Annotated in this window: 213 protein-coding genes, 2 tRNA genes and 2 pseudogenes (1 of these 217 only partly in view); 99 read left to right on the top strand and 118 right to left on the bottom strand. The window is 64.4% G+C overall.

Features of this window, described 5'->3' with window-relative positions:
* Positions 1–160 precede the first annotated feature (160 nt).
* Both KYE46_RS07045 and KYE46_RS07040 read right to left on the bottom strand, forming a co-directional pair.
* On the bottom strand, positions 161–538 hold the full coding sequence (locus KYE46_RS07045; protein WP_219004457.1) for a hypothetical protein: 378 nt from the start codon (positions 536–538) through the stop codon (positions 161–163).
* A 290-nt stretch (positions 539–828) separates the two neighbouring features.
* The gene (locus tag KYE46_RS07040; RefSeq protein ID WP_219004455.1) at positions 829–2,442 is read right to left on the bottom strand and encodes an alpha-amylase family glycosyl hydrolase; all 1,614 of its coding nucleotides are present in this window, start codon (positions 2,440–2,442) and stop codon (positions 829–831) included.
* A 132-nt stretch (positions 2,443–2,574) separates the two neighbouring features.
* Here KYE46_RS07040 and glgB point away from each other — a divergent pair, with 132 nt between their 5' ends.
* From glgB to KYE46_RS07010, 6 genes are all read left to right on the top strand, one after another.
* A complete protein-coding gene (glgB, locus tag KYE46_RS07035; RefSeq protein ID WP_219004453.1) occupies positions 2,575–4,602 on the top strand; it encodes a 1,4-alpha-glucan branching protein GlgB in 2,028 nt (675 codons plus the stop codon).
* A 21-nt stretch (positions 4,603–4,623) separates the two neighbouring features.
* Positions 4,624–5,892 (top strand): glucose-1-phosphate adenylyltransferase, encoded by a 1,269-nt coding sequence (gene glgC, locus KYE46_RS07030; protein WP_219004450.1) that lies wholly within the window; start codon positions 4,624–4,626, stop codon positions 5,890–5,892.
* Positions 5,889–7,307, top strand: coding sequence for a glycogen synthase GlgA (glgA, locus tag KYE46_RS07025; RefSeq protein WP_219004448.1), 1,419 nt, complete (start codon positions 5,889–5,891; stop codon positions 7,305–7,307). The genes glgC and glgA overlap by 4 nt, the downstream gene beginning before the upstream one ends.
* Positions 7,300–9,393: a glycogen debranching protein GlgX gene (gene glgX / locus KYE46_RS07020; RefSeq protein ID WP_219004446.1), complete on the top strand. Its 2,094-nt coding sequence runs from the start codon at positions 7,300–7,302 to the stop codon at positions 9,391–9,393. The genes glgA and glgX overlap by 8 nt, the downstream gene beginning before the upstream one ends.
* Positions 9,383–11,014, top strand: coding sequence for an alpha-D-glucose phosphate-specific phosphoglucomutase (locus KYE46_RS07015; protein WP_219004444.1), 1,632 nt, complete (start codon positions 9,383–9,385; stop codon positions 11,012–11,014). Before glgX ends, KYE46_RS07015 begins: the two co-directional genes overlap by 11 nt.
* An 84-nt stretch (positions 11,015–11,098) precedes the next feature.
* A complete protein-coding gene (locus KYE46_RS07010) occupies positions 11,099–13,480 on the top strand; it encodes a glycogen/starch/alpha-glucan phosphorylase (RefSeq protein ID WP_219004442.1) in 2,382 nt (793 codons plus the stop codon).
* A gap of 238 nt (positions 13,481–13,718) precedes the next feature.
* Here KYE46_RS07010 and KYE46_RS07005 read toward each other — a convergent pair whose 3' ends face one another.
* From KYE46_RS07005 to KYE46_RS06985, 5 genes are all read right to left on the bottom strand, one after another.
* Entirely contained in the window at positions 13,719–14,756 is a 1,038-nt protein-coding gene (locus tag KYE46_RS07005) for a GGDEF domain-containing protein (RefSeq protein WP_219004440.1), read from the bottom strand.
* Positions 14,753–15,331: a heme NO-binding domain-containing protein gene (locus KYE46_RS07000; RefSeq protein WP_219004438.1), complete on the bottom strand. Its 579-nt coding sequence runs from the start codon at positions 15,329–15,331 to the stop codon at positions 14,753–14,755. Before KYE46_RS07000 ends, KYE46_RS07005 begins: the two co-directional genes overlap by 4 nt.
* Positions 15,332–15,417: 86 nt before the next feature.
* Entirely contained in the window at positions 15,418–16,977 is a 1,560-nt protein-coding gene (locus KYE46_RS06995) for a trimethylamine methyltransferase family protein (RefSeq protein WP_219004436.1), read from the bottom strand.
* 105 nt (positions 16,978–17,082) lie between these two features.
* Positions 17,083–17,850, bottom strand: a complete 768-nt coding sequence (locus KYE46_RS06990) for an HAD family hydrolase (protein WP_219004434.1) — start codon at positions 17,848–17,850, stop codon at positions 17,083–17,085.
* A 1-nt stretch (position 17,851) separates the two neighbouring features.
* A complete protein-coding gene (locus KYE46_RS06985) occupies positions 17,852–18,130 on the bottom strand; it encodes a DUF3572 domain-containing protein (RefSeq protein WP_219004432.1) in 279 nt (92 codons plus the stop codon).
* Positions 18,131–18,243: 113 nt separating this feature from the next.
* Here KYE46_RS06985 and KYE46_RS06980 point away from each other — a divergent pair, with 113 nt between their 5' ends.
* Positions 18,244–19,635, top strand: a complete 1,392-nt coding sequence (locus tag KYE46_RS06980) for a diguanylate cyclase (RefSeq protein ID WP_219004430.1) — start codon at positions 18,244–18,246, stop codon at positions 19,633–19,635.
* A 10-nt stretch (positions 19,636–19,645) separates the two neighbouring features.
* On the opposite strand, the gene KYE46_RS06975 is transcribed toward KYE46_RS06980, so the two are convergent.
* The 4 genes from KYE46_RS06975 to KYE46_RS06960 form a co-directional block, all read right to left on the bottom strand.
* Positions 19,646–20,134 carry a periplasmic heavy metal sensor gene (locus KYE46_RS06975; protein ID WP_219004428.1) on the bottom strand — a complete coding sequence of 163 codons (489 nt, stop codon included), beginning with the start codon at positions 20,132–20,134 and terminating at the stop codon, positions 19,646–19,648.
* Positions 20,127–20,513 carry a mechanosensitive ion channel family protein gene (locus tag KYE46_RS06970; protein ID WP_219004426.1) on the bottom strand — a complete coding sequence of 129 codons (387 nt, stop codon included), beginning with the start codon at positions 20,511–20,513 and terminating at the stop codon, positions 20,127–20,129. The genes KYE46_RS06975 and KYE46_RS06970 overlap by 8 nt, the downstream gene beginning before the upstream one ends.
* A complete protein-coding gene (locus KYE46_RS06965; protein WP_219004425.1) occupies positions 20,503–21,087 on the bottom strand; it encodes an RNA polymerase sigma factor in 585 nt (194 codons plus the stop codon). The genes KYE46_RS06970 and KYE46_RS06965 overlap by 11 nt, the downstream gene beginning before the upstream one ends.
* Before the next feature lie 98 nt (positions 21,088–21,185).
* Positions 21,186–21,719: an EF-hand domain-containing protein gene (locus KYE46_RS06960; protein ID WP_219004424.1), complete on the bottom strand. Its 534-nt coding sequence runs from the start codon at positions 21,717–21,719 to the stop codon at positions 21,186–21,188.
* A 164-nt stretch (positions 21,720–21,883) separates the two neighbouring features.
* Between KYE46_RS06960 and KYE46_RS06955 the strand changes: the two genes are divergently transcribed.
* On the top strand, positions 21,884–22,291 hold the full coding sequence (locus tag KYE46_RS06955) for a DUF983 domain-containing protein (RefSeq protein ID WP_219004423.1): 408 nt from the start codon (positions 21,884–21,886) through the stop codon (positions 22,289–22,291).
* Positions 22,264–22,956, top strand: coding sequence for an NUDIX hydrolase (locus KYE46_RS06950; protein ID WP_219004422.1), 693 nt, complete (start codon positions 22,264–22,266; stop codon positions 22,954–22,956). The genes KYE46_RS06955 and KYE46_RS06950 overlap by 28 nt, the downstream gene beginning before the upstream one ends.
* A 71-nt stretch (positions 22,957–23,027) precedes the next feature.
* Here KYE46_RS06950 and KYE46_RS06945 read toward each other — a convergent pair whose 3' ends face one another.
* Positions 23,028–23,942, bottom strand: a complete 915-nt coding sequence (locus KYE46_RS06945; protein WP_219004421.1) for an EamA family transporter — start codon at positions 23,940–23,942, stop codon at positions 23,028–23,030.
* Positions 23,943–23,996: 54 nt separating this feature from the next.
* Positions 23,997–24,872: a fatty acid desaturase gene (locus tag KYE46_RS06940; protein WP_219004420.1), complete on the bottom strand. Its 876-nt coding sequence runs from the start codon at positions 24,870–24,872 to the stop codon at positions 23,997–23,999.
* A 104-nt stretch (positions 24,873–24,976) separates the two neighbouring features.
* Between KYE46_RS06940 and KYE46_RS06935 the strand changes: the two genes are divergently transcribed.
* Positions 24,977–25,831 carry a helix-turn-helix domain-containing protein gene (locus KYE46_RS06935; RefSeq protein WP_219004419.1) on the top strand — a complete coding sequence of 285 codons (855 nt, stop codon included), beginning with the start codon at positions 24,977–24,979 and terminating at the stop codon, positions 25,829–25,831.
* Here KYE46_RS06935 and KYE46_RS17485 read toward each other — a convergent pair.
* Positions 25,828–26,958: a thioesterase family protein gene (locus KYE46_RS17485; RefSeq protein ID WP_247716938.1), complete on the bottom strand. Its 1,131-nt coding sequence runs from the start codon at positions 26,956–26,958 to the stop codon at positions 25,828–25,830. The genes KYE46_RS06935 and KYE46_RS17485 overlap by 4 nt on opposite strands.
* 6 nt (positions 26,959–26,964) lie before the next feature.
* The gene (locus KYE46_RS06920; RefSeq protein WP_219004417.1) at positions 26,965–28,008 is read right to left on the bottom strand and encodes an aldo/keto reductase; all 1,044 of its coding nucleotides are present in this window, start codon (positions 28,006–28,008) and stop codon (positions 26,965–26,967) included.
* 103 nt (positions 28,009–28,111) lie between these two features.
* Here KYE46_RS06920 and KYE46_RS06915 point away from each other — a divergent pair, with 103 nt between their 5' ends.
* From KYE46_RS06915 to metG, 3 genes are all read left to right on the top strand, one after another.
* Positions 28,112–28,756, top strand: a complete 645-nt coding sequence (locus KYE46_RS06915) for an ImuA family protein (RefSeq protein ID WP_219004415.1) — start codon at positions 28,112–28,114, stop codon at positions 28,754–28,756.
* A 127-nt stretch (positions 28,757–28,883) separates the two neighbouring features.
* Complete coding sequence (locus KYE46_RS06910; protein WP_219004413.1) at positions 28,884–30,104, top strand: MFS transporter; 1,221 nt, start codon at positions 28,884–28,886, stop codon at positions 30,102–30,104.
* A gap of 142 nt (positions 30,105–30,246) precedes the next feature.
* Positions 30,247–31,971, top strand: coding sequence for a methionine--tRNA ligase (metG, locus tag KYE46_RS06905; protein ID WP_219004412.1), 1,725 nt, complete (start codon positions 30,247–30,249; stop codon positions 31,969–31,971).
* A gap of 21 nt (positions 31,972–31,992) precedes the next feature.
* Here the strand turns inward: metG and KYE46_RS06900 are convergent, their stop codons facing one another.
* From KYE46_RS06900 to coxB, 10 genes are all read right to left on the bottom strand, one after another.
* Positions 31,993–33,387, bottom strand: coding sequence for an FAD-binding oxidoreductase (locus KYE46_RS06900; protein ID WP_219004411.1), 1,395 nt, complete (start codon positions 33,385–33,387; stop codon positions 31,993–31,995).
* Positions 33,388–33,418: 31 nt separating this feature from the next.
* Positions 33,419–34,003, bottom strand: a complete 585-nt coding sequence (locus KYE46_RS06895) for a GNAT family N-acetyltransferase (RefSeq protein ID WP_219004410.1) — start codon at positions 34,001–34,003, stop codon at positions 33,419–33,421.
* On the bottom strand, positions 34,003–35,262 hold the full coding sequence (locus tag KYE46_RS06890; protein ID WP_219004409.1) for a M16 family metallopeptidase: 1,260 nt from the start codon (positions 35,260–35,262) through the stop codon (positions 34,003–34,005). The genes KYE46_RS06895 and KYE46_RS06890 overlap by 1 nt, the downstream gene beginning before the upstream one ends.
* Entirely contained in the window at positions 35,259–36,647 is a 1,389-nt protein-coding gene (gene thrC / locus KYE46_RS06885; protein WP_219004408.1) for a threonine synthase, read from the bottom strand. Before thrC ends, KYE46_RS06890 begins: the two co-directional genes overlap by 4 nt.
* Positions 36,648–36,658: 11 nt before the next feature.
* Positions 36,659–37,333 (bottom strand): SURF1 family protein, encoded by a 675-nt coding sequence (locus KYE46_RS06880; protein ID WP_219004407.1) that lies wholly within the window; start codon positions 37,331–37,333, stop codon positions 36,659–36,661.
* A gap of 181 nt (positions 37,334–37,514) precedes the next feature.
* A complete protein-coding gene (locus tag KYE46_RS06875; RefSeq protein ID WP_219004406.1) occupies positions 37,515–38,327 on the bottom strand; it encodes a cytochrome c oxidase subunit 3 in 813 nt (270 codons plus the stop codon).
* 19 nt (positions 38,328–38,346) lie between these two features.
* The gene (locus KYE46_RS06870; protein ID WP_219005046.1) at positions 38,347–38,901 is read right to left on the bottom strand and encodes a cytochrome c oxidase assembly protein; all 555 of its coding nucleotides are present in this window, start codon (positions 38,899–38,901) and stop codon (positions 38,347–38,349) included.
* 44 nt (positions 38,902–38,945) lie between these two features.
* The gene (locus tag KYE46_RS06865) at positions 38,946–39,152 is read right to left on the bottom strand and encodes a hypothetical protein (protein WP_219004404.1); all 207 of its coding nucleotides are present in this window, start codon (positions 39,150–39,152) and stop codon (positions 38,946–38,948) included.
* A complete protein-coding gene (cyoE, locus tag KYE46_RS06860) occupies positions 39,152–40,081 on the bottom strand; it encodes a heme o synthase (protein ID WP_219004402.1) in 930 nt (309 codons plus the stop codon). Before cyoE ends, KYE46_RS06865 begins: the two co-directional genes overlap by 1 nt.
* Before the next feature lie 9 nt (positions 40,082–40,090).
* Entirely contained in the window at positions 40,091–40,981 is an 891-nt protein-coding gene (gene coxB, locus KYE46_RS06855; RefSeq protein WP_219004400.1) for a cytochrome c oxidase subunit II, read from the bottom strand.
* Between the two features lie 209 nt (positions 40,982–41,190).
* Here coxB and tldD point away from each other — a divergent pair, with 209 nt between their 5' ends.
* The 5 genes from tldD to KYE46_RS06830 all read left to right on the top strand — a co-directional run bounded on the left by tldD (position 41,191) and on the right by KYE46_RS06830 (position 48,310).
* Positions 41,191–42,615, top strand: coding sequence for a metalloprotease TldD (tldD, locus tag KYE46_RS06850; RefSeq protein WP_219004398.1), 1,425 nt, complete (start codon positions 41,191–41,193; stop codon positions 42,613–42,615).
* A gap of 182 nt (positions 42,616–42,797) precedes the next feature.
* Positions 42,798–44,018 (top strand): DNA-processing protein DprA, encoded by a 1,221-nt coding sequence (dprA, locus tag KYE46_RS06845; RefSeq protein ID WP_219004396.1) that lies wholly within the window; start codon positions 42,798–42,800, stop codon positions 44,016–44,018.
* A 171-nt stretch (positions 44,019–44,189) separates the two neighbouring features.
* Complete coding sequence (gene topA, locus KYE46_RS06840; RefSeq protein WP_219004393.1) at positions 44,190–46,934, top strand: type I DNA topoisomerase; 2,745 nt, start codon at positions 44,190–44,192, stop codon at positions 46,932–46,934.
* 69 nt (positions 46,935–47,003) lie between these two features.
* Entirely contained in the window at positions 47,004–47,600 is a 597-nt protein-coding gene (locus tag KYE46_RS06835; RefSeq protein WP_219004391.1) for a nitroreductase family protein, read from the top strand.
* On the top strand, positions 47,597–48,310 hold the full coding sequence (locus KYE46_RS06830) for an EI24 domain-containing protein (RefSeq protein WP_219004389.1): 714 nt from the start codon (positions 47,597–47,599) through the stop codon (positions 48,308–48,310). Before KYE46_RS06835 ends, KYE46_RS06830 begins: the two co-directional genes overlap by 4 nt.
* On the opposite strand, the gene KYE46_RS06825 is transcribed toward KYE46_RS06830, so the two are convergent.
* The gene (locus tag KYE46_RS06825; RefSeq protein WP_219004388.1) at positions 48,273–48,560 is read right to left on the bottom strand and encodes a DUF1467 family protein; all 288 of its coding nucleotides are present in this window, start codon (positions 48,558–48,560) and stop codon (positions 48,273–48,275) included. The two genes, KYE46_RS06830 and KYE46_RS06825, sit on opposite strands and share 38 nt — an antisense overlap.
* Positions 48,560–48,964, bottom strand: a complete 405-nt coding sequence (gene mce, locus KYE46_RS06820; protein ID WP_219005045.1) for a methylmalonyl-CoA epimerase — start codon at positions 48,962–48,964, stop codon at positions 48,560–48,562. Before mce ends, KYE46_RS06825 begins: the two co-directional genes overlap by 1 nt.
* Before the next feature lie 162 nt (positions 48,965–49,126).
* Between mce and KYE46_RS06815 the strand changes: the two genes are divergently transcribed.
* Positions 49,127–49,834, top strand: coding sequence for a response regulator (locus tag KYE46_RS06815; protein ID WP_219004386.1), 708 nt, complete (start codon positions 49,127–49,129; stop codon positions 49,832–49,834).
* Here the strand turns inward: KYE46_RS06815 and aspS are convergent.
* From aspS to KYE46_RS06800, 3 genes are all read right to left on the bottom strand, one after another.
* Positions 49,831–51,606: an aspartate--tRNA ligase gene (gene aspS, locus KYE46_RS06810; protein WP_219004384.1), complete on the bottom strand. Its 1,776-nt coding sequence runs from the start codon at positions 51,604–51,606 to the stop codon at positions 49,831–49,833. The two genes, KYE46_RS06815 and aspS, sit on opposite strands and share 4 nt — an antisense overlap.
* Before the next feature lie 141 nt (positions 51,607–51,747).
* Positions 51,748–52,587, bottom strand: coding sequence for an FG-GAP repeat domain-containing protein (locus KYE46_RS06805; RefSeq protein ID WP_219004382.1), 840 nt, complete (start codon positions 52,585–52,587; stop codon positions 51,748–51,750).
* 4 nt (positions 52,588–52,591) lie between these two features.
* On the bottom strand, positions 52,592–52,915 hold the full coding sequence (locus tag KYE46_RS06800) for a 2Fe-2S iron-sulfur cluster-binding protein (RefSeq protein ID WP_219004381.1): 324 nt from the start codon (positions 52,913–52,915) through the stop codon (positions 52,592–52,594).
* A gap of 88 nt (positions 52,916–53,003) precedes the next feature.
* On the opposite strand from KYE46_RS06800, the gene KYE46_RS06795 reads away from it, so the two are divergent.
* Complete coding sequence (locus KYE46_RS06795) at positions 53,004–53,399, top strand: OB-fold nucleic acid binding domain-containing protein (protein WP_219004379.1); 396 nt, start codon at positions 53,004–53,006, stop codon at positions 53,397–53,399.
* Positions 53,400–53,484: 85 nt separating this feature from the next.
* Complete coding sequence (locus KYE46_RS06790; RefSeq protein WP_219004377.1) at positions 53,485–54,057, top strand: peptidoglycan-binding domain-containing protein; 573 nt, start codon at positions 53,485–53,487, stop codon at positions 54,055–54,057.
* A 91-nt stretch (positions 54,058–54,148) separates the two neighbouring features.
* On the opposite strand, the gene KYE46_RS06785 is transcribed toward KYE46_RS06790, so the two are convergent.
* The 7 genes from KYE46_RS06785 to KYE46_RS06755 all read right to left on the bottom strand — a co-directional run bounded on the left by KYE46_RS06785 (position 54,149) and on the right by KYE46_RS06755 (position 61,332).
* Positions 54,149–55,546: a Do family serine endopeptidase gene (locus KYE46_RS06785; protein WP_219005044.1), complete on the bottom strand. Its 1,398-nt coding sequence runs from the start codon at positions 55,544–55,546 to the stop codon at positions 54,149–54,151.
* A 324-nt stretch (positions 55,547–55,870) separates the two neighbouring features.
* On the bottom strand, positions 55,871–56,065 hold the full coding sequence (locus KYE46_RS06780) for a DUF2065 domain-containing protein (RefSeq protein WP_219004375.1): 195 nt from the start codon (positions 56,063–56,065) through the stop codon (positions 55,871–55,873).
* 7 nt (positions 56,066–56,072) lie between these two features.
* Complete coding sequence (gene hflC, locus KYE46_RS06775) at positions 56,073–56,978, bottom strand: protease modulator HflC (RefSeq protein WP_219004373.1); 906 nt, start codon at positions 56,976–56,978, stop codon at positions 56,073–56,075.
* A 1-nt stretch (position 56,979) separates the two neighbouring features.
* A complete protein-coding gene (gene hflK, locus KYE46_RS06770) occupies positions 56,980–58,152 on the bottom strand; it encodes an FtsH protease activity modulator HflK (protein WP_219004371.1) in 1,173 nt (390 codons plus the stop codon).
* A 104-nt stretch (positions 58,153–58,256) separates the two neighbouring features.
* Entirely contained in the window at positions 58,257–59,615 is a 1,359-nt protein-coding gene (gene gor / locus KYE46_RS06765; RefSeq protein WP_219004369.1) for a glutathione-disulfide reductase, read from the bottom strand.
* 197 nt (positions 59,616–59,812) lie between these two features.
* On the bottom strand, positions 59,813–60,601 hold the full coding sequence (gene rpiA, locus KYE46_RS06760; protein ID WP_219004367.1) for a ribose-5-phosphate isomerase RpiA: 789 nt from the start codon (positions 60,599–60,601) through the stop codon (positions 59,813–59,815).
* Positions 60,602–60,654: 53 nt separating this feature from the next.
* Positions 60,655–61,332: a thiamine diphosphokinase gene (locus KYE46_RS06755; RefSeq protein ID WP_219004366.1), complete on the bottom strand. Its 678-nt coding sequence runs from the start codon at positions 61,330–61,332 to the stop codon at positions 60,655–60,657.
* Between the two features lie 190 nt (positions 61,333–61,522).
* Between KYE46_RS06755 and KYE46_RS06750 the strand changes: the two genes are divergently transcribed.
* Entirely contained in the window at positions 61,523–64,039 is a 2,517-nt protein-coding gene (locus tag KYE46_RS06750) for a hypothetical protein (protein ID WP_219004365.1), read from the top strand.
* Between the two features lie 70 nt (positions 64,040–64,109).
* Here KYE46_RS06750 and KYE46_RS06745 read toward each other — a convergent pair whose 3' ends face one another.
* Entirely contained in the window at positions 64,110–64,337 is a 228-nt protein-coding gene (locus KYE46_RS06745; protein ID WP_219004364.1) for a DUF2842 domain-containing protein, read from the bottom strand.
* Positions 64,338–64,391: 54 nt separating this feature from the next.
* A complete protein-coding gene (locus KYE46_RS06740) occupies positions 64,392–65,687 on the bottom strand; it encodes an adenylosuccinate synthase (RefSeq protein ID WP_219004363.1) in 1,296 nt (431 codons plus the stop codon).
* A 315-nt stretch (positions 65,688–66,002) separates the two neighbouring features.
* Between KYE46_RS06740 and secG the strand changes: the two genes are divergently transcribed.
* The 3 genes from secG to KYE46_RS06725 all read left to right on the top strand — a co-directional run bounded on the left by secG (position 66,003) and on the right by KYE46_RS06725 (position 68,985).
* Positions 66,003–66,371, top strand: coding sequence for a preprotein translocase subunit SecG (secG, locus tag KYE46_RS06735; protein ID WP_219004362.1), 369 nt, complete (start codon positions 66,003–66,005; stop codon positions 66,369–66,371).
* Between the two features lie 188 nt (positions 66,372–66,559).
* On the top strand, positions 66,560–68,203 hold the full coding sequence (pyrG, locus tag KYE46_RS06730) for a CTP synthase (RefSeq protein WP_219004360.1): 1,644 nt from the start codon (positions 66,560–66,562) through the stop codon (positions 68,201–68,203).
* Between the two features lie 191 nt (positions 68,204–68,394).
* Positions 68,395–68,985, top strand: a complete 591-nt coding sequence (locus tag KYE46_RS06725) for a porin family protein (protein ID WP_219004358.1) — start codon at positions 68,395–68,397, stop codon at positions 68,983–68,985.
* 70 nt (positions 68,986–69,055) lie between these two features.
* On the opposite strand, the gene KYE46_RS06720 is transcribed toward KYE46_RS06725, so the two are convergent.
* Positions 69,056–70,258, bottom strand: a complete 1,203-nt coding sequence (locus KYE46_RS06720; protein ID WP_219004356.1) for a DegT/DnrJ/EryC1/StrS family aminotransferase — start codon at positions 70,256–70,258, stop codon at positions 69,056–69,058.
* Between the two features lie 57 nt (positions 70,259–70,315).
* Positions 70,316–70,981, bottom strand: coding sequence for an HAD hydrolase-like protein (locus tag KYE46_RS06715; protein ID WP_219004355.1), 666 nt, complete (start codon positions 70,979–70,981; stop codon positions 70,316–70,318).
* 125 nt (positions 70,982–71,106) lie between these two features.
* Between KYE46_RS06715 and glmU the strand changes: the two genes are divergently transcribed.
* The 9 genes from glmU (at position 71,107) to KYE46_RS06670 (ending at position 79,353) form a co-directional block, all read left to right on the top strand.
* Positions 71,107–72,471: a bifunctional UDP-N-acetylglucosamine diphosphorylase/glucosamine-1-phosphate N-acetyltransferase GlmU gene (glmU, locus tag KYE46_RS06710; protein ID WP_219004354.1), complete on the top strand. Its 1,365-nt coding sequence runs from the start codon at positions 71,107–71,109 to the stop codon at positions 72,469–72,471.
* Between the two features lie 3 nt (positions 72,472–72,474).
* Positions 72,475–74,283 (top strand): glutamine--fructose-6-phosphate transaminase (isomerizing), encoded by a 1,809-nt coding sequence (glmS, locus tag KYE46_RS06705; RefSeq protein ID WP_219004353.1) that lies wholly within the window; start codon positions 72,475–72,477, stop codon positions 74,281–74,283.
* A complete protein-coding gene (locus tag KYE46_RS06700) occupies positions 74,280–74,873 on the top strand; it encodes a GNAT family N-acetyltransferase (protein WP_219004352.1) in 594 nt (197 codons plus the stop codon). The genes glmS and KYE46_RS06700 overlap by 4 nt, the downstream gene beginning before the upstream one ends.
* A complete protein-coding gene (locus KYE46_RS06695; protein ID WP_247716937.1) occupies positions 74,870–75,565 on the top strand; it encodes a DNA alkylation repair protein in 696 nt (231 codons plus the stop codon). Before KYE46_RS06700 ends, KYE46_RS06695 begins: the two co-directional genes overlap by 4 nt.
* Positions 75,566–75,797: 232 nt before the next feature.
* Entirely contained in the window at positions 75,798–77,036 is a 1,239-nt protein-coding gene (locus KYE46_RS06690; RefSeq protein ID WP_219004351.1) for an aspartate kinase, read from the top strand.
* A gap of 278 nt (positions 77,037–77,314) precedes the next feature.
* Positions 77,315–77,758, top strand: a complete 444-nt coding sequence (locus tag KYE46_RS06685; protein WP_219004350.1) for a hypothetical protein — start codon at positions 77,315–77,317, stop codon at positions 77,756–77,758.
* Between the two features lie 2 nt (positions 77,759–77,760).
* Positions 77,761–78,345, top strand: a complete 585-nt coding sequence (locus KYE46_RS06680) for a hypothetical protein (RefSeq protein WP_219004349.1) — start codon at positions 77,761–77,763, stop codon at positions 78,343–78,345.
* On the top strand, positions 78,342–78,893 hold the full coding sequence (locus KYE46_RS06675; protein WP_219004347.1) for an SCO family protein: 552 nt from the start codon (positions 78,342–78,344) through the stop codon (positions 78,891–78,893). The genes KYE46_RS06680 and KYE46_RS06675 overlap by 4 nt, the downstream gene beginning before the upstream one ends.
* A gap of 1 nt (position 78,894) precedes the next feature.
* On the top strand, positions 78,895–79,353 hold the full coding sequence (locus KYE46_RS06670) for a rhodanese-like domain-containing protein (protein ID WP_219004345.1): 459 nt from the start codon (positions 78,895–78,897) through the stop codon (positions 79,351–79,353).
* Between the two features lie 4 nt (positions 79,354–79,357).
* On the opposite strand, the gene mdoH is transcribed toward KYE46_RS06670, so the two are convergent.
* The 6 genes from mdoH to KYE46_RS06640 all read right to left on the bottom strand — a co-directional run bounded on the left by mdoH (position 79,358) and on the right by KYE46_RS06640 (position 88,467).
* Complete coding sequence (gene mdoH / locus KYE46_RS06665) at positions 79,358–81,223, bottom strand: glucans biosynthesis glucosyltransferase MdoH (RefSeq protein ID WP_219004343.1); 1,866 nt, start codon at positions 81,221–81,223, stop codon at positions 79,358–79,360.
* Positions 81,220–82,761 (bottom strand): OpgD/OpgG family glucan biosynthesis protein, encoded by a 1,542-nt coding sequence (locus KYE46_RS06660; protein ID WP_219004341.1) that lies wholly within the window; start codon positions 82,759–82,761, stop codon positions 81,220–81,222. Before KYE46_RS06660 ends, mdoH begins: the two co-directional genes overlap by 4 nt.
* Complete coding sequence (locus KYE46_RS06655) at positions 82,758–84,056, bottom strand: OpgC family protein (RefSeq protein WP_247716936.1); 1,299 nt, start codon at positions 84,054–84,056, stop codon at positions 82,758–82,760. Before KYE46_RS06655 ends, KYE46_RS06660 begins: the two co-directional genes overlap by 4 nt.
* 11 nt (positions 84,057–84,067) lie before the next feature.
* A complete protein-coding gene (locus KYE46_RS06650; RefSeq protein ID WP_219004339.1) occupies positions 84,068–85,435 on the bottom strand; it encodes a tetratricopeptide repeat protein in 1,368 nt (455 codons plus the stop codon).
* A gap of 202 nt (positions 85,436–85,637) precedes the next feature.
* Complete coding sequence (locus tag KYE46_RS06645) at positions 85,638–86,867, bottom strand: CaiB/BaiF CoA transferase family protein (protein WP_219004337.1); 1,230 nt, start codon at positions 86,865–86,867, stop codon at positions 85,638–85,640.
* Positions 86,854–88,467, bottom strand: coding sequence for a thiamine pyrophosphate-binding protein (locus tag KYE46_RS06640; protein WP_219004335.1), 1,614 nt, complete (start codon positions 88,465–88,467; stop codon positions 86,854–86,856). The genes KYE46_RS06645 and KYE46_RS06640 overlap by 14 nt, the downstream gene beginning before the upstream one ends.
* A gap of 238 nt (positions 88,468–88,705) precedes the next feature.
* Here KYE46_RS06640 and ptsP point away from each other — a divergent pair, with 238 nt between their 5' ends.
* The gene (gene ptsP / locus KYE46_RS06635; protein ID WP_219004333.1) at positions 88,706–90,949 is read left to right on the top strand and encodes a phosphoenolpyruvate--protein phosphotransferase; all 2,244 of its coding nucleotides are present in this window, start codon (positions 88,706–88,708) and stop codon (positions 90,947–90,949) included.
* Here ptsP and KYE46_RS06630 read toward each other — a convergent pair.
* Positions 90,933–91,541 carry a LysE/ArgO family amino acid transporter gene (locus KYE46_RS06630; protein WP_219004332.1) on the bottom strand — a complete coding sequence of 203 codons (609 nt, stop codon included), beginning with the start codon at positions 91,539–91,541 and terminating at the stop codon, positions 90,933–90,935. The two genes, ptsP and KYE46_RS06630, sit on opposite strands and share 17 nt — an antisense overlap.
* 90 nt (positions 91,542–91,631) lie before the next feature.
* On the opposite strand from KYE46_RS06630, the gene KYE46_RS06625 reads away from it, so the two are divergent.
* A complete protein-coding gene (locus KYE46_RS06625; protein ID WP_219004330.1) occupies positions 91,632–92,501 on the top strand; it encodes a LysR family transcriptional regulator ArgP in 870 nt (289 codons plus the stop codon).
* Here the strand turns inward: KYE46_RS06625 and KYE46_RS06620 are convergent.
* Positions 92,498–93,123: pseudogene (locus KYE46_RS06620) on the bottom strand (LysE family translocator). The gene KYE46_RS06625 and the pseudogene KYE46_RS06620 overlap by 4 nt on opposite strands.
* Positions 93,124–93,183: 60 nt before the next feature.
* Positions 93,184–94,050 (bottom strand): S-methyl-5'-thioadenosine phosphorylase, encoded by an 867-nt coding sequence (locus KYE46_RS06615; protein WP_219004329.1) that lies wholly within the window; start codon positions 94,048–94,050, stop codon positions 93,184–93,186.
* A gap of 275 nt (positions 94,051–94,325) precedes the next feature.
* On the opposite strand from KYE46_RS06615, the gene KYE46_RS06610 reads away from it, so the two are divergent.
* Both KYE46_RS06610 and KYE46_RS06605 read left to right on the top strand, forming a co-directional pair.
* Positions 94,326–95,891: a SulP family inorganic anion transporter gene (locus KYE46_RS06610; protein ID WP_428845080.1), complete on the top strand. Its 1,566-nt coding sequence runs from the start codon at positions 94,326–94,328 to the stop codon at positions 95,889–95,891.
* Between the two features lie 310 nt (positions 95,892–96,201).
* Entirely contained in the window at positions 96,202–97,401 is a 1,200-nt protein-coding gene (locus KYE46_RS06605) for a PRC-barrel domain-containing protein (RefSeq protein ID WP_219004325.1), read from the top strand.
* Positions 97,402–97,667: 266 nt separating this feature from the next.
* On the opposite strand, the gene KYE46_RS06600 is transcribed toward KYE46_RS06605, so the two are convergent.
* Positions 97,668–98,276 carry a flavin reductase family protein gene (locus KYE46_RS06600; protein ID WP_219004323.1) on the bottom strand — a complete coding sequence of 203 codons (609 nt, stop codon included), beginning with the start codon at positions 98,274–98,276 and terminating at the stop codon, positions 97,668–97,670.
* Positions 98,277–98,368: 92 nt separating this feature from the next.
* Between KYE46_RS06600 and KYE46_RS06595 the strand changes: the two genes are divergently transcribed.
* The 4 genes from KYE46_RS06595 to KYE46_RS06580 all read left to right on the top strand — a co-directional run bounded on the left by KYE46_RS06595 (position 98,369) and on the right by KYE46_RS06580 (position 100,544).
* On the top strand, positions 98,369–98,845 hold the full coding sequence (locus KYE46_RS06595; protein ID WP_219004321.1) for a GNAT family N-acetyltransferase: 477 nt from the start codon (positions 98,369–98,371) through the stop codon (positions 98,843–98,845).
* A 109-nt stretch (positions 98,846–98,954) separates the two neighbouring features.
* Positions 98,955–99,650, top strand: a complete 696-nt coding sequence (locus KYE46_RS06590; RefSeq protein ID WP_219004319.1) for a DUF2927 domain-containing protein — start codon at positions 98,955–98,957, stop codon at positions 99,648–99,650.
* 15 nt (positions 99,651–99,665) lie between these two features.
* Positions 99,666–100,205 (top strand): adenine phosphoribosyltransferase, encoded by a 540-nt coding sequence (locus KYE46_RS06585; RefSeq protein ID WP_428845079.1) that lies wholly within the window; start codon positions 99,666–99,668, stop codon positions 100,203–100,205.
* Between the two features lie 251 nt (positions 100,206–100,456).
* Positions 100,457–100,544 (top strand) — tRNA-Leu (locus KYE46_RS06580).
* A gap of 120 nt (positions 100,545–100,664) precedes the next feature.
* Here KYE46_RS06580 and KYE46_RS06575 read toward each other — a convergent pair.
* Complete coding sequence (locus KYE46_RS06575; protein WP_219004317.1) at positions 100,665–101,582, bottom strand: LysR family transcriptional regulator; 918 nt, start codon at positions 101,580–101,582, stop codon at positions 100,665–100,667.
* Positions 101,583–101,696: 114 nt separating this feature from the next.
* On the opposite strand from KYE46_RS06575, the gene KYE46_RS06570 reads away from it, so the two are divergent.
* The 4 genes from KYE46_RS06570 to KYE46_RS06555 all read left to right on the top strand — a co-directional run bounded on the left by KYE46_RS06570 (position 101,697) and on the right by KYE46_RS06555 (position 104,714).
* A complete protein-coding gene (locus KYE46_RS06570) occupies positions 101,697–102,629 on the top strand; it encodes a ring-cleaving dioxygenase (RefSeq protein ID WP_219004316.1) in 933 nt (310 codons plus the stop codon).
* An 11-nt stretch (positions 102,630–102,640) separates the two neighbouring features.
* Entirely contained in the window at positions 102,641–103,249 is a 609-nt protein-coding gene (locus tag KYE46_RS06565; RefSeq protein ID WP_219004315.1) for an alpha/beta hydrolase, read from the top strand.
* 96 nt (positions 103,250–103,345) lie between these two features.
* Positions 103,346–103,666: a GNAT family N-acetyltransferase gene (locus tag KYE46_RS06560; protein WP_428845078.1), complete on the top strand. Its 321-nt coding sequence runs from the start codon at positions 103,346–103,348 to the stop codon at positions 103,664–103,666.
* An 85-nt stretch (positions 103,667–103,751) separates the two neighbouring features.
* The gene (locus KYE46_RS06555) at positions 103,752–104,714 is read left to right on the top strand and encodes a pirin family protein (RefSeq protein WP_219004314.1); all 963 of its coding nucleotides are present in this window, start codon (positions 103,752–103,754) and stop codon (positions 104,712–104,714) included.
* A 92-nt stretch (positions 104,715–104,806) separates the two neighbouring features.
* Here KYE46_RS06555 and KYE46_RS06550 read toward each other — a convergent pair whose 3' ends face one another.
* From KYE46_RS06550 to KYE46_RS06485, 14 genes are all read right to left on the bottom strand, one after another.
* Positions 104,807–105,196, bottom strand: coding sequence for a hypothetical protein (locus tag KYE46_RS06550; RefSeq protein WP_219004313.1), 390 nt, complete (start codon positions 105,194–105,196; stop codon positions 104,807–104,809).
* Positions 105,197–105,301: 105 nt separating this feature from the next.
* Entirely contained in the window at positions 105,302–105,997 is a 696-nt protein-coding gene (locus KYE46_RS06545) for an RraA family protein (RefSeq protein ID WP_219004312.1), read from the bottom strand.
* 44 nt (positions 105,998–106,041) lie between these two features.
* Positions 106,042–106,689, bottom strand: a complete 648-nt coding sequence (locus tag KYE46_RS06540; RefSeq protein WP_219004311.1) for an alpha/beta fold hydrolase — start codon at positions 106,687–106,689, stop codon at positions 106,042–106,044.
* A 22-nt stretch (positions 106,690–106,711) separates the two neighbouring features.
* On the bottom strand, positions 106,712–107,680 hold the full coding sequence (locus KYE46_RS06535; RefSeq protein ID WP_219004310.1) for a cupin domain-containing protein: 969 nt from the start codon (positions 107,678–107,680) through the stop codon (positions 106,712–106,714).
* 134 nt (positions 107,681–107,814) lie between these two features.
* Complete coding sequence (locus tag KYE46_RS06530) at positions 107,815–108,804, bottom strand: nuclear transport factor 2 family protein (protein WP_219005039.1); 990 nt, start codon at positions 108,802–108,804, stop codon at positions 107,815–107,817.
* A gap of 8 nt (positions 108,805–108,812) precedes the next feature.
* On the bottom strand, positions 108,813–109,847 hold the full coding sequence (locus KYE46_RS06525; protein WP_219004309.1) for a LacI family DNA-binding transcriptional regulator: 1,035 nt from the start codon (positions 109,845–109,847) through the stop codon (positions 108,813–108,815).
* A 13-nt stretch (positions 109,848–109,860) separates the two neighbouring features.
* Entirely contained in the window at positions 109,861–110,625 is a 765-nt protein-coding gene (locus KYE46_RS06520) for an SDR family NAD(P)-dependent oxidoreductase (RefSeq protein WP_219004308.1), read from the bottom strand.
* Complete coding sequence (locus tag KYE46_RS06515; RefSeq protein ID WP_219005038.1) at positions 110,625–111,689, bottom strand: ester cyclase; 1,065 nt, start codon at positions 111,687–111,689, stop codon at positions 110,625–110,627. Before KYE46_RS06515 ends, KYE46_RS06520 begins: the two co-directional genes overlap by 1 nt.
* 5 nt (positions 111,690–111,694) lie before the next feature.
* Positions 111,695–113,005: a histidinol dehydrogenase gene (gene hisD, locus KYE46_RS06510; protein WP_219004306.1), complete on the bottom strand. Its 1,311-nt coding sequence runs from the start codon at positions 113,003–113,005 to the stop codon at positions 111,695–111,697.
* 11 nt (positions 113,006–113,016) lie between these two features.
* The gene (locus KYE46_RS06505) at positions 113,017–113,547 is read right to left on the bottom strand and encodes an ester cyclase (protein WP_219004304.1); all 531 of its coding nucleotides are present in this window, start codon (positions 113,545–113,547) and stop codon (positions 113,017–113,019) included.
* A 4-nt stretch (positions 113,548–113,551) separates the two neighbouring features.
* Positions 113,552–114,433 (bottom strand): carbohydrate ABC transporter permease, encoded by an 882-nt coding sequence (locus KYE46_RS06500; RefSeq protein WP_219004302.1) that lies wholly within the window; start codon positions 114,431–114,433, stop codon positions 113,552–113,554.
* A gap of 14 nt (positions 114,434–114,447) precedes the next feature.
* A complete protein-coding gene (locus KYE46_RS06495) occupies positions 114,448–115,482 on the bottom strand; it encodes a carbohydrate ABC transporter permease (RefSeq protein ID WP_219004300.1) in 1,035 nt (344 codons plus the stop codon).
* A 64-nt stretch (positions 115,483–115,546) separates the two neighbouring features.
* Entirely contained in the window at positions 115,547–116,803 is a 1,257-nt protein-coding gene (locus KYE46_RS06490; RefSeq protein WP_219004298.1) for an extracellular solute-binding protein, read from the bottom strand.
* 95 nt (positions 116,804–116,898) lie between these two features.
* On the bottom strand, positions 116,899–117,948 hold the full coding sequence (locus KYE46_RS06485) for an ABC transporter ATP-binding protein (RefSeq protein ID WP_219004296.1): 1,050 nt from the start codon (positions 117,946–117,948) through the stop codon (positions 116,899–116,901).
* 91 nt (positions 117,949–118,039) lie between these two features.
* On the opposite strand from KYE46_RS06485, the gene KYE46_RS06480 reads away from it, so the two are divergent.
* Positions 118,040–118,969 (top strand): LysR family transcriptional regulator, encoded by a 930-nt coding sequence (locus tag KYE46_RS06480; protein ID WP_219004294.1) that lies wholly within the window; start codon positions 118,040–118,042, stop codon positions 118,967–118,969.
* Between the two features lie 208 nt (positions 118,970–119,177).
* Positions 119,178–120,152, top strand: a complete 975-nt coding sequence (locus tag KYE46_RS06475; RefSeq protein ID WP_428845087.1) for an ester cyclase — start codon at positions 119,178–119,180, stop codon at positions 120,150–120,152.
* Between the two features lie 127 nt (positions 120,153–120,279).
* Here the strand turns inward: KYE46_RS06475 and KYE46_RS06470 are convergent, their stop codons facing one another.
* The 3 genes from KYE46_RS06470 to KYE46_RS06460 are packed head-to-tail and all read right to left on the bottom strand — an operon-like array spanning position 120,280 to position 122,219.
* Positions 120,280–120,918 (bottom strand): DsbA family oxidoreductase, encoded by a 639-nt coding sequence (locus KYE46_RS06470; protein ID WP_219004290.1) that lies wholly within the window; start codon positions 120,916–120,918, stop codon positions 120,280–120,282.
* A 4-nt stretch (positions 120,919–120,922) separates the two neighbouring features.
* Positions 120,923–121,624 (bottom strand): glutathione S-transferase family protein, encoded by a 702-nt coding sequence (locus tag KYE46_RS06465; protein ID WP_219004288.1) that lies wholly within the window; start codon positions 121,622–121,624, stop codon positions 120,923–120,925.
* Complete coding sequence (locus KYE46_RS06460) at positions 121,611–122,219, bottom strand: NAD(P)H-dependent oxidoreductase (RefSeq protein WP_219004286.1); 609 nt, start codon at positions 122,217–122,219, stop codon at positions 121,611–121,613. Before KYE46_RS06460 ends, KYE46_RS06465 begins: the two co-directional genes overlap by 14 nt.
* A 133-nt stretch (positions 122,220–122,352) precedes the next feature.
* Here KYE46_RS06460 and KYE46_RS06455 point away from each other — a divergent pair, with 133 nt between their 5' ends.
* Positions 122,353–122,727 carry a winged helix-turn-helix transcriptional regulator gene (locus KYE46_RS06455; protein ID WP_219004285.1) on the top strand — a complete coding sequence of 125 codons (375 nt, stop codon included), beginning with the start codon at positions 122,353–122,355 and terminating at the stop codon, positions 122,725–122,727.
* Complete coding sequence (locus tag KYE46_RS06450; protein ID WP_219004284.1) at positions 122,720–123,589, top strand: halocarboxylic acid dehydrogenase DehI family protein; 870 nt, start codon at positions 122,720–122,722, stop codon at positions 123,587–123,589. The genes KYE46_RS06455 and KYE46_RS06450 overlap by 8 nt, the downstream gene beginning before the upstream one ends.
* A 738-nt stretch (positions 123,590–124,327) precedes the next feature.
* Here KYE46_RS06450 and KYE46_RS06445 read toward each other — a convergent pair.
* From KYE46_RS06445 to KYE46_RS06425, 5 genes are all read right to left on the bottom strand, one after another.
* Positions 124,328–125,587 (bottom strand): hypothetical protein, encoded by a 1,260-nt coding sequence (locus KYE46_RS06445; RefSeq protein ID WP_219004283.1) that lies wholly within the window; start codon positions 125,585–125,587, stop codon positions 124,328–124,330.
* 86 nt (positions 125,588–125,673) lie between these two features.
* On the bottom strand, positions 125,674–126,543 hold the full coding sequence (locus KYE46_RS06440; protein ID WP_219004281.1) for a hypothetical protein: 870 nt from the start codon (positions 126,541–126,543) through the stop codon (positions 125,674–125,676).
* A 405-nt stretch (positions 126,544–126,948) separates the two neighbouring features.
* Positions 126,949–127,542, bottom strand: a complete 594-nt coding sequence (locus tag KYE46_RS06435; RefSeq protein WP_219004279.1) for a hypothetical protein — start codon at positions 127,540–127,542, stop codon at positions 126,949–126,951.
* Positions 127,543–127,804: 262 nt separating this feature from the next.
* Positions 127,805–128,284 (bottom strand): helix-turn-helix transcriptional regulator, encoded by a 480-nt coding sequence (locus KYE46_RS06430; RefSeq protein WP_219004277.1) that lies wholly within the window; start codon positions 128,282–128,284, stop codon positions 127,805–127,807.
* Positions 128,285–128,405: 121 nt separating this feature from the next.
* Entirely contained in the window at positions 128,406–128,765 is a 360-nt protein-coding gene (locus KYE46_RS06425; RefSeq protein WP_219004275.1) for a hypothetical protein, read from the bottom strand.
* Between the two features lie 663 nt (positions 128,766–129,428).
* Between KYE46_RS06425 and KYE46_RS06420 the strand changes: the two genes are divergently transcribed.
* From KYE46_RS06420 to KYE46_RS06400, 5 genes are all read left to right on the top strand, one after another.
* On the top strand, positions 129,429–131,393 hold the full coding sequence (locus KYE46_RS06420) for an ATP-binding protein (protein ID WP_219004273.1): 1,965 nt from the start codon (positions 129,429–129,431) through the stop codon (positions 131,391–131,393).
* Positions 131,394–131,530: 137 nt separating this feature from the next.
* On the top strand, positions 131,531–133,201 hold the full coding sequence (locus KYE46_RS06415) for a PAS domain-containing sensor histidine kinase (protein WP_219004272.1): 1,671 nt from the start codon (positions 131,531–131,533) through the stop codon (positions 133,199–133,201).
* 56 nt (positions 133,202–133,257) lie between these two features.
* Positions 133,258–133,641, top strand: a complete 384-nt coding sequence (locus tag KYE46_RS06410) for a response regulator (protein WP_219004270.1) — start codon at positions 133,258–133,260, stop codon at positions 133,639–133,641.
* A gap of 365 nt (positions 133,642–134,006) precedes the next feature.
* Positions 134,007–134,945 carry a response regulator gene (locus tag KYE46_RS06405; protein WP_219004268.1) on the top strand — a complete coding sequence of 313 codons (939 nt, stop codon included), beginning with the start codon at positions 134,007–134,009 and terminating at the stop codon, positions 134,943–134,945.
* Complete coding sequence (locus KYE46_RS06400; RefSeq protein WP_219004266.1) at positions 134,945–135,316, top strand: Hpt domain-containing protein; 372 nt, start codon at positions 134,945–134,947, stop codon at positions 135,314–135,316. The genes KYE46_RS06405 and KYE46_RS06400 overlap by 1 nt, the downstream gene beginning before the upstream one ends.
* Positions 135,317–135,395: 79 nt before the next feature.
* On the opposite strand, the gene KYE46_RS06395 is transcribed toward KYE46_RS06400, so the two are convergent.
* On the bottom strand, positions 135,396–136,508 hold the full coding sequence (locus KYE46_RS06395; protein WP_219004263.1) for an S-(hydroxymethyl)glutathione dehydrogenase/class III alcohol dehydrogenase: 1,113 nt from the start codon (positions 136,506–136,508) through the stop codon (positions 135,396–135,398).
* Between the two features lie 229 nt (positions 136,509–136,737).
* On the opposite strand from KYE46_RS06395, the gene KYE46_RS06390 reads away from it, so the two are divergent.
* Complete coding sequence (locus KYE46_RS06390) at positions 136,738–137,376, top strand: glutathione S-transferase (protein WP_219004261.1); 639 nt, start codon at positions 136,738–136,740, stop codon at positions 137,374–137,376.
* Here the strand turns inward: KYE46_RS06390 and hemN are convergent.
* On the bottom strand, positions 137,373–138,722 hold the full coding sequence (gene hemN, locus KYE46_RS06385; RefSeq protein ID WP_219004260.1) for an oxygen-independent coproporphyrinogen III oxidase: 1,350 nt from the start codon (positions 138,720–138,722) through the stop codon (positions 137,373–137,375). The two genes, KYE46_RS06390 and hemN, sit on opposite strands and share 4 nt — an antisense overlap.
* 130 nt (positions 138,723–138,852) lie before the next feature.
* Between hemN and KYE46_RS06380 the strand changes: the two genes are divergently transcribed.
* Positions 138,853–139,722 carry a glucosamine kinase nucleotide-binding domain-containing protein gene (locus KYE46_RS06380; RefSeq protein WP_219004259.1) on the top strand — a complete coding sequence of 290 codons (870 nt, stop codon included), beginning with the start codon at positions 138,853–138,855 and terminating at the stop codon, positions 139,720–139,722.
* Positions 139,723–139,738: 16 nt separating this feature from the next.
* Here KYE46_RS06380 and gndA read toward each other — a convergent pair whose 3' ends face one another.
* Both gndA and KYE46_RS06370 read right to left on the bottom strand, forming a co-directional pair.
* Positions 139,739–141,130, bottom strand: coding sequence for an NADP-dependent phosphogluconate dehydrogenase (gene gndA / locus KYE46_RS06375; protein ID WP_219004258.1), 1,392 nt, complete (start codon positions 141,128–141,130; stop codon positions 139,739–139,741).
* A gap of 126 nt (positions 141,131–141,256) precedes the next feature.
* Positions 141,257–141,568 carry a DUF6280 family protein gene (locus tag KYE46_RS06370; protein WP_068354230.1) on the bottom strand — a complete coding sequence of 104 codons (312 nt, stop codon included), beginning with the start codon at positions 141,566–141,568 and terminating at the stop codon, positions 141,257–141,259.
* Between the two features lie 212 nt (positions 141,569–141,780).
* Between KYE46_RS06370 and efp the strand changes: the two genes are divergently transcribed.
* Complete coding sequence (gene efp, locus KYE46_RS06365; RefSeq protein WP_219004257.1) at positions 141,781–142,344, top strand: elongation factor P; 564 nt, start codon at positions 141,781–141,783, stop codon at positions 142,342–142,344.
* A 22-nt stretch (positions 142,345–142,366) separates the two neighbouring features.
* Here efp and KYE46_RS06360 read toward each other — a convergent pair whose 3' ends face one another.
* The 4 genes from KYE46_RS06360 to KYE46_RS06345 all read right to left on the bottom strand — a co-directional run bounded on the left by KYE46_RS06360 (position 142,367) and on the right by KYE46_RS06345 (position 146,893).
* Complete coding sequence (locus KYE46_RS06360; RefSeq protein ID WP_219004256.1) at positions 142,367–143,221, bottom strand: rhomboid family intramembrane serine protease; 855 nt, start codon at positions 143,219–143,221, stop codon at positions 142,367–142,369.
* A 105-nt stretch (positions 143,222–143,326) separates the two neighbouring features.
* On the bottom strand, positions 143,327–144,589 hold the full coding sequence (locus tag KYE46_RS06355; RefSeq protein WP_219004255.1) for an MSCRAMM family adhesin: 1,263 nt from the start codon (positions 144,587–144,589) through the stop codon (positions 143,327–143,329).
* A gap of 211 nt (positions 144,590–144,800) precedes the next feature.
* The gene (locus KYE46_RS06350) at positions 144,801–146,189 is read right to left on the bottom strand and encodes a TolC family outer membrane protein (RefSeq protein WP_219004254.1); all 1,389 of its coding nucleotides are present in this window, start codon (positions 146,187–146,189) and stop codon (positions 144,801–144,803) included.
* Positions 146,190–146,239: 50 nt separating this feature from the next.
* Complete coding sequence (locus KYE46_RS06345; protein ID WP_219004252.1) at positions 146,240–146,893, bottom strand: protein-L-isoaspartate O-methyltransferase family protein; 654 nt, start codon at positions 146,891–146,893, stop codon at positions 146,240–146,242.
* 166 nt (positions 146,894–147,059) lie between these two features.
* Here KYE46_RS06345 and KYE46_RS06340 point away from each other — a divergent pair.
* A tRNA-Cys gene (locus tag KYE46_RS06340) sits at positions 147,060–147,133 on the top strand.
* 102 nt (positions 147,134–147,235) lie between these two features.
* Here the strand turns inward: KYE46_RS06340 and KYE46_RS06335 are convergent.
* Positions 147,236–147,592, bottom strand: a complete 357-nt coding sequence (locus KYE46_RS06335; protein ID WP_219004250.1) for a VOC family protein — start codon at positions 147,590–147,592, stop codon at positions 147,236–147,238.
* 131 nt (positions 147,593–147,723) lie between these two features.
* Here KYE46_RS06335 and KYE46_RS06330 point away from each other — a divergent pair, with 131 nt between their 5' ends.
* Entirely contained in the window at positions 147,724–148,458 is a 735-nt protein-coding gene (locus KYE46_RS06330) for a helix-turn-helix transcriptional regulator (RefSeq protein WP_219004248.1), read from the top strand.
* Between the two features lie 89 nt (positions 148,459–148,547).
* Entirely contained in the window at positions 148,548–150,011 is a 1,464-nt protein-coding gene (gene xylB / locus KYE46_RS06325; RefSeq protein WP_219004246.1) for a xylulokinase, read from the top strand.
* On the opposite strand, the gene hppD is transcribed toward xylB, so the two are convergent.
* The gene (gene hppD, locus KYE46_RS06320; protein WP_219004243.1) at positions 150,008–151,099 is read right to left on the bottom strand and encodes a 4-hydroxyphenylpyruvate dioxygenase; all 1,092 of its coding nucleotides are present in this window, start codon (positions 151,097–151,099) and stop codon (positions 150,008–150,010) included. The two genes, xylB and hppD, sit on opposite strands and share 4 nt — an antisense overlap.
* A gap of 195 nt (positions 151,100–151,294) precedes the next feature.
* On the opposite strand from hppD, the gene KYE46_RS06315 reads away from it, so the two are divergent.
* Positions 151,295–151,969 (top strand): SDR family oxidoreductase, encoded by a 675-nt coding sequence (locus KYE46_RS06315; protein ID WP_219004242.1) that lies wholly within the window; start codon positions 151,295–151,297, stop codon positions 151,967–151,969.
* Here the strand turns inward: KYE46_RS06315 and bhcR are convergent.
* Positions 151,966–152,826: an HTH-type transcriptional regulator BhcR gene (gene bhcR / locus KYE46_RS06310; protein WP_219004240.1), complete on the bottom strand. Its 861-nt coding sequence runs from the start codon at positions 152,824–152,826 to the stop codon at positions 151,966–151,968. The two genes, KYE46_RS06315 and bhcR, sit on opposite strands and share 4 nt — an antisense overlap.
* 168 nt (positions 152,827–152,994) lie before the next feature.
* On the opposite strand from bhcR, the gene bhcA reads away from it, so the two are divergent.
* The 13 genes from bhcA (at position 152,995) to KYE46_RS06245 (ending at position 169,075) form a co-directional block, all read left to right on the top strand.
* Positions 152,995–154,185: an L-aspartate--glyoxylate aminotransferase BhcA gene (gene bhcA / locus KYE46_RS06305; protein WP_219004238.1), complete on the top strand. Its 1,191-nt coding sequence runs from the start codon at positions 152,995–152,997 to the stop codon at positions 154,183–154,185.
* A gap of 35 nt (positions 154,186–154,220) precedes the next feature.
* Complete coding sequence (gene bhcB / locus KYE46_RS06300) at positions 154,221–155,183, top strand: beta-hydroxyaspartate dehydratase BhcB (RefSeq protein ID WP_219005037.1); 963 nt, start codon at positions 154,221–154,223, stop codon at positions 155,181–155,183.
* 57 nt (positions 155,184–155,240) lie between these two features.
* Complete coding sequence (gene bhcC / locus KYE46_RS06295; protein WP_219004236.1) at positions 155,241–156,404, top strand: 3-hydroxy-D-aspartate aldolase BhcC; 1,164 nt, start codon at positions 155,241–155,243, stop codon at positions 156,402–156,404.
* A 17-nt stretch (positions 156,405–156,421) separates the two neighbouring features.
* Positions 156,422–157,387 carry an iminosuccinate reductase BhcD gene (gene bhcD / locus KYE46_RS06290; protein WP_219005036.1) on the top strand — a complete coding sequence of 322 codons (966 nt, stop codon included), beginning with the start codon at positions 156,422–156,424 and terminating at the stop codon, positions 157,385–157,387.
* 85 nt (positions 157,388–157,472) lie between these two features.
* The gene (locus tag KYE46_RS06285; protein ID WP_247716934.1) at positions 157,473–159,278 is read left to right on the top strand and encodes a glycosyltransferase family 2 protein; all 1,806 of its coding nucleotides are present in this window, start codon (positions 157,473–157,475) and stop codon (positions 159,276–159,278) included.
* Positions 159,279–159,338: 60 nt separating this feature from the next.
* Entirely contained in the window at positions 159,339–160,760 is a 1,422-nt protein-coding gene (locus KYE46_RS06280; RefSeq protein WP_219004234.1) for a hypothetical protein, read from the top strand.
* Entirely contained in the window at positions 160,753–161,511 is a 759-nt protein-coding gene (locus KYE46_RS06275) for a hypothetical protein (protein WP_219004233.1), read from the top strand. The genes KYE46_RS06280 and KYE46_RS06275 overlap by 8 nt, the downstream gene beginning before the upstream one ends.
* Positions 161,508–163,811 (top strand): sulfatase-like hydrolase/transferase, encoded by a 2,304-nt coding sequence (locus KYE46_RS06270; RefSeq protein WP_219004231.1) that lies wholly within the window; start codon positions 161,508–161,510, stop codon positions 163,809–163,811. Before KYE46_RS06275 ends, KYE46_RS06270 begins: the two co-directional genes overlap by 4 nt.
* Positions 163,812–164,052: 241 nt before the next feature.
* Positions 164,053–164,862 carry a glycosyltransferase family 32 protein gene (locus KYE46_RS06265; protein WP_219004229.1) on the top strand — a complete coding sequence of 270 codons (810 nt, stop codon included), beginning with the start codon at positions 164,053–164,055 and terminating at the stop codon, positions 164,860–164,862.
* Entirely contained in the window at positions 164,859–166,010 is a 1,152-nt protein-coding gene (locus KYE46_RS06260; protein WP_219004227.1) for a glycosyltransferase family 61 protein, read from the top strand. Before KYE46_RS06265 ends, KYE46_RS06260 begins: the two co-directional genes overlap by 4 nt.
* The gene (locus KYE46_RS06255; RefSeq protein WP_219004225.1) at positions 166,010–167,026 is read left to right on the top strand and encodes a glycosyltransferase family 2 protein; all 1,017 of its coding nucleotides are present in this window, start codon (positions 166,010–166,012) and stop codon (positions 167,024–167,026) included. The genes KYE46_RS06260 and KYE46_RS06255 overlap by 1 nt, the downstream gene beginning before the upstream one ends.
* Positions 167,023–167,886: a glycosyltransferase family 2 protein gene (locus KYE46_RS06250; RefSeq protein ID WP_219004223.1), complete on the top strand. Its 864-nt coding sequence runs from the start codon at positions 167,023–167,025 to the stop codon at positions 167,884–167,886. The genes KYE46_RS06255 and KYE46_RS06250 overlap by 4 nt, the downstream gene beginning before the upstream one ends.
* A 4-nt stretch (positions 167,887–167,890) precedes the next feature.
* Positions 167,891–169,075, top strand: a complete 1,185-nt coding sequence (locus KYE46_RS06245; protein WP_219004221.1) for a glycosyltransferase family 2 protein — start codon at positions 167,891–167,893, stop codon at positions 169,073–169,075.
* Positions 169,076–169,177: 102 nt separating this feature from the next.
* Here KYE46_RS06245 and KYE46_RS06240 read toward each other — a convergent pair whose 3' ends face one another.
* A complete protein-coding gene (locus KYE46_RS06240) occupies positions 169,178–169,630 on the bottom strand; it encodes a DUF1178 family protein (RefSeq protein ID WP_219004220.1) in 453 nt (150 codons plus the stop codon).
* A gap of 46 nt (positions 169,631–169,676) precedes the next feature.
* The gene (locus KYE46_RS06235) at positions 169,677–170,180 is read right to left on the bottom strand and encodes an NUDIX hydrolase (RefSeq protein WP_219004219.1); all 504 of its coding nucleotides are present in this window, start codon (positions 170,178–170,180) and stop codon (positions 169,677–169,679) included.
* A gap of 200 nt (positions 170,181–170,380) precedes the next feature.
* Between KYE46_RS06235 and hemP the strand changes: the two genes are divergently transcribed.
* On the top strand, positions 170,381–170,563 hold the full coding sequence (gene hemP / locus KYE46_RS06230) for a hemin uptake protein HemP (protein ID WP_428845074.1): 183 nt from the start codon (positions 170,381–170,383) through the stop codon (positions 170,561–170,563).
* 14 nt (positions 170,564–170,577) lie between these two features.
* Here the strand turns inward: hemP and KYE46_RS06225 are convergent, their stop codons facing one another.
* The 4 genes from KYE46_RS06225 to KYE46_RS06210 form a co-directional block, all read right to left on the bottom strand.
* Positions 170,578–171,129, bottom strand: a complete 552-nt coding sequence (locus KYE46_RS06225) for a cobalamin biosynthesis protein CobQ (protein WP_247716933.1) — start codon at positions 171,127–171,129, stop codon at positions 170,578–170,580.
* Between the two features lie 116 nt (positions 171,130–171,245).
* Positions 171,246–171,611, bottom strand: a complete 366-nt coding sequence (locus KYE46_RS06220) for a hypothetical protein (protein ID WP_219004217.1) — start codon at positions 171,609–171,611, stop codon at positions 171,246–171,248.
* 152 nt (positions 171,612–171,763) lie between these two features.
* Positions 171,764–173,272, bottom strand: a complete 1,509-nt coding sequence (locus tag KYE46_RS06215) for an NAD(P)(+) transhydrogenase (Re/Si-specific) subunit beta (protein WP_219004216.1) — start codon at positions 173,270–173,272, stop codon at positions 171,764–171,766.
* Between the two features lie 12 nt (positions 173,273–173,284).
* Positions 173,285–174,859, bottom strand: coding sequence for a Re/Si-specific NAD(P)(+) transhydrogenase subunit alpha (locus tag KYE46_RS06210; protein WP_219004215.1), 1,575 nt, complete (start codon positions 174,857–174,859; stop codon positions 173,285–173,287).
* A gap of 169 nt (positions 174,860–175,028) precedes the next feature.
* Between KYE46_RS06210 and KYE46_RS06205 the strand changes: the two genes are divergently transcribed.
* On the top strand, positions 175,029–175,790 hold the full coding sequence (locus KYE46_RS06205; RefSeq protein WP_219004214.1) for an SDR family NAD(P)-dependent oxidoreductase: 762 nt from the start codon (positions 175,029–175,031) through the stop codon (positions 175,788–175,790).
* A 132-nt stretch (positions 175,791–175,922) separates the two neighbouring features.
* Here the strand turns inward: KYE46_RS06205 and KYE46_RS06200 are convergent, their stop codons facing one another.
* Together KYE46_RS06200 and KYE46_RS06195 are read right to left on the bottom strand one after the other, a co-directional pair.
* On the bottom strand, positions 175,923–177,443 hold the full coding sequence (locus KYE46_RS06200) for an AMP-binding protein (protein ID WP_346345224.1): 1,521 nt from the start codon (positions 177,441–177,443) through the stop codon (positions 175,923–175,925).
* A gap of 64 nt (positions 177,444–177,507) precedes the next feature.
* A complete protein-coding gene (locus tag KYE46_RS06195) occupies positions 177,508–177,990 on the bottom strand; it encodes a hypothetical protein (RefSeq protein WP_219004211.1) in 483 nt (160 codons plus the stop codon).
* 98 nt (positions 177,991–178,088) lie between these two features.
* Between KYE46_RS06195 and moaA the strand changes: the two genes are divergently transcribed.
* Positions 178,089–179,099: a GTP 3',8-cyclase MoaA gene (moaA, locus tag KYE46_RS06190; protein ID WP_219004209.1), complete on the top strand. Its 1,011-nt coding sequence runs from the start codon at positions 178,089–178,091 to the stop codon at positions 179,097–179,099.
* Positions 179,100–179,259: 160 nt separating this feature from the next.
* Here the strand turns inward: moaA and KYE46_RS06185 are convergent, their stop codons facing one another.
* Positions 179,260–179,757, bottom strand: coding sequence for an RICIN domain-containing protein (locus tag KYE46_RS06185; protein WP_219004207.1), 498 nt, complete (start codon positions 179,755–179,757; stop codon positions 179,260–179,262).
* 129 nt (positions 179,758–179,886) lie between these two features.
* Between KYE46_RS06185 and KYE46_RS17480 the strand changes: the two are divergent.
* Positions 179,887–180,036 (top strand): annotated as a pseudogene (locus tag KYE46_RS17480) (cyclic pyranopterin phosphate synthase); the annotation flags it as partial.
* Positions 180,037–180,049: 13 nt separating this feature from the next.
* On the opposite strand, the gene KYE46_RS06180 reads toward KYE46_RS17480, so the two are convergent.
* From KYE46_RS06180 to argE, 4 genes are all read right to left on the bottom strand, one after another.
* Positions 180,050–180,640, bottom strand: a complete 591-nt coding sequence (locus tag KYE46_RS06180) for a hypothetical protein (protein ID WP_219004205.1) — start codon at positions 180,638–180,640, stop codon at positions 180,050–180,052.
* 110 nt (positions 180,641–180,750) lie between these two features.
* Positions 180,751–181,914: a M20 aminoacylase family protein gene (locus tag KYE46_RS06175; RefSeq protein WP_219004203.1), complete on the bottom strand. Its 1,164-nt coding sequence runs from the start codon at positions 181,912–181,914 to the stop codon at positions 180,751–180,753.
* 63 nt (positions 181,915–181,977) lie between these two features.
* Positions 181,978–183,336, bottom strand: a complete 1,359-nt coding sequence (locus KYE46_RS06170) for an NAD(P)/FAD-dependent oxidoreductase (RefSeq protein WP_219004202.1) — start codon at positions 183,334–183,336, stop codon at positions 181,978–181,980.
* On the bottom strand, positions 183,333–184,484 hold the full coding sequence (gene argE, locus KYE46_RS06165) for an acetylornithine deacetylase (RefSeq protein ID WP_219004200.1): 1,152 nt from the start codon (positions 184,482–184,484) through the stop codon (positions 183,333–183,335). Before argE ends, KYE46_RS06170 begins: the two co-directional genes overlap by 4 nt.
* A gap of 281 nt (positions 184,485–184,765) precedes the next feature.
* Here argE and KYE46_RS06160 point away from each other — a divergent pair, with 281 nt between their 5' ends.
* From KYE46_RS06160 to KYE46_RS06140, 5 genes are all read left to right on the top strand, one after another.
* Positions 184,766–185,788: an ABC transporter ATP-binding protein gene (locus KYE46_RS06160; RefSeq protein WP_219004199.1), complete on the top strand. Its 1,023-nt coding sequence runs from the start codon at positions 184,766–184,768 to the stop codon at positions 185,786–185,788.
* 74 nt (positions 185,789–185,862) lie between these two features.
* Positions 185,863–187,056, top strand: coding sequence for an ABC transporter ATP-binding protein (locus tag KYE46_RS06155; protein ID WP_219005033.1), 1,194 nt, complete (start codon positions 185,863–185,865; stop codon positions 187,054–187,056).
* 80 nt (positions 187,057–187,136) lie between these two features.
* Entirely contained in the window at positions 187,137–188,858 is a 1,722-nt protein-coding gene (locus KYE46_RS06150; protein WP_219004198.1) for a peptide ABC transporter substrate-binding protein, read from the top strand.
* Positions 188,859–189,077: 219 nt separating this feature from the next.
* Positions 189,078–190,085: an ABC transporter permease gene (locus tag KYE46_RS06145; protein ID WP_219004197.1), complete on the top strand. Its 1,008-nt coding sequence runs from the start codon at positions 189,078–189,080 to the stop codon at positions 190,083–190,085.
* A complete protein-coding gene (locus KYE46_RS06140) occupies positions 190,078–191,127 on the top strand; it encodes an ABC transporter permease (protein ID WP_219004196.1) in 1,050 nt (349 codons plus the stop codon). The genes KYE46_RS06145 and KYE46_RS06140 overlap by 8 nt, the downstream gene beginning before the upstream one ends.
* Here KYE46_RS06140 and xseA read toward each other — a convergent pair.
* The gene (gene xseA, locus KYE46_RS06135) at positions 191,124–192,707 is read right to left on the bottom strand and encodes an exodeoxyribonuclease VII large subunit (protein ID WP_219004195.1); all 1,584 of its coding nucleotides are present in this window, start codon (positions 192,705–192,707) and stop codon (positions 191,124–191,126) included. The genes KYE46_RS06140 and xseA overlap by 4 nt on opposite strands.
* Positions 192,708–192,848: 141 nt before the next feature.
* Between xseA and purD the strand changes: the two genes are divergently transcribed.
* Complete coding sequence (gene purD, locus KYE46_RS06130) at positions 192,849–194,111, top strand: phosphoribosylamine--glycine ligase (protein ID WP_219004194.1); 1,263 nt, start codon at positions 192,849–192,851, stop codon at positions 194,109–194,111.
* Positions 194,112–194,128: 17 nt separating this feature from the next.
* Here the strand turns inward: purD and KYE46_RS06125 are convergent, their stop codons facing one another.
* A complete protein-coding gene (locus tag KYE46_RS06125) occupies positions 194,129–194,815 on the bottom strand; it encodes a D-lyxose/D-mannose family sugar isomerase (RefSeq protein ID WP_219004193.1) in 687 nt (228 codons plus the stop codon).
* A gap of 246 nt (positions 194,816–195,061) precedes the next feature.
* Here KYE46_RS06125 and KYE46_RS06120 point away from each other — a divergent pair, with 246 nt between their 5' ends.
* On the top strand, positions 195,062–197,020 hold the full coding sequence (locus KYE46_RS06120) for a cation:proton antiporter domain-containing protein (protein ID WP_219004191.1): 1,959 nt from the start codon (positions 195,062–195,064) through the stop codon (positions 197,018–197,020).
* A 206-nt stretch (positions 197,021–197,226) separates the two neighbouring features.
* Here KYE46_RS06120 and cobT read toward each other — a convergent pair whose 3' ends face one another.
* Positions 197,227–198,240 carry a nicotinate-nucleotide--dimethylbenzimidazole phosphoribosyltransferase gene (cobT, locus tag KYE46_RS06115; protein WP_219004189.1) on the bottom strand — a complete coding sequence of 338 codons (1,014 nt, stop codon included), beginning with the start codon at positions 198,238–198,240 and terminating at the stop codon, positions 197,227–197,229.
* Between the two features lie 85 nt (positions 198,241–198,325).
* On the opposite strand from cobT, the gene KYE46_RS06110 reads away from it, so the two are divergent.
* Entirely contained in the window at positions 198,326–199,096 is a 771-nt protein-coding gene (locus tag KYE46_RS06110) for an adenosylcobinamide-GDP ribazoletransferase (RefSeq protein WP_219004188.1), read from the top strand.
* Here the strand turns inward: KYE46_RS06110 and KYE46_RS06105 are convergent, their stop codons facing one another.
* The 6 genes from KYE46_RS06105 to KYE46_RS06080 all read right to left on the bottom strand — a co-directional run bounded on the left by KYE46_RS06105 (position 199,097) and on the right by KYE46_RS06080 (position 204,788).
* Entirely contained in the window at positions 199,097–199,369 is a 273-nt protein-coding gene (locus tag KYE46_RS06105; RefSeq protein WP_219004187.1) for a glycine zipper 2TM domain-containing protein, read from the bottom strand.
* A gap of 187 nt (positions 199,370–199,556) precedes the next feature.
* Entirely contained in the window at positions 199,557–200,075 is a 519-nt protein-coding gene (locus KYE46_RS06100) for a CarD family transcriptional regulator (protein ID WP_219004186.1), read from the bottom strand.
* 322 nt (positions 200,076–200,397) lie between these two features.
* Complete coding sequence (gene fdxA, locus KYE46_RS06095) at positions 200,398–200,733, bottom strand: ferredoxin FdxA (protein ID WP_219004185.1); 336 nt, start codon at positions 200,731–200,733, stop codon at positions 200,398–200,400.
* Positions 200,734–200,874: 141 nt separating this feature from the next.
* The gene (locus tag KYE46_RS06090) at positions 200,875–201,249 is read right to left on the bottom strand and encodes an RNA-binding S4 domain-containing protein (RefSeq protein ID WP_219005032.1); all 375 of its coding nucleotides are present in this window, start codon (positions 201,247–201,249) and stop codon (positions 200,875–200,877) included.
* Positions 201,246–204,203: a helicase-related protein gene (locus KYE46_RS06085; RefSeq protein ID WP_219004184.1), complete on the bottom strand. Its 2,958-nt coding sequence runs from the start codon at positions 204,201–204,203 to the stop codon at positions 201,246–201,248. Before KYE46_RS06085 ends, KYE46_RS06090 begins: the two co-directional genes overlap by 4 nt.
* 102 nt (positions 204,204–204,305) lie before the next feature.
* A complete protein-coding gene (locus KYE46_RS06080) occupies positions 204,306–204,788 on the bottom strand; it encodes a tetratricopeptide repeat protein (RefSeq protein WP_247716932.1) in 483 nt (160 codons plus the stop codon).
* A gap of 169 nt (positions 204,789–204,957) precedes the next feature.
* Here KYE46_RS06080 and KYE46_RS06075 point away from each other — a divergent pair, with 169 nt between their 5' ends.
* Positions 204,958–205,257: an SCP2 sterol-binding domain-containing protein gene (locus KYE46_RS06075; RefSeq protein WP_219004182.1), complete on the top strand. Its 300-nt coding sequence runs from the start codon at positions 204,958–204,960 to the stop codon at positions 205,255–205,257.
* The gene (locus KYE46_RS06070) at positions 205,257–206,213 is read left to right on the top strand and encodes an alpha/beta fold hydrolase (protein ID WP_219004180.1); all 957 of its coding nucleotides are present in this window, start codon (positions 205,257–205,259) and stop codon (positions 206,211–206,213) included. The genes KYE46_RS06075 and KYE46_RS06070 overlap by 1 nt, the downstream gene beginning before the upstream one ends.
* A gap of 161 nt (positions 206,214–206,374) precedes the next feature.
* Here the strand turns inward: KYE46_RS06070 and KYE46_RS06065 are convergent, their stop codons facing one another.
* Both KYE46_RS06065 and KYE46_RS06060 read right to left on the bottom strand, forming a co-directional pair.
* Positions 206,375–207,088: an ABC transporter ATP-binding protein gene (locus KYE46_RS06065; RefSeq protein ID WP_219004178.1), complete on the bottom strand. Its 714-nt coding sequence runs from the start codon at positions 207,086–207,088 to the stop codon at positions 206,375–206,377.
* On the bottom strand, positions 207,081–208,427 hold the full coding sequence (locus KYE46_RS06060; RefSeq protein ID WP_219004176.1) for a lipoprotein-releasing ABC transporter permease subunit: 1,347 nt from the start codon (positions 208,425–208,427) through the stop codon (positions 207,081–207,083). Before KYE46_RS06060 ends, KYE46_RS06065 begins: the two co-directional genes overlap by 8 nt.
* Before the next feature lie 143 nt (positions 208,428–208,570).
* Between KYE46_RS06060 and KYE46_RS06055 the strand changes: the two genes are divergently transcribed.
* The 3 genes from KYE46_RS06055 (at position 208,571) to KYE46_RS06045 (ending at position 211,093) form a co-directional block, all read left to right on the top strand.
* Entirely contained in the window at positions 208,571–208,939 is a 369-nt protein-coding gene (locus KYE46_RS06055) for a VOC family protein (RefSeq protein ID WP_219004174.1), read from the top strand.
* 93 nt (positions 208,940–209,032) lie between these two features.
* On the top strand, positions 209,033–210,163 hold the full coding sequence (locus tag KYE46_RS06050; protein WP_219004172.1) for a beta-ketoacyl-ACP synthase III: 1,131 nt from the start codon (positions 209,033–209,035) through the stop codon (positions 210,161–210,163).
* 9 nt (positions 210,164–210,172) lie between these two features.
* Positions 210,173–211,093: an LpxL/LpxP family acyltransferase gene (locus KYE46_RS06045; RefSeq protein ID WP_219004170.1), complete on the top strand. Its 921-nt coding sequence runs from the start codon at positions 210,173–210,175 to the stop codon at positions 211,091–211,093.
* A gap of 3 nt (positions 211,094–211,096) precedes the next feature.
* On the opposite strand, the gene KYE46_RS06040 is transcribed toward KYE46_RS06045, so the two are convergent.
* Positions 211,097–211,594: a hypothetical protein gene (locus tag KYE46_RS06040; protein WP_219004169.1), complete on the bottom strand. Its 498-nt coding sequence runs from the start codon at positions 211,592–211,594 to the stop codon at positions 211,097–211,099.
* Between the two features lie 92 nt (positions 211,595–211,686).
* Between KYE46_RS06040 and KYE46_RS06035 the strand changes: the two genes are divergently transcribed.
* Positions 211,687–212,277: a thymidine kinase gene (locus tag KYE46_RS06035; RefSeq protein WP_219004168.1), complete on the top strand. Its 591-nt coding sequence runs from the start codon at positions 211,687–211,689 to the stop codon at positions 212,275–212,277.
* A gap of 76 nt (positions 212,278–212,353) precedes the next feature.
* Here the strand turns inward: KYE46_RS06035 and KYE46_RS06030 are convergent, their stop codons facing one another.
* The 6 genes from KYE46_RS06030 to KYE46_RS06005 all read right to left on the bottom strand — a co-directional run bounded on the left by KYE46_RS06030 (position 212,354) and on the right by KYE46_RS06005 (position 216,387).
* Positions 212,354–213,301: a 2-hydroxyacid dehydrogenase gene (locus KYE46_RS06030; RefSeq protein ID WP_283095221.1), complete on the bottom strand. Its 948-nt coding sequence runs from the start codon at positions 213,299–213,301 to the stop codon at positions 212,354–212,356.
* Entirely contained in the window at positions 213,298–213,636 is a 339-nt protein-coding gene (locus tag KYE46_RS06025) for a tRNA-binding protein (protein ID WP_219004167.1), read from the bottom strand. The genes KYE46_RS06030 and KYE46_RS06025 overlap by 4 nt, the downstream gene beginning before the upstream one ends.
* Positions 213,633–214,442: a pyrroline-5-carboxylate reductase gene (proC, locus tag KYE46_RS06020; protein WP_219004166.1), complete on the bottom strand. Its 810-nt coding sequence runs from the start codon at positions 214,440–214,442 to the stop codon at positions 213,633–213,635. The genes KYE46_RS06025 and proC overlap by 4 nt, the downstream gene beginning before the upstream one ends.
* A gap of 169 nt (positions 214,443–214,611) precedes the next feature.
* A complete protein-coding gene (locus KYE46_RS06015; protein ID WP_219004165.1) occupies positions 214,612–215,115 on the bottom strand; it encodes a type III secretion system chaperone family protein in 504 nt (167 codons plus the stop codon).
* A 299-nt stretch (positions 215,116–215,414) separates the two neighbouring features.
* Positions 215,415–216,083 carry a DUF2726 domain-containing protein gene (locus tag KYE46_RS06010; protein ID WP_219004164.1) on the bottom strand — a complete coding sequence of 223 codons (669 nt, stop codon included), beginning with the start codon at positions 216,081–216,083 and terminating at the stop codon, positions 215,415–215,417.
* Positions 216,084–216,126: 43 nt separating this feature from the next.
* Positions 216,127–216,387: an accessory factor UbiK family protein gene (locus tag KYE46_RS06005; RefSeq protein ID WP_219004163.1), complete on the bottom strand. Its 261-nt coding sequence runs from the start codon at positions 216,385–216,387 to the stop codon at positions 216,127–216,129.
* Between the two features lie 115 nt (positions 216,388–216,502).
* Between KYE46_RS06005 and lgt the strand changes: the two genes are divergently transcribed.
* The 4 genes from lgt (at position 216,503) to KYE46_RS17540 (ending at position 219,663) form a co-directional block, all read left to right on the top strand.
* A complete protein-coding gene (gene lgt, locus KYE46_RS06000) occupies positions 216,503–217,426 on the top strand; it encodes a prolipoprotein diacylglyceryl transferase (RefSeq protein ID WP_219004161.1) in 924 nt (307 codons plus the stop codon).
* Positions 217,427–217,428: 2 nt separating this feature from the next.
* Positions 217,429–218,493, top strand: coding sequence for a class I SAM-dependent methyltransferase (locus tag KYE46_RS05995; protein WP_219004159.1), 1,065 nt, complete (start codon positions 217,429–217,431; stop codon positions 218,491–218,493).
* Positions 218,493–219,236 carry a peptidoglycan editing factor PgeF gene (gene pgeF / locus KYE46_RS05990; protein WP_219004156.1) on the top strand — a complete coding sequence of 248 codons (744 nt, stop codon included), beginning with the start codon at positions 218,493–218,495 and terminating at the stop codon, positions 219,234–219,236. Before KYE46_RS05995 ends, pgeF begins: the two co-directional genes overlap by 1 nt.
* 295 nt (positions 219,237–219,531) lie before the next feature.
* Positions 219,532–219,663 carry a hypothetical protein gene (locus tag KYE46_RS17540; protein WP_283095212.1) on the top strand — a complete coding sequence of 44 codons (132 nt, stop codon included), beginning with the start codon at positions 219,532–219,534 and terminating at the stop codon, positions 219,661–219,663.
* 219 nt (positions 219,664–219,882) lie between these two features.
* Here KYE46_RS17540 and KYE46_RS05985 read toward each other — a convergent pair whose 3' ends face one another.
* Both KYE46_RS05985 and KYE46_RS05980 read right to left on the bottom strand, forming a co-directional pair.
* Positions 219,883–221,895: a tetratricopeptide repeat-containing sulfotransferase family protein gene (locus tag KYE46_RS05985; RefSeq protein WP_219004154.1), complete on the bottom strand. Its 2,013-nt coding sequence runs from the start codon at positions 221,893–221,895 to the stop codon at positions 219,883–219,885.
* 3 nt (positions 221,896–221,898) lie between these two features.
* The gene (locus KYE46_RS05980; protein ID WP_219004152.1) at positions 221,899–222,399 is read right to left on the bottom strand and encodes an Lrp/AsnC family transcriptional regulator; all 501 of its coding nucleotides are present in this window, start codon (positions 222,397–222,399) and stop codon (positions 221,899–221,901) included.
* Positions 222,400–222,585: 186 nt separating this feature from the next.
* Between KYE46_RS05980 and trxB the strand changes: the two genes are divergently transcribed.
* Together trxB and KYE46_RS05970 are read left to right on the top strand one after the other, a co-directional pair.
* The gene (gene trxB, locus KYE46_RS05975) at positions 222,586–223,587 is read left to right on the top strand and encodes a thioredoxin-disulfide reductase (protein ID WP_219004150.1); all 1,002 of its coding nucleotides are present in this window, start codon (positions 222,586–222,588) and stop codon (positions 223,585–223,587) included.
* Between the two features lie 195 nt (positions 223,588–223,782).
* On the top strand, positions 223,783–224,189 hold the beginning of the coding sequence (locus KYE46_RS05970) for a bifunctional sulfate adenylyltransferase/adenylylsulfate kinase (RefSeq protein WP_219004148.1). It continues 1,669 nt past the right edge of the window; 407 of the gene's 2,076 nt are visible here — the first part of the coding sequence; it begins with the start codon at positions 223,783–223,785; the stop codon falls past the right edge of the window.

Genomic DNA, 224,189 nt, shown 5'->3' with positions numbered 1-224,189 from the left:
TTCGGCAAGAGGTTTTTTGGTTCTGCATCTTGCTGGAGAAATCAAGCGGCGTGGTGGACGGAATTTGTAGACGGCAATGGGAGGGACATAGAAAAAACAGCGCAGGGCCGAGGCACCTGCGCTGTTGGAAGCTATGAAAATCTGTTGCGCGGTCGGCCGGCTATTCGGCGGGATGCGTGACCCCGACCGGACCCACGCCATGCCGCAGCACGGTGTAGACGAAGATCGCCATGGTCAGGATCGCCAGTAGGGACCCGATCTGGGCCAGGCCCTCGCCCTGCTCCGTAATCGCCATGGCAATTCCCGGCGTGAGAACCAGAACCGTCACCACTGTCAGCGCGAAATGTATGCCACCGATCCGGCTGACCGCCGCGGCGGGCGTCAGCGCGTAATAGGCGCCGAAGACCGACATGGCGACGAAGCCGATCAGATTGAGGTGACCATGGGCGGGTGACAGGGTGTGGTCATGGGTGGCCGACATCTGGACGCCCCAGGCCATCCCGATGAGTGCAAATATCGCTCCGACTGCGAAGAACATCTTTGGAAGGTTTCTCAATGTCTCGTCTCCAATTTCTTGGCCCGGCGCGTAATTCCGATGCGCAGTGCAACGTGTCGGACGGGGCGTGGCGTCTGCCTGCACCCTTCGAGAAAGGCGGCCCGGCCCGACAGGTTGAACACCGCACGCTCTGCACGCGGGCAGGAAGCGACAGTGTCGCAGCCAAAGGCTAGGACACCCCGGTTCATCAACAAAATCGTATTTCCTTATCCGCCCAATCGCTCAGGCGGATTGCGGGGCGCGCCGGTCAGACGCCCCGCCCCATCGCGAAATCACGCGGTGCGAAGGCTCAGTGCCCCGGCCTCTTCGAGATAGGCAAAGCCGTTGCCGGGCAGCGAAAGCACGCCGCCTTCCAGCGTCGCAGCCGCCGCGCCGGTCATGCGCGCGTTGACTTCCACCGTCAGCGTCATCGGCTCGGGCGAGAGGTTGAACACGCAGGTCAGGGCCTCGTCCGTCCCCCGGCGGAACGCCAGAAGCGGCTCGGGCAGGTTGAGGAACTCGGTCGCCCCATGGCGCAGCGCCGGGCTGGCTTTGCGGAAGGCGATGGCGTCCTTGTAGAAGGCGAGGATACTGCCCTCCCCCTGTTGATCGACGGCCCGCGAGATCTGCGGCGGCTTCACCGGTAACCAGGGCACACCGTCGGTGAAACCTGCGTTCGGCGCATCGGCCTCCCACACCATTGGCGTGCGGCAGCCGTCGCGGCCCTTCACGCCGGGCCAGAAGCGGATGGCGGGCGGGTCGGTCAGCTCATGGTACTCCATGACCGTTTCCAACTGGCCCAATTCCTCGCCCTGATAGATGCCGATGGTGCCCTCGAAGGCCATCAGCATGGCGCAGGTCATGCGCGCCATGGCGTCGTGGCTGGTTGCATATTCCTCCCAGCGGCTGACGTGACGGGGCACATCATGGTTGGAGAAGGACCAATAGGGATGCCCGTCCGGCGCCCCCTGCTGGAAACCCTCGATACAATCGCGGAAATGTTCGGCGGTGAAATCGGGACCAAGCATGGCGAAGCTGTAGGCCATGTGCAGACGGTCGCTGCCCTTGGTGTATTCGCCCATGATCTCGATCGAGCGGCGGCCCATCTCTCCCACTTCGCCGACCATCATGATGTCATCATATTGATCGGTCAGAGCGCGCAGGCGCTCGAGGAAGGCGACGTTCTCGGGGCGGGTCTTGTTGTAGATATTGTCCTGCATCCCGTAGAGATCGGTCGCCATGACCTGCGGCCGGGTCTGGGCGGGCGGGTTCGAGCGGAGCTGCTTGTCGTGGACGTAGTAGTTCACCGTATCGAGCCGGAACCCGTCCAGCCCCCGGTCCAGCCAGAATTTCGCCGTCTCGAGGATCGCATCCTGCACGGCCGGATTGTGGAAGTTCAGATCCGGCTGCGAGGCGAGGAAGTTGTGCAGGTAATACTGCCCCCGCTGCGGGTCGAACTCCCAGGCCGGGCCGCCGAAATGGCTGTGCCAGTTGGTCGGGGGAGAGCCATCGGGCAGCGGGTCAGCCCAGACATACCAATCGGCGAAATCATTGGTGCGATCCTTGCGCGAGGCTTTGAACCACGCGTGCTGATCGGAGGTATGGGACAGAACCTGATCGGTGATGACCTTCAGACCGAGGTCGTGGGCGGTGAGAATCAGGCGGTCGAAATCCTCCAGCGTGCCGAAAAGAGGATCGACGGCCAGATAATCGGACACGTCATAGCCCATGTCGGCCTGCGGGCTCTGGAAGATCGGGGACAGCCAGATGCAGTCCGCGCCGAGCTCGGCCACATGCGGCAGACGCCGCGTGATACCTGCAAGATCGCCCACACCATCGCCGGTGCTGTCCTGATAAGATCTTGGGTAAATTTGATAAATTACGGCGTCGCGCCACCATTCAGACATCGGCCGCCCCCCTAAGGCGAAGTTTTTTCTGGTGTGAAGCGTGATGTCGGCCCAAGCTGAACACGTTGCACAAGTTACACAGGCAGCGAACAAAGTCGCTTGTGGTTCGTTTAACGGAATGACAGAGCGGCAATGTTAGCGCTACCAAAATTCGGCGCAGACACCGTAAACGAGGCGAAAACCGTGGCGAAAAAGACATCCTCTGGCTCTTCAAGGCCAACCGCGAAAAAGTCCGGCAAGGCTGCGCCCGAGGTGCAAGCGGATGACAGCGCAGGGCGACGTCCCGCGATTACGGACTTTGACAAGTATCTGCTCGGCGAAGGCACCCACCGCCAGTTGTGGCGCGTATTGGGCGCGCATGTCAGCGCTGAGGGCACGCATTTCGCGGTCTGGGCGCCGAATGCCCGCGCCGTCTCCGTGATTGGCGACTTCAACGATTGGGATCCGTCCCGCGCCCCCATGGCTCAGGTGGGCAGCAACGGCATCTGGGAAGTGACGATCGATGGCGTCGGCGAGGGCGCGCTTTACAAATACCATCTGATCGACGCGCAGGGCGCGACCCGCCTGAAGGCGGACCCGGTCGGCTTCGGCTCTCAGCATCCGCCGGAGCAGGCCTCGATCGTGCGCGACATCGATGGCTACGGTTGGCGCGACAGCGCGTGGATGGAGACCCGGGCAGAGGCCGCGGATCGCCGCGCGCCGGTGTCGATCTACGAGGTTCACCTCGGCTCATGGCGGCGCAAGTACGACGATGGCGGCCGCCCCCTCTCCTACAAGGAACTGGCGCAAGACCTCGTGGGCTACGTCAAATACATGGGCTTCACCCATATCGAGTTGATGCCGGTGTCCGAATATCCCTTCGATGGCTCTTGGGGCTACCAACCCGTCGGCCTCTATGCGCCGACGATCCGCTTCGGCCCGCCCCACGAGTTTCGCGATTTCATCGACGCGGCCCATGCCGAAGGCCTTGGCGTGCTGCTCGACTGGGTGCCGGGCCATTTTCCGACCGACGAGCACGGGCTGGCGACCTTCGATGGCACCCATCTTTACGAGCACGCCGACCCGAAGGAGGGTTTCCATCAGGACTGGAACACCCTGATCTACAACTACGGCCGCACCGAGGTGCGCAATTACCTCGTCGCCAATGCGCTCTACTGGATGGAGGAATATCACCTCGACGGGCTGCGCGTGGATGCGGTGGCCTCGATGCTCTACCGCGATTACTCGCGCAACGAGGGGGAGTGGATCCCGAACCAGGACGGCGGCCGCGAGAATTACGAGGCGATCTCCTTCCTGAAAGAGATGAACATCGCCGTCTACGGGGCCGATGCCAGCGTCATGACCGTGGCCGAGGAAAGCACGTCCTTTCCCGGCGTCTCGCAGCCGGTCCACACCGGCGGGCTCGGCTTCGGCTACAAGTGGAACATGGGCTGGATGAACGACACCCTCTCCTACATGGAGATGGACCCGATCTATCGCCAACACCACCACGACGAGATGACCCGCCCGATCATGTGGCAGTTCACCGAGAATTTCATCCTGCCGATCAGCCATGACGAAGTGGTGCACGGAAAGGGGTCGATGCTCGAGAAGATGCCGGGTTCGTTGGACGAGAAATTCGCCAACCTGCGCGCCTACTACGGCTACATGTGGATGCATCCGGGCAAGAAGCTGATGTTCATGGGCTGCGAGTTCGCGCAGCCCGAGGAATGGAGCCACGATGGCGACCTGAACTGGGACGCCGCCAGCCAGCCGGCCCATGGCGGGGTGCAGACGTTGGTCCGCGACCTCAACAAGCTCTACCGCGAGACCCCCGCCCTGCACGTGGGCGATTGCGTGCCGGAGGGTTTCGCATGGATCTGCAACGACCCGGCACAATCGACCCTCGGCTTCGTGCGCTACGGCGACGCGGGCGACGCGCCTGTCGTTGTCATGTGCAATTTCACGCCGGTCGAACGCACGGATTTCCGTATTGGCGTCCCGGCGGAGGGCGTCTGGGAAGAGGTGCTCAACACCGATTCCGAGCTCTACGGGGGCGGCAACCGGGGCAACCTCGGCGCCGTGACCGCGCAACCCACGGCCTGCGACGGGCACGACCAGTCGGTCACCCTGACCCTGCCACCACTTTCAACGGTCGTTCTGCGGCTAAAGGCTAACTGACAAGTTCGGGGAGGAACTTAGATGGAAACCAAACGACTGACACAACGCTCGATGGTCTTCGTGCTCGCGGGGGGACGGGGAAGCCGCCTGAAGGAGCTGACGGACCGACGGGTGAAGCCCGCCGTGCCCTTCGGCGGCAAGGCGCGGATCATCGACTTCGCCCTGTCGAATGCCCTCAATTCCGGCATTCGGAAGATGGCCATCGCCACGCAGTACAAGGCGCACAGCCTGATCCGGCACCTGCAGCGGGGCTGGAACTTCTTCCGCGCCGAGCGCAACGAATTCCTCGACATCCTGCCCGCCTCGCAGCGCACCGGCACCGATGCATGGTACGCGGGCACAGCCGATGCCGTGACGCAAAACATTGATATCGTTGACAGTTACGATGTGGACTACGTGATCATTCTTGCCGGCGATCACATCTACAAGATGGACTACGAGATCATGCTGCGCGAGCATGTCGAAAGCGGCGCCGATGTCACCGTGGGCTGCCTGACCGTGCCGCGCGAAGAAGCCTCGGCCTTCGGGGTCATGGCCACCGACGACACCGGGCGCATCACCTCTTTCCTCGAGAAGCCCGCCGATCCTCCCGCCATGCCCGACGACCCCGACAGCGCCCTGGCCTCCATGGGGATCTACGTCTTCAAGTGGTCCTTCCTGCGCAACCTGCTGGAGGTCGACGCGCTGGATGCCGACTCGAGCCACGACTTCGGGCACGACCTGATCCCCGGTATCGTGGAGAACGGCAAGGCCATGTCGCACCGTTACGACCGCAGCTGCGTCCGGGCCGAAGGCGCGCCGGTCTACTGGAAGGACGTCGGCACCGTCGATGCCTTCTGGGAGGCGCACATCGACCTGACCAATTTCACCCCTGACCTTGATCTCTGGGACCGGAACTGGCCGATCTGGACCTATTCCGAGAGTGTCCCACCCGCCAAGTTCATCCACGATGAACGCGACCGGCGTGGCCTCGCGGTGTCCTCCATGGTTGCGGGCGGCTGCATCATCTCGGGCACCGAGGTCCGCAACTCCTGCCTCTTCACCAATGTGCACACCAACTCCTACGCCGTGCTCGACCACGCCGTTGTGCTGCCCAACGTGGTGGTGAACCGCTCCGCGCGGTTGAGCCATGTGGTCATCGATTCCGGTGTGGAAATCCCCGAAGGCCTTGTCGTCGGCGAAGATCACGCCGAGGATTCCAAGTGGTTCCGCGTCACCGAACGGGGCATCACGCTGATCACGCAGGAGATGCTCGACAAGCGGGCCGAAGCCGGGGGAGCCGTCAAGTGACACGGGTTCTTTCCGTCGCATCGGAGTGCGCGCCGCTGGTGAAAACCGGCGGTCTGGCGGATGTTGTGGGGGCGTTGCCCGGCGCCATGGCGGCGCTCGGGGACGAGTTGCGCACCCTGATCCCCGGCTACAGCGCGGTGCCGATCGGCGGCCGCGTCGTGGCCAAGTTCGACGATCTCTTCGGCGGCCCGGCCACGGTGGAGGCGATGGATCACGCCGGGCTGGACCTGCTGATCCTGCGGGCCGAGCATCTTTTCGATAGGTCCGGCGGGCTCTACATCGATGCCTTCGGCGCGGACTGGCCCGACAACCCGCAACGCTTCGCGGCGCTCTCCTATGCCGCCGCCCACATCGCGGCCAACGGCCTTGGCGACTGGCAGCCAGACCTAATCCATGGGCACGATTGGCAAGCGGGCCTTGTGCCGGAATATCTGGCCCAGATGGGCTGCGACACGCCCTTCATCCTGACCGTTCACAACGTGGCTTTTCACGGCAATACCGACGCCGAAGCGATGGAGTCCCTCCGCCTCGATCCGGCGCGTTTCCATGCGCATCACTATGAATTCTGGGGACAAATCTCGGCGCTGAAGGCCGGACTGATGGGTGCCGCGCAGATCACCACCGTGTCTCAGACCTACGCGGAAGAACTGATGACGCCGCATTTCGGCATGGGCATGGATGGCGTGCTGCGTCACCGGCGGCATGACCTGACCGGCATCGTGAACGGCATCGACACCGAGGTCTGGGATCCCGCCACCGACCCCGAGATCAAGCCCTACACGACCCTCAAGGGCAAGGCCGCCAACAAGGCCGCGCTGCAGGCGGAGTTCGAGCTTCCCAAGGCCCCCGGCCCGCTCGGGGTGCTGGTCTCGCGGCTTACCGATCAGAAGGGCATCGACCTCCTGCTCGACTCGCTGCACGTGTTGCTGGAGCGCGGCGGACAGCTGGCCGTCCTCGGCTCTGGTGACCCGTCGCTCGAGGTCGCCCTGCTGGAACGTGCCGATCGTGAGCCGAACCTTGCGGTGAAGATCGGCTATGACGAGGCGCTGTCTCACCGGATGATGGCGGGGGGCGACAGCATCCTCGTGCCTTCCCGGTTCGAGCCTTGCGGGCTGACGCAGCTCTACGGCCTGCGTTACGGCACGATCCCCCTCGTCGCGCTGACCGGGGGGCTTGCGGACACCGTCATCAACGCCTCCCCCGCCGCGCTGGCGCGGAAGGTAGCCACGGGCGTGCAATTCTCTCCGATCACCGCCGAGGCGCTGGCCAATGCTTTCGGCCGCCTTTGCGACCTTTATGCCGACCGAAAGGTCTGGACCGCCCTTCAGCGCAACGCCATGAAGCAGCCAGTCGGGTGGGATACCTCTGCCCTCGCTTATCACAAGCTCTACGAGGCAACCGCAAGCAATGCTTGAAAATTACGCGATCGAGGCAGGCGCTCCCAATCCCTTGGGGGCGACCTTCGACGGAAACGGTGTGAACTTCGCCGTCTTCTCCCGCCATGCCACGCAGGTCACCCTGTGCCTGTTCGACGAGGCCGGCCATGAAACGCACCTCATCGCCATGCCCGAGCGCGACGGCCATGTCTGGCACGGCTACATCCCCGGCATGGGACCGGGCCAGCAGTACGGCTACCGCGTCCACGGCCCGTACGAGCCCGAAGAGGGCCACCGTTTCAACCCGTTCAAGCTGTTGATGGACCCCTACGCCAAGCGGCTTACGGGGCAGCCGAAGTGGAATGACGCGCTCTATGGCTACATTCAGGGCGAAGATGACCTGACCTTCGACACCCGCGACAGCGCACCCTTCATGCCGCGCTCTATCGTGACGGACCCGACCTTCAGTTGGGGCGAGGATGCCGCCCCGCGCATCCCGATGCACAAGGCGGTCTTCTACGAGGCGCACGTCAAAGGCCTCACCGCGACCCATCCGAAGGTGGAGCGTCCCGGCACCTACAGCGCCATGGCCTCGCCCGCGATGCTCGACCATCTGACCGATCTGGGCGTGACCTCGGTGGAATTGCTGCCGGTCCAGGCCTTCATCGACGATCCGTTTCTCGTGGAGCGGGGCCTGCGGAACTACTGGGGCTACATGACCTACGGCTTCTTCGCGCCCGAGCCGCGTTACATGTCGAACGGATCGATTGCCGAGTTCCAGCAGATGGTCGCCCGCTACCACTCTGCCGGCATCGAGGTGATCCTCGACGTGGTCTACAACCACACCGCCGAGGGGTCGGAACTGGGCCCGACCCTCAATTTCCGCGGTCTCGACAACGCAAGCTACTACCGGCTGGCCGAGGACAAACGGTATTACATCAACGACGCGGGTTGCGGCAATTCGTTGAATTTCGACAACCCCTTCACGCTGCGCATGGTCATGGATTCCCTGCGTTACTGGGTTGAGGTGATGCACGTCGACGGCTTCCGGTTCGATTTGTGCAGCTCGCTTGGGCGCACCGACGGGGTCTTCAAGCGCGACGGGCCATTCTTCCGCGCGATCCGGCAGGATCCTGTCCTGAACCGCGTGAAGCTGATCGCGGAGCCTTGGGACCTCGGGCCGGACGGCTACCAGCTCGGCGCTTATCAGGCGCCCTTCGGCGAATGGAACGACAAGTTTCGCGACGATACCCGCCAGTTCTGGCGCGGCGATGATGGCATGGTGTCGGCCATGGCCGCCCGCCTGACAGGCTCTGCGATGTTCTTCGACCACGACGGACGCGCGCCCACGGCCTCGGTCAATTTCATCACCGCCCATGACGGCTTCACCCTGCGCGATCTTGTCAGCTACCGCGAGAAGCACAACGAGGCCAACGGCGAAGAAAACCGCGATGGCCACTCCAACAACCACTCCGACAACTTCGGCGTGGAGGGGGAGACGGACGACCCCGAGATCCGCGCCAAACGCAGCCGCCGGATGCGTAACCTGCTTGCCACGCTGATGCTGTCGCAAGGCACGCCGCTGATGCTGGCGGGAGACGAGATCGGCAATACGCAGGGCGGCAACAACAACACCTATTGTCAGGACAGCGAGATCGGCTGGATCGATTGGGCCAACCGAGACGATGATCTCTTCGCCTTCTGCAAGGCCGCCATCGCTTTTCGCAAGGCGCACCCGGTGCTGCGCCAGCGTCGCTTCCTGCACTCCAAGGCGCGCCACATCGATGGCGAACCGGACCTGTTCTGGCGTCGCGTCGACGGCGCGCCGATGACGCAGGAGGATTGGGACAATCCCGACCTCAAGATCATCACCGCCGAGATGCGCATGGCCTCGGGCTCTCCGGCCTATATCTCGCGCGAACCCGCCCTGCTGATCGTACTCAACGTCGGGGATGCCACGGACCTCACGCTGCCGCCGGCCCCGGAAGGTCTGACCTGGATGCGCTGTTTCGATACCGCGCAGGACGAGGTTATCGTGTGCAAATCCGACACCCACATCGTCGCCCAAAGCGTCGTTGTGTTCGAGCTCCACCCCCACCCGGAAGGAACATCCCATGCAGCATGACACTGTCGCCACACAGCCCATCGCGGGTCAGCAGCCCGGCACCAGCGGATTGCGCAAGAAGACCCGGGTGTTCATGGAGCCGCACTATCTGGAGAACTACGTCCAGTCGATCATCGACGGGATCGGCGGCGTCGCCGGCAAGACCCTCGTCGTCGGCGGTGACGGGCGCTATTTCAACGACCGTGCGATCCAGGTGATCCTGCGGATGCTGGCCGCCAACGGCGCGTCCGGGGCAATCGTGGGCCAGGGCGGCGTTCTCTCGACCCCCGCCGCCTCGCACCTGATCCGCAAGCGCGGCACGGCGGGGGGCTTCATCCTCTCGGCCAGCCACAACCCCGGCGGCATCGACGCGGACTTCGGCCTGAAGTTCAACGGCCCCAACGGCGGCCCGGCCTCTGAGGCCGTGAACGCGAAGATCGTCGAGGCCACGAAGACCATCAGCGCCTACAAGATCGTGACGGCCGAGGATGCGGACCTCGGAACCATCGGCACATCGTCGCTCGGCGAGATGTCTGTCGAGATCGTTGATCCGGTCAGCGATTACGCCGCGCTGATGGAGGAGCTTTTCGACTTCGACAAGATCCGCACGCTCTTCGCCTCGGGCTTCCGGATGCGTTTCGACGCGATGCACGCCGTCACCGGCCCCTACGCCAAGGCCATCCTCGAAGACCGCCTCGGTGCGGCTGAGGGCACGGTCATCAACGGCACCCCCTCCCCTGATTTCGGCGGCGGCCACCCGGACCCGAACCCGGTCTGGGCGAAGGAGCTGATGGACGAGATGTACGGCGACAACGCCCCCGATTTCGGCGCCGCTTCGGACGGCGACGGCGACCGCAACATGATCGTCGGCCCGCATCAATACGTCACCCCCTCCGACAGCCTCGCGGTGCTCGCCGCCCACGCCCACCGCGCGCCGGCCTATGCCAAGGGCCTCGCCGGGGTCGCGCGCTCGATGCCGACCTCTGCCGCCGTGGACCGGGTCGCCGCCGCGCAGGGCATCGAATGTTTCGAGACGCCCACCGGCTGGAAATTCTTCGGCAACCTGCTGGACGCGGGCCGCGTGACGCTCTGTGGCGAGGAGAGTGCCGGCACCGGCTCGGACCACGTGCGCGAGAAGGACGGGCTCTGGGCGGTGCTGCTCTGGCTCAACATCCTCGCCGAAAGCGGCCAGTCCGTGGCCGAGATCATGGAGGCGCTCTGGCGTGATTACGGGCGCTGCTACTACTCGCGCTACGATTATGAGGACGTCGAGACGGAGAAGGCCCATGCCGTCATGGATGGCCTGCGCGCGCGGCTCGATACGTTGCCGGGCACCGAGGTGGGCGATCTGACCGTGAATTTCGCCGACGAATTCGCCTACGACGATCCGGTGGACGGCGCGCGCGCCACGGGCCAGGGCATCCGCATCGGTTTCGAAGGGGGCGCCCGCGCCGTCTTCCGCCTCTCGGGGACCGGCACGCAAGGGGCCACGATCCGGCTCTACCTGGAGCGGTTGGAGACCGCGCCCGACGCGCTGGCGCAAGCCCCGCAGGAGGCTCTGCGCCCGGTAGTTGAGGCGGCATTAACGATTTCCGAGCTAAAAGAGTTGACCGGACGGAAAGAACCTGACGTCATAACCTGAGCCGCGCGCACAAAGGCCGCCGCGGCATCTGTTACCTCGCGTCAAAACGTGGCACTCCGTCCCGGAAGAACAAGGGACGGCCCCATGAACGCGATGTCTGATTTCTCCTCCGAGGCGATGCGCGCGCGGATCGCGCAGCATCTGACCTACACGCTCGGCAAGGACAAGGCCCGCGCCAGCCTCTACGACTGGCGGATGGCCGTGAGCCACACGGTCCGCGACCTGATCGTGGAGCCATGGTTCGCCGCGACCCGCCGCACCTACGAGGCGCAGGGCAAGCGCGTCTACTACCTCTCGATGGAATTCCTGATCGGCCGCATCCTCGAGGACGCGATGATCAACCTCGGCCTGCGCCAGCAGATCGAGGCGGTTCTGGCCGAGGACGGCATCGCGCTCTCCGACGTGATCGAGGATGAGCCCGACGCCGCGCTCGGCAATGGCGGCCTCGGCAGGCTGGCGGCCTGCTTCATGGAATCCATGTCCACCATCGGTTGCCCCGCCTTCGGCTACGGCATCCGCTACGAACACGGCCTGTTCCGCCAGCGCTTCGAGGGCGGCCGGCAGGTGGAGACGCCCGAAGATTGGCTCAACCAGCCCCACCCCTGGGAATTCGAGCGGCCCGAGGCGGCCTACACGATCCCCTTCAAAGGCCATGTCCACGACGGCGTCTGGACCCCGGCCGAGACGGTCCTCGCGCGCGCCTATGACACGCCCGTCGTTGGCTGGAAGGGCGAATGGGCCAACACGCTGCGCCTTTGGGGCGCGCATCCGACCGAGCTCTTCGACCTCGACCGGTTCAATTCCGGCGATCACACCGCCGCCGCCCACCCCGAGGCGCTCGCCCGCACCCTCAGCCGCGTGCTCTACCCCGAGGATGCGACCGACGGCGGCAAGGAGCTGCGCCTGAAACAGGAGTTCTTCCTCGTCTCCGCCGCCCTGCAGGACCTGCTGCGCCGGTTCCGCCGCGAGTATGATGACCTCAACCTGCTGCCCGAGAAGGTGGCGATCCAGATGAACGACACCCATCCCGCGCTGGCCGGGCCGGAAATGATCCGCCTGCTGATGAGCGATCACGGCGTGGAATGGGACGCCGCCAAGCGCATCGCGCAAGGCTGCCTGAACTACACCAACCACACGCTCCTGCCCGAGGCGTTGGAGAGCTGGTCGACCTGGCTCATGGGCCGCGTCCTGCCGCGTCACATGCAGATCATCGAGCGTATCGACGCCGAGCATCGTGCCGCCACGGATTGCGCGCCCGAGCTCGGGATCGTCCACAACGATCAGGTCCATATGGGCACGCTGGCCTTCGTCATGGCCTCCCACGTCAACGGCGTCTCGGCGTTGCACTCGGACCTGATGCAGAACACCGTCTTCGCCGGGCTCGATGCGGCCTATCCGAACCGTATTTTGAACCAGACCAACGGTGTGACGCCACGGCGCTGGATGCGGCTGGCGAACCCGGCGTTGAGCGGGCTGATCACCGACATGATCGGCGCGGGGTGGGAAGACGACCTCGGCCGCCTCTCCGAGCTTGCGGCGTTTGAGGACGACGCAGAGGTCATCGCCCGTCTGCGCGCCGCCAAGCGCGCCAACAAGGTCGCGCTGGCGGAGTGGGTTCGTGAGAGACTGGGCGTCACGCTCGACCCCGACGCCATGTTCGACGTGCAGATCAAGCGTATCCACGAGTACAAGCGCCAGCTTCTTAACATCTTCGAGACCATCGCGCGCTGGCAGGCGATTCGGCAGGATCCGGAGGCTGACTGGACGCCGCGGGTGAAGATCTTCGGCGGCAAGGCCGCACCCGGTTATTGGGTCGCCAAGGACATCATCCGACTGATCAACGACGTCGCCGCCGTGGTGAACAACGATCCGCTGATGCGCGACCGGCTGAAGGTGATTTACCCGGCCAACTACAACGTCTCCATGGCCGAGCGGTTGATCCCCGCGGCGGATTTGTCGGAGCAGATCTCGACCGCAGGCAAGGAGGCGTCGGGCACGGGGAACATGAAGTTCACCATGAACGGCGCGCTGACGATCGGGACGCTGGACGGCGCGAACGTGGAAATCCGGGAGCGCGTGGGGGCGGAGAACTTCTTCCTCTTCGGCATGGACGCGGACGCGGTGCAGGCGCGCTATCTCGTGGCTGACCATGGCCGAAAGGCGATCCTCGAAAGCCCGGTGCTGGCGGAAGTCTTGCAGATCATCGCGGACGGGCGGTTCTCGCCTGAGGAGCCGGGGCGCTACCATGGGATCGTGGATGCGACCTGGAACCACGATCCGTTTCTGGTGGCCTCTGATTTCGATGCCTATCTGGCGGCACAGGCGCAGGTCGATGCAGCGTTCAAGGATCAGGATCACTGGCATCGGCTGGCGCTTCGCAACATCGCGGGGGCGGGACATTTCTCGTCGGATCGGACGATCCGGGGGTATATGGACGAGGTATGGGGCGCGCGGAGCTTGCTGTGAAGCCGGGCGTGCTCAAGCGTGCACATCATCTTAAGCTTCTGATATATAACAAGAAACCGCTTGCGCCTATTTGAAGCAAAAGGGGTGCTTTGCTCAGGACTGGCGTGAGGCGGACGTGGCTGCGGGTGCCGCCTCAAAGTTGCATACTGAAAGATCAGACGGCGAAAATTTCCCGATCTGCACTGCGAAATCTTGCCCTAATTCACGCGTGACCCTCGCCTGTCCGCCCGCCAAACCGTCACGGCGCGCGGGGAGGTTCATCGCCGGGGACACGGCCGCCAAGGTTGGAGATCACGAAGCGGCCCCGGCCGGCGTTCTTGGCCTGATAGAGCGCGCCATCGACGTCGGCGAGGACCTTTTCGATGGAGGGGCGCCTGTCATAGTGACAGGTGGAGACGACGCCGATGCTGGCCGAAACCTGACAGAGGTGTTCTTCTATACGAATGGGTCGCTCGATCCGTTCGATCAGGCGGGTGGCGATGCGTCCCGCGATCTCGTTTGACACCGCCGGGCGCAGAAGCACCAGAAACTCGTCGCCGCCGACGCGCGCGGGAAGATCGGAGCCGCGCAGCTCCTGCGTCAGGATGCGGCCAACCTCGACCAGCACCGCATCGCCGGCGGCATGGCCGTAGGTGTCGTTGACGTGTTTGAAGAGGTCGAGATCGAGGTGCAGCAGGCAGAAATCCTGACTGCGGCTGTTGAGCAGATGCTCCAACTCATCATCCATCGCGCGGCGGTTGCTGAGGCCGGTGAGCACATCGGTGCGGGCCTGCTGCTCGGCCGCGGCGTGGGCGGCTTGCAGGCGTTCGGAAAGGTGGCGGGACAGCCGCGAGGTCGAGGAATTCGCCTCGTGCAGATAGAGCAATTCCGTCGTCTGATCGCAGGGGGAGAAATCGTGCAAGGTGAGCGCATGATCTGCCACGGCCCGCGCGAAGGAGAGCCCGAGGGAGACATCGAGGATCATCCCGTCCTCCTCCGCCAGCGGCATGATCACGGCCCGCAGGGACAGGTGGTCGGCCGATCTGGGCGAAAGGCTGAGCCGCTGGCCCGCCCGTTTCCGAAGGCCCGCGAAATCGAAGACGTCGGCAGGGCGGCGGAGGTCGAAGACATCCAACAGTGCCTGCCCTGTCGCAGATGTGTCCCCCAGCAGCTTCGCCATCGTCGGGCCGACGTGGCGGATCTGCCCCGCCCCGTCGAGGACAATGTGCATCGGCATCAGGCTATCGAGCACCTCATGGCTCAGCGATATGGCGGGCGGCGGCGCAGCGACGTTCATGGCCCTGCCTCGGCCAGCAGGAATTGCCGCCCGGCCGCGTGATGGGTGTCGTGGATGGTGATGGTCAAACGCTCTGCCCGGCCGTCGAACGGTTCGAGATTGAGGATCGCGAGCGCGCCGTAATCATCGGCCATGGCCCGCAATGCACCCAGAAGGATGCCGCCAATCCCCGGCATCGACCAATGGGCCGTAACCTCGAATTCATCGGGGCCGATCTGGCGCACCGAGAACTCCGGCAGTTCGATATCGGGGATCGCCATGCGGCCGCGCTCGGCCAGTTCGTCCAGCGACAGGATAAATTCGGTGAAGCTTGCGCCGCCAAAGCGCAGCAGGCGGCGGAGCGGGTCGAGCGGTGGATGGGTGATCAGGTAGATGCCGAGATCTTCGAGCACCGAAATCTCGGGCAGGCTCATGACTTGCGTGACGGCGTTGAAGCACGAGAGCGTCAGCGCATCCTCGTAGCGCAGCATCGCTTCGAATTCATCGAACCGCAGGTCCGCAACGCTGCGCACTTCGTCCCAGACGTCCTTTCCATAGGTCTCGATGACGAACCCTTGCAGGGCGCGGTTGATCATCCCGTGCATCTCTTGCCGCGTCCTTTCGCAGGTGCCGTCTGCGGGACCTTACGGGACAAGAGTAAATATTTGCTTGCCGCCGCCGGTCAGAAATCCGTCGGCGCGCCGCCCTCGGATTTGCGGCGGGCGACGAAATCGGCCAATTCGTCGCGGATCGCGATGTCCATCGGCGGTGGCTCGAATTCATCGAGGATCGCCTTGTAGGTCTTGTGGGCCCGCTCGGCCGTCCAGACGGCGCCATCCAGCCGCCAGGCCTCGAAATTGCGCCAGTCCGACATGAAGGGGCCGTAGAAGGCATCCTGATAGCGGTCCTGCGTGTGCTGACAGCCGAAGTAATGGCCGCCGGGGCCGACCTCGCGGATGGCATCGAAGGCGAGATCGTCTTCCGAGGTGCCCAGCATCTCGGGCTCGAAATAGCGCTGGATCTGTTGCAATACCTCGCAATCCATCACGAATTTCTCGGGCGAGGCGATGAGGCCGCCCTCCAGCCAGCCGGCGGCGTGATAGATCATGTTGGCGCCCGCCTGCACCCCGGCCCAGAGCGAATTGGACGTCTCCCACATCGCCTGCCCATCGGGCACGTTGGCGGCGCAGACCCCCGAGGCGCGCATCGGCAGCTTGTAGTAGCGGGCCATCTGTCCGGTCATCTGGGTGGCGCGCATGTATTCGGGCGTCCCGAAAGCGGGCGCGCCGGACTTCATGTCGACGTTGGAGGTGAAGGTGCCGATCGCCACCGGGCAGCCCGGCGCGATCCATTGCAACAGCGCGATGGCCGCGAGCCCCTCGGCGATAGAAAGCGAGACCGCGCCGGAGAGCGTCACGGGCGCCATCGCACCGGCCAGCGTGAAGGGCGTCACGACGACAGGCTGGCCGCGCCGCGCAAGCCGCATGGCGCCGTCGAGCATGGGGAAATCGTGCTTGAGCGGCGAGACGGAGTTGATGTTGGTATACATCCGCGGCGTCGCCTCGAACTCCGCATCGGTGAGGCCGCCGGCGATGCGCACCATCTCCATCACGTCGTCGACGCGCTCGGCCCCGAGGGAATAGGCGTGGGCGACCTTGTCGGTGAGGGTCAGCTTCTCGAACAGGCAGTCGAGGTGGCGGACGGAGGCGTGCACGTCGATGGGTTCCACCGGGTAGCCGCCGGCGAAGTGGATGCAGTTGAAGTACTGCGTGAGCTTGATGAATTCGACGTAGCTCTCCATGTCGCCGGGGCGTTTGCCGCGCTCGAGATCCCAGGCGTTGGGCGGGCTGGAGACGTTGCCGAAGACCATGTAATCGCCACCCATGACGAGCTTCCGGTCGAGGTTGCGGGGCGTGACGGTGAAGGTTTCGGGGGCGCGGGCGATCATCTCCTCGACGAACTCGGGATCGAAGAAGACGGTCTGCCCCTCGGTCTTGCATCCGGCCTCGCGCAGGTGGCTGACGGCCTCGTTGTTGAGGAACTCGATGCCGATCTCGGAGAGGATCCGCATGGCGCCGCGGTGGATCGCCTCGACGCCCTCGGGCGGGAGCGGCTCGGTCGGGCGGTCGTTGTTGCGGGGCAGCCGCCAGGGCTGCTGGTCGATGGCATGGGCGCTGGCGCGGGCGGTGTTGGCGGCACGGCCACCGGCGCGGCGGCGACGGGGGGGAGAGGCATCGGTCATGGGGTGCGGCTTCCTCGTGAGATCTGCCCCGACCTTCGCCCATGCCCCCCCGCCCGCGTTTGGCGGATTGCGACGGAGGAGCGTCGTATTTGGGCCATCGGTGCCTCAGAGGCTTTCGAGCCAGTCCTCCAGCGCGGCGATGTCGGGCAGAACGATATCGGCATGGGGGGCGAGATCGGCCTCGGTCGCCACGCCGGTCAGGACCGCGACACAGGTGAAGCCCGCCGCGCGGCCGGCGTCGATGTCATGGGTGCTGTCGCCGACCATCACCAACGTCTCGGGCGCGAGGCCGGTGGCCTCGGCGAAGGCGAGACACATGCCGGGATCGGGCTTGGCGCCGTAGCCGCTGTCGAAACCGTTGACCATGTCGAAGAGGTCGAGGGCGTCCTGAGAGGCCAGCTGCGCGCGGGCGGCGCGTTCGGCGTCATTGGTGGCAACGCCGAGGCGGAACCCCTTGGCCTTGAGCGCCGAGAGCGTGGTGCGGAGCGGCACGGCGGGGGCGAGCGGCGTGTTGGCGGCCTCGGTAACCAGATATTCATGGATGTCCGTCAGGCTGCGGTGGGGCAGATGAACGGCGAGCGCCTCGGATATGTGGTGCGCGGGGCCGGCGATCACGAAGCTTTCGGGGCGGAAGCTGCGGGTCGGACGGTCGTAAGCCAGCGCGTCGGCAAGGGTCTGGGCGAGCGCGTCATCGCCCTCGGCCAATGCGCCGATCATCCGGTGGGCCCAGGCCCCCCAGGTGCCCTGAAAATCGAAGAGGACGCCGTCCTTGTCGAAGACGATGCCCTTGATCGGGCCGGCCGGAACGGGACGATCACTGGCTGCGGACGGCGCCGCCGCGGCGGTGGATTTGTCGGAAGAAGACAGCGTCATGTCAGGTCCAGTTCGGAAGGTTGCCGCCGGGCAGGCCCGCGCGGATGAGGGCGAAATTCTCGGCGGGGATACCCGTTGCCTCGGCGCCCTTGAGCACCCAGGCGTCGTCCATCAGCAGGAAGTCCATCATCGAGGCGAGGAATTCCGGATCAGCCGCCCGCGCGCGGAGATCGTCCTGCCCGACGCCCGTGGCGCCCATGAATACGGGCAGGATGTCTTCCTCTCCCGCCAGCCACGCGAGGAGCGCCAAGGCCTGTGTCTCGGCGATTTCTTGCTGCATGATTATTTATCCAACTATAATTAAAGAGTTTGTTAACTATTCGCCGTCAGGCTCCATTTACAGGAGCAGATCCGGGGAATCGACCGGTGATTGAGACGCGAGGTTAGGTGCACATGGCGGGACGGATTCTTGTCGTCGATGATGTGGCGACCAATCGCATCGTGATGAAGGTCAAGCTCACCGCCGCGTGCTACACCGTCGAGCAGGCCGAGAACGGGACGGACGCGCTGCGCCTCGCCCGTGAAACCAAACCGGACCTTATTCTACTGGACCTGATGATGCCCGACATGAGCGGGCTGGAGGTGTGCCGCGCGCTCAAGGCAGAGCCGGAGACGGCGGATATTCCCATCGTCCTGATTACCGCGCTCTGCGACCGCGCCGCGAAGATGGAGGGGCTGGAGGCCGGGGCGGATGATTTCCTGTGCAAACCTGTAGAAGAAGTCACGCTGCTGGCGCGGGTGCGATCGCTCCTGCGGGCAAGCGACTCGGTGCGGGAGCTGCGCGGTCGCGACGAAGGCGTCTCGGCTTACGGTTTCGCGGAGGCGGCACTGGGCTTCGAGCCCAAGGTGCAGCCCGGACGGGTGGCGCTGGTGGCGCCCGGCCCGCGCGGCGCGGTGTTGTGGAAGGCCGCCATCGAGGAACGTGTGGGCGGCACCGTCCAGATCATGCCGAAGGAGCTGGCGCTTGCCTCCGCCGCCGAGGCGGAAGCGCCGGATGTCTTCGTCATCTCGGTCGACCTCGGGCAGCGCAACGAGGGGCTGCGGCTGCTGTCGGACCTGCGCTCGCGCCCCGGCACGCGCCATTCGGCCAGCGTGATGATCCTGCCCGAGGGCGATACCGAACGCGCGGCGATTGCGCTGGACCTTGGCGCGAGTGACGTGTTGCACGACCCATTCGACGCGCAGGAACTGGCGATCCGCATCTCGGCGCAACTGGGGCGCAAGCGGCAATCGGACCGGATGCGTGCCGGCGTCCGCGCCGGGCTGGAGGCCGCGATCACCGATCCGCTCACCGGGCTCTACAATCGCCGATTCGCCCTGCACCGGATGGAGCAGATGCTGGCCCCGCCCGCCGCCGATCTCTCGGTGATGATGATCGACCTCGATTTCTTCAAGAACATCAACGACACCTATGGCCATCACGCGGGCGATGCGGTGCTGCGCGAGGTCGCCTTCCGCCTGCGCGGGCAGTTGAAGCCGAGCGACCTTCTGGCGCGCATCGGTGGCGAGGAATTCCTTGTGGTGCTGTCGGGTGCGGACCGCGAGGCGGCATCGGCGTGCGCCGAGCAATTGCGTGGCTGCATCGGCGCGGCGAGCTTCGACCTGGGCGATGGGTCGTTCCCGATCCGGGTGACCGCGAGCGTCGGGCTGACCCTGCCGGGCGGGCTTGGCGACGGCGTCCCCGTCACCGCGGAGGCGCTGATCCGGCAAGCGGACCGGGCGCTCTACGGGGCCAAGGCCCACGGGCGCGATCAGGTCAGCTACACCCAGGGCGCCGCCGCGTAAGCGACAGCTTTTACCGGCGCGGCCCGTGGCGGCGCATGACGCGGGCGAAGCTGTCGGCCAGTTCCGCCCGCTCTGCCGCATCCATGGTATCGATCTGATCCAACAGGGCCGCGTGGCCGGAGGCCTGCAGCGCGATCACCAGCTCCCGCGAGCTTTCCAAGGCGGCCTCGGCCCCTGCCCGGTCGAAGGGATCGGCGCGCAGGGCCTGCTCGATCCGGCGCAGGGCATGGCCCACGGCGCGGCGCTCCTCGCGGACTTCGATACCCGCTGCCTGAACGCGCTGGCTGAGTTCCTCGCGATCTTCCGACGACAGGGCCTGCGCAAAGGGGCCGAGCCCCAGGGTCCGCAGCGCGATGCCGTTGCCGCCGCGATTGCCCGCCGGGTCGGCGCGCAGGTATGCGCCCGCGACCATCCCCGCGACCGCGAGGTTCAGCGCCAGCGACAGCGCCAGCAGGATCTTCAGCCAACGCGGGCTGCGGGGTTTCACGCTTTCAGACATCACCGTCCTCCGTCCACAATGCCGCCATATCCGGCGTCACGGCATAGGCTTCCGCGTCATAGCTCAAGCCCGCGCCGCTGATCAGGCCCGAGATGGTATCGGGCGAATAAAGGCCGACCGCCAGCCCCATGACGCCGGCGGCGGTGATGCCGGAAATGGCGCTCCACCCGCCGAGCGCCCCGAGAAGGATCTCCAGCCACGAGCGGTTGGCCGGCGCGGGGTCCGTGGCCGCGCTCGGGACCGCCTGGGCCGCCGCGCGGGCGGCCTGTACCGCCTCGGCATCGGCCAGAACGCGGGCCATCAGATCAGGGCTCGGGCCGTCCGATCCGGCCTGCGCCAAGAGCGCATCCAGCGGGTCTTTCAGGGGTTCACGTGTCATATCCCAAAGCCTCCTTTTGATCTTCCAGCGCCGCCTTCAGCGCCCTTTTGCCACGGGCGGTCAAGCTCTCGACCGCCTCCACGCCGATGCCGAGGGCCTCGGCTATTTCCGGGTTCGCCAGACCCTCGATATGGCGCAGCACAACGGCCTGCCGTTGCCGCTCGGGCAAGGTGGCGAGGGCCGCGTCGAGGGCCGCGAAACGGCCCCTGTCCTGCAGTTGCGCCTCGGGGCCGGGGCCGTCGTCGGCGAAGTCATCATCGCCGAGTTCGACCGAGCGGCCGGAGCGGCGCAGGCGGTCGACGCAGAGGTTGGCGACAACCTTGTGCAGCCATGTCGCGGGCCGGGCGGGGCCATCGGCGCGCCAGTCCGCCGCCGCGCGCCAGAGCCGCAACATCGCGTCCTGCGCCACGTCTTCGGCGTCCGAGGCGTTGCCCAGCACCCGTTGCGCATGGCGGAAGGCGCGCGGCAACAGGCGCTCGCTCAACAGCCGCGCGGCCTGCGGATCGCCATTGGCGAAAAGGACCATCAAGGCCCCGTCGTCCAACGCGCCTAGCTCTGTCTCGGCCGTGCTCATCCTGCCTGTCTATCCTGCCGCTTGCCTTCGGGGAATGGGGCGTGGTGTGGAGAAGGGCCGGTCGTCGCGACAGGCCCCTCCCCCCGTGTTTCTGGCGCTTAGTTGCCGCGGCCGCCGTGGCGACGGCCCATCCGCTCCACCATGTTGGCGATGGCCTCGTTGAACTCCGCCTCGCTCACCGAGCCGTTGTTGTCCGCGTCCATGCGCTCGAAGAAGCGCTCGACGCCGGGGCCGCGGTGCTCGCCCCGGGCGCCGTGGCCGCGCCCATGGCCGCGACCGCCTCGGCGGCCTTCTTCGCGGGCGGTTTCCAGTTCTTCCGCCGTCAGCTCGCCGTTGCCGTCGGCATCCGCGCGTTCCAGCAGGCGGTCAACGCGGGTCTCGGCGCGTTCCTGCGACTGGGCCAGCAGCTCGGCGCGGGAGAGAGCGCCGCTGCCGTCGGTATCGGCATCGGAGAAGCGGTTGGATCCCACGGCCTGCAGCTCTTCGAGGGTGACCGCGCCGTTGCCGTCGGTATCGAGCTCGGAAAAGATCATCCGGGTCGGGCCCTGGGCGTCGGTGGCCTGCGCAAAGGCCGGAGCCGCTGCGGAAAGGGGGATCAGAAGGGCCAGCGTGCCTGCTTTGATAAGTGACATACGAGTATCTCCTTTGTTTTGCTCGTCTGCCTAGTCTCACGGGGGGGCGCGGCGGTTCCGTCGCAAAAAGTTTGCGTGGCCCACCTGCGCCCGCTTGCGCCCGCGCCTTCAAGTCGCGGGCACGGGCTCTTTACGCGCGCGGGGAGAGGGGCCATTTTGCGGCCATGACACAGAACGTTGATCCGATCCTCGCCCCCGACGCCGCGCTTGCCGCGCCGGCGGAGCGCCCCGCCTGGCCCGCGATCCGCAAGGGCATGCGCCACCGTTGCCCGAATTGTGGTGAGGGGGCGCTCTATGAGAAGTACCTCAAGCTGAACACGAGCTGCTCGGTCTGCGGCGAGGACCTCAGCCGCGCGCGGGCCGATGACGGGCCGGCCTACATGTCGATCCTCGTCACCGCCCATGTGATGGGCACGTTGCAACTGCTGATCTACGAGCTGTACCAGCCCTCGGCCTGGTTCATGGCGGTGAGTTTCAGCATCGGCGTCGTGATCATGGCGCTGGCGCTCTTGCCGCGCTTCAAGGGGCTGATTGTCGGCGTGCAATGGGCCAAGCGGATGCACGGCTTTTGATCGACAAATCCGCTATCCGTCACGCGGCCACGGGGATCGTGCTGCGCGACCGGGCGACGCGGCCGCGCGTGCTGATGGGCCAGCGGGGCAAGGATGCGGCGTTCATGCCCTCGAAGTTCGTCTTTCCGGGCGGCGCGGTGGATGCGGTGGACGCAACCATTCCTTTCGCGCGGCCCCCTGCCCCCGATTGCGCCACCCGGCTCGCGGTTGACGGGGGACAGCCGGAACCTCTCATGGCGGCGGCGGTGCGGGAGATCTGGGAAGAGACCGGTTTGCTGCTTGGCACGAAAGATCCACGCGCCGGCGAGATCGAGGCGCCCAAGGGCTGGCGCGGCTACCTTGCGACGGGGCATCTGCCGGACGGGGGCGCGTTGGAGTATATCTTCCGCGCGATCACGCCGCCGGGCCGCTCGCGCCGTTTTGACGCGCGGTTCTTCCTTGCCGATGCAGAGGCCCTCGGCTCGGACCCTGACGATTTCTCGGGCGCCGAGGATGAATTGAGCCATCTGCAGTGGATCCCACTCGACGAAGTGCGCAAGTTTGACATGCCCTTCATCACGGAAGTCGTGCTGGCGGAGCTGGCTGCGAAGGTCGAAGGCCGCGCGGCGCCGGGCGTGCCGTTCTTCGACAATTCCACCGAGGAAAGCCGGTTCCGGCGGTTGTGATCTGCGGCTGTGACGCGCCGGGGGCCAGCCCCCGGACCCCCGCCGTATTTACGAAAAGATGAAGGCGGGCCTCAGCCCTGCAGGCCGGCGCGCAGGATGAGGGCCAGCGAGGCGAGGATGAGGGCCACGCCGAGAAGCTCGTTGCGGGTTGTCTTTTCGCGCAGCCAGAAGGCGGAAAAGAGGAAGGTGAAGAGCAGCTCGACCTGACCCAGCGCTTTCACATAAGCCGCGGTCTGCAGGGCGAAGGCGATGAACCAGCCCATCGAGCCGAGCATCGAGGTGAGGCCGGTGAGCGACGAGACTTTCCACGCGGCAAGGACGGCGGTGATCTGGCCGCGCTCGCGCAGGGCGAGCCAGAGGCCGAGGGTGGCGGTCTGCACCAAAGTGGCGGTGAGCAGGGCCAAGGCCGCGCGCAGGGCCGCGTCGCCGCCGTCGAGCGCGAGGATCGCGCCGCGGTAGCAGACAGCCGAGACGCCGAAGAGCAGCCCCGAGGCGAGGCCGAAGCCCGAGGCCGCGTTGAAGATTCGCGCGCGCCACGGCAGGCCACTTTCGCGCGGCGGGTCGGAGAGGACGAGGACCCCTGCGAAACCCACGGCGATGGCGAGGAGGACGGGTGGCGAGACGGCCTCTCCCAGTACCACGAGGCCCACGAGCGCGGTGAGAATGACCTCGGATTTCTTCAGGGTGATGCCGACGTAGAAATTGCGCCGCGCAAACAGCGCAACGACGCAGGCGGTGGCCGACATCTGCGCCAGCGCGCCGATGATGACATAGGCCCAGTAGCCCGCGCCGATCTCGGGCCAGGGCTGCGCGGTGATCTGTTGGTAGAGCAGGAGCACTACGGCCACGAAGGGCGCGGCGAAGGCGAAGCGCGCCCAAGTGGCGCCGCCGGTCGAGAGGCTGGTGACCTTCAGGTGGCGCTGCAGCACGAAGCGCAGGTTCTGCATGAAAGCGGCGAAGACGGAGGCGATGATCCAGAGCGGCATGGTGACTTGAATGGGCCGCGGGACGCGCGCTGCCAAGCGAATTCTGCGCCGGGCTTATTCCTGCGGGTAGAGCGGGTGGGTCACCGGATCTTTGGCGCGCCAGAGGTGTTGGCGGAAAATCTGCGCGTAATTGGCGTAACGGTAGCCGTCGTTGCAGCGCAGATATTTCTGCCGGTTGGCCGCGTAGAGGCGTGGCAGGCGGTACCAGGGCACGCGCGGGTGCATGTGGTGGACGACGTGGAAGTTGTTGTTGAGAAAGAGAAAAGCGAGGGGGCCACGATCCTCGATGATGACGGTGCGGCCGCGCGCGCGGGCATGGGCCTGATGTTCAAGAAAGGTGCGGATCTTCAAAAGCGAGAGCGCGCCGTAGCAGGCGATGGCATAGGCCCAGAGGGGCGTGGGTGACGCGATGACCAGCGCCACGATTGCAGCACTGACAAGGGCGTGGATGGCCCAGGCGCGGGCGACGCCGGGCTGGCCCGTGCGGAAGGCGCGCGCGTCCGACAGCATGAAGCTGACCTGTCCGAGGAGCGGGCCCAGCAGCATCCGGCCTGCCAGCGTGTTGTTGGCGCGCAGGATCCCTTGCAGCGCGCGCGGCAGTCGGGCGAAGCGGCGTGGGTCCAGATAATTGCTTTCGGGGTCGTCATAGGGGTCGGTCAGGCTCGCGTCGCGGTGATGGGCCAGGTGCGTGTCGCGGAAGCGCAGGTAGGGGATGGCGAGGTTGAGGGAGCCGATGACCAGCGCCTCGGACGCGCGGCGGCTGGCGAAGGGATGGCCGTGCATCACCTCGTGCTGGAGCGAGGATTGCAATGCGATGAGCGGGATCAGCAGGAGGATCGCCGCCCCGACCCATGGCACGAGGAACAAGACGGCGAGCCATGTCGCGTAACAGGCTGAAATCAGGGCAAATGTGGGCCAACGTGTCTGCATGGAGCCTCCGGTCGTTTCTTTTGACGAGAGATACTGCAGCTTGATTGTCAGGAGCAGTCAGGGTTTTATCTACGCGACCCCAACAGTGTTGAGAAAATCAAACAATGCAGAATACTGCCAGCAGATTGGGCCGCGCGGCCGCCTTTCGGGAGCGCCTGATTGCCGCGCTGACCACGGCAGGAATGAGCCGGGCGGCGCTGGCGCGCGCGGTGGGGGTGGACCGCTCGACGGTGACGCAGATGTTGGCCGAAGAGGACGCGCGGATACCGGGGGGGCATATCGTGGCGGGCTGCGCGCAGGCGCTGGATGTCTCGGCCGATTGGCTTCTCGGCCTCTCGGACCGGCCCGAGCAGGCGGGGAAGTTGCTGGCCACGAGCCTCTCGATCTCCGAGACCGGGCGAGCGACGACGTTGGACGACCAGATCTTCGCGTGGCAGCGCGAGGCGGAGGGCTACAAGATCCGCCACGTGCCCGCGACGCTTCCCGACATCCTGAAGACGGAAGCCGTGTTGCAGTGGGAATATGCGCCGCTGACCCACCGGCGGCCGGACCAGGCGATCGATGCGGCGGCGGCGCGGCTGGATTGGCTGGCCCTGACCTTGAGCGATTACGAAATGGCGATGCCGGCCCACGAGCTGGAGAGCTTCGCGAAGGCCGAGGGGTATTACAGTGGCTTGAGCGCCGAGATCCGGGCGGCGCAGCTGGACTGGATGGCAGAGATCTACGACCGGCTCTACCCGGCGCTACGGATTGTCCTCTTCGACGCGCGCACGACGTTTTCGGCGCCGGTGACGGTCTTCGGGCCTAAGATGGCGGTGATCTACATGGGGCGGCATTACCTCGCCTTCCGCGACCGGGACCGGGTGCGGGCGATGACGCAGCATTTCGACGGGTTGGTGCGCGAGGCGGTGGTGCCCTCGCATCAGTTTCTCGAGACGCTGAACGCGCTGCGCGGCTAGGTCCGCGCCTGGCCCACGTGGCGCTGGAAGCCTTCGGGCAGCGGCATCGGGGCGTGAGCGGCTTTCGCCTGAGCGAGCCATGTGCCGACGGCCTCGGGCGGCGGCGCGGGGCGGCGGGTGCTGAGATCCATGTGCAAAAGGAGCTGCTCGGCGGTGGCGCAGAGGCGGCTTTCAACGTGCAGTTCGTGCCAGAGATGCAGCTTGGGGCCGCCGCCCTCGATGACCCGCGTGGTGACGCGGAGCGGATCGCCGATGTTGACCTCGCCCAGATGGCGGATGTGGGTTTCCACGGTGAAGACCGAGGCGCCGGCCTGCACGCAGCCGGCGTCCATTCCGGCCCAGTCCAGCAGTTGGTCAGCGGCGTCGGAGAAGGCGGTGAGGTAGAAGGCCTCGTTCATGTGGTTGTTGTAGTCGACCCACTCCGGCGGCACGGCGCGGGCGAGGGTCTTGGGCGCGGTGGGCGCGGTCGGATCGGGGGCGGGCCTGTCGGCGCGGGCCTTGGGCGGTGCGGAGAGGAGCGCGGTGACGTGGGCGGCCAGCCCCTCGCCCAAGGCGCGGTGGTTGGCTTCGTCCAGATGCACGCCGTCGATGGGAGAGACCTGCGCGTAATCGCCCGCTTCCGCGAAGGCCGCGCCGACGCGCGTGGCCGCGGCGGCGAGATGCGCCGCCAGCCCGCGCTGCCGCGCCTCGGCCCCGGCAAAGGCATCGGCCAGAACGCCGGTCTCGGAGACCGGCGCGGGGGCGACGATCAGCACCTTGGCCGCGGGCGTCAGGGAACGGGTGATCGTGACCAGACGCTCCACCGACTTGGCGATATCGAAGGCGGAGGTGGCGAAGCGCGGCTTGAGGTCATTGGTGCCCAACATGATCACCACCGCGTCCAGCGGCGTGTGGCTGAGCAAGAGCGCCGGCAGGACCGCCGCCCCGTTACGTGCCCCGCCGTCGATCGGATCGTCATGGACCGTGGTGCGGCCCGGCAACCCTTCGGCAATGACCGTCATCCCGGTCCGGTCCGCCAGCACATCGGGCCAAGGCACGCCCGACGCAAAACGGTCGGACTGCCCGAGCCAGGAGATCGGCACAGTGCCGTGGGAATTGCTGTCACCGAAAATCAGGATGCGGGGCATGGGCGCTCAATAAGGCATGGGATGCTGGCGATGGGTCTCGTTCAGATCATCCATGACCTCTTGCGAAAGCACAACGTCCTTGCCCGCGAGAATATGGGCGAGCTGCTCGGAGGTCGTGGCGCCGAAGATCGTCGAGACGGAGAACGGCCGCTGCACGGTGAAGGCCAGCGCCATGTGGACGGGGTCGAGGCCGTGCTTCTGCGCGACCGCCACATAGGCATCCGCCGCGATCAGCGCGCGGTCGGTCATGCGCCCGCCCAGACCCGGCGACAACGTCTGGCGAGAGCCCTCGGGCACCGCGCCGCCGCTGTATTTGCCGGTGAGAAGCCCGGTGGCCAGCGGCGAGAACGCCAGAAGCGTCACCTTCTCGTGGTAGGCCAGCTCGGCCATGTCGGTGTCATAGGCGCGGCAGAGCAGCGAGTATTCGTTCTGCACTGTCTGGACCCTCGGCAAGCCGTGGTCCTCGGCCAGCCGCAGCCATTGGGCCGTGCCCCATGCCGTCTCGTTCGACAGCGCGAAATGCTTGATCTTGCCGGCTTTTCGCGCTGCCTCGGCAGCCTCGAGGATCGCATGCATATCGGCGATGATCTCGTCCCGGTCGCCCTTCGGTTCGTAAGTCCAGTTCTGCCGGAACATGTAGCTGCCGCGGTTGGGCCAGTGGAGTTGGTAGATGTCGACGTAATCGGTCTGCAGCCGCGCCAGCGACTTGTCCAGCGTCTTGGAGAAGGTCTCGGCGGTGATTGACTGGCCGGGACGCACGAAGCTCTCGTTCAGGCCGGAGTGCTTGGTGGCGAGCTTGAATTCCGCCCGGCGGCCCGGATTGGCGGCGATCCACTTGCCGATGGTCTTTTCGGTGTTGCCGACCGTCTCGGCCCGGACCGGGTTGACCGGGTACATCTCGGCGGTGTCGATGATGTCGATTCCCGCCTCCAGCGCCATGTCGATCTGCCGATGAGCGTCGGATTCAGGGGTCTGGGTGCTCCATGTCATGGTGCCGAGGCAGAAATCGGTAATGGTCTCGTCAGTCGAGCCTAAGGGGATCGTGCGCATGTGGGGGAAGGTCCTTTTGGTGCCGGAGGTGCGGCCAACCTAGCCAGCTTTGAGCCACACGCAAGGCTTGAGAACGAAGCGAGAACATCTATACTGTCTCTCCATGGATATCACCAAGCTCTCTCGTCAATCTCATCGCCATGACCGGCCCGGTCTGCGCCTTCTGAACCATTTTGACCTGCCCGGCGGGCGGGCCCATGAGTTCTGTGGCCACGGGCGCCGGCGGCTGGCCCTGTGGCTTGCGGCGGCCGACAAGCAGACAGATATGGCGAGCCAGATCCTGTGGATCAGGCCCGAGTGGCACCCCGATCGCCTGCATATGGCGGGGGTGCGCCACGAGATCGACCCCGGTCGGCTGATGTTCGTGGAATGCTGTCGCCCCGGTGATCTGCTGTGGTGCATGGAAGAGGCGCTGCGCAGCGGGCTGACGCGCCTTGTGGTGCTGGACCTGCCCGAACCGCCCGGGCTGACCCCGGTCCGGCGCCTGCATCTGGCGGCCGAGGCGGGGTTCGAGAAGACGGGCCGCGCGCCCCTTGGGGTGATCCTGACACCGGGAGACGGCGGCGCGGCGGGGGTGGAAAGCCGTTGGCAACTGAGCCCCGCCCACGGGGCAGAGACCGACAGCTGGCGCCTCTGCCGCCTGCGCGCGCGTACCGCGCCGGTGGCCGAATGGGCGGTGACCCGAGCCGGGCGCGGCCGCCCCGTGGTGCAGATGCCCGCGCCGGAACCCGGGCTGGAACCCGCGTGACGCAAGCCGCGCGCCCTGCCCCGGTGCGGCGCGCCCTGCCCTGACACCGGCGCGCGCGGGCACTATCGCCTTGCACCCACAGGCGGACAGGCTCACACAAAGGCGAGCACAGCCCACGGGTCTTTCCATGCGCCTCCTGATTTCCTTCGCAGCCCTATTCCTTTCGGTCATTCTTCTACAATTTTCCTCGAGCGGCGTGGGCCCCTTGGACGTGCTGTCCGGCACCGCGCTCGGCTTCACCAACGGCCATATCGGCCTGTTGGGCTCGGCGCATTTTCTGGGGTTCTTCATCGGCTGCTGGTGGTCGCCCCGCCTGATGGGCGCGGTCGGCCATTCGCGCGCCTTCGCCGTTTTCACCGCCATGGGCGCGATCGGCCTGATGGCGCATATGATGATCCTGAACCCCTACGCCTGGGCGATGATGCGGGTGGCGATCGGGCTGTGCATCGCCGGCTGTTTCACGGTGATCGAGGCGTGGTTGCAGGCCAAGGCCACGAACGAGAACCGGGGCCGCACGATGGCGATCTACCGGATGGTCGACACCACGGGGCAGCTGGTGGCGCAATTCATGATCGGGGTGCTCGCGCCGGCGTCCTATGTCTCCTACAACCTGTTGGCGATCCTGTGCTGTGCGGCCCTCCTGCCGTTGACCATGACGCGGTTGAAGCAGCCCGTGAGCCACGGCACCTCGCGCCTGCGACCCTCCCTGGCGTGGTCCCTCTCGCCGCTGGCGGTCAGCGGCGTGGTGGTGGCGGGGGTCTCCTCGGCCTCGTTGCGGATGACCGGCCCGCTTTACGGCCAGCAGGTCGGGCTGGTCGCGGGCGATATCGGCCTTTTCCTCGCGGCCTTCGTTCTGGGCGGCGCCTTGGCGCAATGGCCGGCGGGGCTTCTGGCGGACCGCTATGACCGCCGATGGGTCCTGATCGGCTTCTCGGCCGCGTCTATCCTGGCTTGCGCCGTGACCATCGCGGTGCCGGGGCTCGGGCCGGTGGGAATCTTCGGCGCGGCCCTGCTGTTCGGAGCCACGACCTTCCCAATCTATTCGCTTTCGGCCGCCCACGCCCATGACTGGGCCGACGACAGCCAACGCATCGAGCTCTCGGCCGCGCTGATGTTCTTCTTTGCCACTGGCGCGATCGTGGCGCCCCTGGCGACCTCTGGCCTGATTACCGCCTACGGCCCGGCGGCGTTGTTCTACTTCATCTCGGCCGCCCATGCGGGGTTGATCGTCTTCGGCCTGATCCGGGTGGCGCGGCGCGGCGCGTCGGAGGTCCGCAAGCCTTACGTCTGGATCCCGCGCACCTCGTTCCAGGTCGGGCGCATCTTCCGGCGCAACAGCGACAAATAGAGGGCATCTGGCCGCCCCCGCCTGATCCCCGCAGCCCGGACGTCGCGGCGCCGGGGCGCGTCCAATTCACGCCGCCACTGGCCATGGCCGCGGCGCGGGGGTAAAGCTGCGCCAAACGCATGTTCCGAAGGCCCCTTCCCCGATGTCCAGCACCACCTCCTCCCGTACGCTCATCACCAGTGCCATTCCCTATATCAACGGGATCAAGCACCTGGGCAATCTCGTGGGCTCGCAGTTACCCGCCGACCTCTACGCCCGCTACCTGCGCGCGCGGGGTCAGGAGGTTCTGTTCCTCTGCGCCACCGATGAGCACGGCACGCCGGCAGAGCTTGCCGCAGCCAAGGCGGGCAAGCCGGTTGCCGAGTTCTGCGCCGAGATGCATGCGGTGCAATCCCGGATCGCGGAGGGCTTCGGCCTGTCCTTCGATCACTTTGGCCGATCGTCCTCTCCCCAGAACCACGCGTTGACGCAGCATTTCGCCGGCAAGCTGGCGGATGCCGGCCTGATCGCCGAGGTGGAAGAGAAACAGGTCTATTCCCACGCCGACGGACGCTTCCTACCCGACCGCTATATCGAGGGCACCTGCCCCAACTGCGGCTACGACAAAGCGCGGGGTGATCAGTGCGAGAACTGCACCAAGCAGCTAGACCCGACCGACCTGATCGAGCCCCGGTCCGCCGTTTCAGGCTCCACCGATCTGGAGGTCCGCGAGACCAAACACCTCTACCTACGCCAATCGGAGCTGCGCGGACAGCTGAGCGATTGGATTTCTTCAAAAACCGACTGGCCCGTTCTTACCACGTCGATTGCGAAGAAATGGTTAAACGACGGCGACGGGTTGCAAGACCGTGGCATCACTCGCGACCTCGATTGGGGCGTGCCGGTCAAGCGGGGTGACGACGAATGGCCGGGCATGGAAGGCAAGGTCTTCTACGTCTGGTTCGACGCGCCGATCGAGTATATCGCCTGCGCCGCCGAGGCTGTGGAGGAAGGCAAGATTTCTGATTGGGAACGTTGGTGGCGTGTGGATAAAGGCGCCGATGATGTTCGATATGTGCAATTCATGGGCAAGGACAATGTGCCGTTTCACACGCTCTCCTTCCCGGCGACGATCCTCGGGTCGGGCGAGCCGTGGAAGCTGGTCGATTACATCAAATCCTTCAACTACCTGAACTACGACGGTGGCCAATTCAGCACCTCGCAGGGGCGCGGCGTCTTCATGGATCAGGCGCTCGAGATCCTGCCGTCGGACTACTGGCGCTGGTGGCTTCTGTCCCATGCCCCCGAGACCTCCGATGCGGAGTTCACCTGGGAGACCTTCCAGCAAGACGTGAACAAGGACCTTGCGGACGTGCTCGGCAATTTTGTCAGCCGGATCACCAAGTTCTGCCGCTCCAAGTTCGGCGAGACGGTGCCGGAAGGCGGCGAATATGGCGCGCAGGAATTGGCGCTGATCGCCGATCTGGAAAAGCGCCTTACCGCCTACCAAAGCAACATGGACGCCATCGACGTGCGCAAGGCGGCGGCTGAATTGCGGGCGATCTGGGTTGCCGGAAACGAGTACCTGCAGTCCGCGGCGCCCTGGACCGCCTTCAAGACAGACCCGGAGCGCGCCGCGGCGGTGACCCGTTTCGCGCTGAACCTCATCCCCTTCTACGCCGGCCTGTCCTCGCCCTTCATCCCGAACGCCGCGCGCGCCATGGCGGAGGGCATGAACGTCGACGTCGCTTGGCCGGACAGCGCGGAAGCGGCGCTGTCCGCCCTGCCCGCGGGTCACGCCTTCACGGTGCCGGAGGTGCTGTTTGCGAAGATCGCGGACGAGCAGCGCGAGGAATGGGCGGAGCGTTTCTCGGGCCAACGCGACTGACGCGAGGGCCAGGGCCGAGCCTCAGGGGTCGGCCCGCAGCACCGCGCCGGGGTTGAGGATGTTCTGCGGGTCGAGCGCGCGCTTGATCAGGCGCATCGCGCTCAACTTGCCGGGATCGCCGAACCGCTCCAGATCGGCGACTTTCATGCGACCGATGCCGTGCTCGGCGGAAACCGAGCCGCCGAACTCGTGCACCAACTCGTGCACGCAGGTCTTGACCGCTGAGCGATAGCCCGCGAAGGCGTCGCGCGCCTCGCCCTTCGGCCGGAACACGTTGTAGTGCAGGTTGCCGTCGCCCAGATGGCCGAAGCAGTTGATCCTGAAGTCATTTATTTCGGCCAGCCGCTTCGGTGCCTCGGCGATGAACGCCGGCAAACGGGCCACCGGCACCGCGATGTCGTGGGACGAGACAGAGCCGATCCGGCGGTTTGCCTCGGGGATGTTTTCGCGGACCGCCCACATCTCCTTGCGCTGCGCCTCGGATTGCGCGACGACGCCGTCGGTCACGATGCCAGCCTCGAAAGCTTCTTCGAACAGGCTCTCCAAGGCGTCCGCCGGCGTCCCATGGGACAGCCCGAGGTCGATCAGGCAACTCCATTCCGGCGGCTCGTCGAAGGGAATGCGCAGGTCGGGGCCGACCTCTGCCAGAAAGTCGAAACCGGTCTTGTTGATCAATTCAAAGGCCGAGACCCCCTCTCCGATCCGGGACTGGGCCAGACGCAGGAGATCCAGCGCGGCCTGCGGCGAGGGGACGGTCATCAGGCCCGCTCCGGTGGCGGAAGGCGTTGGAAACAATCGCAAAGTTGCGGCGGTGATGACGCCGAGCGTGCCTTCGGAGCCGATCAGCAGATGGCGCAGATCATAGCCCATGTTGTTCTTGCGGAGCGCCGAAAGGCCGTTGATCACAGTGCCATCAGCCAGAACCGCCTCGATCCCCAATACGAGATCGCGGGCGTTGCCATAGCGGATCACGTTGACGCCGCCCGCGTTGGTGGCGAGCAGCCCGCCGATCCGGGCCGAGCCCTGGGAGGCCAGGGCAAGCGGGAAGATCCAGCCCTCGGCTTCGGCCACGCCATGGACATTCTCGAGAATCGCGCCGGCCTCGACCACCATGGTACCGGCCTGAGCATCCATGGCGCGCACGGCTGTCATCCGCTCCATCGTCAATAGAATCGGGGGGTTACCGGTCTCCATGACCTGCCCGCCCACCAATCCGGTGCCGCCGGAATACGGGATGATCGGGGTCTGCGTGTCGTTCGCGATGCGCAGGATCTGCGCGACCTCCTGCGTCGTCGTCGGGGCCGCGACGGCGAGCGCCTGCCCGCGCCAATGTCCGCGCGGCTCTTCAAGATACCGATCCTCCACGTCGCGCAGGACGTGAGGCATTTCAGCGGTCAAACGGGAAAGACATGTCATGGCATAGACTTAACGCAGCCCTTTCGCGGCGTCACCCGACTTCGGTGCGTCCGCGTCGGTCGTGGCGCAGATTGGCGTAGAGCACGTGGTTGCGCCAGCGGCCGTTGATCTGGAGATAGCTTTGGGCGACGCCCTCGTATTTGAAGCCGGATTTCTCCAGCACCCCGCGCGAGGCGGCGTTTTCCGGCAAGCAGGCGGCTTCGAGCCGGCTGAGATCGAGCGAGCGGAAGGCGTAGTGGGACATCGCGCCGATGGCTTCGCGCATGTAGCCCTGGCGGATGAACGGCAGGCCGATCCAATAGCCGAGGGTTGCCGATTGCGCCGGGCCACGGCGCACGTTGTCGAGGGTGATGGCCCCCAGAAGCGCATCATCGGCGCGGCGCGTGATGAAGAGTGGCACGGCAGAGCCTTGGTTGACCGAGCGCTGCGCCCAGTAGACGCGGGCCGTGAAGCTCTTGCGGGTCAGGTGATCGTCAGCCCAGACCGGCTCCCACGGGACGAGGAAATCCCGCGACTGATGCCGCAACGCCGCCCACGGCCGGAAGTCCGCATGGCGCGGAAGGCGTAGCGTCAAACGCTCCGTTTCCAGGCGCAGGTTGCGTTTGAGCGCGAGCATCAGGCAGCCAGACGCTCCCTCACCGTGGCGAGATCAGGGGCGCTGTCGACCGGTCCGTAAAGCGCCATGGCCGAGCCCGCCTGCCCCATCGCACCCGCATGTTCCTTCAACCCGTCGAGCGTGACCGCATCAATCCGCGCCACGGATTCCTCGAGCGGCGGGACACGGTTCCAGATCGCCACCAGCCGCGCCAATCGCTCGGCCCGTGCGGAGGGGCTTTCCAGCCCCATCAACAGGCCCGCCTTCATCTGCGCGCGCGCGCGTGCCAGCTCAGCCTCTGTCATCGTGTCGGCAGAGCGCTTCAGCTCATCAATCGTGAGACCGACAAGCTCCGGCAGATCCTCCCCCGAGGTGCCCGCGTAGATCGTCAGCAGGCCGGTGTCATCGTAGCTGCCGACTTGTGAATAAATCGTATAGCAAAGGCCCCGTTTCTCGCGGATCTCCTGAAACAGGCGCGAGGACATGCCGCCGCCGAGCGCAGTCGCGTAGATCTGCGCCGTGTAGATATCGTCGGAGCGGTAGCCCGGCGCCTCGAGCGCGAGCGTGAAATGCGCCTGCTCCAGCGCCTTGACGACGCGGTGCTCGCCCCCCTGAAACGTGCCGGGCTGCGGCAGCGCTTGGGGCACCGGCTTGAGATGGCCGAACGCCTTCTCGGCCAGCCGCACGATCTCGTCATGGTCGACGGCGCCGGCCGCCGAGACGATCAACTGACCGGGGCCATAGTTTTCCGCCACGAAGGTATCGAAATCCTTGCGGCCAAAGGCCTGCACCCGCTCGGCCGGGCCGAGGATGGTGCGGCCGAGGGGCTGCTCGGGATAGGCAGCGGCCTGCAACCAGTCGAAGATCACGTCGTCGGGGGTATCGGCGGCCTGCCCGATCTCCTGCAGGATCACGCCGCGCTCCACCTCGATCTCGCGCGGGTCGAAGATCGGGTTGAGGACGATATCGCCGATCAGGTCCAGCGCCAGCGCCACATCGTCCTTCAGGACGCGCGCGTAATAGGCTGTCACCTCACGCGAGGTATAGGCGTTGATGTAGCCGCCCACGTCCTCGATCTCTTCGGCGATCTGCAGGGCGGACCGGCGGGCCGTGCCCTTGAACGCCATGTGCTCGAGGAAATGCGCGATTCCGTTTTGCTCCACGCGCTCGTGGCGCCCCCCGGCGCTCACCCAGATCCCGAGGGCGGTGGATTCCAGCCCCGGCATATGTTCGGTCACGATGCGCAACCCGTTGTCGAGCGTATGAAGTTCCACTGTCACGGGCGGATGCCTCCTTCGATCACTTGCTCCAGCGCGGCGAGGTCGTTCTCCACCCGCTGCACGCGTTCGGGTTTGTCGAACAGATCGGCCATGCGCGGGGGCAGTCCGGGCCGGATGCCCGAGGCCGCTTCGACCGCGTCGGGGAATTTCGCCGGATGCGCCGTGGCGAGCGTGACCATCGGCACTTTCCCGAGGAAATCCTGCGCCACATCGACACCAATCGCCGAATGGGGGCAGAGCAGTTCACCCATCTCGGGCAGCGCGCGCGCGATCATGGCCGAGGTCTCTTCCTCTGAAACGCGGCCCGAGGCGAAGGTCTCGCGCAGGCGTCCGATGGCGCCTTGGCTGATCTTGAAGCCGCCGCCGGATTTCAGCTCCTCCATGAGCTGCGCCACGGCCTCTCCATCGCGATCGTAGGCATCGAAAAGCGCGCGTTCAAAGTTGGAGGAGACCTGGATATCCATCGACGGGCTGATCGAGGGCGTCACCCCTTCGGTCGTGTAACCGCCCGACACCATCGCCCGGTGCAGGATGTCATTCTGGTTCGTCGCGATCACCAGCTTGTCGATCGGCAGCCCCATGCGCTTGGCGATGTAGCCCGCAAAAATGTCGCCGAAATTGCCCGTCGGCACGCAGAAGGAGACGGGCCGATGCGGCGCCCCGAGCGACACGGCGGAGGAGAAGTAATAGACGACCTGCGCCAGCACCCGCGCCCAGTTGATCGAGTTCACCCCCGCCAGCCGCACTCGGTCGCGGAAGTCGAAATGGTTGAACATGTCCTTCAGCCGCGCCTGACAATCGTCGAAATCGCCGGTCAGCGCCAGCGCATGGGCGTTGGCCTCGGACACGGTGGTCATCTGGCGGCGCTGCACGTCCGAGACCCGGCCATGGGGGAAAAGAATGAAGACGTCGACCGCGTCGAGGCCGCGAAATGCCTCCATCGCGGCCGAGCCGGTATCGCCCGAGGTCGCCCCCACGATGGTCACCCGCTCGCCGCGCCGGCTCAGCGCCGCCTGGAACATCTGCCCGATCAACTGCATGGCGAAGTCCTTGAAGGCCAGCGTCGGCCCGTGGAACAGCTCCAGCAGGAAATGGTTGTCCTGCAATTGCTTGAGTGGCGCGCGCGCGGCATGGCCAAAGCCCGCGTAGGCCTTCTCGATCAGCTCGGCGAATTCGTCATCCCCGAAGGTATCGCCCACGAAGGGCCGCATCACGCGGAAGGCGATCTCCTCGTAGGAGAGCCCCGCCAGCGCGGCGATGTCGCCTTGGGACATCTGCGGAATTTCCGCCGGCACGTAGAGCCCGCCATCACGCGCAAGACCTGTCAGCATGGCCTCTTCAAAAGAGAGGACGGGCGCCCGCCCCCGGGTCGAAACATATTGCACTTCAGGCTCCCTCAAACACTTCGTCGCGTGATACGCCAGAGCAGGAACGCTGTCATCCCCAACCATACGAGGGCGAGGCCGAACCACTGGATCGCATAGCCCAGATGATTGTTCGGGATGCCCTCGATCGTCACCGGCAAGGGCGTCAGCGGGGCATCTGAAACCGACAATTCCCGCGCGATGACCAAGACCGGCTCGGCCGACAGGTGCGCCGCCAAGGCGTCCACGTCCCGCGCGTACCAGATGTTGCGGCCCAGGTCCGGCGCCGGCGTGAATCCGTCCACCTCGTCGGGCCAATGCAGGTTGCCCACAAGGGTGATCTCTCCGTCCGGCGCATCGGGCATGGCGACACCTTCCGCCAGAAACCCCCGGTCGACCATGATGCGCTGGCCCGCACTCTCGAACGGGGTAATCACCCGGTAGCCCGGCCCCGCCCCCTGCATGCTGACCAACACCCGCACCGGATCGCCCGCGAAGCGCCCCTCGACGCGCACCGGCAGATAGCGGTCGGCGTCGCGGTCGAAGACATCGGGAAGACCCACGGGTGCCGCCTCGATCCGCGCCGAGATTTCGGCCAGCACGGCCTCTTTCCACGCGAGGCGTTGCAGCTGCCACAGGCCAAGCGCCACCAGCAGACCCGCGCCCACCAATCCGAAAATCAGGACTGAAATTACCCGACGCGACATGGCGTCCCCTCTCATTCAAAAGGCCCACCATGCGGCAGGCCTTGTCTTCACCTTTTTCCAAGTACGGATCCCCGACCTCACCACACCCGCAACGTGCATGGGTGAGAGGGGGAGGCGGCGGAGGGGTGGGCGGGTGGGCTCCGTCGCCTCCCCCGTCCGGCCCCGTCCAACACACCCGAGGTTACTGGCCCCAGATGTAGACCGCCACGAAGAGGAACAGCCACACCACGTCGACGAAGTGCCAGTACCAGGCGGCGGCCTCGAAGCCGATGTGCTGCTCGGCGGTGAAGTGACCCTTGCGCACCCGCAGGTAGCAGATGAACAGGAAGATCGTGCCGATGATCACGTGGAAGCCGTGGAAGCCCGTGGCCATGAAGAAGGTGGAGTAGAAGCGGTCGCCATCGGGGCCGCCGAACTGCCAGCCGTCGTGAACGATCAGCTCCCAATATTCGAAGGCCTGCAAGCCGGTGAAGGCGAGGCCGAGGATCACCGCACCCAGAAGGCCATACTCGATGTCCTTGCGCGGCCCGCCGTGGACCAGCACGTGGTGCGCCCAGGTCACGAGGCAGCCCGACAGCAGCAGGACCAGCGTGTTGATCAGCGGCAGGTGGAACGGGTCGACCTGGTGGATCTCCGGCGGCAGGTAGGTCGAGGCTTCATAGGTGTCCATCGAGTAGATGGTGTGCTTGAAGAACGCCCAGAACCAGGCCACGAAGAACATCACCTCGGACATGATGAACATGATGAAGCCGTAACGCAGGCCGATGCGCACGACCGGCGTGTGATCGCCCTCGCCGCTTTCGGTCACGACATCCGACCACCAGGCGAACATGACGTAGAGCACGGCGACAAAGCCCGCGAGGAACAGCCAGGGCGAGCCCGAGTGCATCCAGTTCACGGCACCAAAGAGCATGGCGAATGCGCCGGCGGCGCCCATGAGCGGCCAAATCGACGGCGGCAGGATGTGATAATCGTGGCGTTTAACGTGGGCCATGGGGATCTCCGGACTGATCTTAGTTCTCCGCCTCGAGGGCGGCGTAGTCTTCGGGCATGTCGGTTACGTGGAACGTATACGACAGGGTGATAGCGGGCGTGTCGACGGTCTCGGGATCGTTGCGGATCTCGGGATCGACAAAGAATGTGACAGGCATTTCAACCCGTTCACCGGGCTGCAACACCTGCATCTCGAAACAGAAGCAGGCGATTTTCACAAAGTAGCCGCCGGTCACGAAAGGGGCAACATTGTAGCTGGCGGTGCCTGCGATCGGCGCGTCGGTCGGGTTGTAGGCCTCGTAGAAGGCCAAACCGGTCTCGCCGATGCGGATGTCCATGTGGGGCTCCATCGGGCGGAACTCCCAGGGCATATCGCTTGCGGTCGAGGCGTCGAAGCGGATGCGGATCACGTCGTCGAGCACGGCGTCGCTGCCGGCATCGGCCGTGACCGTTGCGCCGCCGAAGCCGGTGACGCGGCAGAACCAGTCGTAGAAAGGCACCGCGGCGGCGGTCAGGCCGGCCATGACCACCACGACGCCGCAGAGTTGCAGCACCGTGCGGGACTTCGGATCCATCCGCTTGCGGACGGTCTCGCCTGCGGGTGTCTTCGGCGTCTGGCTCACTGCGTGTCCTCCGTGATCGGCAGGACAGAGGCGCGCGGCACATGGTCGTTGGCTTCCAAGAGGCCGCCTTCGCGGACCTTGGCCACCGTCAGGCCGAAGACAATCGCGCAAAAGCCCAACAGGCAGAGCGCCGTGCCCACGTTGCGGCCCAGACGGCGCTTGTGGATTTCATGGGTTTCGGTGAGCCCTTTACCTTCGGCCATCAGATCAACCTCCAGACCGCATCGAGGAGCAGCGCCCCGAAGTGCAGGAACAGGTAGAGCAGCGAGAATTTGAACACGCGACGCTCAACTGCGTAATTGTCGGCCTCGGCCGCGGCCTCCTCGCGCTTCCAGATGTCGTAGGCGCCCTTGAGGAAGAGCGCGTTCATCACCACAGCCGTGACAAGGTAGACCGGACCGGCCACCTCGGTCAGCACGAGGCCAAGGGCGACTGGCACCAGCAGGACCGTGTAGATCAGGATCTGGCGACGGGTCTCCCGACGGCCATGGGTAACCGTCAGCATCGGCACCTCGGCCTTGTGGTAATCACCCTTCATGAACAGCGCCAGCGCCCAGAAATGGGGCGGCGTCCACATGAAGATCAGGCCGAACATCAGCACCGACGCGAGAGAGACATCGCCGGTGACAGCCGCCCAGCCGATCATCGGCGGGAAGGAGCCCGCGGCGCCGCCGATCACGATGTTCCAGGGCGTCGAGCGCTTGAGCCACATGGAATAGACCACGGCGTAGAAGAAGATCGTGAAGGCCAGGAGCGCCGCAGCGACCCAGTTTGTCGCCAGCCCGAGCATCACGACCGACAGCGCCGAGAGCCAGAGCCCGAGGGTCAGCGCCTCGCCCGCCGGGACGCGGCCCGAGGGCACCGGCCGCTTGGCGGTGCGCTTCATCACCGCGTCGATGTCGGCGTCGTACCACATGTTCAGCGCGCCCGAAGCCCCTGCCCCCAGCGCGATGAACAAGATCGCGGTGAAGCCCACCATCGGAGAGATCCCACCCGGCGCGACGAGAATGCCGACCAGCGCCGTGAACACCACCAGCGACATGACGCGCGGCTTGAGCAGCGCGAAATAATCGCCAAACCCCGCGTCATACTCGCGGGGCTCGGGTGTGGATTGTGCGGTGAAATCGCTCATGATGCAGGCTTACTCCGCCGCGGCCAGTTCAAGGTAGCGCGGTGCGCGGGCCCCGTCGAGCGAGGCAAACTCGGCCGCTTCACCGGCCAGCCATGCCGCGTATTCCTCTTCGGTGACAGCGAAGACGGTGATCGGCATGTAGGCGTGGGAGGCACCGCAAAGCTCGGAGCACTGGCCGAAGTAGACGCCTTCCTCACCGGGGATCACCTCGAAGTGCAGCTCGGCCAGACGACCGGGCACGCCGTCCTGCTTCACGCCGAAGGCCGGGATCGTCCAGGAGTGGATCACGTCAGCCGCGGTGACCTGCACCACGACGCGCTGGCCGGTGGGCACGACGACGGCCGTGTCGGTGGCCAGCAGGTATTCGTCCTCGGAGTAGCCGTAATCGGCAAGCTCGTCCTCGGCCAGCATGAAGCTGTCGTAGGAGATGCCCTCTTCGGGATATTCATAGCCCCAGTACCACTGGTAGCCGGTGGCCTTCACGACAACATCAGCCTCGGGGATCGTCTGCTGACGGAACAGGACCGGCAGGGAAAACGCGCCGATGACGACGAGGATGATCAGCGGCACGATGGTCCAGGCGACCTCGATCCGGGTGTTGTGGGTGAAGGAGGCCGGCACCGGGTTGGCGCGGGCGTTATGCTTGATCGCGGCATAGACCATCAGGGCCAGCACGAAGAGCGTGATCAGGCCGGCGACCCACAACAGCAGCTCGTCCAGGGCACGGATGTCCAATGCGCCGCCGGTGACGCCGGGCTGGAAATCGATGCCGCCGGGAATCGGTGCGCCGATGATCTCGAGTCCGTCACGCATTCCGGTGGTCTGCGCGGCCACCATGGTGGAGGTGAAGGTTGCGCCAAGTGCGGCCATAACGCCGCTGAGCGTCTTGCGATTTGCCATGTGGTCTGTCCTGTTGTCCGTCCGGTCCGGTGATCGAAGGAGGCAATCCCCCCTCGGGCGGTGCCATCATCTATTCACGCTGTGCCAGACCATATAGCGCCGCGTCACACAAGGCATGGGCCTAAATTGTCTCACCTTATGGTTGAGACGGGGTGTCGCACCTGACGCGAAACACACTATATATACGCCGATCTCAAGGAGCCTCCCCCATGTCTGACACCACCCCCTTCCGTCCGTTCGAGACCCACCTCGATGAAGCCGCCGCCCTGCGGGTGCTGCGCGCCGCCACCGAGGGGGCCGACGACGGAGAGCTGTTTCTGGAGCGGTGCCGCTCGGAGGTTCTGGTCTTCGACGACGGGCGGGTCAAGAACGCCTCCTACGACGCGGTACAGGGCTTCGGCCTGCGCGCGGTGAAAGGCGAAGTGGCGGGCTACGCCCATTCCACCGAGATCTCGGAGGCCGCCCTGCGCCGCGCCGCCGAGACGGCGCGCCTTGCGGTGGGTGACGGCGGCGGCACCTTGGCCGATGCGCCGCGCGGCACGAACGAGAAGCTCTACACCGACGAGGACCCGATGGCGGGCGCGGAATTCGGCGTGAAGCTGGAGACGCTGGCCGAGATCGACGCCTTCGCCCGCGGACTGGACAAGCGCGTGGTGCAGGTCAGCGCCTCGATGGCGGCCTCGCATCAGGAGGTGGTGATCCTGCGCCCCGAGGGCGGCAGTGTCAGCGACGTGCGCCCGATGGTGCGGCTGAACGTGTCGATCATCGTCGAGGAAAACGGCCGCCGCGAATCCGGCTCAGCGGGCGGCGGCGGACGGGTCGGGCTGACCGGGCTGATCACCCGCGCGCATTGGGAAGCCACCGCGCGCGAGGCGCTGCGGGTGGCGGTGGTCAACCTCTCCGCCGAGCCCGCGCCTGCCGGGGTCATGGATGTGGCGCTTGGGCCGGGCTGGCCGGGCATCCTGCTGCACGAGGCCATTGGCCACGGGCTGGAGGGCGATTTCAACCGCAAGAAGCAGAGCGCCTTTGCCGGGCTGATGGGCCAGCAGATCGCGTCGAAGGGCGTGACGGTGCTGGATGACGGCACGATTCCGGACCGGCGCGGCTCGATCTCGGTCGATGACGAGGGCACGCCGTCGGAGGCCACCACGCTGATCGAGGACGGCGTGCTGGTGGGTTACATGCAGGATCGCCAGTCGGCCCGCCTGATGGGGGTCGCCCCCACCGGCAACGGCCGCCGCGAGAGCTACGCGCATGCCCCGATGACGCGGATGACCAACACCTACATGCTTGGCAGCGACGTGGCGCCCGGCGACATCGTGGCCGACGTGAAGGACGGGATCTACGCGGTCGGTTTCGGCGGCGGCCAGGTGGACATCACCAACGGCAAGTTCGTCTTCTCCTGCACCGAGGCCTACCGGGTGAAGAACGGCGTTGTCGGCGCGCCGGTGAAGGGCGCGACGCTGATCGGAGACGGGGCCACCGCCTTGAAGCAGATCCGCGCCATCGGCAATGACATGGCGCTCGATCCCGGCATGGGCAATTGCGGCAAGCAAGGCCAATGGGTGCCGGTGGGCGTGGGCCAACCGACGCTGCTGATCGGCGGGCTGACCGTGGGCGGCTCTGCCGCGTAAGCCCGCGGTTCGATGCCGCCGTGAGGGGGGCTGCGGCGTGGGTTTTATGCTCGAACGCCTTGCTGCGCACTGACGCGGGGGGCGGTGCCGGTTAACGAATCCGTTCAAATTGGCGATAAATACCCGCGGCACGGGCGTGGCCGGTTAAGGTTTCGTTAACCAGTTCCAGCAAGCCTGAAGGCATGTGGACCGCACCCGATTCTCCCTTGGCTGGCCAATGGGCCGACACGCAGCAACCGAGCGATTGGTTGGATGCGGCGTTCTTCGAGGCGCCGGTTGCCTACAGGCCGCCCCCCGCGGCGGGCGATGACGACCGGTTGCTGCGGCTGCGGCTGATCCGCTCGCGCCGGGTGGGGCCGGCGACGTATCTGCGGCTGCTCGCAGAACACGGCACCGCCGCCGCCGCGCTGGAGGCTCTGCCGGAGGTCGCCGCCGCCGCCGGGGTGCGGGAGTATGAAATCTGCCCCGAAGCGGTCGTCATGGCAGAGCTGCGCGCGGCCGAGCGGGTCGGGGCGCGGATGATCTGCCTTGGCGATGCCGCCTATCCGGCGTGTCTTGCTGAAATCGGCGACGCGCCGCCGGTGCTCTGGGCGATCGGCCGCCCTGCCCTGATGGCGCGCCCCTGCGTGGCGCTCGTCGGGACGCGGAATGCATCGAGCCTCGGGACACGAATGGCGCGCAAACTGGCCGCAACCCTTGGCGAGGCGGGCTTCACGATCGTCTCGGGCCTTGCGCGGGGCATTGATGCCATCGCACACAAGAGCAGTCTGGAGACCGGAACCGTGGCGGTACTCGCTGGCGGTGTCGATGTCGTCTACCCGACGGAAAACGCCGAGATCGCGGCGCAGATCGCCGAGGTGGGCCTGCGCCTGTCCGAGCAGCCCCTCGGCCTGCAACCGCAAGCGCGCCACTTCCCGCGCCGCAACCGAATCGTCTCGGGCCTTGCGCGCGGGGTGATCGTGGTGGAGGCGGCGGCGCGCTCGGGTTCCTTGATCACCGCGCGATGCGCCGCCGAACAGGGGCGCGACGTCATGGCGGTCCCCGGACATCCGTTGGACAGCCGCGCCTCGGGGGCCAACATCCTGTTGCGCGACGGGGCCACGCTGGTCCGCGGCGTGGAGGATGTGATCGAAGCCCTCGGCGCGCCCAAGCCTCCGCCGGGCAGCGCGTCGGCCATGGTCCGGGATTACCAGTCGCCGCCCCCCGTCCCCTCCGCCCGCGATGGCGGGCTGGAAGGACGGATCCTGTCCCACGCAGGCGCGGCACCGGTGGCCGAGGATCAGCTCATCCGCGATCTCTCCGCCTCCCCCCGCGACATGGCTCAGGCCCTCGCCGTGCTGGAGATGTCGGGCCGCGTGATCCGGTCGTCGGGCGGGATGATCAGCGTCACCACGCCGGCCTGAAACACGCGCACTGCACTCTCGCCGAGGCCGCTTATTTATCCTTCGGAAAAGCACCGGATGGGTGCCTTACCAGCCGACAAAGCCTTGCATTCAGCGTCGCGCATTGACATCCCACGCAAAGCGCACACATGTTCCGCCGCCAGTCCTATTCCGTTTGAAAGTGATTAAATCATGCCCGTCGTTGTTGTCGAATCCCCGGCTAAGGCCAAGACAATTAACAAATATCTGGGCGATGATTATACGGTCCTCGCATCCTACGGCCACGTCCGCGATCTGCCCTCGAAGGACGGATCGGTCGATACGGACGACGGTTTCGAGATGAAATGGGAGATCGGCAGCGACTCCAAGAAGCACGTCAAAGCCATCGTCGACGCGCTGAAGCAGGACAACGCCCTGATCCTCGCGACCGACCCCGACCGCGAGGGTGAGGCGATCTCATGGCACCTGCAGGAGGCACTGACCTCGCGCAAGGCGATCAAGAAGGACACGCCGGTCAGCCGCGTGACCTTCAACGCGATCACCAAGGATGCGGTGACCAAGGCGATGGCCGAGCCGCGGCAAGTGGATATGGAGTTGGTCGAGGCCTACCTCGCCCGCCGCGCGCTGGATTATCTCGTGGGCTTCAACCTTTCGCCGGTGCTCTGGCGCAAGCTGCCCGGCGCGAAGTCGGCGGGCCGGGTGCAATCGGTCTGCCTGCGCCTCGTGGTCGAGCGCGAGATGGAGATCGAGGCGTTCCGCCCGCGTGAATACTGGTCCGTCCGTGCCGTTCTCGACACCCCCCGCGGCCAGCCGATCGAGGCCCGGCTGACGGTTCTCGGCGGCAAGAAGCTCGACCGCTACGACCTGCCCTCCGCCGCCGAGGCAGGCCTTGCCGTGCAGGCCGTCTCCTCGCGCAAGCTGAGCGTCGCGGAGGTCGAGGCCAAGCCCGCCAACCGCAACCCCTCGCCGCCCTTCATGACCTCGACGCTGCAGCAGGAAGCCTCGCGCAAGCTCGGCATGGGCGCGAAACAGGCGATGAGCACGGCGCAACGGCTCTACGAGGCGGGGCACATCACCTACATGCGGACCGACGGCATCGACATGGCCCCCGAGGCGGTCGAGCAGGCCCGCGGCGCCATCACCGCCCGCTACGGGGACAGCTACGTTCCTGACAAGCCCCGGATTTACAAGAACAAAGCCAAGAACGCGCAGGAGGCCCACGAATGCGTGCGGCCCACCGATATGTCGAAGGCGGCGGAGGATCTGAAGCTCTCGGAGGACGACCAGCGCAAGCTCTACGACCTGATCTGGAAGCGCACCATTGCAAGCCAGATGGAAGCCGCGCGGCTGGAGCGCACCACGGTGACCATCGCCTCAGACGACCGCGATGTGGAGCTGCGCGCGACCGGGCAGGTCATGCTTTTCGACGGATTCCTGAAGGTCTACGAGGAAGGCCGCGACGACGCGGGTGACGACGAGGACAGCAAACGTCTGCCGCAGGTCCACAAGGGCGACGCGCTCGCTCCAAGCAGCAACGCGCTGGCCGCTGACTACGCGAAATTCTCGGGCGAGGATGTCGTGGAAGACGACAGCGGCGATCTTCGCCGCTCGAAAGGCGCGATCCTGGCCGCCTCGGGCGCGGTTCTGGGCCAGCAGCACCACACCTCGCCGCCGCCCCGCTACACGGAGGCCACGCTCGTCAAGCGGATGGAAGAACTCGGCATCGGCCGCCCCTCCACCTACGCCTCGATCATGGACACGATCCAGAACCGCGGCTACGTGCTGAAGGACAAGGGCCGCCTGATCCCCGAGGACAAGGGCCGGCTCGTTACCGTTTTTTTGTCCAATTATTTCAATCGCTACGTACAATATGACTTCACCGCCGACCTCGAGCAGCAGCTTGACGAAGTGAGCGCGGGCGACCGGCATTACAAGGATGTGCTCGACCGCTTCTGGCGCGATTTTCACGCCGCGATCGAGGAAACCTCGGAACTGCGCATCACCGAGGTGCTGGAGAAGATCAACGAGGTGCTGGAACCGCATCTCTTCCCCGATCCCGGCGACGGCACCGATCCGCGCCTCTGCCCGAACTGCGGCATTGGACGCCTGTCGATGCGCACGGCGCGCGCCGGCGGCGCGTTCATCGGCTGCTCGGCCTATCCGGAGTGCCGCTACACCCGGCCCTTCGGCCCCCCGAACCCCGAGGCCGAGGCCTCTGCCATTCCGCCGGAAGGCAAGCTGTTGGGCGAGGATCAGGGCGACGAAATCCGCGTCTTCAAGGGCCGTTTCGGCCCCTACGTGCAGCGCGGCGCGGTGACCGACGACAACAAGAAGCCACCGCGCCAGTCGATCCCCAAGGATTGGCCGCCGGAGGAGCTGGACATCGAGCGGGCCGTGATGCTCCTGTCGCTGCCGCGCAAGATCGGACCGCACCCCGAGGACGGCGTGATGGTTTGGTCGAACATCGGGCGCTACGGCCCCTACCTCAAGCACGCCGAAAGCACCTCGGACCGGGGCGGCACCAACGCCAACCTCGAGAGCATCGACGAGGTCTTCACCGTCGGCATGAACCGGGCGGTGCAGCTTCTGGCCGAAAAGGTCGCCTCGCGCGGCGGGCGCGGTCAGGCGGCCAAGCCGTTGCGGGAGTTGGGTGAACACCCCGATGCGGGCGGCCCGGTGAACGTGATGAAGGGCAAGTATGGGCCTTACGTGAAATGGGAAAAGATCAACGCGACGATCCCGGAAGAGATTGATCCGGAAGAGATTTCCATGGACCAGGCCCTGCACCTGATCGACGAGCGGGCGGCGAAATCCGGCAAGAAGAAGCCTGCCGCGAAGAAAAAAGCCGCGCCGAAGAAGAAGGCGGCGGCGAAAAAGAAGCCCGCGGCAAAGAAGGCCGCACCCAAGGAGAAGGCGGCCGCGAAAGACGCCGAGTGAAGCGGCGCGCGGGAGGGTTTTGGGCCGTTGAGGCTTGATCTTCCCGCGGCAGCGCCCGAAATGCTTCCTATGTCTGATACGCCTCCGCCCCTCGCGCCGAATGCCGAAGCGCTCGAATTCCTGCTCACCCGGCGCTCGCGGCCGCCGCGGATGTTGGGTGACCGCGCCCCGGATCGCGCCGCGTTAACCACGATGCTGGAGGCCGCCAGTCGGGTTCCCGATCATGGCAAGCTGGAGCCGTGGCGCTTCGTGGTGCTTGAGGCTGCGGCGTGTGAACGGCTCGCGGAGCTGTCGCAAACCCGCGGTGAGGCGCTTGGGCTCGAGCCCGCGCGGATCGCAAAGGACGTGGAAGGGTTTCGCATGAGCCCCCTCATCGTGGCCGTGATCGCAGCGCCCAAGGCGCATCCCAAGGTGCCGGAATCAGAGCAATTGGCCTCTGCCGCCGCGGTCTGCCTGTCGTTGTTGAACGCGGCGCTCGCGTCCGGGTGGGGGGCCGTGTGGCTCACCGGTTGGCGCGCGACGGACCGGCTCTTTCTGACGCAAGGCCTGCGGCTTTTCCCCCATGAAACGGTCGCGGGTTATATCCACATTGGCAACGAGACACGGGTGCCGCCCGACCGGCCCCGGCCCGATATTGATGCGCTCACGACCTGGATAGACACATGATCATAAACGCTTTTCTGAAGGCTCTTGGACAATTGACCGACAGCCGCTTCCTCGGTGTGCTCGGCCTCGGCGTGGGTCTGACGATTGGCCTTCTGATCGCCTTTTACGCGGCCTTTGTCCTCTTCATCGGCTGGATGCTGCCCGAGAGTTTCGCCCTTCCCTGGATCGGAGAAATCACCTGGGTCGACAATGCGCTGGCCGTCGCGGGCATTCCGCTGATGCTGCTGTTGTCGATCTTCCTGATGGTTCCCGTCGCCTCGGCCTTTATGGGCATCTTCATCGACCGCGTCGCCGGCGCGGTGGAGGATCGCCACTACCCCGGCCTACCCCCTGCGCGCGGGCTTTCCATCGGCGAAGCCCTTGTGGACGTTGCAAAATTCCTCGCCGTGCTGGTCGGCGTGAACCTCGTGGCGCTGATCCTCTACCTGCTCTTCGCGCCGCTGGCGCCGCTGTTGTTCTGGGTGGTGAACGGCGTGCTGTTGGGCCGCGAGTATGGGCAGATGGTCGCGCTCCGCCACGAGAGTGCAGCCGGGGCCGCGGCGTTTCGAAAGCGCCATCGCCCGACGCTCTTCGCGGCGGGCGTGTTGATGACGGTGCCGCTCACGATCCCGGTGGTGAACCTGCTGGTCCCGATCCTTGGCGCCGCGACCTTCACCCACCTTTACCACATGCTTAACGGGACGCGGGCGCGCCCATCCCGAAGCGGGTGAAAAGATCGATATCTTCCAATGAGATCAACTCGAAGATGATGATTGCCGCGAGGATCGCCCAGATCCCGACGGCCACGATGCTGGTCCAGATCACCCGCTTCTTCATCTGCGCATTGGCGGGAGCGGAGCCATGGGTGCCTGCGACCCGCTCTCCGGCTTCGTCCTGACTGGTGACCCGCACCTGAAGCGCGATCAGGAGCGTCATGAACCAAATGACGGCATAGAGAACGATGCCTGTGACGACGCCCATCAGACCTGCTCCAGCTCGACCAGCGTGCCGCTGAAATCCTTGGGGTGGAGGAACAGGACCGGCTTGCCGTGAGCACCGATCTTGGGTTCTCCGGTGCCGAGAACGCGGGCGCCGTCGGCCTTCAATTTGTCCCGAGCCTCTAGGATATTCTCAACCTCATAACAGATGTGATGGATGCCTCCAGCCGGATTCTTTTCCAGAAACGAACCTATGGGAGAGTTATCCCCAAGAGGGTAGAGAAGCTCGATCTTGGTGTTTGGAAGAGTGATGAAAATCACCGTCACGCCATGGTCGGGCTCATCCTGGGGCGGGCCCACCTTGGCCCCGAGCGTGTCGCGATAAAGGGCGGCGGCAGCGTCGAGGTCCGGCACGGCGATGGCTACGTGATTGAGGCGTCCGATCATCAGGGTCTTCCCGCTTTGAATGGTTGCTCCTGATATGGAGCGGAGGGTCATCGGGGGCAAGGTTTGCCGATGTCGCATCGGCGCGCGTTTACCGGTCGTAAACCTCGTCTGTGCAACAGTGAGGGAGCGCGAAGGAATCGTGCCTCATAACGGGAAACAGTGATGGATGACCGATTAGCAGAATTCGACCTACGCCCTCAGCCCACCGCGGAACGCCCCCTGCTCGGGGTCACGATCCTTGTGGTGGAAGACAGCCGCTACGCCTCGGAAGCGATCAGACTGATGAGCCTGCGCTCGGGGGCGCGCTTGCGCCGCGCCGATTGCCTCGCCTCCGCCGAGCGGCACCTCAACGTTTATTCGCCAACCGTCGCGATCATCGACCTCGGCTTGCCTGACGGATCGGGGTTGGACCTGATCGCATCCATGGCGGCCACCAAACAGCGCGTACAGGTGATCCTCGGCACCTCGGGCGCGGAGCGTGAAGCGGCAGAGGCCGCGGTTCTGGCCAGCGGCGCCGATGGCTTCATTCCCAAGCCGGTGTCGAGCGTGGCTGCATATCAGGAGGCGATCCTGGCCCACCTGCCCCATGCGCAGCAGCCCAATGGCCCGCGCGTCGTCACCACGGTGAACGTGGACCCGGATCCCCTCGCGCTTCGCGAAGACCTGAGCCACGCCATGGATCTTCTGGCGCTCGAACGGCCGCCCGTGGGCTACCTGCGGCGTTTCCTGATCGGGGTGGCGCGCGGGGTCAAGGACAGCAGCCTGGAGGACCACGCCGCGCGCATGTCCGAGACCCTCGGCGCGCCGGACCGCGCGGCTCTCCGCGCGATCCTCTCGGGACGCATCCAAGCCGTCGGTGCCGTCGTCTAGTCCTGCGGGATGACCCGCAGGCCAAGCTCCATCAACTGATCCGACGTCGGATCGGACGGCGCGTTCATCATAAGATCTTCCGCGCGCTGGTTCATCGGGAACAGGATCACCTCGCGGATGTTCGCAGTGTCCGCCAGCAGCATCACGATCCGGTCGATACCCGCCGCGCAACCGCCGTGAGGGGGCGCACCGTATTGGAACGCGTTGACCATGCCCCCGAAACGCTTTCGCACCTCGGCCTCGTCATAGCCTGCCAGCTCGAAGGCCTTGAACATGATCTCGGGCTGGTGGTTCCGGATCGCGCCGGAGACCAGCTCGTAGCCGTTGCAGGCAAGGTCATACTGGTAGCCCAGAACGTCCAGCGGGTCGCCGTTCAGCGCCTCCAGCCCACCTTGCGGCATCGAGAAGGGGTTGTGGGAGAAGTCGATCTTCCCGGTTTCCTCGTCGGCCTCGTACATCGGGAAGTCCACGATCCACGCGAAGGCAAAGCGATCCTGCTCGGTCAGGCCGAGCTCGTCGCCGATCACCGTGCGGGCGCGGCCCGCGACGGCCTCGAACTGCGACGGCTTGCCGGCGAGGAAGAAGGCCGCGTCGCCAATCCCCAGACCCAACTGCTCGCGGATCGCCTCGGTCCGCTCGGGGCCTATGTTCTTGGCCAGCGGGCCGGCCGCTTCCAAGCCCTCGCCTTGATCGCGCCAGAAGATATAGCCCATGCCGGGCAGCCCCTGCTCCTGCGCGAACTTGTTCATCCGGTCGCAAAACTTGCGCGAGCCGCCCGTGGGGGCGGGGATGGCGCGCACTTCCGTGCCTTCCTGTTCCAGCAGTTTGGCGAAGATCGCGAAGCCCGAACCGCGGAAGTGGTCCGAGACCACCTGCATCTTGATCGGGTTGCGCAGGTCCGGTTTGTCGGTGCCATACCAGAGTGCCGCGTCCTTGTAGCTGATCAGCGGCCAGTCCTGATCGACCGACGCGCCCTCGCCAAACTCCTCGAAGACGCCGCGAATGACCGGCTCGATCGTGTCGAAGACGTCCTGCTGCTCGACGAAGGACATCTCCATGTCGAGCTGATAGAAATCGGTCGGAGAGCGGTCGGCACGCGGGTCCTCGTCGCGGAAGCAGGGCGCGATCTGGAAGTATTTGTCAAAGCCCGAGACCATGAGCAGCTGCTTGAACTGCTGCGGGGCCTGCGGGAGCGCGTAGAACTTGCCCGGGTGCTGGCGCGAGGGCACGAGGAAGTCACGCGCCCCCTCGGGGGAGGAGGCGGTGATGATCGGCGTCTGGAACTCGCGGAATTCCTTATCCCACATGCGCTTGCGGATGCTCGCCACAACGTCGGAGCGCAGCATCATGTTGTTCTGCATCTTCTCGCGGCGCAGGTCGAGGTAACGATATTTCAGGCGCGTTTCCTCGGGGTATTCCTGATCACCGAAGACCTGCAGCGGCAGTTCCGCGGCGGCGCCGAGCACCTCCATGTCGCGGATATAGACCTCGATCTCGCCGGTGGGCAGCTTCTCGTTCACCAGTTCGGGCGCGCGCGCCTTCACCACGCCGTCGATGCGCACACAATATTCGGCGCGCAGCTTCTCGACCTTCGAGAACACGGGGCTGTCGGGGTCGCAGAGGACCTGGGTGATGCCGAAATGGTCGCGCAGGTCGATGAAGATTACCCCGCCATGATCTCGGCGACGATGCACCCAACCGGAAAGGCGGATCTCCTCGCCGACATTGGCGGCGGTCAGGTCGGCACAGGTGTGGGTGCGATATGCGTGCATCGGGTCTCTCCGGGTGTTTTTGCGGCTCCGGATAGACCGTCCGAGGCCGGTGAAGTCAAGGGTGGGCCGTCAGGCAAAGGGGCTGGCGGCGGAATTGTCGGGGCGCAGGCGGGGGTCAGGCGGGCGCGGCACCCATGGTGGTCAGTCTTGGCAGGCCATGGCGCGGGTCACGGCGTCCTGGCTGAAGGGTCCGAGGCTGCGGGTGGTAAGGGTGCCTGCCTCCAAGGTCGTGGCGATCACGCGGCTCCAATCGGCGTTGGCGGTGATCAGCTCGGGGCCGGCGCCGCAGTCGCGCAGCCCGCCGGTGATGAAGGGCTCGCCAATGCGGTGGTTGGTGAGGCCTTCGATCGCGGCCACTTCACTCAGCGCGCCCCCCTCGAACCGCCAGACGCGAAGCACGCGTGCGAGGTGCGGGCGGTCGATGTAGGCGATTTCCATGCGCCCGTCGCCGTCAAGATCCGCCGCGCCAATGGGCGCCAGCCAACGATTGCGGCGGCCGATGAAGGGTGTCGCGGCGATCTGCCGGAGGTTTTCGCCGTCGGGCGAGACGCCATAGACGGCAAGCTGCGCGCCGAGGCGTTGGTGGCTTTGCACCACGATGATCTCGGGCGTGCCGTCCCCGTCGAGGTCCGCGAGCCGAGGCGCGGTGTCCTCGAAAACCAGCTCGGGCGGCAGCTCGAATGACTGTGTCGCGCAGAGTGGCGCCGGATCCGAGGCATAGGCGTGAAGCTGCGTGGCTTCCACTGCATCGCCCAGGACGCCATGGGGATAGCGCGTCGTGGGGACATCGTACCACGCCAAAAGCCCGCCGGGGCCCGGCCACGGCGCGCTGAGCGTTTCAGGCATTTGCGTGGTCTCATGGGGCGGCGCGGTGCAGCCAAGCGCTGCCCCTGCCCCTGCCCCCGCCAGCCCCAGACACAGGCCCATCCATGCGCCGCGTGCGCGTGCTCTCACCTTGCGGATCAGCCGACGCGGCGCCATGAACTCAGATCTGCTTTTCGGGCATTTGCACCACGAGGCCGTCCAGATCGTCGGTCACCTTCAACTGGCAGGTCAGGCGCGACCGCTCGGCGTCGGGCTCGTACGCGAACTCCAGCATGTCCTCTTCCATCGGATCGATCTCGGGGAGCTTCCCGACCCAGGAGGGGTCGACGTAGACATGGCAGGTAGAGCAGGCGCAGGCCCCGCCGCAGTCGGCTTCGATGCCGGGAATGGCGTTGTCGCGGGCGCCTTCCATCACGGTCATGCCGGTTGCGACCTCTACTTCATGCTTCGTGCCATTGTGTTCGATATAAGTAATCTTAGCCATGGTGCGTCCCTGAATTCTTGATCGCCCCTAGGTAGTACGGGCGCGCGTGCCTTTCCAGTGCGAATACGCCCCTTGCGCCACCGTACATATGTTCTGTATTTGTTCACCCATGGAGCCCGCAACCCGCCCCCCGGATTGGCCACGCCCCCCGTGCTGCCTGCCGCATCATCTGTTGCATCTGCCGTCCAATGGCGCGCGGATCACGGTGGCGGGTCTCGTTCTGGTGCGCCAGCGGCCCGGCACCGCCAAGGGTGTGATCTTCATCACGCTGGAAGACGAATATGGCGTCTGCAACGTCGTGGTCTGGAAGAAACTGTTCGAGAAATACCGCCGGGCCGTGATCGCCGGTCGCTTGTTGCGGGTCACGGGCCGGATCCAGCGCGAGGGGGATGTGACCCATGTGGTGGCCGAGCATATCGAGGATATCTCGCCCATGCTTGATGAGTTGCTTGCACAACACGCGCCGTCGGAAAAAACCGCCTGACGCCCGCCGCCGGCCGTAAAGCTTCCCCGAAGCGGCGTTTTCCGTTACCATCGGGCAAAACAAAATCAGGACGTTGAGCAGTCCCATGCACAGATCTCTCATTCTGGTCGCCCTCGCCGGCGCCCTCGGCCTTGCCGCGTGTCAGCCGACCGCGCCGGGGGACGAGGACAGTTTCACATCGGTCATCACGCCCTCCACGAACTCCGGCTCGGGCGGCGTGCAGGTCTCTCGCGGGGTCGGGCCGCCGGGCGCCGATCCGCAGAGCTGCTATGGCCGGGAGATCCAGCCGGCGGTGATCGAGACGGTGACCGAGCAGATCATGGCCGAGCCCGAACAGCTGGACCGCGACGGCAACGTGCGCCGCCCCGCCGTCTTCGTCACCGCCACCGAGCAGCGAATCGTCGAGGACCGGACCGAGACGTGGTTCGAGACCCCCTGCGCGATGGAGGGCAACGCCGAGTATATCGCCAACCTGCAGCGCGCGCTGGCTGTTCGCGGGCATTACACCGGCGCGGCGAGCGGTGTCATGAACCGCGCGACCGTGGCCGCGATCCGCGCCTACCAGCAACCCCAAGGCCTCGACAGCGGGGTCCTGTCCCTCGCCGCCGCGCGGCAGTTGGGGCTCTCGGTTTGGGATCCGGAACTGGCGCGCAACTAGGCCGCGCGTCCTCTTCTTTGCAACAAAGAAAAAGCCCCCGGCACCTGATCGAGGCACCGGGGGCTTTATTTGTTGTTTCAGGCCGCGCGCGTCAGTCCTTGATGCCGAGCGCCATGAACCGCGGGTTGCCGTCGCGGCGGATCAGCAGGAGGATCGTCTCCTGTCCCGCCTCGTCAGCGGCGTCGATGCGCAGCTGGAACTCCGCCACGGTGGTCACGGGCATCTGGGTCACCTCGGTGATGATGTCACCCACCTGCAGGCCCATCTCGGCCGCGTCGGAGATCGGGTCGATCTGGGTGATGACCAGGCCATTGGTCACGTTGCCGGCGTTCAACTCCGAGCGCAGCTCATCGGTCAGCGGGGTGAGGGTCATGCCCAGAACCTCGGCCGTGGGCGCCTCGGGCGTTTCGCCGGGGGCCTGCGGCGCGCTGGCGGATTCCGCCGTCTCACGCCGACCCAGGGTGATGCGGAGCGTTTCCGTGCCGCCGTCCCGGAAGACCATCACGCGGACGGTTTCGCCCACCGTGCTGTCGCCCACCACGCGGACCAACCCGCGGGTATCCTCCACGTCGGTGCCGTCGAAGGTCAGGATCACGTCGCCGACCTCGATACCGCCTTCAAGGGCGGGGCCGTCCGGCACATCGGTGACCATGGCACCGCGTGCTTCTTCAAGACCGAGGGCGCCGGCCATCTCGGGCGTCACGTCCTGGATGCGCACGCCAAGCCAGCCACGGCGGGTCTCGCCGAATTCACGCAGCTGGTCGACCACGTTGATCACCACGTCCGAGGACATGGCGAAGCCGATACCGATGGAGCCGCCGGTCGGCGACAGGATCGCGGTGTTCACGCCGATCACCTCGCCGTCGAGGTTGAAGAGCGGACCGCCGGAGTTACCCTGGTTGATCGCCGCATCGGTCTGGATGAAGTCGTCATAGGTGCCCGAGAGCGAGCGCCCGAAGGCCGACACCACGCCGACCGAGACAGAGAAGCCCTGCCCCAGCGGGTTGCCCATGACCATCACCCAATCGCCCACGCGGTGATCGGAGGCGAGGCCGAAGGGCACGAAGGGCAGCGGCTCATCGCTTTGCACGCGCAGCAGGGCGATGTCGGTGTTGGGGTCGGTGCCCACCAGTTCGGCGGGCAGTTCAACGCCGCTGCGGAATTCGATCATGATCTCATCGGCGCCCTCGATGACGTGGTTGTTCGTCACAAGGTAGCCGTCTTCCGAAATCACGAAGCCGGACCCCAGAGCCTGGCTCCGGCGTGGCGCGGGGCCGTTGCCGCCGTCGGGTCCGAGAAAGTCGTTGAAGAAATCTTCCAGCGGCGAGCCTTCCGGCACCACCGGCGCGGGTCCGGCGCGGCCTGCGACGACCGAAGACGTGGTGATGTTGACCACCGCGTCGCCGACCTGATCGACGAGGTCCGCGAACCCCGGCAGGGTCGCGTTCTGGGCGCGGGCGGGCAAGGCAGACAGAGCCACGGCGACCATCGTCAACAGGGCGATCAGTGCGCTGATGCCGAGATGGAGATCGCCCACCGCGCGCGACCGCTCTGCCGCAACGGCGCGTGCGCGGGGCAGGTTTGGGGCTTCGATGGGGTGTCTTGAATGGAATGTCACGGTGAATGGCCTCCTCGATAAACCGTCGGACGGGTACTTTTTGCTTCAATCATACTTTGGGCGCGCGCGCGGGGATTCAAGTTCGGAAATCCCGCCCCTTGCCTCGCGGCGCGTCACATCGCTGTGAAAACTGGAAATATCGGGGGCAGGTTTGCATGGGCGCGGCCGCAAACCAACCCCGATGCAGGGGCGCGGTCAGAGCAGGCTGATCGCCCATGAGGTCAGCACCGCGCCGGCGGCCACGGCGCCCAGCCCGATCAGCCGCCGGGTCTCGGGTGGGATCGCCTGCATCGCGCGCAGCAGGTCTTCCAAACGCGAAGGGGCCAGTGCGAACACCAGCCCCTCGATCACGAGGACCATGCCAAGGCCCATCAATATTGCCAGCCACATGGGCGGATCACTCTGCCGGGTCAGGCGAAAGCGAGTTGCCGCCCCCAAGCGCCGAGCCATCGAAGTACTCGAAGAACTCGCTGTCAGGGCTGATCACGAAGCTGGAATTTGCCCCCAGCGCGCGCTCGTAGGCGGTGAGCGAACGGGTGAAGTCGAAGAACTCGGTGTCCTGACCGAAGGCTTCGGCGAAGATCCGGGTCCGTTCCGCATCGGCCTCACCGCGGGTGATCTCGGCCTCGCGGCGCGCGTCCGAGACAAGCTCCACCACGGTACGGTCGGCCGTCGCGCGGATACGCTGTGCGGCTTCTTCACCGCGAGCGATCTCGTCCGCGGCTTCGCGTTCACGCTCGGCCCGCATCCGGGCGAAGGTGGCGTCGAGGTTCTGCGCCGGCAGGTTGGTCTGCTTCAGGCGCACGTCGAGGATCTGCACCCCGAGGGAGGCCGCACGTGCCCGCGCCTGCGCCGTGATCTGGGTCATCAGCCGGGCACGCTCCTCCGAGAGGATCGTATTGGAGGTGACGCCGTCGGCACCCAGAACCGCGCGGATACGGTCGTTGAGAATGTCCTCGATCAGGTCATCGGCGCGGCGGATGCCGCCCGAGCCCACACGCTCGTTGAAGACCCGCGTGTCGGTGATCCGGTAACGCGCGAAGGCGTCCACGACGAGGCGCCGGTCATCGGAGGGCGTGACCTCGGTGGCAGCGGTGTCGAGCGAGAGGATCCGGTCCTCGTAGTAGATCACCTCCTGGATGATCGGGATGCGGAAGTTCAGGCCCGGCTCGTTGATCACCTGCCGGATCTGGCCGAACTGCAGCACGAGCGCGCGCTCGCGTTCGTCGACTACGAAAATGGCCGAGGACAACAAGCCGAAGACGACCACGACCGCGGGGATGAGAAAGGTAATACGGCGCATATCAGTTCGAGCCCCCTGTTTCGGTATCGCCACTCGGGCGACGCAATTCGTTCAGCGGCAGGTAGGGCACCACGCCCGAGGCGCCGCCGGTTTCGCCGTCGATGATCACCAGATCGGTATCGGAAAGAACCCGCTCCAGCGTTTCGAGATAGAGGCGACGACGGGTCACTTCCGGCGCCACTTCGTATTCCTGAAGGATCGCGAGGAAGCGGCTGGCCTCACCCAGGGCTTCGTTGACGACGCGGGCACGGTAACCCTCGGCTTCTTCCAGCACCTGTGCGGCCTCACCACGGGCACCGGCGGTGACGCGGTTGGAGTAGGCATCGGCAGTCCGCTCGAGACGGTCACGCTCCTGCTCGGCGGCCTGCACCTCGCGGAAGGCGTCGATCACCTCCACCGGCGGGTCGGCGCGGTCGAGGTTGATACGGATGATGTTCACGCCGGATTCGTAGCTGTCCATCGTGGACTGGATCAGGGCGAGCGCCTGGTCACCGATCAGTTGACGGTCACGGTTGAGGATCGGTGCCAACTCGGACTGGGCGATGATCTCGCGCATGGCCGATTCCGCCACCGCGCGGATCGTGGCTTCCGGGTCGCGCAGGTTGAACAGGTAGTCGGCGGGGTTGCTGATGTTCCAGACCACGTCGAAGTCGATGTCGACGATGTTCTCGTCCGTGGTCAGCATCAGCCCGGTGTCCGACGCGCCCGAGCGGTTGTTGCCGATTGCTTCGGTGCGCTCCTGCTCGGTGCTGATGACCTCGGCGGTGACCAGCGGCCAGGGTGCAAGGTGCGGGCCGTCGCCGGTGATGCGGTATTCGGAGCCGAGGAACAGCTCCACCCCCTGCTCGCCCGGCTGGACCGAGTAGAAGGACGCGTAGAGCCACGCCAACGCGACGAGCAGAATGCCACCGATCCACATCGCGCGCGGGTTGATCGGTTCCTTGCCGGACCCCGTGCCGCCGGTGCCGCCGCCGCGGCCACCCATGAGAACACGGAGCTGTTCCTGCCCCTTGCGCATGATGTCGTCGAGCTCGGGGATGTTCTGCCCCTCGCCGCCGGGCCGCCGGGGCCCGGTGTTGTTGCCATTGCCGCCGCCGGTGCCACGGTTTCCACCGCCGCCACTGCCGCCGTTGTTACTGCCGCCACCCCAAGGTCCGCCGCTGTTGCCCGCCATGTGTCTTCTTACCTCTCACAAAGGTCGCGTTTCTACCGCCCTATATGGGGCGAAAAATCCGATTTGCACCTATACATTCGCGCGTCACGCGCCAAATCCCCCGGTCAGGACGTCCGGATCGGCTCGCGCATCGTTACAATCTCTTCCGACATCGTCGGGTGAACTGCAACCGTACGGTCGAAATCCTCTTTGGTCGCGCCCATCTTAACCGCGATCCCCGCCAGCTGTATCATCTCGCCCGCGTTCGGCGCCACGATGTGACACCCGAGGATCTTGCGGCTCTCCTGGCTGACCACCAGTTTCATCATCACCCGCCAGGGCTTCTGCGCGAAAGCGGTCTGCATCGGGCGGAAGGCCGTCGTGTAGACCTCGATCGCCTCCTGCTCGCGCGCCGCCTCTTCCGTCAGCCCGATGGTGCCGTATTCCGGCGTGGTAAAGATCGCCGAGGGGATCAGGTCGTGATCCACCGGTGTCGGGTTGCCGTTGAACACGGTCTCGACAAAGGCCATCCCCTCGCGGATCGCCACAGGCGTCAGGTTGACCCGATTGGTCACGTCACCGATGGCGTAGATCGACGGCACATCGGTCTGGCTGTAGTCGTCGACGACGATCTCGCCGCCCTCGCCCAACTTCACGCCCGCCTCCTCCAGACCCATGTCCTTGGTATTGGGCGCGCGCCCGGTAGCAAACAGGACCTTGTCGAAGGTCTCGTCCTGACCGGCGGTCGAGCTTACCTTGATGCGCCCATCATCGGTCTCGTTCATCTCGTGGATGTCCGAGCCAAGGTGCAGGTGGATGCCCTGCTCCATCATCATGTCCGAGATCAAGCCGCGCGCCTCGTCATCGAAGCCCCGCAAGATTTGCGCGCCGCGGTAGTATTGCGTCACCTCCACGCCGAGGCCCGCCATGATGCAGGCAAATTCGCAGGCGATATAGCCGCCGCCGATGATCAGCATCGTCTCGGGCAGTTCGTCGAGGTCAAACAGATCGTCCGAGACGATCCCCAACTCCGCATTCTCCTTGTCCGGCCGCACCGGGCGCCCGCCGGTGGCAACGAGGATATGCTTGGCGGTCTTCTCCTTGCCGCCGACCTTGACCGAATGCGCGCCCGTGACCACGGCGCGACCGTCGAAGACCTCGACGCCGGAGTTGTCCAGCATCTTGCGATACACGCCTTCGAGCCGGTCCAACTCCTCATGCAGACGCTCGCGGAACACCGGCCACTTGAACTCGCCGTCCTCGACCTCCCAGCCATAGGCGCGCGCCTCCGAGAAGCCCTCGCGGTAGCTCGACGCGAAAACCATCAGCTTCTTGGGCACACAGCCCCGGATCACGCAGGTGCCGCCCATGCGGCTCTCTTCCGCCAGCGCGACCTTCGCCCCGCCACCCGCGGCGACCCGCGCCGCTCTCACACCGCCGGAGCCGCCTCCGATAACGAACAGATCATAGTCAAACTCGGACATCGCGCGCTCCCTCCAGCGAATTGATTGCGCGCAGGTATTTCACACCCCCCGCCGCAAGGCCAGTAGCGCGCCGCCACCTGCCCCGCACGCCTGCGTGAGCCGACCCTGCTCCGAGCTTCATCTTGGCTTTACAACTCCGGGGGGCCCGGGGGGCAGAGCCCCCTGAACGATAGTATCAGGCAGAGCCCCTCTAGCCCTCAGTCGCGGATTTCGACGAACAGATTGTCAGTGTCGATCACGTCCACGCGCTCATGTTCGATCGTGCCATTGTTGATGTCGCGCACCTCGACCGTGCCGTCGGCATTGCCAATTACCAACACGTCGCAGATGTCGAGGAACAAGCCGTTCTCCACGACGCCGGGGATCTGGTTGAGCACGAGGCTCAACTGCGCCGGCTGCGCGATGCGGCGCAGGTGCAGGTCGAGGATGAAATTGCCCTCGTCGGTGCGGAACGGCTCGGAGCCCGACAGCCGCAGGGACGCCGAGCGCCCCAGAACGTCGAGGTTCGACAGCATTTCCTCGATCAGCGCCTTGGTGGTCTGCCAGCCGAAGGGGATGATCTCCACCGGCAGGGGGAACGCGCCGAGGGTATCGACCTGCTTGGTCGGGTCGGCGATGACAATCATCTGGTCGCTCGCAGTGGCCACGACCTTCTCGTGCAGCAAGGCCCCGCCGCCACCCTTGATCAGGTTCAGGTTCGGGTCGTACTCGTCGGTTCCATCGATCGTCAGGTCCAACCAGCGCACCTCGTCGAGGGTCTTGACCGTCACCCCGACCTCGCGCGCCAGATCCGCCGTGCGGGTGGAAGTGGCGACGCCCGTGATCATCATCCCCTCTTCGCGGACCAATTCGCCAAGGCAGCGCACCATCCAGGCGGCGGTCGAGCCGGTTCCGAGCCCCACGCGCATGCCGTCTTCCACGAATTCAACGGCGCGCCGTGCGGCGACGTATTTTGCTTTGTCGATCGGGGAAAGCTCGGCCGTCATGGGCGGGATCTCTTCTATTAGGGGCAGCAGTTGGCCATTGTCTTAACGGACACTTACGTCTGCGGCGAGTGCAAATCCGCGCGCAGCAGGGCATCCTCCACCGCGCCAAGTGCCGCGCGGGGCACGATCAGCATGACGCCCGGCGCATCGCTGGTCAGCACCACCTGCGGCGCGCTGACCTCGTTGGAGGTGCCGATCTTGTGCAACGGATGCAGCGCCAGCGCCTCGAAGGACCAGCGCAGCCCGGACATGCCCACGGTGACCGCATCCAGCGGAAACAGGGACAGGCGCAGACCGGGATCAAGATCCAGCACGATGCGGGCGGGCAGATGCACGGTCACATCCTCCTCTCCCACCAACAGGACGGGGCGATCGCTGAACCGCGACAGGACGTGGAGCGCCGCCAGTCCGTGATCCAGACGCGCTCCGGTGAACCCCACCGCATAGACCAGCGGCGCTTTGATACCGCGCAAGGCCTTCTCGAAATCGGTGCTGTCCTGCTCGGACACCTCGATGATCCGCTCCGCTGGAATGGCCCCGCGACCCGCCTCTGACAGCGAATCCAGATCGCCGATCACGGCGTCCGGAATCACGCCGAACTGCAGCAGGGCGTCCGCCCCGCCATCGGCTGCGAAGAAAATGTCGGCGCGCTTCCGCACAAGATCAAAAACCGCCCCGGTCACCGGCGCGCCCCCGACCAGAACAACCGAATCTTTATATATCAGAGGCATAGATATCTTGTCCTTGGGTCACCGGGCACAATGACGCCACGATCTGGGGCAAACACCATGGAAAGGTCAAATTCGCGTCGCTTTTTACGGGAAACAGTTTGTTACACCTTTTGTGAGGATGATAATTTCGGGATCGACCCGATGAGCGACGATTGCCGGTGACGAACCGGCTGAGCAGAGTGGCAGAGCAATGAGTGACGAAAACAAGATCCTAACGGTCTCCTACGGCACGTTTTCCTGTACCCTAGAGGGATTTGATCGCCCGTTCGAGGCGATGAAAGCAATTGCAGAATATTTCCGCGATCTTGCGGCGGAGGATCGCTATTTCGGCGCTGAGCCTCCGACCCCCGATGCCGACACATTGCACCGCATCACCGAGGCCGCGATCGAGCGGCGGGTCGAAGCGCGCGTGTTGGAATCGGGCATGATCATGCGCCCCGAAGGCGCCCCCTCCGAGGAAACGCCTGCCTTCCTCAGCTCCGGTTTTGACACCAAGCAAGACATTGAAGACGCGGTCGAAAGCGTCTCGCCGGAAGCCGCGACGACTGACACCGTGACCGCGCCTGCCGACGACGCGCCGGAAGCCACATCCGAGCAGCCTGACGAGACGGACGCACCGGCGCAGGACGACGCCGGCGACGAAGACACCTTGGCCGGTATTGCCGCTGCCGTGGCCGAGCCGGAAGCGGATGCTGCCCCCGCGCGCGCCGAGGAGAATGCCCTGTCCGGCGCCGATACGATTGCCCGCCGCGACACCGATGAAGATGGCGAAGGGGGTGCCGACACGCTGATCGCCGTGGCCGCTGCCCTTGCCGCCGGCGGTGGGACGCAAGCCGACGACGATGCCGCCATCGACGATTTCGACGCGACAGACCTCAGCGACCTCGACGACGATGGCTCTGACGTCGCGGATGAGGATATCGACTCGATCTTCGCCAATGAGCCGGAAGCCGACGACGCCTTTGACGGCGCCTCCGTCGCCGCGCGCCTGGCCCGGATTCGCCGCGCGACATTGGCCGAGAATGGTGAACGTCCGGTCACGGTTCAGCCCGTGGACGTTCAGCCCGACACGTCGGACGCCGACCTTGAGCCGACGGCTGAGGTGACGGATGTGGCAGAGGCCGAGGAAGATGATGACGCCGTTGCCGCCCTCGCCGCCGCCTTCGCGAACAAGGGTGCTGAGGCTGCCACGCCGCAGTCCGACGAGGCGGAAGACGAGACTCCTGCAGAAGGGCCGGACGCCACTGAAGAATCCGTCGCAGACGACGCAGACGAGGACGCCACGCTGGCTGCCATTGCCGCCGCCACGGTCTCGGACGATGAAGACGCCCAAGCTGATCTGGACGCGCAGGATACCGCCGAGGCGGATACCGACACTGTTTTGCACGACGATGTCGCGGCACCTGACGACGCGCCGACAGATGACTCCGACACCGACATGGACCGTCTGTTCACCGCCACCGAGGGCCGTCTGTCGACGGATGAAACCACGCGCCGCCGTGCCAATATCGAACATCTGAAGGCCGCCGTCGCCGCCCGCGTGGCGGATACACAGCTTGCCGCAGATGGCGCCACGGCTGCGGATTATGGTGGTGAGACCGACAGCGCCGCCGAATATCGCGACGATCTTGCCCGGGTCATGCGCCCGCGCCGCGTCCGTGTCGACGTGACCCGCCGCCGGGCCGCCGAGGATGCGCGTCCGACGCCCCTCGTGCTCGTCTCCGAGCAACGGGTCGACGCCGAGGCGGGCCAAGCCGGGTCTGACACGGCTGCCATCATGCCGCGCCGGGTCGTCCCGGTCCAAGCCGACGCCAGCACGTCGCTGCGCCCCGGCAGTGGCACAGCTGCCGCAAGCGTGGCGCAACTCGCACCGCTGGTGCTGGACACGCCGCTGCCCGAAGACGAAGCGGATCTCGATGTCGGCAACATTGAAGTTGAAGCGCCAGAGCCGGAAGCTGAAGCGACCGATGTGACCGTGGAGCCCCCCGTCGCAGAGGTGCAGGCCGACGAGATCGACGTCGAAGAAATCGAACAGGCCCGCCCTGCCCCACGCAAGATGGCGGCAACCCTCGCCAACCTTGCGCAACGCGCCGGCCAGATCGCCATCGGCCTCAACCGCCCCGCGCCGCAGCAGGTCGAAGAGCCTGCCGAAGAGACGGCGGAAGGAGCGTCAGATATGGCCGACGAAGACCACGCCGAAGAGGCGCGCGACGAAGAGGTCGTTACGCCTTCGGATGATACCGCGCTCGAAGAGGCACCGGACGCCGGGCCAGAACCTGAGCCCGAGGTGCAAGCCGAGGCGGAGGTAACCGCCGCACCGTCCGAGCCTGCAATCGACGACCAGGACCCGATTGCCGCCCTGGAAGCACAGCTGGCCCGTGAAATCGATGAAGAGGCCGCCGCCCCGGCACCTGAAAAGCCCACTAAGGCCGAGGAAGAAGTCGACCACTTCGCCCGCTTCGCCGAACTGCTGGACGAATCCCCGGCCACCGAGATCGAGGAAGTGCTCGAGATGGGGGCCGAGTACCTGACCGAGGAAGCCGGCCTGAAGGAGTTCAAGCGGATGCAACTGCTGCGTCTGGTGCGCATTGCCACGGACGGCTCGATTTCCCGCAAGGAAGCCATCGCCGCGGTGGAAAAGTTGACCGAAGACAGGGTGTTGGAAGACCTCGGCGGTAGCATGTTCAAGATGCGCCGCGGCGTCTGAGCCCACCTGACAACCAACCAAAAAGGGCGGCCCGAGGGTCGCCCTTTTTGCGTCGTGCATTGATCTCGCCTCAATCTTCGGGTGGCGCGTCCGGGTCCGCCTTGCCGACCCCGAGGAACACGGCTTTCAGCGGGAACGCCCAAGCGAAGCTCAGCACGAGGCAGATGAGCAGCTGCAGCCAGATGTTCCAGCCTTCCAGAAGGCTCAGGACGAACCAGACCGCCGCGATGTAGAGCGGAAGCCCCACCAACAGGATGAAGAGCGACCAGCGCTTTCGGGCTTTGTAGCTGAGTGCCATGCGTGCCTCCAATATCGAGCGAGGGGACGCGAGCGGCGCGTCCCAAGGCTTGATCTAGTCCGCGAAAGGGTCCGTGACGAGGATCGTGTCTTCCCGTTCCGGCGACGTCGAGAGAAGCGCCACCGGACACTGGATCAGTTCCTCGACGCGACGCACGTATTTGATCGCCTCGGCGGGAAGATCGGCCCAGGACCGCGCGCCCTCCGTGCTGTCGGACCAGCCCGGCATCTCCTCGTAGATCGGCGTGCAGCGCGCCTGCTGTTCGGCGGCGGTGGGCAGGTAGTCCAGCTTCTCGCCGTCAAGCTCGTAGCCGACACAGATCTTCAGGGTCTCGAAGCCGTCCAGCACATCCAGCTTGGTCAGCGAAATCCCGGTAACGCCGGAGGTCGCGCAGGTCTGGCGGACCAAGGCCGCGTCGAACCAGCCGCAGCGACGCTTGCGGCCCGTGACCGTTCCGAACTCGCGGCCGCGTTCGCCAAGGCGCTGGCCGTCCGCGTCATCGAGCTCGGTCGGGAACGGACCTTCGCCGACGCGGGTCGTATAGGCCTTCACGATGCCCAGAACGTAATCGATCGCGTTGGGGCCAAGGCCCACGCCCGTCGACGCCTGCCCCGCGATCACGTTGGAGGAGGTGACAAAGGGATAGGTGCCGAAATCAATGTCGAGCAGCGCGCCTTGGGCGCCTTCGAAGAGGATCCGCTTTCCGGATTTGCGCTTCTCGTTCAGCACCTTCCAGACGGGGGCGGCATACTGAAGGATCTGCGGCGCGATCTCGGCCAAGGCCTCGATCAGCGCGTCGCGGTCGATGGCCTCGATGCCAAGACCCTTGCGCAACGGGTTGTGGTGCTGCAGCGCCCGGTCCACCCGCGCCTCCAGCGTGGCACGGTCGGCGAGGTCCGCGACCCGCACCGAGCGGCGGCCGACTTTATCTTCGTAGGCCGGGCCGATGCCGCGGCCCGTCGTGCCGATCTTGGTGCCGGAGGAGGCGGCCTCCTCGCGGGCACGGTCAAGCTCACCGTGGATGGGCAGGATCAACGGCGTGTTCTCGGCGACCATCAGCGTCTCGGGCGTGATCTCCACCCCCTGCTCGCGGATGGTCTCGATTTCCTTGACCAGATGCCAGGGGTCAAGCACGACCCCGTTGCCGATCACCGAGAGCTTGCCGCCGCGCACCACGCCCGAAGGCAGCGCGTTCAGCTTGTAGACCTTGCCGTCGATCACCAGCGTATGGCCCGCGTTGTGCCCCCCCTGGAACCGCGCGATGACATCGGCGCGCTCGCTGAGCCAGTCAACGATCTTGCCCTTGCCCTCGTCACCCCATTGAGCGCCGACAACTACAACATTGGCCATATGCTTTTCCCTCAGGTAGTTTGCAAAACCCGCCAGCGGCATAGCGGGCGGGGCGGAGGGAGGAAACCTGATTCCGACCCGGCGCGACAATTAACCAAAGATACGAGCGGCAACCTTCAGCAGATTCACCTTTCGTTAAGTATTCTGCGACAATCTCTCCTTCATTGCGTCATGTGGCTGCATGTGGAACCATCGGTGGACGACACGAAAACAGGAATCATGTCTTTACCCGTGCGGGACGCCCTTGCGGCCCCCTGTCGCATCTCATATGTGAGGCGCGGGCCAGAGATTTGGTCGATGAGATAGGGCCGGTACATGGAAAACGTCATCCTCGTCATTCACTTGATCCTGGCAATCTGCCTGATCGGTGTCGTGTTGTTGCAGCGCTCCGAAGGGGGCGGGCTTGGCATGGGCGGCGGCGGCGGTGCTGGCGGCGTGATGACGGGACGCCAAGCGGCAACGGCGCTCGGCAAGCTGACGTGGTTCTTCGCCATAGCGTTCCTCGTGACCTCCATCACCCTGACGATCATCGCGGCCCAGAATTCTGCCGGGTCTTCCCTGCTGGACGACCTGGGCGGGCTGCCCGCGACCGAGGGTGAGGCCGAGAGTGAGCTTCCCCCCATCGACTCCATGCTGCCGCCTGTCGGGACCGATGGCCCGGCGCTTCCACCCGTATCCGAATAAAAGCACCTAACCCCTTCACACCACTCGATTTCGCGTGGGTGGCGGGGTTTTCCACATGATATTGCGTTGCAATGGGGGACTGTCCTTGTATGACGGCCCCGAATCCGGGTACTCTCAAATCCCGTGATACTAGCAACGATGGGCCGGCCGAAGTCGCCCGCACCATCCGCACGGGGGACTGAACAAGCATGGCGCGTTTTATTTTCATCACCGGGGGTGTGGTCTCTTCGCTTGGCAAGGGTCTGGCATCGGCGGCACTGGGCGCATTGCTTCAGGCGCGGGGCTTCTCGGTACGGTTGCGCAAGCTTGACCCCTACCTGAACGTCGATCCGGGCACGATGTCGCCGTTCGAACATGGTGAGGTCTTCGTGACCGACGATGGCGCCGAGACGGACCTCGACCTCGGCCATTACGAGCGCTTCACCGGCGTGCCGGCGTCCAAGACCGATTCCATCTCTTCCGGGCGAATCTACACCAACGTGCTGGAGAAAGAGCGGCGCGGTGACTACCTCGGCAAGACGATCCAGGTGATCCCCCATGTCACCAATGAAATCAAAGACTTCATCAATATCGGTGAAGACGACGTAGACTTCATGCTCTGCGAGATCGGCGGGACGGTCGGCGATATCGAGGGCCTCCCCTTCTTCGAGGCGATCCGCCAGTTCAGCCAGGACAAGGCGCGCGGACAGTGCATCTTCATGCATCTCACGCTGCTGCCCTACATCAAGGCCTCGGGCGAGCTGAAGACCAAGCCGACGCAGCACTCGGTCAAGGAACTCCGCTCCATCGGCCTCGCGCCCGATATTCTCGTGTGTCGCTCCGAGGGTCCGATCCCCGAGAAAGAGCGCGAGAAACTGGCGCTTTTCTGTAACGTGCGCCCCGATTCCGTGATCGCGGCACAGGACCTCAGCTCGATCTATACCGCACCGCTGGCCTACCACCGCGAGGGGCTGGATCAGGCTGTTCTGGACGCCTTCGGCATCAGCCCTGCCCCCAAGCCGGACCTCAGCGTCTGGGAGGACGTGGCCGATCGCATTAACAATCCTGAAGGGGAAGTTAAGGTCGCGATCGTCGGTAAATACACGCAGCTTGAGGACGCCTATAAGTCCATCGCCGAGGCGCTGACCCATGGTGGCATGGCGAACCGCGTGAAGGTCAGCGTCGAGTGGGTGGATGCCGAAATCTTCGAGCGTGAGGACCCGGCGCCGCATCTCGAAGGCTTCCACGCGATCCTTGTGCCTGGTGGCTTCGGCGAGCGCGGCACCGAGGGGAAGATCAAGGCGGCCGAGTTCGCCCGGACACGGAAAATCCCCTACCTCGGCATTTGTCTCGGCATGCAGATGGCGGTTATCGAAGCCGCCCGGAATCTCGCTCATCTGGGTGATGCAGGCTCCGAGGAATTCGATCACGAAGCTGGTAAAAAGCGTTTCACGCCCGTGGTTTATCACCTGAAGGAATGGGTTCAAGGCAACCACAAGGTGGAGCGCAAGGTTGGTGACGACAAGGGCGGCACCATGCGCCTTGGCGCCTATGACGCCGTGCTGAAAGAGGGCTCGCGCGTGGCGCAGGCCTACGGCACGACAGCGATCGAGGAACGCCACCGTCACCGCTACGAGGTCGATATCCAGTACCGTGAGGCGCTGGAAAAAGAAGGGCTGATCTTCTCCGGCATGTCCCCCGACGGCGCCTTGCCGGAGATCGTCGAGGTGAAGGATCACCCGTGGTTCATCGGCGTGCAATTTCATCCCGAGTTGAAGTCGAAACCCTTCGCGCCGCACCCGCTATTCCGTGACTTCGTGCGGGCGGCCAAAGACAATTCGCGTCTGGTCTGAGGGCCGATTTTTCGCTCTCCGTTAACGTTGTCTCAACACGTCGCGTGCATAGTGACGTGAATGTGCCACAGGTCGCCTGAAACGCGCCGCACACGGTGGCGTGCCTTTTCCGGGGGCGGGCGGCGCGCTATATGTTACTCAACAGCGGATTCGAGCGCCGCCAACCCAATATGGTCTCAGAAGGACACATTATGCGTCTCACCATTTCTGCAATCGCCCTCACCGCCGCCGTATCGGCGACTGGCGCCATGGCCCAGGATGCCAGCCAGTGGACGGGTTTCTATGCAGGTTTCGCGACCAACATCATCTCGCCCGAGTTCGATAACTCGACGGCACCGACCCCGCTTCAGGAAGGCACCAGCTTCGGCGCCTACGGCGGTTACAACTACGCGGTCGGCGACAACTTCGTCGTCGGTGCAGAGGTTGGCTACAGCGGTCCTGTCGCTTTCCAGACGACCAACACGACGCCGGATTTCGAGTTCGACAACGTCCTGAATGCCCGCGTCCGGGGCGGCTATGCCCTTGGAAACGCGCTGGTTTACGGCTCTCTCGGCTACCAGATGGTGAACTATTCCGCCGCAACCGGCGTCTCGTCGGAAGGCTCCGCCGATGGCCTCGTTTACGGTATCGGTCTGGAAATGCTGCTGAACGAACAAGTCTCGGTGCGGATGGACTACACCTCCACCCATATGAACCCCGACGCCGGCACGATCGATGGCGGCTCCTCTGGCGAGCAGATCGACGCCAACGCCGTAGGTCTGGGTGTCGCGCTACACTTCTGAGGCGCCAAGACATCAGACAATCGAAAGCCCGCATCGAAAGACGCGGGCTTTTTTGTTTCTATTCGATGCTTCAGGCGGCGGTGCGGATCGACAGCACCTCGTCGCGGATGATCTCGGCGATGATCGCGGCGTCCTCGGTCGAGAAGGTCAGCGGCAGCCGCATGTCCAAGAGCCCCGTCAGGATGCGATCCGTCTCGGGCAGGCTCTGCGCCGGCGCATAGCGCCAACTGTCATAGCGAGAGGTGAAGGCCGAGGGTTCCGGTGCGCCGAACCATTTCAACTCAACCCCGCGCGCCTTGCAGCCCGCGACCACGGCTTCGATATTGGCCGCGGAGATGCCGGGCAGAAGCACTTGGATGGAGGAGCCGACGATGCTTTCTTTCTCTGGCCTTTCAATGACTTGCAGGCCGGGCGTATTGCGCAGCCCCTCCTCCACCGTCCGGTAAAGCGCGTTCCATCTGGCGACCTGCGCCGGCAGATCGGCCAGTTGCGGCCGCAGGATCGCGGCGCGCAGATTGTCCATCCGGCCGGAGACATTGGGCGTAACGTATTTGATCTCGGCAAAGACCTCGGGCGGCGGCGCGGCGCGGTGCCGCTCGAAAAGCATGTAGGAGCCCGAGAGCATGGTCGCGCGCGCCATCATCTCGGCATCGTCGGTGACAAGCAGCCCCCCCTCGCCCGAGTTGATGTGCTTGTAGGTCTGCGTCGAATAACACCCGAACAGCCCGTGGCGTCCCGAGGGCACGCCGTTCCAGGCGCCACCCATCGTGTGGGCGCAATCCTCGATCACAATGACACCTGCCGAGTCACAGATTTCCATCAAGCGATCCATGTCGCAAAGGTGACCCCGCATGTGGCTCAGGAGCAGCACTTTGGCACGCGAAGTGTCTATTTTCGCGGACAAATCTTCGAGGTCTATGGTCAGCGCCTCGGTCACTTCGACGAAGACTGGAACGGCGTTCACGGCAGCGATTGCGCCGGGCACGGGGGCAAGGGTGAAGCCGTTGGTCAGCACCTCGTCGCCGGGAGCCACGCCCACCGCGCGCAGGGCGGCGCCCATGGCGTAGCCGCCTGACGCCACGGCGAGACAGTATTTCGCGCCCACGAGATCCGCGAAATCCTGTTCCAGCTTGGCGACCTCGCCATCATCGCCGGGAGCGGTGTTGTAGCGGTGCAGACGGCCCGACCGCATGACCGCGACAGCCGCCTCAATCGCGGCCTCGGGGATCGGTTCTTGCTGCGTGAAATTGCCGGTAAAGATTGTTTTGCTCATGGCGCCAAGATCAGACGCTCGCCCGTCCGCGTCAATGGGCCAAACGCGCGAGGGCGATCAGGCCAGAACCTCCGCGATTACCCGCTCCAGATCATCGTAATGGTCCAGTAACCCTTCGGGGTTAAGGTCTTCGACGGCGCGCCCCGTGGGGCCGAAGGTCACCAGAATGCACGGAATGCCCGCCGCCGCTGCCGTCTTGCGGTCGGTGATGGTGTCGCCCACCAGCACCGCGTTGTCGCGGCTTCCGCCGAGGCGCGTGATGGTTTCCAACAGGGGCTCGGCGAAGGGCTTGCGGGTGGAAAGCGTGTCAGCGCCGATCAGCGCGGGAAAATGCTCGGTCAGCCCCAGTCGCGCGATCAACTCAACCGCGAGACCCTCGGGTTTGTTGGTGCAAATGCCCACCAGATCACCGCGCGCGCGGAGCCGGTCCACCGCCGCCACGGCCCCGTCATAGAGCGTCGTATGCACGTTGATGTCGCGGCCATAGGCATCGAGCAGCGCCTGATAGCCCGCGTCGGCCAGCGCCTCGCCATCGGCGTGACCCATGCGTTCGGCCGCCAGCCGCAGCATCGCGCGGCCGCCTGCGAAGGCGGTGGCATCGTCCGAGCCCATGACCAGTTGCGGCGGGTGCCCCATCTCGGCCAGCGCCGCGTTGGCCGAGGCGATCAGGTCGCCCGCCGTGTCCGCCAGCGTGCCGTCGAGATCGAAAACCACTGTTCGCATCATTGCTTCCTCGGCACTTTTCCGCCCATGCCTATTACAGCTTGTCGGCCAAATTGAACGCATCGGGGCTATGCCCCGCATCGTTGCAGGGTTAATAGGCTGCAAACGCGAAGGAAAGACGTTTCATGCAGGCCACACACCGCCCCCTAGCCCTCATCGTCCTTGCGGCTGGCGCCGGGACACGGATGAATTCCGATCTGCCCAAGCCGCTGCATCCCCTGGGGAACGCGCCCATCGTGGCCCATACGATCGCCGCCGGCGGCGCGTTGGAGCCCGCGCGGCTGATCGTGGTGACGGGTCATGGCGCGGAACAGGTCGAGCAGGCGCTGGCCGAGATCGCCCCCGAAGCCGTGACGGTCCGGCAATCGCCGCAACTGGGCACCGGCCACGCGGTCCTGCAGGCGGCGGAGGCGCTGGCGGATTTCGACGGCGACGCCATGGTGCTCTACGGCGACAGCCCTTTCTTCACGCCCGAGACGTTGCAGGCCATGCGCATCGCGCGCAGCGCCCATGACGTGGTGATGTTGGGCTTCCACCCCGCCGATCCGGGCCGCTACGGGCGGCTGGTGATGCAGGACGACAAGCTGCAGCGGATCGTCGAATACAAGGACGCCACCGAGGCGGAACGGGCGATCACCTTCTGCAACTCCGGCGTGCTCTGCGCCGATGCCGCGACGCTGATGGGGCTGCTGTCCAAGGTCACCAACGACAATGCGGCGGGGGAATATTACCTGACCGACATCCCGGAACTCGGCATTGCCGAAGGGCTTTCGGCCACCGCCATCGCCTGCGATGAGGCCGAGACAATCGGCATCAACTCCCGCGCCGAGCTGGCCCGCGCCGAGGCGCAGTTCCAGTCGCAACGCCGCGCGGAGCTGATCGAGGCGGGGGTGACGATGCAGGCTCCGGACACCGTGCATTTCGCGCTCGACACCCATATCGGCCGCGACGCGGTGATCGAGCCTTATGTCGTCTTCGGCCCCGATGTGACGGTCGAATCCGGCGCGCAGATCCGCGCGTTCTCGCACCTCGAGGGTTGTCACGTCTCCTCTGGTGCCGTGGTCGGCCCCTATGCGCGCCTGCGCCCCGGCGCCGAGATCGGCAACGACGCGAAGATCGGCAACTTCGTCGAGGTGAAGGCCGCCGAGATTGCCGAGGGCGCGAAGGTCAACCACCTCAGCTACATCGGCGACGCCACGGTGGGCGCGCGCGCCAATGTCGGCGCCGGCACCGTCACCTGCAACTACGACGGCGTGATGAAGCATCGCACCGAGATCGGGGCGGATGCCTTCATCGGCTCCGACACCATGCTTGTCGCGCCCGTCAAAGTCGGCGACCGGGCCATGACCGCCAGCGGATCGACCATCACCGAGGACGTGCCCGAGGCCGCGCTGGCCATCAGCCGCGCCAAACAGGTCACCAAGCCCGGCCTCGCCGTCAAGCTGCGCGACCGCCTGAAGGCCATCAAGGCCGCGAAGACAAAGGATTAACCCATGTGTGGTATCGTCGGCGTCCTGGGCAACCACGAGGTTGCCCCGATCCTGGTCGAGGCGCTCAAGCGTCTGGAATATCGCGGCTATGACAGCGCCGGGATCGCCACCGTGCGTGACGGCGTGCTGGACCGGCGCCGCGCTGTCGGCAAGCTGGTGAACCTCTCCGACGCGCTGGTCCATGATCCGCTGTCGGGAAAATCCGGCATCGGCCATACCCGTTGGGCGACCCATGGCGGCCCCTCGGTCGCCAATGCCCATCCCCATCAGGCGGGCCGCGTGGCGGTGGTGCACAACGGCATCATCGAGAATTTCAAGGAACTGCGCGACAAGCTCCCGCATCGTGAATTCGTCAGCGAGACCGACACCGAAACCGTCGCCCAACTCTGCGAGGATTTCCTCGATCAGGGCATGTCCCCCCGCGACGCGGCGGTGGAGACCCTGCGCCACCTCGACGGCGCCTATGCGCTGGCCTTCCTATTCGAGGGCGAGGAGGACCTGATCGTCGCCGCGCGCATGGGCTCTCCGCTGGCCATTGGGCACGGCGAGGGCGAGATGTTCGTGGGCTCCGACGCCATCGCGCTCGGGCCGATGACCAATCGCATCACCTATCTGGAAGAGGGCGACCACGCCTTCGTCACCCGCGCCGGGGTGGAGATCCGCGACGCCGCGGGCCAGCTCGCCGATCGCGAGATGCAGACCGTCCCCGCCCAGTCGATGCAGCTCGACAAGGGCGGCCACCGGCACTTCATGGCGAAGGAGATCTTCGAGCAGCCCGTGGTGCTCTCCGACTGCCTCGGCCACTACGCAGAGAGCGAGACGGCGCGGCTTTCGGAGCAGCTTGATTTCACCTGCACCGACCGGATGATCTTCGTCGCCTGCGGCACCGCCTATTACGCCTGCGCGGTGGCGAAATACTGGTTCGAGCAGATCGCCGGCATTCCCTGCGACGTCGATATCGCTTCGGAATTCCGCTACCGCCAGCCGCCCGTCTCCGACCGCTCCGTCGCGCTCTTCGTCAGCCAATCGGGCGAGACCGCCGACACCCTCGCCGCCCTGCGCTACGTGAAGGACAGGGTCGCCCGCGTGGTCTCGGTGGTGAATGTCGCAGGCTCCTCCATCGCGCGCGAATCCGATTTGGCACTGCCGATCCTGGCGGGCGTCGAGGTCGGCGTCGCCTCCACCAAGGCCTTCATGAACCAGCTCGGCGCGCTGGCGAACCTCGCCATCCTCGCCGGCCGCCAGCGCGGCCACATCGACGAGGCGCGCGCTGCCGAGCTGCACGAGACCCTCCGCGGCATGCCCGGCCTGATCAACCAAGCGCTGGCGCTGGAAAGCAAGATCGCGGCCCAGACCGCCGAATTGTCAGAGGCCGCCTCGGTCCTTTTCCTCGGCCGCGGCGCGATGTTCCCGCTGGCGCTGGAAGGCGCGCTGAAACTGAAGGAAATCAGCTACATCCACGCCGAAGGCTATGCCAGTGGTGAGTTGAAGCACGGCCCCATCGCGTTGATCGACAAATCGGTCCCGGTGATCGTTTTCGCCCCCAAGGACGCGCTGTTCGAGAAGACGATTTCCAACATGCAGGAAGTCATGGCACGCGACGGCAAGGTCTGGCTGGTGACCGACGCCGAGGGCGCCGCGCAGGCCGGAGAGGGCACCTGGTCGACCCTTGTGATGCCCAAGGTCGACCCGATCCTCGCGCCGATGCTCTACGCCGTGGCGGCGCAGCTGATCGCCTACCACACGGCACTGCACAAGGGCACCGACGTGGACCAGCCGCGCAACCTCGCCAAGTCGGTCACGGTGGAATGACGCTAGGCCCCGCCGATCTGACGCTCACCGGGCAGCACGTCAGCCTCGTGCCGCTCGATCCCGCGCATTGCGACGCGCTGGCCGAGGCGAGCGAGGCGGGGCGGCTGCATGAGCTCTGGTACACCGCCGTGCCCTCTGCCGCCGACATGGGCGCCGAGATGGAGCGCCGCCTCGCGCTCCGGGACGCGGGCCGGATAATCCCCTTCACACAGCTCGACGCCCAAGGCACGCCCGTCGGCATGACCACCTATATGAACATCGACCACGACACCCCGAGGGTCGAGATCGGCTCCACCTGGATCACCCCCGCGGCCCAACGCGGCCCCCTCAACACCGAGGCCAAGCGCCTTTTGCTCACCCATGCCTTCGAGGTCTGGGGCTGCCTCGCCGTCGAGTTCCGCACCCACCGCCTGAACCAGCAAAGCCGCCGCGCGATCGAACGCCTCGGCGCGCAGCTTGACGGCATCCTGCGCGCCCACATGCGCAGCCCCGACGGCACGATCCGCGACACCGCCGTCTACTCCGTCACCGCCGCCGATTGGCCCGTGACCCGCACCCACCTCGACTGGTTGATCGCGAGGCCCCGATGAGCACGCCGATCACCCCTGAAGAGGCCCTCGCCGCCCTCCAAGCCCACGCCGACCCGGAAAAAGCCGCCGCCATGGCCGCCTACCACAAGGCCGCCCGCTCCTACCTCGGCCTCTCCAACGAGATCACCGGCGCGCTGGCGACCGAGTGGCGCAAGGCCTCTCCCGATCACGCCCACCTCACCGCGCTCGCGCAAGGTCTCTGGGAGAGTGACATCTTCGAGGCCCGCATCGCGGCCGGAAAGCTCTTCATCCAGGCCCGCATGCGCCCCGACGATCATCTCGCTTGGGAATGGATCAACCAGACCGTGCCCCAGTTCGATTCCTGGGCCATCGCCGATGCTGTCGCGCAAGGCGGGCAGAAACGCCTCGTCCAGCATCCCACGCGCCTCGACACGCTCGAAGGCTGGACCAACGCCGAGCACCTCTGGACTCGCCGCGCCGCCTTCACCTTCACCCTGCCCTTCGTCAAATCCCGCCACCCCTCCGCCGTCGAACAGGCCGCCCGCGCCCGCGTCCTCGACTGGGCCGCGCGCCTTGCCGATGACCACGCATGGTTCATCCAGAAGGCCATCGCCTGGTGGCTGCGCGATCTCTCGAAACACGCGCCCGACACCACCCGCGCCTGGCTCGACACCCACGGAGACCGCCTCAAACCCTTCGCCTTCAAGGAAGCCGCCCGCCACCTGCCCTGACCCGCAACGCTCCCTTCATCTTGGCAAATACAATTCCGGGGGAGGCCGCGCGCCCCGCGCGGTCGGGGGCAGAGCCCCCTTTTTCCGCACCCGGCCGCCTCCTTAGGCACCGCAGCGTGAGAACCCCTTCCGGCTCCCGCGCCCGAAGGCCGCGCCCCCGGTCTCCCGGCACCACTTGCCCCCAGCCTGTCGCGGGGGTAAGCCCGTCCGCGATTGAACAACGGGACCTGATATGCCCCTTCTGGTTATGAAATTCGGCGGCACCTCCGTCGCCACCCTCGATCGCATCCGCCGCGCCGCCAAGCGCGTGGGGCGCGAAGTTGCCAACGGCTATGACGTGATCGTCATCGTCTCGGCCATGTCCGGCGAGACCAACAAGCTGGTGGGCTATGTCGAGGAAACGGGGCAATTCTACGACGCGCGCGAATACGACGCCGTCGTCTCCTCGGGTGAAAACGTGACCGCGGGCCTGATGGCGCTGACCCTGCAGGAAATGGACGTGCCCGCGCGCTCCTGGCAAGGCTGGCAGGTGCCGCTTCTGACAACCGACGCTCATGCCTCTGCCCGGATCGAAGAGATCCCGACCACCAATTTGAACACCAAGTTCGACGAGGGCATGCGCGTCGCCGTGGTCGCAGGCTTCCAGGGAATCTCGCCCGAGGGTCGGATCACTACGCTCGGACGCGGTGGCTCGGACACCACCGCCGTGGCCTTCGCCGCCGCCTTCGGCGCCGAGCGGTGCGACATCTACACTGACGTCGACGGCGTCTACACAACCGATCCGCGCATCACCACCAAGGCCCGCAAGCTCGACCGCATCGCGTTCGAGGAGATGCTGGAGCTGGCCTCTCTCGGGGCCAAGGTCCTGCAAACCCGCTCGGTCGAACTGGCCATGCGCTACAATGTACGCCTGCGCGTCCTGTCATCGTTTGAGGAGCCGTCCGACGACGCCGGCACCCTCGTCTGCCCGGAGGAAGAAATCATGGAATCCAACGTTGTAGCCGGTGTCGCCTATTCCCGCGATGAAGCGAAGATGACGCTGCAAAGCGTCGAGGACCGCCCCGGCATCGCCGCCGCGATCTTCGGCCCGCTGTCGCAAGCGGGCGTCAACGTCGACATGATCGTCCAGAACATCTCGGACGGCGGCATCACCGACATGACCTTCTCCTGCCCCGTGGGCGAGGTCGCGCGCGCGGAAAAGGCCATGGCGGACGCCAAGGACGCGGGCGACATCAACTTCGCCTCCCTGATCGCCGACACCGATGTGGCGAAGGTCTCCATCGTCGGCATCGGCATGCGGTCCCACGCGGGCGTGGCGGCGAAGATGTTCCAGACGCTCCGCGACGAGGGCGTGAACATCAAGGTGATCACCACCTCCGAGATCAAGGTCTCGGTGCTGATCGACCGCAAGTACATGGAACTTGCCGTGCAGGCGTTGCACGACGCCTTTGAGCTCGAGAAAGCGGCCTGAACGGCGCGTTCGTTCGGGTTTCCTGTCGGCGTGCTTCCTGCGTGCTGAGGGCCTTGTCGGGGGCGCTGCCCCCCGGCGCTCTTCAGGAAGAGCGCCTCCCCCCGCCGTATTTGTGAAAAGATGAAGTCAGGCTGGAGTGTCCGGCGCTTTCGAGCTGCGCGACGGGCGGTGCAAATTCGCCGGTTCACGGAGGCTCGCGCGGGGCGCTCTAAAATGTGACCTCGGTTGCGCGTCAGGACTGTTAGGCTGCTTGCAGGGATGCAAGGGGAGCCTGACACATGCAACGTTTGTTGACAGCGGCGGCCGTTCTGGCCGCCGGACCGGTTTGGGCCGAGGGGGAGGCCGTCACCCTCCGGGGTGAGATCATCGATACCTGGTGCTACTTCTCGGGCGTCATGGGCGGGCCGGATGCAGTGCGCGGCACGGCGCACCACACCTGTGCGATCTGGTGTTCGGCCGGGGGGATCCCCGTGGGTCTGCTCGGAGAAGACGGCACCGTTTACATGATACTTGCGATTGCCGGAGACGATCAAAGCGCTTCCGGACAGCGGCAGCTTGAGTTGGCGTCCCACGAGGTCACCGTCGAAGGCAACCTCTTCGCGCGTGACGGGTTGAATTACCTCGTGGTGGAGGCGGTGCTTGAAGATCACGGGATTACGAACATCAACCACGATGATTTCGGCGCGGTTCCGGGCTTCGCGATCCCGAACCCGGAGGGTTAATGATGAATATTCCGTTCAAACATCTCGGCTTGTTCGTTGCGCTGTCATCAGTCGGCGTGCCCGTCTCGGCGCAGGAGGGCCCGTTCTCGGCCGGGTCCGAGGCGCGATCCTGGAACCTCGCGTGGGAAGAACCCGCTCGGTTCGAGGCCACCGTCGTCGACCTGCTCTGCGAGGTGGCAGGCGATTGCGGCAATGCCTGCACCGACGGACGCCAGGTGGGCTTGCTGCGCAGCCTCGACGGGGTGCTGACCTATCCCAACAAGAACAACCAGGGCATTTTTACCGGAGCGGCCGTCGATCTGGCGCCCTTCTGTGGCGAGTTGGTGGAGGTCGACGGGCTGCTGATCGAGGATGAATACGTGGGCGCGACCAACGTCTATCTCGTCCAGATGATCCGTCGGGTGGGTGAGGATGACTGGACCACCGCAGACGGATGGACCGACGCCTGGGCCGAGGCTTTCCCGGAGGCGGCAGCGCAGGAGGGCCGCTGGTATCGCAATGACCCTCGGATCCTGGCGCTGATCGAGGCGGATGGCTACCTCGGCACCGGGGAAACCTGGCAAGAGGCCTGGGAGGCCACCCGATGATCCGCCTTGTGCTGGTTCTGGCCCTCGCCACCGGCACGGCCACGGCCCAGAGCCTGACCGACAATCTCGGCGGCGCCTTCACGCTGATCGATCAGACCGGCGCCGAGCGCACGCAGGCAGACCCGGAAAATTGGCATCAGCTGGTGTTCTTTGGCTATGCGAACTGTCAGGAAATCTGCTCAGCCGCGCTGCCCCTCATGGCCTCGACCGTGGAGGAGGTCCGCGCCCGCGGCGGCGCGCTGCGTCCGGTCATGATCACTGTGGACCCGACACGCGACACCCCCGAGGCCATGGCCCGCGCCTTGCCTGTCTTTCACCCGGACTTCGTCGGCCTGACGGGCAGCGAGGCCGCTTTGCAGGAGGCGTACGATGGCTATTCCGTCGAGTTCGAGGAGCTCTTCATTGACCCGTTTCATGGCACCGTCTTCTCTCACGGCTCGTTCATTTACCTGCTTGATGGCGCGGGAGAGGTGCTGACCCTGCTGCCGCCCGTCCTCGGGCCCGAGATGATGGCCGAGATCGTGACCGGCTACATGGAGGCCAGCTAGGATGGACCGCCGCAGGGTGCTGATCGGGGGTGGTGCCGTGGCGCTGGTGGGCGCGATCTTCGCGGCAACCGAGGGGCGCAATCTCTATTACACGGCTTTGTCCGAGACGGTTTCGGAACAGATCGACGTGGCAACTGCTCATGAGTTGGCCACCCGTGGCGAGATCCTGTTGGTGGATATCCGGCGCCCTGATGAATGGGCCGCCACGGGCAGCCCGGCGTCGGCGCGAAGGCTCGACATGCGGCGGGACGATTTCACTCAAGCCTTGCTGGAGCTGACCGAGGGCGCGCGGGACGTGCCCATTGCGCTGATCTGCATGCGCGGCGTGCGGTCGTCGCGCCTGACAAATCGCCTGACAGAGGCGGGGTTCACGCAGGTCATCGATGTGCCGGAGGGTATGCTCGGCTCGGGCGCCGGTCCGGGGTGGATCAACGAAGGCCTGCCGATCACGCGCGGCTAGGGTATTATTCAGCGGCGTCAGGCACTTGGTTCAGCACGTCCCGCAGGGTCGCGCGGTGCGCCATGGCCGCGCGGATGATCGCCGGTGCGGCGTAGACCTCAGGCGTGCCAAGCGCGCGCTCGGTGGCGCGGAAGCGGGTCAGCCGCAGGCCCGAGAGAGCCGAGAGCGGTACGGCGAAGGCCAGTGAAATCGCGATGGGCAAGAGCCAGATCGAGACGATGCCCGCCCCCATACCGGCCAGTAATCCGATTCCCGCGACGCTCTCCAACCAATGGAACCGGACCATCGTCCAGAACCCGTGACGCCCGCCCCGTCGCGCCTGTGCGCCCCACTCGACACGAATGCCGAGCAGCGACTTCACCACTGCCACCGTTTGTTGCACCATCAGGATCGGCGCGTAGAGGATCGACAGGAACAACTCGGTCACGAAGGATGCCAGAAAGCGCCAGACCCCTCCTAGGTCCGCAATTCGCAGACCGATCCCGCCCAATGCCGCCGCGCCCAAGGCCTTGGGGGCAAGCAACATCGCGTACATGAACACCAGAAGCGCGGTGGCGTGGATGGCCGTCATTTCCGGCCATTGCACCTGCGGGTTCACGCCGGCGAAATAGCGGATCACGTTTTGCTCCGCGCCGGTGCCGATCAGCGCCCAGACCGTCAGCAGGGCGAACCATGCGGGGCTCAGCAGGTAGCTGACGGCGCCGTGCAGCAGGTGGAAGCGGCTGACACCGTGAAACCCCTTTGCCGCCAACAGCTTGAGGTGTTGCAGGTTCCCCTGACACCAGCGCTGATCGCGGATCACGTAGTCGATCAGCGTTGCCGGGACCTCCTCGTAGCTGCCCTTGATGCGCGGCGAAAAACGCACGCCCCATCCCGCGCGCCGCAATAGGCCGGCCTCGACGAAATCATGGGAGAGGATCATCGCGCCCTTGCCCGAGAAGGTCCGCACGCGGGGCAATCCGGCGCAGGCCGCAAAGGCGGCGGTCCGGATGATCGCGTTATGGCCCCAGTAATTCCCTTCGCGGTCGCTCCAGGTTGCCAGCCCCTCCGCCAGCACCGCGCCGTAGATGGCGGAGGCGAATTGCTGCACCCGCGCGAAGACGGTCTCGGCGCCGTAGAGTTGCGGGAAGGTCTGGATCAGGCCGGCGGACGGATCGCGAGCCAGCTCGTCAGTCAGCGCGACGATGGCATCGCCCGACATCAGGCTATCGGCGTCGAGCACCATCATCGCGCCATATCCGCCCCCCCAACGCTCCACCCATTCGGCGATGTTGCCGACCTTGCGATCCACGTTGTCACTGCGGCGGCGGTAATGGATCGGGAGCCGTGTGCGCAGGCAGGCAAAGGCGCGGAGCTCCTGTTCGGCGATCCGCGCGTCGCGCGTGTCGGACAGGATGAAGAGCGTGAAGCGGTGCGGTGTTGGATGCCTCTCCAGCGCCTCCACCATCGCGCAGGCGTTGCCGAAAACGTCCCACGGGACCTCGTTGTAGCAGGGCACGAGCAGCGCGACATCAAGCGCGGGACCCGCGCTAACCGATGCCGTCTCGCGGGTCAGCAGCATCCGCACGATTCCGACCGTCACCGTAGCGACGGAGAGTGATATCCAGAAAAAAGTGATGGCGATCAGGGCGATGAGAGCCGTCTCGAAGCCCGTCAGGCCGCCCATCGCGAACCAGTCGGTAAAGGCTGCAACCAGTGCGAAGGTCGTCGCGAAGGCGGGCAGGAACGTGGCCAACCGCCAGCGCCACGCGCGGCTTCGGGACAGGCCCGGCGCGCTGGCGTCACGGTAATCGGCGCGCAGGTTCTGGATCGGGCGCCGCAGAGGCATCTCCGGCGGCATATTGGGCTCTGCGCGCAGGATGTTGGTCATGGAGACCACCGGTAAAGCCAGACCTCCGTGGCAGGTTCCCCCTCACGCAGCAACTGCGCGCGCAACTCCATCGAGGGGTGCGCCTCCGGGTCCGGCGAGAACGTCAGGCGCAGGCCATTCGTGCGCGGATTGCGCTCCAGCACGCCATCCGACACCACGCCGCGATTGGCCCGGATCACCGACGTATAGGCCTCCGGTTCATCCGCCAGCGCCGGGTGGTCCGCGAAATCGATCGACACGAGCGTGCGCGAGCGGTCCCAATTGCCGCCGATCGCGGTGTTGAGTACCGGGGCGACGTCACGCGGACGCGGCGGCTCGGCGCTCCACTCCATATCGTAGCTGTAGCGATAGACCTCTCCCGCGCGTAAACCCGCGCGGGGTCGCCAGTAGGCGACGATATTGTCGTAAACCTCCAGTTCAGAAGGGATTTCCACCAGCTGAACAGAACCTTCTCCCCAGCTTTCCCCCGGCGTTATCCACAGGGACGGGCGGCGGTCGTAGCGCGCCTCGAAGTCCTCGAAATCGGACAGGTCCCGGGCGCGCTGCATCAGGCCGAAGCCGCGAGGGCTGTCGTCCACGAAAGAGGAGACCTCAAGCTGGGCAGGGTTCTTCAACGGCCGAAAGAGCAGCTCTCCCGCGCCGTTGTGGATCATCAGCCCATCGCTGTCATGCACCGCCGGACGAAAGTCATCGTGGCCCGCCCGGTTGGTCTGATCGAACAGGAACATCGAGGTGAGCGGGGCAAAGCCCACATGGGCGAGATCGACGCGCGGAAACAGCGTGACCTCCACCGACATCCGCGTCGCCGCGCCCGGCGTGATGCGGAAGGTGAAGACGCCAGTGCAGCTTTCGCCATCGAGCAGCGCGTGGACCACTTGCACCGTGTCCCCCGGCGCCGGCGCCTCGAGCCAGAAGCGCGTGAACTCGGGAAATTCCTCTCCCTCGGGTGCTGCGGTGTTGATCGTGAGACCCCGTGCCGACAGCCCGTAAGTCATCCCTGCCCCGATCGCCCGAAAATAGCTCGCGCCCTGGAAGACTGCGAATTCCGTATAGATCTCGGGGTGTTCCAGCTCGCCCCGCAACCGCAGGCCGGTATATCCCATGGTGTCATCCACCGGCAGGTCGGGAAAGCCGTCCGTGCGATCGAAGAGCGACATGTCGAAGGCGAGGGTTTGCGCCTCTCCGTTTTCGACGACGTTTACCTCGACGGGCCGCGGGAAATAGAGGCCGGGGTGGAAGAAATCGACCTTGAAGGGCCGGTCCTCGTCGCTCCAGAGGCTGCGCTGAGGGTTGAACCACATCATCCGGTATTCGTCGTAGCTGAGGTCACGCCAGGCCTCGGGCACCTCCGGCATCGGCGTGTAGGGCGCTTGTGACAGCCGTTGCGCCTCGGCTTCCAGCCACGCGCGGTCGAACCGATGAGCCGAGCCCGCACGCACCATCGGCATCGCCATCGCGGGCGCGGCCATAGCGGCGCCGAGAAGCGCCAGCGACGCGCGTCGTGACAGTCCCGCTGCTTGCTCGCGCCCTCCCGTCATCGCCGCACCCGCCAGGGTTGCGTCTTTACCCAACCCACGCCGTAGGCCACGGCGACCAGCAGCGCCACGCCGAGAAGGTTCACGAAGACCGTGTGCCACGCGGCATCGCGCCCCCATTGGTCGAGCCAGAAGCCGTTCAACCGCGCGAGGATCATCGAGAAGACGAAGACCGCAAGGCTCTGCTGCCCGATCTTCATCAAGGTTCGCACCAGCCTGTCCCACACCCGCGCAGTCAGGCTGGAGCCCTTTGCGATCAGGTGTTTACCCTGCTCGCCCACCATGACCCAAGCCAGATAGGCGAGCGACAGGAACTGGACATAGCGCAACACACCGAAGTCGGTTTTGGTGATCCAGATCCGGTTCGCGACGCGCCAATCGATTACCGGGTTGCCTTCGAAGGCGAGACCCAACCACTCCCGGTTCACCGCCCGCACCCCGATGTTGGAGAGCGGAATGTTTGCCAGAACGACAACGGCTGCAGCCGCGATCAACCACTTGTTCACCGGCGGCTTGGGCAGCCAGCCCATCATCAGCGCAAAGCCCGTGAAGAAGACCAGTTGCCAGCCGAACGGGTTGAAGAACCACTGCCGATCGCTCCACGGCTCGGCCGGCAGTGACAGTGCCAGATGCGCCACGCCGAGGGCTTCCAGAAGTTGCGTCTGGGCGAAGAGCCATACCGTCAGCACCACTGCCCCGGTCAGCCAGAGGCTCACCCGGCTGAGCGCCATGACAAGGGGCATCATCGCCAGAATCACGAGGTACATCGGCAGGATGTCGAAATAATTCGGCACGTAGGTCAGGGTCAGCAGCCCCAGCATTTGATCCATCGTCGAGGATGCCAGCACCTCGCCGCGCGTGATCCCGTTGAAGAACGGATAGAGGTTCAGCTGTCCCACGTAATCACGCTCGAACGGCCCGAAGGCGTTGAGCGCCACCATCAGCGCGGCGATGGCGAAGAACATGCCGATATGCGCCCAGTAGACCTGCCAACAGCGAAAGCCGACCCGCGCGGCGCCCAATCCCCATCCGGCCCTCTCGAAGGTCCGCCCGAAGGCAATGGCCGAGGCCATGCCGGAGCAGAAGACGAACATCTCCGTCGCGTCCGAAAAGCCCCAGCGCGCGGGGATCCACGAGGTGAAGAAATTGCCCGGCGTATGGGCGAAAAGGATGATGATCATGGCGATGCCACGGAAGAAATCCAGCCGCGGATCGCGGGTCGTCGCGGACGCAGCCGCAGGGGCGGGGGCGGACCGGGGAGAGACGAAATCGGTGGTGGATGACGTAACCAGAGACAAGACCGCGCGTCCTATCGAGCCGATGCGGCGGCCGCGGCAGCGGTTGCCGTGGCAATCATTTCGCGCCGGGTGGCCGCATATGTATCATCGCGGCCCGCGCGCCGCTGGGTGCGCGCATCAAGGATCTCGAGGGCACCGTCCATGGCACCGGCGCGGATGCCTGCGTCGATCGTCAGCCGCTCGAAGACGTCGCGCTGGGCATGTGAGCCGCCGGCCAACTGAATGTGCCGCCGCGCCGTCCTGAGCCCGCGAAACGCGGCGCTGTAGTTGCCCTCGCCGAAAGCCTCCAACCCTTGCGCCGCCGCGATGCCGGGGGCCGCCATGCGCAGCTCCGCCTCGGTCTCGGCCCGCGCGCCGTCGGCGGCGATGCGCCCCACCAGACGGTCCACCGCCTCCGAACGGCGCCCGCCGATCAGCGCGAGAAGATAGTGGAGATCTGCGAAGACGAGCTGCCCGTCTTCCGCGCGCGCCGCAGATGTATCTGCCAGCTCGTCCCACCGGTCGCCCACGTCCACGCCCTCCAACTCCAACCGCATCAGGAGCGAGGTCGCATTGGCGATATCACGGTAGTCGTCGGTCTTGTCCGCGCGGATCAGTCGGTCGTAGAGGTCGAGCACCTCCTCCGTCTGCCGGAGATCGAGATGCAGCAGCGCCTTGTGCCACCACACGTGGTAGCGAAAATTATTACAGTTCTCCCACGCCGCCTCGCGTCCCGTGAGCCAGCCCAAACCACCTTCCGATGCGCCCGTCATGTCATAGACATGGGCCACCGCGTGCAGCCCCCAAGCGTCGTCGGGGGCGACTTCCAGAGCCGCGCGGCCCGCCGTGGCGGCGCGCGCATAGTCGCCGGTTTCTTCCAGCGCGAAAGCGTGACAGCCCATCAGATAGCCGCGCCCGGGGTGGTCGAGACCATAGGCAGACATCACCGCTTCGACCGAGCGGCGCATTCCCTGTGCATCGCCCAACACGAAGCGGACCGCGTGGGCAAGTTTCATCGCGAGCGCATCTTCCGGCGATTTCGTTAAAATATCGTCAAGGATCGCGACCGCTTTCGACGGATACCCTGCGAGCCAGATCTCCAGGGCGGCCACGAAGGCCGTCTCGCGCTCGGATACCGGCCGTTCCCGGATCGAGGTCTTCGCGGCCTCCAAGGCCTCGCGCGCCGTGGGCAGCAACTCGCCCCGCCCGAGCAATATCATGAACAAGCCCTTTACGGCGTGCCCGAGGGCAAAGGCCGAGTCCGCGGTCAGCGTCTCTGCCAACCGGTCCGGGGTTGCGGCGCCATGGGCGAGAAACGCCATCTGCGTGCCATTCCAAGCCTCAACCCCTGCCGCCGTCGCGATGGTGATGGGTTGGCCGAAACAGTCAATCTGCGCCATGCCGTGTCCGATCCTGCTGGTGTCCCTGTCTCGGGGTAGCCGAACGGCGGCCCTGCGCGAAGGTACTTTGCAGTCATATGACGGACATGTGAGAGGCAGCGAGGAGCCTGTGAGGGTCGCCGACGCGGCGCGCAATCGAGTGTCAAACCCGTCCCGAAGAACGCGAAAACTCATCCAAACTCAAGACCTTACAAGACGACCTTCACCCTTCCGGCGCGGCGCGCTTGCCTTCCAGCCATTCCAGAACCGCCTGGGTGTCCTCTCCCAGATGCGGCGGCGGGCGGCGGTAGGTGACGGGCGTTGCGGAAAACTTCAGCGGATTGCCGATCAACTCCACCGCGCCGCGGTCGATCCCCTCTTTCGCCATGTCGATCCGCATCTCGCGCGCTTTCGCCTGGTCCGAGGCGAAGGCCTGCTCGACCGTGTTGACCGGCCCGACGGGCACCTTGCGCGCTTCAAGCCCTGCCACGATCTCGGCCTGACTGTGCTCCGTCATCAGCGCTTCCAACATCGGGATCAGCACCTCTCGGTTCACCACGCGCGCCGAGTTGGTGGCGAAACGCGGATCGTCGGCGAGGTCCGGGCGACCGAGGAAGTCGCAGAAGCGTGTGTATTGCAGGTCGTTGCCTACCGCGACGAGCACGAAGCCGTCGGCGCAGGCGAATGTCTGATACGGCACGATCGTCGCGTGCTGGTGGCCCCGGCGCGGACGCGGTTTGCCAGTGGTCAGATGAGCCACGCCTTCGTTGATCATCCACGCCAGCGACGCATCCACGAGCGAGAGGTCCACGTGCTGCCCCTCCCCGGTTTGGTCGCGGTGCCGCAGCGCCGCGAGGATGCCGACGCTGGCATACATGCCGGTCATCACGTCGGCGATGCCCACGGCGACTTTCACCGGCGCGCCGTCCGCCTCCCCGGTCAGGGACATGATGCCGGAATAGCCCTGCGCCATCAGGTCATAGCCCGGCTTCTCCCGGTTCGGCCCGGTGTGCCCGAAGCCTGAGATCGAGCAATAGATAAGCTGTTGGTACGTCGCGAGCACGGTGCGGTGATCGAGCCCGTATTTCTCCAACCCGCCGGGTTTGAAATTCTCGATCAGGATATCCGCCCGCGCCGCGATCTGTTGGATCGTCTCCTGCCCCTCGGGTGTCGCGATGTCCACGGCGACCGAGAGCTTGTTGCGGTTGGCGCACATGAAATAGCTCGACAGATCCGTGGCCTCGCCGTCCTCGCCCAAGGCAAAGGGCGGCCCCCAGGTTCGCGTATCATCGCCCCGCTCCGGGTGCTCGATCTTGATGATCGTGGCGCCGAGATCTCCCAGAACCTGCGTGCAGGTCGGCCCCGCCAGAATGCGCGAGAGGTCGAGCACCACCACCCCGTCGAGGGGCCCCTTGCCGGCGCTTGCTGCCTGCGATTGCTCAGATGCGGTCATCATATCCTCCTCGGTCGATTTCAGCGGCGATGACGGTGAAAGTGTCTGCCTGCAAGGCCGCCTCGATGGCCGCGCGCAATTCCGCCCGGTTGCGCACCTGCGTGCCCGCCCCGCCCATGGCCCGCGCCATGGCTGCCACGTCGTGTCGAGCCGGGTAATCCACCGCCGCGTTCTTCAGCTGGCGCTGCCGCTGCTTCAACTCGATGAGCGAAAGGGAGGCGTCCACCAGCACGATGATGATCGGTTTCAAACCCATGTCGGCGGCCGTCGTCAACTCTCCGGCAACCATGAGGAAACCGCCATCGCCGGCAAAGCCGACGGCCGGACTGTCCGGGTCCGCCAGCGCCAACCCCATGGCCATCGGCACGGCGCAGCCCATGGTGCAAAGCCCGGTCGACTGGATCAAGGTGCGCGGCATCGGGCACTGCCACATCTGGCTCAACAGGATCCGGTGCGCGCCGCTGTCCACGGCCACGCGCGTGTTGGCGGGCAGCGCGGCGCGGGCTCCAGCGATCACCCCCGCGGGACCCCAGGCGTCATCCTGCGGGAAGGCACGCCCCAGCGCCGCCTTGGTGGCGCCCGGTTCGCCATCGGCCCAAACCTCGCGCGGGCGGGCCGCCGTGAGCGCGCCGATGCCCGCGCCGATGTCGCAGGTGAAGCTCAAGCCCGCCTGATGCATGTAGTGCCGGTTCGGAACGGCTTGAATGTCGATGACCCGCTGCTTTGCCGGATCCCAGACCTCACGCCAGCCGGGCCGCATCTCGATCGGATCATAGCCTAGGCACAGGATTAGGTCCGCCTGCCGCACCAGCGGCAGCAGGTGGATATCGGCCAGCGGAGACAACCCCGCCCCGCCCATGGCCAGCGGGTGATCCTCGGGCAGCACGCCCTTGGCCTTGTATGTCGTGATCACCGGAATGCCGCGCGCCTCTGCGAAGGCCCGCAACGCCGCCGCGGCATCATCGGCCAGCACGTCGAGCCCCGCGATGATCACCGGCCGCGCGGCCTCTTCCAACCACGTGACGGCGCGCGCCAGATCGCTCCCGAAGGGCGCTACCTTCGCCGCTTCCGCCCGCCGCCGCCCCTTCTGCGCGCAGGGCGCATCCGCGACCGAGATCGGCACATCGATCAACACCGGCCCGGCGCGGCGCTCGGTTGCGATGGCCACCGCCTTGTCGGCAATCGTGTCGGCCTCGGCGGCGGTCAGGGTGAAGGTGGCCTTGGTCACAGGCTCCAGCACCGCGCGGTGGTCGAGCACCTGATGGGTGTAGGTCAGCGCCTCGTCGGGATCGAGGCAGCCGGTCAGCACCACCATCGGCACCCGGTCCTGCTCCGCATTGGCCACGACATTGACCGCGTTCAGCAAACCCGGTCCCACCGTGGCCAGCAGGATCACCGGCGCGCCGTCCACGTGATGCACGCCTTCGCCAATAAAGCCGCCCGCATTCTCGTGTTTCACCAGATGGACCGCGATCCCCGCCTTCTCCAGCGCGTCGACCAGCGTCAGCACCTCGCCGCCGGGCATTCCGAAAGCATGCCGGCACCCGGCCTCGTACAATCGCGCCGCTACCGCGTCCGCTGCCCGCATCTCTACCGCCATCGCGTTGCCCCCCGTGTTGCCTCACCCGGCCCTACACCGATTTTCGCAGGTGCTCCACACCCTTGCGGGCCAGCGCCCCCGCCCCGCTTCACCTTTTCTAAAATACGGAAGTAACCGCTCTTCTCCCACGGGGCTTGCGCGGTTATCGCAAACAATGCCCACAGCAGCATTGCCGAACAAACCCTGCACGCGCTACATCTTGTGGGTGGGCGGCAGCACGCTGCCAATGCGGGGACGAATGACGCAAGACTCAGAAACAGAAAGTCGCAAGCTCCTGTCGCGTTTGCAGGCCGTCATGGCCGAGGCCGCCGAGGGGCAGGAGCGTCTTGACCGGATCACCCATCTGATCGCCGATTCCATGGGCACGGAGGTCTGTTCCATCTACCTCCTGCGCGATTCCGAGACGTTGGAGCTTTGCGCCACCCAAGGTCTCTCCGCCGAGGCCGTCCACGTTACCCGGATGCGCATCGGCGAGGGTCTCGTGGGCCGCGTCGCAAGGCGCGCGCGCCCGATCAATACCGCCAACGCCCCGGCCGAGCGTGGTTTTCGCTACATGGCCGAAACCGGGGAAGAGGCCTATTCCTCCTTCCTCGGCGTGCCGATCCAGCGGTTGGGAGAGCGTCTGGGCGTTCTCGTCGTGCAATCCAAGGACGAGCGCGAATACTCCGAGGATGAGGTCTACGCCGTCGAAGTCGTGGCCATGGTGCTGGCTGAAATGACCGAGCTTGGTGCCTTCGTCGGTGAAGGTGCTGCGCTTTCGGCGCGACATACCAACCAGGTCATGTTCAAGGGCGGCACGGCGCAGGAAGGCGCGGCAATGGGCCATGTCTGGCTGCACGAGCCGCGCGTGGTGGTGACCAACCCGGTGGCCGACGATCCCGATGTCGAGAAGCAGCGCCTGAACGAGGCGGTCGAGAAACTGCGGACCGATATCGACCAGATGCTGACCGATGTCGGCAAGGGAGACAAGGATCAGGCCGAGGTTCTGGAAGCCTATCGCATGTTTGCCCGCTCGCGCGGCTGGATGCGGCGGATGGAAGAGGATATCGAGCGCGGCCTCTCCGCCGAGGCTGCCGTCGAGAAGGAGCAATCTTCGGCCCGCGCGCGGCTGGAAACGGTTCCAGACGCCTACCTGCGCGAGCGGTTGCACGATCTCGACGATCTCTCCAACCGCCTGCTGCGGCAATTGACCGGACAGGGCAATGACACCGGCGCCGAGATGCCCCACGATCCGGTTCTCGTGGCCCGCAACATCGGCCCCGGCGAACTTCTGGATTACGGCCGCAGCCTGCGCGGCGTGGTGCTGGAGGAAGGCTCCGTCGGCTCCCACGCCGCGATCGTGGCCCGCGCGCTGGCGATCCCGCTGGTGATCCATGCGCGGCGCATCACCACCGAGGCGTTGAACGGCGACCCGATCCTCGTCGACGGCGACCAAGGCATCGTCCACCTGCGCCCCGAGGATACCGTCGCTTCCGCCTTCCGCGACAAGCTGGCGATGCAGGCCGAGGCGCAGGAGCGCTACGCCTCGATCCGCGACAAGCCCGCCACCTCGCTCTGCGGCACCACCGTGTCGTTGCAGATGAACGCGGGCCTGATGGCCGACCTGCCCTCCCTGCCCTCCTCGGGCGCCGAGGGTGTGGGCCTTTTCCGCACCGAGTTGCAGTTCCTCACCCGCGCCCGGGTGCCGCGCCGGGGCGAGCTGGCGCAGCTCTACGCCAAGGTGATGGATGCGGCGGGCGACAAGAAAGTAGTCTTCCGGACCCTCGACATCGGCTCCGACAAGGTGCTGCCCTACATGAAGCCCCAGGACGAGCCGAACCCCGCACTCGGCTGGCGCGCGATCCGCGTGGGCCTCGACAAACCCGGCGTCATGCGGATGCAGCTGCAGGCGCTGATCCGCGCCGCCAACGGCCGTCCGCTCTCGGTCATGTTCCCCTTCATCGCGCAATTCGACGAATTCACCGCCGCGCGCGATCACCTGATGCGCGAGATGGACCGCGAGGCCTCGCTCGGCCACGTCCTGCCCTGCAAGCTCGAGGTCGGTGCGATGCTGGAGACGCCTTCGTTGGCCTTCGCCCCGCATCAGTTCTTCGAAATGGCGGATTTCATCTCCATCGGCGGCAACGATCTGAAGCAGTTCTTCTTCGCCGCCGACCGCGAGAATGAACGGGTGCGCCGGCGCTACGACACGCTCAACGTGTCGTTCCTTACCTTTCTGGAGCAGATCGTGCACCGTTGCTCAGAAGCTGACACGTCGCTGAGCTTCTGCGGCGAGGATGCCGGTCGTCCAGTGGAGGCGGTCTGTTTCGCCGCCATGGGCCTTCGCAACCTCTCGATGCGGCCCGCTTCCATCGGCCCGGTGAAGTCGCTTCTGCGACGGGTGGACCTGCGCGAGGCCCGCTCGGTCATCACCGAGGCGCGCGGCTCCGGCGCGCAATCGGTGCGCGGCGCGGTGATGGACTGGCTCAAGCGCCAGAACTGAGCAGCAGTTTCGCGGCAATCGCCCACATGAGCGCGCCCACGAAGATGTCGAGCACGATCCACGCCCGGCGCGTGGCGAAGACCGGCGCAAGCAGCCGCGCGCCGAAGCCGAGGCTCACGAAGAAGGTGAAAGAGGCCAGCACGGCACCGAGCCAGAAGGTCAGCTTCGCATCGGGATATTGCGCCGAGACCGAGCCGACCAGCACCACCGTGTCGAGGTACATATGCGGATTGAGCCAGGTCACGGCGATGCAGGTCAGTGCCGCCGTCTGCCAGCTCTGGACAACCTCGCCCGCTGCCTTCAACGCACCCGATCCGGTCCATGCGGAATGGAATGACTTGGCGCCATAGAAGATCAGGAAGGCCGCCCCGCCATAGAGGAGCGCGTCGCCCAACCACGCGGCCTCGGACGTCATCCAGCCGATGCTGAAGACCCCGACCCCGATCAGCAAGGCGTCGGTCAAAGCGCAGATCGTCACGACCAAAGCCACATGCTGGCGCTGCAGGCCTTGCCGCAGAACGAAAGCGTTCTGCGCACCAATGGCAAGGATCAGCGAGATGCTGACACCAAATCCGACCAGAAAAGCGTTCATGAGGGAGCTCCGTGCATTGACCTTGCCCGATCTACGGCGGCACGACACATTAGGCAAATCGCAATAGCTAACGCTGCATTAGAGAAATTAATGTTCGAACACCCTCAGCTTGAAGCACTCTACGCCGTGGTGCGTCTCGGCAGTTTCGACTCTGCAGCCGCGCAACTCGCCGTAACGCCCTCGGCGATCTCGCAGCGGATCAAGCAGCTTGAAGACCGCCTTGGCATGATCCTCGTTGAACGCGGCCAGCCCTGCCGCGCCACGCCTGCGGCCGAGAAGCTGTTGCGCCACCGTGATCAGATGCACCTGCTCGAGACGACGCTCGCCCGCGATCTGGGCCGGGACAGTGACACCCGTGCGCCGGTCCGCATCGCCACCAACGCCGACAGCCTCGCGGCGTGGCTGCTCCCGGTCCTCGCGCCGCTCGACGGGTTTTTCTACGATCTGGTTCTCGACGATCAGGATCACTCCGATGTCTGGCTCAAGCGCGGTCAGGTCTCCGCCGCGATCTCGTCGCGACCGCAGGCGCTGCAAGGTTGCGACTGCTACCCCCTCGGCAGCCTTCACTACATCGCCTGCGCCAGCCCCGCCTTTGTCGACCGCTATTTTCCGGACGGCGTCAGTGCCGAGGCCATCTCGCAGGCGCCGGTCCTGACGTTCGACACGAAGGACAAGCTGCAACGCGACTGGGTGACCCGCAAGTTGGGTGTCACCGTGCCGATGCCCACCCACTACATGGCCAACACGCAAGCGTTCGTGGAGGCCGCGCAGCTTGGCATCGGCTGGGGTCTCAACCCCACGCCTCTGGTGCGCGAGGCCTTGGCGGACGGCAGCTTGGTGGACCTCGACCCCACGTTGACCTTCGCAACGCCGCTGTTCTGGCACGTCAATCGCCTGACCGCGCCTGCGCTCGCCCCGCTTACCCGCGCGATGCGGGCGGTTCGCCTCGATGACCTCTAGCCGCGCCGCAACGTGGCCGTCAGCACGCCCATGGCGATCAGCGTCGCGCCGCCCGCCCGCGTGAGCCATGCAATCACGCCGGGCCGTGCCAGCCGGTCGCGCAATCCTCCGGCGAGCAGCGCATAGGCCAGCGCGTTGAGCGCCGCCATGCTCACGAAGGTGCCTATGAGGATCGCGAATTGCGGCAGCAGCGGAGCGTCGGTGCGGATGAACTGCGGTACGAAAGCGATGAAGAAGGCAATGGACTTGGGGTTCAGCGCCGTGACCGCTGCCGCATGGGTGAACGTGCGCCGGGTCGAGATCGCGTCGGTTTTTCGGGAAGCGAGAGCCGCGCCGCGCGCGACCCCGCGATCATCTTCACCCCGAGGTAGACAAGATAGACCGCGCCGACCCATTTCAGCACCATGAACAAGGTGGCCGATGCCATCACCAGCGCGCCCAGCCCGGCCAGCGAGGCCGTCATCGCCACCAGATCACCCACCGCCACGCCCGCCGCGGTGGAGACCGCGACCCGCCGGCCCTGGCTGATCGCGTAACTCAGCACCAAGAGGATCGTGGGGCCGGGGATCAGCAATAGCACGGCGGTCGCCGCCACAAAGGTGAGCCAGGTGTCCAAGGGCATCGTGATCCTCCGAAGGTGCGCCACGCCGAGCCATCCCCAGCGCGCCGCCCCTGTCAACGATTATTGCAACACCCGCCCCGCGACCGCGTCCAGCTTTGCCGCGACCTGTGGGTCTCGCTTCTCTGGCGCTGTCATCACCGCGTGCTCCAGCGCCCGGTCGCATCCTGCCTCGCAGGAGGGCTTCTCCGACAGCGCCCGCGCAATCCCCGTGACCATGCTGCGCGCGGCTTCCGCATTGCCTTTCAAGGTCTCGATGATCTGCGTGATCTCCACCGCCCCGTGCTCGGGATGCCAGCTGTCATAGTCGGTGATCATCGCGACCGAGGCATAGCAAAGCTCGGCTTCCCGCGCGAGTTTGGCCTCGGGCATGTTGGTCATCCCGATTACGTCGCAGCCCCACGCCCGGTACATCCGGCTCTCGGCCAGCGTCGAGAACTGCGGTCCTTCCATCGCGAGGTAGGTGCCGCAGTCATGGACCCGCACGCCCGCCGCTTCCGCCGCCGCGCGCGCCGTGGTGGACAACTCCGGACAGACAGGCTCCGCCAGTGAGACATGGGCGACGCAGCCCGAGCCGAAGAAGCTCTTCTCCCGCGCAAAGGTCCGGTCGATGAATGGATCCACGATGACGAAATCGCCCGGTGCCATCTCCTCGCGAAACGAGCCGCAGGCCGAGACCGAGACGACATCCGTCACCCCGATCCTTTTGAGCGCGTCGATGTTGGCGCGGTAGGGCACGTCGGTCGGGCTATGCACATGCCCGCGCCCATGGCGCGGCAGGAACGACAGCCGCACCGCCCCCAGCCGTCCGGTCAGGATTTCGTCGGAGGGCGTACCAAAGGGGCTCTCGACAGAGCGCCACGCGGCCTCCTCCATCCCATCGATCTGGTACAGCCCCGATCCGCCGATGATCGCCAAATGCCGGTCCATGCGCTGCTCCTTCTTGCCGCCATCGCAGCGTCGCACCCCACCCGCCCGGTTGCAACGCAGCGCTGCGACCGCCCCCGCCCCGTGGGGTTTTCGCAACGCCCCTTGCCGCAACAGTGCAACTAGCCCGTGACTTACCGGGCCTGCGGGCGTAGGGGAGCGGCAGCACGCCGTAGCCCCTTGGGCCGCCGGCCTCCCATCCGATCCGCCAAGAGGTACCCATGCCCCGCATCCTTCCGGCTGCCGCCAAAAGTCGTCTCACTCCCGAATTGTCCAACATGGGCCACGGCTGGGGCCCCGCGCGCCTGCGGATCGAGATCCTCGCCGGCCTCACCGTCGCGCTGGCTCTGGTGCCCGAAGCAGTCGCCTTCGCCTTCGTGGCCGGGGTGCACCCGCTGGTGGGCCTCTACGCTGCCTTCATCGTGGGGTTGATCACCGCGCTGATCGGCGGTCGGCCCGGCATGATCTCGGGCGCCACCGGGGCGCTCGCCGTTGTCATGGTGAGCCTCGTGGCGGTGCATGGGCTGGAATACCTGCTCGCCACCGTGGTCCTGATGGGCCTGATCCAGATCGGCGTCGGCGTGCTGCGCTGGGGCAAGTTCATCCGCCTCGTGCCGCATCCGGTGATGCTGGGCTTCGTCAACGGCCTTGCCATCGTGATTTTCCTCGCGCAGCTGGGGCAATTCCAGGTGCCGGGCTCGGCCGAGGCCTCGGGCCACGGCATGGCCAGCGGCGAATGGCTGCAAGGCGCCGAGTTGATCACCATGCTCGCGCTTGTCGTGCTCACCATGGCGATCATCTGGGCGCTGCCGAAGCTGACCAGCGCGATCCCAGCGCCGCTTGCGGGCATCGCGATCACGGCCGGCATCGTGCTGATCTTCGGCATCGAGGTGCCGCGCGTGGGCGATCTGGCCTCCATCGAGGGCGGCCTGCCCGCCTTCCACATCCCTGCGGTCCCGCTCACGTGGGAAACGTTCCAGATCATCCTCCCCTACGCGCTGATCCTCTCGGCCATCGGCCTGATCGAGAGCCTGCTGACCCTCAACCTCGTGGGCGAGATCACCGGCCAAAAAGGCGGCGCCAGCCAGGAATGCGTGGCCCAAGGCGTGGCCAACACCGTCACCGGTTTCTTCGGCGGCATGGGCGGCTGCGCGATGATCGGCCAGTCGATGATCAACGTGAAGTCCGGCGCGCGCACCCGCATTGCCGGCACCGCGGCGGCGCTGTTCCTGCTGTCCTTCATCCTCTTCGGCTCCAGCCTGATCGAGCAGATCCCGCTGGCCGCCCTCGTGGGCGTGATGTTCATGGTGGTGATCGGCACCTTCGCGTGGAACTCGCTCAAGATCCTCTTCAAGGTGCCGCTGACCGATGCCTTCGTCATCGTGCTGGTGACCGTCGTGACCGTGGCCACCGACCTCGCAACCGCCGTCGTTGTGGGCGTCATCGTCTCGGCGCTGGCCTATGCTTGGCAGAACGCGACCCGCATCTACGCCACGACCTACGAGACCCCGGAGGGCGCCCGCGTCTACCAGGTGAAGGGCCCGCTCTTCTTCGGCTCCGCCGCCGGCTTCAACGAACTCTTCGATCCCGAAAACGACCCCTCCCTCGTCGTCGTCGATTTCGCCGAAAGCCGCGTTGCCGACCAGTCCGCCCTGCAGGCCATCGAGAAAGTTGCCGCGCAATACGAGGCCGCTGGCAAGAAGATCGAACTGCGCCACCTGACCCGCGATTGCCACGCCTTGCTGCAGAAAGCCGGCCACCTTGTGATCGACAGCGACGACGACCCTGATTACGAGGTCGCCACCGATTACTCCGTTCGCACAGGCATTCTGGGCGACCACTAGGCCCGCCCGCCGCACCTCTCGGACGACCCCCGCTGCGGGGTCGTCCCTCCCCCGGAACATCACTGAGCCGGCCTTCACGCCCGCGCGCAGCTCCGCCAGCTTCCCGCTACTTACCTGCGTCCCCGAGAATTGAATCCGGAACTTCCGGAGCCCTCGTTTGTTGACGCAGAGGCCCCCAATTCACCCGCAATTCCAATTGCCGAAAATGTGAAAAATTGTGGGAACAAGCACCGCCCGTTCACGTTTCCTTGACATGCATACCTGCGCCGAACGCACCGCATTCAACGTCGCATAAAAAAGGAAACGTAATATGAATAACCCCATCAAAGCCATGCTGATGAGCAGCGCCGCCGTCCTTGCCCTGGCCCTCCCCGTCACGGCCCAGACCGAGGCTGAAGTGGACGCTGAAGGCAACCCGATCGTCGTTGGTGACGCCGCCGCCGGAGGCCAGCTGGTCGTCGAGCAGGGCGAAGCCACCGTCGACGTAGACGTTCCCGATCCCACCGTCACCGTGGACCAGCGCACCCCCGAGGTGACCGTCGAGCAGCCGCAGCCGGAAATTACCGTCACCGTGGCCCAGCCCAACGTGAACGTGGAGCAGCAGGCGCCGATCATCACGATCGAGCAGGCGCAGCCCATCGTCACCGTCCGCATCCCCGAGCCGATCGTGACCGTACGTATCCCCGAGCCCGAGGTTGACGTCGCCACCGGTGAGCCCCGCGTGGACGTGGCCCAGCCCGAGCCCGTCGTGCGCTTCATCCGCCCCGAGCCGCGGATCATGATCGAAGAGGCCGAGCCGCAGGTGAACGTCACCAGCGCCGAGCCCGAGATCCGCGTCCAGGAAGCCGAAGAAGCCAGCGTCGAGATTTCGCAGGCCGAGGCCGACGTCCAGATCGAGCAGTCCGGTGAAGCCAACGTGACCATCGACGAAGCCGATCCACAGATCGACGTGGTTCCTGCCGAGGAAGCCGAGGTCAACGTGGCCCAGGGCGAAGCCGAAGTGAACGTAATCGAAGGCGAGGAAACTGACGCCGCCGCGATGGACGCAGACGCCGATATGGACGCAGACGCCGACATGGACGCAGACGCCGACATGGACGCAGACGCTGACATGGACGCAGACGCCGACATGGACGTTGACGTCGACACCGACGAAGCCGAAATGGAAGCCGAGCGCATGGCTGAAGAAGCCCGGATGGCCAACGACGGCCAACTCCGCGGTGTCCGGGTCGGTGACCTGATCGGCATGGAAGTCTACGGCGGCCGCAACAACGACGTGGGCGAAATCGACTACGTCATCACCGACGGCACCACCTACGCCGCGGTCATCGGTCTTGGCGGTTTCCTGGGCCTTGGCGAACACACCGTCGCCGTCCCGCTTGACGCCTTCTCCGTGGGTGAGAACAACTCGCTCGTCCTCAACGGCTACACCGAGCGTCAGCTCAACGAGATGCCCGAGATCGACGAAAGCGCGCTCGAAGCCCTCGATGACGACCACGTGATCGAATAATCACGACGCCTAACGGTATTACATAATCCAGCCCCATCCGCTGTTCCGGCGGGTGGGGCTGACTATTTCCCAGCAGCATATCCGACGACACGCATTCCCGAACGACACGCCCCGAAGACCGGCAAGATCCCTCACCCCAAGATACGCCTCGCCAAGAACCCAAACCGCCACCTTCCGCCAAGCAGCCCCTCGCTCCGCCCTTCATCTTGGCCAATACAACTCCCCCCGGAGGGCCGATCAGCCCCGGATCGCCCGCCCAAGGTCGCTCACTTCTCCCCGGGCCGCTTCAGGGAGAACACCTCCCGCACCACGGTGTAATCCCGGTACCCCATTCGTGAGAGCGGGTTGAAGCGGGTCACGTCGAAAATCCCCTCCACCAGGCAATCCTCGCGCAGATGCACCCCCACCACCTCGCCGAAAACCACGAAGTTGTGGGCGCCTTCCAGCTTCACGATCTGGGTCATCCGGCATTCGAGATTTGCCGGCGCCTCGGCCACCCGGGAGCAGGCGATCTCCGCGCATTCCGCCCGCGCGATCCCGGCGCGGGTGAATTCATCTTCTTCCGCCGGCCATGGCCCTGACGTTTCGTTCATCGCGTCCCGCGCGGCGTATTCCACCACGTTGACGCAGAAGACGCCGGTCTCGCGAATATTCGCCACGCTGTCCTTCGTATCGCCCCGATCCTCCTTGGCAGAGGTGGAGGCGAACATCACTTGTGGCGGCTCATAGGCCACGGCGTTGAAGAAGGAATAGGGCGCGAGGTTCTCGCCGCCATCCGCGCCGCGGGTCGAGATCCAGCCGATCGGGCGCGGCGTCACGATGGCGTTGAAGGGGTTGTGCGGCAGGCCGTGGCCATCCTCGGGGCGATAAAACATCAGCGGGCTCTCTCGAATTGTAGTGGTTTGGCAAAGACCTAGCCCCGTGCTACGCGGGAGGCCAGAGGTAGCAGCTAATACCGGGCCCGCGCATGTACAGGCTTTCCCAAGAAACCCCCGAGGACCGGGCCGAGATCGAGGCGCTTTACGACACCTGCTTTGCCCCGGGCCGCGAGGCCTTGAGCAGCTACCGCCTGCGCGACGACGTGCCCCCCGTGGCGGACCTCTGCCTCGTGGCGCGCGACGATCTCGACATCGTGGCGGGGGCCGTGCGGTTCTGGCCGGTGCGCGTGGGGGCTGCCGAAGCCCTGCTGCTCGGCCCCATCGCCGTCCACCCGACCCGTCAGGGCGAGGGTCTGGGTGGCCTTTTGATGAACGCCAGCCTCGACGCCGCAAAGGGGAGCGGCTGGCAGCGCATCCTTCTGGTCGGAGACGCGCCCTATTACCAGCGGTTCGGGTTTCGCCTTTTGACCGACGTGACAATGCCGCCGCCGACGAACCCCGCCCGCGTATTGGGACTGGGCGACTGGTCAGGGGTGCGCGGTGACGTCACCCGTTGGACCGCCTAACCCTCTACCACCCGCCGCTTGCACGAAACTTATGCGCCCGCGCAACAGGTCCGGCGCAAAGCACATCGCGCGCTTGATCCGGTGCCCCGGTATTGCCATGACATCCGCCATGTGGCGCGCTTTGCTTTGTCTCCTGCTGATCACCCTTCCGATCCCGCGCCCGGCCCTGGCGCAGGAGTTCATTGCCGTTCCCGATGCAATCTCGGACCAGGCCTTCTACCGCCTCGTCGCCTGCGCCGCGCCGCCGGGTGGGGAATGCAACAAACCGCTGATCTATTGGCCGGAAGACCGTCGCCTCGCCCTGCGCGTGGGCATCGCCGACACCGCCGAGAGCTTTCGCGATTACCGTTTCGATATCGTCGATGCCGCGATTGACGCGGCCATAGCCGAGATCAACGGCGCGGGCGCTCATCTCTATCTCGAGCGGGTCTACGAGGGCGACATCGACATCCCCTTCTATCTTGTCGACACGCCCCAGGGCGGCACCATCAGCGACACCGGGGTCGAAGAGCTCGACGGCTCCTCCATCGCCATCGGGCGGGTGGCGATCCGCTCGCGCGGCAGCGAGATCATCGCGGCCACCATCGCCATCAGCCAGGACATCCGGCGGCGCGAGATCGCCTCGGTCGTGCTGGAGGAACTGGTGCAATCCCTGGGTCTCGTGACCGACGTGGCCTCGCCCGCCTACGAGCTTTCCATTTTCGCCGAGAACGGCAATTCCATGACCCGCCTGCGGGGACAGGACGCGAGCGCGCTGCGCCGTCACTATCCCCGCCCCGGCGTGCCAGAGCCTGACGACAATTAACCCCGGAGCCTGCCCATGATCGCCCAGAAAACCGTGCAGGACTATATCCGCACCATCCCCGACTTCCCCCACGAAGGAATTCTGTTTCGCGATGTGACGACCCTGTTCCAGGATCCGCGCGGCTTCCGACTGGCCGTGGACCAACTGCTGTCGCCCTTCGTGGGCGAGACGATTGACGCCGTCGCGGGGCTAGAGGCGCGCGGTTTCATCCTCGGCGGCGCGGTCGCGCACCAGCTCTCGAAGGGGTTCGTGCCCGTGCGCAAGAAGGGTAAGCTGCCTGCCGCCACGATCGAACAGGCCTACAAGCTGGAATATGGCGAAGCTGTCGTCGAAATCCACGACGACGCGGTGCAGGCGGGCGACAAGGTGTTGATCGTGGACGATCTTCTCGCCACCGGCGGCACCGCAGAGGCCGGCATCAAGCTGATCGAGCGCCTTGGCGCCGAGGTCATCGGCTGCGCCTTCGTGATCGATCTGCCCGACCTTGGAGGTCGCGCCAAGGTCGAGGCGATGGGTGTGCCGGTCCACGCGATCTGTTCATACGAAGGGCTGTAACAGCAGACCTGTTAAAGCGCCCGACGAGGGAGCTAACCCGAAAAACGAAAACCGCCCTCTTCTGCGAATGCGCTTAACGAAACGTTAAGAATTTCTTGGCAAAGCTGACGCATCCGCTGTGTGCTTGGCGGGTAAGTGTACTTTACGTCACACAAGCTGCGCGCTCCGACCCCCAATCCGGGGCGCGCACGACGGCGAAGGCCCCTCCTCCATTGTCATCCCGGCAGCACCCCTTTAGGGCTTATGCGGATGCGGGCGTGATGGAATTGGTAGACATACCAGACTTAAAATCTGTTGGGCCTTGTGCCCGTGCGGGTTCGAGTCCCGCCGCCCGCACCAAAAATTACTTAAATTTCTTATAATATCATTAACTTAGGCATTACTCGAACGAACGCTGGTGTCATGTGGTCCATGAACGACACATGACCTGTTCCCCTGGAAAGCCACCGGACCGGCCAATCAGGTAATTGCTTCAAAGTTCAGCCCTGTCGCTTCTCTTAGATGTGCTTCGAAGAAATCCGAGAACGTCGCTACCAGCGGCGGAAGCACCTCGTAAGGTGGATAGAACAGAGTCAGCCAAAGAGGGGGAGCAGCCCAATCGGCCAGAATGGCCTCGACCTCGCCAGAGGCGATTCCTTCGCTGGTGATGAAGTCTGGCAGAAGCGCGATGCCATTCCCGGCCTTTGCCAGTTCGTACAGAAAGTCGCCATTGTTGCTGACGACCGAGTCCCCGGCGAGCACGTTTCGGTTTCGTCCGCCATAGCTGAGCTTCCAGCTTTCGGCCCCTCCCGTCGATGAATAGGACATGCACACTGCTGGATCGAGATCCTCCGGCGACTTTGGCCGCGGGACACGGTTGAACAATTCGGGTGCCGCCACCAGGTGACGCGGGACTTCGCAGACCTTGCGCCAAATGGTCGATTTATCGCTTGGTGGGCCCGAAATGCGGACGGCCAGGTCGCAGCGCTCCTCGACGATGTCGACAAGCGCATCGGTCAAGTGCACTTCCAACGTGATATTCGGATAGGCCAGCCGAAACCGGTCAACCAACGAAGGCATCAGCCGCAAGCCAAGTGACATCGGCGCGTTGATCGATAGCCGTCCGCGGTCCGGACGAACTGCCCGGGCAATTTCTTCGGTAATCTGGTCGAAATCCGCGACAACCGGACGATAGCGCGCGGCGACCATCGCCCCAGCTGTCGTCAGGGAGACCCGCCGCGTAGTGCGTACCAGAAGCTGCTGGCCGAGGTCTTCTTCCAACCGGGCCACGATGCGCGTGACCGAGGCCGGTGTCATTCCGAGGCTGCGGGCAGCGGCGGCAAAGCTGTTGAGCTCGACCACCGTCAGAAATACCCGGATAGGCTTGAGATCCTGCATCTGCAGATTATTACATTTCTGACAATAGTTAATGCAACATAATTTCGATTATTCGAAATGATGTCTTGCCCTATATTTGTGTCGACAATAGCAGCCGATCAGAAAGGCAAAGAGATGATCACGCAAATCAAGGGCCTGCACCACGTCACCTCGATGGCAAGCGATGCCGGCGAGAACAATGCCTTCTTCACCAATACGCTCGGCCTGCGCCGGGTCAAGAAGACGGTAAATTTCGACGCTCCCGAGGTCTATCACCTCTACTACGGCGACGAGATCGGCACGCCCGGCTCGGTCATGACCTATTTCCCCTTCGGCAAGATGCCCAAGGGCCGTCGTGGCACCGGCGAGGTGGGTGTGACAGATTTCGCCGTGCCAAAAGGCGCGTTGAGCTATTGGAGGGAACGCCTCGCCGCGCAAGGCGTGACCGGCCTGACCGAAGGCAACTTCCTGGGGGAAGCACGCCTCAGCTTTGATGGCCCGGACGGAGACGGCTTTGCGCTGGTGGAAAGCGATGTGCGCGAACGCACGCCCTGGTCCGGGACGGATGTGCCGCAAGACGCGGGCATCCTTGGCTTTCACGGCGCGCGCTTCAGCTTGCGCGATGCAGCCGCGACTGGCGAGCTTCTAACCTTCATGGGTTACCAGAAGGATGAAAAAGATGGCGCAATCACGCGCTACAGGATCGAAGGCGGCAACGCGGCGGATACCATCGACATCGAGGAATTGCCGGGTGCCAGAACGGCGGGACAAGGCGCCGGATCGGTCCACCACATTGCCTTTGCCGTAGAAGACAGGGCGGCACAGCAGGAGGTGCGCCGCAAGCTGATGGACACAGGTTACCAGGTCACCCCGGTGATCGACCGGGACTACTTCTGGGCGATCTACTTCCGGACCCCCGGTGGTGTGCTCTTCGAGGTGGCAACCAACGAACCCGGGTTCGACCGCGATGAAGACACGGCGCATCTGGGTGAAGCACTGAAGTTGCCGACCCGTTACGAGCCGCACCGCGCCCAGATCGAGCGGCTGCTGCCCCCGATCGCTGCATAAGGAACAGTTCCATGCGGACAGATACCTACACGGCCCTGACCAAGCCCCCGCAAGAGGGCACACCGCTGATCTTCGCCTTCCACGGCACCGGCGGGGACGAGACACAGTTCTTCGAACTCGCCGGACAACTTCTCCCCGGAGCGGGCATCGTCTCGCCCAGAGGGGACGTCTCAGAGATGGGCGCCGCACGCTTTTTCCGCCGGACAAGCGAAGGCGTCTACGACATGGAAGACCTCGCGCGGCGGACCGAGGCGATGGCGCGTTACGTCGCCGAGCACAAGGCAAGGAACCTCGGCAGCCCGGTCTATGGGTTCGGCTATTCCAACGGGGCAAATATCCTTGCTTCGGTCACCATGGGCCACCCGGACCTGTTCGACCGGGTCGGGCTGCTGCACCCGCTCATCCCTTGGAAACCGACACCGAACCCTGGCCTTGCCGGAACCCGCGTACTCATCGCGGCTGGCCGACGCGACCCGATCTGCCCCTGGCCGCTGACCGAAGGTCTGATCGACTGGTACGCGAAGCAGGGCGCAGAGGTCGCAACCGAGATCCATGATGGTGGGCACGACTTGCGCCAACCTGAGCTTTTGGCCCTCAAAGTCCTGTTCTCGGCCGTATGATGCCGCCGGAATGCTTAAGAAAGATGTCACCCGCTCATCGGCCGCGCCGTGGCGATGAGAGATTGCGGGCGCGACGTGCCGTGCCCCAGTTTTCATATGAAGCAAGGAATCCGCAACATGACCAATGTGCAGATCGACTATTCCGAAACGGACACCAAGGGGCGCTACGTGGCAACCACACCGGAGGCGGAGGGAGAGGCGGAATTGACCCTGTCCAAGGTAACGCCGAAACTGATCATCGCCGACCATACCTTCGTACCGGACAGCATGAGAGGTATGGGCGTTGCGCGCCTCCTTGCCGATCGACTGATCGCCGATGCCCGCGAACGCGGCCAACGGATCGTACCCCTCTGTCCCTTTGTTCGGGCCCATGCCCGGAAACACCGGGACGAGGTGGAAGACGTAATCCAGTGGTGAACAAAGCGCCGGTCTTGCGGCACACTTCCGGAGACGCGTTCACAAGCACTCGACAAGAGGATCCGCGTCGAGAGAAAGGACGAAAATGAGCTGGAACCCGACACATAAACCCGAATGCCCCCCGGGACAAACCGGCGAAATCGATACGCTGATCATCCCGCGTGCCCGCGATCTGGGTGGGTTCGAGGTGCGGCGCGCCCTGCCCTCGCCTGCTCGGCAAATGGTGGGGCCGTTCATCTTTTTCGACCAGATGGGTCCGGCCGAGTTTATCACCGATGGCGGTATCGATGTGCGTCCGCACCCGCATATCGGTCTCGGCACCGTGACCTATCTCTACCAGGGCGAATTCGAGCATCGTGACAGCCTCGGCACTCACCAGATGATCTACCCCGGGGAGGTCAACTGGATGGTCGCAGGCCGCGGCGTGACACATTCCGAGCGCACCAGCGATGAGACCCGCGCGACGCGGCACAAGCTCTTCGGCACCCAGACCTGGATCGCACTGCCCGAGGACCGCGAAGAGATGGCGCCGGATTTCGAGCATCACAAGGCGGATGCGTTGCCGCAGTTTCAGGACGGTGGCGCCAACGCCCGGCTTATCCTTGGCGAGGCCTATGGCAAGGCCAGCCCCGTCACCATGCAATCCGAAACCTTCTATCTCGACGTCGTCCTTCAGCCCGGCGCTTCCTTTCCCCTGCCCGACAATCACGAGGATCGCGGCATCTACGTCTCCGAAGGCAGCATCGAGGTCAGCGGCGACACCTTCGAGGCTGGCCGGATGATGGTCTTTCGTCCCGGCGACCGTATTTCGGTCAAGGCCGGGCAACAGGGGGCACGGCTCATGGCACTGGGAGGCGCAACGCTGAGCGAGAAACGCTACATCTGGTGGAACTTCGTCTCCTCCTCGAAGGACCGGATCGAGCAGGCCAAGCAGGACTGGAAGGCGGCGGATTGGTCGAACGGTCCTTTCAGACTGCCACCTGGGGACGAGGAAGAATTTATCGAAATCAGCCCGGAGCTCGACCGCACGCGACCGCGCGACTGGTAGCCTCCTGTCCGTGTTGCTTCCGGGCTGAAGTGAAGAGAAAGACGTACGGCATATCTGCGGAACAGGGCCGGCATCGGTCTGTCAGGCGGCGGTCAGGTCTCTGAGCGCCTCAGGTAGAGGACGGTCAGAATGACCCAGAGGCCTGCAATCATGCCGGTCTGTGCCCAGTAAGGCCAAACCGACTGCCCCTCGGTCAGCACGGATGCCAATGCATCCGACGTGTTGACCGATGCGAGTCCAAGCGCAGTGAGGCCGAGCACGGCCAAGGCAATTGGAACGACCTTGATGTCGCGGGAAGCGGCGTAGAACAGGCCGACATAGCTGAGTACCGCGAAAGAGATGATCTTGTCCTGATACGCGTAGAAGGGAGTATCGTAATAGACGAACAGGATCGGCACCTTGATCCCGAAGAAATGTGCTATCGCCATACAGACAAAATAGGCGGCGCAAGCCAGAAGGCCGAAGCGAAGTAGTCGGGGCATGAAGTTTCCTTTGTTGATGTTCACTCGCGAGTTGGTTTTGGTCTGAGTGAGGACATTGCTGGCTGCGGGTCCGATCACACCAGTTTCGTTCCCAAAGCCGGACGTTCAGGTGCGCGCTTTCTCAAAAGCGGCCCAAGCGGCCTCGAACATATCGAAATCGAACTCCGGCGCGCGTGCGGCCTCCAACACGATCGCCTCGGTGCCCTGCATCTTTGTGATCGCGGCACCCAGCTCGGCCACGTAGTCTTGCGGGACGACCAGCACCCCATGGCGATCGGCGTGGACCAATTCGCCGTCAGCGATGGTCAAACCGAAGACTGTGACCGGTGTGCCGATCTCGCGCACATGGACAGAAGCATGGCTCGGACCAATCGAGCCGGCGATGACCGGGAAGCCAACAGGCAGATCGCCAAGGTCGCGCATCACGCCGTTGGTGAGCGCCCCGGCAAGGCCGAAACCCTTGTGCACATTGGTGTTGATCTCACCCCAATAGGCGCCGACGGCATTCGCGCCGTCGAGGTCCTCGACCACCGCCAGAGCGGGCCGGGGTCCGGTCGCCATATGCCGGTAGTAGTCCATCCGCCTGGTCTTGATCACCTCCGGCGCTTCGTCCGGCGGGGCGGCGGCAGCAATCTTGGCGGTGCGCGCCACGCCTATGATTGCGCCTGCACCGGGGTCGCTGCAAAGCACCGTGCCACGCGTGAAGCGATCAAAGCCGCGCTTGCCTTCGACCACTTCGATGGCGTTGCAGACAGTGGGTGTGTCGACCTTGCGAAGAAGGTCCAGAAGGTCGGGTGTCATGGTATCTCCAGCCAGCGCTCAAGCGCCGCATTGGTCTCGTTCGGCTATTCCAAGGTCGGCATGTGCCCCGCATCCTCGACGATCGCGAGTGTCGCGCCCGTCAGCAGACCGGCCATCAATTCGTGCCGCGCTACGGGGCAGAGTACGTCATGCCGACCGCAAAGGACCAAAGCCGGTCCGTCGAAGCCACGCAGCGTCTCGCTCTGATCCGGGCGGTCGCGAAGGGCGATGGATTGCCGGATGAAGACCTCTGGCCCGAGATCCAGCGCCATTTCCATGCAAAGATCGAGCAACGCCGGCTTGCCCGGTCCATCCGCAAGGTAATTCGGCATCATCTCGTCGCGCATGACCTCGGCCATGCGGCCCGAGCGGGCCTTGTCGATCTGCGGGCCGCGCCGGGCCTTGACGGCGTCGGCCTCGGCCAAAGGGTTGGTGTCAAGCAGTGCGATGCGTTCGATGCGCCCCGGCGCTTGCCGCAGCACCTCCATCGCGACGATCCCGCCCATCGACAGGCCCGCCAGGGCAAAGCGTTCCGGCGCCCCGGCCAGCACCGAGGCGGCCAGCGCTTCAACGCTGTCCGCGCCCGAGATCGGCGCGTGGTGCACGGCACGCCCTCCCGAGAAATGCGCGGTCTGCGGCCCGAAGAGCCGCGCGTCGCACATCATGCCGGGCAGAAGAACGAGCGGCGTCATCGTGTGGACCTCCCTTTGCGCTTCACTGTCCCGACCAGCTTGGCCCCGCCGGATCGTCGGTGCCGACAATGTGGTAAAGCGCCGCTTCGCCGGTCATCGAAGGCACGGCGGAATGGGCAAGCCCCTCGGGCACCGACATGGTGTCGCCGGGCGCAAGCGTCGTCGCCCCGCCGTCCCAGTCCACGCGCCAATGGCCCTTGACGGGCATCAGGACGGAAGGGCGATCGTGGCTGTGTTTGGCCTCGGTCGCCGAGCCGCGGGTGATGAAATCGACCTCAAAGCCGGGTTTGTCCTTGAGCAGACCCGTTTCGCCGATCACCTTGCAGGGCTTCCTGTCCGCCAGCGCGACCATGTCCCAGTAGCGGGCGACGTGATTGGGCAGCACATCGGCGGTCGTGGGCTCCGGGCGTTTGGCCAGTTCTTCGTCCGTCATCACCGGCATCGGTTTGACCCCCTCGGGCAGGCGCTGCTGGCGCTTGGAATCGTAAAGCTTGCCGTCCTCACCCAAGACAAGCCCGTGATCGGCTGCATCCTCGATCACTTGCGGCGCCCACATCACGCCGCCCCCGGCATCGTCACCGCCGAGGACCGCCATGATCATCCCGTAATCGGTGCCGATGTTCTCGAAACCGCGAAAGATGCCGGTCGGGATGTTAAAGATGTCGCCGGGTTCCAGCGTGACCTCTCCGGCATCCCCCCAGCGCCCCCAGAAGAAGCGCCAGCGGCCGGAGAGGACAAAGAACGCCTCGGCGGTGTGGTGGTCATGCAGCGAGTTGCGGCACTTGGGCGGTTGTCCCGCGGCGCCGATGTTGAAGCCGTGCGGGATCGAGATATGCACGTGCTGGTCGGGCGACTCGGACACACCACCGCCGATGATGGTGAAGTTCTCCTTCTGGTCGCTGCCCGGCGTATGGGCATCGATGAAGGCGGTTTTGCAGGGTTGAAGATCGCCATAGCGGACGATGCGTTGTTCGATTTCCTGGGGTGTCATCAGACTGTTCCTGTATTTCGGTTGGGGTCAGAAGGTGAAGGACCCCTGCCCCGGCGGCCGCAGGTTCAGCCGCCGTGCGCGCCTGCTGCCGAGAAAGCCGTGAATGCGGCGCAGAGCTTCGGACGGCGAAGGCATCACACGTCACCCGTCTTCAGAAGGATCTGCTTCCAGATCGCGGTTTCGTCAAACAAGGTCCATTCGCGGCGCAGCTTCGGTTCCCCGCCCACCAATGCCCCGAACTCGGCGTGGCTGATGCCGAGCACATAGACCTCGGCACCCGTCGGCGTACCGAAGGTCCCCCAGCCCTCGTGCTTGCCATGGAGGCTCCAACGGATGGCCGAGCGCGGCGGCATCATCGGGTCTTCGCGTCCAATCTTGTGGTGGATAGTGAACGTGGCATTGGGGAAGGCCGCGCGCAGCCCCATCCAGAACCGGTCGGCGCCGTCAAAACTCAGCGTCTCCAGCCCGCCGGGATAGGAAAGGTTTGCGCCACGGTCGTAGGCTTCCGGGATCACCGTGAAATCCGCGCTCATGATCCGCGTCAGGATGTCTGCGTGACGTTGACCCCATTCGTTGTCGTTTCCGGTGCCCTCGTAGGGGCCTTCCACGTCATTGGAGGGCGTCAGCGGTTCAACACAGGCCTCCGGACCGCCCTCGCGGACGATCAGGTCTCGGGCGAATTCCTTTGGCTCCCAGCCCAGTTGCCGCACGATGGCGCCCTGATCGCGGATCAGCCATTCGTCGTTGATCTGGTTGTCGATGGCGTGACAGTCGGCCAGGATGCGGTAGTGCAATTGCTTGCCCGACGGCGCGCCGTAAACGCCGGGATAGGCATGGGTCGCGGTCGAATGCAGCCGATGCGACGACAGCATTCCCGCCTCGGGCGTGCCGGACCAGATCACGTCTTCGCCAAATAGCGTTCGGTCGGGAAACTCGGCCAGCGTCGCCATGGTTGCGCCGATCACGTCCTGATTGCCGACCACAACGGAGGCAGGCGACCGCACCACGATGTCGGGCGCGTAATAATCATGCAGGGTCGCGATGCCGCGGTCTTCCCATATCTCTTTGGTGATCCCGATGATGTAATCGGGGAAATCGACGAATTTCGGGTCAAAGCCCTTCATCGGAGCGTTCATTTGTCAGTCCATCCTTCTGGAATGCGGGCAGATCCGCGCACGATCAGCGGAGCCTCGACAGCGATGTTTCGGGTTATGGCCGTATCGATGGCTTCGATCTGCTCGAGCAGCGCCCTGACGGTTTCCTCGACCATCTGCTTGGCGCGCTGGCGTACGGTGGTCAGATTATATGATAGCCAGGCCGCCAAGGGCACGTCGTCAAATCCTACGACGGATACCTCACCGGGAATGCTCAGGCTCAATTGGTGCCGGATCACATCCATCGCGATGAAGGCCATGTGGTCGTTGGCGACGAACAGCGCGTCTGGTCGGCGATCCTCTGGAACGTCGAACATGGCGCGCGTGGCCGCCTTCGCCTGTTCGAAATCGAAGTTCCCGACCTCACGCGCGAACAGGGCGCGGTTCGCCAATTTCAGACCCTCAAGGAAACCCGCCTCGCGGTCGCGTTGCGTGGAGGCGCCTTCCCAGCCAGCAATGTAGGCAATCCGTCTGTGATCGCCGGCCAAAAGAAACTCGGCAACCGCTTTGCCGCCAGCAAAATTTTCGGATGTAACGGCGGCAATACCCTTGCGGTCTTCACGGCGATTGAACTGCACGACAGGCACGCCGGCGTTCTGACAGCGCCGTGCGATGTCAGAAGACATCGCAACCGAAGCAAAGACGATCCCGTCAACCTGGTAGTCGAGCATCTCGTCAACTACGTCATCGATCTTGCCGTGCTTCTGCGAGGTGAGGAAGATCAGGACATGGTAGCCTTCCTGCTGCAGAGCGTTCGACAGCTTTTCCAGCGCTTGCGGATAGAACTGATTTTCCAGATACGCGACCACCAGACCGATGATCCGGCTCTTGCCTGACACGATTGCCCGGGCGAGGACGTTGGGGCGGTAGCCCAGCTCTTTGGCGGCCTTTCGCACCCTATCTACGGTTTTCTTTGAAGCCGAGGCGCCGGGGGTAAAGACCCGGCTGACTGCCGACTGGCTGACACCGGCCAGCCGAGCTACGTCGAGCGAAGTGATCCTGGTTTCGGTCATGCCTCACCCACCATCAATCCGCCGTCCAACCGCCGTCCACCATCAGCGCCGTGCCGGTGATCAGCGCCGCCGCGTCGGATGCAAGGAAGACGGCCGCGCCCATGACATCTTCAACCTCACCGATACGCCCAAGCTTGATCTTTTCCTCGACCCAGGCGCGGCGCTCGGGTCGATCAAAGGTCTGTTTGGTCAATGGCGTGACGACGAACGTGGGGCAGATCGTATTGACGCGGATACCGAGGGGCCCCCACTCGATCGCCATCGACTTGGTGAAGCCCTCGACGGCGTGCTTGGTGGCGGCATAGACGGCGCGGTCAACCCCGCCGACCTTTGCCATCTGGCTGGATATGTTGATCAGCGAGCCGGGCTTGCCCGCGTCGGCCAAACCCTTGGCGACGGTGCGGGTCAGGAAATAGGCGCCCTTCACGTTGAGGTCGCTCACCGCGTCGAAATCGGACTCCGTCGTTTCCAACGCGGGGGAGTGACGTGCCAACCCGGCGGAATTGATGAGAATGTCAAAGGGGCCGTGCGCGGCCACGGCGCGTTCCATCTCCGCAATGTCAGAGACGTCGAGCGACAGCACCGTGGCCGCGTGGCCAGAAGCGATCAGCGCGTCGGCCAACGCGGACAGCTTGCTGGCCGACCGAGCTGCCAACACCACTTCTGCGCCGGCCTCTGCCAGTGCCACGGCACAGGCCAGCCCGATGCCAGAAGAGGCGCCGGCGACAAGCGCGCGCTTGCCGTCCAACCGGAACGACGGGGTGCGCGGAAGCTCCATCAGGCGGCTCCAACAGGAAAGGGAATTCGGCCCGGTACGCGCACCTTGTTGAATTCGCGTAGCCGAGCAAAGACGTCGACCCCTAGCTGCCGATAGGCGTCCAGTATGTCGACCATGACCCAGTTCTCGCGGATCTTGCCATTCTCCAACCGCCAGAAATCCAGCGACCGCATCGTGATTTTCTTACCCGAGGGTGCGATCCCCATCCAACCGTCGTGAGTGACCGTCTGGATCATGTTCGGCCAACCGGTGACAGCGGCATAATCGCCATCGCCGAAGAAGTGATAAGTGATTTCGTCCAGGTATTGCCCGCGGTCCGGCATCCCGTTCAGGAAGGGGATCTGGTGCCAGTTGCGAAATCCCGCGATGCCGCGGCCGGTGCCGATGCCGGCGGGGCCGTACCAGTTCATGCGCTCGTGCCAGAAACGCTCCATCTCCATCACTTCCGGCCCACCTTGACTCGGGTGCTTCTTGAGATGGGCCAGCATGTCGATGATGTGCTGCTGCGATGCGCGGGATTTTTCCGCGTCCCACGGTCCCGGCACGATCCCGTCCAGTGTTGCCGGACCCGGAATGCAGAACTCCAGCCCGAGGCTGGGCGCCATCGGCCAGGCGTCGGCCTGCATCATCACCTCGGGAATGTCCCAAAGGGTCTGGATTTCGACCACGCGGCCGCCTTCAAGCCGGTAGAACTCGTGGAAGCGCATGTGGGTCAGGTGCCCGGTAGGCGGGATGTCGAGCCAGGGGGCGACAAAGGTACCGAAGTAATGTCCGCCGCAGCCGACCCAGTCGCCGCCATGCTCATCCGGCCCGCCCATGACGATCCAGTCGCGGCGTTCGAGGTCCGGTATGGCCTCGAAGAGCGGCGCATAGCAGGTCTCATAGAAGGCGTCCGGCCCCTCAAAGTCCCCGAAGGGGTGCGGCATGTGGATCTTCGCGTCCGGCGCGAGGACCGAACGCAGTGCAGTGCGGACGCCGTCCGCGTCGAAATCCACCATCGACGCGCGCAGCGGCGCGAGCACGGCCTTGTTCTTCGTGTGAACGTCCATCACGTCGTCTCGCATGTCCGTCACTCGGCCGCCGTGCCATAGGCCACGTTCTTGCCGCCGTAGCGGCGCACACGGATGTTGCATTGCTCGGCGTGGCCCACGAAGCCTTCCAGCATGCAGAGCCGCGAGCCGTATGCGCCGATCGTCGCCGCCGCCTCGTCGGTCGTGATCTTCTGATAGCTGTGGGTTTTCAGGTACTTGCCCACCCAGAGCCCGCCCGTATAGCGCCCGGCCTTCTTGGTCGGCAGCGTGTGGTTGGTGCCAATCACCTTGTCGCCGTTCGCCACGTTGGTACGCGGGCCGAGGAACAAGGCACCGTAGCTGTGCATGTTCTCCAGATACCAGTCGTCGCGATCGGTCATGACCTGCACATGCTCGTAAGCCATGTCATTGGCGACCTGCAGCATTTCTTCGTGCGTGTCGCACAGGATCACGTCGCCATAGTCGCGCCAGCTGGCCGAGGCGGTTTCAGCTGTCGGGAGGAGGTCCAGCAGGCGGTCTATCTCCGCCATCGTCGCCTCGGCCAGTTGGCGCGAGTTGGTGATCAGGCAGGCCGGCGAATTGTAACCGTGTTCTGCCTGACCCAGCAGGTCGGTGGCGCAAAGCTCAGCATCCACCGTGTCATCGGCGATGACCATGGTCTCGGTCGGTCCGGCGAACAGGTCGATGCCGACGCGCCCGTAAAGCTGGCGTTTGGCCTCGGCGACAAAGGCGTTGCCGGGTCCGACCAGCATATGCACCGGGTCGATGGATTCCGTTCCGATGGCCATGGCACCGATGGCCTGAATGCCGCCAAGCGCATAGATCTCATGCGCGCCGCCCAGATGCATGGCGGCAATGACGGCCGGGTTCGGCTCACCCTTGAAGGGTGCAGTCGCAGCAACAATACGGGGCACACCCGCGACCGTTGCCGTTGCCACCGACATATGCGCCGAGGCGACCATCGGGAATTTTCCGGCGGGCACATAGCACCCGACCGACTGCACGGGGATGTTCTTGTGCCCGAGGATCACGCCAGGAAGGGTTTCGACCTCGATATCCTTCATCGAGTCCCGCTGCGACCGGGCAAAATTCATCACCTGGGTCTGCGCGAACTTGATGTCTTCCATATCGCGTGCCGACACCCTGGACATCAGACCTTCGATCTCACCCTGTGTCAGGCGAAAGCTTTCGGGGGCATAATTGTCGAACTTCTGGCTCATCTCGCGGACTGCGGCGTCGCCGCGAGCCTCGATGTCTTTCAGGCCGGCTTCGACGATGCCGCGTACCTTGGTGTCGTCTTCGGCGCGGTCGGTTTCAGGTTTCGATGTCTTGATGCGTTCGATGCTCATCTCAGTGATCCTCAGTTTGCGGGTCTGGGCGGAGTTTTCTCGCCCCGGTCGAAGGCTTCCCAGCCCTCGCCGTTGAAAACGTCATGGCCCAACTGGGCCAGCACATGCGGGAAATCGACCATCACCCAGTTGTCGGTGATCTTGCCGTTCTCGACCTTCCAGAAATCCATGTACCGGATCTGCACCCGCTTGCCGGTGGGCGCGATGCCCATGAAGGTGCCGGAATGGGTAGCCTCCTGCCGCCCGAAGGCGGCGGCCCATTCGCCCATGTAAAGCCGGGCCTCGTCGACGCAGGTCTTGTCGGAGAACGCGGCCTGGAACGGGCGCTGCCAATTATCCTGGAATTCCCTCAGCCCGGTTTTGGTGCCGCAGCCCTGGTTTCCCATCCAGCGGAAGCTTTCGGCAAAGAACTGGCCGATATCGTCGATCCGGTGGTCATTAAGCCCGTCGACCATGCCTTCGATCACCGCGCGGGTCTCCTCGGTCTTGCTCATGTCGGTGTCTTTGCTGAGCACCGCCTGTTCGGGTCTGGAACCTTTCATCGCACTAGCCCTTCACCGCGCCGGCGGTCAGGCCGCTGACGATCTGGCGCTGGAAGAACATGACCAGCACGAAGAGAGGCGCCGTTGCCGAGACAACCGCAGCGACCGCATACATGACGTTTCCTGCCTCTTGCGTAGTGCCAAGGAAGCTGACAACCGCGGGGATCATCGTCTGGTTTTCGGAACTGAGCAGCATCGCAGTCACGGCGAAGTCGTTGTAGGCGAGCAGGAACGAGAACAACCCCGTGGTGATCACTCCGGGCCACATCACCGGAATGATGACGTGCCGGAATGCCTGGAAGCGGGTGCAACCATCCACCATGGCGCTTTCGTCCATGTCCTTGGGGATATTCTTGAAGAATGAGTGCAGCATCCACAGCGTGAACGGCTGATTGATGGCCACAAGCACGATGATCGTGGTGGGTAGAATGCCCCAGACGTTCCACTCGAAGAAGGGCAGAAGATAACCGGAAACCAGCGTGATATGCGGCATTGCCCGGAAGACGAGCGCAAGCATGAGAATCCAGAACGCATAGCGGAAGCCCGACCGCGCAAGCGCATAGCCGCCCAACGTGCCGAAGGTGAGCGAGATGATCACCGTGAAGAAGACCACGATGACGGTGTTCAACACGGCACGCCAGAATTCCTCTTGCACCCATGCACCGTAATAGCCCCGTGTGGTGAAGGCGCCGCCGGTTTCCTGCCGGGTAAACACGCCGTAAAGCGCGTTGGTCCAGTCCGCGCGTGAGAAGAAGTCCGACTGAACCTTGAAGCTGCCCCATAGCGTCCAGAGAAACGGGAACGAGGCTATGAGCAGCCAGAGGACCACGAACGTGATCGAAAAGGCCTTGAGCGCGGTAAAGCGGGATTGTGCTTTGGTTGCCATGTCTTCGGCCCTCCTCAATGCGTCGATTTTCGGGTGAAGTCGCGGTACGTGCGAACTAGGACAGGCGACAGGAGGATCACGACACCGATGATGGTCAGGATCGAAGTTGCACCGGCCGAGCCATAGAGCGGGTTCCCGGCCTCTCGCAGGTCATTGTAGATGATCGTGCTGAGCGACTGGGCATAAGCTCCCGCCTGGAAGCTGATGATGGGCTCGAAGACACGGAAGTTATCCATCAGCTGAATGAGAGTGATGAAGACCACGAGCGGCATCAGGTGCGGCACGACCACGTGACGCATGCGCTGCCATTTGGAAGCGCCGTCTATCTGCGCCGCTTCCAGCGTGTCCTCGGGTACGGTTTGAAGCCCGGCGTAGAAGACGATGAAGCTGAAGGGGATCGAAGACCAAATCCCGTAGACGATCAGCATGATCCACATCAGCGTCCGCGAGGCCCTGATACTGAGCGACGGATCGTTGAACAAATTCTGGATCGTCGCTCCGATTATCCCCTCGGCATCGACCATCCAAAGCAGGATGAGCGAGCCCACGACCGGCGGCACCATCATTGGCAGCAGTGACATGAAGATCGTCATCCCCTTGAACATTCGGGGCAAATTGTTGACCCCCACTGCGATAGCGAGACCAAGCATCAGGACGAAGGGTGTGACGACAAAGGTATATGTAAGCGTGAAAGTCAGTGCCCGGTAAAAGGGCAAGCTCATCACTCGGTTCCAGAATTCGCCGATAGTATCGGTCGTGGCCCATGCCTCGGCAAGTTCACCGAAGGCAAGGTGGGATCGGTTTGTGTAGGTGCCCAATCCGTTGAAGCGGCCAAGCGGAGCTTCTTCGCGGAGTGCCTCTGTCGCCTCCTGATCGACCGCGACGCCTTCGGTACAGCCGAAGGGGCCGCAGTTCTCCACGGTGACCAGGACCTGTTCATGTTCGACGTGAAGGGATTGGATAAATACGGACACGATCGGCAAAGCGATGAACAGGACCATTGCCGATAAGGTCGGCAAGATGAACCAGAAAAATGTCTTGTGTTTCACGGCGTTGCCCCACGGTTTAATTGGGATTGACGGGGCCATGTCCGGCCCCGCCATCAGACCAGCACTACTGCAAGAAGCCTGCTTCGGTGGCAGTGGTGACATATGCCGCCTCGGCATCGGCCAGCGCCTGTTCGGCGCTCTCGTTGCCCTGCATGAAGTCTGACAATTCAGCGCCGAGCGCATTGTGCAGAAGGTTGATCTGCGGCACCATCGGGTACGGCCGTGCCCCACCCTGCGCGGTCTCATCTACACCGGATGCAGCCGGACCGGGAACGAACCCCTCCACAAGCCAGACGGCATCGTCGTTGTGGGCTTCGACCATTTCCGGAGTGAGGGCACTTGCCAGGGCCGCGAAGGTGGCTTCAGCTTCAGCATCCGGCACGTTGGCCGCATTGGTGAAGCCGTCCCACCAGAGCGTCGCACCGGGCACGCCGATACCTTCGACGATGGGGGCCGAGGAGAGAACAGTGTTCTCGGTCACGCCTTCAACAGCACCTTCTGCATCGAGGATCACGGCCCCGCGGGATCCCCACATGATGCCGAGCGCGGCCTGACCTGCCTCCCAGGTGGCCTGGGTCTCGTTCGAAGCCTGGCTCAGGTGATCGGGATGCGCATATTCGGCAAGCCTGGCCATCATTTCCAGCGTAGCAATACCGGCCTCGCTGTTGATTGCCGGGTTAGCGGTCCCCGGCTCAAAGAACTCGCCGCCATGGGCAAGATAAATTGTGTTGAACGTCTCGGCGATGTTCCAGCCAACCTGCATGTTCATCACGATCGGATGTTCCATGATCCCGGCGGCGCGGATCGCTTCAGCCGCGGCAAGAACGTCTTCATAGGTGGTCGGAACCTCGTCGATCCCGGCCTCCGCCAGGATGTCGGTGCGGGAATACAGATGCTGCGCGTTAGCCATGAATGCGATGGCCATCACGTTCCCGTCGATCGAGATCTGAAGGTTTGACGGAATGTTATCGCCATAGGCCTCGACCAGATCGTTGAGCGGGCGGACAAGTCCGTCGTTCATCAACTGGGTAAGAGTGGAATTTGCGACGATGACCGAGGTGTACTCCGCGGGGTTCGGCGTCAGCGCCGCGTTCATGATGTCGCGCGCCTCGGTCGTGTGGTTTCGAACGAATTCAGCCGCAGCCGCGCCACAGTTTTCCTCGGCGGTGCCCGCGACGGCGTGAATTGCCGGGAAGTCGCTGGCGAGGATGCGGATCGATTGCCCCTCGGGCCCGCAGTTCACGGCATGGCCATCCGCGAAAGCAGCGCTACCCATCAAGCAAGCCATCGCGCTGGTGATTGCGATCTTCTTGAAGAACATTCTTGTCTCCCTGTTTTCTCTATTGGTTGAGATGTGCATTGCAGGTGCGCATCCCGGAACTGCCCCTTTGATCGGGCCAGATGGTTGGCGGGGCCTCAGGCCCCAATTCGCGCTCCGTCCGAACCGTCAAACAGATGGCAAATCTCGTGAGGCACATGGATCGAGACCATGTCGTCGATCTCGGCCCGGTAGGCCTTTTCGGCCCGGACACTGACCAGCGCGCCGCCGATGCGGACAGTGACCATGGTCGCGTCGCCCAGCAATTCCAGCGTATAAATTGGTGCGTTGATCTGCCCGCCGCTCTCGACAACCGAGGCATCCTCGGCACGGAAGCCCAGTGACATCGCGCCATCCGGCACGGAGAGGCCCGAAATTTCGGTGCGGTCAGCACGGAAGGTCCCGCCTTGGACCTGACCCTCAATCAGGTTCATGGCTGGACTGCCTATGAAACTGGCGACGAAGGTGTTGGCCGGTTTGTCATAGATCTCGGTCGGACTTCCGACCTGCTGGACGATGCCGTTTTTCATCACGACAACTCGGTCGGCCAGCGTCATGGCCTCGATCTGGTCGTGGGTCACGTAGATGGTCGTAACCGCAAGTTCGTGGGACAGGTTCTTGATCTGCGCTCGCGTCGAGACGCGGAGCTTGGCATCCAGGTTCGACAGCGGCTCATCCATCAGGAATACGTTGGGCTGACGCACGATTGCCCGGGCCAGCGCCACCCTCTGCCGCTGACCGCCCGACAGTTCGGCGGGCTTGCGGTGCAGGAACTCGTCAAGTTCGACCATCGCGCTGGCGCGGCGCACCTTTTCGTCATGTGTCGAAGGATCGACGCCGCGGACCTTCAATGGAAAGCGGATGTTCTCGTAGACATTCATGTTCGGGTAGAGCGCATAGGACTGGAACACCATCGCCACATCTCGATCCTTCGGCTCGAGGTTGTTGACGACCTTTCCGTCGATGGTGATCTCCCCATCCGTGGGGTCTTCCAGACCCGCAATCATCCGCATCGTCGTCGTCTTGCCACAGCCCGACGGGCCCAGCAGAACCAGGAACTCTCGATCTGCGATCGTCAGATCGAAGTTGTCGACACCTACGAAGCTGCCCCACCGTTTGCAGATATTACGAAGTCTGATCTCAGCCATACGGCGCCTCCCGAGTGTGGCTCTTCACGCTTTGCATGCGCTTGCAAGGAGGCTAGACGAAAAGAAATATTCAGTATAATGAAAAAGATCTATGGCAGATATAAACAACATTAATTTGAGATTGATCGACACGACCGTCCTGTTGATCTTCCTCGGCCTCATGCGTCATCGCAAAGCAACGGACGTTGCCCGCGAGATGGGATTGACCCAACCGGCGGTCAGCCATGCCCTGAAGCGTCTTCGCACGCTCTATGACGATCCGCTCTTTCTGCGCCGCGCGCATGGGTTGGAACCAACATCGCTGGCGCATGAGCTGGAACCCAGGATTCGCAGAATTGTACGGCTGCTTTCAGAGACCCTCGAAGATCCGGAAGAATTCGATCCGCGTTCCACGGCGACCGATCTCAGGATCGGGGCATTCGATTACGAACTGACGACAGTGATACCGAAGCTTGTTATCGAAATGCGCACTCTCAGCCCGAACATCGATGTCCATGCCTACCCTCTGGTCTATAGTGAGGCCCTTGACGCGCTTGTGCAGGGACGGCTCGACCTTGCCATTGGATATTTTGATATCCCACCACGAAACGACGCGACATTTGTCGTCGAGGACCTCTATTCGGAGAACTACGTTCTGGCTGGCCGTCGCGGCCACCCCCTGTTGACCGCAAACCCGACACTCGAGGACATGGCGCAGGCAGACCACTTGCTTGTGTCTCCTCACGGTCTGATCCGAAACCGGGTCGACGAAGTACTCCGAATGCAAGGCTTCAAGAGAAACATCCGCACGATTGTGCCGTCGCTCTTTTCGGCGCTCTCGATCATCGAGAACTCGGATCTTGTCATGACCCTGCCCGAGCGTGTCGCCCAAAGAAACGAGCAACGTTTTGAAATCACCTACAAGCCGTTGCCAATAAAGGTCGGCGAGTTTCAGTTGCATGCGGTTCGACATGCGCGTGATGCCAACAGTCCACTTCACTCATGGCTGCTGGAAAACCTGCGTCGCATCGTGTCCCGCTAGATGTTCGGAGTTGCGACCGGAGCGGCCCTTTTCGACCGCCTGATCATGACAACAGGCACCCGACAAATGGCGCCACCTTGACAGATTTCACCAAGCTCGCTGCGGGAGATTTGCTGGACATACAAGTGTCAGATTGACAAGTACGCATGCTGTGAACAGGCGACAGACTCAGGGTGCAGCTGTGAATTTTCAGAAAGAAAAACGAGCAATTCTAGACCTTTATGCTGCGTTGGACGGTGCTGCCCCGGATCGAATCGGATCGGTTCTTTCAGAGGCAATGGCACCCGACACGCTATGGCGCGGCTTCCATCCATTTGGCGAATTGGTCGGGCCGGACGCTGTGGCAGAGCAATTCTGGGCACCCCTGCGCCATTCGCTGACGCGGCTGCAACGGCGGCAAGATATCTTCTTTGCCGGGCACAACGAATTGGACGGGTTTGCCGGCACTTGGGTGGTGTCGATGGGCCATTTGATGGGCCTCTTCGACCGGGCCTGGCTGGGTATCCCGCCCACCGGCAAGATGGCCTTTCTGCGTTACTGCGAATTCAACAAGGTCGAGAATGGCCGCATCGTCGAAGCCGCGATGTATTTCGACATTCCCCACCTGATGATGCAGGCCGGGCTCGATCCTTTCCCGCCGCAAACCGCTGCGCATCTGGTCCAGCCCGGCCCGCTGACCCATGATGGATTGCTCTTCCGGGACGCGCCGGAGGCCGAGGGTCCGGCCACGCTCGCCGCGATCAATGCCATGATCGGCGATCTGGGAACCTGGCAATCGGGCCTACCGCTTGAAGAGGAACTCGCCCAGACCTGGCACGACGACATGATCTGGTGGGGCCCCGCAGGGATCGGTGCGACCTACACGATCAAGCGCTATGCCAAGCAGCACTCGGGCCCATTTCGCGCGGCCTTCAGCGACCGTTCCAAGACCCGCCACCTCGCCCGCGTCGCCGAAGGTCACTACGGAGGCTTCTTCGGCTGGCCCAATTTCACTGCCCGGCATACAGGCGGCTTCATGGGGATGCCTGGCTCGGACAAGCCCGGAGAGATGCGGGTAATCGACATTTATCGCCGCGAGGGCGACAAGCTGGCGGAGAATTGGATCTTCATCGACCTGCTGCATTTCTGGAAGACACAGGGCGTCGACATTCTGAAACGCACAGTCGAGATTGCAGACGTATGAGCGTTGATACCTGACGCCTCATGGGATCAACACGGTCGCGCCCGACAGGCCCGAAAATCCGCACCAATGGTGTCGCGATAAGGGTCGAGGAGTCTTTCGACCCGGTCGCTGTGATCGATGATCTCGATCATGCCGCCGATCCTTTCAGCTGGTTCAGGATATTGGCGTAAGTCTCTTCGCCCTGCGCGCCGGTCACGAGATGCTGGCGGTTGAAGATCATTGCAGGCACACCGGTGATGCCGCGCGACGACCAGAACCGCTCGTTCTCACGAACGGAGTCGGCGCGCTCGCCACTGTCCAGCATGGCAAAGGCAGCGTCGCGAGCAAGTCCGATGCTGGCGGCAACATCGGCGAGGACAGCCACGTTGTTGAGATCCTCGCGCCGGGTGAAGAAGGCAGCGAACAGCGCCAGTTTCATGTCATGGGCGCGATCCTGATCTTTGGCCCAGTCGATCAGCTGATGGGCGCGGAAGGTATTCACCATCCGCATGTCGTCGGCATAGTTGAATGTGAACCCGAGCGCCGCGCCCATCTCGGTCAGGCGCGCCCGCGCCTTGATTGAGCCTTCCAGCGTGGTGCCGTATTTCGCGGCCAGATGGTCACGCAGGTTCTCGCCTTCGGCCGCCATCTGCGGGTTCAATTCGAACGGGTGCCAATGCACGTCAAGATCAGTGCCGGTCTCTTGCGCCGCCTTGGCCAGCTGGTGATATCCGATCACGCACCAGGGACAGACAACATCCGAGACGATATCCACACGAACAGCCATTGCCTCAAGCCTTGAACCGGGCGGCATTGGCCGACGCGGCGGCCTCGATGTCGCCCTTGCCGAATGCCGAAGGACGCGGCTCCGGCAGTTGCAGCGCTTCCTGCACTCTCGGCATCGCATCAAGTCGGTCGAACCAGGCTTGAAGGTTGGGCAAGCCATCGATTTCTACCGTCGCCCAGAAATAGCTCCGCGCCCACGGGTATGTGGCGATGTCCGCGATCGACATCTCGCGGCCCACCAGCCAATCGCGGCCCTCAAGCCGCGTATCCAGCACCTCAAGCAGCCGGCGGCTTTCGGTCACGTAGCGGTTGATGGCATAGGGCACCTCGTCGCCATTGGGCTTGGCGATGCGCTGAAAGAACATGGCCTGCCCCATGATCGGCCCGATATGGCCGACCTGAAAGAAAAGCCATTGCAGTGTCTCGGACCGCTCCACCGGATCAGAGGACAGGAACCGCCCGTATTTCTCGGCCAGGTGCCACAGGATCGCGCCGCTTTCGAAGATCGCGCGCCCCTCGGCCCGGTCCCAGATCGTCGGGATCTTGCCGTTGGGGTTCATCTTCACATAGTCGGGTGCGTGCTGCTCCTTCTTCGAGAAATCGACGTTGACCAGGTCATAGTCGATCTCGGCCTCGTGCAGGAAGATGAGCGGCTTCCACCCGTTCATTGTGTTCGCGGTGTAGAGGACAATATCAGGCTGCGACATTTTCAGCCTCCGCAAATACCTCAGCGAGATGGGCATCGAAGCGGTCGAAGTCGGCGTCAATCTGAGGGTTCTTCATCACGTCGAAGGCGGCAAAGGTCGGGAGCGGGCTCATGTCGAAGAACCGGGCGTTCAAGTGCATCGGGCGCAGCAGATCGTCGACGCTACCGCCCTCGAAGAACGGCTCTGCCGCATCATCGAAAGCCTCGCGCGGGGCATTGAAAGTGACCGACAACATGTACTTGGTGCCGGTCAGCGACCCGCCCATGCCGTAGTTCGCCTTGGGCGCCTCTGGGGTGCGGCCGTCTCCTCTGGTCAGGCGACCGTCCATGCCGATGGTGTAGACCTCGTCCATGTACTTCTTGAACGACCACGGCACGCCCATCCAGTTGACGGGGAACTGCATGATGACCGTGTCGGCCCAGATATGGTTCTCGACCTCCGCATTCGCGTCATAGCCTTCGGCGACGGTGGTCACGCGTACGCTATGGCCCTGCGCTTCGAGAAAGGCGCGGGCGCGGTCCACCAGCGTGGCGTTCAACTTACCGGGGGCGAATTCGTAGGGCTGCGCCCCGTTCAAAATCAGGATGTTGCTCATGATTGTTTATCTCCTTCATTCCTTGTGGAGCCCGCTTGACTTGCCGGCCGTTCGAGGGGAAATTGCGAGCACAGGAAGCTAAAATCAACTAGTATACTTTTAGTAACCTTAAATTTCGGATTGGAGATCTGGCATGCGCGCAAGAGTCGAAAGCGACGCACGGGGACGGCGGCAGGTCCATGATGCCTGTTTCGAGCCCTGTTCGATCGAAAAAGGGATGCGGATCATCGGTGGGAAATGGACCGGGTCGATCCTGTGGCACCTCAAGGATGGCCCGGTGCGGTTCAACGATCTGGCCCGGATGGTGGGGGGCGCTTCCAAGAAGATGATCACCGAACGCCTGCGCCAGCTTGAAATGCAGAATTTGGTCCGACGCGAGGTCATGGATACTGCGCCGGTGTCGGTGCAATACGAGATCACCGAGTTCGGGCGCAGCGCATTGGGATTCCTCGACGAACTTCGCAAATGGAGCGAGGGGTTGCCGCAGGACATCCACGCCGATGGTTGATCTTCCCCGGCTGAAACCCGACCCGATCCCCGCGATCAATCCAGTCCCGGAATTCGCCGTCAGCGGTGCGCGCGCAGCGGTCTACGAGCGCACCAAGGCCGGCCTTGGCGTCCCCTGGATGGGCGTGGTTGCCATGGCATTTGCGCATTATCCCCGTTTCTATGACACCCTCTGGTCGGCCATGGAGCCAATCACGGGGACAAAGGCGTTTGAAAAGGCCTGCAGGTCCCTGCGGGATGTCGCCGAGCGGGAGGCGGAAGCATTGGAGCCCTCGCCCCTGGTGTCCCAGTTATCGGCGCATCGGTATGGCGCGCAGGAGATCGAAGACATCCGAGCCTGCAACGAAATCTTTTCCAGCGGCAACATGCCATACGTTCTGATGGCGACGCTGGCGCGGCATCTTCTGGAAGGAAACCCGTGGCGGGGTGGTGGGGACCTCGACCGCACAACGGCTACCCGACCGAACGTTCCCAAACCGGCCCTGATGGAGCCGCACCACGCGTCAGACGATCTCGCGGCACTTTACGATGACCTCCGCGCGGCGCTCGGGTTGCCCTTCGTCAACACCGACTATCGGGCCTTCGCCCGGTGGCCCAGCTATTTCACCATGGCCTGGAACGACCTCAGTCCTCGACTGTCCGAAGCGCAGTACGCAAATAATGTAGAACGCGTCCACCACGCGGCGGTCGACCTTGCCGCCTCGCTGCCGAACATGACCGGAATAACCCCGGACGAACTGCGCGACGCGGCCACATCCGATGCATCGTTGGAAGAGGTCCTGTCAGTGGTGAGGTTGTTCCAGTGGCTCTTGCCGGGTCTGGCCGTGAACGTGGCGTTTTTCCGAAGCCAATTGCAACGTTAGTCCAGCGTATTACCTAGATCTTCGGGCCGAGTGGATCAGCTTGCTCCGCCCCCGAGTGGCGCCACTACGCCTACACCTCAATTTCGCTGCCGCAAAGAAACTGCGCCAGCGACGAGCCGCACTGCCGCGATTGGCCTCTGAGCTACCCCCTGAAATTCGGACACTGACATAAGATCTGCAGTCTGCCGACCCTCGACGAGAAGGAGATCAGACATGTCGAAACGGAGCAGCACGCGCCTGAGTTCAAGGCGAAGGTCGCGCTGGAAGCCCTGAAAGGGGAGGAGACGGCTGCTGAGCCGGCAAGCGACCCGAAGGATCCATTGCGCGCCGCCATCTGCGCGTCGGAAGAGCCACAGTCCACCTACATCGGGATATTTCCCGGGAGGCGCCGACCGGACGAACGCGGACGTAAGCTTGTTCAGTTCTCGGCCCATTCTATCCACCCTTCTATCCACCCCTATACGGGGCATAGACTGGGCCTTCATGCATCAAGGTGGAACTGACGAATGTTCGTAAGAAATTGAGATAGATAGATTATGAGCGATCACGAGACGTTGTGACATTAGCCTTCAAGGCTCGCCGCCCGCACCACTCGCTTCGCTCTTGTACATTGCTGCCGATGAACTCGGGACATGAACCCGATCTCGCCACCCGTGCCCAAGGGCAATCACGATCGACATTTCCAGCGACATGCCTGCTGTCGCGACGCGCAGATCGCGGGGGGGGATCCACACTGGTCTACCCAAGCGTCGGTGCTCCGCGGTCGAAACGCGCGTGATAGATGCGATAGTCCTCGTGCTGGAGACAGCACCGCTCCTCGTAGCGGGCACGCATGTAGTAGATGCCGTTCACGAGAAGCAGCGCCAGCGTACCGCCGACGGCGCTGCCGAGGCTCGTGCCCAGAACCGGGATCTCGATCATCCAGTAGGAAAGGTTCTTCGACAGATAGGCCGGGTGCCGCGCGAAGCGATAGGGGCCGCTACAGACCAGCCCACGGTAGGTCAGGTTCGAGAACCGATATCCGAAGGAAACCGTGCTGAGCGCGTAAACCGTCATCAGCAGCAAGATCGCGCTCCCCCAAATAACGTAGTGCACGCTGTTTTCCGCGAACACCGTGCCCCAGACGATGCCATCGCTGTAGCTCAGGTAGTTGCGGTTGATCAGTTGCCAGAAGGGGACGTAGCAGATGATGCAGAAGAGCCACCCACCCGGTGTTCTCTCGGGGAAGCGGACATGGGCGTTCAACAGCCGGAACCCGCAAAGGTATCCGATGGTGCCGAAACAGACATCGACCAGCAGAAGAAGTTGATAGCCGATTTCGTAGAAACCGCGGAAATCCGTGATGCTGAAAGGCGTGGCGCTCAGACGATTCCAATCGCCGATCCCGAAACCCACCATGATCGGGACGAAGAACCCCTTGATGGCGAGACCGAGCATGTGGTCACGCACCTTCGCGGGGTCGCCCTGGGCCCCGAAAGTGAGGCAGGCGCGGCCGAACGCCGCCAGCCCGTCGTCACGGTCTTCGGCAAGAAAATGGAACACCACGATGTACAGGAGGACAACCGGCGCCGCGGCAGGCAGCCAGACGAGGAGCGCCGCGAAGGTAGTGCGATACCAGGTGTCGGCGTAGAGTGGCAGGAAACTGTATGCCCCCCAAAGGATCAAAGCACTTCCTGCCAGTCCCGCGCCCTTATAGGCCAGCAGGGCGAATGATCGGCGGGTGAACGCATTCGCGCAGGTCAGCGGGCCAACGTCGGGCTGACGGTACACTCGAAACAGCAGCCCATCGCAAAGTGCCATGACGAAAAAGATCACGGCGCAGGCCATAAGATAGCCATCGCGACCGGTGAATGCGTGCTCCCCCCGTGCAAGGATGAAACATGAGATCAGAGTCAGCAGTCCGACATAGCCCGTAAGAGCAGGTTGGGCGTTGCGGATATCGCGTTCCGACACGGCATCAGCCGCCGCCACTTGCCGCCTCACGAGCGCATCCGCCATCGTGTCGATCCTTCCTTGTGACCCGGTGCCGCTGACTGGAAAGCCCCGGCCGCGCCAGGGCGGCCGGGGCGCTCATGTTCACACGTTCAATGCGCGGCAGCGCTGATGATTGCGGACTGGGTCGTGGCGATCCGCATCGCCCCCTGCCCCACTTCCACCGGCCCGGAGACGGACACGCAGACGGTGCGTGACATCAATGAGGCGGACGACTCGAAGCGGATGCTGTGGATCTCGAGGCTGCCCGCGACAACGGCGTCGTGGACGACGCCCACGGGAATGCCGTTGGCATCGAAGACCGCGTATCCGTTGAAGACGTCGGAATTACCGCCGTTGGCGCAGCGTGGATTGCCACCGACCCGGGTGACCGGGGCGACGAGTCCGCCTGACGTGCCGGATGTGCCCGAGGTGCCGCTGGTACCGGACGTGCCCGAGGTGCCGCTGGTGCCGGAGGTCCCTGAGGTCCCGGATGTACCGCTGGTACCGGAGGTGCCGCTCGTTCCGGAAGTGCCCGAGGTGCCGGACGTGCCCGAGGTGCCAGAAGTGCCGCTGGAACCGCTTCCCGAGGTGCCGCCCAGAATGCTGCCGACCCCGGAAACGCTGCCGCCTACCAGGCCGCCGACGCCGCTGCCACCTTGAGACCCCTCGCTGAGGGCGTTGCCGACACCGGAAACCGTATCCCCGACACTGCCAACCGCGTCCCCAAGGCCGCCCCCGACAGCATCGCCCAGGTCGCTTACCGCGCCACCTACGCCGCCGCCGCTGCCAATGGAGCCGCCCACGGCGTCACCGACACCGCTTACCACATCGCCAAGCCCCCCCAGGAGATCCGCTTGCACCTGGCTCGGCGTCAGCGCGCCGCCCAGGCTGACGGCCCCGAACCCACCAGCCAGCAATACCGTGTAAATTTTTTTGCGCGATTTCCGGAAGTTTTCGCGGCTGAATTCTGAATGTAACACTTTTATGCTCCGTGTCCTTTGCAATAGATCAACCGAATAGCGCCCTCCTTGGCGCGGTTTCATTCGGCCAGCTCAGCGCCGAGCGAACACGTCCACGAGATTGCAGAAACAGGGCCTGCCCCACCTGCCCTGTATTTCCCTGTAGCGCGTACAGGTATCTACAATCCCATTCGTCCAATGGTTGCCCAATCGAGTTTCCATAAAACTCGCCCGAAGCTCTCGCAGGTCGAATTGGTGTGAACGTTGTCATTCGACGCTTTCACTCTTCGAAGGTGCGAATTACGCAGCGGGGCGGTCCATTATACTCGGGTACCATCGGCCGATAGTACGATTGAGAAGACCTCGGATCGTGGATGGTACTTCCGACCTAATGGAACTCTTCAATCGATGTCCCAGCGGATCAATTCAGCCCCCAAGCCTAATTAATGAGCGCTTTGCAAAAAAATTGTCCAATGCGGAATTTAGGGCCAGGCACGTCGATTTCCTGCTTGCCGGCAGCTTGAGAGACGCATCCGCGATCGCTGCGCGTTCACAGGAGAGGTCGTGGCATCCGAACTGCGTCGAAGCGATGACCACGGGGACATCCGGCTGGCGCCGCCGGAAGCCGATCAGCCGGTCGATATCGCTGGCGATGTTGACGAAGACCGCTAGGTCAACGACCAGCAACCGGTCCGTCCGAGGTTGTCCGGCCAGCAGCACCTCTGCCTGCGCGTGATCGCCGACCGCGCCCAGGTACCGGCAGTCTCTCTGGAGCCAATCTGCATGGGCGAGCAGCGGCGATCCCGGATTGGCAACCAGCAGGATGACCGTGTCCCGAGCCATCTGGGTAGGCAGCGACCCGCTTTCCTTCTCTCTTGCAACCCGCGCATGGTGGCGGAATTCGGTCTCTTCAAGAAAGGACCGCGGCGCGCGGCCCTCATTTGCCGCGGGACCTTTCTCTGCGGCGCGCAGCCGTGTCAGGCGCGGATACCGTGTCGTGGGGAAAAATATGTTCTGCATGCCGATACTCCTGAGAGGAGCGCGCGGCGCCCCGGTCCTGGCCGGTGGCTGTCACCGTGCGGGTTATCGAGAATGGGGGGCGGTTCAACGAGTTACTGGGGGGTAGTTGAACGGCCAGCCCACTCTCGACCCTTGTAGAATGGACAGAGCAAAACCGCGCCGACTATCGGTCTCGCGGCCTAAAACCAACCTGTCATCACAAAGGACGACGCCGCGGATCGGCAAAGCAGGCTTTGCGGACGTGGGTAAAGTTCGTTCAGGATCAGACCCTTACGCCGTCCAGCATGTCCTCGACCACGAAGGAGACCAGTTGCTGACGGTTCGACAAGCCGCTCTTGCGAAATATCGAGCTGACCTGGCTCTTGGTTGTCGATTCGCTGGTATTTCGGTAAATCGCGATCTCGGCGTTGCTGAACCCCTTGACCACGAGCAGGCCCACCTCGCGCTCGGACTCCGACAGGTTCCACGTGGAGAAAAGGCCCTCCACATGGGTCTGAAACTGGCCCGAGGCCGCCTCCAGACGCTCCTCCACCCCATTGATCCGGCGCAGGTTCGGGATGAGCAGCATCACGGTGGCGAGAACGCCGAAGACCATGCCGAGGCTCGCCAGCACTTCCATGATCTCGAAGTACTCCCACGGGATCCGGACGGAAGACCACGCGAAGAGGTCCGCCAGCGTGCGGAACGTGAAGAACGATGCACCGGCCACCTGGATCGCCAACGGTGGCACGAGCGCCCACATGACGGGCGTGGCAAAACTGTACGGCCTCGATGGCTTCCGCTCCCCCTCCCCGTCCGGCGGATGAACGGAGATTGCTTCGGCCTTGCATTTGGTAAAATCGGCTCGTTTCAATTTTGCCTCTTTAAGGGCTGATTACCTCGAGCACTGTATCCCGAAGGACCAGTCCGCCACTTTGACTGAAAATGATTTCTCGCAGTTGCACCTGGTTGACGGCGAGAATTCTGATCCGGTTGAGGAGAGTCCTTGAAACCGACCGGATCTGATACCCTTGTCGGTCAAGCGTTCGAATGACTTCAAGGTATCTGTTTTCAGTAATTTCATCGACGGTAATATCTACGTGCTCGGACCCGGCATCATGGGCGATAACGGGGGTAACGAATAAAAAAAATGCAACAAGAATTGCACGAAGCAACCTGCTGCTTCGAAAGCGTACTTTTGGCAGAAACATGACCGAACTCGGAACTGGCACTGTATCGATCATAGTGGCTAGCAACTCTGGTGGAAAGTAACATCAAGCTAGGAAACCGCCGATGGTATGAGAATAGTACTTTCGACCTAAAGCGCGAAATTTTCGTTTGTGCAGTTGGACAAGGCGGCTTGCGCTAAAACTGTTCGCGACGGCAAGCGGCCCGCGAGGATGAAGAACCCCACCTGCGGGCTTTGCGGGGAAACTGCAAGGCAACCGGTGAGATCCGTGGTGCAGCCGATCTGGCACGCGCGGCGCTGAGAACCGCCATCCATCACTATACTCTCGCCTGTATTATCACTCCCACGCGCTCCGACGTGCGTCGCGCCAGCCGCGGCTCTTGCTGCGCCCTGTCCTGCCGCCGCCTCGCCTTATCCCGGCGTCCAGGAAATGCGCATCCGCGGCAAGCGGCGCGCCGGTAGTTGCATCAGAGTCGCACTTTTGCCCGCGTATTGCCCATTTCCCTTTCGAATGAGACAGATGGCGCTTGCAGAGTTGATCGCTCAGTTATCCACAGGTACCTTGAGAAGGTTGTTAACGATCATTTCTTGGCCCTGCGACGAGGTCCGGATCATCGAAAACTGTAAATGTCGCGCTCGTAAGTGATGATCGGGGTTCATTGCCATGAAATACTTTTGGACAGCGGTGCCGCACACGGCAAACATTGCCGTCGTCGCAATGGCGATTTTCTTGGGGCTGATCCTCGACCGCTCCAATGTGAACCGATATCTCGCGGAACAGCAATTCGATGTTCTCGAAGATACCTATGAGCTTCAGGTCGCGCTGGAGCTGGAAATCAGCGAAAAGCTCTGGCTGACCGAGGGCTTGGTCTCGGCGATTGCCGCGCAACCCGAGATGAGCCAGGAAGACTTCAGCCGGTCCGCCGCACAGCTCTTTTCCGCCACGGAAGACGTGATCAACGTCGCCGCCGCCCCTGATCTGGTGATCGACTATATCTATCCTGTCGCCGGGAATGAATCCGCGCTCGGTCTCGATCTGGCGCGTCAGGCAAACCTGACCGGCGCCGTGCGCGAAGCCATCGACACTGCGCAGACGATCTTTACCGGCCCCGTGGAGCTCGTTCAGGGTGGTCAGGGCTTCATCACCCGGGCGGCCGTGTTCCTGCCATCGGCCGAGACGGACGACTCCGCGCTTTGGGGGATCGTGTCGCTCGTCATCGATGCGGAAGGTCTCTTCGTAACTGCGGGTCTCGACGATGCGCTTTTGCCCAACGAATTCGTTGTGCGTGATGGCACCGGTCGTGTTTTGGCAGGCGATCCCAATGTCTCCTTGATGGAGCCGGTCGCCATTCCAGTGACCGCGCCCGGCGTCGGTTGGGTGTTGGAAGCCGCGCCACGCGGTGGGTGGTCCACCTCGCCTCCGAACCGGGCGAGCATCTGGCTTGCCGTGGCGCTTGTGACGCTGGCGCTTCTGGCGCTTTACCGCGTTCTGCATTGGGCGTTCGACCGCAAGGTCGAGGCCGAGACGCAGCTTGAAGAGGCCGTGGAGGCGCTCAGCGATGGTTTCGCGCTCTATGATTCCGAGGGCCGGTTGACGATGTGCAACCAGACCTATCGCAACTTCTTCCCCACATCCGCCGACCTTCTGAAACCCGGCACCCCGTTCGAGGATATCCTGCGCCGCGGCATCGAGAATGGCCAATATCCAGCCGCGGTGGGCCGCGAAGATGAATGGATCGCGGAACGGATCGAAGCCCATCGCAATCCCACCGAACCGACCGAGTTCAAGACCCCTGATGGCCGTTGGTTGCGGGTGGAAGAGCGCCGCACGCCCTCTGACAGCATCGCGGGCGTTCTCGTGGACATCACCCAGTTGAAGCAGGCCGTGGCCCGCTCTGCGGCGGCAAATGCGGCGAAGACCGACTTCCTGAATACGGTCAGCCACGAGTTGCGCACCCCGCTTTCGGTGATCCTGGGCTACAACTCCTTCATGCGGAACCTCAGCGCTCTGCCGAGCTATCGCTGGCTCAAGGATGACATCAAGACCGAAGACCTGGGCAATCGTCTGACGACATTCTCCAACGATATCAAGAAGTTCTCGGACCAGATCGAGACTTCGGGCAAGCATCTGATGGCGCTGATCGCCTCTGTGCTCGACATCGCCGCGATCGAGGAAGGCACGCTGCAGCTGAACCCCGAGACGCTGAACATGGACGAGACCCTGGCCGAGGTTGTCAGCCAGATGCAGGTGGTCGCGCAGAAGAAGGGCATTGCGCTTACGGTGGAGAGCGAGAATGGCGACGTTTGGGCCGATCCGGTGCGTTTGCGTCAAATCCTGCTCAACATCATCGGCAATGCGATCAAGTTCACCGACGAGGGCGCCGTGCAGGTCCGCAGCTATCTCGAGAACGGGCGCTCCTGCGTCGAAATTCGAGACACAGGCCCCGGCATCGCGCCGGATATTCTCAGTACGATCTTCGACCGATTCCGGCAGGCCGATGAGACCAGCAGCCGCAAGCATGGTGGTATCGGGTTGGGTCTTTCCATCGCCAAGGAACTGGCAGAGTTGCACGACGGCTTCATCGAGGTGGACAGCACCCTTGGCGAAGGGACAACCTTCCGCGTCGTGCTGCCATCGCAGGAGCCCGACAGCGACGGACACTCGAAACAAGATGTTGCCTAAAGGGTAGCACGTTGATGCTTTCAACCCGACTTAATTTAGCCCAACTCTCTGGCCAAAGTCAGTTAACGAAACGAGGCACGGACAACGATCCAACCCACGGTTTTGACTAGGTATATTGAGTATTTTTGAGGCGAGTCATGAGCAGGTTTAGTAAACGGACATTGGCAATCTTGGTGCTCGGCAACCTGCTGATCGCGTTCTCTTTGCCCTTTAGCCTGCACAAGCTTGTCCCTGCCCTCGAAATCAACAGCCGCGCCGACTTCGCAACTTATTTCCTGGTCTCCACTGCAGTGGTCGGCCTGATCGCCGCCGTCAGCCTGAGCGCGGCCCACGCCAGCAACCGACGCGCTACCTCGGCGCTGGTTGGCGGCTACGCCGATGCCATCGGCCTGCGCGACCGGGCGCTGGACCAGCACACCATCGTCAGCACGACCCATCCCGACGGCCGGATGAAATCGGTGAACGAGAATTTCGTCCGCACCTTCGGCTACGATGCGTCCGAGCTTTTGGGCAAGACGCCCGCGATGCTCTACGTGGACGACGATCAGGGGCCGAGCTTCGAGGATGTCCTCGCCATCGCGGCGCGGGGCAAGGTCTGGAAAGGCGAACAGCGCCTGAAGACGAAAGACGGCAATGTCGTTTGCGTCGCCACCACCATCATTCCCCGCTTCGACCACAACGGCGTACACACCGAAAGCGTGTCGATCCGCACGGACATGACCGCGGCGCAATCCCACGCGGCGGATGAAAGCCGGAACGCACTGATCGAGCGCCTGCCCGACGGCGTCTTCGTCTATGACGCCGAGACCTACAAGATCATCTACGTCAATGCCAACGGGCGCGAGCGTCTTGGCTGGACGTTCGAGAGCATGTCAGAGAAGTCCATTTTCGACACCTTCCAGGACTTCGACCAGGGCATGTTCCGCCGCTATCTCGAGCCTCTGAAGATTGGTGAGGCCAAGCAGGTGACCCTCCGCGTCGAGCACAAGATCGGCCCGCTCGAGATCCTGACCCACTTCGATACCGGTCCCGACGGACGCCGCAGCCTGATCTCGGTCGTGCGCGACATCTCGGACCGTGTGGAAGCCGACAAGATGAAGCTGACCTCCGTGTCCACGGTGAGCCACGAGCTGCGCACGCCGCTGACGTCGATCAAGGGCGCGCTCCGCCTGCTGGAATCCGGCGGCGTCGGCACGATGAGCGACAAGGCGCAGCACATGATTGCCATCGCCAACCGCAACAGCGATCGCCTTCTGGCATTGGTCAACGACATCCTTGTTCTGGAGAAGATCGAGGATGGCGAGATGACCATCGCGCTGCAGGAAGTGAACCTGCTCGACCTGCTGGAGGAGGCCGCCGAGAACCACGCGTCCTATGCGGAGCAATCCAGCATCCAGTTCAAGGTGCATGCCACCGATCTGCCGGCCGTCGTGCAGGCCGACCCCGACCGCATGATGCAGGTTCTTGCGAACCTCATGTCGAACGCCGCCAAGTTCTCCCCCACCGAGGGCACCGTGAACCTTTATATTCAGGACGCCGGCGATGCATGGCGCATCTGCGTCGAAGATCACGGGCCCGGCATCCCCGAGGCGGCCCGCAAGACGCTGTTCGACAGCTTCTTCCAGGTCACCGCCGATGCGCGCTACTCGCGGCCCGGTACCGGCCTTGGCCTGACGATCTCGAAGCGGATCATGGAGTTGCATGGAGGATCAATTTCCTTCAACACCGAGATAGACCGTGGCACAATCTTCTACTGTGACCTCAAGAAGCTGGTCAGCGCGGAAGTCGAGAAAGAAGCTGCTGCATGAGCAATCTACTTCAATTCCCGGGCAATCCCCGAGCCTCGGGGACAAAGGGAACATCTATGCCGAAGCTGAGCACCATCCTGCACGTTGATGACGATTTCGACATTCGCGATATCGTTCAGATGTCGCTGAGCATGGACGACTCGCTGACGTTGTATCAGTCGAGTTCCGGGCCCGAGGCTCTGGATTTTCTCGCCACGACGCGCCCCGACCTTCTTCTGCTCGACGTGATGATGCCGGGCATGACGGGGCCGGAGCTTTGGGCGAAGATCAAAGCCCTCCCCGAAGGCTACGCGGAAATTCCGACGATTTTCATGACCGCCAAGGCGGAAGACTCCCTCTCAAAAGAGCTTCTGCAACAGGGCGCGATTGCCGTGATCACCAAGCCTTTCGATCCCATGAGCCTGGGGCCCGACATTCGCTCGGCTTGGGAAAAACAGTAAGCCTTTGCGATAGATCGAGATTTTGAGGCGGGCCACTGGTCCGCCTTCTGCGTTGAGGCGACAGGTCTGGCGCTTGTGGCGGCCCGACTAGGCCATCCGAGCTGGCTCGTGGCCCCCCCTACCCTGCCTGGCTGCGCAAGTCCCATGTTTGGAAACAAAAACCGTCTCAATTCATTTTGACGCCCGTTCGCGAACAAAGTTTCGCCCGAATCCGCTCCTACCAATTGATTAAGGCTTGGTTAATGCCGTGGTGAATCGAGGGAGCCAACGAGGCGCTCCCGCACCATGGAAGCGGCAGATCAGGCAGAGGATGCGCGAAACAACTGCTGGCGAACCAGTGGACAAATACAAATAGGAATTGAGCCGTGAAACTTCTTGCAGTTGATGACGACCCCATCTTTCTGGATCTACTCGTCTCCACCCTCAACGCGATTGGATATGACGACATCACGCCGGTGAAATCCGCGATGGAGGCTCTGCACGAGCTGGCCGTGGCGACCGTTCCTTTCGACTGCCTGCTGTTCGACATCCAGATGCCGGTCAAGAACGGTATCGAGTTGACCAAGGAAGTCCGTCAGCAAGCGCGCCACGCGCAAACGCCGATCATCATGATCACGCAGATGCAACAGCGCGAATTCATCGACCAGGCCTATGCCGCCGGCGCCGACGATTACGTCGTGAAGCCGATCCAGGCAGCAGAGCTTTCCGCCCGCCTCGGGATGGTGAAGCGCGTGGCCGAGCTGGATTACCAGGTCAAGCACAGCAATGCGCAGTCGCCCCACCCGTGGCGCTTCAGCGATGCGATCCCGCTGGAGGCGCGCGACAGCATCCTCAACTACCTCGCGTTGGAGAACTACCTGCTGACCCTCGGGCGGCTCCGGATGTCGAACATCTGCGCCTTCAGTGTGTCCCTCGTGGGCGCGGCTGACCGCTTCGCGTCAGTGCCCATCGACGAGTTCACTGACACGCTCAACGACATCGCCGCCATCGTCGTCGATCACACCAAGCGGCACCGTCCACTGGTCTCCTACGCAGGCTCTGGCCGCTTCATCGTCGTGCTGCCGCGCGCGATCGGGCTGGACACCGAGGAGCTGAGCGACCTGATCAATGGCGAGTTGGAGACGCTCTACACCTCGGTCTACCTGCCCGAGGAAGAAGGCGCGCAGGTTCGCATCGGGCCGATCCACCGGCCCCGTATCCTGAATGGCTTCTCGGCCACATCGCTTATCTCCAAGGCTCTGGGCGGCGTCAGCGACGAAGTTCAGGAAGCACGCTACAAGCAGCTCTGGAAGAGCGCGGCGTGATGATGGCCGCGGCGCACCCCAACCCTTCGGCAAACAGCCGCTTTTCGGACGCGTTGGCGCGGGTCCGGCAGCGGTTCGTTCAATCGATCCCCGAGCGGCTGGAAGAAATCGGCTGCCAGTTCGAGCGTATTTCGGACGGCGAAGACCTTGCGGATTGCCTGCACGGGATCGAACGCGAGTTGCACAAGATCGCCGGTATTGCCGGCTCCATCGGGTTATCGGAACTGGGCGAGAAAAGCGCGCGCACCGAGGCGAAACTGATCAACGAGCTGGCGGGCGACATCGACGCCGCTGCCGTCGAGAAGCTGTTCGAAGCCATCGTCGAGCTGACGCAGGATCTGCAGAGGGTTCACGCAACCGAAGCAAGCTGAGCCGTCAGCGCAACCAGCACGAAAAAAGGGCCGTCATCGCGACGGCCCTTTTTCGTTTCACCCATGTGTCGTTCAGGGATCAGTATTCGACGACGGCGCGGATCGACTTGCCCTCGTGCATCAGCTCGAAGCCATGGTTGATCTCGTCCAGGCTGAGCTTGTGGGTGATCATCGGATCGATCTCGATCTTGCCGTCCATGTACCAGTCCACGATCTTCGGCACGTCGGTCCGCCCGGAGGCCCCGCCGAAAGCCGTACCGCGCCAGCTGCGGCCGGTGACCAGTTGGAACGGACGGGTGGAGATCTCGGCGCCGGCGGGTGCCACGCCGATGATGATGCTCTCGCCCCACCCCTTGTGCGCGGCTTCCAGCGCGGTGCGCATGACCTGCACATTGCCGGTGGCATCAAAGGTGTAATCCGCGCCGCCCCCGGTCAGTTCGACCAGATGCGCGACCAGATCGCCCTCGACCTTCGAGGGGTTCACGAAATCGGTCATGCCGAAGTGGGTGCCCATCTCGACCTTGCTGTCGTTGAGGTCGACGCCCACGATCTGATCCGCACCGGCAAGGCGCAGGCCCTGGATCACGTTCAGGCCGATACCGCCGAGGCCGAAGACAATCGCCCGGCTGCCGATCTCCACCTTCGCGGTGTTGATCACCGCACCGATGCCCGTGGTCACGCCACAGCCGATGTAGCAGATCTTGTCGAAGGGCGCGTCCTTGCGGACCTTGGCGAGCGCGATTTCCGGCACAACCGTATGGTTGGCGAAGGTCGAGCAGCCCATGTAATGGTGGATCGGCGTGCCGTCGAGCATCGAGAAGCGGGTCGTGCCGTCGGGCAGAAGGCCTGCGCCCTGGGTCGTGCGGATCGACTGGCAGAGGTTGGTCTTGGGGTTGAGGCAGTATTCGCACTCGCGGCACTCGGGCGTGTAGAGCGGGATCACGTGATCGCCGACTTCAAGGCTGGTCACGCCCTCACCCACTTCCACCACGACACCTGCGCCCTCATGGCCGAGGATGGCCGGGAAGATGCCCTCAGGGTCATCGCCCGAGCGGGTGAATTCATCGGTATGGCAGAGGCCCGTGGCCTTGATCTCGACCAGAACCTCACCCGCGCGAGGGCCCTCAAGATTGACCTCCATGATTTCGAGAGGTTGTCCGGCGGCAACGGCAACGGCGGCTTTGGTTCTCATGTCTCTGTCTCCCAGCATCTGCCCCACACCGGGCCAATGACGCCCATGGAAGGGCAGGAACGTCGGCGCGTGGTGGCGTTTCGTTAATACGCCTACGAATGCCTGATCGCGCCGCGAGTGGCCATAGGGTTTCTGCCGATGAATGGGCGTCTCGCGCGCTGCTGGCACGCGCAGGCAGGCTATGCGACATTTGGGCGGATGAACGCGTCACCGTGCAAAGGCCCTCGCCATGACAGCCTCCCCGATCCTCTGGAGTTTCCGCCGCTGCCCCTACGCGATGCGCGCACGAGGGGCGATATTGCTGGCAGGACAGAGGGTTGAGCTGCGAGAGATCGTCCTGCGCGACAAGCCGGAGGCGTTTCTGCGCACCTCTCCCTCCGCAACCGTCCCGGCGCTGCGCCTGGGCGACAGGGTCATCGACGAAAGCCTCGACATCATGATCTGGGCGCTGGAGCGGAATGACCCCGACGGGCTGCTCGAGATGCCGGATGAGGGATGGCAGTTGATCGAGTCCAATGACGGGCCGTTCAAGGACGCGCTCGATCACACGAAATATGCCGTGCGCCATCCGGAGTTCGACCCGGTGGCAGAGCGCCAGAAGGCGGCAGGCTATCTTCACGCGCTGGAAGCCCGGCTTGCTGCGCAGAAGTGGCTTTGCGGCGATCAAGCAAGTCTCGCCGACCACGCGATCTGGCCGTTCGTGCGCCAATTCGCCAACACCGATCGTGCGTGGTTCGACGCGCAGCCTTGGCCCGCCCTTATCCGCTGGTTGGACGGTTTCACCGAAGGGGCGCATTTCGCGCAGATCATGCCGAAGTACACCCCTTGGGTAGAAGGCGACGCCCCTGTCTGGTTCGGCGCGCCCTAGACCGCGACCGAGTGACGGGCCGTGCTTTCCTGCAGATAGGCGTCGAACGCGGCGGCCGCGAGGCGCACAAGGGGTCGGCCCCGCGGGGTCATGGCAAAGCATCCCTTAGACATCGTCAAAAGCCCGTCCGCCGCCATCTCGTGCAGCGTGGCTTCCGCCTGCCGCCACCAACCGGGTGCAGCTCCATGGCGCCTGCCAATCGCGGCAGCGTCGACGTGGCCGTCGCACATCAGCCGCTCAATCACCTCGGCGCGGAGCCGGTCATCCGCGGTGAGCGGCAACCCCTTGGCGACGGGCAGATGCCCGGCCTCCACCGCGCGGGCCCATGCGCCCGTCTCTGCGATGTTCTGGATGAAACCCGAGGGCGTGCGTCCGATGGAGCTCGCGCCAAGGCCGATCAGCGTCTTGGCGCGATCAGTCGTATAGCCCTGAAAGTTGCGCCGCAGGGTTCCCGCGCGGGCGGCAACCGCGAGGGCATCGTCAGGTCGCGCAAAGTGATCGAGGCCAATGGCCACGTAGCCCTCCGCCTGCAGAGCCTCCGCTGCCGCCGTCGCCTGCGCATGGCGCGCTGCCGCACCGGGAAGGGCCTCGTCCGGGATCACCCGCTGGTTCTTCGCCATCCAAGGCACATGGGCATAGCCGAAGAGCGCCACGCGGTCTGGCTGCAGAGCCGCGCAAATCCTCACGGTCTCCACGAGGCTATCGACGGTCTGGTAAGGGAGGCCGTAGATCAGATCGAAGTTGATCCCCTCCACGCCATGACTGCGCAACTGGTTCACGCTGCGGCCCACCATGTCGGGAGGCTGCACGCGGTTGATCGCCTTTTGTACCTTCAGGTCAAATTCCTGAACGCCAAAGCTCGCGCGGGTGAAGCCCAGATCGCCGATCCGTGCGGCCATGTCGGCGCTGAGCGTGCGCGGATCGCTCTCGATCGCGACCTCAGCCTCCGGCGCGAAATCGAAGTGCTCGCGGACCTCGTCCATCAGCATCTGCAGATCGTCCGGGGAAAGCGCGGTGGGCGTGCCCCCGCCCCAATGCAGGTGAGAGACCTGCATCCGATCCGGCAGCGCCTCCGCCAGCTGCGCAATCTCCTTGCGCAGCGTCCTCGCGTAGTCGCCGACGGGACCATATTTGGCCGCGAGCTTCATGTTGCAACCGCAATACCAGCACATCTGGCGGCAGAACGGCACGTGGAGGTAGAGCGACACGGGCTCTCGCGGCTCCAGTTTGGACAGCCAGTCGCGGTAACGGATTTCGGAGAAGTCCTTCTGGAAATGCGGCGCGGTGGGATAGCTGGTGTAGCGCGGCGTCGCGCGCGCGGCGTACTTCTGTAACACGGGGTCCATCAACGCGGCTCCTTCATGCGGCTTGGCCCGACCGGTTTGCACTATTGCCCGCGCCCCCTGCCTTGACGCAGATCAATCCGCGCGCCTGTTTCGATTGGTCTTTCCCGCCCGGATTGCCTAATTGTGCCCCATGGCAGAGCAATCACTCACATCGCGGATCGGGATCGACGGCGGCGGCACCAACTGTCGCTTCGCGCTCGTGCTCGATGGCACGCGGTACGACCTGCGCCGCGGCGGGGCCAATGCCTCCACGGATATGGCCGGCACCATCGCGACACTGCGCGACGGCCTTTCCTCGCTCGCGCAAGAGGCGGGTGTAAGCATCGAGAATCTCTCCTCCATCCCCGCCCACATCGGCTTGGCCGGCGTCATGGATGCCGCCATGGGCGCAGAGATTGCAGCGCAACTGCCCCTGCGATGCGTGCGGGTCGAGGACGACAGACGCACGGCCATGTCAGGCGCCCTGGGGCACTCGGACGGATGCGTTCTGGGGATCGGTACCGGCTCTTTCATCGGCCGCCGCGCGGCGGGCGTTGAGCGCGTGATCGGCGGATGGGGCTTGGTTTTGGGTGACGTGGCTTCGGGCGCTTACCTCGGGCGAGGCTTGTTGAGCCGCATTCTGGAGAGCGCCGATGGCCTGTTCCCGCCATCGGACCTCACGCAGCAGGTTCTGGCCGAGATCGGCTCCACCGCCGCGATCGTCAGCTTTGCGGCACAGGCCGCTCCGGCCGACTTCGCGCGTTTCGCGCCGCGGATCATCGAGGCGGCCCATGGCGGAGACCCCAACGCCCGCGCCCTCGTCATCGACAGCGCACAACAGATCGCACAGCGGCTCCGGCACCTTGGGTGGGAAGCGGGCGAGAAGATCGTGCCCATCGGGGGGCTCGCCCCCGCCTACGCGCCGTTCCTGCCGCCTGAGATGGCCGAGAACATTGGGACGCCTGAAGGAACTTCGCTCGACGGGGCGCTCACGCTCGCCGCGACGGTCACGGCAACCTGATGCCGCGGCCGAGGCGTCAATCGTCGGCCCACGGCCCGTGCTGATCCATCGCGCCGCTGTCCACACGCACAAACCCGTGCAGGCCGAAATAATCCCTCTGCCCCTGGATCATGTTCGCCGTACCCCGGGCCTGACGCATGGTGTCGAAATAGGCGAGCGCGGCTGACATGGCGGGCACCGGCAGGCCGGCACCATTCGCAGCGATGACCGTGGCGCGCAGAGCACCGATGGTCTCGGTCAGGATATCGGCGAAATAGGGCGCGGCCATCAGCGTCGTCTCGGGCGCGGCTTCGAAAGCGGCGGCCATGTCGTCGAGCATGGCAGAGCGGATGATGCAGCCAGCCCGCCAATTGCGCGCGATCACCTCTGGCTTCAGCGACCACTCAAAGGCGACAGCGGCGGCGCGGAGCATGTCGAAGCCCTGCGCGTAGCAGAGGATCTTGCCGCAGGTGAGCGCCGCCTCCAACGTCTCGACGGATATGTCGAGCGTGTCCACGCCGCCAAATCGCTCGGCCAGATCCGCACGCAACGGGCGCTGCGCGGACATGTTGCGGGCGGCCACGGCAGCTTCGATCACCGGGATCGGCGTGCCGAGGTGTTGCGCCTCGATCGCCGTCCAGCGCCCGGTCCCCTTCTGGCCTGCCGCGTCCACGATCACGTCGAGAAGCGGGCCGTCCGTGGCTTCGTCGTGGGCGCAGGCTACGGCCGCCGAGGTTTCGATCAGGTACGAACTCAGCCGCCCCTCGTCCCATTGCAGGAACCGCTTGCCGATCTCGGGCGCCGCCATGCTCAACCCGTCGCGCATGATCCCGTAGACCTCGGCGATCAACTGCATGTCGGCGTACTCAATACCGTTGTGCACCGCTTTGACGAAGTGCCCCGCACCGTTTTCGCCCATCAGGTTGGCGCAGGGCGAGCCTTCGAACTTCGCGGCAATCGCGATGAGGATCGGCTCCACCCGCGCCCAATGGGCCGGGTCACCGCCTCCCATGATGGCCGGGCCGTGACGTGCGCCGTCTTCGCCACCGGACACGCCGATGCCGAGGAAGGGCCGCGAGAGCTCCGTCATTCGGCGGATCGTGTCGCGAAAGTTGGCGTTGCCCGCGTCGATGACCATGTCGTCCGGGTCGAGGTGTGGATCAAGCGCCGCGATCTGCTGGTCGACGGGAGCCCCTGCAGGCACCATCAGGATGATGGCGCGCGGGCCGTCTATGGCCGCCACGAGATCTTCCAGCGTCTCTGTCGCCACGATATTGGCGGCCAGAGCGCCCGCTTCCCGAGCGAATTCGTGGGTCGTGGCCGTCGTGCGGTTCCAGACCGCGACCTTGAAGCCCTTCTCCGCGATGTTGAGAGCGAGGGCAGAGCCCATCGTCCCGAGCCCGATCAATCCGATGTCCGCCTTCGCCATGTCGCCCCTCCGTCAGCTTAGGATACTGAAGTCAGCTTGCACCTCGATTGCAAGCCATAGTGCACAAACGAAAAACGCGCCCTGCAGAGGGGCGCGCTTTCGAAGTGGCAGCTTGTAACGTCAGTTTCAGGCTGCTTCGGCCTGGTTACGACGCTCGCTTTCTTCGCGGCTGAGTGCCACGGAGGTGCGAACACCGTTTGCTACGAAGGCCATGAGGCCATTCACAACGCGTTCGTTCGGGTCAATACCCGCGCAGGACAAAACTTCACGTCCATCACGCGAGCGAGCCCAGCGAGCGATTTGCTCTGGACCATTCCCGTATTTCTTGTCATCGGCGATCGCATCATCCAACGCTGCCAAGACGACGGCTGCGAAAAGTTTCCGCGCCCGTGTGCCTTGTTCAAAGTTGAAGGCGGTTCCGTCAACGAAATCCCGCATTTCGCTTCCTTTTATTGCTCTTGCATTTACGGCGTGCCGCTTGTTATGCCCAGATTCTGTGCGTAACAGGGATGCAAATATCACATAGGTGCTATGCTACCTATGCATGGCGCGCTGTTCTCGGTCACAGTTTCCGGTGTATGGACACCCCTCAAGTGCCAAGATATAGGTTCGACCAACTAATTCTCAAGGTTTTGCCAAGGTTTTGACACATGCCGAAAATTAACGGAAATGAGATTCGTCCAAGCAACGTCCTTGAGCACAACGGGGGCCTCTGGGCCGCCGTCAAGGTTGACCATGTGAAACCCGGCAAGGGCGGAGCCTTCGCGCAGGTCGAGCTACGCAATCTTCGTAACGGATCAAAACTGAACGAACGGTTTAGATCAGCGGACAAAGTAGAGCGTGTTCGACTGGAGCAGAAGGATCAGCAATTCCTCTATGAATCCGACGGGATGCTGGTGTTCATGGACGCCGAGACCTACGAGCAGATCGAACTGCCGGCCGAGCTTCTGGGCGAGCGTCGTCCCTTCCTGCAGGACGGCATGACGATCGTCGTGGAGTTCCACGAGGACGAGGCGTTGAACGCCACCCTGCCCCAGAAGGTCACCTGCAAGGTCGTCGAGACCGAGCCGGTGGTGAAGGGTCAGACCGCGGCGAACTCGTTCAAGCCGGCAATCCTCGACAATGGCGTGAAGGTCATGGTGCCGCCCTTCGTGGGTCAGGACGAAGATATCGTCGTGAACACCGAGACCATGGAATATTCCGAGCGCGCTTAAGCCGCCCCGCGACTTTCAGCCCTCAATTTCGACCGGACCACGGACCGCGCTGGACGCGGCGCGTCCCTGCGCGCGGCACCCGGCCCAGGTCCGACAGGGGGCGATCGACGCCCTTGGGGCTGCGGGCGCGCTGTACCGAGGGGATCGGCGACCGCGCGCGTTTCACGACCCGGTATTCCATCTCGTCATGGGGCGGCTTCCCGTTCCAGGTCTGCCAATAACGTGCGCCGCCGCGGCGCAGGAAAAACGGCATGGCCAGCACCACCCCGGCGACGAAGCCGCCCGCATGGGCCCAATAGGCCACGCCGCCGCCGACAAGGTCCATCGACAGGCCGCTGACCAGCTGCAAGGCAAACCACAGGCCCAACATCAGCCAGGCCGGGATGGTGAAGATTTTCACGAAGATCACGAGGATTACGGCAACATCGATCCGCGCGCGCGGGAACATCAGGAGGTAGCCGCCCATGACCCCTGCAATCGCGCCCGAGGCGCCGACCATGGGCACCAGTGAAGACGGCTCCGCCAAGACCTGCCCCGCCGCCGCCGCAACGCCACTGGCAAGGTAGAAGAGCAGGAAGCCCACACGGCCCATCATATCCTCGAGGTTATCGCCGAAGATATAGAGGAACAGCATGTTGCCGATCAGGTGCATCCAGCCGCCGTGCAGGAACATCGAGGTGAAGACGGTGTGCCAGTTGTAGCCCTGCGACACGCCCTCGGGGACCATGCCCCAGGTCAGGTAGAACCGCAGCAGTTGCACCTCGTCTCCACCAAGAGCCGGGAAATACGACAGGAAAACCACGATATTGATCGCCATGAGCGCCCAGGTAACGATGGGCGTCCGCTCGGACGGATTATGATCTCGGATCGGAAACATGGCTCACAAAGTGGGCGCAGGCGCGGTCAGGTCAAGAACCAATGGGATCTCCGAGGGGGGCGAGGCTGTTTCGTCTTATCAAGATCCGCCCTCGGACACCGCGACTTATTCGAGGTCTTCGGCTGCCAAGGCGAGACGGATTTCGCGCCGGACCATCTTGCGGACATTGCGGGTGATCCGCTGGCCCAAGACGCCCTGCAACTCTTCCCGCACAACCTCCACGATGATCTCGCGCAGCGTGTCCTCGTCCAGAATGCCCTCGTCGGTCTCGGGGAAAGTGAACGGAGACCGCTCGTCGCCGAGGTCCTCGACCGGATCGGCGGCTGGCTCTTCCGGGTGGCGCGGCTCGGGCTGCGGAGCCTCGGATGCCGCGTGTTCATCGGCTGCCGGTTCTTCGTTGCTCCTCGCGACTTCGTCGACGTCGAGCGTCCCGACCTCACGAAGATGCGGCGTGGCGTCGGACGTGTGTTGATCCTCGACCGGCGCAAAGGCAGCTTCCGTCGGCGCGACAGTTGCAGCGTCGGGCTGCTCTGCATCGCCTTCGGGTTCTGCGTCGGCGGGGGCATCCTCGCCATCAGCTGCAACCGCCTCGGAAGTGTCAGCATTGCCTTCCGGCTCTGCATCATCTTTCGACGGTTCAGCCTCGGCGTCTGAGGCTTCGCTGAAAGGTTCGCGGCGCGCGACCAGCGTCAGCAGAGCGGCCTCCGCGCTGCTCTCGGGCCAATCGTCATCGCCGGTCTCGGATTCGAAATCAGCGGGGTCGGACTCAGGCTCGAAATCAGCATCCGTGGCATGCGCGCCGTCAAGGCGCAGCGGTTCGGTGACCGCATCTTCGGGCTGCGTCGGCGCGGCTTCCGCGTCGCCCTGCCCGTCAACCCACGGTTCGGGCAACGGCCGGTCGTCTTCCACCGCGTCGCCATCGACGGAACCCACAACATCGAAGCTCGCAAGCCGATCATCAGGCTGCCAGTCCGCGTCATCGCGCGCTTCAGGGGCAGGCTCGCTTTCGACCGACGTGTCAGCGTGCGGCTCTGCGGCGGCGTTGCCCTCGCTATCCGCATTCATCAACTCGGAGACGAGATCCTCTGCATCCGACGCGGCATCCGCTTGCGGCTCGGGCGCGTCAGAGGTTTCGGGAACGGGAACCCAAGGATCCTCCGGATCGGTGACCCGGAAGGAGGGCGTCAGAACCAAGGCGTTGGGCTGTTCAGGCTCAGACGCAGGAGCCTCTGACGACGCCTCTTCGGACTGCGCTTCCGCAGCTCGTTGCGGCGCGTCATCGCGAGCGGGCGCGTGGTCGGACACAAGGCGTCGGACCGAAGCCAGGACGTCTTCAATCTCTCCCGGCGTTTTCGCAAGATCGGACATTCACGCTCTCCTCGGTGTATGCACGGATTGTGCACGGCACCCCATTTGCGGCCCTTGGTGGACCGTTCTGATCATCAGTTCTCGGGCAGGATACCGAAAAGCGGTAAATCGCACAACAATTCCCGTGTACGACACGCGAAGCATTTAGCTTAAAGGCCCGAAGCGGTGCGTGAGCCGTGGTAACCCGGAACCGTTGCCGCGCAAGGAACGCTCAGTCGCGGCCCACGCGCTCCAGCATGGAATCAAGCTGCTGGCCGCGCGGGCTGTTCACGATGGACGGCGCGCCCGAGAACATGTCGGCGTAGGCGGACGGGTCATATTCAGGCACGGGGAGGTGCAGGGCCTCGACGGTCAGCAAACCTGCGGCAGCAAGCAACTGGTAGCTGGCGAGGTAAAGATCCGCCTGCGCCTCGATCCGACTGATCCGCGCGTTGAGCACGTCCTGCTCGGCATCGAGAACGTCCAGCGTGGTCCGCGCGCCGAGGGATGCCTCTTCCTGAACCCCGGCAAAGGCCAGCTCGGCTGCCGCGATCCCTTGGTCGGCTGCCTGGATCTGAGCGGTGGCGATGCCCATCAGCGCCCAGGCATTGCCCACGGCCTGAAGGTTCATCCGAACCTGCTGGTTCAGCGAGAAGCGGACAGCGGCGGCCTGCGCCCGAGACTGACGCTCCAGCGACAACAGCTGGCCACCGCGATAGATCGGCTGCGTCAGGGTCAGGCCGATGGTGGCGGATCCGCCCTCCGCGAAGGGATTGGCTGTGTTCTCGAGTACCTCCGTGGCGCGGCCCTCGAGGCTGAGTTGCGGGCGCAAACCGGCTTGCGCCTGCTCGATACCCAGTTCGGCGGCGGTGACCTCATGCATCAAGGCGCGGATCGCCGGGTGCTCCTGACGCGCCAGCGCTTGGGCTGCGGCCTCGCTGCGCGGGACATTGGGGATCGCGCCGGGGCCACTCAAGCCGTTAGGATAGCGGCCAACGGCCAGGTTGAAGAGCTCGCGGCTGATCTCGAGCGCGCCGTGTGCAGCGGCCAGTTGCGACCGCGCCGTCGCCAGTGTCGCCTCGGCCTGGGCCACATCGGTCCGTGTGTCTTCTCCGACCTCGAACCGATCGCGCGCTGCGCGCAATTGCTGCGTGATCACGCGCACGTTGCGTTGGCGTACGTTCACCACCTGCATGTCGCGCCACACATTCATGTAAGCAGTGACCGCATCCAGAAGGACCTGCTGCTCCAGCGAGATCAACTGCTCGCGCGTTGCCAGCACCGTTTCCTCGGCGGCTTCCACCGCAAACCGGCGCGCGCCGCCGTCATAGATCAGGTATTCTGCCACCAGAGACGCCGAGGCCGTCGTAGTGTTGTTGACCAACTCGCGGCTCATGGACGCGACGAAGCTGAGCACCGGGCGCAGCTGCGCGACGGCTTGCGCGACGCCCTCGTCCTGAATGCGCAGCAGGTAGCGGTTCTGTTCCAGAAGATTGGAGTGGCGGTAGGCGTCCACCATCACCTGTCGCAGGCTGTCGGCCTGTGCGGGCCCGGCGGCCACGGCAGCCAGCGTTGTGACGAGCAAAGCTTTGCGGACACGCGCAATAAACCGAGAGGCCATCCAGATATCCTTACCTGTATACGATGATGCCGAGCCCCTGCCCGACACCCCTAGAATGCGAAGGTCGGCACGCGCGCAAAGCCGGGCAGAACCGGTGCTGTCGCGTTGAACTCCATCCGCCACGAGACGCGGCCGCCGGATTTGACGCCGACGCGCGCCTCGCCCAGAGGGCCGTCCATGAAGATCGCGGCGATATGGCCACCCTCTTTCAACTGATCGGTGATCGCGGCGGGCACTTCCTGGACGCCGCCCATGATCGCGATGGCGTCATAGGGGCCGTGCTTGGCATTGCCCTCGACCAACGCCCCCTGGCTCAAAGCCGCGTTGTCCACGCCTTGTTCGCTCAAGGCGGCCTGCGCATCGCGAACAAGATCCTCGTCTTCCTCGATCGCCACGACAGCCTCCGCCATATGCGCAAGAAGCGCGGTCGTGTAGCCAGTCGCGGCCCCGATTTCGAGCACCAGATCGTGGGGGCCGGGCTGCAACGCCTGCAACAATTTCGCCGTGGCACGTGGATCCAGCAACTGGCGCCCGCCACCCAGAGGGATCGGCCCATCGGCATATGCGACATCCCGCGCGTCGTCAGGGGCATAGACTTCCCTCGGAACGCTCAGCATTGCATCGAGGACAGGGAAATTGGTCACATCAGAGGGGCGCACCTGGGTGTCGACCATGGTGATGCGGCGCTGCGTAAAGTCGGCCATAAACTGAACCAATCCGTCTAGTTTTGTCGGTTTTGGTGTCGCATATCGCTCCGCCGCACGCAACGCTCCTTTGAGCGTAGGCGCCAAACTGCCGCGGAGCGTCCCGGCCCTTGCGCAGAACCGCTTGACGCCCCGCGAGAGAGCCAATAGGCAGACATCGCTTCGAGGCGAGTTGGCGGAGTGGTTACGCAGCGGATTGCAAATCCGTGTACACCGGTTCGATTCCGGTACTCGCCTCCAAGTACAATCAAATCATTCAGTGATTGTTTTATGCGCAACGGCGCTCTTTCCGTGTCGCCGTCTGCGCAGAAATACCTGTGGCTCTGCGTCTTTCATTGCCTCTCAATCCGAGAGGCAGATCTTGTTGCCGTCGAGGTCCCTGACATAGGCCGAGAAGCGGGGGCCTCGCTGGTTTGGGGCGCCTTCGCATGAGCCGCCCAGCTCAAGGGCGCGTTGATGCAGGCGCTCGACGCTTTCGCGCGATCCGAGGCTGAAGCCGACCATGGTGCCATTCCCCACGGTGGCGGGGCCGCCGTCAAAGGGTTTGGCTGCGGCGAAGGCGAAATCTTCGCCGAGCCAGTAGGTCATTCTCTCCGTGGGCGAGAGGCTCTGCACGCCCTCGTCTTTGAAGAGTGCGTCGTAGAAGGCCTTCGCGGCGTCCATGTTGTTCGTGCCGACGACAAAATAGTTCATTTTCATGGGTTCATCTCCGTTGATGCCGGCCGCTGGCAGGGCGGCTCGGGTTCTTTGACTGAAGCGGGCCGGCGGCAAATCCGCGTCCCTGGAGACGTCATATTGATAAACATGCCATTTTATGTCTCATTTCTTGCATGAGCCGAGCGGACACCATGGACAGAATGCGGCGGCTGGAGCTGCTCGCCGTGCAGTTGAAGCAAGACAGCCATTGCACGGTGCAGGATCTTGCCGAGGCCCACGGCGTGAGCCGACGGACGATTGCACGGGACCTGGCCCTGATGCGTGCGCAGGGGATGCAGATCGATGCGGATCGCGGGCGCGGCGGCGGGTTGCGGCTGGACCGGACGTGGGGCGTTGGCCGGGTCAATCTGGCGTATGGCGAAGCGGTGGACCTGCTGATCAGCATCGCGGTGGCGGAGCGGATGGACTCTCCGATGTTCCTGGCGAGCCTCGGTTCCGTGCGTCGGCAATTGGTGGCGTCGTTCTCGCCGGAAAAGCGCGCCAAGGTGGAGCGGTTGAAGGCGCGTATCCTGATCGGCGTCACGGCCTCGACCTATGTGCAGGCGAAAGCAAGCGCGCCGCCGAAGCGCGTCGTGCAGGCTCTGCACCAGGCCTTCATCGATCAGGAGCTTCTCGACATCACCTATCAGCGGGAGGACGGGGTGAGGTCCAATCGGCTCATCGCGCCGCACTATCTGCTTCTGAAATATCCGATCTGGTACGTGGTCGCCTTCGATCACCTCAGGGAGGGGCCGCGCACGTTTCGCTGTGATCGTATCCGCGCGGCAGAAAGGACCGGGACGTCGTTTACCCTGCTCCCGAAGAAGGCCTTTGAGCCGACACTCCTGAACGACGATCTGTCGATCTGAAGGGCCGGCGCGCCGGCCGCATCACCGCTCGAATTGACTCTGCGGCGTCGCGCGGATTTACGGAGAGAGAGAGCAAGGAAAGAACGTTCATGGCACATCTCGGCATCGATATCGGGACCTCCGCCGTCAAGGTCTGCGTGACCGACGCGGCGGGACAGGTCATTGCCACCACCGACGCGCCGCTGACCGCACAACATCCGTTTCCGGGTGCCAGTGAGCAATCGCCCGATGCCTGGCTCGCCGCTCTCCGCGCGGCCGTGACCGCGCTGCCCGGCGCGCTGCGTCAGGATATCCGCGCCATTGGCCTCTCCGGGCAGATGCACGGTGCCGTGGTGCTGGATGCGGACCGAAAATCTCTGCGGCCCGCGATCCTGTGGAACGACGGCCGAGCGGTCGCGGAATGTGACGATTTGGAAGCCGCGGTGCCCCAGATCGGGCAGATCACCGGCGTGCCTCCGATGCCCGGCTTCACCGCTCCCAAATTGCTGTGGCTGAGCCGACATGAGCCGAAGGTGCACCGGCGCATCGCCCACGTATTGCTGCCGAAGGACTACCTCGGCCTCTACCTTCACGGGAACCTTGTGACCGACCCGTCCGATGCGGCGGGGACGTCATGGTTCGATGAGCACGCGCGCGCCTGGTCCCCTGCCCTCTGCGACGCCTCGGCCACGGATATTGACTGGCTACCGAAGGTTCTGTCGGGCCTTGAGGTCGCCGGCACGCTGACCGCGCAAGCAGCCGAAGCGCTTGGCCTTCCCGTCGGCATCCCGGTGGCGGCGGGCGCGGGCGATGGGGCGGCGGGGGCCGTGGGGATTGGCGCGGTGGCACCGGGAGACGGGTTCATCTCGCTCGGCACCTCAGGGCAGCTTTTCCTGACCACGGGCACCTGCCTGCCCAACCCCGAGAGCCGAATCCACGCCTATGCCCACACGCTGCCCGACCTGTGGTTCCAGATGGCCGCGATGCTCAACGGCGCGCGGCCCATGGCTTGGCTGGCGGCGCTGCTGGATCGCCCGATCGCGGACCTGCTGGCCGAGGCCGAGGCGGCCGAGCCCGGTCCGCTGTTCCTCCCCTACCTCAGCGGCGAGCGGACGCCCCACGGCGACAACGACATTCGCGCGGGCTTCTGGGGGCTGTCGGAGCGGACGACACAGGGCGCGATGATGCGCGCGGTGGTGGAGGCCATTGCCTTCACCTTCGCCGATGCGCAGGCGGCCATGGCGGCGGGCGGCGCCCGGCCCGAGCGGCTGCTGGCGATCGGTGGCGGCACGCGGAGCGATTTCCTGCTGCAGATGATCGCCGACGTGATCGACGTGCCGCTTGGCCGCAGCGACGCGGCCGAGGTCGGCCCGGCGCTCGGGGCCGCGCGATTGGCGCAGATGGCGCTCGGCGCCGACCCCGCCGAGGTCGCCACCAAGCCCGAGGTCAGCCGTTGGTTCATCCCCGACCCGGCCCGCGCCGAGGCTCTGGCGCCCCGGCTCGCAGGCTACCGCGCACTCTACCCGGCGCTGAAATCGGTGAACCGGGCGCTAAAGAACGGAACCGACGCCTAGATCACGCCGCGCTGAATCTGGTCTTCCTCGATCGACTCGAACAGCGCCTTGAAGTTGCCCTCGCCAAAGCCGTCATCGCCCTTGCGCTGGATGAACTCGAAGAAGATCGGGCCGATCACCGTTTTCGAAAAAATCTGCAGCAGCACGCGCGTCACGCCACCGTCGACGACACCCTCGCCGTCAATCAGGATGCCGTGCTTCTTCATCCGATCAAGCGGCTCCTCGTGATCATGCACGCGGCGATGGCTCATCGCGTAATAGGTCTCGGGCGGGGGCGGCATGAACTCGATCCCGTTCTCGGCAATCTGGTCCACGCTGGTGTAGATGTCGTTCGTTGCCACGGCGATGTGCTGGATGCCCTCGCCCTTGTATTCGTTGAGGTATTCCTCGATCTGCGACGTATCATCGGCGCTCTCGTTGATCGGGATGCGGATCTTGCCGCAAGGAGACGTCAGCGCGCGCGAGAACAGGCCCGTCTGCTTGCCCTTGATGTCGAAGAAGCGGATTTCCTTGAAGTTGAAAGCCTTGGCGTAGAAATCGTACCAGGTCGACATGTTGCCGCGCATCACGTTGTGGGTCAGGTGATCGAGGTAGAAAAACCCCGCCCCCTCGGGCCGCGGGTCGCGTGCGCCGAGCCATTCGAACTCGGCCTCGTAGGGGCTCTGCTCGCCGTAGGTGTCGATGAAGTAGAGCAGCGAGCCGCCGATTCCGACCACCGCGGGCACGTCGAGCGTCTTGTCGTCGCCGGTATATTCCTCGGCCCCGTAATCCACCGCGCATTTCAACGCATGGGCGGCATCCACGACGCGCCAGGCCATCGCGGGCGCGCAGGGGCCGTGGTCGTCGACGAAGCGCGCGGCATGGGTGCCGGGCTCACGGTTGATGATGTAGTTGATATCGCCTTGCCGATAGAGGCTGATGTCCTTGGTCCGGTGCCGCGCCACTTCCTCGTAGCCCATGGCGGTGAAGAGCTTTTCCAACTCTGCCGGGTTGGGATGGGCGAACTCGACGAACTCGAAGCCGTCGGTGCCGGCCACGTTGGTTTCGTCGATCACGGATTTCGGGGCGTCATGCGGGAAAGGTCCCATGGCGGTTCTCCTGTTTTGACCGCTGCGTGGAACGTGCCCTTCACGCAGCAACAAAATCCCGGCCCGCGGGGGTCGGGCTCCCGGCCCAACCGGTTACAGGTGTAACAGATACCCGCCCCCCGGCGCAACAATCCGGTGAACCTTGTGCCATGTCGGGCGTTGGCCGAGGGAACCCAGTGTCCAAGGAGCTCTCCCATGTCCAAAGTTCTATTCATCACCGGCGCCTCTTCCGGCATCGGTGCCGCCACCGCACGCGCCGCCGTCAAGGCGGGCCACAAGGTCGCTTTGCTTGCACGGTCGGAGGACAAGCTCAACAAGCTCGTCGACGAGTTGGGCGAGGACAATGCCTTCGCCCTGCCCTGCGACGTGACAGACGTGGAAGCACTGGAAAGCGCCTTCGATGCTGCCGTCACGCGGTTCGACCAGATCGACGCGGTCTTCGCCAACGCAGGTCTTGGCGCGACCGGCAAAGGCACCGAGGAAGGCGATATCGACAACTTCCGCACCATGATCGACGTGAACATCTTCGCGCTGACGGTGACCTGCAAGCTGGCGATCCCCTATCTGAAAGAGACCAAGGGGCATCTCTTCCTTACCGGGTCTCGCGCGGCCCATGCCACCTTGCCGGGGTCTGTCTATGGTGCCACGAAATGGTTCGTGCGCGGCTATGCCGAGAACCTGATGGCCGAATTGGGAGAGCATGATATTCGCGTGACGAACGTCAATCCGGGCATGGTCGACACGCCGTTCTTCGACGAGGAAAAGCCAGACGCGCTGCGTCCGGAAGACGTGGCCGGCGCAGTCATGTTTGCGCTGGAACAGCCCGCCCGCGTGTCGGTTCCGTCGATACAGATCTACCCGATGCGCTAGGTTTCCCGCCGCCGCGTCCCGCTTGTCGCGCGGCGCTCGGCTCCCATTGCTTGTGACAGCTCATCGGCGGCACGCATGACCGCATCGGCCAGAATATGCGTCTGGCCGGTGCTGATCCGACTGACGGGGCCGGATACGCTGATCCCCGCCACGGCCTCACCGCTCAGGTCGAAAACCGGGGCGGCGATGCAGCGCATTCCTTCGTTTTTCTCTTCATCATCAATGGAGTATCCCCTCTCCCGCGTCGCTTCCAAGTCGGCGCGCAGGGTCGTGGGCTCGGTCAGGGTGCGGTGGGTGAATTGATCCAAGGGCGCGGTCGCGATGAGGCGCGAGAGCCGGTCGTCACTCATCTGCGCCAGAAGCGCTTTGCCGATCCCGCTGGCGTGCATCGGCGACAGCGTACCCGGCGCGAAGAAGGCGCGGATCGTGGCCGTCGTCTCCACCTGGCTGACGAACAGCACGCTCGTGTCCCGCGCAATCCCGAGGTTCGCGGTCTCGCCCGTTTCCTCCATCAGCCGCCGCAGGACCGGACGCGCCCGATCCACCAGCGTGGTGCGATGCAGGTAGCGCGCGCCGATCACGAACGCCAGCGCGCCGATATGCCAATGCTGCGCGGCGGGGACGAATTCCACCAGCCCGCGCCCCTCCAAGGTGACGAGAATGCGGTAGACCGTGGCAGGCGATTGACCCAAGTCGTCAGCCAACCGTGAGAGGGTCGCACCGGGCGTCTCGCTCAGGTGTTCGAGCACTTCCATCGCCCGGTCGAGCGACTTGATGGTGTTCTGCGCCGTCTTGTCGTCCCAGTCGCGGGGGCGGCCTCGGGCCCGGCGGGCGGGGGTCGGATCTGGGTCAGCCATGGGTGCCACCATTCAGACATGAAATACACTTTCATCATATGAAAAACACCAAGCCGTTGCAAAGGTTAAATAAAACGGCTCCTTGCCACGTTTGAAAAACGTTTTCAAAAAAATTGCGGCGGATAACAGGCACTTCTAGGATACCCCCAACCCCAAAGGAGCCCGTCCATGTCCAGCCAAAACCCCGTGTTCATCCCCGGCCCCACCAATATCCCCGAGTCGCTGCGCCGCGCCTGTGACATTCCGACGATGGACCACCGCTCCGCCGCTTTCCCCGAGATCCTGCATCCTGCCCTCGCGGGCGTGAAGCGGGTGCTGAAATCGACCGAGGCGGACGTGTTCATCTTCCCCGCGACCGGCACCGCCGGGTGGGAAGCGGCGATCACCAACACGCTCAGCCCCGGCGATACGGTTCTGGCCGCGCGCAACGGCATGTTCAGCCACAAGTGGATCGACATGTGCCACCGCCACGGGCTGAAGGTGCAGCAGATCGACGTGGCATGGGGCGACGGCCTGCCGGTTGATGCTTTTGCAGAAGCGCTTGCCGCCGACACGGACTTCAAGATCAAGGCCGTCCTCGCGACCCACAACGAGACCGCGACCGGCGTGGTCTCGGACGTGGCCGGCGTGCGCCGCGCGCTGGATGCCGCAAACCACCCGGCGCTTTTCTTCGTCGATGGCGTGTCGTCGATAGGCTCGATGAACTTCGAGTTCGACGCCTGGGGCGTGGATATCGCCGTGACCGGCTCCCAGAAGGGCTTCATGCTGCCCGCAGGTCTGGCCATCATCGGCGTCTCGCCCAAGGCCATGGCCGCGATCGAGGGTGCCGAGCTTCCGCGCACTTTCCTCGACATTCGCGACATGAAGAAGGGCTACGAGGCCAACGCCTATCCCTATACGCCGTCGGTCGGCCTGCTGAACGGCTTGAAGACCTCCTGCGACATGATCGAGGCCGAGGGGCTGGAGAATGTCTTTGCCCGCCACGCCCGCATCGCCGAGGGTGTCCGCGCCGCTGTCGCCGCCTGGGGGATGGAGCTCTGCGCCACCTCGCCCGAGCTCTATTCCAACACCGTCACCGCGATCCGCACGCCGGATGGCTTTGACGCGGGCCGCATCGTTTCTCACGCGTCCACCCGCTACGGCGTCGCCTTCGGGGCGGGGCTTGGCGATGTCGCCGGCAAGGTCTTCCGGATCGGCCACCTCGGCATGATGACGGACGTCATGGCCCTCTCCGGCATCGCCACGGCCGAGATGGTAATGGCCGATCTGGGCCTGCCGATCACGCTCGGCGCCGGTGTGGCCGCCGCGCAGCAGGTTTACCGCCAGGCCGCCGCCACCGCCGCGATGGCTGCCGAATGACACCTTCGGCCCTCGCCGATCAGGAGAATGACACGATGAAAGACATGTCCCACCTGCCGACCTTTGACGACGTGATCGCGGCGCATGACCGCATCCGCCCGCATATCCACCGCACACCGGTCCTGACCTCGACCTACCTGAATGAGCTGACCGGGGCGGAGCTGTTCTTCAAATGCGAGAACTTCCAGAAGGCCGGGGCTTTCAAGGTGCGCGGTGCGTCCAACGCGGTCTTCGGCCTGTCCGACGCAGAGGCGGCGAAGGGCGTGGCGACCCATTCCTCGGGCAACCACGCGCTGTCACTTTCCTACGCCGCCGGGCGGCGCGGCATTCCCTGCCACGTGGTCATGCCCCGGACCGCGCCGCAGGCCAAGAAGGACGCGGTGCGCGGATACGGCGGGGTCATTACCGAGTGCGAGCCCTCCACGTCATCGCGCGAAGCGGTCTTCGCGGAGGTGCATGCCGCGACCGGGGCCGATTTCGTCCATCCCTACAATGACCCGCGCGTGATTGCCGGTCAGGGCACCTGCTCGCTGGAGCTGACAGAACAGGTCGAAGGGCTCGACAGCGCGATCGCCCCCATCGGCGGCGGCGGCATGATCTCGGGCTGCTGCCTGACCCTTTCGCATATCGCCCCCCAGATGGACATTTTCGCCGCCGAACCCGAGCAGGCCGACGATGCCTATCGCAGCTTCAAGGCTGGCCACATCATCGCCGACGACGCGCCGGTGACGGTGGCGGACGGTCTGAAAGTGCCTCTGAAGGAGAACACCTGGCATTTCGTCAGCAACCATGTGACCGACATCCTCACCGCCTCCGAGCAGGAGATCATTGATGCGATGAAGCTGATCTGGGCGCGGATGAAGATCGTGATGGAACCCAGCAGCGCCGTGTCGCTCGCCACGATCCTGAAGAACCCCGACGTGTTCCGTGGCCGCCGTGTCGGCGTGATCATCACCGGTGGCAACGTCGATCTCGCCCGGCTGCCGTGGATGCAGTGACCGCTGAATACTCGGGCTTCGGCCCGCACGCCCTCTGACCCTTAGGGAGACAAGACCATGAAAGATATGACAGAATTCGCCGACTACGAGGTCGGCTTCGACATTCCCGCAAAGCCCGGCATGAAGGCCGACGAGGTGCAGACGCCGGCGCTTGTGCTCGACCTCGACGCGCTCGAGCGGAACATCAAGAAGATGGGTGATTACGCCAAGGCCCATGGGATGCGCCACCGCGTCCACGGCAAGATGCACAAGTCCGTCGACGTGGCGAAATTGCAGATGGAGCTTGGCGGTGCCTGCGGCGTCTGCTGCCAGAAGGTCTCGGAAGCAGAGGTTTTCGCACGGGGCGGGATCACGGACGTGCTCGTGTCCAACCAGGTGCGCGACCCGCTCAAGATCGACCGGCTGGCGCGGATGCCCAAGCTCGGCGCGCGGACCATCTGCTGCGTCGATGATCTCGCGAACGTCTCGGAGCTGTCGAAGGCGGCCGAGACCCATGGCACCGAGATCGAATGCCTGGTGGAGATCGACTGCGGCGCGGGCCGCTGCGGCGTGACGACGACGCCCGCCGTGGTGGAGATCGCCAAGGCCATCGACGCCGCGCCGGGCCTGAAATTCGCGGGCATTCAAGCCTATCAGGGCGCGATGCAGCACCTCGATGCCTACGCCGAGCGGCAGGAGAAGACGCAGATCGCCATCGAAATGGTCGTCGACGCCGTAGAGGCGCTCAAGGCCGTGGGGCTGGAGTGCGACATCGTCGGCGGCGGCGGCACCGGCTCCTATTATTTCGAGAGCAAATCCAACGTCTTCAACGAGCTGCAGTGCGGCTCTTACGCCTTCATGGATGCCGATTATGGCCGCATCCTTGATGAGAACGGCAATCGCATCGACGAGGGCGAATGGGAGAATGCGCTGTTCATCCTCACCTCGGTGATGTCCCACGCCAAGGCCGACAAGGCGATCGTGGATGCCGGGCTGAAGGCGCAATCGGTCGACTCCGGCTTACCGGTGATCTTTGGCCGAACGGACGTGGAATACGTGAAATGCTCGGACGAGCACGGCGTCGTGGCGGACCCGGAAGGCGCGTTGAAGGTGAACGACAAGCTGCGCCTCGTGCCCGGCCATTGCGATCCCACCTGCAACGTCCACGATTGGTACGTCGGCCTGCGCGATGGCGTGGTCGAGACCGTCTGGCCCGTCTCGGCCCGCGGGCGTGCCTACTGATGACAGCGCCCCATGAACTGACGATCGTGCCCGAGGGGCTGATCCCCGATCTGCTGACCCGCGAGGCCTCTTTCGAGGCGGTCGAGAAGGTTTTCGCGGCCATGGCGGCGGGGGAGGCCTACAACTTCCCGGTCGTGCGCGAGGCCATCGGGCACGAGGATGCGCTTTATGGCTTCAAGGGTGGTTTTGACCGGACCGGACAGGTCCTCGGCCTCAAGGCCGGGGGCTACTGGCCGCATAATCTCGAGAAGCAGGGCGTCATCAACCACCAATCCACGGTGTTTCTGTTCGACCCCGACAGCGGTCGGGTTAAGGCGATGGTCGGCGGCAACTACCTGACGGCCCTGCGCACGGCGGCGGCCTCCTCCGTTTCGATCCGGCACCTCGCCCGCAAGGACGCCAAGGTGCTCGGGATGATCGGCGCGGGTCATCAGGCGACGTTCCAATTGCGTGCAGCGCTGGAGACCCATGCGTTCGAGAAGGTCATCGGCTGGAACCTCCACCCCGAGATGCTGCCGAACCTCGCGAAGGTAGCCGAAGAGGCGGGCCTGGCGTTCGAGGCGGTGGAACTGACCGGCATGACCGAGGCCGATGTGATCATCACCATCACCTCCAGCTTCGCGCCGAGCCTGCTGGCCGAGCATGTCAGCCCCGGCACCCACGTGGCCTGCATGGGCACCGACACCAAGGGCAAGCAGGAGGTCGAGGCCGCCCTTCTGGCCCGCGCGACGGTGTTCTGCGACGAGGTCGCGCAGTCCGTCTCCATCGGCGAGGCGCAGCACGCGGTCGCCGAGGGGCTGCTGGCGGAAGCGGACGTCGTGCAACTGGGCGCGGTGATCAACAAAAGCCACGCGGGCCGTACGTCGGACGCCGAGATCACGCTCTTCGACGGCACGGGGGTCGGCCTGCAAGACCTCGCCGTGTCCGCAGCCATCGTCGAGGTGGCGAAGAACAACGGCTCGGCCATCACCGTGCCACTCTGAACCAGCCTCGCCCCCGCGGTTCCAACACCGCGAGGGCCGTGGTAGCCTGCCCCAAATCACACCGGCAAACCGGGGATACGGGCGGTTGCAGCACCTGAAAAACACCTCCAAACACGGCGAGATCCTGGCCGTGTCGATGATGAAGGACGAGGCGCCCTTCCTGCTGGAATGGTTCGCGCATCACCTCGCCGTCGGCTTCACCGATATCCTCGTCTACACCAACGATTGCAGTGACGGCACCGACACGATGCTGAAACGGCTGGAGGAACTGGGCCTCGGCCACCACCGTGACAACGTCATCCCGGAAGGCATAAAGCCACAGCCCTCGGCGCTGAAGCACGCCCAGGCCGAGCCGATCGTGCAGCAGGCCGACTGGGTGCTGAACTTCGACGCCGACGAATTCCTCTGCATCCGCCATCCTTCCCACTCCGTCGAAGGGATGATCGACGACGCCGTGGCGCAGGGGGCCAATGGCATCGTCATCACCTGGCGGATCTACGGCTCGGGCGGGGTCGTGGAATGGTCCCGCGCGCCGGTGACCGAGCAATATACCCGCGCCGCGCCGCCGCTCTGGAACAAGGGTTGGGGCGTGAAGACGCTGTTCAAGTTCGACCCGAAATACTGGAAGCTCGGCATCCACCGCCCCTCGATCAAGAACAAGTGGCTGGAGACGGATTTCCCCGACAGCGTGAAGTGGCTCAACGGCTCGGGCCGCCCGATGGAGGATTACTTCAAGTTCCGTGGCTGGCGCTCGATCCGGCGGACGGTGGGCTACGACTGGGCGCAGATGAACCACTACGCCGTGAAGTCGGTCGACAGCTACGCCGTGCGCAAGTTCCGCGGCAACGTGAACAACAAGAAAGACAAGTATAACAACGACTACTGGTCGCTTCAGGACCGCAACGAGGTGGAGGACCGCACCGCGCTGATCCACGCCGAGAAGCGCGCCGCGATCATGGCCGAGTTGCTGACCGACCCGGTGCTGAACGAATTGCATCACAAGGCGCTCGACGGGGTGGAAGCGCGGCTCGACGAATACCGCAAGACCGAGGCCTATGCCGCGCTGCGCGACGGGTTGATCGAGGCGGGCAAGGTGCCGATCACGAAGATCGAGGCCAAGCCGCCTCAGGCCCGCGACCCCGCCAAGATCGCCGCGTTGATGAGCCGGGTGGAGAAGGAAGCCAACGCCAAGCCTGTCGAAGAGCGCCGCCACGACAACGTCGCCGGTTGGGCGGCTTCCGACGGTGACCCCTACGTTCAGGGCGAGATCGACCTGAGCGGCGAGATCGGCCTCGAATGGGTGCCCAACCACGATATCGATCTCCCCGCCGACCCCCGCGTTTTCGCGCCCGAAAGCCTCGACGTGATTCTCGCGGGCCGGTTCGAGCGTCGCCATGCGCGCAACATCGCGGGCTATCTGGAGGATTGCCCCCGGGTTCTGGAGGTCGGCGCGGGCATAGGCTTCATCGGGATGCGCACCGTGAAGATCAGCGAAGGGCTGACCTACATGGCGCAGGAGAGCCGCGCCGCGCTGGTGAAATACGCTCGCGATCTCGCCGCGCGCGCCGGGATCGCGAGCGACCGGCTGAAGTTCACCGACGGCCCGATGGTCTTCGACGATGACGGTCCGGACGAGGCCAGCGGGCTCGCCGCCACCCTCGCGGATTTCCGCCCCGATGCCCTGCGCATCGGGCGGGCCACGGATCTGCCCGCCGCCCGGCTCGCCGGACAGGACCTGGACGGCCTGAAACGCATCATCATCCCCGTCGTCTCGGATGAGCAAGCGGCGCAGTACCGGGCGGAATATACTCCGATCCTCTCCGGAAACGGCTTCGAAGAAGACCCCGAGCGCGCGGCCTCGGGTTCGTTGCAATTCAATCGTGCGCCGTGACCCGTTGGGACTTGGCGCGAGGGGCCGCCCTGGCCTAGTGTCCGGCAAAAGGGGCCTGCAGTGACGCAATCTTCCGACGACGATGATCTGATCGCCAGCCACGGTGTCGTGCTGCGGGCGAAGAACGACGACGTGATCCGCTACGATCCAACGGGGCTGGTCCTGCGGCTCTCCGATCGCGTGGTGGAGGACCTCGCGCTGCGCCTACCTGCGCAGGAGACCGCGACCGTGACCGCACGCGGCGACGCCGTGGCCCCGCCCGAGGGCATCGACGCCTGGGATGCCCGCGCCGAGGGCGAATGGATCACCTTCACCGCGCGGCTCGCGGGCGATCAGGGCGTGCGCGGCTTCCGACAGCATCGCGAGGGCGGCGACATCATCGCCGAGGCCAACGGCCCGCTCCTCGGCCTCCTCGGGATCGGTGGCGCCCGCGCGGCACTCGCCACCCGCGAACCGGCCCGCTACCCGCATCACATCGTGGCGCCTGCCGATGATATCGGCGCGGTCGGTCACGCCGGGATCGAGACGGCCAAGCCGCTCAACCGGCTCGAGCACCTGCGCGAGATGACCCACGAGGCGCTGACCGCCCGGACCATCCTCGACTGGCGCATGGCAGATTTCGGCCCCCTGCCGCTTTTCATGACCCGGGTGGAAACCGACGCCTCCCCCACCGCCGCCGAACTGGCGACAGGCCGCGCGGTAGAGAACCTTCTCGTCGCCGCGCGCAACCTCCGCGAGGCCGCCGCCCTGATGGGCAAGAAGGCCAAGGTGCTGGCGGTGACCCTCGATTTCGCGCTCGAGGATCATTCCGACAGCGCGCATGCCTACCGCGACGGGATGCTCGCGGTGATGGAAGCGGTGAGCGACGGGCTCTGGGCGGAAGGCTTCGATCGCCCCCTCTTCGTCGCGCGGTTCGAAAGCGCCCTGCCCGAGCTCGCCCCCACCCCGGCGCTGGAGGGTCAGTGGGAGCTGAGCTGGAACCATGACGAGCACCGCCTGCTCCACTCCGCCCCCGCCTACATGTTTGCTCGCGACGCCTACGACCGCCCGACCGAGACGGCCCGCCTGCAACAGGCCGAGATGACCGCCTCCGCCATTGCCGAGGCCGAGACGTGGAAATGCCCCACGCTGCATCTGGCCGAGTTGGAAGGCACCACGCTGCGCGTCCCCGCCCGCGCGGCCGGCGCACTGGTGCTCGATACCGATGATCCGCTCGGCGCGGGGCCTGCCATGGGCTTCTCCCTCACCGGCTGCACCAACGATGCCGAGATCACCGCCGTGTCCATCGCCGAAGACGATCCGCAAAGCCTGCAGATTTCGCTGAGCAAGGCGCCCGAGGGTCCGGATCTTCGCCTCGCCTATACCACCCACGGCCCCGGCGCCCTGCGCGATACCTGGCAACTCGACAGCGCCACGGGTGCGACGCTTCATCGGTGGGCACTGCCCGCGCATCTGCCGATCACCGGGGGCCGCGATGCTTGAACTCGACGCGAACCTGCCCCCCGGCGCGCTTTGCGCCGCGACCCCCGAGCCTTTGCTTGCCGCGCTCGGACCGGCCCATTGGTGGCACGGGGCGGAGCCGTATCTGGACCAGGATACCACCACCGGCGCTGTCACCCGTTGGCGGACCTGCAATGACGGTCCTGCCGCCCGGCCCACCGATCCCAACGACGGCAACGGCCAGACCGGCACGGTCGATGACCTCTATGGCCTGCAATGCCGCCCCGGCGTCCATTGTGGCGTTGTGGGTGAAAATGCCGCCCCCGACGCCGCCACCGCTACCGTGGCGATCCGCTACTACACGCCCCCCGGCGCCGAGGCCCGCACTCTCTTCGCGCTCAACGCCGAGGAGGCGGGCAATTACCTGTTCCTCTCCGAGGCCGAGGGGATGCTCACCGCCAAGGACGACGCGGGCCACGGTGAGGCCACGCTCACCTGCCCGGCCGAGGACGCCCCGCGCCTCGCCATCGTCTCGCTCTTCGGTGACCGGCTGGCGCTCAGCCTCGGGCCGGCGCGCGCCGATGCGAAGGCTGCGACGGGCATCCTGAGCGGGGCGGCGAACCTCTACATCGGCTGCCGCAACCAGCGCCCGCGCCTGCTCAAGACCCTCGGGTCCGCGCTGATCCTTGACGTCTGGCTGTTTCCGGGCCGCGCCCTGCTGCACTCCGACGCCCCTGCCGACATCCGCGCCCGCAAGGCGCTACAGCGCCACCACCTCTGGGCCTCGGCATGAGCTTCACCCCCGACAGCATCCGCGACGGCAACATCTGCGTCATCTGGGTCGACGACATGATCGACGTCTTCACCTGGCGCAAGACCTTCGGGCTGGAGATCAAGACCCCCAACCTCGACCGGCTGATGGCCGAGGGCGTGCGCTTCTCCAACGCCTATGCCACCGTGCCCCTCTGCGCGCCTTGCCGGGCGGAGCTTGCCACCGGCATCTCGCCCTTCCGCTCCGGCCTCGTCGACCTCAACCGCTTCTGGCGCGACGTCTACCCGCCCGAGAAGGCCTGGGCCTACGACCTGCGCCGCGCGGGCTTTCACAACTTCACCACCGGCAAGGTCGACGCCAACTACAAGCCGATGCCCGAGGAATACCGCCGCCTCCTGTTCCACGAGGACGCGCTGGCCGAGGACCGAGGCCGCCGCCGCGGCGTGCATGCCTATCTGGACCGCGGACCGGGCATTAAGGGGGTGAACCACCCCGACGACGACGGCAGCTACGACCATACCTTCTACGACTACCAGGTAGCCCAGAACGCGATCGACTTCCTCGGCCACGCCAATCCGGCGCGCCGGCATCTGATCCAGCTCGGCTTCAAGCATCCACACTACAACCTCGTGGCGCCGGACCGCTTCTACGCCCAATACGACCCGGCCGAGATCACCTGGCCCTCCATCGCCGCGCCCGAGGACTACTTCGGCCCGCAACCGGGCTTCGCCGTCTACGAGGCCGCCTATATCGCCAACGGTCAATGGACGCCCGAGAAGGCCGGCGACGAGGCCTGGCGCCAGGTCGTGCGCGCCTATTTCGCCTGCGTCTCCCACGTCGATCACGAGATCGGCCGCTTCATGGACGCGCTGCGCGCCTCGCCGCTGGCCGAGAACACCACGGTGATCTTCCTGTCGGACAACGGCTTCAACCTCGGCAACCACGACAGCTTCCACAAGATGAGCCAGTGGGACAGCGCCGCGCACATCCCCCTCGGCATCTGGAACGCGCAACTGGAGCCGGACGTGGTGGATCTGCCGGTCTCGCTGCACAACATTCCCAAGACGATCATGGAGCTGGCCGGCCTGCCGCCGCGCCCCGACTGGCCCTCGGGCCAATCGCTCCTGCCGCTGCTGGACGCGGGGTTCGGACACTTCGACACCACGAAATCCCCTGTCACCTGCGTCTTCGGCACCCTCTCGGTCCGCCCCTCTGTCGAGGGCCTCAGCCAATACCGCTACTTCCGCTATCCCAACGGCGAGGAGCACGTCTACGACCTCGTGGCCGACCCGGGCGAGACGACCAACCTCGCCGACAGCGCGCCGTTGGACGCGCTCCGAGACGAGCTGGTGCGCGGCGCGCTGGACCTCGGCCTCGACCTGCGCGGCTTCGAGAACCCGGCAGAAGGCGTCAACGCCATGATGGCCGTCGATGGCTCCGTGGTGCTGGCAGGCGGACGGGCCGACAACGACTACTGGGCCTACGGCAAGGATGCCGAGAAGATCGTGGAGGAGAAGGATGGCGGCACCGATACGCTGTGGTACATGGCCGGTCCCGACGACTACGTGCTGCACTGCCCCGCAAACATCGAGAAGATCCGCATCGCCACCGTCGTCTCCCGCAAGGAGGAGGGCGCAGGCACCGGCCCGCAGCCCGAGGGCAAACGCCTGCGGATCGTCGCCCACCCCGACAGCCCGATCGATTTCGAGACCTCCGAGCGTGTCGAGGTCGATGTCACCGGCTCCACCGGCGACGACGTGATGATCGGCCCGAAACACGGCTCCGCCACCTTCTACGGCGGCCGCGGCAACGACACGATGATCGCGCGGGCCAAACAGGCCAACCGCCGCCATGGTTTCTACGGTGAGGAAGGCAACGACACCCTCTACGGCGGCCCCGGCCGCGACACGCTCGACGGCGGCACCGGCGACGACGAGATCCACGGCAACACCGGCCGCAACCACATCTACGGCGGCCACGGCAACGACGTGATCCACGACGGCGAAGGCGCCTCCACCATCGACGCGGGCCCCGGCCAGAACAGCCTGCACATCGGCCCCGGCGATCATGAAATCGCCACCGGTGCCGGCCTCAACCGCGTTTTCCCAGAGGAAGGCGCGAAGGTCTTCAAACCGGCCTACGGCGGCGTCACGATCATCGCGCAGTGGCACCCCGAACAGACCTACGACCTCTCGGCCTGGCCGAAACCGCCCGCGATCAGCCGCACGGACAAGGGTCACCGCCTGCGCTGCGGCCTCACCATCCTCGACATCCACGGCTCCCCAGCCGGCGCCGACATCAAGGCGCAGGTCAAAGACTGATCCGACACCCCTGCTTCCCCGTTCCATAAATATCCCTGGGGTGGGGTCCGGGGAGGGGCAAAGCCCTTCCCCGCTGGACGCCCCGCATGGGGCGACATCCGCCATGCCCTCCGCAAATGTGCAACATGACATGGGCGTCTTGCCCGAAACCCTTTGCCATCGCAGGACAAATGACCGACAAAGTGCCAAAGCCAAGCGCGGATAAATCCGCCACCCCACGAGCAGCACAAAGGCCAGCAAGATGGACCTCAACAGACGCCCCGTCGCCTCCCTCTGGATCGGCGAGAGCCTGCAATACCTCAACCAGCTCTGCCTGAAATCGCACCTGCGCCACGGGCACCCGGTCACGCTTTACTGCACGGACAAAGTCACCAACGCCCCCGAGGGCGTGGTGGTCAAACCCGCCACCGATATCATGGACATCCCCATGGACATCGTCGAGTCCACCTCGGCCTCGTTCCTCTCCAACGTCTTTCGCTACAAGATGATCCAGAAGACCGGCGAAATCTGGATCGATTGCGATGCCTTCTGCCACAAGCCCTTCCCCGACGAATGGGAATACATCTTCGCGGGTCACGGCATGCGCGGCGCGCTCAATTGCGGCGTCGTGGGTCTGCCGCGAGAATGCGAGCTGATGGACCAGCTGCTGGACTACTACGACAACCTGCCCGACGTGCCGCCCTGGTGGAACAAGAACCAGCGCCGCAAGATCGAGCGTCTGGATGACAAGCTCCCCCACGCGGTCAAGATCTACAAGACCGAGCGGACCGCCTTCGGCCCGCAGGCTTTCACCCATTTCGCCCGCCAGACCGGCGACATCGAGAAGGCAATGACCTCGGACGTCCTCTACCCGGTGCCATTCCAGCTCAACGACATCTTCTACGACCCCCATGGCCGCGTCGAAGGCTGGTTCACCGAGGATACCGTCTCGGTCCACCTCTACACCAACGGCACCAAGCCCTGGTGGCGCAAGAACGCCCCGCTGGAGAACTCCTACGCCTGGCGGATGTGCCAGGAGGTCGGCATCACGCCGGAGGACGCGCTGGAATGACCGAGAGCGACGGCGACACCCTGGTGCCACCGAGCCTTGATTTCGACCCGGATCGGCCCATCGACTGGACGCCCACGTGGCATCGCAACGTGACCTCCTACCCTTGGGCCGAGAACGAACCACGCGGGTACCGCCGCGCCGCCGGCATGTTCGACGAAAACGGGCTTCACCTTCCCGGCAGTCACTGTTGGCGCTATGCGGACGAGCCCATGACGCTCATCCCCGAGCGCGATGACACCGACGCGCCCTTCGAACTGGTCAAAGGCAAATGGTTATTCGCGGGCATGTTCTATGCCCACTTCGGCCACTTCCTCGTTGAGACCACGCAAAGGCTCTACGCTCTCGCGCAGGATACAGGGGCGGACGGCATCTTCTTTTATCCCAAGATGCACCTGACCCACGAACACAAACCCTACCGGGCCCTTAAGTCCGTTTTCGAGCATCTGGGCTTGGGCGACCTGCCGGTCCGCCTGCCGCAACGTCCCGTTCAGATTGAACAGATTGCCTTCCCCCCTCCGGCCTTCGGGATCGGTGAGATGTCAGCGGGCCGTCCTGAGTACCGCGACTTCATGCGCGACCGGTTGACCCGCGACACCCCGCCCAACGGCGCCCGCGACGTCTACGTCTCGCGGTCCGGCCTCACCTCTCGCCGAGGACGGATCGTACTGGAGCAGCATCTCGAGCGACTGCTGGAGGCAGAGGGCTACCGCATTTTCCATCCGCAGGAACACAGCCTCGCAGAGCAGGTCGCCCAGTATCGTGCGGCACGCCGGATCGTCGCCCTCGATGGCTCTGCCCTGCATCTGACCGCCATGGTGGCGGCGCCGGACACGAAGATCGCCATCATCAACCGTGGCCCGTCCGCCAACGTCGAAGATTACATCCGGCAGTTCCGCGCCTTCGCGCAGATCGACCCAACGCGGATCGAGGCCATCAAGGGCTGCTGGCACCCGGCCGGCACACGCTTCGTGAAACGCGAAGTGCAGGCGCATCTGGATTTCCCCACGGCCGCCGGGCAACTCGCCGAAGCGGGCTTCATCACCAACCCCGACGTCTGGGCCGATCCTGCAGACGCGGACCTGACGGAGGCCCTTCAGGCGCTTTCCGCCTCCTTCGACGCAGAACTTCTTTATCGGGATCTGCGCTGATGCTGGAAAACCAACCCGCCTTGATCGTCACCGCGATGAAAAACGAGGGCCCCTATATCATCGATTGGGTCGCCCATCACATGGCCGTGGGTTTCGACAGCTTCATGGTGGTCACAAATGATTGCAACGACCACACCGACCGCATCCTTGATCGCCTTGAGAAGCTGATAAACCTCAAGCACGTGGCCAACCCCAAGTCATTGTTCCCGGAGAAGACCAACTGGCAGGTCATGGCGGTGCGCTACGCCACCTTGTTCACCATCTACAAGGATGCCGGTTGGATCTATTTCACCGATGTGGACGAGTTTCTTCAGGTCTGGACCGGAGACGGCACCTTGCAGGCCCTCCACGACGCTGCGGGCGGCTTCGACGTGGTCTCTTTCACCTCCATGCCGTTCGGGTCTTCCGGTGTCTCGCGGATCGAGGATCTTCCGGCGACGCGTCAGTTCACCGTACAATCGAAGGATTACGAACACGCGGCCGAGACGGGCAAGAGGCTCTCGAACGCGATCAAGACGATGTTCCACAACAAGATCAAGTTCTCGGTGCGACGCAACCATCGCCCCCGACGCCATGATTTTTCGGACACGGGATACCGCTGGATCGATGGATCGGGCCGCGTGTTCTCCGACGACTGGGTGAATGGCAAGGCCAAGGCGGTGGAACCGATCGGCTCGAACGATCTGGCGCAGTTCAACCATTACGCAATCCGCTCCGAAGACGGCTACCTGATGAAGGTGTCACGCGGCGATGTCGTGGGTGCCCCGCGCCTCGATGATGAGCGTGCCGTGCGATACTGGCGCGATTACAACGCGCCGGGAACCGTCGACACCCGGGCCGTAGCGGGCCATCCAAAGTACGCTGAAATTCGCGCCGAGTTGATGTCCGACCCGACGCTGCGCGAATGGCACGAGGCCTCGCTCGCGTTCCACCGCGACAGCGCCGCGAAACTGCGCGAACGAGACGACTTCGCGCAATTGCTGGAACGCATGGCCGAAGCCCCCGCCGAGCCATGACCTTCACCGTCGCCACCATCGCGCGTGAGCCTTGGCCGATCCTCGAACGTTTCCTGCGTTGGCATCTGGGCCAGGGCGCCGCGCGGATCATCCTCTTTCTTGACGACCCGAACGACCCCTGTCTGCCCCGCCTCGCGGGCGAGCCGCGCATCGATGCGCGCCCCTGCACGCCGGAGCTCTGGGCGCAGGCCGGCGTCAAGCCTGACGCCCGTTTCACCCGTCGCCAACGCGCGGTACTGACGCTGGCCTACCGCGAGCTCCGCGAAGGCTGGCTCCTCGTTCTCGACGCAGACGAGCTGATGTGGCTCCGCGATCGGCCCATCAACGCGGCGCTCGACAGCCTGCCGGACGAGGCTCTGTCATTGCGGGTTCTCAGCGCCGAACAGCTGCGTCTCTCCGACGGGTCCGAGGCCTTTCGCACCCCCATCGAGCGCGCCGCGGTGGACCGGGTCTACGGCGACAAGGCGCCCCTCCTGCGCGCCCGTTTCGGCCTGACCTACCACCCGGAGGGGAAGAGCTTCCACCGCGCGGGCCAGCAGGGGCTGCGGATGAAACTCCATTGGGCCACTGACGCCGAGGGCGCGCGCACGCCCGGTCCGGTCTGGGGCGCGCCCGAGGGCGCACACCTCCTGCACTACGCCGCCCCCGACTACGACCGTTGGCGGGCCAAGGTCGACTGGCGGGCCGGCGCCCATGGTTTCGCACAACCGGTGAAAGACCGCCTGGGCGAGATCGCCGCCAGCCCTGATCCGGAGCCCGCCTACCGCGCCCTCTTCGATGATCTCCACACCCTCTCCGACCGCGAAGCCCGCGCGCTCGACGTCGAGGGCGGGCTGCTCCGCCACGGCCCGGAGGTCTGAGCGGATGCCCGGCCGCACCATCGTCACGATGATGAAGGACGAGGCGCCCTTCCTGCTGCATTGGATCGCCCATCACCGTATCATCGGTTTCGATCGCATCGTCGTTTTCACCAACGATTGCAGCGATGGCACCGATGCGCTGCTCGACCGGCTCGAACAGATGGGCGAAGTGACCCACCACCGCAACAAGGTGCCCGACGGCGGAAAGGCGCAGCCCCTCGCGCTGCGCCGCGCCATGAAGCTGCCCGAGGTGACGGATAGCGAGTGGCTCATCGCGCTGGACGTCGACGAATACCTTTCGATCAGGACCGGCGCGGGGCAACTCGATGATCTCCTCGCGACGGCGCCCCAAGCCGATGGCTTCGCGCTGACCTGGCGCATGATGGGCGCCAACGGACATAGCGACTGGACGGACATGCCCGTGACCGAGGCCTACACCCGCGGCGCCCCGGATCTCTTCCGCAAGGGATGGGGCGTGAAAACGCTGTTCCAGCCCTTCGACAACATGAAACTCGGCATCCATCGCCCGACGATCAAGGGAAGCGACAAGTCCGCCTTGCACGCGCGGGAATGGGTCAACGGCTCCGCCAAGCCGATGACACACGGCTTCATGGAGGGCATGTGGCGGTCGTCCCTCGCGACGCTCGGCTATGCCCATGCCGAAATCGCCCATTTCGCCACCCAAAGCGCCGAGGCCTTTCTGCGCCGCGCCGCGCGCGGCAACGTCAACGCCAAGCCCGACAAATACGACGCGACCTACTACGGCATCTTCAACCGAAACGAGACAGAGCAGCGCCAGCTTCTCCGCTACGCCGAGCCAACGCGCGCCCACGTCGCAGGCTACCTTGCCGACCCGACCCTCTCGGACCTCTACGAAACCGCGCTCGCATGGCACGCGCGCGCGCGCGACGCCCTGCGCGCCTCTCCCGATTACGCCCGCCGCATGGCTGCCCTTGAAGAGGCATCGCAAACCCCTTTCGACGCGCTGGACGCGGTCCTCTTCCCGCAACCACTGGCACCGCAAGGCAAAGAGACCGTTGCCCAAATGCAGGCGCAGGGTGTCCCGGACAGGGAGATCGCCCGCGCAGTCGCCCAATCCGTGCGCCGCATGGAACATATGCGGGACGCCGAGGACGCCCAAGAGCTCCTCGCCAAAGGCGTCACCCCCGATTACGGCACGTGGCGCTGACCGCCCCCTTCATCTTTTCTTAAATACGGAAATCCCCCGCTGCCTCCGCACCTCGCTCGATCTGGCGCGAAACCCAGGCACCGAGCGATGACGCTTCAAGCCCTAGTTGGCCTTGTCACCCGGCACGCCGGGAAGCGGGAGGATCGGCACGCCGTCTTCGATCAGCGACTTGGCCTCGTCCGGGGCTGCCTGTCCGTAGATCGGCTTCTCCGGGATATCACCAAGATGCATCGCCCGTGCCTCGCGTGCGAAGTTGCTGCCAACATTGGTCGAGTTCTTTTCCACGAAGCTCCGCAAGGCGCGCAACGCGGCCTCGGCGGGGTGGGCGGGCGCGGAGAGGGGCCGCTTTGTCTCAGCCACAGCACCGGATGCAGCCGCCGGGGCGTCCGGTTCGGACGTCACGCGGGGTGCCATCATCGCTTTCGATACGTCAGCCCCGCCACAGATCGCGCAGCTCAGCAGGCTGCGCGCGGCCAGTCCCTCAAAGGCCTCCGCCGATTGGAACCAGCTCTCGAACTGATGGCCTTCGCCACATTTCAACGCGTATCTGATCATAACACTTGGAATCTATGCGAATTTTACCGCGCTTCAAGCGCAACCGTCATTTTAGCCGATCCAGCGAGAAGGTCGCGATCAGCTGCTGCAAGTCTTTCTCTTCCACCTTCTGCGCCGCTTTCTTCAGGCTGAACCATTTCCGGCGGCGCTCGGCAACCTCCGGATACTCCTTTTCCAGCCGTCGCACCTTCACCGGGAACACGGCAACGATGACCGGCAGCGCCGTGTCCTCATTCATCCACTTTCGGTAGGAGTATAGGCCGAGGCACACGTCATAGGGCTTGCCGATCGCGCCCGCTTCTTCCCAGACTTCCTGCGCGGCAGCCTCGCCGGGGGTCAGGCCATCCATCGGCCAGCCCTTGGGAATGATCCACCGCTTCGTCTCTCGCGAGGTCACCAGCAGGATCTGTATCTTCTTGCCCTTGTCGCCCTTGACCACGCGAAACGGCAAACCCGCGAACTGTGTTCGGGGATCGCGTTTGGACTCCGCCCTTATCCGCAATGGCCGTTGCGGGTTGGCGTCCGGGTCAGGGTGCGTCGTGTCACTCATGACCCTCGTGATGTCACGCACGTCACGCCGGTTCAATTCCCCCGCTCAAGAAGGCTTTGCGACCGTTGCGTTGCTGCCTGAATCCCGAGAGCGCCCCCTGTGGCCCAAGCCAACATCCGATTGTTTTTGTCAGGATTGACAAGTCCGACTCATTTAGTAAGGATTGCCTCAACCAACCCGATGCAAAGGAGCCCCCTCCCATGACCCTGCAAACCCGCCTCTCCGATCCCGACCGCACGCCGCCGGCAATGCGTCCGCCGAGCAACCCTGTCTATGATGCGCAGCGACTTGTCGGCGACGAGGGTACCGCGATGATCGTGCTCGACGACAAGACCTATACGCTTCGCATCACCCGGGCGGGCAAGTTGATCCTCACGAAATAGGCCTGTGGCTCGGGTCAGAATATGAAGCGCCAGATGTTGTTGGACATGAACTCGGCGAGGAGCAGCAGCGCGAAGCCCGCGCGCCAGCGCCAATCCGAGACGCGCCACCACAACAGCGCCGTCAGTAGGATGCATATCGCCAATTCAGCCGGGCCGACCCATCCCGCGTAGTGGCTCCGGTCCCAATAGCTGACGGGACTGTCGTAGATCCACCGGCTCACCGGCCAGAAATGCGCCCGCCCGTCCCCGGCATGGAGCGGCAGATCGAAGGCGATATGGAGCAGCGCCGCGCCCGTAAAGGCCGTGAGGACACGCCAACCCGCCGCAAGCGCCACGATCAGCAGCGCGCCCCACAGCAGGATCGAATTGTCGACCGCGAAGACGGCCTGCCAGGCGTCGGAGTAATAGAGCTCTCCGAAGACCACCCGGGCCTCGGTCCCGGCAATGGCCAGATGCCATCCCACCATCAGGTAGAGCGACAGGTCCGGGGCCAAGCCGCCCGCCAGCGCGGCGGCGATTGTCCAGCGGTGGTGAGGCTGACCAAAGGCCGCGGCGCCGAAAATCAAATGCGCAGGGGTGTTCAAACGGGATCAACCTTCAGGGGCAGCGTGAGCCTTCACGCCCATCAATAGCCATCTGACGCGTCGTGACCAGCCCGCAGACCTGATCTCGGACGTGGCATTCAGACAAACACGAACTCGATCCCGTAGGGCTGGCTTCCGGCGTAATCGGTATGCACGTAGACGTAGAGATCCCCGTTGACCGTCCGGAACTCCACGTTGGTGTAATTGCCGTGGGTGTGGGTGGTCGAGAAGAAGACCGGCCCGTAGGTGACCTGCACCCGCGCAAGCTGTCCGGGGCGCACCGACAGGTAATAGCATTGCGATCGATGGGCGTTGGCGTGACCGTGGACCGTATGGGCATAGGCCCCGCGCGGGAATTGAACTTGCAGGCAGCCGTGGCCGGTCGCCTGTGCCTGCAGGGGCGCAAGGCTTGCTGCGGCACCGGAAAGGACGATGAGCGTGGCGCTGAAAAGGGCTCGAAACATGGGAGGCCTCATGAAAAATGACAACTGGAATGGCGGCAGGATACATCGGCCGGGCGTTGTCCCAAAGTGAATTTGCGTGAGGTCCCGAGCGGGACAGAAACGAAAAAGCCCCGCCGGATCGGGCGGGGCTCTCTGCAAACTTAAGGATCGTATCAGTCGATCTTCGGCAGCAACGCGTCGAGCGAGGCCTTGGCGTCGCCGTAGAACATCCGGGTGTTGTCCTTGAAGAACAGCGGGTTCTCGATGCCGGAGTAGCCCGTGCCCTGCCCGCGCTTGGAGACGAAGACCTGCTTGGCCTTCCACACCTCGAGCACCGGCATGCCGGCAATCGGGCTGTTGGGATCGTCTTGCGCGGCGGGATTCACGATGTCGTTGGAGCCGATGACGATGGCGACGTCCGTATCGGGGAAATCATCGTTGATCTCGTCCATTTCCATCACGATGTCATAGGGCACCTTGGCCTCGGCCAGCAGCACGTTCATGTGCCCCGGCAGACGCCCGGCGACCGGGTGAATGGCGAAACGCACGTTCTTGCCCTTGGCCCGCAGCTTCTTGGTCAACTCACTGACCGCCTGCTGCGCCTGGGCCACCGCCATGCCGTAGCCGGGGATGATGATGACGCTGTCGGCCTCGTTCAACGCGTTGGCCACGCCGTCCGCGTCGATGGCGACCTGCTCGCCTTCCACCGCCATCTGCTCGCCCTTGGCGCCGCCGAAGCCGCCGAGGATGACGCTCACGAAGCTGCGGTTCATCGCCTTGCACATGATGTAGGAGAGGATCGCACCCGAAGAGCCGACCAACGCGCCGACCACGATCAGCAGGTCGTTGCCAAGCGAGAAGCCGATCGCCGCGGCCGCCCAACCGGAGTAGGAGTTCAGCATCGAGACCACGACAGGCATGTCGGCGCCGCCGATGCCCATGATCAGGTGGTAGCCGATGAAGAGTGCCAGCGCCGCCAGCAGGATCAGCGTCCAGCCACCCGCGCCCGAGAGGTAGAGGATCAGCAGCAGCACCGAAAGCGCCGCGGCGCCCGCGTTCAGCATGTGGCCGCCGGGCAGCTGCTTGGCCGAAGTGTCGATCTTGAACGGCAGCATGGAGGAGCCGCCCGAGAGCTTGCCATAGGCCACGACAGAGCCGGTGAAGGTGACTGCACCGATCCAGATGCCGAGCGCCAGTTCGACCCGCAGGATACCGACCTCAACGGCTGTCTTCTTGGCCAGAAGCTCTCCGAAGCTCGCCAGCGAGCCGGACAACAGGTAGGCCGCGTCACTCAACGGGCCTTCGGGCTGCGGATAGGGCAGACCGGCGTCGGCGAAGATGCCCGCAACACGCGCCAGTTCGATATGGGCGTTGAAGCCCACGACGACGGCGGCGAGACCCACGAGCGAGTGCATGATCGCGACAAGCTCGGGCATCTGCGTCATCTGCACCTTGGTGGCGAGCTGGTAGCCCACCGCCGCGCCGCCCGCGATCAGGATCAGCGACAGGAGCCAGAGCCCCGCCCCCGGTCCGATGAGCGTCGCCAGCACGGCAATCGCCATGCCCGCGATGCCGTACCAGACGGCCCTCTTGGCGCTTTCCTGTCCCGACAGGCCGCCGAGCGAGAGGATGAAAAGAACGGCAGCAACCGCGTAGGCTGCAATGGTGAATCCAAAATCCATGACCCCGGCCCCTTAAGATTTCTGGAACATGGCGAGCATGCGCCGTGTCACGAGGAAGCCGCCGAAGATGTTGACGGCCGCCATGAAGATCCCCGCCGCGGCAAGGATGGTGATGAGGAACGAGCTGGAACCCACCTGGATCAGCGCGCCCAGGATCACGATCGAGGAGATCGCGTTGGTCACCGCCATCAGCGGCGTATGCAGCGAATGGGCGACGTTCCAGATCACCTGGAAGCCGATGAAGACCGACAGGATGAAGACGATGAAGTGCTGCATGAAGCTGGCCGGCGCGATCAGGCCCACGGCCAGAACCAGTGCCGCGCCGATGGCGATGAGGCCCACCTGCGTCTTGGTCTGCTCCTTGAAGGCCGTGATCTCCTGCGCGCGCTTCTCCTCTGCCGTCAGCTCTTTCGCCGCCGGTGCCTTGGGCTTGGCCGCGATGGCGGCCACCTTGGGCGGTGGGGGCGGGAAGGTGATTTCGTCGGCATGGACCACGGTCGCGCCGCGGATCACGTCGTCCTCCATGTCATGTACGACCGTGCCGTCCTTCTCGGGCGTCAGGTCCGTCATCATGTGGCGGATGTTGGTGGCATAGAGCGTCGAGGATTGCGCGGCCATGCGCGAGGGGAAGTCGGTGTAGCCGATGATGGTCACGCCGTTGTCGGTGACGATCTTCTCGTCCTTGACGGTCAGCTTGCAGTTGCCGCCGCGCTCGGCGGCAAGGTCGACGATGACCGAGCCGGGTTTCATCGCCGCGACCATGTCCTCGGTCCAGAGCTCGGGCGCCTCGCGGCCCGGGATCAGGGCCGTGGTGATGACGATGTCCATCTCAGGCGCCAGCTCGCGGAACTTCGCCAGCTGCGCTTCGCGGAACTCGGGCGAGGAGACGGAGGCATAGCCACCCGTCGCCGCGCCGTCCTGTTGCTCCTCCTCGAAGTCGAGATAGACGAACTCGGCGCCCATGCTCTCGACCTGCTCGGCCACTTCGGGGCGTACGTCGAAGGCATAGGTGACGGCGCCAAGCGAGGTGGACGTGCCGATGGCCGCGAGGCCCGCAACGCCTGCGCCGACGACGAGAACCTTGGCCGGGGGCACCTTGCCCGCGGCCGTGATCTGGCCGGTGAAGAAGCGGCCGAAGTTGTTGCCCGCTTCGATCACCGCGCGGTAGCCCGCGATATTGGCCATGGAGGACAGGGCGTCCATCTTCTGGGCGCGGCTGATGCGCGGCACCATGTCCATGGCGATGACACTGGCGCCCTGCTTGCGCGCGGCCTCCATGCCGTCTTCGTTCTGACCGGGGTAGAAGAACGAGATCAGAAGCTGCCCTTCGCGCAGGCGCTTGGTCTCGGTCGTGGTGGGCGGGCGCACTTTGGCGACGATGTCGGCGGCTTTCCACAGCGCCGCGCCGGTCTTCACGACCTCGACGCCCGCGGCCTTGTAGGCGGCGTCCGAGAACCCCGCGGCGCTGCCCGCCCCGGTCTCGATCACACAGTCAAATCCAAGCTTTTGCAGCTGACGCGCCGAGTCCGGCGTCATTGCCACCCGCGCTTCACCTGCTTCGATCTCTTTCGGAGCCCCGATTTTCATCGCTCTTCCCCCCGTTGATTACCCCCAAGGCCCAAGGGCCGCTCGATTGGCAACTATCAAGACGCGATGCGAGGGACAACGGCAAGCCCCCATTTTTATGGCCATTTCACCCGTATACAGTGCCGCACCTTTGCGGCAGGCTGAGAGTTCAAACGGAGGGTCATGCGAGATGAAGCACACGGGACAGCACGCGGTGGTCACCGGCGGCAGCACGGGCATCGGCCTTGGAATCGCACTTGGGTTGGCTGGTCTGGGACAGGAAGTCACGATCACCGGCCGCGATGCGGACCGGCTCGACAAGGTCGCGGCAATGCATCCGCGCCTGCACGCCTTGGAGATGGATGTCACCCAAGAGGCGTCGGTGCGCGATGGCTTCAAGTCCGCCGCCAGTCTGCGCGGCCCGGTCACGGTCTGCGTGGCGAATGCGGGCATCGCCGAGCCCGCGCCGTTCCGCCATGAAACGCTGGATCATTGGCGCCAAACGATGACCACGAACCTTGATGGCACCTTTCTGACCTTTCAGGCGGCGCTGGCGACGCTGGACCGCGACGAGTGGGGGCGGATGATCGCGATTTCCTCCATCGCCGGGCTGCGCGGCCTCTCCGGCGCGATCGCCTACACCGCCTCGAAACACGGCGTGATCGGGCTGATCCGGGGGCTGTCGGAGGAGTACATGGGCTCCAACATCACCTTCAACGCGATCTGCCCGGGCTATGTCGACACGCCGGTCGTCGAGCGCAATGCCGCCCAGATCGCCGAGAGTCGCGGCATGTCCGAGGAAGAGGCCCGCGATCTTCTGGCGCGGGGCAATCGGCACAAGCGTCTGCTGTCGACCGACGAAGTCACGGCAACCGCGCTCTGGCTCTGCTCTCATGCCGCGCGGAGCGTCAATGGGCAGGCGATCCAGATCTCGGGCGGGCATGTGACTTGAGGTCGGGGTTGCGGCAGAAAGCTGCGGGGGCGCCGGGGTGAACCGGGTGCTGTCGCCGACTGCGTCGCCGAGTGGCGGGGGCCAGCCCCCGCACCCCCGCCGTATTTATGAAAAGATGAAGGGGCGCGGCGTTTAGCGGAGCGCGCGTCGGAGGATCTTGCCGGTCGTCGTCATCGGCAGGCTATCGGCAAGCACGATCTGACGCGGCACCATGTGGGCGGAGACCTTGCTGCGGACGAGGTTTTGAAGGGTTGCTTCGATATCCGAGGTATCGGCGCCGGCACGCAGGACGACATGGGCGACGACGGCTTCGGTTCGGATCGGATCGGGAACGCCCACGACGGCTGCGAGGGTCACGTCGGGATGGGTGCAGAGGGCCTGCTCGATCTCGACCGGGCCGATACGGTAGCCGGCGGAGGTGATGACATCGTCGTTGCGGGCATGGAAGATGAACTGACCACCCGGGGTCTGGATGGCGAGATCGCCGGTGCGCAGCCAGCCGTTGACGATCTTTTCGGCGGTCGCCTCGGGCTTGTTCCAGTAGCGCAGCATCATCACGGGATCAGGGGCGCGGACGCAGATTTCACCGACCTCGCCCGGGCTTGTCGGAGTGTCGTCCGGGCCCAGAAGTGCGACCTCGTGGCCCGGCACGGGGAGGCCCATCGCACCGGGGTGACGGGGCATCGGACCGTCGCAAGCGGCGATGACGAGGTTCGCTTCCGTTTGCCCGTAAAACTCGTTGATCGGACAGCCGAGGCTTTCGCGGCTCCAATCGAGGAGATCGGCGCCGAGGGCCTCGCCGCCCGAGCCAATCGCTCGGAGGGAGAGATCCGCGGGCGGTTTCGCCTGCCGCATCAGGCGCAGAGCGGTGGGCGGCAGGAAGCTGTTGGTGACCTTTTCCCGGGCGAGTAGCGCGAAGGCCTCCTCCGGGTCGAACTTGGGAAATCTGTGCGAGATCAGGGGAATGCCGTAGAAGAGGCAGGGCATCGCCATGTCCATCAGCCCGCCGATCCAGGCCCAATCGGCCGGTGTCCAACCGACGTCTCCCGGTTGCGGGAAGCCCGCCTGCGCCAGCTCCATGCAGGGCAGATGGCCATAGAGAAACCGATGGGCGTGCAGCACGCCCTTGGGATCGCCCGTGGTACCGGAGGTGTAGATCATTACCGCGGGGTCCTCGGCGGTGGTTTCAACGGCTCGTCGCAGGGGTGCGGCGGACATGGCCGTGTCGAGCGGGCTCTCACCTCCGCGCGCATGGCTGAATCCGCTGGAGAGAACGACCGGCGCGTCACAGACGGCGCGCAGCTTGTCTTCGACGTCGCCGTCGACGATCACCGCCTTGGCACCGCTGTCCGCGAGGCGATAGCGCAGCGCATCCTCGCCGAAGAGCGTGAAGAGCGGCAGCGAGATCGCGCCGAGCTTGAAGGCCGCCAGATGGGCGACGAGCACCCGCGGGTTCTGCGCCATCAGGATCGCGACCCGGTCGCCACGGGTGACCCCGCGCGCGGCCAGTGTCGCGGCAAGGCCATCGGAGGCGGCCTTCAACTGACCGTAGGTCCAGACTTCGTCCGGCGGGCCGATGTGGCGCACGGCGATGCGGTCGGGCTCGGCCCGCGCCCATCGCTCGCAGCAGACGTGGGCTAGGTTGAGTTGCACGGGGATATCCCACGCGAAGGCCCGGCGCATTTCGGGCCAGGATGCGCGCGTGGGGATCAGCCGGTCAATCGGCGATCACCGTGACGGTGGGCAGCGACGCGAGGTTCAGCCCAAGGGCCTGAAACGCGGCAAGAGACAGGCGCGAGCCAGAGCCTCGGGCGCCCCCGGACGGGCTGGCCGTGACCACGACGGTGGTGCCGTCAGGGGCCACGACGGTGGCGGTGCGCTCCCGGTCGACCAGCGGCGTCTCGATCCAGAGGCCGGGGCGTGTCGCGTCGCCGAGGCTCGCGACGGTGAAGCCGCGCACGCTGTCGCCGGACGCGGTGTCGCCAGCTGCCACGGCGGCGGCACGGGTGCTGCTGTCGGCGGGAGCGATATCTGCGGCGGTTGCCTCTCCCACGACGGGTTCGGTGATCACTTCGCCGCTTGGTGCGGCAGCAGGCGCGGTGTCGGTCGCGGGGCCGGTGCCGCCGAGGAGACCGCCAAGGCCGCCGTTGGCACAGCCTGCCAATGCAAGCACGGCCAGAAGGGAAATTGCGCGTGTCATTCTATACCTCTCAACAGCGTTCAGGCCAGATTAGGCCCGCACCGGACCGTGATCAACCGGTCCTTGTGTGACTGCGCGCGCAGGCATAGGGTCCGCCCATGACACAGGCTGCCCCCCTCATCGATCCCTTCGCCCGCGCCATCACCTACCTGCGGGTCTCGGTCACGGACCGTTGCGATTTTCGCTGCGTTTACTGCATGTCCGAGAACATGCAGTTCCTGCCGAAGAAGGAGCTTCTGACGCTGGAGGAGCTCGACCGCATGTGCTCCACCTTCATTCGTATGGGCGTGCGCAAGCTGCGGATCACCGGCGGAGAGCCGCTGGTGCGGCGCGATATCATGACCTTCTTCCAGGGCATGACGCGTCATCTGGAGAGCGGCGACCTGCAGGAATTGACGCTGACCACCAACGGCAGCCAGCTGGCGCGGTTTGCCGAGCCGCTCGCGGCGGCCGGGGTGAAGCGGATCAACATCTCGCTCGACACGATCGATGAGAAGAAATTCGCCGAGATCACCCGGTGGGGCCGCCTGAAGCAGGTGATGGACGGCATCGACGCGGCGCTGGCCGCCGGTCTGAAAGTGAAGATCAACGCGGTCGCCCTGAAGAATTTCAACGAGGACGAGCTGTTCACCCTGCAGGAATGGTGCCTCGATCGCGGAATGGACCTGACCTTCATCGAGGTCATGCCGATGGGCGATCTCGGCAACGAGGACCGGTTGGACCAATATTGGTCCCTCAAGGACCTGCGCGCGCGTCTGGCCGAGCGGTTCACCCTGACCGATCTGGCCGAGCGCACCGGCGGCCCTGCCCGCTACGTGCAGCTGAACGAGACCGGCCAGAAGATCGGCTTCATCACGCCGCTGTCCCATAACTTCTGCGAAAGCTGCAACCGGGTGCGGCTGACCTGCACCGGGCAACTTTACATGTGCCTTGGGCAGGAAGACATGGTCGACCTGCGCGCGCCGCTGCGCGCCAGCGAGGACGACGCGCTACTGGAAGAACGCATCCGCGCGGCCATCGGGCAGAAGCCCAAAGGCCACGATTTCGACTATTCCCGACAGGTCGCCGATGGTCAGATGTCACGGCATATGAGCCACACGGGAGGGTGAATTTCCGCACCCGGCCCTTGGCCGGGCAAAAGGTCCAGTGGACCTTTTGGGAAATTCACGGGCGGAGCCCCGGATTGCCACGCATTGCCCCGGTCAGGTCACCCATTCGCAGCAGTGTGAGCCCGCGAATGGGCCAAGGTACGTTACGTTTTTGGGCGCCCTAGTTAAACCGCCACAACTGGCCCGAGAAGTTGCCACAGGGATCCATACGGATCGGTCCATCGGCGCGGCTACTGCTTTCCAGGCACTCGTTCGATCCTTCGCGGAATTGACTGGTAAGCCGCACGTAGCCGCCGCCCGCCGGGATCGCGCGCCAAAGCTGGCCCGACACATTCTGGCAAATATCCATGAACGCAGGCCCGCCGCCGGATCGGTTGCTTTCGAGGCACTCATTAGCCCCTTCGCGGAACTGCGTTGTCAGACGGAAATAGCCGCCGCCCGCTGGAATGGCGCGCCATTGTTGCCCGCTCACGTTCTGGCAACGATCCATAAATGCCGGACCTCCCCCCGCGCTGCGGCTTTCCAGACACTCGTTCGCGCCTTCGCGGAACTGGGATGTCATCTCGAAGTACCCGCTCGGAAACCCTTGGGCAGAGGCCGCAGATGCCCCTCCTACAGCCAATGCTGCGATCAACGCTGTTTTCAAATCAATTCTCATGCAAATACACTCCCTGGAACCAAGGCCAAAAATTGCCTTAACTTTTTATGCGCTGTGCCTTGGGCGGCTGGCAACAGTATCGTGGTGGTGCATGATGGTTGGATGACGGAGAGAGATGATCGCCCCGCGCGCTCCCCCCTGCGGGCCGGCGACCGTGACATGACGCTGGAGGACGCGATCCGCAAAGCAAGCAACCTCAAGCCCAAGGGCTATGATTTCGACTATTCGCGACAGGTCGCCGATGGTCAGATGTCACGTCACATGAGCCATACGGGGGGGGGTGAGCCCCTCTTCACTCTGGTGGCGCTACTCCTAATTCACAAGCGCGGCTCCATGGCACCACGGTCCCGCCCGAGGTAGCACGGGTCAACGCCCTACGGTCGATCATCCGGGAGGACATTCGCAATACGTCACCATGACCGTGTTCCATTTGTCCCTGGATCTTGACGATAAGCAATTTATTGAAATGGCCTGAGAGTTTAACCTTCACCTTGTTCGTTGTACTATTCGGTGCGATGGTTTTGATCTCGACAAAATCATTATCGAGTTTTCCATCCGAGCCTTGGGCATTCGGCTTGTTATGAAGCCTCACGCCCCAGACCATCGAGCCATATAACTCCCCTAGTGCGCCGTAGATATTCAGGTGTTTGCCGGTTTGCTCGAAATATTCCGTGCTTGCCTTCGTTAGACGCAGAACCTGCCGGATCACACAGATACCCGCCAAGGGAAAGCGCCGACTAAGCTTGTCTTCTGCTTCTAAAACGGGAAGGAGCGCGTCGTGTTCCTCGTCGGGGTCGTAGTCATGGCATTCGCCAAATTTATCAAAATGGATCCATTCTCCGTCCCCAAGCCAAACGGCATTATGGGAGCCCAATTCATTCATCTCAATTCCTCCGACTCAATGGGATGAAGCCTGAACCGGAATTGGGGGAAAATTGAGGCAGAGAGAAATTGAGCCGGCCTATATCGGCCGGCTCTCTTAACACATTCAGTTCACGCCGCCGGCATCCGCTTCTCGACAATCTCCGCCCACCAGCTGCAACCCGCAGGGATCGCCTCGTCGTTGAAATTGTATTTCGGGTGGTGGACCATGGCCGTGTCGCCGTTGCCGACGAGGATGTAGGCGCCGGGGCGTTCCTCGAGCATGAAGGCGAAGTCCTCGCCGCCCATGACCAAGGGCACGTCATCGCAATCGCCCGAGACGCTGCGGGCGACCTCGGCGGCGAATTCGGTCTGTTCTTCGGAGTTCACCATCACCGGGTAGCCGCGGATGTAGTTCACTTCGGCGCGGCCGCCCATCATCGCGGCGACGCCTTCGCAGATTTCCGGCACGCGTTCGTTGGCGAGGTCGCGGTTCTCGGTCGACATGGTGCGCACGGTGCCGCGCATGGTGACGGTCTCGGGGATCACGTTGAAGGCCTTCGACTCGGTCTCCAGCGAGGTGACGGAGACGACGATCTGGCTCACCGGGTCGGCATTGCGCGCGGCGATCGTCTGCAGCGCGATGACCGCGTGGGCTGCCATGACAGTGGTGTCGATGGTCTCATGCGGCTTGGCGGCGTGACCGCCCTTGCCCTTGAACTGGACCTCGAACGTATCGGTAGCCGCGAAAAAGGCGCCCGAGCGGATGCCGAAGGAGCCCACGGGGCGGCCCGGCCAGTTGTGCATGCCATAGACCTCGTCGATGCCGAACCGCTCCATCATGCCGTCGTCACACATCTCCTTGCCGCCGCCGCCGCCTTCCTCGGCAGGCTGGAAGATTACCGCCACGGTGCCGTCGAAATTGCGGGTCTCGGCCAGATATTTGGCCGCGCCGAGCAGCATCGCGGTGTGGCCGTCGTGGCCACAGGCATGCATCGCGCCGGGGGTTTTGGAGGCATATTCCAACCCGGTGTCCTCGAAGATCGGCAGCGCGTCCATGTCGGCGCGCAGGCCAAGGGTCTTGCCCGAGCTGTTGGTCTTGCCCTTGATGACGCCCACGACGCCGGTGCGGCCCAGGCCCGTCACCACCTCGTCACAGCCGAATTCCTTCAGCTTCTCGGCCACGATGCCCGAGGTCCGGTGCGTGTCGAAGAGGATCTCGGGGTTTTCGTGCAGGTCGCGGCGCCACTCGGTGATCTCGGGCAGCAATTCTGCAAAGCGGTTCTTAACTGGCATCTGGTCGTCTCCCATGTCGAATTTTGCTTGAAGGTGACACCGCGCGCGCGGGCCGACAAGCGGTTAAAGATTTGGTCCGGGGCGCAGGCGCGAGCCATCACTGAAACGTCCCATGGAGAAGCGGCTGAGATCGTGGCCAACGGGCTTTCCCTGCGCCATGTCGGCAAGGATGCGGCCGAATGCAGGCCCGATCCCGAAGCCGTGGCCGCACATGCCGGTGGCCACGATCAGCCCGGGCAGTTGCTTCACATGATCGACCACAGGCACCACGTCGGGCAGCACGTCGATCATCCCGGCCCATGCGGCGTGGGGCTCGACCGCGCCGACCTGAGGATAGATCTCAGCGAAACGGCGCGTGATCTCGGCGACTTTCCGGGCGTTCGGCTTGGGGTCGAGGATGCGCAGATCCTCGAACGGGGAACGTGCGTCTTCGGCCCAGTTTCGCTTGGTGCCAAAGGCGTCGGGGTAGTGTTTCGGAGCCGGCGGGCGCAGGTGCACGTCGAATTCCCCGGTGAGAGCGAGGGGCAGGTACCGGTGGATGTGACGCATCAGGTCGGGGCCGGCGAAAAGCTCTCCGAAGGCGGCGGGCGCGAGCGTATAGCCGCCATCAGCGCGGGGCCGCATGGCAAGCCGGTCATCGACGGCCGCCGTCGCGAGAACCTGTGGCAGGGGCTGCGTGGCCACCACTGTCGAGCGCACCGAGAGCTGCGGGATGGTGACACCGTGGCGGCGCAGGAACAGAGACGACCACGACCCGCCGGCGAGCACCACCTTCCCCGCCTGCACCCGGCCGGCTTCGGTCACAACCCCGGTGACGCGTCCGGCCTCGAAGTCGAGCGCGCGCACGGCGCAACCTTCGCGGATCAGCGCGCCGGCCTCCTGCGCGAGCCGCGCCAGTTCCGGCACCGCGACCCATGGCTCGGCCTTGAGGTCGGTCGGCGTATGCAGCCCACCGACCCAATTGCCCTCGGGCTGGCCAAGAAGCTCCTGCACGGCGGCGCGACCCATCGTGGTGGAGGAGACGCCATGGGGCTGCGCCCGCGCGATCCAGTCCTCGTAACCGGCCATATCCTTGTCGCTGCGCGCAAGGTAGGTGACGCCGATCTGGCGCAGGCCAAGGCGGCCCTGAAGCTCGGCGTCGAGCGCTTGCCAATGGGTCTGCGATTCGAGCGCGATGGGGATCTCGGCCACGTCGCGTCCCTGCACGCGCACCCATCCCCAGTTGCGGCTCGATTGTTCGGCCGCAACGCGGCCCTTTTCCAGCAGTAACACCGAGAGCCCGGCCCGCGCAGCAAAGAGCGCGGTGCAGACGCCAAGCACCCCGCCGCCGATGATGGCCAGATCAACCTTTTCGGGCAGGTCAGCCCCGAAGGAGACAGGCTTGCCCGACTGGAGCAGGCTCGCGTGGAAGGGAAACGTCATGCAACCTCGGACAACAGCTTTTCCATGAAGGCCTGTCCCTGCTGGAACTGGTCGAGGGTGATGAATTCGTTCGCCTGATGCGCCTGCTCGATGGAGCCGGGCCCGCATACCACGGCGGAATAGCCCGCCGCCTGAAACTGTCCGGCCTCGGTGCCGAAGCTGACAACGCCCGAGGAATTCAGGCCGGTGAGCTTGCGCACCATGGTCTCGGCCTCGCCGCCGTCTTCCTTGCGCAGGCCGGGCACATCCCACCGCGGGTTCACGCGGATTTCCGCGTCAGGGTGGACAGCTTTCATCCCGGCTTCGATCCGCGAGATCTCGGCGAGGATCTTCTCGCGCCATTCCTGCACCGATTCGTTCGGCAGGGCGCGGAGCGAGAGGACGAAGAAGCAGTCCTTGGCCGTAATGTTATGAGCGGTGCCGCCCTCGATCATGCCGACGTGGAGCGTCGAGAAAGGCGGGTCGAAGGGCGAGTTCGGGTCCGCCGCCGCCACCGATGCCTCGTTCTGTTCGTTGCACCACTGGATCAGGCGCGCGCCTTCCATGACCGCCGAGACGCCGCGATCCTGTAGCGAGGAATGGACCTCGAACCCGCGGAAATGCAGATCGAAGCCGGTGCCACCCTTGTGGCCATTGATGATGCCCATCTCGGTCGGCTCGCCGATGATCGCCATGGAGGCGCGCGGCAGGCCAGCCATCGCCTCGATCATCGGTGGCGCACCGACGCAGCCGATTTCCTCGTCCCGCGAGAGCGCGAGTTGCATCGGGCGCGATATCCCCCGGCGCTTCGCCTCCACCACGCTCCAGATCGCGAGGGCGTCAAAGCCCTTCATGTCGCAAGTGCCGCGACCGAAGAGCTTTCCGTCCTTCTCGGTGACGAAAAACGGGTCGGTGTCCCACTTCTGACCGTCGACGGGGACCACGTCGGTGTGACCGGACAGGACGATGCCACCGTCCTCCTCGGGTCCCACATGGGCGAACAGCGATGCTTTCTTTCCCGTCTCGTCATGGTCACGGGCGCTGTCGATGCCGTGGCTCGCCAGATAATCCGCCACCCAATCCACCAGTTCCAGATTGCTGTCCCGGCTGACGGTCGGAAAGCTGACGAGTTTCGAGAGGAGGTCTCGCGGAGAGAGGACGTGTGTCATGGAGGATCCCGTGCTGACTGGTGAGATGAGCGCGGTGCAACCCTGTGCCTCTGCCGCGTTGTCGTCAAGGCCACCCCCCGGGGGCCGCGTCTGGGCGTCATTTTGGCTCTGCTGCGCGAAGGGTTCAGCGCCGTCCGACACCTTACGTCACGCTTGATCAGGAGAACGTTGACCCTTGCGGGATCAAATTTTCCTGATAGCGTCACCGAACAGATCGCCCGTTTCGACCCCGTCGAAAGCAAAGAGGCGGCAAATCCGACAGGTCAGGGAGACCTCCGCATATGCCCGATGGGGCCGATTCTCAGATGCCCGCAGGGGTAGACTCGTACGTATTGGACGTGCGTGATCTAAAGACAGTGTTCCGCACCCGCCGGGGCGAGGTCCATGCCGTCAACGACGTCAGCTTCCGGTTGAAAGCCGGGGAGTTGCTAGGTGTTGTGGGGGAGTCCGGTTCGGGCAAATCCGTCACCATGATGTCACTGATCCGGCTGCTGCCGATGCCCCCTGCCGAGATCCGCAAGGGCGAGGTTCTCTTCGGCGACCGCGACCTGATGCAGATCAGCGAAGACGAGCTGCGCGCCATTCGTGGCGCCCGGATCGGGATGGTGTTTCAGGATCCGATGACCTCGCTCAACCCGGTGTTCAACGTGGGCTTCCAGTTGATGGAGCCTCTGCGCAAGCACATGGGGCTGGACAAGAAGGCCGCGCGTCGCCGCTCCATCGAATTGCTGGAGCTCGTGGGCATCCCCGACGCGGAACGGCGCCTCAAGGATTATCCGCACCAGTTTTCCGGCGGCATGCGTCAGCGCGTGATGATCGCGATTGCACTGGCTTGCGACCCCGAGGTTCTGATCGCGGACGAGCCGACCACGGCGCTCGACGTGACGATCCAGGCCCAGATCCTCGAGTTGGTGAAAGAGCTGCGCCAGAAGCTTGGCATGGCGATTGTCTGGATCACCCATGATCTTGGCGTGATCGCGGGCATCGCGGACCGCGTGATGGTGATGTACGGCGGCCAGGTGGTGGAGGAAGGCCCGGTGCGCGAGTTGTTCGACCGCCCGAGCCATCCCTACACGAAGATGCTTCTTGAAACGATCCCGAGCATTACCGGAGACCGGGCCGACCGCCTGCAAGTGATCCAGGGGCAGCCGCCGATGCTTGGCGCCGACCCTTCCGCCTGCGCGTTCCGCGACCGGTGCCCCCATGCTTTCGCGCGTTGCGCGCAAGAGAACCCCCTGCTTGAACCGGTCGGCGTGGCTCCGGGCCACCGGGCCGCGTGCTTCTTGAACGAGGAGAGCGTCTGATGCTGGATGCCATCCCCAAGCCGGTTGCCGAACCTGTTCCGGGCCGCAAGCTCGTCGAAGTGCGCAACCTGCGGATGTACTTCCCGATCCATACCGGGTTGCTGCGCAAGCACACCGGCGACGTGAAGGCCGTCGATGGCGTGAATTTCGACATCTACGAGGGCGAAACCCTTGGCCTCGTGGGAGAATCCGGTTGCGGCAAGTCCACCTGTGGGCGTGCGGTGATCCGGCTCTATGATCCCACCAGCGCCTCGATCAAGATCGACGGGACGGAGCTCGCCTGGGCCAACGACAAGGCCCGCAAGATCGATGCCGCAGCCTCAAAGATCGCGCGCAACGTGAGCTTTGCCATTTTCGGCGTCGGTATCGTGCTGATGGCGCTTCTGGCGATCCAGTTTGAAGCCTTCGCCCAGGGTTGGGCCGTGGCACTGCAAGCGGCCGTGCTGATCGGGCTGACCATCGGCGGATATTTCGTGACCCGGGACCGGGTGCGCAGTGCCCGCGCGCAGGCCGCGGGAATTTCTGAGGATGATTTCGCCCCGTCCGAAAACGACCTGCGCCGCCTGCGCCCCACCATGCAGATGGTCTTCCAAGATCCGCAGGCCTCGCTCAACCCGCGCATGACCGTGGCCGCAATCATCGGAGAGCCGCTTTCAGAGCACACCAAGATGTCGAAGTCCGAACGCGACGCGCGCATCTACGAGCTGCTCGACGCCGTCGGCCTCAACCGTGACTTCGCGAACCGCTATCCGCATGAGTTTTCCGGCGGCCAGCGGCAGCGCATCGGCATCGCCCGCGCGCTGGCCCTGAACCCCAAGTTCATCGTCTGCGACGAGCCGATCGCGGCGCTCGACGTGTCGATCCAGGCGCAAGTGGTCAACCTGCTGGAGGACCTGCAGGAAAAGCTCGGCCTCACCTACCTGTTCATCTCCCACGACCTGTCGATGGTGCGCCATATCGCCGACCGCGTGGCCGTGATGTACCTCGGAAAGATCGCCGAACTCGGCCCGCGCGACGCGCTTTTCGCCGATCCGCTGCACCCCTACACCAAGGCGCTTCTGAGCGCCGTGCCGGAGCCCGATCCCGCCTCCCATGACGTGGCCGAGCGGGTGATCCTGCAAGGCGATGTGCCCTCGCCCTCGAACCCGCCCGTGGGGTGCAACTTCTGCACCCGTTGTCCCGCCGTGATGGACATCTGCCGGGTGAATGACCCCGAGATGAAAGAAGTGCGCCCGGGCCGCTTTGTCGCCTGCCACCTCTACGACTGATACCAAGAAGACCGTCAGCAAGACGGCGTAAGAAATGCCTGAAAAGGTTACGAAACCAACAAGGAGAGAGAGAAACGAAGATGAAACATACATCCATCCTTCTCGGAGCGGCGGCGGCCTTCGCCTGTGCTCCACTGGCCGCGCTGGCCGACGGGCACCTTGCCCGCGGTGGCTCGGGCCACCTCAACATCATCTATTGGCAAGCACCCTCCACGCTGAACCCCTACCTGTCCGGCGGCACCAAGGAAGTGGAAGCGGCCTCGCTGGTTCTCGAAAGCCTCGCCCGCTTTGACGACACCGGCGAAATGGTGCCGTGGCTTGCTGCGGAAATCCCGACGGTTGAAAACGGCGGTGTTTCCGAGGATCTGACCCAGATCACATGGACGCTGCAGGAAGGTGTCACCTGGTCCGACGGCTCACCGCTGACGGCAAACGACGCGGTCTTCACCTGGGAATATTGCACCCATCCCGAAGGCGGCTGTGCACAGGCCTCCTACTTCGACGGTGTCGAGAGCATCGTGGCCGTGGATGACACGACCATCGAGGTGACCTTCGCCGAACCCACGCCGTTCCCCTACACGGCGCTGGTCGGCTCCGAGAGCCCGATCATCCAGGCGGCTCAGTTCGCAGACTGCCTCGGCGCCCGCGCGCCCGAGTGCACCGAGGCCAACTTCGGCCCCATCGGCACCGGTCCCTTCGTGGTCACCGATTTCCGTCCGAACGACGTGATCGAGCTGGCAGCGAACGACAACTACCGCGTGCCGGATCAGCCTCACTTCGCGACCGTGACCTTCAAAGGTGGTGGCGATGCGACGGCTGCAGCGCGTTCCGTGCTTGAAACCGGCGAGTTCGACTACGCATGGAACCTGCAGATCGACCCGACGATCCTGGCTCAGATGGAAGCCCAGGGTAACGGTACGGTCGTGACGGCCTTCGGCACCTCGGTCGAGCGTCTGCACCTGAACCAGACCAACCCCGATCCGGCACTGGGTGACCTGCGCTCCACCGTGGAAGGCGGACCCCACCCGTTCCTGACCAACCCGATCGTGGGTCAGGCCATGTCCATGGCCATCGACCGCGCGCTGCTGGTTGAAGTGGGTTACGGCGCAGGCGGTCAGCCGACCTGTAACGTTCTGCCCGCGCCCGAGGCCTATGCCTCGACCGCCAACGATGGCTGCCTCGTGCAGGACATCGACGGCGCCAACGCCCTGCTTGATGAAGCCGGCATCGTCGACACCGACGGCGACGGCATCCGCGAGCTGGATGGTGTGCCGCTTTCCGTGCTCTACCAGACCTCCACCAACGCCGTCCGTCAGGACACGCAGGCTCTGGTGAAGCAGTGGTGGGCCGAGATCGGCATCGACGCCGAGCTGCGCAACATCGACGCATCCGTCTTCTTCGGTGGCGATCCGGCATCCCCGGACACGTTCCAGAAGTTCTACGCGGACGTCGAGATGTACACCAACAACTTCGCAGGCGTTGACCCGCAGGCCTACATGGCCAACTGGCTGTGCTCGGACATCCCGGGCCCGGATACCCAGTGGCAGGGTGCCAATATCCAGCGTTACTGTGACCCCGAGTACGATGCGCTGGTGGCTGAAATGGCCCGCACCGCGGACCTCGAGGCACGTGGCGAACTGGCCATGGCAATGAACGACATGATCATGCAGTCCTACTCGATCATTCCGCTCGTTCACCGTGGTGGTGTTTCCGCTCACGCAAACTCGCTCGGCGGCATCCGCATGTCCGACTGGGATTCGGAGCTGTGGAACATCGCTGAATGGCACCGCATCCCCGAATGATGTGACCTGAGCCAAGGCCCGCTCCCCCATCGGGGGCGGGCCGTCTCCTGTACCGCCCTGCCCTTCCCCTCAGAATAGGTTGAACCCCCTTCCCATGCGGCCCCACCCCCTTCCTGCATCCCGTCGCGCCATCGCCCATCCGGGCAGGCTGACGCAAATGACAGGGCAGACGGACCGTATCGGAACCGAGTTTAGCGCCGCGCGAGAGGCCGCCCTGACATGCTGACCTTCACCATCCGCCGCCTGATCCTTGCGATCCCGACGCTGATCTTCATCAGCTTCGTGATCTTCCTGATCGTGAAACTGTCCCCCTCGGACCCCACCGCCGGACTGCCGCTGACGATCCCGCCAGAAGTGCGCGAGGCGATCCGCGAGAGCCTGGGCGTCAACGACCCGGTCTTTGTGCAATACTTCAAGTGGCTCAAGCTGATGCTCTGGGACGAGCCGCTGCACCTATTCGATGGCTGGTTCGGCACCTCCATGGCGCCGGATGGGCCGCGTATCATCTCCTACCAGACCCGCTCTCCGGTGATGGACCTGATCATGCAGCGGATGCCCCAGACCCTCTGGGTTGTCGGCACCTCCTACATCGTCGGCATCCTGATCGCGGTGCCGCTCGGGGTGGTCTCGGCCTACAAGCAGTATTCGTGGTTCGACCAGGTCGGTACCTTCGTCTCGATGATCGGCTTCTCGGTCCCGACGTTCTTCACCGGTGTCCTGTTCATCGTGATCTTCGCGGTGAACCTCGGCTGGTTCCCCTCGGTCTACGACACCACGCTGGAGGTCACGGATTGGGAGAGCTTCACGCAGCAGTTCCGCCAGATGATCATGCCGGTGATGGTGCTCGGGCTGTTCAACGCCTCGCAGATCTCGCGCTACATGCGGGCCTCGATGCTCGACAACCTGAACCAGGATTACGTGCGCACAGCGCGCGCCAAAGGCCTTGGTGAAAGCGTCGTGGTGCTGGTGCACGTGCTGCGCAACTCGATGATCCCCGTGGTCACGGTGATCGCGCTGAACGTGCCCGCCGTCTTCGGCGGTGCCATCATCACCGAGCAGGTGTTCAAGGTGAACGGCATTGGCCAGCTGCTGATCATTGCCATTCAGGCGGGCGACGTGCCGGTGGTGCAGACCGTCAGCTTCATCTTTGCCGTCCTGATCGTGCTCTTCAACCTTATCGCCGATATCCTCTACGGCGTTCTGGATCCGAGGATTCGCTATGACTGAGACCACAGCCGACGTCCAGATTACCCGCGCCCCGCGCAACCAGTGGTGGGACGTCTGGGACCAGTTCCGCACCCACAAAGGCGCGCTCTTTGGCCTGGGCTTCTTCATCTTCGCGCTGCTGTTCGTCTACCTCGGGCCGCTGTTCTGGACGCTGGAGAGCACCTACATCGACATCCGCGCGCGCAACACGAACCATATCATCTCGTGCCTGGGTGTCGGCGGGGGCTGGTTCTCGCTCGAGGGCTGGACAAGCTGGTTCCGCGACATGCCCGCCTGTTTCATGTCGCCCGAGGAGTTCAGCCGCGCCAATCCGATCTATGGGCTGAAGGTCTCCTGGGCGCATCCGCTTGGCGCCGACCAATTGGGCCGCGATACGCTGGCGCGGATGATGCTCGGCGGGCAGACCTCGATCGCCGTGGGTCTCACCGCGATGCTGCTGGCGCTGTTCTTCGGGACATTGGTGGGCGTGCTGGCGGGCTATTTCCGCAAGGTCGACGGGCCGCTGATGCGCTTCACCGACCTGTTCCTCGCCATGCCGCTGTTGCCGCTGCTGCTGGTCATCATCATGCTGTTCCGCGACACGTTGCGCAGCGCCTTCGGGCCTGAAGGCGGCATCTTCGTCCTCATCGTCGTGGTCATCGGCCTGACCTCGTGGATGCAGACCGCGCGCGTCGTGCGCGGCGACGTGCTGGCGCTGAAGGAGCGCGAGTTCGTCCTCGCCGCCCGTTCCATCGGGACACCGCCATGGCGGCTGATCCTGCGCCACGTGCTGCCGAACGTCATGTCCTCGATCATGGTCTCGGCCACCCTCGGGATCGCCAATGCGATCATCACGGAGTCGGCGCTGTCGTTCCTGGGCCTCGGCTTCCCGTCGGACTTCCCGACATGGGGCCGGCTGCTGTTCGATGCTACCGATTGGCTGAGCCAGAACCCCGAGCGGGTGATCTGGCCGGGCCTGTTCATCTCGCTCACCGTGCTGTCGGTAAACTACATCGGCGACGGCCTGCGCGACGCGCTCGATCCCCGCATCCGGGGCCGCTAGAAAAGGCTGCCCTGGTTGTCGCCGGGCTTCTTCCCGTCGGATGCCTTGCCGGAGGTCGCCTTTTTGGGCGCGGCTTTCGGCGTGGCCCCGGTCGGGGTGACGCCGAGCCGACCATCGACAAACTCGATCTCCATCGCTGCGTGACCAGCGGCGCGTTCGCGGGTGGTCAGCACTTCGTCGCCCGCCCGGATCACGGCATAGCCGCGCCCGAGGGTCTCCTTGTAGCCGAGGGTCCGGCGCATGCGCTCCAACCCGTCGAGCGTCTCGCGGCGGCGCTGCACGGAGAGCACCGCCGTCTGAGCGAAGCGCATACGGGCCGCGCTGAGCCGCTCCTTCATCTGCGACGTCCGCGCCGCCAGCCTTTCAGGATCGAGCCGTGCGGCCAATCGGTCGAGGTCCCGCCGCCCTTGCCGCGCGACATGGGCCAGCCGCGAAGGCGTCAGCCCCGCTGCCCGCTCGCCCAACGCCAGCCGCTTGCGCGCCACCGCGCGGTCGAGCGCCGGGTCCAGCCGCGCTGCCAGACGCTCCAACTCGGCCCGGGCGTCCCGCGTGCGGTTGGTCAGCGCCGGCGCCAGCCGCAGGCCCGCGAGATCGAGCCGCTGGCGGGCTTGGTCCATCAGTGCCTCAGGACGCGGCAGAGCGCGGCCGAGGTCAGTCAGGCGCTGCCGCCGCGCGGTCAGCGCGCCGGTGATGCCCCGGCTCAGAATGCCCTCCTGCTGACGCAACCAGTTCAGCATGTCGAGACGCACCGGCACCGCCTTCTCGGCGGCTCCAGTGGGCGTAGGCGCGCGGTAGTCGGAGGCGTGGTCGATCAGCGTCGTGTCGGTCTCATGGCCCACGGCGGAGATCAGGGGGATGTTGCTTTCGGCGGCGGCGCGGACCACGGCCTCTTCGTTGAAGCCCCAGAGATCCTCGAGCGAGCCGCCGCCCCGAGCCACGATCAGCAGGTCAGGCCGCGGCAGCGCGCCGCCGGGGGTCAGCGTGTTGAAGCCTCGGATCGCGTTGGCCACCTCGGGCGCGCATTTCGGCCCCTGCACCGCGACAGGCCAGATCAGCACCTTGCGCGGGAAGCGGTCGCGCAGGCGGTGGAGAATGTCGCGGATCACCGCGCCGGAAGGGGACGTGACGACGCCGATGACCTCGGGCAGGAACGGCAACGGCTTCTTGCGCCCGGCATCGAACAGCCCCTCGGCCGCGAGCGCGGCGCGGCGCTTCTCCAGCATCGCCATCAGCGCGCCTGCGCCCGCCGGTTGCAGATCCTCGATCACCAGTTGGTATTTCGACTGGCCGGGGAAGGTCGTCAGCCGACCCGTGGCGATGACCTCCATCCCCTCCTCCGGGCGATGGGTCAGGCGCCCTGCGACGCCTTTCCAGACGACCGAGGCCAACACGCTGCGATCATCCTTGAGGTCGAGATAGATATGACCCGAGCGCGGCAAGGAAAGCCGCCCGATCTCGCCGCGCACCCGGACGTGGGAAAACGCGCCCTCCACCGTGCGCTTCACGGCGCCGGAAATCTCTGTGACGGTAAACTCTGGCGCATTTCCCGTCGCGCCGTCGTCGTCGATCAGATCATTCATCGCTCAAACCTGCTATTCCGTAACTTTCGAGGCGCATGCGCCGTGCCGCGCACAGCTGACCGGCCGGTGAAACCTGTCGAGGTTGTGCCGCGCCCCGCCCCTCTTTATGCCTTGGCGCAAGCTAGCAGAAGGGGCGCGACGTTGAACATCCTTATCCTTGGCTCCGGGGGCCGCGAGCACAGCCTTGCATGGGCCGTCCTACAGAACCCGAAGTGTGATCGCCTGATTGTGGCACCCGGCAATGCGGGGATCGCGCAGATTGCCGATTGTGCAAGTCTGGATGTGGATGACCCAAGCGCCGTAACCGACTTCGCGGTCGAGAACTCCATTGATTTCGTGATCGTCGGGCCCGAGGCGCCATTGGCCGCAGGGGTTGTGGATATGTTGAGGAATGCCGGAATTTTGGCATTCGGGCCTACAGCTGCGGCTGCGAAACTTGAGGCGTCCAAGACCTTCACGAAGGAAATCTGCGACGCCGCCAATGCGCCGACGGCCGCCTGGGCGCGCTTCACCGAAGCTGCTCCCGCGCGCGAGTACGTCCGCGAACGTGGCGCGCCAATCGTGGTGAAGGCCGATGGTCTGGCGGCCGGCAAAGGGGTCGTCGTCGCGATGACGGTGCCCGAGGCGATTTCCGCCATCGACCACATGTTCGACGGCGCTTTCGGAGAGGCCGGTGCCGAGGTCGTGATCGAGGAGTTCATGGGTGGCGAGGAGGCCTCCTACTTCGTGCTCTGCGATGGCAAGACCTGCCTGCCCATCGGCACCGCGCAGGACCACAAACGCGCGTTTGACGGCGACGAAGGCCCGAACACGGGCGGCATGGGGGCCTATTCCCCTGCCCCGGTCCTGACCGACGAGATCGCCAAGGCGGCGCTGGAACAGATCATCGAGCCGACCATGGCCGAGATGACACGGCGCGGCACGCCTTACACCGGCGTGTTATATGCCGGCCTGATGATCGAAAACGGCGCGCCGCGTTTGGTGGAGTACAACGCCCGTTTCGGCGACCCGGAATGTCAGGTCCTGATGATGCGGCTCGGCGGTCAGGCGCTCGACCTGATGCTGGCCTGCGCCGAAGAGCGTCTTGCCGAGGCACAGGTGCAATGGGCCGATGATCACGCCGTGACGGTGGTGCTGGCGGCTCAAGGCTATCCCGGCAGCTACAACAAGGGCAGCGAAATCAAGGGCCTGCGCGAGATGCCGGAGACGTCATCCGAGATGGTTTTTCACGCCGGCACGACGCGGCAGGACGGCAAGATCACTGCCACGGGCGGACGCGTCCTGAACGTCACGGCGCGGGGGAAGAGCCTGAAGGCCGCGCGGGATCAGGCCTATGCCATGGCTGAACGGATCGATTGGCCCGAGGGCTTCTACCGCAAGGATATCGGCTGGCGCGCGCTGTAGAACAGCTGCGCGACAGCCTACTTGAGCCACTCTCCATAGTCCGACACGAGCAGATGGGTCGGCGCGACGTCCTCTTCGATCGCCGAGAAGCGACCGATGGGTTCGCGGAACCAATTGTCGGTGTCGTCATTGTTCACGGTCGAGACCTCACCGATCAGAACGTCACCGCCCTCGCCCCAGAACTTGTGCCAGTCGCCCGGCATCAAGGTGACGCTCTCACCGGGCGCGAACAGCAAAACCTCTCCGGCTTTGAACTTGCGCTCGATCCCGTCGCACATGACGGTGCCGCCCGCGTCGGGGTCGAAGGAGCCGTCGGGCGCGGAGCCGTTCAGCTCGATGGCCATCGTCGCCCCGCCGCGGTTGATGATATCTTCCGCCTTGAGGTAGTGGCGGTGCATCGGGCTGATCTGATCCTGCTTTGAAATCAACAGCTTCTCGGCGTAGCACATGCCGGTGCCTGCCTGCAGATCGCTCAGGCGGCCGTTGCGCAGGGTGAACAGGAAGAGGCCCAGTTCGTCATATTTCCCTTGTCCGTAGTCGGTGATGTCCCACCCAAGGCGACCCTCAATCACGGCGCGGGCGACGTCCTTGTTGGCGCGCATCTCGTCCGGGGTCCAATAGGCAAATGGAGGCAGCGCGAAGCCGAAAGAGCGCATGAACGCGTCGGCCTCGGCCATAATCTCGTTAACTTCGGAACGTTTCATCGGGACCTCCACATTTGTTGCGTTCAAATGGGCCAAACCGTGCCCTCAAGACAAGCCCCAGTACCCGCATCTGACATCAGTTTCGGTGGTTTCGCAGAAAATCTCCGGTCTGCTCGGTGAAATCGGCGACAGATCCCGCAATATGGCCAATGACGGCCGAAAGTTGCGTGTCGGAGATCATGCTGTCTCGCAGAGGGGGCATGGCCTCGTTAAGGTCAACCAAACGCCCCGAACCGCGACAGGCCCATGGAAGCAACCCTCCTTCAGATCACCATCTATCTCGGGGCCATGCTTATCGCGGTCCCGATATCCATTCGGTTCGGACTTGGGTCCGTTTTGGGCTACCTCTTGGCAGGCGTGGCCATCGGACCCGTCCTCGGGTTGGTGGGCTCCGAGACCGAGGATCTGCAGCATTATGCAGAATTCGGCGTCGTCCTGATGCTTTTCCTGATCGGGCTGGAGCTTCAACCCCGCGCGCTTTGGGACATGCGCAAGCGGTTGTTGGGCCTCGGTGGCAGTCAGATCCTGTTGTCCATCGCGGTCCTGTCCGGCGGCGCCTTGGTTTTCGGGGTCGCGGCACCGACGGCGCTGGCAATCGGCATCACGCTGGCCCTCAGCTCCACCGCGATCGTACTGACCACGCTGACCGAGAAAGGCTTGCTGCGCACCTCGGGCGGGCGCGGCGCCTTCTCCGTTCTGCTGACGCAGGATATCGCCGTGGTCCCGGCGCTTGCCGTCCTCCCGCTGCTCGCAACCAGCGCCCCCGTCGCTTTCACCGAAGACGGGTCGATCGCACGTCTGGCGGAGGAAGCGCATCCTTCGCTGTCACTGGTCGACGGGTTGCCCGCCTGGGGCGTGACCTTGGTGACGCTCGGGGCTGTTGCGGCGGTGATACTCGCGGGGCGCTACCTCTCCCCGCTGGTGTTCCGGGTGATCCATAACGCGCGCCTGCGAGAGCTTTATACCGTGGCCGCGCTGGCCTTCGTGGTGGGCATTGCCGTCCTGATGATCCTCGTCGGCCTGTCGCCCGCCCTCGGCGCGTTTCTGGCGGGCGTCGTGCTCGCCAACTCCGAGTTCAAGCATGAGTTGGAGGCGGACCTCGAGCCGTTCAAAGGCCTCCTTCTGGGGCTTTTCTTCATCACCGTCGGGGCGGGCATCAACTTTGCCACGCTGTTCGGCAATCCGATCCTGATCGTCGGCCTGACCCTTGGGCTGATGCTGGTGAAGGGACTGATCCTCTACGGCCTTGCGCGCGCGGCAAAGATGGATGGACGCGACCGCTGGCTGTTCACGCTTGGGTTGGCGCAGGCGGGCGAATTCGGTTTCGTCCTCGTCGCTTTCGGGGTGTCGCAAGCGGTGTTCTCCGACCCGATAGCCGAGATCCTCTTGCTGATCGTCGCGCTTTCCATGCTGCTGACACCGCTGAGTTTTATCCTATACGAGCAGATCAGTGCCCGGGTGGCAGAGGGCGGCGAGACGGCACCCGAGGCCGATGAGATTGACGATGAGGCCGAGATCATCATCGCGGGCATCGGTCGGTTCGGACAATCGGTCAACCGCATGGTGCGCGCGTCGGGGTTCAAGACTGTCGTCCTGGATTCGAACCTCGAGACCATCCGCCTGATGCGCCGTTTCGGATTCAAGAGTTTCTACGGTGACCCGTCGCGGCCCGAGCTTCTGAAAGCCGCAGGGTTGGAGACGGCGCGGGTCTTCGTGATCTGCGTCGATGGCAAGGACACCGCCGTGAACCTCGTGCGCTATGCCAAACGCCTGCGGCCCGACATCTCGGTCGTGGCGCGCGCCCATGATCTGCTCCACGTCTATGAGCTCTACGAGGCCGGCGCGGATCACATCGTCCGCGAGGTCTTTGACAGCTCGCTGCGCGCGGGCCGTTACGTGCTGGAGGACATGGGTCTCACCGACTACGAGGCTCACGCGATGGAACTGGCGTTCTACCGCCACGACCGACAGAACCTGCGCGCGCTGGCGGAGGTGTGGAAGCCCGGTGTGCCCATCTCGGAGAACGAGGAATATATGGAGCTGACCCGGAAGATGACGGACAATCTGGAGAGCGCCATGCTGACGCAGCTCGACCAGATGCATGATGAATCGCAAACCGACAGCCCGCCGCCGCGCACCCGTGGGGATGTGGGCGCTCTCTCGGGGGTTTCTCGGACGCCGCGTCGCCCCGGAGGGGCGCGTTAAAGGGATCCCGGAGGGGCGCGATAAATTGTGGTCCCGGAGGGGCGGATCGGTAACGTCCTGAGTCGTTGGAGAGATCCCGGCGGGCGGACGGCGAGCCTCTGCTGTCCGATGCACGTGCGGCACCGTCGGGATTGAGTTGTATTGGCCAAGATGAAGAGGGAGCCCTGTGGCTCACCTCTCAGGTTCGGGACAGGTGGCGGCGTGGGTCAGCCGCCCGCGACGCCGGCCTCGGCGAAAGTGGCCATGTCGGAGTGGCAGGCGATCGCACCGCGCAGGATCTGGATCGCGAGGGCCGCGCCAGACCCCTCGCCGAGGCGGAGACCCAGTTGCAAGAGCGGCTCCTTGTCGAGGTGCTCCAACAGCCGTCGGTGCGCCTGTTCGGCGGAGCCGTGACCTGCCACGGCATGATCCAGGGCGCCGGGGACCGCGCTCTCGAGCGTGGCGGCGGCGGCGGTGCAGATGAAGCCATCGAGGATCACCGGGATGTGACGCAGGCGCGCGCGGGCGATTGCGCCCGCCATGGCTGCGAGTTCGCGTCCGCCAAGGCAGCGCAGGGCTTGCAGGGGGTCGTTCGCCGCGCCGGGGTTGGCCTTCAGGCCGTCGGAGACGACCTGCGTTTTCAGAGCGATGCCGGCATCGTCGACGCCGGTGCCCCGTCCGGTCCAGTCGCTTGGTTCGCCACTGAGAAGCGCGTGGGCGACGGCGGCGGCGGAGGTCGTGTTGCCGATGCCCATCTCTCCGACAACCAGAAGATCCGCATCGGGATCGACCGCTTCCCACCCCACCGCGATCGCAGCCATGACCTCGGCCTCGGACATGGCGGGGCCTTGGGTGAAATCCGCCGTGGGCGTCTCGAGGTCGATGGGGTGCACCGACATCTTCGCGCCAGCGAGCGCGCTGAGTTGGTTGATCGCGGCACCGCCATGGGCGAAATTGGCGACCATCTGAACGGTGACCTCTGGCGGGAAGGCGCTGACACCGCGGGACGCAACGCCGTGGTTTCCAGCGAAAATCAGAACCTGGGGCGAATTGATGCGTGGGCGCGCGTCGCCGCGCCACGCGGCGTACCAGATCGCCAGATCCTCGAGCCGACCCAAGGCGCCCGGCGGCTTGGTCAACTGGCCATTGCGCTCTTGCGCGCCTGCGCGGGCTGCTTCGTCAGGACCCGTGGCTCCCGCGAGGGCTGTATGGAATTCGGCAAGTGTCGTGGGGGTGGTCATAAATCAGTTCTCTTGCGTGGCAAAAAGTTGGATTGATATGTAGCGGATTACGCCGCCTGCGCCCTGCGGCAGAAAGGTCCAATTCATGGCTGAAACCGACACTGACTTCAGAAGGCTCGCGCCTGAGCCGCGTGACGTGATCCGGGCGGCTCAATTGCTGACGCGGGTGCCGATTTCCGGAGGCGACGGGACCCGCGGCGCGGAGGCCGCATGGGCGTGGCCCGTGGTCGGCTTGAGCGTCGGATTGGTTCAGGCCTTTGCCGGCGTCATCGCACTGTCGATCGGGTTGCCGGCGAGCGTGGCTGCAGGTTTGGCAATCGCCGTGGGGCTGTTGCTGACCGGTGGCCTGCATGAGGACGGTCTGGCCGATTGTGCAGACGGGTTCTGGGGCGGGATGGATCGGGCGCGGCGGCTCGACATCCTGAAGGACAGTCGCATTGGCGCTTACGGCGTATTGGCACTGATCGTGGCGATGGGAATGCGGTGGGCGTTGATGGCGAGCTTGCTCTTGCACGCGCCCTTGGCGCTCGTGGCTGGCGCGATGCTCGGACGGAGTGCGATGGCCGCCGTGATGGCGCAGCTGCCCTTCGCGCGGGACGGCGGGCTTGCCGCGCAGGTCGGCCGACCGCCCATGGCGGCGGTGTGGCTTGGCGCGATCTGTGCAATTTTGGGTGCGGTCATCTTCGCTGGTTTCGGCGCGGGGTTGATCGCAGTGGTGTCGGCGATCTGTGCAACTTGGGGCGTCGCAGCGGTCGCCCGGGCAAAGATCGGCGGGCAGACCGGAGATGTTTTGGGAGCAACGCAGGTGATGTCCGAACTTGCGGCCCTGACCGCCTGCGTTGCTGTCCTTAGCTGATTAGCACGCCGCGACGTAGTAGGTGCCGTCGCCGTTGGAATACGCGCACTGACCGGTCTGGGTGTTGCGTGCGACCTGCGTACCGATGGCTGCGCCACCGACCGTTGCCAGCACGGTCCATGCGGGGTTTGCGTCAAACGCATCTGCCAGCAGAAGACCGGCGCCAGCGCCGCCTACGAGACCGAGGTTGGAGCGGTCCTGCGGCGAAAGCGGCTGGCAGGCCGTGATTGCGGTGGCGGAAACCAAGAGCATGGGTGCGATGATCTTTTTCATGAGGGGTCTTCCTTTTTGACAGTGGGCTTGTCCCGAGAGTGGTCCATTGCCCTTTGAGAACGCAAGCGTTCGAGATAGGTTCCATCTATCACAAAGAAAAACCCGCCGCGAGGTTGCGGCGGGTCGGGTATTCCGTACATCGGGAAAATGGGCGAGATTTCGCCCGTATCCCAAAGGGATGTCTGTGTCAGGCGGCGGCGACCCGCTGAGAGAGCACTTCAAGGAGCTGTGCACCCGCACCGGCTTCGTCGATGCCCTTCACGACAGCCAGCTCCCGCGTGAGGCGCTCCAATGCGGCTTCATAGAGCTGACGCTCGGAGTAGCTTTGCTCGCGCTGATCGTCGGCGCGGTGCAGGTCGCGCACGACCTCGGCGATGGCGATCAGATCACCGGAGTTGATCTTCTGCTCATACTCCTGCGCGCGGCGCGACCACATCGCGCGTTTCACGCGGGCCTTGCCTTTCAGCGTCTCCAGCGCCTGCGAAACGACGGTCGGATCGGACAGCGGGCGCATGCCCACCTCGGTTGCCTTCGCGGTCGGAACGCGCAGCGTCATCTTGTCCTTCTCGAACGAGATCACGAAGAGCTCCAGATTAAGCCCGGCGACTTCCTGCTCTTCGATCTTGATGATCCGCCCGACGCCATGGGCGGGGTAGACGACGTAATCGTTGGGGCTGAAGTCGAGCGTTTTACGGGCTTTGGTCATGCGATATTCCTTACTCAACGCCCTCTCGGGCCATGGACCTACGCCAGATCAGGCGAGGGTAGTCGTCAAAAAATCTGGCGGAACGCCCCACTATCCAAAGTCGGCGCTTTCCGTCAGAGTTGCGTTATGTCGCTGTGAACCGCGCGGGGCTGATTTACCCACGCCGGCAGTCATTCACGTCTCTTCCTTGAAGGGAATATAGCACGAATCACGCGTGATTTAAAGCGCGCCGCGGTGCAGCACTTCAAAAGCCCTTGAGAATCGGGCACTTCGGGCAAGGTCAGCGCCTCTCACCCTTTGTTCAGAGCCGCGAATCGGGGTCTCAGCCGCCCTCGCCGGGCTTCTCCGAGAAGAGCTCCATCTTGCCGTCCTTGCCGTCCATCTCTTCGGCATTGGGCAGAGGGTCTTTCTTGGTGATGATGACCGGCCACATCTCGGAATACTTGCGGTTGAATTCCACCCATTTGTCCATGTCCGGCTCCGTGTCCGGGCGAATGGCGTCGGCGGGGCATTCGGGTTCGCACACGCCGCAATCGATGCATTCGTCGGGATGAATCACCAGCATGTTCTCACCCTCGTAGAAGCAATCCACCGGGCAGACTTCGACGCAATCAGTGTATTTGCAGGCGATGCAGGCATCATTGACGATGTAGGTCATGGGAGGGGGCTTTCGACGATTCAAGCAGCGTTAACTGCGGGTCTGCTAAAGCAGCACAGAGGTGGATGCAACGTGGCGGCGTGCCTCTTGGCGGGGATGCGACGCCTTGGCCGGTAAAATCTGCGTTTGGCGCGGGGCGCCCTATGGCTCGTCGTCGCGGAGAGCCTGCATGTCGCGGCGATCCTTCTTGGTCGGACGTGGTCCCACGCGGGGGGCGACGGGCTCCGGCTCGGGGGTCAGATCGGTGTAGAGGGTTTGAGCTTCCGCCGCCGGACCACGGCGCTTGGCCAGCGCCTCGATGCGGACGACGCGGATTTGCCGGCCTTGGGGGAACGTCAGCACATCTCCGGGGGTGATCTGGGTCGAGGTCTTGGTTGCCTTGGCCGCATTCACCCGGACATGGCCGGACGAGACCTGGGCTGCGGCAATGCTGCGGGACTTGAAGAACCGCGCTTGCCACAGCCATTTGTCGAGGCGGCCTTTCGGGGCCGCCGGAGTGTCAGCAGCGTCCGCTATGACTTGTCTTTCAAGGCGGCGAGAACTGCGAAGGGGTTGTCGGGATCGACCTTCTTCGACTTCTCGGGACGGGCGGAATAGGTCTTGGGCTTGTCATCGCGCGGCGGACGGTTGCCGCCCTTCCCTTGACCGCGATGCTTGCCCGGCGCGCCCTTGCCCGAGGGGCGTTTGCCGCCCTTACCCTGTCCACCATCGGCCCGCTTGCCTTGGCCACCGTCGGCACGGCCCTTGCCGTGATCCCCGTCACGTCGCGGACGCGCATTGCCTCGACCGCGCGGCGCCCATGTGAAGGTGTAGTAGACTTCCATTTCGGCCGGCGCTTCGGCCGCTGGCTCTTCGTTTGCCGCTTCAGACGCAGCCTCTGGCGCCTCGGCGTTTTCGAGGCCTGTCGGCACGTCGAGACCGACGAGATCCTCGTCCATTGTCTCGGGCGCTTCGGTCGCCGCGGGCTCGGTGCCTTCGCTCGGCTCGGACGCGGCCTCAGCCTCGTTCGGTGCCTCAGCCTCGCTCGGCGCTTCAGAAGCCTCTTCAGCGGTCTTTTCCGGTTCGGCCGCAGCAGGCGGCGTTGCCTTGACCTTGGCGCGTTCGCCGCGTTCGCCCTTGTAGCCGAGGCCGCCCATCAGGTCCGCAAACTGCTCCAGCGTCAGACCGGTGATCGAAAGCATGTCGGGGTTGGCCTCGAAACCGCCCCGGCTGTCCTCGCCGCGCAGCATGTCGGCCAGACGCTCCAGCATATCGACGCGGATCGCGCGCGATCCCGCCTCGCGGTAGCCGGTCATGATGGCATGACCTTCGGGCGCGTCGGCCACGGAAGGAATGGTAACGAGACCCGGCGGCGGGCTGTCGGGGAAGGTATCGAAGTCCTGCGCGAGCCCCCAGAGCACGAGGCGCAGACGCGTCGGCGCGGGCTTCAGCAGAAGCGGCAGGAAAATGGTATATTGCCCGAAGCGCACACCATGCTTGCGCAGGAGGCTGCGGGATTCCTGATCCAGCGCCTTGATGTCATCCGCAATCTGGGCGCGCGGAACGATGCCGAACCCTTCCAGAAGCTGAAACGCAACACCGCGCGCGAGGCCGGTGATCGCCTCGTCGCGGGACATGGCCAGAAGCGGCTCGAACTGGGCGGCGATCCTGCGATCAATGAAGTGCTGCAGACGGCGCTGAACCTTCTGGACCACCTCGGCGCCGGCCTCGTCATCGACGAAGGCCTCGGCCACGGGCTTGAGAGGCTCCTGCCCCTTTACCAGCTTGCCGACCGCCATATCGCCCCACATCAGGCCGCCCTGCTCGGTCAGGTCGAACTCGGTATCCGGTGCGTTGTACATACGGTCCGCGCGCAGATGAAACTCGGGCCGCAGCGCCGCCATCGCGGCGCTCTGCAGCGTCTTGGCCTCGTCCGCCGTGGCTGATTCATCCATACGGAAGCGAAAGCCCTCTATCCGTCCGAGCACCTGGCCCTCGACGCTGACTTCACCATTCTCGTTCACTTCGGCCACAAGGCTCTCCCTCTGCTTCAACCGCCGGAGGAGCACGCTCGTCCGCCGGTCGACAAATCTGAGTGTCAGCGCGTTGTGCAACGCATCCGACAGACGGTCTTCTACGGCACGAGTCGCCCCGCGCCAATGGCTTTCATCGTCCACCCATCCCGTGCGCTGCGCGACGTAGGTCCATGTGCGGATATATGCCAATCGCTTCGACAGCGTGTCGATGTCCCCGTCCGGCTTGTCGATCCGCTTGACCTGCCGTGCCAGCCAGTCGTCGGGGACGCGCCGGGTCTCGTGCAGGAACTCGAATATGCGCCCCAGAAGGTCGGCATGTTCGGCATGGCTGATGCCGCGGAAGTCGGGGATGTTGCAGACATCCCAAAGCAGTCGCACGGCGCGCGCGTCACCCAGACGCTGCGCGATGTCAGGGCGCGCGGTCAGTGTCTTGAGCGCGCGCAGGTCGTCGGCCTCGCGCGCACGGGTCAGCCACTCGTCGTCGGTGCGTTCCTCGAGGCTGGCAATGAGCCGCTCGGCGCTGCCGAACTCCAGCGCCGAGTTGCGCCACATCAGCTTGCGCACCGGGGCAAAGCGGTGATCCATGATCGCCTCTGCCAACCCCTCGTCCAGCGGCGGCGCCTCGCCGGTCACGCCAAAGCTGCCGTCCTGCGTATGGCGCCCCGCGCGCCCGGCGATCTGAGCCAACTCGTTCGGCCAGAGGTCGCGCATCTTGAGCCCGTCGAACTTCCGCAACCCGCTGAAGGCCACGTGCTTGATGTCGAGGTTCAGCCCCATCCCGATCGCGTCCGTTGCGACCAGCACATCGACGTCGCCGTTCTGATAAAGCTCGACCTGCGCATTGCGCGTCCTTGGGGATAACGCCCCCATGACAACCGCCGCCCCGCCCCTCTGACGACGGAGCAGTTCGGCGATGGCATATAGATTCTCAACCGAAAAACCAACGATCGCGGAACGACCGGGCATACGGCTTAACTTTTTCGAACCCGCATACACAAGTTGTGAAAATCGCTCCCGATGCATGAATTCGCAGTGGGGGATCAGCTCCGCAATCGCATTGCGCATCGTGCCCGCACCCATGAAGAGCGTCTCGTGCAAGCCACGCGCGTGAAGAAGCCGGTCAGTGAAAACATGGCCCCGTTCCGGATCCGCGCAAAGCTGGATTTCGTCAATCGCCAGAAAATCCGCGCCCTGGTTCGTCGGCATCGCCTCCACCGTACAGACCCAGTAGGCCGCGCGCGGTGGCACGATCCGCTCCTCTCCCGTGACCAGAGCAACGACGGAGGGGCCTTTCAGCGCGACGATCTTGTCATAGACCTCCCGCGCGAGCAGCCTGAGCGGCAGCCCGATGACGCCGGTGCGGTGCGCCAGCATACGTTCAATCGCGTAATGCGTCTTGCCGGTGTTGGTGGGGCCGAGAATGGCGGCAATGCGGGCGTTGGACGAACTTCTCATCACGGCTCCCCGACAGAGGCAATCGGTGCAAAGGCGCCCACGCAGGCCGCGCGGCTGATCCGGAATTCGCACATGGAAAAGACGTCTCCCGCCAAGCGCCTTCTAAAGCGCCTCACCCTCAAGCTGGACCCGCAAATCGTCGAGCAGCCGCTGGATATCCGGTTGATTGGGATGGATCGCATGGGCGGCCTCATAGGCTTCAAGGGCGCCATCGGTATCGCCCATATCCTCCAGCATGACACCCAATCCCGCAAGCGCTCCGAAGTGACGCGGCTCCAAGGCCAAGACGCGCTGGATATCGGCAATGGCAGGGCCGAACATCTGCTGTTCGAAGAACATCGTCGCCCGCGCATTCCAGCCCTCCGCAAACTCCGGCGCGTGGTCCGTGAGGGCAGTAAGGTGATCGTAAGCGGCCGTGTAATCTTCCGCCTCCATCGCGTCCAAGCCACGGCGCAGCAGGTAATCCGCACTCGCCGAGCCCGAGATCTGCCACCGCTGGTAAACGTCGGCCTCCACGACATCCCAGTTGCGCAACTCCGGGTCGGCCAGCCGATCGAGGTACTCGTCGACGGTCGTCTGTGCCACGGCAGGCGCGGCGGCAAACGCAACTACGGAAAACCCGCACAAAAATGCCGCTACGATAACGTTGATGATGGATCCGGGACTCGTCATGGTCAAAAGGTAGCATTCCTTGCCGGCAATACTAGATCAAGATGACAGTATCGTGCAGGGAAAGGGAAGAGGGGAACATTCCATGAGCAACGCAACGATTGACGCCGCTGTCGCGGCATTGAACGAGAAGATGGCCGGCGCTGATTTCGACGGCACCGCCAAGTTCGAAATCCGGGGCGAAGGCACCGTCATCGTGGACGGCAACGACGTGCGCGAGGCCGCTGACAGCGACAGCGCCGACGTGACCCTCTCCGCCGAGTCCGAGGTCTTCCAGGAGATCATGTCGGGCGAAATGAACCCCACATCCGCGTTCATGTCCGGCAAGCTGACGCTTGACGGCGACATGGGCACCGCGATGAAACTCGCCTCCGCCCTCGGCTGATGCGCGACGAAGCGAGCCCGGTTGACGACGTGACTGACGCGCCCTTTTTCGATGCGGTGGCCGAAGGGCCTGCCAATGTGCAGGCCCATTGGGTCACGGCGCTCGATGGCACCCGCTTGCGCATGGCGGTCTGGCCAGAAGGATCGCGCGGCACGATCCTGATGTTTCCGGGACGCACCGAATACGTCGAGAAATATGGCCGCCTCGCCGGTGACCTCGCCGGAGAAGGCTACGGCATGGTGGCCTTTGACTGGCGCGGACAGGGCCTTGCCGACCGTCCGGCGCACCGCCGCGACATGGGCCATGTCACGTCCTTCGACGAATATCGCCAGGATGTGGCAGCCTTCCTCGCCGCCCTCGCGCCGCTGGACCTGCCGAAACCTTGGTTTCTGATCGGGCATTCAATGGGCGGATGCATCGGACTGCGCGCCCTCTACGACGGCCTGCCCGTCAAGGCCGCCGTCTTCACGGGCCCGATGTGGGGGCTGCAGATGTCGCCCCTGTTACGCAGCGTGTCACCCGCGATCATGGCGCTCGCCGGCCCCTTGGGCTTCGGCAAGAGCTTCGCACCGACAACGGGTCCCTGGGCGCCGCTGGAGTTCGAGAACAACACGCTCACGACCGACCGCGAGCAGTTCGAGTACATGTCGCGGCAGACCGACAACCATCCCGATCTCGCCCTGGGCGGCCCCTCGCTGACCTGGGTCAAAGCCGCGATACAGGAGACGCGCGCCTTGATGGAGATGGCGCCGCTCGATCTGCCGACCCTCTCCATCGTCGGCTCGAACGAGCGCGTCGTGGACATCCCCGCCGTCGAGAACCGCATGGCAAGCTGGCCCAAGGGGCGCTACCTCTGCATCGAGGGCGGCGAGCACGAGGTTCTCATGGAAGCCGAGGACAAACGCGCGCCCACACTCACGGCAATCCTCGAGCATTTCGACAAAGCCGCATCCTGACCCCAACGGGTCCCCAATACGACACCCCACCCTTCCCCGTTCTTTAAATATCCCGGGGGAGCGCTCTTTTGCCCGCAAATGAGCGCGGGGGCAGCGCCCCCAAACCGGACGTTCAAGGCGCTACGACGACCCGAAAGACACCCTCAAACACGCATAAAACCTCAAGCCGGGATCAAGACCCCCTCTTCCAGCTTCAGCACCCGGTCCATGCGCCGTGCCAATTCGTGGTTGTGGGTCGCGATCAAGGCTGAAAGGCCGGTACTGCGCACCAGCTCCATCAATACGTCGAACACGGTGTCCGAAGTCGTCGGATCGAGGTTGCCCGTCGGCTCGTCCGCCAGCATCAGGGTCGGCGAATTGGCTAGGGATCGGCAGAAGGCAACACGCTGCTGCTCGCCTCCGGATAATTCACCGGGCCGATGTGCGGCGCGCGCTTCCATGCCGACGCGGCCAAGCAAATCGAGGGCGCGCGCTTCAGCCTCGGCGCTGGACACCCCGTGGGCCAATTGCGGCAGCACGATGTTTTCCACCGCCGAGAATTCGGGCAGCAGGTGATGGAACTGGTACACGAAACCGACCTGACCCCGTCGCGCCGCGGTGCGCGCGCGGTCCGACGCACCCGTCACCAGCCGCCCACCGATCTCGACCTGCCCGGCATCCGCCGTGTCCAGCAGGCCTGCGATCTGCAACAGCGTCGATTTCCCCGCCCCCGAGGGCGCGATCAGGCCCACGATCTCTCCACGTTCGATCCGCGCAGAGGCCCCGCGCAGCACGTTAATCTCGTTCGGTTTGCCGTGGTTGTAGGACTTCTCGATCCCCTCGAGGATCAAGGCAGGCTCGGCCGTCGCTTCAGGCGTATTCACAGCATCATTCATACCGAAGAGCCTCCACCGGGTTCATCCGCGCGGCACGGCGCGCCGGGAAAATCGTCACCACGAAACTCAGCCCGAGGGACAACGCCATGGCGGTCACCACGTCGCCTGCCTCCAACCGCGCGGGCAAGGCCGAGATCATGCGCACCGAGGGGTCCCAGACCCCGCCGCCTGCCACGTAGTTCACGAAGCTGAAGATCGGGTCGATCCAGATCGCGAAGGCGCAGCCGAGGATCACCCCGGCGAGCGTTCCGGCAACGCCGATGGCCGAGCCGCAGATGACGAAGACCCGCAGGATGCTGCCCTCGCTCAAGCCAATGGTCCGCAGGATACCGATATCGCGTGACTTGTTTTTCACCAGCATGATGAGGCCCGAGACGATGTTCATCGTGGCAATCAAAACGAGGATCGAGAGGATGATGAACATGATGTTATCCTCCATCTGCAACGCCCGCAGGAACGCGCCGGAGCTGTCCTCCCACGTCCAGATCTGCACGTCGCCGCCTGCCTGAAGCAGCGGCAGGACGTATTGCGAGATCTGCTCGGGCTCACTGACGCTCACCTGAACTTCGTCAGCGACCCCGTCGCGGTTGAAGTAGGTCTGCGCCTCGGTGAACGGCAGATAGACACGGGTCCGGTCGATGTCCCACCGACCGACTTGGAAGATATAGACGACCTCGTAGGTCGAGACCCGTGGCGAGGTGCCGAAGGGCGTGCGCGCGCCGTCGGGCGAGATCAGGCGAATGCGATCACCCACGCTGGCCCCCAACTCCCTTGCCACGCCCGAGCCGATGGCGATCCCCGGACCGCCCGGCACCGGCAAGGCGCCTTCGACATCCGGCGTGATGGAGGTCTCTTCCCCGAAGGCGCTCAACATGCCTTGGCGCCATTCCGGTTCTGCAACCAAGGGGATCAGCGACAGGTCTTCCGGCGCGATACCGATGACTTCCACGGCGGAGTTCCGCCCGCGATAGCTCGACAACACCTGCCCGCGCACCACCGCTGCGGCATGGGTCACGCCATCGACACCGCGCAAGGCCTCTGCGACTTCGTCGAAATTCTCAAGCGTGCGTTCCACCTGACCCGCGTCATTCACCTGCGCGATGTCGTAGACCGCGACATGGGGATTTGCGCCGAGGATCGTGCCGACGAATTCGTGTCGAAACCCGGCGCGGACGGATAGGGTCGCAATCAGCGCCATGACGGCGAGTGCAATGCCGATGAAGCTGATCCACGTCATCGCCGACACACCGCCGTCGGTGCGCCGCGCGCGCAGGTAGCGCCACGCGATCAGGAACTCGAACCCGGCAAATGGACCGGGAGACTTGGGGGGGGAGGCCATGCTGCTCAACCTTTACGTATTTGGCGCTCAAGGTGGCTATTCCGGCCCCCAAGTCAACCGCAGCCCGCGCCGATGACCGGGGTTCCGCTTTGTGTGAGCGGTCTTTTCCCCTAAGCTAGAGCCCTATCAGGAGGAGACTTGCGATGAAGATCGGCGCTTTTTCCGTATCGCTTGCGGTCAAGGATCTGGCCGCCTCGCGAGCGTTCTACGAAAACCTCGGCTTCAGCGCCATGGGAGGCGATCCGAAACACGGCTACCTGATCATGAAGAACGGCGACGCGCTGGTGGGGCTCTTCCACGGCATGTTCGAGGGTCAGATGCTGACCTTCAATCCCGGTTGGGATCAGGACGCCAAACCGCTCGACGACTTCGACGACGTGCGCGAGATCAAGGAGGCCGTGGCGGCCGCTGGATATCCGGTTGAGCAGGAACAGGGGGACGACACGGGCCCCGGCAGTTTCATCACCCGCGATCCCGACGGTAATGTGATCTTGATCGATCAGCATCGCTAGGCCTTGCATGAAGCCGTCCGCCACGCCCCCGCGTAAACCTTGACGTCAAGGCAGCTTCAGGGCCAAGAAAACAGACCGCAGCGGGAGAGTGCAATGTTCGAGCCAGCCATCACCGGATCCGGGGTCTTCACGCCGGAGCAAAGCATTTCCAACGATGAACTCGTCGTAGCCTTCAATGCCTATGCCGACCGTTGGAACGCGGAGCACGCCGATGCCATCGCCGCGGGTGAGGCGCAGCCCATGGCCCATTCCTCCTCCGAATTCATCGTGGCGGCCTCCGGCATCGAAAGCCGCTACGTGCTCGACAAGTCCGGGCTTCTGGACCCCGAGGTCATGCACCCGTGGTTGCCCGAGCGGCCCGACGACGCGCCGGGCGTCATGGCCGAGATGGGTGTCGATGCCTGTCGGAAGGCGCTGGATATGGCCGGCGTCGATGCCGCAGACGTCGATCTGGTGATCTGCGCCGCGTCGAACCACGAACGCGCCTATCCCGCAATCGCCATTGAAATCCAACAGCTTCTCGGCACCGGCGGTTTCGCCTTCGACATGAACGTCGCCTGTTCCTCCGCCACTTTCGGCATTCAGGCGGCGGCGGACATGGTGCGCTCCGGCTCGATCAAGCGGGCGCTCGTGGTGAACCCCGAGATTTGCTCGGCGCATCTTGAATGGCGTGACCGCGACTGCCACTTCATCTTCGGCGATGTGGCCACGGCCGTTCTCATCGAACGGGTCGACCTCGCCAAAGGTGCGCATTTCGCCATCAAGTCGACGCGCTGTGCCACGCAATTTTCGAACAACATCCGCAACAACAACGGCTTCCTGCGCCGCACCCGTGAGGGGCAGATGGAGGACCGGCGCGACATGCAGTTCATGCAGAACGGGCGCAAGGTGTTCAAGGAAGTGCTGCCGCTCGTCTCCCGGCATATCGCCGAGCATATGGAGGAAGAAGGCGTCGCCGCCGACGACCTCAAGCGGCTCTGGCTGCATCAGGCCAACAAGACGATGAACGACTATATCGGCAAGAAGGTCCTGGGACGCGCTCCGGAAGAGGGGGAACAGCCCAATATCCTTCAGGATTACGCCAACACCTCTTCCGCCGGCTCGATCATCGCTTTCGCGCAATATTCCGACGACATGGAGCCCGGTGATACCGGGCTGATCTGCTCGTTCGGGGCGGGATATTCCGTCGGATCGGTGATCTTGCAGAAAGTGGCTGCGGCCTGAGGGGGCAGAATGGGGTTCGCCGCCACCAAGGATCGCACTTTCGCCGCCTACGAGAAGGTTTCAGGCTGGATCGCGCGCCGTCCTGCCCCGGTCCGCCGCGCCGCCTACGGCATCTTCGGCGCAGCCCTGTGGACGGCTTACGTGTTGCCGGGCAACCTCGTGCGGCCAACGATGCAGGCCCTCGCGCGCCATGCGGATCACCCCTCGCCCACCCGGCTCTTTCGCGGCTTCGTGCGCAAATTCATCGCCGGGACGGACGGGACAGAGCAGGTCCGCCATGGCTTCGGGGCCAGTATCGACGGCTCCTTGACGATTCCCGACAAGGCGAGGCTCGACAGCTACCTCGCACAGGGCGGGCTTTTCCTCGCCCTGCCGCATCTGCATGCCACGCTCGCCATGACACGCTGCCTTGCGCAGTCCTATGACGTTCTGGCGGTGGTCAGCCTGACGCGGAATGAGAACCGGGCCGCCGCGCAGAAAGCGCTCTATTCTCAGGTGGATGGCGATTTTCTTGATGCGCGCAATGAAGAGCCCGCAGCCGTCGCGCGGCAGATCCTCAAGGCTTTGAAGTCGGGCAAGATCGTCGTGGGCACCGTGGACCGGATCCAGAAAGCGCCTGAAGCGCCGGTCGACCGCGCCCGTGACGTGGTGCGGGTCGAGGCGTTTGGTCAGCCCGTGGGGTTCGGTGGCTGGCCCACCCGCTTCGCCGCCAAGGCTGGCGCGCCCCTGGTGCCCGCGGTCGTGGCGCAGGAGGGCAACGGCATCAGTCTGATCCTCGGTCACGGCGCCGTGCCGGAGGGGGACTTGCAGGAGGCCACGCAGGCCTGGGTGAGCGAGTTGGAGCGTCTCTTGGAGGCCTATCCGGAAGAATGGGCCTTCTCCCTCGACAAACATTGGTCCCGGACGTTGCAGGCACCAGTGTCGGCGTAGCGTCTACCTTCGGCTGTCAGCCTCCAGCCGCAGCTTCATGTCCACCAGAACCTTCTGCAATTCCAGCGTTTCTTCCAGCAGGCGCCGGGTCTCATTGACCGAGATCACGCCGTCCTCGATCGATTGATGGTATTCCGCCATCAGGATCGCGAAGCGCTGGCTGAGGGCGATGACGTTGTTGTTCACGCTGCCCTTGTTCTCGCCCCGCACCGCGTTGCGGCGATCCGAGCCGTAGGACATCTGCCCACCGTTCAGCTCTGCCAAGGCGGCGGTCACGTGGGGAAAACTCGACGCAGCCTCCAGCGCAGCTACGGCATCGACCGGCATGAACCGGTCCGCATGCTCTTCGGCTTCCGAGAAGTATCGCCCGAGGGTCGCCTTGGAGCGCCCCGTCAGCTCGCAGGCCCCGGCATAGCCCACATCCTTGATCAACCGCTCCGTATGGCGCTTCAGGTATCCGCGCGCCGTGATGTTGTCGGCGATCCTGTCGGTGTCACTCATCTCGTCATCCCTTGTCTCCGGCATACACAACCCGCTTTCCCGGCACCCGTCAACGTCTTGCCAGCGGGTTTGACTTGAGCCAAATGAAGGTCATGGCCAAGCTTTACTTCAACTACTCCACCATGAACGCGGGCAAATCGACCCTGCTGCTGCAGGCGTCGTATAACTACATTGAACGGGGGATGCAGACCTATCTGCTGACCGCGAATTTCGACGACCGCGCGGGAATGGGCCGGATCGGCTCGCGCATCGGGATCGAGGCGGAGGCGGATACCTATACGCAATCGGATGATCTCTTCGCCAAGATCAAGGCGCGGCTCGATGCGGGCCCCTGTGCTTGCGTGCTGGTGGACGAGGCGCAATGGATGACCCGCGATCAGGTCTGGCAACTCGCGCGTGCGGTGGATGACCTTGGCGTGCCGGTCATGGCCTACGGGCTGCGGGTGGATTTCCGGGGTGAGTTGTTCCCCGGCTCCGCCGCGCTGCTGGCGCTGGCCGATGAGATGCGCGAGGTCCGCACGATCTGCCATTGCGGCCGCAAGGCCACGATGGTGATCCGGGTGGATGAAAAGGGTGAGGCCGTTGCCGAAGGCGCGCAGATCGAGGTCGGCGGCAATGACCGCTACATCAGCCTCTGCCGGCGTCATTTCCGCGAGGCCGTGGGCGACGCACCGATGAGCTAGGCCTCGGTGGCTGCCGTAGCTCCTCCAACCTCTCTCCGAATGCCCGCACCGGGCACCTCGCCACCGACCGGAATGCTCAGACCGCGTTGGGGGCCGCCCGCCCTTCGGCAACCGCGATCACGTTGTCGAGCGCCATGCGCCCCATGTCTTCGCGCACTTCCAACGCCGCAGTGCCCAGATGCGGCAGCAGCGTCACATTCTCCATCGCGCGCAGGGCTTCGGGGACATGTGGCTCCTGTTCGTAAACATCAAGCCCTGCGCCCGCGATCTGCGCCTCTTGCAAGGCCTTGATCAGGGCGGCTTCATCAATCACGTCGCCTCGCGAGATGTTGACCAGGATCGCGTGTTCCTGCATCGCGGCCAGCTGAGGCGCGCCGATCAAATGACGGGTCTCCGAGCCCCCCGGTGTTGCCAGCACGACGACATCTGCCTGCGCCAGGGCGGCCTCCATCGGCAGTTGTTCCGCCGGGAAATCCGTCGTTTTCTCCGAGCGGTTCACGTAGATGATGCGGCATCCGAAGCCGAAGTGGCAGCGCTTCGCGATGGCCTGACCAATCCGCCCCATGCCGATCACGCAGACCGTCTTGCCGCTGAAATGCATCCCGAGCATCTGGACCGGGTGCCAGCCGTCCCACGCGCCCTGTCGCACCAGCCTTTCACCCTCGCCCGCGCGGCGTGTCGCCATGAGGATCAAGGTCATCGCAATGTCGGCAGTGGCGTCCGTGACCGCGCCGGGCGTGTTGGAAACCTCGACACCTGCAGCACGGGCGGCCGCGACGTCGATGTGGTTATAGCCGACGCCGAAATTCGCCAGCAACTTCGCGCGCGGCTCAGGCACCTCGGCGAAGGCCTCGGCAGTGAACGCGTCGCCGAGCGTGGGCAGGATCAGGTCATACGCGCGCAACGCCGCCACGCATTCACCGTGGTCCATCGGCTCCGTCGTGTCACGGCAGGTCACATCGAACCGCGCCTTTGCGTCGGCCATGACACTTTCCGGCAGGCGGCGCGAAATCAGCATGTTCAGCAAAGACGTTCTCCATTGGCGACGGGATGATCGGGACGCACCAGAACGACGCCCCCCTCGGCATCGTGCAATCCGAGGATCAGGACCTCGGATCGGACCGGACCGATCTGGCGCGGCGGAAAGTTCACGACGCCGATAACCTGTTTTCCGACAAGCGCATCGGGCGAGTAATGCGCGGTGATCTGGGCCGAGGATTTCTTCTCGCCAATCTCGTCCCCGAAATCGACCCATAGCTTGATGGCGGGTTTGCGTGCCTCGGGGAAGTCCTCGGCGCGGGTGATGGTGCCGACGCGGATGTCGACCGCCATGAAGTCGTCGAAACTGATCTCGCTCATTTGCGCAGCTCTCGCGAACGATGGGTCGCTGCGGCGACCGTCTTGCGCATCAGCGGCGCGAGGCCGCCCTCGCCCATCAGCACTTCAAGTCCAGCCTGCGTGGTCCCGTTCGGGGAAGTCACGTTGATGCGCAATTGTTCGGGTGTTTCGTCCGCCTGTTCGGCCAACGCCCCGGCGCCTGCGACAGTCGCCTTGGCCAGTTGCATCGCCATGTCGGCGGGCAGCCCCTCGGCGCGGGCGGCAGCGGCGAGCGTGTCGATCATGTAGAAGACGTAAGCAGGGCCCGAGCCGGAAATGCCGGTCACGGCATCGATCTGACCTTCGCTGGTCAGCCGCACGACCTGCCCGATCGCCTTCAGAAGATCCTCGGCCATGTCGAGATCCGCATCGGTGGCGTCCGCATTGCCGACGATGGCGGTAATGCCCTTGCCGACGGCAGCGGGCGTATTGGGCATGGAGCGCACGATGCGCGTGCCCGCGCCAAAGGCCTTCTCGTACATCTGGATCGTGGTTCCCGCCGCGACCGATAGGATCAGGGTGTCGCCGCCGCCAAATCTTTCAACCTGCGGCAGGGCCTCCTGCATCATCTGCGGCTTGACCGCGATCATCAGGATCGCAGGGCTTTCAGGCAGATCCTCGTTGATATGAACCCCGGTGCCTTGCAGCCATTCCGACGGGTTTGGATCAATGATGTGCACGGCGTCCGGCGACAATCCTCCCGAAAGCCACCCCTGCAACATCGCAGAACCCATTTTGCCACAGCCAAGCAAGACCAGCCCGCGGCTGTTCATCTGCGTCATATCCATTGAATTCGCCCCCAAGGCATTCTGAAAACGTGCCGATAATGGCGACAGAATGACAGCGTGAAGGACGCAGTAAAAGAGGCGCGGCGCATCGCGAAAGGAAGTGTTGCTTCTACGCGCCGACAGCCACAGGTCGGGCGCTGAGCCGCCGATCGTCGTCGGAGGTTAGCCGTCAGGCGCGGCCGAAAGTCTCGCAGATCGCGACGCTCATCGCCTGCTCGGGCGAGCTGTCGGACCAGAGCGCGAGTTGGAAGGCCGGATAGTACCGCTCGGAAGCAGCAACGGCCGCGTCCACCATGCAGGCGATCTGATCGGCCGAGGCCAATTGCTCGCCTGCCAGAACGAGGCCGTAGCGGTAGACCATGAGCTTTTGAGATGCCCAATAAGTAAAGGCACCCGCCCAGCAGCGGTCGTTCACGAGGTTCAGCGTCTCGTAAAGCTTGGGCAACGTGCCCTCCGGCGGCTCCATATCGAAGGTACAGATCATCCGCAGTGTCTCGTCATACGAGGACCAAGCGAGGGTGATCGTGTAACTGCGCCATTGCCCTTCGATCGACATGGCGATTTGATCGTCGGCAATCCGGTCGAAGTCCCACGCGTGGTGGGCGGCCAGAGTCTCCACGATATCAATCGGGTGCAACTCATCGAAGTCGACGTATTCTTCTGCGTGCGACATAGCCCCAAACCCTTCAGGTTGGCCGCCATCGCGTGTCTTGGTGGTAAGCACCCAAGTTTGCCACGACGGCTTGGTGTCTTTCCTAGGGCTTGGCTGCTCTGCCTCAACCCCTACGAAATATGGTGATCCTTCGAGGACTCGCTGTAAAGAAGTATTTTTGTTGAGGAAACCATGCCGAACCGTGAATTGTGCGATTAACCACAACATATTGTGAAACCGTCAAGACGATCCACAAGGGGGTGAGATATCCACAGATTTATGTGGATAACGGGAGGGCGTGTGAGTTAGAATGGTTACTGCTACTCGGCAGCGATCGCGTCCTTCAGACCGAGGAGGTCGCGCAGGTCACGCCTTTGGCCTGCTGTAAGGCCGCCTGCTGCGACTTCGAGAAAGCGAATACCAGCAGCATGGCAAGCTACCCGTTTCGCGTGGTCGCGGCCGTGCGCGCTACCCTGATAATGCCCGTCACCTTGGTACTCGATCGCGCATACGGGATTTCCGACGCGGTCGATCAGCAAAAAATCCACGCGCTTTCGGTTCAGACAGTGCGAGGCTTCTTGCGCGATATCTTTCAGGTCGGCCCGATAGGCTACCTCCAAGAATTCTCCGCAGGACACTTGCGTAAATACTCTGTAACCACGGGAGCTTTGCGCGACGAGGCGTTCGAGTTCCCGGAAGAGATGGTACTCCGGACGGTTCATCAGGCGCTGCTTTCGCCAACCCACACGTTGAATCAGGTCCGCTCCGTGGGAGAACAGCCGGGCATTCTTCGCCTTTTCTTCAGCCAAAGCATGCTCCGCCTCCGCGAGCTTCTCCTTATGTTTCATCGCAACAGTGCTTACGACAATAACGAAGGCTATCATGCACCCATACGCGCCGATCAATACGATGGTTGAAACTTGCGCTAAAAAAGAAAGCATTAAGCCGAGCCCCGCGTGCTGAGTCCCGTCATGAAAAAGCCCGGCCATGGCAATGGTCGGGCTTAAACTTGGAATAATGGTGGCAGACTGTCTATTTAGTATCAGTCTTAGGCTCGGACTTCTCAAGCGCGTCCAGACGGGCCTTGAGCGCCTCGTTCTCTTCACGCGCCTTCTGCGCCATGGCGCGGACAGCGTCGAACTCTTCGCGGGTCACGAGGTTCCGGTTTGCCAACCAGCGGTCCATCATGCCGTTCATCGCGGTTTCAGCTTCGTCCTTCGCACCCTGGGCCACACCCATGGCGTTGGTCATCAGCTTGCTGAGGTCATCCATTACTTTGTTACGGGTCTGCATCGGCGGGCTCCTGATTAAGTTGTGACTGATATGGGCGCGGAGGCTAAGGGTATCAAGGTTGACAACGTCGCAACAGCCCCGCACCCAAGGGGAAATGTGACCGCGAGGCTCTGCCATGTTTGCTATCCCCTTTCCGCCGCTATCGCCCGAATTGTTCTCGATCGAGCTTGGCAGCTTCACCTTCGCGTTGCGCTGGTACGCGTTGGCCTATCTGGCGGGGTTGGGGATTGGCTGGTGGATCATCGTCCGCGCCTGCGCCCGGCCCGAGCTATGGCCCGGCAACACCCCACCGATGCCGCCGCAAAAGGTCGAAGGGCTGCTGACGGCAGTTGTCCTCGGCGTGATCATCGGCGGGCGCTTGGGATATGTCCTCTTCTACCGACCGGGCTATTATTTGGAGAACCCTCTGCAGATCGTGCAAGTCTGGCAGGGGGGCATGTCATTCCACGGCGGGTTGATCGGCGTCACCATCGCGGCCCTGATCTTCTGCCGGATCAACAGGGCGCCACCGCTACAGGTCTCGGACGCGATGGCGATGGTCGTGGGCTTCGGCCTGCTGTTTGGTCGATTGGCAAACTTCGTCAACGCCGAGCTATGGGGCCGCGCCTCGGACGTGCCATGGGCCGTCATATTCCCCGGCGCAGAAGCGCAGAATTGCACGGGGCCGGAGGGGTTGGTGGACTATCTCGGCGCGACGGTCTGCGCCCGCCATCCGTCGCAACTCTACGAAGCCGCACTGGAAGGCGCGCTGCTTCTGGCGGTTGTCCTGACGCTCGCCTTCAAGGCCGGGTGGCTGAAACGTCCGGGCGCAATCACCGGGATGTTCTTGCTGATCTACGGCTCTTCGCGGTTCTTCGTCGAATTCTTCCGTCAGCCCGATGAGCATTTCACCAGCCCGGATAACCCGGTGGGCTTCGCCCTTGCGCTGTCGCCCGACGTGGGTCTGACCATGGGCCAGATCCTGACGATCCCGATGGTGCTGGTGGGCTTTTGGCTGATCCTGCGCACGCGTCGGAGAACGGCGGAAATCGGGGGCTGAAGATGTCTCTCAAGGATCGCATGATCGCCCGCATTGCGCGGATGGGGCCGATGACCCTTGCCGATTACATGGCCGAGTGTCTGCACGACCCACAGTATGGCTACTATGCCACGCGTGATCCTTTGGGGCGCCGGGGCGATTTCATCACCGCCCCTGAAATCTCGCAGATGTTTGGAGAGCTGGTCGGCCTCTGGTTGGCGCAGGTGTGGATGGATCAGGGCGGCGGCACGGTCCGGCTGGTGGAGCTTGGCCCGGGTCGCGGCACCCTGATGGCCGACGTCCTGCGAGCGACCCGAGCGGTGCCGGGGTTCCACGACGCCGTTGAGCTGCATCTGGTCGAGGCCTCTCCGACCCTGCGCGCGGTGCAGTCGGAGGCGCTTGCAAGCTACGATCCGCAGTTCCATGACAGCCTCGGCGATGTGCCGGAAGGGCCGATGCTCCTCATCGCCAACGAATTCTTCGACGCGCTGCCGATCCGCCAGTTTCAGATGAACGATGCCGGCGATTGGCAGGAGCGGCAGGTGGGCGCGTCCGACGGCGCGCTGATCTGGGGCCTCGCCCCTCCCGCGCCGTTGGAGGTTCGCGAGGGCTTCAAGCCCGGCATGATCGTGGAAACCTGCGCGCCGGCCGAGGCTATCGCGGAAGAAATCGGCCGCCGCGTGGCACAGGGCGGCGCCGCCCTGATCGTGGATTACGGTGATTGGCAGAGCCGGGGTGACACCTTTCAGGCGCTTGAAAACCACGCTTTCGCGGATCCCCTGACCCACCCCGGAAACGCCGATCTGACGGCCCATGTGGCCTTCGAGCCGATTGCTCGGGCGGCGCAGGTTCAGGCGTCGGCCCTGACCCCGCAGGGGGTCTTTCTGGAACGGCTCGGCATAACGGCGCGTGCGCAGGCGTTGGCCGCGCGTCTTGAGGGGAGCGCTCTGGAGGCACACGTCGCCGCGCACCGACGCTTGACGCACCCCGATGAAATGGGGACCCTGTTCAAGGTATTGGCGTTGACCCCAAAGGGCGCGCCCCCGCCCCCTGCCTTAGACCCAAGCGATCCACCGGAGCCTCGTTGATGACCCTCTCGCCCCTCACCTCTCCGCTGCTCGACGGGGTGACCCACGGGTTCTTCACCCGCCAGGGCGGCGCGTCGACGGGGATTTACCGGGGGTTGAATTGCGGCACCGGCTCCTCCGATCAGGCGGAGGTCGTGGCGATGAACCGCGCCCGTGTCGCCGACGTCATGGGGGTCGACGCGCTCGCAGGGGTGCACCAAATCCATTCCGCCACCGCCGTCATCGCGGATACCTCCGCGCGCCCGCGTGCCGACGCATTGGTCACGGCCGATCGCGGCGTGGCCCTGACGATCCTGACCGCCGATTGCCAGCCGGTGCTCTTTGCCGATACGGACGCTGGCGTCATCGGTGCGGCGCATGCCGGATGGAAGGGCGCCGTTGACGGCGTGTTGGAGGCGACCTTGGACAAGATGGAGGAACTGGGCGCAAAGCGGGGTCAGACCCGCGCGGTCATCGGACCCTCGATCAGCCAACGCGCCTACGAGGTGGGTGAGGAGTTTTTCGAGCGCTTCCTCGATGAAGACCCCGACAATGCACGCTTTTTTGCCAATGGCGCGGAGGGGAAATACCAGTTCGATCTGGTGGGTTTCGGCCTCGCCCGTCTGCGCGCGGCCGGCGTGGCAGAAGCCGAGTGGACAGGCCATTGCACCTATTCCGACCCGGAGCGTTTCTATTCGTACCGCCGGGCGACCCACAACGGGGAGGCCGACTACGGCCGCCTGATCGCGGCGATCCGTCTGTAGGCACCGCGCGATTCCGCACTAGCCCCGAGACAACACACCCACGACTTCGCGATTGGTTCTGAATCAGACACAATCGGGGCGCACCTCGCCCTCAGATGTCCACAATTTGAGACAGATTTTCGAAAGAGCCTAACGAAACAACGCAATTTCGCCTGTCTTCCTGCCCCAATATTGCCCAGAAGATTCATCGCCTGTTAGCGATTTTGCCTCAAGACTGACCCAAACCCGAGCCAGATTGGCTGCAACGCAACAACACAGCTCACTTCTGAGCGCTCGGCAATTTGGAGCAAAAAACATGAAAACGCCTCGCTGGATGGAAACGGTCTTGAACGAAGCGAAGAAGGAGCAGATCGACCTGCCGTGGTCTCGCAAAGCGCGGGCTGCACGGCGTGCGGAGAAGCCGCAACTGCTGACGGCTGCTGAGTAAAGCAGTCAGACCCCCGGACTATTATGACCCCGAGGCCCCTGCATTAACTAGCTTGCGCGGACACGGCTAGAATGGCCGCCCCGCGCAATGACACACCGGGACGCTAAAAGGCGACCCACCACACGTTTCACCAAGCGAGACCGCCCGACGGCAGGTCTCGCTTTCGTGTTTAATGGTGCCAGTCGAGATGCGCGGTAACCCGTTGGCTCCGCGCAGGGATCAAAGCGTCAGATCCATATCCGCCTCGAGCGTCGCGATGAGCGGCTGCAATTCTTCCGCATGACGCCTCCACCCGGCCACAGCCGTGGTTCCGATCGGCTGCCGCGCTTGCGCGAAGCTGAGCGTCTGGATGCGCCGGCCCGTCGCCTCTGGCGCAAGGCACGCATCGTTCCACGGCAGATCCACCGCCTCGAGCAACGCCCGGATGTGGGGTTCCGGCTCAGCGGTCAGCGCCTCGTATTCCACCACATGCACGCGGTCGGGCAGCGCTTTCTGCCAGAATTCCACCACGGCGTCGTGAAGCCGAATGTATTTTCCCATGGCCTGCAAATCATAGGCGTAGCGGTGCAAGCCCTCCGGAAACATGTTGCGGTAGAGCGACAGGCCGGTGTCGCGAGGGTCACGTTTCACCAACACGAAATGCGCCCCCGGCAGCGCGCGGGCGGCATGGCCGATGCGGGAAAACGTGGCAATCGCCTTGTCGGCGATGACCCGAGCTCCTCCCGTACGTCGCTGCGCAGCGCTGAGGTACCGCTGACCCGCCGTGGCTAGCGCGTCGGGTGACAATGTGTCGTGGCGCAGCGCCTCCAGCACCGGCATCAGCGCGCGGGAGAGGAACGGCATCTCGCCACCGGCGCCAACATCGGGGTGCGCGGCGAGGATGGTTTCGATCAGCGTCGTGCCACTGCGCGGCAGGCCGGTCACGAAGATCACCGGGTCAACCGGCCCTTGTGCGGGAACGTCCTTGAGGGTGTTCCACTCAGCCGTCAGAAGCCGCGCTTCGGCCAGATCCGCTTCGAAATTGTAGGGATAGGCCTTGCCCATCAAGCGGTTAGCGACATCGAGATGCGGGAAAACAGCATCATGCTGTCCCATGTCTCCCCGCGCCTTCGCGGCGGCGAAATGCAAGGCCGCGCGGTCGGGTGCCTTGATGTCCGCGCGCTCCAACACGGCGTCGAGGCGCGGCAGGATCGGGTCGTCCTCGGTAATTTTGCGGCCGTTCATATAGGCGCGGTAGGCCTCGCCATGAGTCGGGGTCGCGTCGATTGCAGCGATCAGACCCGCCTCGGCCGCAGCGAACTCACCAGCCGATTGATGCAACTGTGCTCGGTGGGTCATGAGCGTCGCGGTTGGCGTCTTCAGAGCCTCGTCGATGACAGCCTCGGCGCCGGCGATATTGCCCGCCTCTTCCAGTGCGAAGGCCGTGGCGCGTAGCAGAGGTTCGGTGGCGGCGCCTGCCTTGATGGCGTCACGCGCAGCGTCAAGCGCGGCGTCGCCTTTCCCCAGTTGCGCCAAGGACAGCGCCAGCTCAGCCGCTCCGCGCGCGTCCTTGAGCGGTCGCGATTGCAAGGCCTCGACGGCGGCTTCCGGACGGCCGGTATCCCGGAACAGCCGCGCTCGGATCAATGTGGCCTCGGGCGTCGCGAGATCGCCCAATGTGGCCTCGGCCTGAGCAGGTCTCTGCGCGCCAGCATAGGCGCGGGCCAAGGCCAGTCGGGCGGGAACATAATCCGGGTCCCGTGCGACGGCTGTTTCCAACGGCGCGACAGCGGGCTTCGAAAGCGCGAGGCGCGCCTCTCCCAACAGATATGCGGGCCAGAACGCCGCGGGGGCGCGCTTGCCGAGCGCCACGGCTGCCATTTCAGCCTGGTCGGCGCGGCCCGATTTCAGAGCCTGCAGGATCGGACGTGCATCGGCCTCGGACCCGAGAGTGATCTTCGCGCGGAACGCCTCTTTCTCCAGTTTCACCCGCGCACCGCCGCGCAGGACGCTATGGAGACCTTGCCAGATCGCGGCCTCTTTCGGCTTGCGCCGAAGTGCTGCGCGGAAATCCTTCTCGGCCGCTTTCGGATCACGCGCCATCAGGCACCGTGCGCGTTGGAAGAGCACCTCGGGAATGTCCGCGCGCTGCGACAGGATACGGTCGAAGATAGCCAGTGCCGCGTCGGTTTTCCCGGCTTGCTGCGCGGCGAGCCCCTCCTTGTAGAGGGCCGTCAGGTCAGGCGCAGCCATGGCTCAGGCGATCTGCGCAAGGCGATCTTCCATCACGTCGAACGGCACGCCGGGGGTGTCCTTTGCCCCTCGGATCACCAGCGACGTGCGCACCGACGCGACGTTCGGGGCTGAGGTCAGCTCCCCCGTCAGAAAGCTCTGGAAGGACGAGAGATCGGGCGCCACGCATTTCAGGATGAAGTCGATCTCGCCGTTCAACATGTGGCACTCGCGGACCAGGGGCCAGTCGTTGCAGCGCTGCTCGAACGCCATGAGATCGGATTCCGCCTGACTGGCGAGGCTGATCATCGCGAAGACCTGAACCTCGAACCCCAATTGCCGCGCATCGACCTCGGCATGATAGCCCTTGATGAACCCGGCCTCTTCCAAGGTGCGGACGCGGCGCAGGCATGGCGGGGCGGAAATGCCGACGCGTTTGGCCAGTTCTACATTGGTCATCCGACCATCGGCTTGCAGTTCGGCCAGAATCTTCCGGTCGATCTCATCCAGTTTGGTTTGAGGCATTCGTCGTCTTCCCTGCATGTGCGATTTCGAATGAACCGCAGCCTTTGGTCTTTGCGCAATTATATTTCACGATCGCGCAAGAATTGGAATAGGTCACATGCAATTGCATGGGTTTTGCGGGGCTTTAATCACCGGGCGCGGAGGGATATATCCCTGAGGTCACATCGCCGCTGGAGAGCCACACCCATGTCCGAGACCCGCCACACCCGCCTTCTGATCATCGGCTCCGGCCCTGCTGGCTACACGGCGGGCGTCTATGCCAGCCGCGCCATGCTCGAGCCTATTCTGGTCCAAGGCATCCAGCCCGGCGGACAGCTGACGATCACCACCGACGTGGAGAACTGGCCCGGCGACAACTCCGTCATGGGGCCTGACCTGATGGTGCGGATGGAAGCCCACGCCAAGGAGATGGGGACCGAGATCATCGGCGATCACATCCAGTCTCTCGATCTCTCCAAGCGCCCCTTCACGGCGCAGGGCGACAGCGGTACGACATATACGGCCGATGCGGTCGTATTGGCGACCGGCGCGCAGGCAAAGTGGTTGGGTCTGCCGAGCGAAGAGCACTTCAAGGGCTTCGGCGTCAGCGCCTGCGCCACCTGTGACGGCTTCTTCTACCGCGGTCAGGAGATCGTCGTGATCGGCGGCGGCAACACGGCGGTGGAGGAGGCTCTGTTCCTCACCAACTTCGCCTCCAAGGTCACGCTTATCCACCGCCGCGACAGCCTGCGCGCCGAGAAGATCATGCAGGATCGCCTGTTCAAGAACCCCAAGGTAGAGGTCCTGTGGGATCACGAAGTGGCCGAGGTTGTCGGCACGTCGGACCCGCGCGGTGTGGAGGGCGTTCGTGCCAAACATGTCGAGACCGGCGAAATCACCGAGATCCCCTGCAAGGGCTTCTTCGTCGCAATCGGCCACGCGCCGGCGACCGAGCTGGTGAAGGACCAGCTCGAGATGCACAACGGCGGCTACGTGAAGGTGCAGGCCGGCACGACGAAGACTTCGATCCCCGGCGTCTTTGCCGCGGGTGATTTGACCGACCACGTCTATCGCCAGGCGGTCACGAGCGCAGGCATGGGTTGCATGGCGGCGCTGGATGCAGAGAAGTTCCTGGCTGAAATGGAAGGCGAAGACACTGCGGAGGCTGGCGTCTACGCGGCTCCCGTGGACGTCGGCGCTGCCGAGTAAGTGCGGCGCGCTCTAGTGGAGCGCCGCCAACTCCACACGTTCGAATGAAAGAGACCCGGCCTCTGCCTCGGGAGGCCGGGTGACGGCTATGCACACTTACACAAAATTTTACGTTCACGAATGAACAAAGTTCTTTGACATTGGCGCGCGTTGTGGCATGCGTTCATTCGTGAACAAATACCGGACTCGCCCAAGATGCCTGCGCCAGCCCCTGTAACACTGCCGGAAGATGATCTTCTCTTCCGCCTCCTGCGCCAGATTGATCTCGCGCCGGAGGGGTCGCAGCGCGTCACGGCTCAGGCTCTGGGCATAAGCCTCGGGCGCCTCAATGCGCTGCTACGCGCGGTGACCGAGGCCGGACTTGTCCAATTGTCGGACCGCAACAGCCCGGACCGGCGGCAGAAGGTCAGCTACGCGCTGACCCCTCGCGGCGCTGCAGTGAAATCGCAGTTGGTCGACAAGTTTCTCGCCCGCAAATTTGATGAATATAACGCGCTCCATGCCGAACTGACCGGCCGCGCGCTTTCTCCCAAGCTCTCGAAAGACAGGAATACGAATATGGCAGCCCCTCTCCACGCTCCGATCCCGGAGCTCTACGTCTC

Origin of the sequence: Gymnodinialimonas ceratoperidinii (assembly GCF_019297855.1) — a bacterium.
GTDB classification, from domain to species: Bacteria; Pseudomonadota; Alphaproteobacteria; order Rhodobacterales; family Rhodobacteraceae; genus Gymnodinialimonas; species Gymnodinialimonas ceratoperidinii.
This window is presented reverse-complemented; position numbering and strand designations above follow the sequence as displayed.

Excerpts from the sequence above, each read along its gene's own strand:
- KYE46_RS07045 (WP_219004457.1), bottom strand. The coding sequence starts at position 538 with ATGTTCTTCGCAGTCGGAGCGATATTTGCACTCATCGGGATGGCCTGG.
- KYE46_RS07040 (WP_219004455.1), bottom strand. The coding sequence starts at position 2,442 with ATGTCTGAATGGTGGCGCGACGCCGTAATTTATCAAATTTACCCAAGA.
- glgB (WP_219004453.1), top strand. The coding sequence starts at position 2,575 with ATGTTAGCGCTACCAAAATTCGGCGCAGACACCGTAAACGAGGCGAAA.
- glgC (WP_219004450.1), top strand. The coding sequence starts at position 4,624 with ATGGAAACCAAACGACTGACACAACGCTCGATGGTCTTCGTGCTCGCG.
- glgX (WP_219004446.1), top strand. The coding sequence starts at position 7,300 with ATGCTTGAAAATTACGCGATCGAGGCAGGCGCTCCCAATCCCTTGGGG.
- KYE46_RS07015 (WP_219004444.1), top strand. The coding sequence starts at position 9,383 with ATGCAGCATGACACTGTCGCCACACAGCCCATCGCGGGTCAGCAGCCC.
- KYE46_RS07010 (WP_219004442.1), top strand. The coding sequence starts at position 11,099 with ATGAACGCGATGTCTGATTTCTCCTCCGAGGCGATGCGCGCGCGGATC.
- KYE46_RS07005 (WP_219004440.1), bottom strand. The coding sequence starts at position 14,756 with ATGAACGTCGCTGCGCCGCCGCCCGCCATATCGCTGAGCCATGAGGTG.
- KYE46_RS07000 (WP_219004438.1), bottom strand. The coding sequence starts at position 15,331 with ATGATCAACCGCGCCCTGCAAGGGTTCGTCATCGAGACCTATGGAAAG.
- KYE46_RS06995 (WP_219004436.1), bottom strand. The coding sequence starts at position 16,977 with ATGACCGATGCCTCTCCCCCCCGTCGCCGCCGCGCCGGTGGCCGTGCC.
- KYE46_RS06990 (WP_219004434.1), bottom strand. The coding sequence starts at position 17,850 with ATGACGCTGTCTTCTTCCGACAAATCCACCGCCGCGGCGGCGCCGTCC.
- KYE46_RS06985 (WP_219004432.1), bottom strand. The coding sequence starts at position 18,130 with ATGCAGCAAGAAATCGCCGAGACACAGGCCTTGGCGCTCCTCGCGTGG.
- KYE46_RS06980 (WP_219004430.1), top strand. The coding sequence starts at position 18,244 with ATGGCGGGACGGATTCTTGTCGTCGATGATGTGGCGACCAATCGCATC.
- KYE46_RS06975 (WP_219004428.1), bottom strand. The coding sequence starts at position 20,134 with ATGTCTGAAAGCGTGAAACCCCGCAGCCCGCGTTGGCTGAAGATCCTG.
- KYE46_RS06970 (WP_219004426.1), bottom strand. The coding sequence starts at position 20,513 with ATGACACGTGAACCCCTGAAAGACCCGCTGGATGCGCTCTTGGCGCAG.
- KYE46_RS06965 (WP_219004425.1), bottom strand. The coding sequence starts at position 21,087 with ATGAGCACGGCCGAGACAGAGCTAGGCGCGTTGGACGACGGGGCCTTG.
- KYE46_RS06960 (WP_219004424.1), bottom strand. The coding sequence starts at position 21,719 with ATGTCACTTATCAAAGCAGGCACGCTGGCCCTTCTGATCCCCCTTTCC.
- KYE46_RS06955 (WP_219004423.1), top strand. The coding sequence starts at position 21,884 with ATGACACAGAACGTTGATCCGATCCTCGCCCCCGACGCCGCGCTTGCC.
- KYE46_RS06950 (WP_219004422.1), top strand. The coding sequence starts at position 22,264 with ATGGGCCAAGCGGATGCACGGCTTTTGATCGACAAATCCGCTATCCGT.
- KYE46_RS06945 (WP_219004421.1), bottom strand. The coding sequence starts at position 23,942 with ATGCCGCTCTGGATCATCGCCTCCGTCTTCGCCGCTTTCATGCAGAAC.
- KYE46_RS06940 (WP_219004420.1), bottom strand. The coding sequence starts at position 24,872 with ATGCAGACACGTTGGCCCACATTTGCCCTGATTTCAGCCTGTTACGCG.
- KYE46_RS06935 (WP_219004419.1), top strand. The coding sequence starts at position 24,977 with ATGCAGAATACTGCCAGCAGATTGGGCCGCGCGGCCGCCTTTCGGGAG.
- KYE46_RS17485 (WP_247716938.1), bottom strand. The coding sequence starts at position 26,958 with ATGCCCCGCATCCTGATTTTCGGTGACAGCAATTCCCACGGCACTGTG.
- KYE46_RS06920 (WP_219004417.1), bottom strand. The coding sequence starts at position 28,008 with ATGCGCACGATCCCCTTAGGCTCGACTGACGAGACCATTACCGATTTC.
- KYE46_RS06915 (WP_219004415.1), top strand. The coding sequence starts at position 28,112 with ATGGATATCACCAAGCTCTCTCGTCAATCTCATCGCCATGACCGGCCC.
- KYE46_RS06910 (WP_219004413.1), top strand. The coding sequence starts at position 28,884 with ATGCGCCTCCTGATTTCCTTCGCAGCCCTATTCCTTTCGGTCATTCTT.
- metG (WP_219004412.1), top strand. The coding sequence starts at position 30,247 with ATGTCCAGCACCACCTCCTCCCGTACGCTCATCACCAGTGCCATTCCC.
- KYE46_RS06900 (WP_219004411.1), bottom strand. The coding sequence starts at position 33,387 with ATGACATGTCTTTCCCGTTTGACCGCTGAAATGCCTCACGTCCTGCGC.
- KYE46_RS06895 (WP_219004410.1), bottom strand. The coding sequence starts at position 34,003 with ATGCTCGCGCTCAAACGCAACCTGCGCCTGGAAACGGAGCGTTTGACG.
- KYE46_RS06880 (WP_219004407.1), bottom strand. The coding sequence starts at position 37,333 with ATGTCGCGTCGGGTAATTTCAGTCCTGATTTTCGGATTGGTGGGCGCG.
- KYE46_RS06875 (WP_219004406.1), bottom strand. The coding sequence starts at position 38,327 with ATGGCCCACGTTAAACGCCACGATTATCACATCCTGCCGCCGTCGATT.
- KYE46_RS06870 (WP_219005046.1), bottom strand. The coding sequence starts at position 38,901 with ATGGATCCGAAGTCCCGCACGGTGCTGCAACTCTGCGGCGTCGTGGTG.
- KYE46_RS06865 (WP_219004404.1), bottom strand. The coding sequence starts at position 39,152 with ATGGCCGAAGGTAAAGGGCTCACCGAAACCCATGAAATCCACAAGCGC.
- cyoE (WP_219004402.1), bottom strand. The coding sequence starts at position 40,081 with ATGAGCGATTTCACCGCACAATCCACACCCGAGCCCCGCGAGTATGAC.
- coxB (WP_219004400.1), bottom strand. The coding sequence starts at position 40,981 with ATGGCAAATCGCAAGACGCTCAGCGGCGTTATGGCCGCACTTGGCGCA.
- tldD (WP_219004398.1), top strand. The coding sequence starts at position 41,191 with ATGTCTGACACCACCCCCTTCCGTCCGTTCGAGACCCACCTCGATGAA.
- dprA (WP_219004396.1), top strand. The coding sequence starts at position 42,798 with ATGTGGACCGCACCCGATTCTCCCTTGGCTGGCCAATGGGCCGACACG.
- topA (WP_219004393.1), top strand. The coding sequence starts at position 44,190 with ATGCCCGTCGTTGTTGTCGAATCCCCGGCTAAGGCCAAGACAATTAAC.
- KYE46_RS06835 (WP_219004391.1), top strand. The coding sequence starts at position 47,004 with ATGTCTGATACGCCTCCGCCCCTCGCGCCGAATGCCGAAGCGCTCGAA.
- KYE46_RS06830 (WP_219004389.1), top strand. The coding sequence starts at position 47,597 with ATGATCATAAACGCTTTTCTGAAGGCTCTTGGACAATTGACCGACAGC.
- KYE46_RS06825 (WP_219004388.1), bottom strand. The coding sequence starts at position 48,560 with ATGGGCGTCGTCACAGGCATCGTTCTCTATGCCGTCATTTGGTTCATG.
- mce (WP_219005045.1), bottom strand. The coding sequence starts at position 48,964 with ATGATCGGACGCCTCAATCACGTAGCCATCGCCGTGCCGGACCTCGAC.
- KYE46_RS06815 (WP_219004386.1), top strand. The coding sequence starts at position 49,127 with ATGGATGACCGATTAGCAGAATTCGACCTACGCCCTCAGCCCACCGCG.
- aspS (WP_219004384.1), bottom strand. The coding sequence starts at position 51,606 with ATGCACGCATATCGCACCCACACCTGTGCCGACCTGACCGCCGCCAAT.
- KYE46_RS06805 (WP_219004382.1), bottom strand. The coding sequence starts at position 52,587 with ATGGCGCCGCGTCGGCTGATCCGCAAGGTGAGAGCACGCGCACGCGGC.
- KYE46_RS06800 (WP_219004381.1), bottom strand. The coding sequence starts at position 52,915 with ATGGCTAAGATTACTTATATCGAACACAATGGCACGAAGCATGAAGTA.
- KYE46_RS06795 (WP_219004379.1), top strand. The coding sequence starts at position 53,004 with ATGTTCTGTATTTGTTCACCCATGGAGCCCGCAACCCGCCCCCCGGAT.
- KYE46_RS06790 (WP_219004377.1), top strand. The coding sequence starts at position 53,485 with ATGCACAGATCTCTCATTCTGGTCGCCCTCGCCGGCGCCCTCGGCCTT.
- KYE46_RS06785 (WP_219005044.1), bottom strand. The coding sequence starts at position 55,546 with ATGGTCGCCGTGGCTCTGTCTGCCTTGCCCGCCCGCGCCCAGAACGCG.
- KYE46_RS06780 (WP_219004375.1), bottom strand. The coding sequence starts at position 56,065 with ATGTGGCTGGCAATATTGATGGGCCTTGGCATGGTCCTCGTGATCGAG.
- hflC (WP_219004373.1), bottom strand. The coding sequence starts at position 56,978 with ATGCGCCGTATTACCTTTCTCATCCCCGCGGTCGTGGTCGTCTTCGGC.
- hflK (WP_219004371.1), bottom strand. The coding sequence starts at position 58,152 with ATGGCGGGCAACAGCGGCGGACCTTGGGGTGGCGGCAGTAACAACGGC.
- gor (WP_219004369.1), bottom strand. The coding sequence starts at position 59,615 with ATGTCCGAGTTTGACTATGATCTGTTCGTTATCGGAGGCGGCTCCGGC.
- rpiA (WP_219004367.1), bottom strand. The coding sequence starts at position 60,601 with ATGACGGCCGAGCTTTCCCCGATCGACAAAGCAAAATACGTCGCCGCA.
- KYE46_RS06755 (WP_219004366.1), bottom strand. The coding sequence starts at position 61,332 with ATGCCTCTGATATATAAAGATTCGGTTGTTCTGGTCGGGGGCGCGCCG.
- KYE46_RS06750 (WP_219004365.1), top strand. The coding sequence starts at position 61,523 with ATGAGTGACGAAAACAAGATCCTAACGGTCTCCTACGGCACGTTTTCC.
- KYE46_RS06745 (WP_219004364.1), bottom strand. The coding sequence starts at position 64,337 with ATGGCACTCAGCTACAAAGCCCGAAAGCGCTGGTCGCTCTTCATCCTG.
- KYE46_RS06740 (WP_219004363.1), bottom strand. The coding sequence starts at position 65,687 with ATGGCCAATGTTGTAGTTGTCGGCGCTCAATGGGGTGACGAGGGCAAG.
- secG (WP_219004362.1), top strand. The coding sequence starts at position 66,003 with ATGGAAAACGTCATCCTCGTCATTCACTTGATCCTGGCAATCTGCCTG.
- pyrG (WP_219004360.1), top strand. The coding sequence starts at position 66,560 with ATGGCGCGTTTTATTTTCATCACCGGGGGTGTGGTCTCTTCGCTTGGC.
- KYE46_RS06725 (WP_219004358.1), top strand. The coding sequence starts at position 68,395 with ATGCGTCTCACCATTTCTGCAATCGCCCTCACCGCCGCCGTATCGGCG.
- KYE46_RS06720 (WP_219004356.1), bottom strand. The coding sequence starts at position 70,258 with ATGAGCAAAACAATCTTTACCGGCAATTTCACGCAGCAAGAACCGATC.
- KYE46_RS06715 (WP_219004355.1), bottom strand. The coding sequence starts at position 70,981 with ATGCGAACAGTGGTTTTCGATCTCGACGGCACGCTGGCGGACACGGCG.
- glmU (WP_219004354.1), top strand. The coding sequence starts at position 71,107 with ATGCAGGCCACACACCGCCCCCTAGCCCTCATCGTCCTTGCGGCTGGC.
- glmS (WP_219004353.1), top strand. The coding sequence starts at position 72,475 with ATGTGTGGTATCGTCGGCGTCCTGGGCAACCACGAGGTTGCCCCGATC.
- KYE46_RS06700 (WP_219004352.1), top strand. The coding sequence starts at position 74,280 with ATGACGCTAGGCCCCGCCGATCTGACGCTCACCGGGCAGCACGTCAGC.
- KYE46_RS06695 (WP_247716937.1), top strand. The coding sequence starts at position 74,870 with ATGAGCACGCCGATCACCCCTGAAGAGGCCCTCGCCGCCCTCCAAGCC.
- KYE46_RS06690 (WP_219004351.1), top strand. The coding sequence starts at position 75,798 with ATGCCCCTTCTGGTTATGAAATTCGGCGGCACCTCCGTCGCCACCCTC.
- KYE46_RS06685 (WP_219004350.1), top strand. The coding sequence starts at position 77,315 with ATGCAACGTTTGTTGACAGCGGCGGCCGTTCTGGCCGCCGGACCGGTT.
- KYE46_RS06680 (WP_219004349.1), top strand. The coding sequence starts at position 77,761 with ATGAATATTCCGTTCAAACATCTCGGCTTGTTCGTTGCGCTGTCATCA.
- KYE46_RS06675 (WP_219004347.1), top strand. The coding sequence starts at position 78,342 with ATGATCCGCCTTGTGCTGGTTCTGGCCCTCGCCACCGGCACGGCCACG.
- KYE46_RS06670 (WP_219004345.1), top strand. The coding sequence starts at position 78,895 with ATGGACCGCCGCAGGGTGCTGATCGGGGGTGGTGCCGTGGCGCTGGTG.
- mdoH (WP_219004343.1), bottom strand. The coding sequence starts at position 81,223 with ATGACCAACATCCTGCGCGCAGAGCCCAATATGCCGCCGGAGATGCCT.
- KYE46_RS06660 (WP_219004341.1), bottom strand. The coding sequence starts at position 82,761 with ATGACGGGAGGGCGCGAGCAAGCAGCGGGACTGTCACGACGCGCGTCG.
- KYE46_RS06650 (WP_219004339.1), bottom strand. The coding sequence starts at position 85,435 with ATGGCGCAGATTGACTGTTTCGGCCAACCCATCACCATCGCGACGGCG.
- KYE46_RS06645 (WP_219004337.1), bottom strand. The coding sequence starts at position 86,867 with ATGACCGCATCTGAGCAATCGCAGGCAGCAAGCGCCGGCAAGGGGCCC.
- KYE46_RS06640 (WP_219004335.1), bottom strand. The coding sequence starts at position 88,467 with ATGGCGGTAGAGATGCGGGCAGCGGACGCGGTAGCGGCGCGATTGTAC.
- ptsP (WP_219004333.1), top strand. The coding sequence starts at position 88,706 with ATGACGCAAGACTCAGAAACAGAAAGTCGCAAGCTCCTGTCGCGTTTG.
- KYE46_RS06630 (WP_219004332.1), bottom strand. The coding sequence starts at position 91,541 with ATGAACGCTTTTCTGGTCGGATTTGGTGTCAGCATCTCGCTGATCCTT.
- KYE46_RS06625 (WP_219004330.1), top strand. The coding sequence starts at position 91,632 with ATGTTCGAACACCCTCAGCTTGAAGCACTCTACGCCGTGGTGCGTCTC.
- KYE46_RS06615 (WP_219004329.1), bottom strand. The coding sequence starts at position 94,050 with ATGGACCGGCATTTGGCGATCATCGGCGGATCGGGGCTGTACCAGATC.
- KYE46_RS06610 (WP_428845080.1), top strand. The coding sequence starts at position 94,326 with ATGGGCCACGGCTGGGGCCCCGCGCGCCTGCGGATCGAGATCCTCGCC.
- KYE46_RS06605 (WP_219004325.1), top strand. The coding sequence starts at position 96,202 with ATGAATAACCCCATCAAAGCCATGCTGATGAGCAGCGCCGCCGTCCTT.
- KYE46_RS06600 (WP_219004323.1), bottom strand. The coding sequence starts at position 98,276 with ATGTTTTATCGCCCCGAGGATGGCCACGGCCTGCCGCACAACCCCTTC.
- KYE46_RS06595 (WP_219004321.1), top strand. The coding sequence starts at position 98,369 with ATGTACAGGCTTTCCCAAGAAACCCCCGAGGACCGGGCCGAGATCGAG.
- KYE46_RS06590 (WP_219004319.1), top strand. The coding sequence starts at position 98,955 with ATGTGGCGCGCTTTGCTTTGTCTCCTGCTGATCACCCTTCCGATCCCG.
- KYE46_RS06585 (WP_428845079.1), top strand. The coding sequence starts at position 99,666 with ATGATCGCCCAGAAAACCGTGCAGGACTATATCCGCACCATCCCCGAC.
- KYE46_RS06575 (WP_219004317.1), bottom strand. The coding sequence starts at position 101,582 with ATGCAGGATCTCAAGCCTATCCGGGTATTTCTGACGGTGGTCGAGCTC.
- KYE46_RS06570 (WP_219004316.1), top strand. The coding sequence starts at position 101,697 with ATGATCACGCAAATCAAGGGCCTGCACCACGTCACCTCGATGGCAAGC.
- KYE46_RS06565 (WP_219004315.1), top strand. The coding sequence starts at position 102,641 with ATGCGGACAGATACCTACACGGCCCTGACCAAGCCCCCGCAAGAGGGC.
- KYE46_RS06560 (WP_428845078.1), top strand. The coding sequence starts at position 103,346 with ATGAAGCAAGGAATCCGCAACATGACCAATGTGCAGATCGACTATTCC.
- KYE46_RS06555 (WP_219004314.1), top strand. The coding sequence starts at position 103,752 with ATGAGCTGGAACCCGACACATAAACCCGAATGCCCCCCGGGACAAACC.
- KYE46_RS06550 (WP_219004313.1), bottom strand. The coding sequence starts at position 105,196 with ATGCCCCGACTACTTCGCTTCGGCCTTCTGGCTTGCGCCGCCTATTTT.
- KYE46_RS06545 (WP_219004312.1), bottom strand. The coding sequence starts at position 105,997 with ATGACACCCGACCTTCTGGACCTTCTTCGCAAGGTCGACACACCCACT.
- KYE46_RS06540 (WP_219004311.1), bottom strand. The coding sequence starts at position 106,689 with ATGACGCCGCTCGTTCTTCTGCCCGGCATGATGTGCGACGCGCGGCTC.
- KYE46_RS06535 (WP_219004310.1), bottom strand. The coding sequence starts at position 107,680 with ATGACACCCCAGGAAATCGAACAACGCATCGTCCGCTATGGCGATCTT.
- KYE46_RS06530 (WP_219005039.1), bottom strand. The coding sequence starts at position 108,804 with ATGAAGGGCTTTGACCCGAAATTCGTCGATTTCCCCGATTACATCATC.
- KYE46_RS06525 (WP_219004309.1), bottom strand. The coding sequence starts at position 109,847 with ATGACCGAAACCAGGATCACTTCGCTCGACGTAGCTCGGCTGGCCGGT.
- KYE46_RS06520 (WP_219004308.1), bottom strand. The coding sequence starts at position 110,625 with ATGGAGCTTCCGCGCACCCCGTCGTTCCGGTTGGACGGCAAGCGCGCG.
- KYE46_RS06515 (WP_219005038.1), bottom strand. The coding sequence starts at position 111,689 with ATGCGAGACGACGTGATGGACGTTCACACGAAGAACAAGGCCGTGCTC.
- hisD (WP_219004306.1), bottom strand. The coding sequence starts at position 113,005 with ATGAGCATCGAACGCATCAAGACATCGAAACCTGAAACCGACCGCGCC.
- KYE46_RS06505 (WP_219004304.1), bottom strand. The coding sequence starts at position 113,547 with ATGAAAGGTTCCAGACCCGAACAGGCGGTGCTCAGCAAAGACACCGAC.
- KYE46_RS06500 (WP_219004302.1), bottom strand. The coding sequence starts at position 114,433 with ATGGCAACCAAAGCACAATCCCGCTTTACCGCGCTCAAGGCCTTTTCG.
- KYE46_RS06490 (WP_219004298.1), bottom strand. The coding sequence starts at position 116,803 with ATGTTCTTCAAGAAGATCGCAATCACCAGCGCGATGGCTTGCTTGATG.
- KYE46_RS06485 (WP_219004296.1), bottom strand. The coding sequence starts at position 117,948 with ATGGCTGAGATCAGACTTCGTAATATCTGCAAACGGTGGGGCAGCTTC.
- KYE46_RS06480 (WP_219004294.1), top strand. The coding sequence starts at position 118,040 with ATGGCAGATATAAACAACATTAATTTGAGATTGATCGACACGACCGTC.
- KYE46_RS06470 (WP_219004290.1), bottom strand. The coding sequence starts at position 120,918 with ATGGCTGTTCGTGTGGATATCGTCTCGGATGTTGTCTGTCCCTGGTGC.
- KYE46_RS06465 (WP_219004288.1), bottom strand. The coding sequence starts at position 121,624 with ATGTCGCAGCCTGATATTGTCCTCTACACCGCGAACACAATGAACGGG.
- KYE46_RS06460 (WP_219004286.1), bottom strand. The coding sequence starts at position 122,219 with ATGAGCAACATCCTGATTTTGAACGGGGCGCAGCCCTACGAATTCGCC.
- KYE46_RS06455 (WP_219004285.1), top strand. The coding sequence starts at position 122,353 with ATGCGCGCAAGAGTCGAAAGCGACGCACGGGGACGGCGGCAGGTCCAT.
- KYE46_RS06450 (WP_219004284.1), top strand. The coding sequence starts at position 122,720 with ATGGTTGATCTTCCCCGGCTGAAACCCGACCCGATCCCCGCGATCAAT.
- KYE46_RS06445 (WP_219004283.1), bottom strand. The coding sequence starts at position 125,587 with ATGGCGGATGCGCTCGTGAGGCGGCAAGTGGCGGCGGCTGATGCCGTG.
- KYE46_RS06435 (WP_219004279.1), bottom strand. The coding sequence starts at position 127,542 with ATGCAGAACATATTTTTCCCCACGACACGGTATCCGCGCCTGACACGG.
- KYE46_RS06430 (WP_219004277.1), bottom strand. The coding sequence starts at position 128,284 with ATGTGGGCGCTCGTGCCACCGTTGGCGATCCAGGTGGCCGGTGCATCG.
- KYE46_RS06425 (WP_219004275.1), bottom strand. The coding sequence starts at position 128,765 with ATGATCGATACAGTGCCAGTTCCGAGTTCGGTCATGTTTCTGCCAAAA.
- KYE46_RS06420 (WP_219004273.1), top strand. The coding sequence starts at position 129,429 with ATGGCGATTTTCTTGGGGCTGATCCTCGACCGCTCCAATGTGAACCGA.
- KYE46_RS06415 (WP_219004272.1), top strand. The coding sequence starts at position 131,531 with ATGAGCAGGTTTAGTAAACGGACATTGGCAATCTTGGTGCTCGGCAAC.
- KYE46_RS06410 (WP_219004270.1), top strand. The coding sequence starts at position 133,258 with ATGCCGAAGCTGAGCACCATCCTGCACGTTGATGACGATTTCGACATT.
- KYE46_RS06400 (WP_219004266.1), top strand. The coding sequence starts at position 134,945 with ATGATGGCCGCGGCGCACCCCAACCCTTCGGCAAACAGCCGCTTTTCG.
- KYE46_RS06395 (WP_219004263.1), bottom strand. The coding sequence starts at position 136,508 with ATGAGAACCAAAGCCGCCGTTGCCGTTGCCGCCGGACAACCTCTCGAA.
- KYE46_RS06390 (WP_219004261.1), top strand. The coding sequence starts at position 136,738 with ATGACAGCCTCCCCGATCCTCTGGAGTTTCCGCCGCTGCCCCTACGCG.
- hemN (WP_219004260.1), bottom strand. The coding sequence starts at position 138,722 with ATGGACCCCGTGTTACAGAAGTACGCCGCGCGCGCGACGCCGCGCTAC.
- KYE46_RS06380 (WP_219004259.1), top strand. The coding sequence starts at position 138,853 with ATGGCAGAGCAATCACTCACATCGCGGATCGGGATCGACGGCGGCGGC.
- gndA (WP_219004258.1), bottom strand. The coding sequence starts at position 141,130 with ATGGCGAAGGCGGACATCGGATTGATCGGGCTCGGGACGATGGGCTCT.
- KYE46_RS06370 (WP_068354230.1), bottom strand. The coding sequence starts at position 141,568 with ATGCGGGATTTCGTTGACGGAACCGCCTTCAACTTTGAACAAGGCACA.
- efp (WP_219004257.1), top strand. The coding sequence starts at position 141,781 with ATGCCGAAAATTAACGGAAATGAGATTCGTCCAAGCAACGTCCTTGAG.
- KYE46_RS06360 (WP_219004256.1), bottom strand. The coding sequence starts at position 143,221 with ATGTTTCCGATCCGAGATCATAATCCGTCCGAGCGGACGCCCATCGTT.
- KYE46_RS06355 (WP_219004255.1), bottom strand. The coding sequence starts at position 144,589 with ATGTCCGATCTTGCGAAAACGCCGGGAGAGATTGAAGACGTCCTGGCT.
- KYE46_RS06350 (WP_219004254.1), bottom strand. The coding sequence starts at position 146,189 with ATGGCCTCTCGGTTTATTGCGCGTGTCCGCAAAGCTTTGCTCGTCACA.
- KYE46_RS06345 (WP_219004252.1), bottom strand. The coding sequence starts at position 146,893 with ATGGCCGACTTTACGCAGCGCCGCATCACCATGGTCGACACCCAGGTG.
- KYE46_RS06335 (WP_219004250.1), bottom strand. The coding sequence starts at position 147,592 with ATGAAAATGAACTATTTTGTCGTCGGCACGAACAACATGGACGCCGCG.
- KYE46_RS06330 (WP_219004248.1), top strand. The coding sequence starts at position 147,724 with ATGAGCCGAGCGGACACCATGGACAGAATGCGGCGGCTGGAGCTGCTC.
- xylB (WP_219004246.1), top strand. The coding sequence starts at position 148,548 with ATGGCACATCTCGGCATCGATATCGGGACCTCCGCCGTCAAGGTCTGC.
- hppD (WP_219004243.1), bottom strand. The coding sequence starts at position 151,099 with ATGGGACCTTTCCCGCATGACGCCCCGAAATCCGTGATCGACGAAACC.
- KYE46_RS06315 (WP_219004242.1), top strand. The coding sequence starts at position 151,295 with ATGTCCAAAGTTCTATTCATCACCGGCGCCTCTTCCGGCATCGGTGCC.
- bhcR (WP_219004240.1), bottom strand. The coding sequence starts at position 152,826 with ATGGCTGACCCAGATCCGACCCCCGCCCGCCGGGCCCGAGGCCGCCCC.
- bhcA (WP_219004238.1), top strand. The coding sequence starts at position 152,995 with ATGTCCAGCCAAAACCCCGTGTTCATCCCCGGCCCCACCAATATCCCC.
- bhcB (WP_219005037.1), top strand. The coding sequence starts at position 154,221 with ATGAAAGACATGTCCCACCTGCCGACCTTTGACGACGTGATCGCGGCG.
- bhcC (WP_219004236.1), top strand. The coding sequence starts at position 155,241 with ATGAAAGATATGACAGAATTCGCCGACTACGAGGTCGGCTTCGACATT.
- KYE46_RS06275 (WP_219004233.1), top strand. The coding sequence starts at position 160,753 with ATGCTTGAACTCGACGCGAACCTGCCCCCCGGCGCGCTTTGCGCCGCG.
- KYE46_RS06270 (WP_219004231.1), top strand. The coding sequence starts at position 161,508 with ATGAGCTTCACCCCCGACAGCATCCGCGACGGCAACATCTGCGTCATC.
- KYE46_RS06265 (WP_219004229.1), top strand. The coding sequence starts at position 164,053 with ATGGACCTCAACAGACGCCCCGTCGCCTCCCTCTGGATCGGCGAGAGC.
- KYE46_RS06260 (WP_219004227.1), top strand. The coding sequence starts at position 164,859 with ATGACCGAGAGCGACGGCGACACCCTGGTGCCACCGAGCCTTGATTTC.
- KYE46_RS06255 (WP_219004225.1), top strand. The coding sequence starts at position 166,010 with ATGCTGGAAAACCAACCCGCCTTGATCGTCACCGCGATGAAAAACGAG.
- KYE46_RS06250 (WP_219004223.1), top strand. The coding sequence starts at position 167,023 with ATGACCTTCACCGTCGCCACCATCGCGCGTGAGCCTTGGCCGATCCTC.
- KYE46_RS06245 (WP_219004221.1), top strand. The coding sequence starts at position 167,891 with ATGCCCGGCCGCACCATCGTCACGATGATGAAGGACGAGGCGCCCTTC.
- KYE46_RS06240 (WP_219004220.1), bottom strand. The coding sequence starts at position 169,630 with ATGATCAGATACGCGTTGAAATGTGGCGAAGGCCATCAGTTCGAGAGC.
- KYE46_RS06235 (WP_219004219.1), bottom strand. The coding sequence starts at position 170,180 with ATGAGTGACACGACGCACCCTGACCCGGACGCCAACCCGCAACGGCCA.
- hemP (WP_428845074.1), top strand. The coding sequence starts at position 170,381 with ATGACCCTGCAAACCCGCCTCTCCGATCCCGACCGCACGCCGCCGGCA.
- KYE46_RS06220 (WP_219004217.1), bottom strand. The coding sequence starts at position 171,611 with ATGTTTCGAGCCCTTTTCAGCGCCACGCTCATCGTCCTTTCCGGTGCC.
- KYE46_RS06215 (WP_219004216.1), bottom strand. The coding sequence starts at position 173,272 with ATGGATTTTGGATTCACCATTGCAGCCTACGCGGTTGCTGCCGTTCTT.
- KYE46_RS06210 (WP_219004215.1), bottom strand. The coding sequence starts at position 174,859 with ATGAAAATCGGGGCTCCGAAAGAGATCGAAGCAGGTGAAGCGCGGGTG.
- KYE46_RS06205 (WP_219004214.1), top strand. The coding sequence starts at position 175,029 with ATGAAGCACACGGGACAGCACGCGGTGGTCACCGGCGGCAGCACGGGC.
- KYE46_RS06195 (WP_219004211.1), bottom strand. The coding sequence starts at position 177,990 with ATGACACGCGCAATTTCCCTTCTGGCCGTGCTTGCATTGGCAGGCTGT.
- moaA (WP_219004209.1), top strand. The coding sequence starts at position 178,089 with ATGACACAGGCTGCCCCCCTCATCGATCCCTTCGCCCGCGCCATCACC.
- KYE46_RS06185 (WP_219004207.1), bottom strand. The coding sequence starts at position 179,757 with ATGAGAATTGATTTGAAAACAGCGTTGATCGCAGCATTGGCTGTAGGA.
- KYE46_RS06180 (WP_219004205.1), bottom strand. The coding sequence starts at position 180,640 with ATGAATGAATTGGGCTCCCATAATGCCGTTTGGCTTGGGGACGGAGAA.
- KYE46_RS06175 (WP_219004203.1), bottom strand. The coding sequence starts at position 181,914 with ATGCCAGTTAAGAACCGCTTTGCAGAATTGCTGCCCGAGATCACCGAG.
- KYE46_RS06170 (WP_219004202.1), bottom strand. The coding sequence starts at position 183,336 with ATGACGTTTCCCTTCCACGCGAGCCTGCTCCAGTCGGGCAAGCCTGTC.
- argE (WP_219004200.1), bottom strand. The coding sequence starts at position 184,484 with ATGACACACGTCCTCTCTCCGCGAGACCTCCTCTCGAAACTCGTCAGC.
- KYE46_RS06160 (WP_219004199.1), top strand. The coding sequence starts at position 184,766 with ATGCCCGATGGGGCCGATTCTCAGATGCCCGCAGGGGTAGACTCGTAC.
- KYE46_RS06155 (WP_219005033.1), top strand. The coding sequence starts at position 185,863 with ATGTACTTCCCGATCCATACCGGGTTGCTGCGCAAGCACACCGGCGAC.
- KYE46_RS06150 (WP_219004198.1), top strand. The coding sequence starts at position 187,137 with ATGAAACATACATCCATCCTTCTCGGAGCGGCGGCGGCCTTCGCCTGT.
- KYE46_RS06145 (WP_219004197.1), top strand. The coding sequence starts at position 189,078 with ATGCTGACCTTCACCATCCGCCGCCTGATCCTTGCGATCCCGACGCTG.
- KYE46_RS06140 (WP_219004196.1), top strand. The coding sequence starts at position 190,078 with ATGACTGAGACCACAGCCGACGTCCAGATTACCCGCGCCCCGCGCAAC.
- xseA (WP_219004195.1), bottom strand. The coding sequence starts at position 192,707 with ATGAATGATCTGATCGACGACGACGGCGCGACGGGAAATGCGCCAGAG.
- KYE46_RS06125 (WP_219004193.1), bottom strand. The coding sequence starts at position 194,815 with ATGAAACGTTCCGAAGTTAACGAGATTATGGCCGAGGCCGACGCGTTC.
- KYE46_RS06120 (WP_219004191.1), top strand. The coding sequence starts at position 195,062 with ATGGAAGCAACCCTCCTTCAGATCACCATCTATCTCGGGGCCATGCTT.
- cobT (WP_219004189.1), bottom strand. The coding sequence starts at position 198,240 with ATGACCACCCCCACGACACTTGCCGAATTCCATACAGCCCTCGCGGGA.
- KYE46_RS06110 (WP_219004188.1), top strand. The coding sequence starts at position 198,326 with ATGGCTGAAACCGACACTGACTTCAGAAGGCTCGCGCCTGAGCCGCGT.
- KYE46_RS06105 (WP_219004187.1), bottom strand. The coding sequence starts at position 199,369 with ATGAAAAAGATCATCGCACCCATGCTCTTGGTTTCCGCCACCGCAATC.
- KYE46_RS06100 (WP_219004186.1), bottom strand. The coding sequence starts at position 200,075 with ATGACCAAAGCCCGTAAAACGCTCGACTTCAGCCCCAACGATTACGTC.
- fdxA (WP_219004185.1), bottom strand. The coding sequence starts at position 200,733 with ATGACCTACATCGTCAATGATGCCTGCATCGCCTGCAAATACACTGAT.
- KYE46_RS06085 (WP_219004184.1), bottom strand. The coding sequence starts at position 204,203 with ATGAGAAGTTCGTCCAACGCCCGCATTGCCGCCATTCTCGGCCCCACC.
- KYE46_RS06075 (WP_219004182.1), top strand. The coding sequence starts at position 204,958 with ATGAGCAACGCAACGATTGACGCCGCTGTCGCGGCATTGAACGAGAAG.
- KYE46_RS06070 (WP_219004180.1), top strand. The coding sequence starts at position 205,257 with ATGCGCGACGAAGCGAGCCCGGTTGACGACGTGACTGACGCGCCCTTT.
- KYE46_RS06065 (WP_219004178.1), bottom strand. The coding sequence starts at position 207,088 with ATGAATGATGCTGTGAATACGCCTGAAGCGACGGCCGAGCCTGCCTTG.
- KYE46_RS06060 (WP_219004176.1), bottom strand. The coding sequence starts at position 208,427 with ATGGCCTCCCCCCCCAAGTCTCCCGGTCCATTTGCCGGGTTCGAGTTC.
- KYE46_RS06055 (WP_219004174.1), top strand. The coding sequence starts at position 208,571 with ATGAAGATCGGCGCTTTTTCCGTATCGCTTGCGGTCAAGGATCTGGCC.
- KYE46_RS06050 (WP_219004172.1), top strand. The coding sequence starts at position 209,033 with ATGTTCGAGCCAGCCATCACCGGATCCGGGGTCTTCACGCCGGAGCAA.
- KYE46_RS06045 (WP_219004170.1), top strand. The coding sequence starts at position 210,173 with ATGGGGTTCGCCGCCACCAAGGATCGCACTTTCGCCGCCTACGAGAAG.
- KYE46_RS06040 (WP_219004169.1), bottom strand. The coding sequence starts at position 211,594 with ATGAGTGACACCGACAGGATCGCCGACAACATCACGGCGCGCGGATAC.
- KYE46_RS06035 (WP_219004168.1), top strand. The coding sequence starts at position 211,687 with ATGGCCAAGCTTTACTTCAACTACTCCACCATGAACGCGGGCAAATCG.
- KYE46_RS06025 (WP_219004167.1), bottom strand. The coding sequence starts at position 213,636 with ATGAGCGAGATCAGTTTCGACGACTTCATGGCGGTCGACATCCGCGTC.
- proC (WP_219004166.1), bottom strand. The coding sequence starts at position 214,442 with ATGGATATGACGCAGATGAACAGCCGCGGGCTGGTCTTGCTTGGCTGT.
- KYE46_RS06015 (WP_219004165.1), bottom strand. The coding sequence starts at position 215,115 with ATGTCGCACGCAGAAGAATACGTCGACTTCGATGAGTTGCACCCGATT.
- KYE46_RS06010 (WP_219004164.1), bottom strand. The coding sequence starts at position 216,083 with ATGGCCGGGCTTTTTCATGACGGGACTCAGCACGCGGGGCTCGGCTTA.
- KYE46_RS06005 (WP_219004163.1), bottom strand. The coding sequence starts at position 216,387 with ATGCAGACCCGTAACAAAGTAATGGATGACCTCAGCAAGCTGATGACC.
- lgt (WP_219004161.1), top strand. The coding sequence starts at position 216,503 with ATGTTTGCTATCCCCTTTCCGCCGCTATCGCCCGAATTGTTCTCGATC.
- KYE46_RS05995 (WP_219004159.1), top strand. The coding sequence starts at position 217,429 with ATGTCTCTCAAGGATCGCATGATCGCCCGCATTGCGCGGATGGGGCCG.
- pgeF (WP_219004156.1), top strand. The coding sequence starts at position 218,493 with ATGACCCTCTCGCCCCTCACCTCTCCGCTGCTCGACGGGGTGACCCAC.
- KYE46_RS17540 (WP_283095212.1), top strand. The coding sequence starts at position 219,532 with ATGAAAACGCCTCGCTGGATGGAAACGGTCTTGAACGAAGCGAAGAAG.
- KYE46_RS05985 (WP_219004154.1), bottom strand. The coding sequence starts at position 221,895 with ATGGCTGCGCCTGACCTGACGGCCCTCTACAAGGAGGGGCTCGCCGCG.
- KYE46_RS05980 (WP_219004152.1), bottom strand. The coding sequence starts at position 222,399 with ATGCCTCAAACCAAACTGGATGAGATCGACCGGAAGATTCTGGCCGAA.
- trxB (WP_219004150.1), top strand. The coding sequence starts at position 222,586 with ATGTCCGAGACCCGCCACACCCGCCTTCTGATCATCGGCTCCGGCCCT.